The following is a 221706-nucleotide window of genomic DNA, read 5'->3' on the forward strand; positions in this document are numbered from 1 at the left end:
ATAACGCACCATGCGTGGAAAGTTGAAGCGACGAATCGTTTGTTCAATGAGTGTATATTTTTCACATGGTGTTAACGTTTCTTCTGTAACGCCTGCCTTTCGAGTTCGTCTAACTTTTTTAAGAATGCCAGTTCCGCTTCTAGAAAAGCAATACGAGGTTCTGCTTTCTTTAGCTTGTCATCGGAAGATAACATTTTTGTAGAAGGGCGACCAGCACTTCCTTTTCCACGGCGTTCCGTATAGAATCCTTCTTCTCCAAATTGTTCATACGTTTTTCTCCAACGTTTTAAACATTGATTTGGTTTTCTTTCACCAATGATCTCTAAATCGAATCCATTCTCCAGGAAGATTTGATTTGGACCTTTCCCACTTTGATTTTCTTTCACAGCTTTTATTTTAAAATCAGAACAATAGGTAATAGAACGTTCTGATACCTTCACGACATTTTCATTCTTCTCTAGTTGCTTCATTTGCATTTCATTAAAAATAATTTTACTCATTTCCCGTACCTCACTTTTATCATTGTTTCCATTATAACGAGGAATGAGTGTAAAGATACACAAAAACCCCGAAGCATGGACTTTTTTTAAGTGTCCACGATTCGGGGTACAGTTCATTGTAAACAATTGGGCTTTTTTATTAAGAACTTTTTTCTTGTATATCTTTAATCAAAACTTCTCTCGGCTTACTACCTTCATAAGGTCCAACTACACCATTCATCTCCATCGCATCAATTAAACGCGCCGCACGTGTATATCCCACTCGGAATCTACGTTGTAACATAGAAACAGAAGCCGTTTGCATTTCTACAACAAGCTGAACCGCTTCATCATATAATTCATCTTCTACTTCTTTTCTTGTCTCTGGTACATCCTGTGGAATCATGTCCTCTTGATATTGCGCTTTTTGTTGTCCAACAACATATTCCACAACTCTTTCCACTTCATCATCTGATAAAAATGCACCTTGTACACGAACTGGTTTCGATGCTCCAATTGGTATGAACAGCATATCCCCTCGTCCTAATAATTTTTCAGCGCCTCCGCCATCAAGAATCGTTCGAGAGTCAGTTTGTGAAGACACAGCAAACGCAATACGTGATGGAATATTCGCTTTGATAACACCTGTAATAACATCAACAGATGGGCGCTGCGTCGCAATAATTAAATGAATACCAGCAGCACGTGCCATCTGTGCTAGGCGCATAATTGCATCTTCTACATCTGAAGAAGCAACCATCATTAAATCGGCCAACTCGTCCACGATAACAACAATGTATGGAAGCTCAGGCTGTTTTGCTTCTGATTGTTCATTATGATGTCTAATGTATTCATTATATCCTTCAATGTTACGCGTTCCGCTATGAGCAAATAATTCATAGCGACGCTCCATCTCACTCACAACTTTTTTCAAAGCTTGTGATGCTTTTTTCGGATCCGTTACAACAGGTGTTAATAAGTGCGGAACACCATTATATACGTTCAACTCTACCATTTTCGGATCAATCATCATTAATTTGACTTCATGTGGTTTGGCACGCATTAAAATACTAACAATAATACCATTAATACATACACTCTTTCCACTACCAGTCGCTCCAGCTACTAATAGATGGGGCATCTTATTTAAACGTGCTAATACTGCTTCACCAGTAATATCACGCCCAAGACCAATTAATAACTTTTCTTCCGGATGATTATTCGCTTTCGAATCAAGTACTTCTCTAAGCGTTACCATAGAAACCTCTGAATTTGGAACTTCAATCCCTACCGCGGATTTCCCAGGAATAGGGGCCTCAATACGAATATCTTTCGCAGCTAATGCGAGTGCTAAATCATCACTCAAACTAACAATTTTACTTACCTTTACTCCCATATCAGGATACACTTCATATTTCGTAACTGCAGGTCCTTTATGCACTTTCGTTACTTTTGCCTTTACACCAAAACTTTGAAAAGTACGTTCCAACTTACGAGCATTTTCATAAATTTTCTCATTTTCATTTGTAACCTGTTTATTTTTTGGGAACTTCAATATATCGATAGAAGGAAGCTTGTAATCTTTGTTTTCCACATTTGAAAATTGCATTGGAAGAGCTTTTGTTTCTCCTTCCAGAGATTCAACAATTTTTTCTCCTCGTTTCTTTTGTGTTCGTTCTTTTGATGCAGATGGAATCTCTTCCTCTGCCATAGAAGGCGGCGCAATCAACTCATTTGCAATCTCATCTTCACTTTCCTTATCTTTTTCTTCACTAACTGGATAGTTCTCTGTAAAATTCGAAATAATTGGCGGTCCAATTTCTATCTCTTCTAACGGCTCAGTAATTTCTTCTTCGCTATCAAAACGTTCACTACGCGTACGCCTTGTCGTTTTTTTCTTTTCTGTTTGTTCAGCAGTACGTTTCGATCTCCAATCCTTGTAATCCCCTTGCATCCCCTGAAATTGACTTCTGAGTATTCGTCCAACCGGGGCTAACACTTCCCCAATGTGTTTGTTTGTAATGCAAAGTATACCAAGAATAACAAGAATGATACCTATAATGTAGGCTCCTACTTCATCAAACAAAAAGTAGCATGTAGCAAACATAAGGGCACCAACCATCCCCCCGCCTAAGTGAACGGACTCTACTACACCTTTCTTCATCTCATAAAAAAATAAATCTTTTGTACTGACAATCACAGATGTATTTTCTACGGTTCCTTCTTTTGAAAGCAAATTAAATAATGTAATATGACTAAACATTACTATTGCTAATACAATTAAATAGACACCGATTAACCGTTTATTTAAAAGGTTTGGCCATGCGCGCTTTATAACAAATGCAATCGATAATGCAATCACACCAAGCACACCAATTATGTACCATTCACCAAAGAAAAAGCGAAAGAAGAAAACAAACGATTTCCCTACAATACCTAGCTGTAAAATTGTAATGATTGAAAGTGCAAAAAGAGTCAATCCGACGATTTCGTAATACAAAGTTGGCTTTATCGTACGTCTTGCTTTTGATTTCGTCCCTCTTTGCTTTTGTTTTGCCATTTCTTCACCCCAAGTCCAAAAATTAAGTACGACTTTCATTCATTGAAAGTATTCTCTACATGTTGTTCATCACATCTTCTAGATCTGTTCATTTGACATTTTACACTTCTTGTAAAATGTCAAATGAACAGAAGAAAGCAGCCTAATCATGGCTGCTCAACCGTCTTGTTTTTTATATTATACCATAGCTTCTACACAAAATCCTGCTTTTTGCTAAAAGGTTATTTTCTGGCCTGGTTCATACTGTAAGTAGTGGGATGGATTTGTACTTAGCACACGAACAACGGAATAATATTGACTACCCTCTTCAGATACAATCATCTCTACTCCATTTACATTCACTATTTTTTGTTGTTCATACTGTGAATAATCAGCCTGATAAACAAGTTGCTCTGGCATAATTGTATACAAAATCATTGCAGCAACTTCCCGTCTTGATTTCCATCTGTTCGCATGTCTATTAATTCATTCAACTTTCGAATCGCATCCCCGATACCACCGACATCATCTATAAGGCCATACTTTACTGCATCTATTCCAATTACATTTGTTCCAATATCTCGTGTTAAATTTCCCTTCGCAAACATAAGCTCTTTAAAACGATCTTCCGTCACTTTTGAGTGTTTTGTTACAAATCGAATTACACGTTCTTGCATTTTATCCAAATACTCAAATGTTTGCGGCACACCAATAACAAGACCCGTCAGACGAACTGGATGAATCGTCATCGTTGCAGTTTCAGCAATAAACGAATAATCTGTTGACACTGCAATTGGCACACCTATCGAGTGCCCTCCACCTAAAACCAAAGATACAGTTGGCTTCGATAATGAAGCTACCATTTCAGAGATTGCCAACCCAGCTTCAACATCACCACCAACAGTATTTAGCAATAAAAGTAACCCTTCAATTTTTGGATTTTGCTCAATTGCCACAATTTGTGGAATTACATGTTCATATTTCGTCGTTTTATTTTGCGGTGGAAGCTGCACATGTCCTTCTACTTGTCCAACAATCGTTAAGCAGTGAATACGTGATTCATTCATTTGCGGAACATTCGTTTGACCAAGTTGTTGGATTTTTTCTATTACTGACGCCTCTTTTGAATCCTCTTTCGGTTCTGCTTCTTTTTCCTCATTTGTTAAACCATCACGTTCTGTCATGTCGCATCCCCTTTCACTCTTATACAACTATTATTTCTTAAGTTGTAAATTTCATGCGATAGGGATAAAAAAGAAAAAACCACCGATAAAGGTGGTTTTTCTTATACTTCCATGATAATTGGTAAAATCATCGGTTTTCTCTTCGTTTCCTCATACAGAAACTGTCCTAATAATTCACGAATATTTTGTTTTAGCATGGACCATTCAATAGAATACTCTTTAATGGACTGTTCAACAATTGTACGTACAATATCTGTAGACCTTTCGATTAACGCTTCAGATTCACGAACATACACAAAACCACGCGAAATAATTTCTGGTCCAGAGATGATCTTTTTCTCATCTTTTCCAAGCGTTACAACAACGACTAAAATTCCGTCTTGTGATAACATCTTACGATCACGCAAGACAATATTTCCGACATCACCTACACCTAATCCATCAATAAGAACATTACCCGCTTGTACCTTACCAGCTTGCTTTGCCTCTTCGCCCTCAAAAGCAATTACATCGCCCTTTTCTACAATAAAAATGTTTTCTTTCAAGACACCAACATCTTCCGCCAAATACGCATGTGCTTTTTGCATACGAAATTCGCCGTGTACGGGTATAAAATATTTCGGTTTCATTAAATTCAGCATCAATTTCAATTCTTCTTGACTACCATGACCCGAAACATGAACTTTTCTTTCTCCATAATAAACAACTTCTGCACCAGCCCTAAATAATAAATCAATAATTTTAGATACTGATATTTCATTTCCCGGAATTGGAGAAGCTGCAATGATAACTGTGTCTCCTTTACGGATTGAAATTTGTTTATGAGCTTGCTTTGCCATTCTTGAAAGAGCTGCCATCGGTTCCCCTTGACTACCAGTTGTTAAAATCGCTACCTTCTTCTCCGGGAAATTATCTACCTCTTGCAATGAAATAACCATACCATCTGGAACGTCTAAATATCCAAGACGCCTTGCAATATCTACCACTTTTACCATACTACGACCTACAACGGCCACTTTACGGCCTGTTTCAGCAGCTGCATCAAATACTTGTTGAATACGATGTACATTAGATGCGAAAGAAGCAACGATGATACGTCCTTCTGCATTATAAAATACTTTTGAAATTTCTATACCAACTTCTTTTTCAGACCCCGTGTAACCAGGACGTTCAGCATTTGTACTATCTGATAACAGACAAAGAACGCCTTCATTTCCAATTTGCGCCATCTTTCCAAGGTCTGCCCCACTGTTGCCAATTGGTGTTTGGTCAAATTTAAAATCTCCTGTATATACAATGGCTCCTTGTGATGTATGGAAGCACACACCAACAGAATCTGGGATACTGTGTGTTGTTCCAAAGAATGAAACCGTTGTCGTATTAAATTCTACAGCCGAATTCGAATCAATTGTTTTTAAGTCTACACGGCCTAGCATTCCCGCTTCACCGAGTTTTTCTTGTATAAGACCTACCGTTAACTTCGTTGCATACACCGGGATGGAAAGTTTGCGCAGCACATAAACAATTCCACCAATATGATCTTCATGACCATGTGTAATAAATAAACCTTTTACTCGCTCTTGATTTTCTACTAAATATGTAATGTCAGGGATAACAATATCAATTCCAAACATTTCGTCTCCCGGGAACATCAATCCTGCATCCACAATAAAAATTTCGGAATCAATTTCCACACAATACATATTTTTCCCGATTTCACCTACTCCACCAAGAGCAAATACCTTTACAGAATCAATCTCTTTTCTCTTCATGTTGTTGCCTGGTTTAAAAATCTTACAAACACTGATTTCACTAAAATCGTAGAGACACCAGGGAAGCTCTACAACCACCATATATTCACCGTCCAAGACGAATGTCCTTACCGTTATGCGATATCATGTTCTTGTTCGTTTTTTAAACCAGGTTTCACCTCTCTTTCATTATATAAATCAAATATCTTATGCGATATGATATAAAAATTCCGTTAAACCATAATTTTTTCCAATTTTGCTAAGCATACCCGTACTAAGCTACTTAGCCATATTATAACTGATACCAGAAATAGAACACAAGTTAATTTGCGAGAAAGAGAAGAGAAGCATAGAAATTTTATATAAATTGAACTACCCCCGCCTTCACTTCGTTTAGAGGAGGGGGTCTTCTCGGTTAAAATGATAAATAAAAAATGGCCTAGTTTTTACTAAGCCATTTTTTATTTAGCGAGGAATCGATTGGATTACTTCTTGTAATGTTAATCGTTCTTCTTCTGTTAATGGAAGAAGTGGAAGACGTACAGATCCTACGTCTAATCCAACCATTTGTAACGCTGTTTTGACTGGAGTTGGGCTCGGCGCCATAAATAATGCATTTGTCACTTTGACAAGTAACTGATGCAATTTCTGTGCTTTTTTGAAATCTCCTGCTTGGAATGCCGCAATCATTTCTTGCATTTCATTTCCAATCACATGAGATGCAACAGAAATAATACCTTTAGCTCCAACTGCCATAGCTGGTAACGTTAAACCATCATCACCGCTGTATACAGCAAAGTCGTCCGCTGTTTTTTCAATAATTTCTGTCATTGTTAATACATCGCCGCCAGCATCTTTAATTGCAACAATGTTTTGTATTTCTGATAAACGAACAACTGTATCAACGGAGATTTGTACAATAGATCGTCCTGGAACATTATATAGCATAACCGGAAGTTCTGTACTTTCAGCAATTGTTTTAAAATGCTGATACATGCCTTCTTGACTCGGTTTATTATAATACGGCGCCACTAACATAATTGCATCGACACCAACTTCTGTAGCTTTCTTCGTTAATTCGATAGAAGCATGTGTATTATTACTACCTGTTCCAGCGATTACGGGCACCCTTTTATCGACAACAGATACAACATGGCGATATAACGCTACTTTTTCTTCTGATGACAATGTAGGAGACTCTCCGGTTGTTCCTCCTACCACGATTGCTGTTGTACCGTTATCAATTAAATAATTTACCAATTTAGTTGTCTTTGCAAAATCGACGTTTCCATTTTTATCAAACGGTGTTACCATCGCTGTCGCAATTGTCCCAAAATCTATCATGGTCTCACTCCTTATTGTTCCAGTTGCTTTTCTTTTGAAAGCTCAAACGCACTATGCAATGCATTCACAGCTTCCACTAAATCTACTTCTTTTACAAGCACCCAAATGGTCGTATGACTATCTGCCGATTGTAAAATTTGAACACCTTTTTCTGCCAATGCTGTGACAATTTTCGCAGTAACCCCTGGAATACCTGCCATTCCAGCTCCTACAATAGATACTTTTGCACAGTGCTCCGTCACGATCGGATCATATCCAAGCTTATGAAGAACTTCAACAGCACGACTTGATACATTATCATTTACTGTGTAAGCCACACCTGTAGGCGAAATGTTAATTAAGTCTACACTAATTCCTTCATTTGCCATCTCTTTAAAAACATGCTTTTGTAAATCATACGATCCGTCTTTTGCAAGCACTTTAATTTGCGTCACGTTTGATACGTGAGCGATACCTGTAACAGGTCGTTCTTCTACATCACGGCCTTTTGTAGCACCATCATATGCAGCAATAAGTGTCCCTTCACTATCAGAGTACGTGGAGCGCACACGAAGTGGTACTTTTGCATGCATTGCAATTTCAACGGCGCGCGGATGAACAACTTTTGCACCTTGATAAGCCATGTTGCAAATTTCATTATATGTTACGTTTTGAAGATGACGCGCATCCTTTACAATCCTTGGATCAGCAGTCATCACACCTTCTACATCAGTAAAAATATCGATATATTCAGCTTGAAGCGCAACACCTAGTGCTGAAGCTGAAGTATCACTACCTCCGCGTCCAAGTGTTGTCGTATCGCCTTCTTTAGTTCGCCCTTGGAATCCAGTAACAACAACAGCATCTACGTTTTGTAACTCTCCATGTATACGATCACAATTCATTTCAATAATCTTTGCATTCGTAAAATCATCATTTGTTACAAAACCAGCTTGTGCACCATTTAGTGCTGCTGCTTTCACACCATTTTCATTTAGCATATTTGAAAAGACGATTGCCGAGATTAATTCTCCGCATGATAATAATAAATCTTGCTCACGTTTTGAAATGCTAGATTCCTGTTGATTTACAAGACTTAATAATGTATCCGTTGCATATGGTTCACCTTTACGTCCCATAGCTGATACAACCGTAACTACTTTATAACCAGCATCTAATGCTTTTTTAATATGGTGAAGTGCATGCTTACGTCCGTTTTCATCACGTACCGATGTACCACCAAATTTTTGAACAATAATTTTCATTTTTTGCACCTTCTCTTAGCCGTTTACACTAATTGTAATTTTACTAATCGTTCTGCAATTTGAACAGAGTTCCATGCAGCACCTTTTAATAAGTTATCAGATACGACCCAAAGATGGAATCCTTTTTCATTATTTAAATCTTTACGAATACGCCCAACAAATACTTCATTTTTCCCTACCGCAGTAGATGGCATTGGATATAATTGTTCTGCTGGATCATCTTGCAGTACAATTCCTTCCGCATCCGCAAGCAAGTTTTTCAGTTCTTCTACAGTTACGCCTTCTTTTTCCACTTCAATGTAAACGGACTCAGAATGACCTGATACAACTGGCAAACGTACACATGTCGCTGCTACTTCTAAATCGGGCATATGCATAATTTTTTTCGTTTCATTAATCATTTTCATTTCTTCAAATGTAAATCCATTATCTTGAAACTTATCAATTTGTGGAATGGCATTAAAAGCAATTTGGAAATGTTTTTTGTCACCTGATACAGGTAAAACATTTGCTTTTACTTCTTCTCCATTTAAGATTGCTTGTGATTGTTCATGAAGCTCTTCAATTGCAGCAGCACCTGCACCTGACACAGCTTGATATGTGGAAACGATTACTCGTTTTAAACCAAACTGCTGACGAATTGGTTCAAGAGCAACTACCATTTGAATTGTAGAACAGTTTGGATTTGCAATGATACCACTATGTTCTTTTAAGTCATTTTCATTCACTTCAGGTACAACAAGTGGTACATTTTCTGTCATACGGAATGCACTTGTATTATCAACCACAATTGCACCACGTTTTGCTGCTTCTGGTGCTAGTTGTTTCGATACAGATCCACCTGCACTAAAGAGTGCAATATCGACTCCTTCAAAGCTTTCAGGAGTTGCTTCTTGTACTGTGAATTCTTCTCCTTTAAATACAAGCTTCTTGCCTGCAGAACGTTTAGATGAAAGTAACGTTAACTTCCCAATTGGAAATTCTCGTTTCTCTAAAGTATTTAACATTTGTTCACCAACTGCGCCGGTTGCTCCAACTACAGCGACATGAAAAGATTTTTCCTTTTCCATCACTATGCCCCTTTCTAGATACCAATCCTTCTATACTTAGAATTAGAAGGAGTATAGAGTACTCCTTCTAATCTTAATAACATTAATTTTATCATATTCTGCGATAAGAATGATGGTTTCGTAAAAAATTGTCTGTTTTTTTTCGTTTTTTAATTCATATATCTGAATTTTTCTACAACAACTGGCTGTAATTGCTTCCCTTCTATTGCTTCTATAATTGTATCTTCAAGAAGTTCCATACGAGCTACCATTGAATTTGGTTTTTTTTCTGGTGCATCTTGCCCAAATGGCACAAAATAAATATGTTTTGTCGCCATTAAACGCATAAGGTTTACACCAACAAGATGACGACAAAGATATTTATTTTTTCACTTTCTTCTATTATATATAAACATGATGAGGAATTAAAAGAGAAACATACACAAGTGGTTGATTTACTTGAAAAAGCCAAAAATCTTTAAAAGTAAATAAAAAACCGACTACATTATGAGTCGGTTTTTCTTTTCATTTGTTCTTTACCTTTTAAAATATCTTCCTTATAAATATTAAAAAATGCTAGAAAAATAAAAGCAGCTATATATACAGCTGCTAAAAATTTATGTTCTAATAAGAATATATCTATTCTAATTTAACCATCTCATCCACTGTGTTTGTTATAAATAAAAAAATTACAAATTATAAATTTTCTCACTGTACAGATTGTTCCATTTGTTTTTGTTTTAATCGTTGTTCCAAAACATGAATCATAAAAAGGAAGTGCTCCGCTTCCCTTGTTACATGATCAGCTAGTAACGGATTAATTACATTTTTAATTTGACATGTTTGAATAAGCTCTAATCCAGCTTTTTTGAAATTCCTCAATTCAACTGTAGCATTTTCACTATCTTTATTCATTTTTCCGATAATTGGATATGTTGGTTGCTTTTGATATAACATTGATTCAACATCCCTCGCTTGACCAAGAAGAACTTCAAAATCATCACCAAATTTTAAAGCAGTATGAACTAAATTTCGTTCTGATTGATCAAGCAAGGAGGCAATAAAACGAGAGTGCTCCATCATAATCCGTAGCCAAAATACATTTTCACTAATAATTGCATCCTGAATCGGATCCATTTTTCCTTCATTAAACTTTTGAAGCGTCCTCATAAAATATTCTGCTTCACGTGCAATATGATCTACTAATAACGGAAAGTTGAACCCACTTACTTTACAATTAATAATTAAAATTAACAGATTTCTTTTATAATTACGAAATGCATAAACGAGTTGAATACTTTCCTCATTTAATTGCCTAACTGCTTGAACAGTTTGAGGAATAGAAAACGATTTTTGCAAATGTCGGTCAAAAAGTTGAAAAAACTGTTCTACTTGTTGAATTAAATTTGTATCTTTCCGATTAAATCCTTCACTAAGAAATAGAGCATGTTCCTTCATAATTCTTAACCAAAATTGATTTTCTGTTAATGACCTTTCAATAAAAAGTTGTTCTGTTAATGATTCTGATGGAGCTGCTTTCAATTCTGGTGGTAGAAGCATTGCTCGTTGAGGATCCATAACAAAATGACCAGGAATAGGTTGGTTAGAAATAGGTTGATGACTAGACATAAAAATCACTCCTTATTTTCTAAATCTCATCATTTTACTGTATATAAAAATTGAGACACTACAGTTAGGAAGTGTATTATTATTTCTGAATTTTATAATAACTTCTAACAAGATACCTTTTTTACATAAAAGGTGTTTTTATACAAATTCCATTTGTCACCTGGGGCTGGTTGATCTACTCCCTTAATACAGTGTTTATGCCTATCATCCTCAGTCGTATAAAAATCATAATAATGAACATGCATCCCATTCCCAACCGGAATTGCTGATCCAGAATATGCCTTATAATAATGCGTATGTCCATCCTCAAAAAGAACATATCCTTCTGTGTAATGTATGTGTCCTCCATCCTGCGCAGGGATTGGTGGGGATGTAACATCTAAACATTGATGTACATGTCCTGCCTCAACAGATGTATAATCCACTGATCCATGGTTATGATTAGGTACAAATCCAGAAACAAAATCAGTTTTTCCTACTCTGTTCATTCTTTTCATTCCCCTTATACGAAAATAAATTCTATAACTAATATGCTTTTCATCCTAAGATAATTACTACTATTCATTATTGAAACTAATAAAAACCATTATATGTATTATCTCTATATTTAAGTAAACACTATTCTATTATATATAAGTAGAATAATAGGTTAGTAAACAAGCAGTTTTTTTACTAAAACATAGAATAATATGATCCTTAATTGAAGGGAGGTATAGAAATGTGCTGGGAACATGATTGTTGGGAGTCTAAGGACAAGCACCAGTGTGATTGTTGTAAGTGTAAAAAGAAGCGTCATTGTGATGATTGGAAATCTAAAGACAAGCACCAGTGTGATTGTTGTAAACCTAAGAAAGAAAAGTGTTGTTGTAAATGTTTCATTATTTGTTGTCATTGTAGTCGAAAACATTGGTAAGATTTTCAATGTGAAATATTATCAAAATACGCATTCTTAGAGGAAAAAGACACGCCTTTTGAGTTTATACCAATAAATCATAGATTATGTTAATCTAGTATGATTATGGTATACAAAAGCTGACTAATTGTGGTCAGCTTTTTCTGTTGTCAAAGAAAAAAGAAGAATTATTATAAAAATTAAGCGTGAAGAAGAAGCCTTATATCCTAATAGAAACAGAGAAAAGTGCCATTTTCAACTGGGGAAGATAGCACTTTTAGTTTTATATGAATACATTGAGCATTGACTACATATAATTTTTAATAGATTCGAGAGAACCACAAAAAAAGAGCATTCTCCTCAATTCAGAATGCTCTTTTTTCATTTCCCACTTCACATGTACATAGGCTTCATTTGCTGTTATATAGTATGTTTTGTCTTTACTATTGTGTACTTTATATTGTAAGAATCGTTCACTGTTACTTTCTCATTCTTCCTTTACTTTTCCAAACATCTTTTTGAAATAAAAATAATCCCAAACCATGTTTTTATTTTGAAATTTATCTTTAAAATACCATTTTGGTAATTGAAATGTCTTTTGGACAACTTCTATATTAATAGCTCGCTTTATTAGATTGAATTTTCAGAAATTTAAAAACTAATCATACATCGCTTGACCTAACTATATAGTTGAAAAGAAACATACATCAACAAAGATAAAATAATAGGGAGGAATTATCTATTGAAAAGTAAAATTGGTGTTTTTTTACTTGCGTTATCTTTGGTTTTTGGTTGCATCCTTTTTAACCCCTCAGTATCGAATGCAGAATCCTTATCCAAGGAATATGTTCCGAACCAAATTATTGTAAAATTTAAAGGTGGTACTTCTCTTAGTAAAACTCAAGAATTTCATAAATCAGTAGGAGCTGAAGTTGTATCAAAAGATGATGTCTTGAGGTTTGAAGTTGTTAAATTTACGAAAGGTACTGTCAAAGATAAAATAAAGATTTATAAGAATAATCCTGATGTAGAATATGCAGAACCAAACTATTATTTTCATGCATTTTGGACTCCTAATGATCCCTATTTTAGTAATCAATATGGGCTACTAAAAATTCAAGCACCTCAAGCATGGGATGCACAAAGGAGTGCTCCCGCTGTCAAAATAGCTATTGTCGATACCGGTGTACAAGGTAATCATCCTGATTTATCCTCTAAAGTTATATACGGCCATGATTATGTAGATAATGATAGCCAATCAGATGATGGAAATGGTCATGGTACACACTGTGCGGGTATTGCGGGTGCTCTTACAAACAATAATATTGGAGTTGCAGGAGTTGCTCCACACTCCTCTATATATGCAGTCCGAGTACTTGATAGTCAAGGAAGTGGTACTCTTGATGCTGTAGCAAAAGGTATCAGAGAATCTGCCGATGCTGGAGCAAAAGTCATTAGCTTAAGTTTAGGAGCTTCTAATGGAGGAACTGCATTACAACAAGCCATTCAATACGCTTGGAATAAAGGTGCTGTGATAGTTGCAGCTGCAGGAAATGATGGAAATACAAGACCAAATTATCCTGCTTATTACAATGAAGTAATTGCAGTTGCATCTACAGATCAAAATGACCAAAAATCTTATTTCTCAAATTATGGAAGCTGGGTGGATGTAGCAGCCCCTGGTTCAAGTATCTACTCTACGTATAAAGGCAACACGTACCGATCATTAAGTGGTACATCTATGGCAACCCCACAGGTGGCAGGAGTTGCAGGATTATTAGCAAATCAAGGCTACACTAACGTACAAATTCGTCAAATTATTGAAACCACATCTGATAAAATCTCCGGAACAGGAACTTATTGGAAGAATGGTAGAGTGAATGCAAATAAAGCTGTACAGTATGGAACTATGTTAAATGAGAATAAAGCTTCATAAATAAAAAACCGACTCATATGAAGTGCACCCCAATTGTTAGACACAATTAACAATTGGGGTGCGTTTCACATAGGAATCGGCTGTTTTATTTTACTTGTACATAATACGGACTAGCTGTAATGTAATATACATTATCTCTGCCTTTTTTCACTTTATACTGTGGTGAACCATTTACAGAAACTTTATCAATAAACTTGAATCCTAACCCTGTATCTACAGTACCAGCAACGTCTTTATCCTGCCAAGATGGAGAATCATAGAAACGTAGGTTGTCCACTTTGGACACAACACGTTTACCTGCAATCGGATTAACTGGTTCTTTCTTCTCAAACTTGATGTAAGAAGGATTGTTATATACCCACTGATTCCCACCAAGATTTAACCATCCATCTTTTTCTCCCCATACTTTATAGGATTCTGGTTTATTTAACTGACGAATAACAGAGTAACTTGCATCTGGTCCCTTGCGAAGATTTACATTGTAACCTTCAATATATGCAATGCCTTCCACATTCGCTACTGGTTCGCCTGGTTTAGATGATTGTTCTGGAACAGAAACATCACTGTTATTATATGTACGTTTTACATCAGCACGAAATTGTGCTTCTGATACACCGTGACTACGTAAGTAATCAAGTGGATCTTCATGATCAGTGCCGCCAAGATATTTCGTTACATCATAGTGAGTCCACAATCCTTTTTCTACAGATAGATTGTTATCTTTTAAGATTTTCGCTAACAATTTAACGTACTTTTCATATGAGCGTTTAAATTTACCATAGTCCCTTGTTTCACAAAGCTCAACGTGTATAAAACGCTTATTAGCACCTGGACCCGCACCATAAGCAATGTATTTTGTATCAGCAATTTGAATTGTTTCGTTCCAATCCACAGCATAATGAACAAATGCGGAACGCCATGTACGAGACTCATATTTTTGAATATTAATAGCTGGTGCTTCTGGTGTTGCTGTACTGTGAGCAACAACGCCTTCATAAGCACCTACACCATAGCGATATGGTTGTTTCGGTAAATCTGGAATAAGTAAAACCCTATCAGCAAATGCACCTGTAACAAACGAAAATAAAATAAGTAGCGTTGCAAAAACAGAAGTACATAGTTTCATTGTTTTCTTCATTGCACATTTCCTTTCCCCAGGATTTTTTGTTTGATATCTGATACATCTTTTGATAGTGAACCAAAGGCTTTTGCTTGTTCTTCGATGACTTGTTGGTTTTTTTCAATGACTTTTTGATACTGTGCTTCACGCTGCTCATTCTTTTTTTGCGTAGTAAAAAGCATCCACACGAATAACGCTGCGAATGCTCCTTGTTGAATCATTGAATTGAAAATCTGTTCCTCCATCGTTCCCATCCCCTTTTGGGCAATAAAAAAGAAGCATCAGTTATGCTCCCTTTTCATTGCTATCTAACTGACAATACCCTTTACTGCTTACCATTACTTAATTGGATATGATAGCGAAAATGATACATAGCGAGTTTGCGATTCTGGAAGATAAGTAGAAACTCTTCCGTCTGCATGAACAATCACATCGGCTGCAACTGGACGATTTGGATCGTTATCTAAATACGCTGTAGCAGAAAAATAAGAATCTTGGCGTGGTGCAATATCTGGTGTTATTCTTGTGAATACTTGTTGGTTTTTAACCAATCTAATCGCACCTGTCATGTGAACCCAGTTTCCATGTCTACGTAGCATTGGAGGTGTATCAGTGTCAGCTACTGCATTTGTGATAATAAGCTCTTCCCAAGGTACATCGTCCTCATAAAAAAGCCCTTCACCATCCATCCAAATGCTACTTTCATAATTACCTTTATTTAAGAAGATAGCACCTGCTTCCTTATCCTCACTGAAGAATCCTGGAATTAAACCGAAACGTCTTCGGACCTCTTTAATTACCTCTTCAACTACTGCTTGATTTACCTCATTAGAATTATTAGTCATTATTAAACATCTCCATCGAATTTTTTTTGTTTGATTTTTTGATTCTCTTTAATCGACTCTTATTTATCTTTTTCTACATTGTTCTCACCCCCTTTCGAGCAAAATAAAAAGAGAGACGATTGTCCCCCTTTATAATCACATTTAAACATATACTTTAAATACCACCTTTTATTATCAATCCTAAAACTGCCATAACTATTGCACTAATAACAATTCGCAAAATCCATGTGGTATTCATGCTAATTTTTTCTAACTGCCTATTAATTGTAGAAATGTCTTTTTCGTTAATAGTTGTACGAGTTTCTAAATTGCGAATATCTCTCATGATTTCTTTTTGTTCCGTTTTTAGGCTTTCAATTTTTTTATATACGTCTTCCATACGCTCACACCCTTCATTAATCTTAATAAGTCAATCTTTATATACTATGAGACAACCCTATTCACTGTGAATGTAATTCAGATGTTTGCGTATCAAATCCGTATTTTATCCAAAATAAAAAAGCCTGCTTTTGCACACTTACTTATTAAACCGCACTATTTTCATCTAAACCTTTTGATAACTGGGTAACAGTAGTTCTTGCTTCCCAAACATAAATCTGATCTTTGTCTTTATTGTTATAAACAACTTTGAATTTTTGCCCTGCTGTAAAGTACCACTGAAAACTACCTGTCATCCTAACCCATTTACTTACATAGCCCGCAATTTCTCCTGCAATTTCATGTTCTTCAATTGTTTTTCCACTTGCATCTAATATGTGGATTTCTAGAATATGTTCAGCATCCGCTGTTTGGGCTAATGCAGACAGGTAAGCATGTACATCATAGATACCACTTTCTTTAATGTGAAATAGACCACCAGAACGATCTACACTTCTATTAAAACCCCAACGAGGAAGATCATTAAACTCTACAATCCACTTTCCGCTATTGTAGCGTTTTTCTTTATGAAACCAAACAGCCACATTAGAAGGAGCTTGAAGTTTATTGTGGATTAAGAGATCAGCTTCAACTTTAACTTTTTTATATTTCGAGTCTTTACTAATAACTAAAGCATCAGTTTCTTCTTCTAAAATTGATTTACCATTCAAAAGCAATCTCTTCTCGTCAAATCCCCATAATGAGAACAATTTTTTCACATCTTCAAACGATGGATGTTCAACCCAACCTAACCAGCCTTTTGCATCATCAATATAATTAGTCCAAAGTTTATTTTGGTAATCTTTCGCAAAAATAAATCCATAGGTAGGGGAATTTATAAATGAGATGCCACGCCAAGATTTAGCATTAGGTGTATTTCCTTGCACACTTCCATGACAATATATTGTGTTTATCCCTAGTCCCCTGGCTACAATTTCATCAAGAATATTTTTTGTAGGATCACTAACCGAGATTAACGCACCTCCTATATCTGTTGTGATTTTGGGTACTTGAACATTATTTGCATTAATTAATTTTGTTAACTCTACGATTAGTTTATTTGTATCATCAATTTCTTTTCGATATCCTGCTACTTGTTCCAATGCTTTTTCAAAATCAGAAATATAACTTTCCAGTTTGATATTTCCTTCTTTAACATCTCTTCTTAAAACAATTCGGATATCGGGTGTACTTGTACGCTCTGAATCTCCCTTTTCTATAACAAAATAAGCCATCCATTCGTTAGAAGTTGAGACTGCTTTAGCAGGTAATATATATTCGATGATTCCGTTACTTACATCAATAATTTTGGCATCATCCCGAATAAACTGTTTATTATTCGTTGCTTCATACTTTGCTACATATCCAGTTAAATCAACTACTCTACCATTATCTTTTAGATATACAGTTAGTTTTAAACCATTTTTATCATTTTGGCGTGAACGAATTGTCTTGGTGAATACTGGATCAGCTAAATCAATTGTAATTACTTCGTTTCTCATTTCGTTATACTCCTTTCAATCACACTTTTTTTAAGACGTCTAGGTGGTCTTCTTGTGCGTTTTGGTCTTCCTCTATGCTTTACATTTCCTTTAGGTTGTTGTGGTTCTATTTTTTCAATTCTGGCATCTGTTTTGGTTACGTATTCTTGAACCCCTTTTGCTAATTGTGAAAGCATACCGTATAAACCTACGCCTGTTTCTTCCTCTTCATTTGGAATAACTAAACCATAATGTGTTGGAATTCCATCAGTTGTAATTGGTGGTTCTTCTTCTTTTCGATTCATACGCATATCATAAAGTTTCGCCATATCTGTTTTAAGATTGTATTGTTTAATATCCCAATTCATTACTTTGTCTAATGCACTAAACGCAATATCCCGAATGTTCGTTTTGTATTTTTTCTTTGATGATACTTTAAAATCAGCAGCTAAAATCCCACCATAAAATGAACCAGTGCCAGACATAACTTGAAGGTATCCATTTGCAGAATTAGAATTTCGTAGCAAAGAATACTGAAGCACTAAGTCTGTATCACCGCTAGAAGAAGTTTTTACCGAAAAGATTCTCTTTCCATTTTGATGAAAATAAAATCCCTTCCCTGCTGTAAAATGCATATTCTCTTCAGTCGCTTCAAGCATGAGATTCTTTTTACTTTTCGCTGCGAAATCTGTTGCAGCAGAAAAATTCATGTATGAGTATAATGAATCTATATTCAAAGAATCTTCCGCTTTTATAATCATCTTTCCGTTTTGGTCAAAGAAAATATTTGCTGGAAAGTACAAATCTGTTTTACTTCCGCTTATATACCCTCTTGTGATACCAATACCGCCAGCTTTGGGATATGAGTCAGATTGTTGATATACTGCTACTGCCCCTTGTGAAGCGGTTATATCATCGTTTCCACCTAAAAAGATAGTGGGCTGCATTTCTTTTCTTGAGTTTATATAATATCCTAAAAACATACGGGCAATGTCTGACTCAAACAAACGTATAAATTGTTTTGATATACTTACGTAGTTTTTTGTATCAGACGTTCTTAAAGTAGCACCGTTTATTTCTCCACCTTTTATTAAATTACCACTAAGTGTTCCAGCGGTAATAAAGTCAGCTACAATTCGCCCGTCCATTGTCATAGCAAGTCCATATGGACCATTGATTCCAGTACTTGAATACCCTAAACCGTTAATATTCCATTGCCAAACCTTTGTAGCTGTCATTTCATCTTTTGTATCCATAATTAAAATTCTGTCTGGATGAATACGAACATGACCACCAAAACCACTATTAATAAGATTGGTTGCATGTTCTTTTGCTGCATCTAAAATATCATATGGCATATCTTCTAAGTTATTTTGCATCTGATCCAGCTTATTGGCTAAGTTTGTAAAGGATTCTTTAAAATTCCCAATCGTTAAGTCGATATATTTCTTTTCAATTGGATCATATTTATATGCATTTACTTTTGCTTGAATATGAAGGTTATCTTCTTCATGGTTGATAGTAACGATATCCCCCATATAAACCTTTTGTAAAACGGCATAGTCTTTATATTCTTCTGTTTGTGATAGTTCTAGAAATTCAACTTTGTATGTTGCTTTTGGTTGATCTACTCTTTGAATCTCATACATTTCTTTTACAGCTTTACGCAATAATTTATACGCTTCTTCCAATGGAACTGCATCTTCATCTTTTGCATGATCTCCAATAGCTGCTTTTATATCTTTAAATTCCACCACTCTAATTTTAGGATGAGGATATTTATTTATAAGTGGACTATCAACATATTTTTCTGGTAAAAGCAAACCATCAAACCCTTGTGGCATAATCCTTGTAACAGGGCTTTTCCAATCAACATTTCCTTCATATCCTAATAAATCTTTTTTGTGTTGAATGACAACTCCTCTATCCATTCCCCGATTCTTTAACATTTTCACATCAAAATTATCTCGTTTTAATTCGCCACCCCAACGATTGATAAAAGAGTTATCTTGATTATTATCTAAAATCACTTCGACTGGATTTTTCCGTACAATACGAGCACTTGCAATCGTTGGTACATCAGAATAAAAGGTAAACGGATGCTTATATTGACATCCTGCTGATAAACGATTCATTGCACCGTTTCCGTTTGTTGTTTGAATAAATATATCCTCAATTAAGTTCTCAGTTAAATCATAGAAAATGTGATAACATTGTACTTTTAATTCACCCATGCTTGGTTTAGGTGTCACAACTCGAAATAATTGATCTCCATCGGGTGTTGGTGCTTTAACAATGCTCATACCATCAATTTTTGTTCCGTGAGGAGCAAATAAAGGATAACTAAAAGTAAATACAAATAAACCGTTGAGTTCTTCCTCAACAGTTGCATCATAAATATTGTTGTCTAAAACCCCTATTCCATTGTGTGTAAAATCTGTTTCATTTGCTCCATATAGTGTAATCATATGTATCGCCACCGTGGTTCAATTAAAATTTTATTTACATTTCCAGACCATGTAATTGTATTTTCTCCAACTTGGAAAATAGGGAAACTCCCTACTGTTTTTATTGGCTTTGTTCCCTCATAAGCAATGAGAAGTTCAGAATCAACTATAACAGAATTGGTTACTCCTTTTATCTGAAAGGAAACGTCATTTATCATGATTCGCACATCACCATTCCCGAAAATCTCGAATTTAGGAGCAGATTCATATGTTCCTATATTCATAAACATTTCTGATTTCGTTATTACAAATGGAACGGATTCAACATATTCAAAAGGATCAAGTGTAAATTCCACTTCAAACTCTCCAAATTCTTCAATTTCATTTGCAATATCACCAATTTCTACATGTTTGATTTTTCGATATACCTCATCATCTGTAAAATAGAGGGTTTTTCCATTCATAAGCCAAACTTTTATGTCACGTACTAAAGGTTTTATATTTTCTTCTTCTAGCAAATTTAATTTAATTTTATAAGGGACATCCTCAAATGCCCCTTTTTTTGTGAGTGATCCGTGTCTTCCTGGTACTTCTATGTGCTCTACTTTTTGTTTTGCTGTAGGAATTGATGGGCGATCTACCATACATAAACCGTAGTCACTCGCTAATTCTTTATTAATACCAATGTCTAGCAAATCAATTCCTCCCTATGCCAATATTTAAGTTACGTCCTTTTTGTGCAAACCAATCATCCGCTTTTTCAAACATACGATCAATGTCACGTTCATTTCGAACAGTATTATAAAAATTAACTTCAATTGGTTGGTGATTACTGCCTTCCCCTGTTGTTGTTCCTGCCATATTAGGAAGACCATTTAAAAGCGCATCTCCTAATGCATTAGGTACGTCAAATGCAACAATTTGTGCCAATTGTGCAGCTGCATTTTGTATTGTTTCTGCAACATTTCTTGTAAGTAAGTTCAATTGTCCACCAATACCAGCTGCTTTTTCTGAAGAACTTAAAAGTGTAACCGATACTTTATTTCCTTTTTTACTGAATAATTCGGGCCCAGCTTCACCAGCAATGAATTGTCCATCTCCAAGAACATGACCACCTTTTGCAAGCATTGGTACATGTGGAATAGTTGGTGCATCAACACCGGGAATTTTATTTAATAGATTAGCAGGTGTATTAAATCCATCAATGAATTTATTAATCATACTAATAATGCCATTAATGACTGTTCTGATACCGCTTTTGATACCATCCCAAACACCTAATACAGCAGATTTCATTCCATTAAAAGCACCCTCTACTGCACTGGTAACCCAACGAACAGGTGTCATAATTGCTTCTTTTAATCCATTCCAAACACTAGAAGCTGTTGATTTAATACCTTCCCATATACTTGAAAGAGTAGATTTTATGCCATTCCAAACACTGCTGCTTGTACTACTAATTGCATTCCAAACAATAGATATTGCTGATTTTATGTTATTGAAAATTGGAGTTACTACAGAAACAATAGAATTCCAAATGCTTGATAAAACATTTTTTATTGTGTTCCATATTGTGCTTGTAGTAGAACTAATTGTATTCCATACAGAAGCAATAAAATCTTTAATGCGATTAAAAATAGGCATGACAAAAGAAACTAGCCCATTCCAACAAGTAGATAAGAAGTTTTTAATCGCTTCCCAAACCGTACTTGTAGTAGAACTAATTGTATTCCATACACCTGTAATAAAATTTTTAATCCCTTCAAATATTGGTGTTGCAAAGTAAGAAATAGCAGTCCAAATTGCTTGTAAATATTGACTGATAAAATTCCAAACCGTTTGAATTACAGTAGAAATACCATTCCAAATCAATGAAAAGAAATCTGCAATCCCTTGTAAGACTGGTGTCAAAAAGGCTACAATGCCATTCCAAATGCCCATAAAGAATGTTGAAATAGCAGTCCAAGTTGTTGTGAAAAATGTAGCAATCCCCTGTAAAACTGTAGTAATAAACAGTACAATGTTATTCCAAATCATTGTGAAAAATTCTGAAATAGCAGTCCAAACAGTTGTTGTAGTTGTGCTAATCATATTCCAAGTATTAGTCAATGTTAGAAGTAAACCCTCCCAAATACCTATTAAAAATTCCTTAATAGCGTTCCAAGTATTTATGGTCCATTCTTTAATGGAATCCCAATTCTGAACGATTCCAACAACCAATCCAACAACAGCCGCTATAATGATTGGGATAATTGCGATCCATCCAAGCATTGCCCCTGCCGTAATTCCAAATGCACCAGCTAATGCACCAGCTAGTGGTGCAAGTGAGGATAGAATGATTAGCAAGGGACCAATGGCGGCAACAATTCCACCAACTATTATGATGATCTTTTGAGCAGTTGGAGATAAATTATTAAATCCATCTGATACGGTTTTTACTGCACTTGAAATAGAAGGCATGATATCTTTTGCTAAAGATAATAAAACTTTTCCTAAAGGTTCAAGAGCAGCTGCTAATTCTCGCAACATACTTTTAAATTGTTGCCCAAACGCTTCCTCTTGGAGCTTTTTCATGTTATCCATAGCGCCTTCAGTTTTGCCTAGTCCACCATTTAATTCGTTTAGATGCAAAACAGCTTCTGCACCCATATCTTCCCATTTCGTACCGAACAGAGCAACCCCAATCTGATTAGCTTTTACTTTATCATCCATTTGCTTTAAATCGTTTAATACAGCATCGAACACATCAGCTGTAGTTGCTTTTCCTTCATTGAAACTTGCCCAAACGCCTTGAGTTTCTTGCGATAACTCTCCAAAGCCTTCAGTAACACCTTTTGAACCATCTTGCACACGAATTCCAAATTCTTTTATAAGGTCATTAATATAATCAAGATTGTAAGAACCATCACGAGTACCATTTGCTAGAATATTAAACATCTCATCAGCAGAAAAACCTGCTTGTTTAAACAGCGGTGCATATTCTGAAAGATTATCAAACAATTCATCCGAATAGTTCAAACCTTCTTGAGCACCTGCAGCAAGTAAATCAAATGTTTCTTCTGTAGATAATCCGAATTGACTCATTAATTGACCTGCACCACGAGTTGCTTCATTCAGATCAACATCATATGTTTGAGCAAGTGTTAATACATTTTCAGTTGCATCTTGTAATTCCTCATGTGGAACATCACGCATATTTTGAAATACTTTTATTAATGCTGTATCGACTTCTGCCAGATTTTCACCAAATCCATTTTTCCAAGTACTTTCTGCTATCTTTTCAAGATTTTGAGCACCTTCGGATGTTAAACCTAAACTTGCTTGGATTTTTCTTTGTGAAGCATCCATATCAGAAGCTACTTTCATTGCTCCTGCACCCAAACCTAAAATAGCTGGTGTTGCAGTTGTAGACATAGCTTCCCCAGCACTTCGCATTTTTTCGCCAGCAGCATTAATTTTTTCTGATGCTTGGCTTGCAGTGTTTGCTTGTTCAGATAATGCTGAATTTGCTTGTTGAACTTCATTTTGCAATTGTTGTTCTGCGGCTCTTAATTGTAATAATTTCGTTTCAAGCTTATTCACTTCAGCAGCATTTTCACCATACTGTGATTTAGCAGCTTCTAATTTCTGTACACAATTTTGTGTTTGTTGAGCAGCATTTTGCTGTGCTTGTTCCAAATAATGAATTTTTGCAGTTAATTTTTCAGATTCAGTTGCATTATTACCAAGTGCGGCACGTTGCAAATCATATTCAGCACGTAATTTTGCTGATTTATTTGCAAGACTAGTTTCTTCTGCACTTAATTTATTTAATTCTTGTGCAGCAGCACTATTTTGTTGTCCTAATCTTTGAAGTGCTGATTCTGTTTCTTTAACTTGATTTGAAAACTTTTGTTCAGCTATTTGAGCATTGGCTAATTGACGTGCAAGCTTTTCAACTTCTATAGAGTTTTCACCATATATAGCTTTTGCTTTACTTAATTGTTGTTCAGTTGCTGCAACTTTTTGCGCTGCTAATTGTTGTTGTTGCTGTAGGTATCCTAGCTTTGCAGCTAGTTTTTCTGTTTCTGTACCACTTAATTTAAGTTGTTCTTGTTGCAAGGTGAATTCTTGACGTAACTTTGTACTTTCATTCTTCATTTCACCCATTGCTTTATTAAACTCTTGATTGAAAACTTTAAATGTTATTTTGGATTCTGGACCATTTGCCATATTCTCACCTGCCTTTCTTTAACGTGGATTGGCTTTCCAACCATCAAAAGCAAGTTTTCCTTCGGCTATTCGCTCCACCGATGCAACAGGAAAGTGCCAAAATGTATCTGGATCAATCCCATAAATTAAAACGTAGAGAACATATTTGTCCTCTACGCATTCAATGTTTATTTTCGGTGGTTGAATTTCTTTTTTCCCGTTTTTGTACTTTGGGATAATCCTTTTGTAAATCCGTTTTGTTGTCCTGTTGTTACACCAGAAATTAGTTTTGCATATAATTTCACTGTTTCATCAAAGGAGTAATGGAATCGCTCTAAAAACGCATCAAAATCATAAGGGAAATTTTTATTTGCACCTAAACATCCTAAATAAATGATCTTTTGTAATTCAACTTCGTCAATTCCCTGTAAAGCAGTGCCATCTATGCTATCAAGTTTGTTTGGATCAACGTTCACTAAATCTTTTAATTTAAATAAACCCTGTAAAAGAGATTCTTCAAGTAACCCTAAATCTTTTCCCTTTTTCACTGCATAATTTGTAATGTAACAAGGGACAGTTTGTTGATTTTTAGTTACTCTTTGGAATTGTCCATTCTCTAACTGTGCAGTTTCTACTTCTTGTAATTTTACAATTTCGACTTTCATCAATTTGTTATCCCCCTTTTACTGTTGTGTTGTTCCTGCTTTTACTAGTTCTGCTGTGAATTTTGTATGCCATTGATCTTTTACCGTTTGATCTTCTAACTCTTCAACTAATGCTTCATAATAAAATTCATTATTATCATCTTTCATTGCAGTAAATTCAAGTTCTGTTTCTGCAACTTCATCCGCTCCATTTTCCACCTTAAACTTGAATCCTGTTGTAGAAGCACAATTAGAAAAGGCAACAAGTTTTTGTAAATCTTCAAATTCATCAACCACATCAGCAGTTAGGATAAATGGTTTTCCTTTAGATTTCGAACCATATGACCATACACCAGGTTTTAAACCATCTGTTTTTAATCCAAAAATCTTTCTAAGAACATCTACACGTAAATGTCCTGAAAGAGTCAAATTTATTTTAGATGGTCTAGAAATCTTTTTAACCTCTAACCCCTCACACTTTTTAACGACTTCAAGCATTTCTGTTTCACCTTCGATAGTCCCAACACAACCGAACTTTGTTCCTGTTTGTTGTACTCCACCTTCAATAAATTGAATCCCCACATTTGTAAATGTCATTGGATCAAATTCTTCAATAATTGTTTTTGGCATATCATGAACCTCCTAATGTTTGTTGAATAACTTTATCTAACTCCGTATTTAAGCTTTCTGATATTTTTGGTGTCGCTTTTCGCAATCCTTTTTCTAATATCTTTTTTGGAGTGTTTTTTGCTGATCTTCCAATACCTAAGTCGGGATATTTCAAATAATTAAACCTTGGTGTTGGACGAATCGTAAAACCAAGGTTCATTTTGCTATTTGTTAATGCTTTTTCGTTTTTAGCATGTTTCTTATTTCTAACTCGCCTTTTCCATGTAGAAACAGGGATTTGAGGTTGAATTGATTCTACTGCAATATTGACACCGTCATTATGTAGCACTTTATTTAGTGCTTGCTCTGACTTGTTCGGAATCTGTTTCAGTTTGTTTTCTAATTTCTCAATATCTCCAAACTCTAAACTCCATGAACTAGCAGCCATATTTTACAAGCCTTGTTACATAAATCTCAATTTCATCAATGTATTCATCTAGTTCGCCTTTTTGAATAGACGTTTTATTAGAATGTTGAAATGAATGTCCTGCAGATTCAAGTGCTGCAATAGTATCTAACATTCTTTCATCTAGATCATCACGATTTTCAGAATAATAACGAATTAAAACATTTTGTTTTAGTGTGAACTTGTTATCTGTTTTTTCAAAACCGCCTGTTTCAAAAATGAAATAATGATAATTTTCTTCTTCATCTTCACTCACTTGATCTTGATAAACCCCTACCTCAAAATGTTCTTTCAACTTTGAAATTAGCAAGCTATTCATTTTTTGCAGTCGTTTCTTCGATTGTTCGTTGCTCATCATATCCACCTACTTCCTGCAAATAAAAATATAAATATTGCTTGTCTGAATCAACTTTAATCACATCGTATTGCAAACCATCTATAACTACTTTTAACTTGTTCTTATTAACGGAACGAAAAGAAGGAGGAAACAGTGTTTTTACTTTCTTATCTAGCTTTGCATTTAATAGTCCACAAGATTGATAATCACTATCCCGTGCAGATAATTCCCTAAAAGCAAGTTTACCTTCTTCAGAAAAAATCCCCTTAATCCGTTTTCCATTTTCACTACGTTTTGTTTCTGTCCGTCCGTATTTTAGAAAACCGTCATTAAATGTTTCGTTATATGGCTTCATCTTTTGCCCTCTCTTTTAAGGCGGCATCTATAATTAACCGTTGTAATTCCCCTCGAAAATTCTTTTCAAAATCTTCTAGAGCATTGTTGTATTCATATCTGCAACGCTCAATCAATAATTGCTTTACTTGATTTTCTTCATCAAATGAAAAAGACGTACCACAAAGATTTTGTAAATACGCCTTTCCACGTTCAATTGTTTTATTTATTTGTTCATCTTCATCATTCCAAGTGATACGCAAACGGCTTTTTACATCTTCAAGTAATGTTTCATCTAATGTTTTCCCCATTTTAATCACCATTTGTAACTGATTCCTCTATAATTTTACGAATATCCTCTTTTAAGGTTGCAGAAGAAATATCTATATTATGTTGATTTGCGTAAGCAATTAATTCTGGTTTTAACATGCTACTAAAATCAATTCCCTCCACTCTTAATGTGGAGGATCTATTAGGGTGTAGGTGTTTGACTACCACCAGCTTTTAAGCTGCTAATATCAAATACTAAGAACGATTCATTATCTTTTGGACGACCATTTGCATATTGCTTAGATAAATAAACTGTTTCATCTTCTAAGAATTTATATTCTGTTGATACTTCAATTTTTTGAGTCGAACCAACACCCATAAAGTAATCACTTGCAATCCCTGCAACCATCTTTCCTTTTGGAACAGCTAAAGACTGAATAACTGTAGCTGGAATTGGAAGCACACCAGATACATATGCACCATTTTGTGTTAAGAATGTAGTTGCTGGGAAGATTTTTTCCCAATAATCAAGAGGATTCACAACCATAAGTGCATTATTTACGGCACGTCGTCCACCTTTTGTTAGTGGTGCCATAACTTCTTTTCCTAATGATTCTGGTGATAAACTAGTAAGCACAATTGCTTTTTTATCACTATAAACTCCTGCTGTTACCGCTGCATTAAGATCTTTCATCATCCCAATTGGTTGGTCTTTCCCTGTTCCATTTACAATTGCTTCTTCTAACGCAATTGCCATTGATTCCGTTAAAATTTCACGAACATAACGATCTAACCAAACTGGGCCCAAATCTAACATTGCGTTACAAACTGGAACATATGCACTTAATTTATATAAGTTTGTTGGGATAGCTTCAAAACCATCATCTAATAATTCTTTAATTTCTTCACAAAGTTTTCCCCACCAAGCAGATTGTACATTTCCTTTTTTCACAATCCATTCTGTTACACCAGTCGTATTTACAAATTCAATATAGTTTAACAATGCGTGATTCGTACGTAAATACTCAAATACACGTTCAAAAACTGTTGCAGGTACTAACTTTTCAACTCCTGCAAAACCTTTATTTGCGATTACTTCGTTATAATATGACTGTTCCTCTTTTGTTAAAACTTGCAGTCCACGGCTTGCCATAACTTGTTGATCTGTTAAATCTTCATTTACTGCTCTACGTGCTTCATTGATAATATTTTCTTGGATAGAATTTGCAAACTCTACCATAGCTGCAGCTGCAGCTTCTTCATTTCCGCTATTCATTGCATTTAATAATTTTTCTTTCATTTCGTTTTGTTTCTGTGCTTCACGATCTAAATTTTTAATTGCCATTTTTCATTTCCTCCTATTTTATGCAAAATAAAAAACACTACCTTTTGGAAGTGTTCAATGCTGTTAGTAATGTAAATAAAGCATTTTTAGTATTCGTATTTTCTTGGTTTTCTTCTTTTGTACTAGCTGATACTGATGATATATATTTGTTTAATATTTTTTCTTTTGCTGTTTCATCATCTTCATTATCTTCTTCTGGTATTTCAATCTCATCTACCATTTCATCACAGAAGCCAAATGTTTTACATTCTTCAGCAGTCAACCAAGTTTCTTCTGCTAACAATTCCTCTAATTCGTTTCTTTCTCCTACAAATCGGGAAGTATAGCTTTCTGTTACTGCAGTATCAATTTTATCAAGGCGATCAGCTACTTTTCGTAAACCTTCAGCATTACCAGCTGCATATGTCCACGCTCTATGAATCATCATCATTGTATTCTTCGGCATAATAATTTTATCGGCTGCCATTGCAATAACAGATGCTCCACTTGCTGCCAAACCATCAATGTGAATAACGATTTGGGCAGAATGATTTTTTAATAAATTAGAGATGGCAATTGATTCAAATACATCTCCACCACCACTATTGACGTGAATGTTAATTGTTTTGGCTGTAATATTCTTTAACTGTTCTCGCACTTTACTACTTGAGATACCGTCATACCAAGAATACGCTGAAATAGTTCCATACATATATAAGTCTGCTTCTTCAGTATTAGCGCTATTAAGTACCTCAAATCGATTTTTGATTTTCGGAATTTCCGTTACTGTCATTCTCATCACCTCCCCCTAATGCTGCTGCATTTTCAACTGATTCATAGTTTTTCGTAACATACCGTTTATTTGCCCATTCCTCATTAATTGGTTCACGTCCTAACATCCGTAAAATATCATTAATTGAATTTGCACCAATTCTAAAGAACACATCACAAGCACTTGCTAGCTGTGTAATATCTACATATTTAATACGACTCGTATCTACTTTTAAATATGTTCGTTCTAAGTACTCTTCCTTCTTATAAAACTTCCGATTTATTTCATCTGCAATAAGTTCTACAAGCGGATTAATACAGAACATAAGGAAATTATCTGTTTGCTTGGAGACATCGACAACATCACCTTTTAACATTCCTTTTGGTACATGAAAAGCCATTGAAACAAAATCAATAATGTCATCAACAAGTGCTTTAATATCTCGACTATCTAATTTGTTTCCTTTGGAAGTGTTACTAAAATTCTCTAATGTATATCCATCTTGTAATTGGAACACAGCACCTGCATTATCTGCTTCAAAAAACGCTTTAAACTGTTCATTGAACATTGCATCCATTTGTTGTTGTATTTCTGGTGTTTGCGCTCTTAAAAATTCACCTTTCACCACAACACGCATTGCATTAGAACGCTTATAAATACTTGTAGCAGAAGTAATTAATTTTCCCCAGCTGCTATATAAACCATCAATTACATTCATGATATTTTCATCATTTAATTGAAAATAAAAAACCTCACTCTCTTTAAATACCTTTTCGGTAAAAGTGAAGTTTTTAACAGTAACGCCTTTATATATATTTTCTTTTAATGCAAATTCTTCTTTGCTAAAACTGTCTGCAATATATAGTTGATCGTTATGCATAATTACTAAACATTCATTATCATAAATTAAATGTGAGACTAAACTATGCATAAATTGTGAAGCGTTTTGGTTTTGGTTGGGCTGCACATTAAATAAATAGTGATTTCCCTTTCGAACTTCTTTTCCTTTTTCAAAGGTTTGAAATTCACAACGAACAAGCGTATTTGCAATTAAATCTACACAAGTATTAACAGCTAGTTTTTTAAAGAAGTAATCAATGGAAGCTTCATAAAAACAGCTTTTTAAATCTGCCCTGCTCCTTTTTCCAAACCAACTGCCTATCCAATCAATTAAACCCATTCCTTCACCTGCCTTTCTAGTAAATTCTTACTTTAAATGCACCAACAGAAAATGGTTTTGCTTCTGTTAATTCACTATCTTGTGTTAAAGCATGAGTAAAAGCAAAGAAACCATCTGTTTTCCGTTTCTCTTTATCAATCTTGCAATACTCTTTGTTACCATTTCCTTTTTCATCTACATAAACATTCCCTACATACCAACGCATTAGCGGATCATCACCAAATACAATTAACTGTTTAATAAACATCTCATCAATTAATGGTGCTAATTTTGCATGTGTAATCGGGCCTCTTCTTACAATTTCTAAAGGAATACCCGTTTCTTTGAATTTCTCCTCTAAGATAGAAGCACGGAAACTATCACAAGCGACTTTCTTGATATTAAATATTTTTGCTTGTTCTAAATACCAATTTACAACACGATCTGCATCAATGGATTTATCATAAACAATCGTACATAATCCTTTTTCTTTTGCAATTTCAATAATATCGGGGTTGATATCTTGCAATTTTAAAGCCATATGATGAATGAAAGTGTGCTGCATCCAATATCTTTTCCCATCATGTTTAAATAACAAACCAACAGAACAAAAGTCTCGAACATCTGCAAAATCAATACCGCCTACTGCATCAATACCTTTTAGATTCTCTGGAAAAAGTTGATCTGTTGCTAATCTATCTTCATAGATTGCAACCTCTTTTCTAGAATCTTCAACTGGCGAATTCATTCGTTTTGTCATAAATTCAATACGTAATGAACTGTTTTTCTGCATATCGTAGTATTCTTGACGCATTTTTTGTTGTAAAGATGGATTATATCGGTATGATGGATTTGCTTTTTCCCACATTTCTTCATTATCTACTTCTGACGGATCATCTAATTTACAAATGAACGGAAATAATGTGGAATCTGGCAACTCTTTATTCAATACTGCTCTTGCTTCTTCTTTTAAATCATCAAGAACACCACCACGAACATAACCATCTGTAGAAATATAGAAAATACGTGGATCTTTCTTTTTACCAAGACCAGAAGTAAATACCTTTATATTCTTGTAATTGTCATATTCATGTATCTCATCGAAAATAACAATACCAGAACGCTTACCATCTTTTGTTCTAGCATTTGATGTATTATAGTTCATTTTTGATTTTGTACGCTTATGTTGAATCAATGTTTGAGACTTATAAAAATTCTTCTTCATTTTTTTCTTATGTTTTGGATCATCTAAAACATTGTAAACATCTTCGAATGAGGTTTTTGCTTGATCTTCTGATGTTGCAACAATATCAATATCGTAGTTTGGTATTCCATGATGTGATGTCAGCATAAAAAAACTATCGTAACCCATCCAACCATTCTTACCAGCACCACGCCCTAATAAATTAAAAAAGCGATCAAACATCAATCGACCATCATCATAACGAACGCCAAATATAAATGCATTGCAAAACTTCTGCCAAGGGAATAATTGAAAAGGAAAATAAGGTGCTGGAACACTCACTGATTTTCCAATTGCTTCTGCATCTATTACAACGTTTGGTTGATCTAATTTCCATCGTAGAAATTCCATAAGCTGTTTTTGTTCTTTACAAGCTTGAATTTCTCCATTTTCAACCATTCTCATGTAATCATCAATGTAGGGGTGATAATTATACGTCTTCGTCATCATCATCATCCTTATCTACTTCTGTTGCTTTCAATCCTAGTTCTGCTAAAAGTTTAAGCATTTGAGCATTCGTTTTATTTAGTTCACTAATACTTTCATTTTTCTTTTTGCCCCTTTGCTTTCCATTCGACCAATCAACAACAACACCCCTTTCTTCTATATCAAGAATGAGATTGTTTTTAATATCCCAAAGTGCCATATAGTCAGATAATAAATCTACATAATGTGCACCGAATGTTCCGTTTTCCTGCAATTGATTCATCAAATCTTGTTTAATGGTCTCTTTTAGCTGATTAATTTTCGGTTTTAGTTTTGTGTGCACCCTTTTCTTTCTTGGTGCAACCTTTTGTGTTTTGTGTGCACCCTCTCTTTGCCAGTTATATCTTTTTTTCCAGGACTTGACGGTATTCATAGAAACAGAATATTTTTCTGCTATATCCTTATACTTCATACCGCTTAAATAGTCACTGTGAGCGGCTTCTTGAGGTGTCGCATTATTATTCATCCATATTCACCACCTCTTTCCATGCATCGTATTTGAGGCGGTTTTAAACGAATTTAAAAAGGATGCACCCTGTATTTTGTGTACACCCCTCCCCCTCACGTGAGAAAATCAAAAAATATTTTTTCCGACGTCCCCTCCCCGTTGAATGGTTCCCCAGAAAAAAAGCTAAAATTTTTGACCGGGGGGGGTTTTAGGAAACTAATTCAAAGTATGTTTCGATAAAATCTAAAATAAAAAAGACTTCTTCACTAGAAATCTTTAGAATATCTATAGTAAATTTTAATTTCTCTTCATCTTGCGATCTTTCTCTTACATCAATAAGTTTAAGTCGTTTGCACTTCCTTGGATTAACACAGTCTCTTATCTGACAGTAACGCCAGTAAGAATACTTTCTAAACTGATTCAACATGTCACGTTCATATGAAGTTCGTTCTTCCTTATCAGTATCAGCATATTGAATCATTAAGTCAGTATCGAATGTCCAACTACCATCCACAATAATCATAGCTACCACCGTTCCTCATTCAAGAACTTAGGTTTTTTCTTCTCAATCTTATCTAACCGATCATGTACTTCATTATGACATCGAATGCATAAACATTGTAAGTTATCCAAGTCTAATGCTAAATGTGGATGCGTCTTTACTTCTTTAAGATGATGCACATTCTCAGCAGGTTTGTATTTACCTTTTGACTTACACATCTGACATTCATAGTTATCTCGCTTTAAAGCTTTAAGCCTTAGCTCTCTCCACTCTTTAGACTTGTAGAACTTCATAAGTTTTCATTCTCTTATGAGTTTAATATAGTCAATCATTAGCACACCATCCTTGCTCGTACACAGATAGGCTTACGATACATAACCTGTGATCTTATTACTTTATGTTTAACGTATCCATATACTGGACGCTCTGGACGTTCCAACTTATACTCCATATACTTTGCTGAAAGTTCTTTAATTTGTTCCCAGTAGCTAGAAAACAACTGAGAGATTACTTTATATAATTCATACGCTAACTTGTTAAAGGCTTCTCTAAGTGATTCAATATTAATGTTCATTCCTTCACCCCTTAACCTTCTTTATCCTCACCAATGCGATAACCAAAATATACTACTAATAAAGTAACAAGTGTACCTATGAAGTATCCCATAAGACCTCCTAACCAAAACACCCCATCACTTCCTCACAATAAAATAAGACGCTAAACCGATAACGGCAGCGCCTAGGATAATTGATATTGGTTTAATCATTATGCTTAATGTTCTTTCATTCTTGAAGGCATGCTAACTTTTCTAAAAGATCATAATAACTACCATAAGAATCTATAACTCCTTTACATGGTCCCACTGTCAAGGCGCCTTTAGGGTCTTGCTCTTTCCACTTCCTGCTAGCTTCTTCCATAATATATCCAAGTTGATGTGTATTGTTAGCAATAAATCGTTGTATTTCGTCCATCATTTATCTTCCTTCCTGTTAAAACTATCCGCTTTATATAATAAAAAGAGCACCCGTTTCCGCGAGCGCTCCTTTTAAGGGATTACGAGAATCCCATTAACGAAAGTCAAGGCTACTAAAGTTAATGAGGTACAAGTAGTATATGCTTGTCTCATTCAAATGTTCACTAGTTTAATGTGTAATTTCTATATAACAAAGAAAAGCACCCGAATGGATGCTATATCACTACTTATTAAATTGTAATTTAAATACGGTAAATGAAGTTTTATTCTTTTCTCAAGAAGCCAATGTTGTTTGCACAACTGCATCTACACAGTATCAAGTTCCTGAGAGAAGAGCAAAAAGCCCTCCTATATTAACGATATCATTCAATCAGTACCATTAAAGCTGGTTACGGATTTTAAATTATGCCGTCAATATGAAGCCGTTTAGAATTTTATAAAAGAATCCTTGTGAGCAATGTTTTCCGCCATTACTCACAATACAAATATAACACGGTAATTCCAAAACAACCGGCACATTTACTGCCAAAAAGCGGTCACGACTCTGCCACTTATTTTAATTTGTCAATAATCCTTATTTCCCTAGACAAGCTCATTGCAACAGCCATAAAGAATAAATTGAATTTTCATTTAGGTATTATGCTTGATCTGATTGTAGAACATGTAATGGAGGTGGAATAATCCAACCTTTTTTCTTATTCAGACGAAGCAATATAGCTCCAGCTTGTGCTTTTTTCATATGGAATTGACCAAACATCATTCCTACATCTTCTCGAAGTGATTGTCCCATAGCTTGGCTACATGCTACCAAACCTGCTGCAAGACCTGCAGAAACCGTTGCTGCAATTTCTGCGTCATTTATACGAGCACCAGGTGGAATAGTTTCAATAGATGCAACTGGTCTTTCTGGAGGTGCTGGCGGTAATGCAACACCATTTAATTTTAATAAATTTTTTAATTCTTCAACTTCTGATTGGATATCATTGTCTACAAGGTTTTCTAAAAATTTCTTTAAGTCCTCATCTCCTGTATGGTTAATGAGAACTTGATAACCAGCGATTGCACCTTGTGCTGCTGCAAGATAACTCCAAATCCCAAAGACTTCTCCGTAGTGCATTGGTTCATTTTGTGGATTTCCACTTAAAACACCCATTAAAATATTCCTCCTTAAAGAAATTAAACTTTTAATAACAACTCTTACTATAGAAAAAATTTCCCCAACCATGTTCCGGGTTAAAGAAAATAAGTTCTTATAACTCATAAGGCACACCTTACCCATATATAGTAATTACACCTTATAGAATGTACTGCTACAAAAAAATTATTCATATAAATAACACATATATTTCAATTAACATAATCCATTATTATCAGTACTTTTAATAATAGAAATTAAAGATATTTATCATAATTTTAACTCAAATGAATTTATATATTCTTAAACGAATATTGTCTAAAGGAACTGGAGACATTACTAAATATGAAAGGAGGGAAAACCATGAAGAAAAAACTGTCATCTATTTTAGGTGCCCTATTACTAACTATTTTGGTTTTTGGTACAAGCGTCCATGCTGAATACGATGGATATAATACGGATAGAGTTAACAATAATAATATTACAACTCGAGTTAATGACAATAACATGAATAGAGTTAATTATGATACTAGAACTCGAAATGTGAATACAACAAATGATTTGAATAATGATCGTGATAATAATAATAATAATTGGGCATGGCTTGGTTTATTAGGACTAGTAGGTTTATTCGGTCTTAGAAGAAAAGAAAAAGAACCAGAAAGACGTTAATGTAGAACATTGCATTTAACTTAAAAAGATACTTATTCATCAAAAAAATGCAAAATGAATAAACTATGAATCGCCTTTAATATGGCGATTTTTTATTTTTTCAAAATCAATAATAATTATATAAAAACGGATATTACTAATCGGAAACAATGAATTTCTTAACTTGATGGTAATAGAACGGTATGTCCATTTAAAGAACAACGCTTCTTTTTTATACCGTCGCTTCACTTACCCATATCTTATATTTTGTGTAACTGCCCCTATCGCTGAATCCCTTGATATCCATAGCTTCATAACACTTTCCTTTTTGAGTTACACAACACATAAAAAATGGATAACTATAAAAGACAAAAAAATAAAAAGGATGTTGCTATATTTTGAATCTGGTCATAGCTTTATCCATTGCATCTTGGTTAACACCTATGTATCTTAATGTAACTCTTTCGGATGAATGGTTAAATATCTCCATCAGCCATGCGATATTCTTCGTTTGCATGTACATATGATAGCCGAATGTCTTACGTAATGTATGCGTTCCTATTTCGTCTAACCCAAACTCTGCTGCAGTACTTCTAAGTATCTTATATGCCATACTTCGTCCGATTGGTTTATTCTTTCCTTCGCGACTCTTAATCAAGTACTCATTATCATCTCTTTCTTCGATATACCAACGTAATTCTCTTTTTAATGCTGGTGTCAATTGAATACGTTTCTGTTTTCCTGTCTTCTTTTCTCTCATTGAAATATGACTACCTTTTAAATCACCTATTTTAAGCTTGAGGATGTCACTAATACGTAGCCCGGTATTAATTCCCATTACAAATAGAATATAGTTTCGTATATTCTCCTCTTTTAAGTATTCTTTAATTTGTTGTATTTGCTCTGGATCTCGAATAGGTTGGACAAAATTCATAGATCATCCCCTCCATAATGCTTTTCTACCTCATATGCTTCTAATCTCAGAGCGAAAGCTAGTTTATAAAAAGCATTAGACTTATTACGTCTATATGTACGCTCACTCATGCCAATCTCGTTATAAACCATATAATCAAAAACTTCTTCATCTTCTAAATAACGTTTTATAATAATGTCTCTTTGATTCTTACTAAACCTACTTAATGCCTTGTCGATCTGAAAAGATAGGCGTTTTAACCTTTCTTCTCTTATACTTAATCCTATATTCGCTAAAGCAACATCTTCAGCTGGTTTCCCTACTACATTTGTTGGTCCATGATATCTTATCTCACCTGAAGCTGTAACCTTCATTTCATTTCTAATCATCCCAAATTGTCTATAAATACGAACGTTTTCAAGAACCTCTTCTAATCGAGATTGTGTTGCTTTACGGTCGATTTTTGGTAAGAATGTCAATTGTGTCATATATATAAACACTCCTTGTCTATTTTATTAATGAAAATAAAAAAAGCGGACACCAAACCACAGAGCAATATTGTTATTACTCTTAATAGTTTGATGTCCGCTGGTTCTTCCAGTAGGACTAAATATTTAATTTCTATTATTATATCATTTTCTTTCGTCTTAGTAATTTTTAAATGGATTATTTTGTTCAATTTCTGGATAGATGTTAATATTCTTCATAAAGGAGGTCTATTGATGAAGAATTTATGGACAAAGATTTTTATAGGTGTTCTCATAGGAATTCTTATAGGAACTGCTCTTTTAATAACATTATATTTTGTTAGTGTTTCACTTTTTTGGAATCAGCCCTAAATTAAAAGTGTTTTAAAATCCTACTATTAAAAATATCCTCACGTTTATTTAACGAGTATTCCGTCAATAATGTAGATAGGCTGTATGCCAAAACTCATTTAAATTTCTTTCTCCGTCCCCCTTTTGGAGATACCTTGGAGCCGAACAGTTAGCTTTTGCTAGCTGCTCTTTTATTTAAAATGCAATTTTTATTTTCACCTTTAACTGATACACACATATATTAATAATCTAAATACAAATGTTAACTAGCTCCTTAAAGAGCACTATTCGAAAGTGCTCTTTTTGGTTAATCCAACCTTTTTTCAAATAGCGTTTTTGTTGATTTTTGACACATTTAAATGAAACAAGCATATGTTATTGTATAAAGACCCTCACCCATAAAAACTTATCTTCCTATGAGCACACTATATTTGTGCTCTTTTTGATTTTTTAAATAGACATTTTCTTTTTTACATATTTTCAAATAGGATGCACACACTATCCATAAGCCGTTCGAACTAGCGGCTTCACTCTCTCTTTCAATGGGTATGCAATTAGTTAATCTCACAAACTCATGAGACCCACAGGCAGGCAACTAAAAATGTTGTCTGCCAAATCATTAACAAATTTTGTATAATCTTTTCCCATTCACACATACTATCCATGAGTCAATTTACCAATACGAGTCATTTTGGTGCTTTTAAAATTTCCCTAATTTATTTTACTCCTCATGGGACAAGCAATTTCGCTTGTCCTATTTGCAATTAAGGCTTTATCTTTATGTCTCTTTTTCTGATTCTCTACATTTAAATTTATTTTTCATTTAGTATTAAAAGCAAAAGTTTGCACATTATAAAAAATGTTGCTCACTACTATGTGGGTACAAAAGGAGGATTTTAAAATGGACAAACGAACAGAGAAACAAGTTGAAGCTGTAGCACGTAAAGCTGCTGACTTAGAAGTTTCACAAGAATTAACTAGTCTTAAAAATCAAATTCAACAGTTACAACAGTCTTTATCTCAAGCATCTCAAGGTCAACAACCGCAACAAGGATTGCAACAAGCTAACCAACTGATGCAACAGCTTCAACAATTTAGCCAGCAGTCTCAACAACAAATGCAACAAGTTGATCAACAATTACAACAAACTATTCAACAAGCTATTCAAACACTAAATCAAGGGTTACAATATCTACAAGCTAATCAGACATTAAGCCAAGTAAATCAAGCTATTTCTCAGGCTCAATCACAAGTTGGCCAAATGGGCGGACAACAAGGGCAACAAGGGCAACAAGGGCAACAAATGGGCGGACAACAAGGGCAACAAATGGGTAACCAGCAAGGTCAGCAAATGGGCGGACAGCAACTATTTTAATAAACGCATTCTTAACAATCCAAGAAGCAGTAATTTTTCCGTATCTTATATAACAGTAAGTAAACTCCAATTTCTTTTTGTTAGTTATTTTTAGTATCAAATAAACATCAATACAGTTCTTGTAAGAGCACTTTTCTATAGTGCTCTTTTCTGATACAGAAATCTAAATACCAAAATGAATTTTTTAATATTTATCCTTTTCATCCCTGTATAACATTTCAAATCCCGTTTATACCATAGCTGTAACTTATGGATATGAGGCATATTCACTCATACGCCCTACTTTTATAGAGGGTTTTTTAAAATTTTGTTAACACCTTTTTGAGATTAGCATATCTTATCTTATACTACTCATTGATTCAAAGAGCACTTTGGCTCAGTGTTCTTTGACACCTATCTTTTGAAAAGCACTGCATACCAGTGCTCTTTTTTGCGTATACATATTGTGATTTCAATTATTTAATTTTCACGCTTACAGCGACACCAACGTATACATATAAAAATAAGTGAAAACCTATTAGGCATTAGAACCCTCTTTCTAGGAGCATCTTAAAAAGATGCCCTTTTTACATATACAAGTCAGATATCAAATAGCATTTTTGCTGATTTTTTGAACCTTTAAATAAGACAAGCATATGATATTGTATGGAGACCCTCTCTCATAAGAACCTATTTTTCTAAGAGCACATTTATATGTGTGCTCTTTTTTATTTGCTACAAAATAACTATTTTATTAAGTTTCTCAATTTACTAAAGTAATGCTCTCGAAAAGGCATTCATATATATATTTATCGAATGCGCTTTGGAATTCTTAGAAAATCAAATACTTTAGGAGTTGATTAACATGGAAAATAAATCACCAAAATTAATAATTCCTCCTGACACGAAAATCCAATTTACATTTTTCTCTCCTTCTGGTGAAGTAATTTTCAAACAATCTCTAGCAAACGAAACTTTAGAGTCCATCATACTTCCTATTCATTGTCCTATCGAATACGAAAGACTTGAAGCTGTAAGAATCCCATTATCTAAAGAATAGCTCTCCATAGAAAGTTACCCAAATCCCCTTAATTGCAGGGGATTTTCCAATAGAAAGTAACGCTTTTGTTTAGTTTTTCTTTTTAAACCCATCAATCACTCCGAAGATGAATCCACCTACGTTAATAGCTGCTCATGCGAATCCAATTACAATCGCTATTAGAGGCATTCCACAAAAATAGTGATACCATTTTGTGTAACTCCCCATCTTCCACCACTCATGTAACGGATTTATACCCATCATTTTTGTATCCTCATTTCTTAATAAAATTCAAATTTGATTAAAGTAACTGTGTTTTCCGTTCATCCATACGAGTTACTTTTCCACTTTTATATACAAAGGACTGTTCCCCATGGCCACTTGTTGGTGGCTCTATTGTATGAACTTGTCCATCTTTTACAACATAAATCATATTTTCTGCTAATGAAATTTCAGCCTTCATTTCTGCAATGTTTTCCTTGATAATTGCCACCGAAACCACTCCTATATGTGTTATAATTACTTTGTCGAATAATTATGTCGGGAGCAATCTCGGCTTTTTTATTTGCCTATAAATATTGCACAACGTTTTCTGGAACAAATGATTGTTCCAAGGATAGATGAAGTCGTATTGATATCGGTTCTTTATTATCTCTTGCCTTCTTACAAAGTTCTTCGGCTTTTTCCCATTCAAATTGTTTATCCTCCGCTCGCTTATAACGCCAAATCCCAATTGTATATTCCTCAAACATTTCATATTTCTCACTAGGAGCTGTGGTAAGCTTTAGCTCATCAACTGCCCTTGCTTGGCTTGGTATTTGAACAACCACATCAGCAAAACGTACTTGAGAATTCAACCGATGAATATGCGCTTTCTTAGGATCAAATGCTACTACTGGCTCAACATCAAATATTGTTAGCTGCTTTGGCATCGCTCTGTCCCTCCAATACATGCAAGCCTGTTGTTAAAATCCCTTCAAGTTGAGTTAATGTTAATTGATCTAATGTTTTCTCGTTTATTTCAGATAACCCTAAACTAAGTAATTTACGAATAATGAGCAATTTCCGTCGTTCAACTTCCTGTCTTAATAACATCATTGTACCTCCCGTTGGTTATCATATCTTCTCTCTAAATTAATGAATTTGCTAAACTCTTTAATAAATGCAAGTTCAACTGTACCAACAGGACCATTTCTCTGCTTGGCCAGAATAATTTCAGTTATGTTTTTATTCGCTGTTTCTGCATCGTAATAATCTTCACGATATAAAAATGCAATCAAATCAGCATCTTGCTCAATTTGTCCTGTCTCACGTAAATCAGATAACAGAGGACGTTTATCTTGTCTGCTCTCAACAGCACGACTTAACTGTGATAAAGCAATTACACATACATCCAATTCCCTAGCCATCAGTTTCAGCTTCCGGCTAATCTCGCCAATCTCTTGCATACGATTCCCTCTATGCTTTGGATCACCAACAATAAGCTGTAAATAATCAATCGCTATTAATACCTTTTTATCAGGATGCTTACGTTTCAGCTTCCTGGTTTTCGCATAAATTTCTTGCATTGTTACATTTGCCTTATCGTATATTTCCAGTGAGAGATTGTTAATCAATCCCATTGCTTGGCTGATTTTTTCCCAATCTTTGATATTGCAAAGCTTCTTAGGATTTTTCATTTTGGTTGCATCAACGTTACCAGCACTAGAAATCATTCGTTTGAGCAATTGTTCCTCTCCCATCTCTAACGAAAAGATTCCAACTGCTGTATCCGAACTTGCGGCATGATAAGTAACATTTAATACAAATGCTGTTTTCCCCATTGCTGGACGTGCACCAACAATGATTAAGTCTCCTGCTTGTAATCCAGAAGTCATTCGATTCAAATCGTTGTACCCAGTGTTTATACCTGTTAAATCACCAACATCGATTTGCATTTTCTTATATAGTCCAACAAGCGTTTCTTTTAAATCAAACTCACCTGAATAACCTGTTTCCTCTATCGCATTTAGTTCATCGATTGTATTGCTGATCGCACTAATATCTTTGTCTTTCTGAAGACGTTTATATAAATCACCAGCTACCTCTTGAGCATGTCGCATTTTCCATGCTTCTATCACAAGACCTTCGTGATACGAAAAGTTTTTTGTTGTCGAAACGCTCTCAGCCAAATTAACTAAAAACTGAATGCCACCAATTTGATTTATAAAACTATCCAATTTTTCAACTACAGTCACAAGATCTATAGGACTTTCAGCATCTTCAAGCTCTCTCATTGCTTTAAAAACGGCTTGATGTGTTGGAAGAGAAAAGTGATTTGGTTTTAACTGACAATCCTTTATCAGTTCCCCTTCCATGATGATGCTACCTAAGACACTTTGCTCCGCTTCTACATTGCGAATGACTTCGTTACTCATTGCATCATCCATCCATTCTGTTGGTTAAGTGCTGCAAGTTCCTCGTCTGTAGGAATGTTTTGTTTCCATGATTCCTGCTGCTGTAACACTTGCTTAGTAGATTCAGACATAGCTGCCGATTGATATACAGGTTGTTGCTTTGCTTGTGCTGTTCGTTTATCACGAAATGCTTTATCAGCTGCCTCAACATCACCTACTGTTTTCAAGCCTTTAAGATGCCAATCTCGTAAAATCGTATTTACGTAAGACATGTTTCTAGTATTTTTCTCTAAAGCAATCTCCATTGCCTTAACAACTAACTCTGCATTTAAGTCATCTACCCATGCATTAATGCCTTCTGCGATAAAAGGTGTAATGAATCCGAAGTTTTGCTCGTAAAAAGAAATTGGATTAACAACAACCTCTTCCGCATTCGCACGTTCTTCTTGTTGTTGTTCTTCTTTTTCTTTTTCTTCTTCTTTTTCCCCACTTATCGTGGACGTATCGTGGCACGTATCGTTAACAGCAAGAAAATCTTCGAAAATAGCACGAATTTTATCATTTTTAACTTTTGGAGTTACTAAGCTAATAAGACTAATATCTGTTACTCCATCAAGTTCTTTACGAACACAATCTTCAATTGGTTTACCGCCTCTATTAAGGTTATATTTACCCCAATTGATAATTGCTAGTTCTCGTGTTTCTGGATTGTATTTAACCAATTTATGATGATTTTCAAAACGATCTAAGAGTGCATTAATACTTTCCATGGAGTATCCTAAATCAAAAGCCATTTGTTTCTTTGTAATTTGATATACACCAATTTGTGTATTACATGGGTTTGTAAGAAGATACAGATTGAATAATTTATCTTCTGGAGTCATCTCCTCAATAACTTTTGCATCCTGCCAAAATGAAACTTGTACTGGTCTATAAACTGCCATGTTATTCATCCTTCCGTTTACATATCGCAAATCCGTCCTCTATACGTAATAAGCGATAATTTTTATAACCTTTTTAAGATATTGCTTTACTAAATAAACAAGGTGCTGTTCTGATGTCGATTGCTGAAGCAATTTAGGATTCAGCAATACTTTTTGTAGTGTTTTGTCTAAAAGCATCTAGCACCCTCCATTGTTATACCAACTACGATTTGTTATAATTAATCCAACTTAAATTAAAAAAACCTTTTCTTCTATCACTCGGCAAAGTGATAGATTTTTTTATTTCCTACGACTTACCAGTGAAACATTAATACCTTTAGAGTGAAGCCCTTTAATAATCACACGATAGCTTTTAGATACTTCATGTTCTTCCTTTTCTTCACGAAGCATCTTAAACTCTTTTACACATCGATTAAGCTCTTCTTCCCAATAATTTGCTTCCTCATGAGATTTAGTGTTAAACATGTTGTAAATGCATGTATTCATGCAATCATGAAGTTCATTTGCAAATGCAAAGTCCCCTAGAAGAACAAGATCATGAAGACTATTGTATTCAGTTGGCATGGTTTTCACCTCTTTTCCATGTATATTGATGCTGTACGCATCGTTACAACCAGAAAGGGATATCTTTAAAGGGGGTTGGAGGAAGAACGATCCTTTCTAGTCATAACGACAAGCACAGTGGCTTGTCCAAACAAATAATAAAATGTTATAATTGCTTTATCATATTTTTTTCAGAGCTACTGTTTCCTAGGCGGTAGCTTTTTCTTTTACCCATTTATGTTTTAACGTGAATGACGCTTCAATAATTTTTATACGAATTTCCACTAACTTCTTTTCTTGTTGTAATTCTTCTAATTTTTTTACATCATTAAATGTTTTAGCTATTGTTATTTCACCGCTTAACTTTGCATCATATCGAATCAAATTCTTATAATCATTTAAATTAGGATTTTTATAATCTACTGTCATATGTATTCACTCCTTAAAAAGCCTTAGTTAGAGTTAATAAACTGTCTATTGTTTGAATCACAACGTTTTCTGACATTGCTTTTTGCAACCACCTTTTTTGTATTTGTTCCATAATTCCAAAGTGAGTTTGTTCTAAAGCTTGTACCACACATTGACTTGCTTGAAGCGTATCGAAAATTTCTTTAGCATGAATTGCATATTCATGTTTCTTCTTTTCATCCATTTGCCATGAACGTGTTGTAACTTGCAAGTTCATGATTTCCCTTGCTGCTGCAATCCCTTCCTCAGCTTGTTTGATATAATTCATAAGCTGTAAATTTATATCTGTTGTTAAACGTGGATCTGTTGGCGGTAAACCGACACCGTAAATATGTTTAATTGCTTGTTTATTCAGGTTTGCACCTGTTGCATCACACTAATCCATCGCCAGCTCAAATTCCGGTTTGGATTGACCAGATTCAATACGTAGTAAGCGTTCATATGTAATACCAAGATACTTTGCTAATCCTTTTTTTGTTTTCAACTCAGCATTTTCACAACACTCTCTCGCATTTTGTAACAAATCACTAATTGACGAATTACAATATATGCTTGTTCCCATGTTTGTTCGCCTCCATATTAAGTTGTTAAGGTATTAAAATATTTAATACCTACATGGCCTGTCTATTTTTCATGTAAAAAGAGAGGAACTAATCCTCGATATTTTCTTTTGTCTGCATTTCATCGATGATGGCCCAACCAGCCTTATAATATGCTTGAAGGATTTTATCAATCTCCTTTTGTGCTTTCGGTTCAGGAGCCACAACATAGACTTTTGTTTTTCCAAATTCATAAGACGCTGCATATTCTTCCTGTTGGCTCATGGTGTCACCTCTTGAAGTGCTTTTTACATTTTTATGCTGCTGATCTGTTGGTACTGCCATTTGAATTGTTGCCATTTAACCACCTCTTTAGAAACGTTTTGTTTCCTTTTTAACCAAAAAAAAGATTATCAATCGTTGTTCTATAGAATTCAGCTATCCTTTTAGCTAATTCTAACGACGGTGTCCTATCACCTCTTTCAATCGCACCTAGCATCTGCGGTGTGATTTTCAGCTTCTTTGCGACTATTATTCTAGATTGACCATTTCTAAGCTTAATCATTTTATTTCTTTTTTTATCCACTATATCACCTCTTTAAGAAACATTTTGTTTCTTTATATCCCCAATATACAGAAACGAAATGTTTCTGTCAATATTTACAGGAAACTTTTTGTTTCCTTTATGGATTTAGAAACTAAACGTTTCTATAATTAAGAAAAAAGCTTTTACTCTTATTTAGAAAGAAGGGAAAATTATGCTTGGAAAAAAGATTGCAGAACTTAGGAAAAAACAAAAACTAAGTCAATATGATCTTGCTGAAAGGTTGGGCTTTTCAAGAGGAAAATTGGCTAATTATGAGCAAGGACAGCGCGAACCTGATTACGATACTTTAAAAAAAATTGCCGATTTCTTTGAAGTGTCAACTGATTACTTATTAGGTAGAACTGAAAAAAAAGAAGTATTATCTAACATAGCACCTAACTTATCAAAGAAAGAAGAACACGATATCGCAAAAGACTTAGAAAAAACATTAGAACAATTAAAAAATAGTGAAGAAGCCTTAATGTTTGACGGTGAACCAATCGACGAACATACAAAAGAAATGATTCGCATATCGCTTGAAAACTCCATGCGCATGGCAAAAGAATTGGCAAAACAAAAATTCACTCCAAACAAATATAAAAAAGATTAATGGAGTGAGCTTAAATGGACATCAAAGAATACGTACTAAACATCACAAAAAAACATCAAACCACAAGCCCATTTGAAATTGCCAGGCAAAAAAATATTACTGTGTTGTATGCTGACTTAGGAAATACACTTGGTTTTTACAACACCTATAAGCGCATTAAGTTTATTCATATTAATAATCAAATTGACGAAACACTTCAACGTTTTGTTTGCGCTCATGAATTAGGACATGCTTTACTTCATCCAAAAGCAAATACTCCCTTCTTACGCAATCAAACATTTTTTTCAGTAGATCGTTTTGAAATTGAAGCAAATACATTTGCTGTGGAATTATTACTGTCTGATGAAATGATTTCTGAATATGAAAATACCAACCTTTCAATTCAAGAGGTGGCTGAAATTTATGGAGTTCCAGGGGGATTTGCTTGCTTAAAGTCTTATGAGCATACAAATTAACATCTTAATGAAATAATAAAAACTAAGCTGTATAAAATCAAATTTAATATTAACAAACATTACAAAGATGCATCTTCTAAGGCAAATGTCACTAATAAAACACCTAAAACACATGATTCAATAATAGTCCAAAAAAATGAAAGAAGGGATTCCAAGTGTGTTCTGAATTTGAAAAATTACTTAAATATACACCTGCAATCGTTGCACTTGTCGGTGGCTTATTGACTTTAATTTCTTTTATATTTCAACGTTTTATTCAATTAATATCAACTGATGAAATAAGTAAATTATTTTTAGATAAAGCCAAACAAGCAAATTTAAAATTATGGCATTTCCTTATTGGTGTAGTTTATTCTATGTTTGTATTCGTTTTAATCGGATCAACATTTAATTATTTATTTAATAAGGTTGATATCACTAAAGATGAATTTCCTAGAAGTGTACTTATATGGTCAACTGGTTTTTTCCTCATTTCACTACTAATTATCGCCCTCATGCCACTATTAATAAATAAATTAGAAAAATCGAAGATTATAACCATAATGACTTGCAATGGAATATTTGGATTAATAGTCTATTCATTCGCATTTAATAAAATGACATATGTCAAATTCGATCTCACTAACCTTACTCTACTATTATTATTACCTATAATACTGACTACTTTATATTTCTTTATAATTTCTAAAATTAATGCTAATAAGCCAAAGGATGAATATCTTATTAGTTCCGTTAGTGAAGGAAAAATAAAACTTGAAAATTTAAGACATGGATTTGTAATTGATGAAAAAAGAACTGTTTATTTTCCTAAGGACTCTACAGACAAAGATATATTTTATTTATGCGATTTTACCAGTAAAATTTATCTTAAATACCAAAAAATACAAGGAAGCAAAAACGAAGATGAAAACTCATAACCTCAACAACTAATAAAGAGAAAAGAGAAATAGAGAAGAATCTATAAACCCATAAAATCAAAGCTCCTAAGTGGAGCTTAATTTTATTTTTAATTATCTTTACTTCTTCTATCTACCTACTTCTCGTATAATAACTAGTAACAAGGAGGTCTAACTATGAAAACAGCAATCTACTTACGTAAATCACGTGCCGATCTCGAAGCTGAAGCGCGCGGCGAAGGAGAAACATTAGCAAAGCATCGCTCTACCCTACTGAAAATCGCTAAGGAGAAAAACTTAAATGTTTTAGCTGTTCGCGAAGAAATCGTTTCTGGCGAGAGCTTAGTCAAACGTCCGGAAATGCTAGCACTACTTGAAGAAATTGAAGATAACAAATATGATGTTGTTCTTTGCATGGATATGGACCGTTTAGGTCGTGGTGGTATGAAAGAACAAGGAATCATTTTAGAGACGTTTAAACGCTCGAATACGAAGATTATGACACCAAGAAAGACTTATGACCTTAATGATGAGTGGGACGAAGAATACAGCGAATTTGAGGCGTTTATGGCTCGTAAAGAATTAAAGATTATTACACGTCGTATGCAACGTGGGCGTATTGCAAGTGTAGAGGCTGGTAATTACCTTGGTACGCATGCACCTTACGGATATGATATCCATCGCTTAAATAAGCGTGAGCGTACGTTAACAATTAATCCAGAAGAAGCTTCTGTTGTAAGAATGATATTTGAATGGTATGCCAATGAAGATATGGGTGCGAATGCTATTATGCGGAAATTAAATGAACTTGGCTACAAAAGTAAGTTAGGTAACGATTGGAACCCATACAGTATATTAGACATGTTAAAAAATAATGTGTACATCGGAAAAGTAACATGGCAAAAAAGAAAAGAAGTGAAACACCCAGATGCAACGAAACGTAGTTGCACTAGACAAGATAAATCAGAATGGATTATTGCGGATGGAAAACATGATCCAATTATTCCAGAAAGCTTATTCGAAAAAGCACAGGAGAAATTAAATACGAGGTATCACGTTCCTTATAATACGAATGGATTAAAGAATCCCTTAGCTGGGATTATCAAATGCGGAAAATGTGGATACAGCATGGTACAACGATATCCAAAAAATCGAAAACAGACAATGGATTGTAAACATCGTGGTTGTGAAAATAAATCCAGTTATACAGAACTAATCGAAAAACGTTTATTTGAAGCGTTAAAAGAATGGTACATCAATTATAAAGCTGATTTTGAAAAAAATAAGCAAGATAAAAACACAAAAGAAACACAAATTATCCAAATGAACGAGGCTACTTTACGAAAACTTGAAAAAGAGTTAGTGGATGTCCAAAAACAAAAAAATAATTTACACGATTTATTAGAGCGTGGTGTTTATACTGTTGATATGTTTTTAGAACGTTCTAATGTTGTTTCCGATCGTATTAATGAAATTACTGAAACGATGGAAAACCTCAGAAAAGAAATTAAAACAGAAATAACAAAGGAAAAAGTGAAGAAAGATACAATTCCTCAAGTCGAGCATGTGTTAGATCTATATTTCAAGACAGATGATCCACAAAAAAAGAACAGCCTCCTAAAGTCAGTTTTAGAAAAGGCTGTTTATACGAAAGAAAAATGGCAAAGACTCGACGATTTTAAACTTGTGCTTTACCCTAAGCTCCCTCAAGATGGCGACAAATAAGCGTTTGTTTTTTGTCGCCACCTTGTTGGTGTAATTAGGTTTACACCATTAAGGCCAAGAGCATCATTTGTTGAAACAGCTAACACAACTGGTTTTCCATTCCGAAGCGTCGCCTTTGCTGCCATTAATACAGGAGAATCTGTCATTGCATTGGCAAATTTACTCATTGAATTCCCTGTTAATGGAGCAATCACCATGCAGTCTAATGGAATTTTAGGACCGAGTGGTTCTGCGCCTACAATAGAATTAATAACCTTATTTCCTGTTATCTCTTCAATCCTTTCAATCCACTCTGCTCCTTCACCAAATCTAGTATTTGTTGTTTGTACAGTATATGAAACAACCGGCAGCACTTCTGCTCCTTCTACAATTAGTTTCTCTACATGCGGCATAACTTCCGCATACGTACAATGTGATCCTGTAAATCCAAACCCAATTCGTTTTCCTTTTAAACTCATTTTCCATTCTCCTCCTTTGCCATCATATCTGCCGTTAATAACTGAGAAAGAACATTCGCTAAAATTTGCCCTGCTGTTTTTGGTGCAACAATTCCTGGAAGACCGGGTGCTAACAAGGCTTTAATCCCTCGTTTCTCTGCATAACGAAAATCCGTACCACCAGGCTTAGAAGCCAAGTCAATAATCAACGTATGAGCTGGCATCCTAGAAATAGCCCTTGCCGTTACAACGAGGTGCGGAATCGTATTAATGACAATATCAACATCACTTACTTCTTTCTCAATATCCTGCATATAAAAAGGAGAAAACATCATTTCCGAAATACGAGCGATATGTTCTGAACGTCGTGCTCCTACTTTGACATGAGCTCCTAGTGATTGAAAAGCTCTCGCTACACTCATTCCAGTTCTACCAAATCCTAAAACCATTACATTCGAACCGTGAATTGTATAATCTGTATGTTGAATAACCATCATTAATGTTCCTTCTACCGTTGGAATAGAATTATAGATCGCCACATCATCACGATCGAATAGTTTCACAAGTTTTCGATTTGTTGTAGATGTAATACTTTCTAAATACGGTGTACCAATTCCTGAATATATAGTAAAGTTTGCTGATGTTTTTTCAATCTGTTCTTTCGTAAGCGCAACTTTTTCATTTGAAAAAATAGTATCTACTTCTCCTTTTGCATTTGTTCCTGCTACCGGCAAAATAATTGCATCTAAAGAAGTGAAATCTAGATCTTGCATACTCTCTTTTGCTGCCCCTGTAAAACCATGATCCAATTGATCAAATCCTACTAATGAAAGTTTTGCATCAAGTTCAACCAACTTACGAATCACTTCTAGCTGCCTTGCATCTCCTCCTATGACAGCAATGTGCATCTCAGTCAACATTCCCTACTTCACCTTCTTTTTCTTTCATTTATAAGAAAAGTGCCTACTTTTTCTTTTTCCTCCACATAATATGTACCGTACGAGTTAGAGGTGATTGAAAAGCAAAAAGCATTCAATATTTCTAAATATGTGAAATTCTATAAGATAAAACTTCCATTAGAGTTACACTCTTCCTCATTACTTAACTACTACTCCCTCACTCCATTTTCATTTGAACGTGCTACACCTGTTCCAATAAAGCGAAACTATAATCAACGACATCTCCCACCTATTATTAGGCTTCATCACTTGGACCTTTACCGACAGTTTATCTTCCAACCTATCTTCTTTGTTTTACTGAATCTTGAGGTAGGAGTATTACTTGCCTGTGAATAGTGGAATAAAAAAAAGACAACCAAAATGGTTATCTTTTACTGTGAGCTTGGGCGGCTTGCAAGGTCAAAAATAATCATATCATGACCGACCTTTTTAATACGGTTCCATTCTACACGAACTTCTTGCTGCTCCCTTTTAAACCCACCCCATTTTCCTACCGGTATAATGAGAGCTTGAATTTTCCCATCCTTCTCGTTTATTTCTAAATCAGCATGACCTAAAACTCCCATTTTTTCCGCACGCTCCAAGTCCACAATCTCTTTTCCACTTAATTCACTTAAACGCATATGATTCTCCCCTTTACGAACATCTTCCATACAACATCCTCAAATCCTAGCCTATAATAAGTACGTATTCTACACGTCTCTAAAAAATACCAAGAAAATGAACTCCTCTCCCTAGCATTCAAAATCTGTTATACTTATAAAAAGCTTAGTACATAAAAATAACCGTATCTCCTCGTACGAGATACGGTTATTTCATCTTATTTCATTCCTTTTGGAAGCTCTCCATTCGGACTAATTAGCGCTGCGGAAAATTCATTTGTAAATATACTGCGAATCAATTGATCCACATCTGTTTTGGTAACCTTGTTCACACTCTCAATAATTTCATCAAGCGAACGATGTTTTCTAAGGAGCAATTCATTTTTTCCATTGCGACTCATACGGCTATTCGTACTTTCTAAACTTAACATCAGATTTCCTTTAAGCTGCTCTTTACTATTAACAAGTTCTTTCTCTGTAATACCTGTATTTTTCAATGTCTCTAACGTTTCTTGCATTGTATCATATAAAGTATCTAATTGTTGGCTTCCTGTACCACCGTAAAGTGTTAACATTCCTGTATCTTCATATGAAGAATGATAAGAGAACACTGAATATGCTAATCCTCGTTGCTCACGTACTTCTTGGAATAAGCGGCTACTCATACTGCCACCTAATACATTATTTAATACAATTAAGTTATAAATATCTTCATGTCCCATTTGTAATCCTTGGAATCCTAAACATAAATGAGCTTGCTCTGTTTCCTTTTTACGGGCCACTTTATTAAAATGAAAAATCGGACTATGTACTTGTTCACGATTTGTTGTTCCCTCGTAGTTGCCAAAATATTGTTCCACTGTTTGAACAAATGTTTCATCAATATTTCCAGCAATCGAAACTACAACATTTTCAGGTGTATAATGATCTTTTATATATTGACGTAATGTATCCCCTGTAAATGTTTCAAGCGTTTCTTCTGTACCTAAAATTGGGTATCCAAGTGGATGCGTTTCATATGTCGCTTTCGTTAACATGTCATGCACAATATCATCTGGCGTATCCTCATACATTTTAATTTCTTCAAATACAACGTTCTTCTCTTTTTTCAATTCTTCTTCATCAAATGTGGAATTGAAGAACATGTCAGCTAACACATCTAGTGCATATTTTGCATGCTCATCAAGTACCTTTGCATAATAGCACGTGTATTCTTTTGAAGTAAATGCATTCACTTGACCACCAATGCTATCAAATGACTCTGCAATTTCTCTCGCACTACGCGTCTCTGTCCCCTTAAAAAACATGTGCTCTAAAAAGTGCGAAACTCCATTGTTTTTTTCATTTTCATTTCTTGAACCTGCATGAATCCATATGCCAATTGCAACAGAACGAACAGTTGGTATATTCTCCATAACGATTCTTACACCATTTTTACAAGTATATTTTTTAATCAAAAACTTTCCTCCTAATGCCAGTTTCTCTAAATAATTGCTATTATTTAATGATAACAAGTTTGAACATGAATGTCATGTAAATGTATTTAATCAATGCGTTTTTCATCTAATAATTCTGTAATATTCCCTACTTTATACCCTTGTTTTTTCAACTGTGAAATCATCGTATCTAACGCCTCAGCTGTTGGAGGTGTCGGATGCATTAATACAATTGCACCTGGGTGTACTTTCCGCATCACACGCTGAAGAAGCACTTCAGGCTCTGGACGTTTCCAATCAATTGTATCAACTGTCCACATAATAGTCCCCATCTTCAATCCGCCCGCCACTTCTACAACTTCATCGCGGAAACTTCCACTTGGTGGTGCAAACCATCGTACTTTTTGACTTGTAGCTGCCTCAATAATTTGATTCGTTTTTTGTAATTGTTCTTGTATTTGATTTCTAGACAGCGTTTTCATATCCGGATGCGTATAAGAATGATTTCCTACTTCTTGCTTTGCATCTACAATCATTTTTGCAAATCTTAAATTTTCTTTTACCCAGCGTCCTTCCAAAAAGAACGTTGCCTTTACATCATGCTTTTTCAATGTTTCTAATATACGCGGAAGATACTCATTTCCCCACGCCACATTTATCGTTAATCCTACCATTTTTTTATGTGGATGCCCACGATAAATGGGAGAATACGATAAATCTTCTAAATGCGTGCTTGGTGAAACTTCCCGATATACAAGTTGCTTCTCATCAAACCTCCCTATTTTCTTCATGTTATTATATGACGCTTCAATATCAACCTCTTTACCATTATACCCTGGCGTCGCTTTCCAAATCTTATCAATTATCGCATTTTGCGGTGCAATTGAATATTGCTTCGCTTGTTTCTGAATTTCTTCATAAAGATCATCATTTGCTAGCGCTGAATATGAGCATAAACCCATACAAAGAAAGAATATAGATATGAATACAAATATACGAATTCTCATATAAACCCTCCCATTAACTATACACATAAGAAAAATCCATTTTCTTCTTATCCTTGTTAATTTGAGCGTTATTATGAAAACTATACCTTTTCACTAATAAAAATCTATGCATCGAATGTATTTTTATTTAACAAAAAAAGCCAGGAACCCTGGCTTTTTTACTTACTTCTGTTCTTGTATATTTTCTTGTTTTGAAGCTTCTTCTTTTGCCGCTTCTTTTTCTTGCTCTTCTTTTAGCAATACTTTTCTAGACAAGTTTACACGGCCTTGTTTGTCAATCTCGATAACTTTTACTGAAATCTCGTCACCGATTTTCACAACGTCTTCTACTTTACCTACACGTTCAAGTGCAAGCTCAGAAATATGAACAAGTCCATCTTTACCACTAAATAATCCAACGAAAGCACCGAATTTTTCAACGCGTTTTACTTTTCCTAAGTAAATTTCGCCTACTTGTACTTCACGAACAATATCTTCGATGATTTTCTTCGCCTTTTCATTCATCTCTTGATCAATAGAAGAAATAAAGACTGTACCATCTTGCTCAATATCAATTTTCACGCCAGTTTCTTCAATAATTTTGTTAATTTGCTTACCGCTCGGTCCAATAACATCACGGATTTTGTCCGGATTAATTGTCATTGTAATAATTTTCGGAGCATACGCAGATAACTCTTTACGAGGCTCGGCAATAGCAGATAGCATATGATCTAGAATGTGCATGCGGCCAACTTTCGCTTGTTGTAATGCTTCCTCTAAAATTTCACGAGATAAACCAGCAATTTTAATATCCATTTGTAGCGCTGTTACACCTTGAGCTGTACCTGCTACTTTAAAGTCCATATCACCTAAGTGATCTTCCATACCTTGGATATCAGTTAAAATTGTGTAGTGCTCACCAGACTTCACAAGTCCCATTGCAATACCAGCAACTGGTGCTTTAAGTGGAACACCTGCATCCATCATAGCTAACGTACTTCCACAAATACTTGCCTGTGAAGTAGAACCATTTGATTCTAATACTTCTGATACAAGACGAACTGTATACGGGAAGTCTTGCTCAGATGGAATAACTGGTTCAAGCGCACGTTCACCTAATGCACCATGACCGATTTCACGACGACCAGGTCCACGCATTGGTCTTGTTTCTCCAACACTAAAGGATGGGAAGTTATAGTGATGCATAAAACGTTTTGATTCCTCTACACCAAGACCGTCTAAAATTTGCACATCGCCTAATGCACCTAACGTACAAATACTAAGCGCTTGTGTTTGTCCACGTGTAAATAAACCAGAACCGTGCGTACGAGATAAAATACCTACCTCTGATGCTAAAGGACGGATTTCATCACCTTTACGTCCATCCGGGCGGATTTTTTCAACTGTAATAAGACGACGTACTTCTTCTTTTACAATTTTATATAAAATCTCATTTACTTGTCCTAATGTTTCTCCATCAGCTTCATTTGCTTCATAGTGCTCAATCACACGCTTTTTCACTTCGTTAATTGCATCTTCACGTGCATGTTTTTCATGTACTTGAATCGCAGCATGCATATCTTTCTCTGCCATTTCGCGTACATCTTGATTGATTGTAGCATCTACTTCATATAATTTCACTTCTGTTTTTTCTTTACCAACTGCTTGTACAATCTCTTCTTGGAAAGCAACTAAACGTTTAATCTCATCATGACCGAACATAATCGCTTCTAACATTATTTCTTCAGGTACTTGATCAGCCCCTGCTTCTACCATGTTAATTGCATCTTTTGTCCCAGCTACAACAAGGTGAATATCACTTTTTTCTTGTTGTTCTACCGTTGGGTTAATAATGAATTCGCCGTCGATGCGACCAACTGTTGCACCAGCGATTGGTCCTTCAAATGGAACATCTGAAATCGATAACGCTAATGAAGAACCAAGCATAGCTGCCATCTCAGAAGAACAATCTTGGTCAACACTCATAACGATGCTGACAACTTGCACTTCATTACGGAAGCCATCTGCGAAAAGTGGACGAATTGGTCGGTCAATTAAGCGACTTGCTAAAATTGCTTTTTCACTTGGACGACCTTCACGTTTAATAAAACCGCCTGGGATTTTTCCGACTGCATATAAACGTTCTTCATAGTTTACTGTAAGTGGGAAGAAATCTACATTTTTTGGCTCTTTTGATGCAGTTGCTGTAGATAGAACCGCTGTGTCGCCATATCTTACTAATACTGCCCCGTTTGCTTGTTTTGCAAGCTGGCCTGTTTCAATTGTTAGCTGACGACCAGCTAAATCTATCGAGAAGACTTGCTTTTCTTGACTCATTTAAGTACCCCTCTCAATTTAAAATATTCAATTCTTCTATGTAAATGGATAATATATCACAATATTCTTCCTCTAGTATTACCGAAATTTAAGTAAGCTATTAAGAGTAAAAGATATATTTTTACCTAACAAAAAAGCGGGAATATTCCCGCTTCTTTGACTATCGACGTAAGCCAAGCTTTGTGATTAATTCACGGTAACGTGTGATATCGCTATTACGAAGGTAAGTAAGTAAGTTACGACGTTTACCAACCATCTTTAATAGACCACGACGTGAATGATGATCTTTCTTGTGAGTACGTAAGTGCTCGTTTAGAGTGTTAATTTGCTCCGTTAGGACAGCAATTTGAACCTCTGGAGAACCTGTATCAGTCTCATGAGTTCTAAATTGTGCAATGATTTCATTTTTACGCTCTTGTGTTAAAGCCATCCTATTTCACCTCCTAATAATTAAACCCCCAATTACCTAGCAAGCGTCGGTGAGTCGCAATGCCAAGCAATGGTTGTCATAAAGTACATAACATAGAATACTACTTTTCATTGGAAAAAGCAAGTATATTCTTTGTTGTGCTAAAATATTCTTGTGCTGTTTTTTTATCTTTGGCAATTTGAGCAACTAACTCATCGATGCCATTAAACTTTTTCTCTTCTCGAATACGCATGTGCCATTCAACAGTAACAACCTGATCATATATATCCTCATTAAAATGGAATAGATGTACTTCAATAGACAGATTACGCTCATCATCTTTAAAAGTTGGTTTATAACCGATATTACATACACCATCATGCCACTCACCATGAACTTTTAATCTTACTGCATACACACCAACAGGCGGCAGAAGATACTCCTCACTTAAAGCTACATTAGCTGTTGGAAAACCAATTTGACGTCCCCGTTTATCTCCGTGAACAACCATTCCTTCTACTGTATAAGCTCTACCTAAAATAGATGGGATTTGTTCCATTTCTCCATTTCGAATCAATTTTCGTAATGCTGTGGAACTTACTTTTTCTTCTTGAAATTCAACTTTTTCAATCACGGTCTGTGTAAACTCCCCTCTTGCATGAAATGGTAAAGTCTCCATCGTCCCTTTTCCTAAACGTCCATATGAATAATCAAATCCTGCTACTACATGCTTTACATTTAGCCCAATAATATATTCATCTACAAACTGTTGTGGTAACAATCCAGCAAATGATTCATCGAATTTCACCACATATAACATATCAATCCCTAGGCTTGCAATTACTTTTTCTTTAATACGTAGCGGTGTAATATACTCCACATGCGCTTCCTTTTTCCCTAAGACAACAGATGGATGTGGATGAAACGTTATGACAGCACTTTTACATCCTCTTTCATCCGCTATTTTTTTTGCTGTGCGAATCACACGTTGATGCCCTAAATGAATGCCATCAAAAAATCCTAATGCCATTACAGTAGGTGGTAATTCTATTTTATTTTGTTCATGTGGATGAGTTAAATGAATGAGTTTCACGCTTGAATTCACCTTTTTCTGTAATAATCCTTCCAATAATTCATTATAGCTTTAGTTCCTGATTATTCACAAGTACTTTCATTGGCTTTAACATGCCAGGGCGTTTTGGATGATGTTCGTAAATTGCTAAGCAACGTTCATTTTTATCAAATACTGTAATAAACGGCGCTGTCACTTGCAGTTCATTCTTTAAAAACATACCATTTTTTATTTTTTCCGCTTGTTTTTCATCTACAACCATTTTTGGAAATTTACTTAACGCTTCATCGATTGAGATAAAAATAGACTCTACTGTTCCATTTTGCATGTTTTCTTCAATTTCTTCAAATGATATGCAATCTTCTAACAAAAATTCTCCTGAAGCTGTTCTCACAAGATGTGACATATGTGCTGGGAATCCTAACTTTTCTCCAATCATAACCGCTAATGTTCTCACATACGTTCCTTTGCTACATGTAACGCGGAAGCGAAATGAAATATTCTTCCCTTCAAATACCTCACGATCATCAAGTAACACAAATTCATGAATTGTTATTACACGAACTGGACGTTCAACTTCTTGCCCCGCTCTTGCGTATTCGTATAGTTTCTTTCCGTTTACTTTTACAGCTGAATACATAGGAGGTACTTGCTCAATTGTACCCGTTAGTTCCGCTAATACAGTTTCCACTTCCGCACGTGTAATTACACGATTTACATCCTGTTTTTCCACTACTTCACCAGAAGCATCTTCAGTCGTTGTCGAAAATCCTAGTGTAACTTCACCTTCATATGTTTTTGTTTCACTTGTTAAAAATTGCGCAATCTTTGTAGCGCGCCCTACACAAATTGGTAATACTCCTGTTACATCTGGGTCTAATGTCCCTGTATGGCCAATTCGCTTTTCACGCAATATCTTTCTTAACTTAAATACACAATCGTGTGATGTCATTCCTTTTGGTTTATGTAATAATAATACACCTTCCATATGTTCACCTCATCGTTATACTTTTGTAGATGATGTTCAAAAAATCCGGTAAAGGTAGCTATCCCATTTCTTCGCCTGCGTCGCCAGTCCGGTACTGATGTAGGCCCCCCTAGCTTCTGTTCCTCAAAATGGTGGACTCTCTTTATCCTCCTTTTTGAACATGCACTTGTATGCAAAACTTACTTTCCATTGAAAAAATGGATAGACAAATGTCTATCCATTATTCTTCACGTTTACCGTCTTTATTAATTTCATGTAAAAGCGTATCAATTCTATGTCCATAAGCGATAGACTCATCAAATTCAAAGGTAATTTCAGGTGTTTTACGAAGACGAATACGCTGCCCAATTTCAGCACGAATAAATCCTTTTGCCTTCGCTAAGCCTTTTAATGTATTTTCTTTCTGTTGTTCGTCTCCTAAAACAGAAATATATACTTTGGCAATCTGTAAATCCCCACTTACTTGCACATCTGTTACCGTCACAAAACCAATACGTGGATCTTTAATTTTGCGACTGATAATTTCGCCTAGTTCTTTTTTCATTTGCTCGCCCACGCGATTTGCACGTAGCTTCATAACTAATCACCTCATTCAATACCATTCCAATTGTGTTATCGTACGTTCAATCTCAGGAAACGAGTCAACATACGCAAGTACACGATTCATTTCTTTTTCGCAGACAACACGATTTGAGGATACGGAAACGATTGCAATTTCTGTACGTTGCCATACATCCTGGTGTCCAACTTCTGAAACAGATACATTGTACCTTTGTTTCACACGAGTTAAAATACGCTGTAAAATTGCTCGTTTCTCTTTTAAAGAATGCACATCATAAATCATACACTCAAATGAGAGTGAAGCGATAATCATCGCTTCACTTCTTCCATAATGTACGCCTCAATGATGTCCCCTTCTTTAAGATCATTATATCTTTCAATTGTGATACCACACTCATAGTTTTGTGCAACTTCTTTTACGTCATCTTTGAAACGTTTTAACGTATCAAGCTGTCCTTCGAAAATAACTACGCCATCACGAATGATACGTACGCCGCTATCACGTGTGATTTTACCATCAGTTACATAACAGCCTGCAATTGTTCCAACTTTAGTAACTTTGAATGTTTGACGAACTTCTGCTTGACCAATTACTTTTTCTTCGAATTCAGGATCCAGCATACCTTGCATTGCTGCTTCAATTTCTTCGATTACTTTGTAAATAATGCGGTGTAAGCGAATATCAACATTTTCTAATTCAGCTGTACGTTTCGCGTTTACATCAGGACGTACGTTAAATCCAATCACGATTGCATTTGATGCAGAAGCTAAAATAATATCAGATTCTGTAATTGCACCTACGCCTGTGTGAATGATTTTTATTTTTACGCCTTCAACATCAATTTTGCGAAGTGATGCTGCCATTGCTTCTACAGAACCTTGTACGTCCGCTTTCACAATTAAGTTAATTTCTTTCATTTCGCCTTCTTGAATTTGTTGGAATAAATCTTCAAGGCTTAATTTAGATTTTTCACCACGTTGTGCAAGCAATGCTTGTTGTGCACGTGATTCACCGATTTGGCGTGCTTTCTTCTCGTCAGCAAATGCCATAAAGCGATCGCCTGCTTGTGGTACTTCATTTAGACCTGTAATTTCAACAGGAGTAGACGGACCAGCAACTTTCACACGACGACCAATATCATTTACCATCGCACGAACACGTCCGAATGATGTACCAACAACAATTGGATCTCCTACTCGAAGTGTACCGTTTTGCACAAGTAATGTTGCGATTGTTCCTTTACCTTTATCAAGCTGTGCTTCGATTACAGTACCAGCTGCATAGCGATTTGGATTTGCCTTATATTCTTCTACTTCACTTACAAGAAGAATCATTTCTAACAGGTTGTCAATTCCTTCGCCTTGAATTGCAGAAATTGGTACGAAAATTGTATCTCCGCCCCAAGCTTCTGGAACTAATTCGTACTCTGTTAACTCTTGCATTACGCGGTCTGGATTTGCTGATGGTTTATCCATCTTATTCACAGCAACGATAATTGGTACTCCAGCTGCTTTCGCATGGTTAATTGCTTCAACTGTTTGTGGCATAACACCGTCATCAGCTGCAACAACAAGAATTGTAATATCTGTTACTTGTGCACCACGTGCGCGCATTGTTGTAAACGCTGCGTGACCTGGTGTATCTAAGAACGTAATTTTTTTGTCATTTACTTCAACTTGGTATGCACCAATATGCTGTGTAATTCCACCAGCTTCGCCAGCAGTTACTTTTGAATTACGAATAGAATCAAGCAGTGTTGTTTTACCATGGTCAACGTGTCCCATAATTGTAACAACCGCAGGACGTTCTTTTAAGTTTTCTTCATCGTCTTGCTCGTCCATGAAAGTTTCAAATTCTGTTTCGCTAACAATCACTTCTTCTTCTACTTCAATACCGTAATCACTAGCAATTAGCTCAATTGTATCTTTATCTAAATCTTGGTTAATTGTCGCCATAATACCTAGCATAAAGAGCTTTTTAATAAGTTCAGATGGCTCTTTTCCTAGTTTTTTTGCAAGTTCACTTACTGTAAGAGAACCGGTGAAAGTAACTTTATCCGGTGTCTCTACTGTTTGTGTTGGTTGTCTTCCAGCAAAGTTTTCTTGACGTTTGTCTTCATTTCCTTTGCCTTTTTTCTTCTTCTTATTGCTGTTCTTTTTGCTGCGAACAACTTTTTCTTCTACTTCAAACTCATCTGCAACAGAAGGTTTTTCTGCTCCAGTATTATATTGATTATCTAAATTATTTACTACTTCATCGTCTAACATTGTCATATGATTGGAGACCTCAATATTCATTTCTTTTAGTTTTGTAATAATATCTTTACTTGAGACATTGTGTTTCTTCGCATATTCATACACTCGAATTTTACTCATACCTTCACCCCCGGTAAGTTGTATCGAGCATGCTACGCAGCTTTTTCGCAAAGCCCTCATCTAACACGGCTACAACGACTCGCTCATCTCTCCCAATCGCATGCCCTAATTGTTGTCGATTTTCGACTTTTTTCATTGGTACGTTGTAGTACGTTGTTTTATCAGTAATACGTTTTGTTGTGTTCGCTGACGCATCTTCAGAAAGCAATACAAGCTTTGCTTTGCCACTTCGTACCTCTTTTAAAACGAGTTCTTCACCCGAAATTATTTTTCGAGCACGGTTTGCTAGTCCTAAAAACGATTTCCAATCGGACACTTATTTCGACTCCTTCTCAACAAGCTCAAGGAGCTCTTCATAAAGAGAACTGTCGACCTTCGCTTTTAGATGATGTTCCAAAATATTTTTCTTTTGCGCTTGGATGATGCATTCCTTGTCTTTTGACAAATATGCACCACGTCCTGATTGCTTTCCAGTTAAATCAATAGACACTTCGCCCTCTTTGGAACGAACAATGCGAACGAGCTCGCGTTTTGATTTCATTTCTTGCGTTGCAATACATTTTCGTAACGGAACTTTTCGATTGCTCATACTCATCACCTCTATTCGATTTCATCTTCAACTGAATCGAATGCGATCATGTTGTCTTCTTCTGTTACAATGCCAAGTTGCTTCGCATCAGACTCGCTCTTAATATCAATTTTCCAGCCTGTTAATTTTGCTGCAAGACGTGCGTTTTGTCCACGTTTACCAATTGCTAATGAAAGCTGATGGTCTGGAACAACAACAGTTGTTGCTTTTTCCTCTTCATTCACAAGTACTTTTACAACTTGTGATGGGCTTAAAGCATTTGCTACATATTCAATTGGATCATTCGACCAGCGAACAATATCAATCTTTTCACCTTTTAGTTCATCTACGATGCGTTGTACACGTTGACCTTTTGGACCTACGCAAGAACCTACTGGATCAACATCGATATTCTCTGCATATACAGAAATTTTAGAGCGGTCGCCTGCTTCACGTGCTACCGAACGAATTTCTACAGTTCCATCGTAAATTTCCGGCACTTCAATTTCAAATAAACGTTTTAAAAGACCTGGATGTGTACGTGATACATAAATTTGTGGTCCTTTTGTCGTTTTTTCTACTTTTGTGATGAACACGCGAATGCGATCATGTGGTTTATATTGTTCGTTAGGCATTTGCTCACTTACTGGTAGTAGTGCTTCTACTTTTCCTAAGCTTACATAAATAAAACGAGCATCTTGACGTTGTACAATACCAACCATGATGTCTTCTTCACGATCACTAAATTCTGAATAAATAACACCGCGTTCCGCTTCACGCACACGTTGTGTTACAACTTGTTTTGCAGTTTGTGCTGCAATACGACCAAAATCTTTTGGCGTTACTTCAATTTCTAATACATCGCCATCTTGATAGTTCGGATTGATTTGTCTTGCTTCTTCTACAGAAATTTCAAGACGTGGGTCAAACACATTATCAACAACGTCTTTACGTGCTAAAACTTGAATTGTTCCCACTTCTGGATTAAAGCTAACACGAACGTTTTGTGCTTGGTTAAAATTGCGTTTATAAGCAGAGATTAAAGCTGCTTCAATCGCATCAATAATAATATCTTTGCTAATACCTTTTTCTGATTCTAATACGAGCAAAGCATCTAACAACTCAGTGCTCATGAAGATCCCCCTTCTTACTAAAACGTAACAGCAAGTCGCGCATTCGCAACTTTGTCCATTGGAATTTGAATTTCTTTTTTACGTGTTTTAATTGTTAATAGTAGTGTAATTGTTGTACCATCGTAGGATAGTAGCTTTCCTTCAAACATCTTTTCACCATCGATCGGCTCATATGTTTTAATTGCCACTTGCTTTCCTACCGCTTGCTGGAAGTCTTTTTCTTTCTTTAATGGGCGTTCCGCTCCAGGAGATGATACATCCAAAAAGTAAAGATGAGGAATTGGATCCTCTTTATCTAAAGCTTCGCTTAAACGTTCACTTACCGCTCCGCATTCTTCAATGTCTACTCCTGTCTCTGAATCGATGGATACGCGTAGGAACCAGTCTTTTCCTTCTTTCACATATTCTACATCTACAAGTTCAAGATTTAACTCTTCAACAATCGGCTGCGCAAGTGCTTCAACAACTTCTGTGACTTTCTTATCCATAAACAGCCTCCTTTCTGCCGCCATGTACCATTTGAAAGAAAAAATCCGCCCTATTTAAAACGGTCTATCTTATTCTTTCTTGTTAGCTAACAAAAGCCCCTGCCATTAAGCAGGGAATATCTGTCTTAGTATTACCAAATTTAAGAAGTAAAACTTGTAACAAAATATGTATATACGACAGAAATGTCTCACCTACATCCATAGATAAAACATAGATAGTAACACGAAAGAGTGGGTTTCCCCACTCTTCTTTTCGCAAAATATACATGACATGGTTATCTCGGTTAATAGTATACCATAGCAAATAACGATTTGCAAAGATTTTTCCTGCCTGTTAGAACAGTGATAATTGGTTTTTATCCGGTAGATCTCCTAAACAACCTTGGCTATCTAAATACTCAATGATTGTTCTAGAAAGCTTACTACGTTGTTGCAAATCTTCTTTTGATAAAAACTCACCATTTCCACGTGCTTCCACAATACTTAAGGCCGCATTTGTACCAAGACCAGGTATCGCATTAAATGGAGGAATTAACGTATCTCCATCAATAATAAAGTCAGTTGCATGTGAACGATATAAATCAACCTTTTGGAATGAATAACCACGTTCACACATTTCAAGTGTCATTTCTAACACTGTTAGTAAACTTTTCTCTTTCGGCGCTGCATCCAATCCTTTTTGCGCAATTTCATCAATTCTTGCACGGATTGATGCCGAGCCTTTGACCATCGCATCTACATCAAAATCATCTGCACGTACTGTAAAATATGCTGCGTAGAACAAGAGTGCAAAGTGTACTTTGAAGTAAGCGATACGTACAGCCATAAGTACATAAGCAGCCGCATGGGCCTTAGGAAACATGTACTTAATCTTTTTACAAGAATCAATATACCAACTAGGTACATTGTTATTACGCATTTCCTCTTCCCACTCTTCTGGTACACCTTTACCTTTACGCACCGATTCCATGATTTTAAATGCTAAGGATGGATCTAATCCTTGATAAATCAGATAGACCATAATATCATCACGACAACCGATAACTTCACTCAGTGTACATGTACCGTTATAAATGAGTTCGTTAGCATTACCAAGCCATACGTCTGTACCATGGGATAGTCCAGAAATTTGGACAAGTTCTGAGAATGTTGTTGGCTTTGTTTCCTCTAACATCTGCCTTACGAATTTTGTACCAAACTCCGGTATACCTAGTGTACCGGTTTTACAATTAATTTGTTCTTCTGTTACACCTAAAGATTCTGGCCCAGAGAAAATCTTCATTACTTCTGGATCATCTGTTGGTATTGTTTTTGGATCCACGCCACTTAAATCTTGCAGCATACGAATAACGGTCGGATCATCGTGTCCCAGAATATCCAGTTTTAATAAATTATCATGAATAGAATGGAAGTCAAAGTGTGTCGTTCTCCATTCTGCCCCTACTGAATCGGCTGGGAATTGAATTGGTGAAAAATCAAAAATATCCATGTAATCGGGCACAACAATAATTCCGCCTGGATGCTGCCCTGTTGTGCGTTTTACACCAGTACAACCAGCAACAAGACGATCAATTTCTGCATTTCGAATGGTTAAGTTATGATCAGATGCATACCCTTTTACATAACCATAAGCTGTTTTCTCCGCAACTGTACCGATTGTTCCAGCACGGTATACATAGTCCTCACCGAACAGTACTTTCGTATAGTTATGGGCACGTGGTTGGTACTCTCCGGAGAAGTTCAAGTCAATATCGGGAACCTTATCCCCTTTAAAACCAAGGAATGTTTCGAACGGAATATCATGTCCATCTTTTACATACGGGATATTACATGTTGGACACTCTTTATCAGGTAAGTCAAAACCAGAGCCTACAGAACCATCATTAAAGAACTCTGATTGCTTACAATTCGGACATACATAGTGTGGCGGCAATGGATTTACTTCGGTAATTTCCATCATCGTCGCAACGAATGATGACCCTACCGATCCACGTGAACCTACAAGGTAGCCGTCAACCAGCGATTTTTTCACAAGCTTATGTGAAATTAAATAAATAACGGCAAATCCATGCCCAATAATACTTTTTAATTCTTTTTCCAAACGTGCTTCTACGATTTCTGGCAATTCTTCACCGTAGATGCTGCGTGCCATTTTATAACTCATGTCACGCGTTTCATCATCAGCACCTTCAATTTTTGGTGTATATAGGTCATCTTTTACTGGATGAACATCACCAATTAACGATGCGACCTTTTGTGTATTCGTCACAACAATTTCTTTTGCTTTCTCTTCTCCTAAGAATGAGAAGCAATCTAACATTTCATTTGTTGTACGGAAATATACAGGCGGTAATGAATGACGATTTAATGGATTTGCCCCGCCCTGCGAACTTACTAAGATTTTGCGATACATTGCATCTTCTGGATCTAGATAATGCACATTCCCTGTAGCAACAACAGGTTTATCTAACGTTTCACCTAATTTTACTAAGTTAGAAATAATTGTTTTTAACTGTCCTTCATCTCGAACGAGTTCACGTTCTACTAAATGACGCAACACTTCCGGAGGCATAACCTCAATGTAATCATAGAACTGCGCAATCTCTTCTACCTCTTCAGGAGCCTTTTGCATCATCGCTTCAAATACTTCACCCTTATCACAAGCAGTACCAACTAATATACCTTCGCGATATTTTTTTAATAAAGAACGTGGTACCCGTGGTACGCGGTAAAAGTAATTCAAATGAGAATATGAAACAAGCTTATATAAATTTTTTAAACCAACATCTGATGTTGCAAGTAGTGTCATATGACTTGGACGTCCACGTTTATACGCATCCCCTTGCCCCATGCTGTCATTTAATTGATCGTGATATTCAAAACCTTTTTCAATGACATCTTTTAACATTTTCACAAGTAAATAACCTGTTGCCTCTGTATCATAAATTGCACGGTGATGTTGCGTTAATTCAATATCAAGCTTTTTACACATCGTATTTAAACGATGATTCTTCATCTCTGGGAATAAAAATCTAGCTAACTCCAATGTATCAATAACTGGATTTTTCGGCTTGTCTAAGCCACATTTCTTAAACCCAACATTTAAGAATCCCATATCAAAACTTGCGTTATGGGCAACAAGTGTATGGTCACCCATCCATGATTCGAACTTTTTAAATACTTCTCCTACTTCTGGTGCATCCGTCAACATATCATCTGTGATACCTGTTAATTCAATAATTGTTGCTGATAATGGTTGATGCGGATTTGCAAAAGATTCAAAGCGATCGATAATTTCGCCGCCTTTCACTTTTACAGCGGCTAATTCAATAACCGTATCATATACAGCTGATAGCCCTGTCGTTTCAACGTCGAAAACAACGTATGTTTCATCTGCAAGTAGTCGATGAGTCTCATTATAAGCAATAGGAACACCGTCATTTACTAAATTGGCTTCTACACCATAAATGACTTTTACACCGGCTTTTTTACCAGCGGAATACGCTTCTGGGAAAGACTGTGCAACAGCATGGTCTGTAACAGCGATAGCCTCATGTCCCCATTTTCCAGCTTGAGCAACAAGCTTAGATACCGATGTAACAGCATCCATTTGACTCATTGGGGTATGCAAATGAAGCTCTACCCGTTTTTCTCCTTCAGGTGCTTTATCTTTACGAGAAGGCCCTGTTATTTCGTTAATATCGTTCGCAATCATTACTAAGTCACGAACAAACGTATCGTTTTGGACCGAACCTCGCGCTTTTACCCACATTCCTTTTTTTAAGGATTGCAGCATCGGAATATCTTCTTTATCACGTGAGAACATTTTAATCATAATAGAATCCGTATAATCCGTTATTTTTAACGTTAATAACGTACGTCCACTACGCAGCTCTTTTGTTTCCACATTGAAGACATAACCTTGAACAGTTTTTCTTCTTTCTTCATCTTGAATTTCGCGTAGCGGTGTAATCTCTTCATCAGGCTTAATAAGGTAACCGAGTACAATCGGCCCTTCATGTACAACATCACTTTCTTCAGCTTGCTTCTTGGCCATTTCTTCCATAGCTTGTATAACACGCTGACGATCTTCTTGCTGTGTTTGTTCACGAAATTTTTGAACTTCCTCTTCGTTTTGCTTTATATTTGTTTCAAGCTGAAAACGTGGAAATCCGAAAACTTCATATTGATCCCCTACCGACTTCGCAAGATTTTTCTTTAGCGCAGTAGATTCTAACTCATTATTCACATCAAGTAACAACTTTACTCCGTTTACATGCGGAAGTTGCTTTTTTAAATACGCAAACATAGGTGAAAAAGTAATTCGATCTGTACAAAGTGGCCAATATGCTTTGACCTCTTCTTCTGTAAATTGTTTATTCTCTGTTTCTAGTGCAAATGACGTTTTTGCAATATGTGAAAATGACTGCTTGAGCTGTGTTTCTAACAGTTCATATAATTCTGTTGGCAAAATACGTGGCACTTGTAAATCAAAATGCCAACTCTTATTTGCTTTATCAACAACTAGCCTTTGAATACCGCCACCTTGTAAATATTGATTGATAAGGTCTTCAGGCATTTGCAGCTGTTGGAGCAAAATTTGAAATCGCTCTTGTTGTTCGTTTGTTAATGACATAAGCAACCTCCTTCCATCTGCTATTATAAATTGAAACGTTCCGCAAAGAAAGATTTCTTCCTTTTAACTGATTATTTTTTATTTTACATAGAAATAGAAGGTACCTCACCTGGAGGTACCTCTTCTTATTTCAAAATATTAGCAATGTATGCATGAAGTTCTTCTACCTTTACTTCTGCAGATTCATTTGTAGCACGCACTTTTACTTCAACAATGCCTTCATCAGCTTTTTTACCAACTGTTACTCGAACTGGAAGACCAAATAAGTCTGCATCAGCAAATTTAACACCTGCACGCTCTGCACGATCATCTAACAATACTTCATAACCTTGTTCTTGTAATGAATTGTAGATCGTTTCACCTACTTCACGCTGTGCATCAGACTTCATGTTTACTGGAATTACATGTACATGGAATGGTGCAACAGCTTTTGGCCAAACCAAACCATTTTCATCGTTAAATTGCTCAGCGACTGCCGCAACTGTGCGAGATACCCCGATACCATAGCATCCCATGATAAGTGGCTTCGTTTTTCCATTCTCATCTAAGAACGTTGCATTCATTGCTTCGCTATAACGTGTACCTAATTTAAACACATGTCCAACTTCGATACCACGAGCAAAACGGATTGTCCCATTTCCATCTGGAGATTGATCTCCTTCTTGAATGAAACGTAAATCTGTATATTGACTCACTTTGAAATCACGCTCTGGATTTACATTTATATAATGGAATCCTTCTTCATTTGCACCACAGCAACCATTTACAATTGCTGCTACAGCATGGTCAGCAATGACTTCAATGTCTCCTGTTACACCAATTGGTCCTAAAGAACCAACTTCGCAATTTAACAGTTCTTTTACCTCTTCATGTGAAGCAAGTTCAACAACTGAAGCACCATAGACATTCTTCACTTTTACATCATTTACTTCATGATCCCCGCGAACAAGTACAACAACAAACTTTTCATCGACTTTAAAGACCATAGATTTGATGCAATTTGACGCTTCCATATTTAAGAATGCAGAAACCTCTTCAATTGCTTTTTGATCTGGCGTTGCTACTTTTTCAAGTGCTTTTTCTGCTTCATCGCTTTTTGCATAGGAAGCAACAACAGGTGCCATTTCAATATTTGCTGCATAATCAGATGTATCAGAATACGCAATTGTATCTTCTCCTACATCAGATAATGCCATAAATTCATGTGTATCTTTACCACCCATTGCTCCAGAATCAGCAATAACCGCACGGAAATTCAATCCACAGCGAGCGAAGATATTAGAATATGCTTGGTATAGGCCACTATAAACTTCATCCAAACTTTCTTGTGTCGCATGGAAAGAATAAGCATCTTTCATTAAAAATTCTCTTCCGCGTAATAAACCAAAACGGGGTCTTTGCTCGTCACGGAATTTTGTTTGGATTTGATATAATGTTAACGGTAGCTTTTTATAAGATTTAATTTCATCACGTACAAGGTCTGTAATAACTTCTTCATGCGTTGCTCCTAGTGCAAACTCACGATCATTACGATCTTTCATACGCATTAACTCAGAACCGTAAGAATACCAACGACCTGATTCTTGCCACAATTCAGCTGCTTGTAATGCTGGCATTAATAATTCTACAGCTCCTGCTCGTTCCATCTCTTCTCGAACAATACGTTCCACTTTATGCAATACTTTTAGCCCCAGTGGTAAAAAGCTGTAAATACCAGAAGCATTTTGACGCATGAATCCTGCACGAAGTAGCAATTGATGACTTTTAATCTCAGCATCGGCTGGTACTTCACGTAATGTAGGACTAAATACCATACTTTGTTTCATCTATTCGCACCTCTTTAATTTACTCTAATACGCAGTAAAACCCCCCACCTCAAATTAGGTGAGGGATTACGACTCTAAGAGTTTTATTCATTTCATTCACTATTCACAAAAAACATCGTGAATTTTATACTTACTACAAGTTTCACTTTATTTTACAAGAAAAATCTCCGAATGTCATTCCACGTTACAACTAACATAAGTAACATCAATAACGCAAAGCCAATAAAATGAACCATTCCTTCTTTTTGGCGATCAATTGGTTTCCCACGCAAAGCTTCAATTAAGAAGAAGAACAAGCGTCCTCCATCAAGAGCAGGAACCGGTAATAGGTTGAATAGACCAAGGTTTATGCTTAAAACAGCCGCCAAACTAAGAACACGAATAAAGCCATAATCTACTACTTGGTCTGTTAAATTATAAATTCCTACGGGACCTGATAAATCATTAATAGAAAACTGACCCGTCACTAGTTTTACAAGGGAATCAAAAATTAATTTTGTCCATGTATACGTCTGCTCAAAACCTGATTTAATAGAACCAAAAATAGATTTCTCTACAGGAGAGTATACACCAATTCTACCAACCTCTTCTTTCCCCTCTTTATCAGCTGATGGCGTTACTTTTACATTCAATTGTTCGCTGTCACGTTTTACATGAAGCGTAATTTCTTTATTTGGGTGTTCACGTACAATCGTGACAACATCTTTCCATGTATTCGTGTCTTTCCCATCGATTGCTTGAATCGTATCATCTTGTTTCAATCCTGCTTGTTCTGCAACACTATCCTTCATTACTTTCCCAACCATTGGCTTATCAACAGGAATACCTTGTACCAATCCAATGATAACAAAAATAACAAATGCAAGAATGAAGTTCATAGCAGGACCTGCAAAGATTGTTAATGCTCGCTGTCCTAGCGTTTTAGAACCAAATTGTCTGTTAAACGGGGCGATTTGTATTTCTTCTCCTGCTGAAACAATACGAGCTTTTTCACTCACACGGAATGTTTGCAATTCCTCCTCGTATTCTTCGTAACCAGCAATTGTGAGATTGTGTTCCAAATCAGCTTGCTCTACTTCAATCACGCGAACATTCGGATACTTTTCGCGCCCGTCTAAAACTAATTTCATAACTTCTTCGTTTTCATTTAACACGAGTCCAACTTTTTTTCCTGGTTTTAATTCAACCGTTTCTGCATCCTCACCAGCCATTCTAACATAGCCTCCAAGAGGTAGCAGCCGAACTGTATAAACTGTTTCATTCTTTTCAAATGAAAATATTTTTGGTCCAAAACCAATTGCAAACTCGCGACATAAAATACCCGCTCTTTTTGCGAAATATAGATGCCCTAGCTCATGGAAAAATACGAGTGCACCGAAAATTAATATAAAGGCAATCGCTGTATTCAATTCCATAACCACCTTTGCTAAATTTGTTCCATCACAAACCGTCTTGTGGCCGCATCAATTTCCTGAATTTCTTCTAAGCTCGGACGTGCAATGACATTGTGATGGTGCATTGCTTTTTCAATGAGGTCTTCTACTGTTAAGAAACCAATTTTCTTTTGTAGAAAGGCTGCTACAGCTACTTCATTTGCTGCATTCATAACAGCTGGCATGCTCCCGCCCATCTTTCCAGCTTCATATGCAAAACGTAGGCAACGGAAACGCTCTTGATTCATTTGTTCAAAATGCAGTGTTCCAATTTCCCATAAATTTAACTGTTTTGTATCTGAGAGAGGTAATCGATCTGGATATGTAAGTGCATATTGAATTGGTACACGCATATCTGGTGAGCCGAGCTGTGCCATTACACTACGATCTTCAAATTCAACCATAGAATGAATAATGCTTTCTTTATGTAAAACAACATCAATTTGCTCATAAGGTATGCCGAAAAGCCAATGCGCTTCAATTACTTCCAGCCCCTTATTCATCATTGTAGCAGAATCAATTGTAATTTTCGAACCCATTGACCAGTTTGGATGACGAAGCGCATCTTCCACAGTCACATGATGTAATTCATCTCTCGTTTTATCGCGGAAACTCCCACCTGAAGCAGTGATAATTAAGCGAGAAATTCGCTTTTCATTTTCTCCATTCAAACATTGAAAAATAGCCGAATGCTCACTATCTACTGGAAGTAACGGCACATTATGTTTGCGTGCAGCTTCCATTACAATATGTCCCGCAGTTACTAATGTTTCTTTGTTTGCAATTCCAATTGTTTTTTTCGCCTCAATTGCACGGAGTGTTGGTAACAACCCTACACTACCTACAACAGCATTTATTACAACTTCTGCACTTGGGTGAAGAGCTACCTCTAATAGTCCTTCGTCACCATATACTACTTTTGTATTTCCAGAAACTGATTGTAACCTTACAACATCTTCCTCTCTTTGTACAGAAACAAGCTGAGGAGAAAATTCTTGAATAACTTTTACTGCGTAGTCAATATTTTTCCCTACAGAAAAAGCAACGAGACGGAATTGGTCTGGGTGCGAGCGTACTACATCTAAAGTTTGCGTCCCTATTGATCCGCTTGCCCCTAATAAACTAATGTTTTTCATGACTCCAACCCCTCGTTTTATTATGAAATGAAATGTAAGAAGTGTAAAATCGGTAATACGAACAACCAACTATCTGTTCGATCTAAGATTCCACCATGTCCAGGTAAAATTGTACCTGAATCTTTCACACCGTAATGGCGTTTAAAAGCAGATTGTACTAAATCACCAAGTTGTCCAAAAATGGAGATTGCAATTGTAACAATTATTAACATCCCAACGTTCCCTTGAACTTGGAAAAACATATTGTATACAAAGGCAACGACAATCCCACAAACAATACCGCCTAGTGAACCTTCTATCGTTTTATTCGGACTAATTTCTGGCCACAATTTTCTTTTTCCGATTGCTTTCCCTATGAAATATGCACCTGAATCAGTTGCCCAAATGACAAATAACGCATAAAATACAAAATGGATTCCCGCTATTCTCGTTTCATTTAAATATAAGAATCCCATTGCAACATACGTTGTTGCCATAAGTAAAAAAGAAGCATTGTCAAAAGTAAATGTATTCTTTGAAAGGACTGTATATGATAAAAGTAATAAAACAATCACAAATGTGATTTCTAGTTTATCTAATCCAATCCAATTGAACACTCCTGATGCATTACTTGGAACTAAAATACTCCACAATAATAATGCGGCTAAAACTGTTGGCACCGAAATAAGTGTAAGCTTGTTCATACGAATTAATTCATATAATCCTATAGAAGCAAGTGCATACACTAAAACTGTAAAAGGCACGCCACCGTAAATTACGATGGGAATGAACAGCGCGGCAGCAATCACTCCAGTAATAATTCTCTGTTTCACTACCAAACCCTCTCTTTCTACACGCCTCCGAATCTGCGCCCTCTATGTTGAAAGTCTGTAATCGCATTTAGCAAATGTTCCTCGGTAAAATCTGGCCAATACACATCTGTAAACCAAAGCTCCGAATACGCAATTTGCCATAGCATGAAATTACTAATACGTAGCTCCCCACTTGTACGAATAAGCAAGTCTGGGTCAGGTAAAGAGCTTGTCATTAAGTATGAAGAAAGCATTTCTTCATTTACATCTTCTGAACGAACTTTCCCTTCTTCGCTATCTTTCATCATATGTTGCACAGCAGAAACGATTTCATCGCGACTTCCATAGTTTAACGCAAAATTGAGAATTAATCCCGTGTTCTCTTTTGTATCTTCCATGGCTTTTTCCATCGCTCTGCGCGTATGCGTAGGAAGACGATCTTTTTGTCCAATTACTCGAACTTGTACATTTTCTTCAATTAATTCTGGTAAAAATGCACCTAAAAATTCTTCTGGAAGCTTCATTAAATAATCGACTTCCTTTTTCGGTCTTTTCCAATTCTCAGTAGAAAAAGCATAAAGAGTCAGCACTTTCACATCAAGTTTACTAGCAAATTTCGTAATTTTTTTTACTACTTGCATTCCTTCATGATGTCCGGCAATGCGGGGCATTGCTCTTCTCTTTGCCCATCTTCCATTACCATCCATAATGATCGCAATGTGCTCTGGGATATGTCCCTTTTTCACTTTTTCAATGAGATGATCAAACGATGTGACCTTTTTACCTTTAAAAAAAGGAAACTTTTTAAACATCATTCATACCCTCCAACAAGCAGACGTATGCCTAAAAGTGTAAAAAGACCCCCTTAAGAAGAGGGTCATATTTGCGAAGGTATCGCTATTACACTTCCATGATTTCTTTTTCTTTGTTTTTTGCGATTTCGTCAACTTTTGCAATATATTTATCTGTTTCTTTTTGGATATCTTCTGTATATCCTCTTAAGTCGTCTTCTGTAATATCTCCAGCTTTTTCAAGCTTTTTAAGATCATCATTAGCATCACGACGTACGTTACGAACTGCTACTTTTGCTTCTTCAGCATATTTCTTAACAGTTTTTACTAGGTCTCTACGACGTTCTTCTGTTAATGCAGGGAATGCAATACGAATTACTGATCCGTCGTTAGAAGGATTTAGACCTAAATCAGCTTTTAAAATTGCTTTTTCAATATCACCGATAGAAGTTTTATCATACGGCTGAATAACAAGCAAACGTGCTTCAGGAACTGTAATGTTCGCTAATTGCACAACAGGTGTTGGTGCACCATAATAATCAACTTGTACTTTATCTAATGCAGACGCGCTTGCACGACCAGCACGAACTGAAGCTAATTCGCGAGAATAAGCAGCAACTGCTTTTTCCATTTTTTCATTTGCAGCTTTTAATACTTGTTGTCCCATTTTTATTTCCCCCTTACAATTGTTCCAATATTTTCGCCTAAAACGGCACGCTTAATATTACCTTTTTCCATAACCGAGAATACAATTAATGGAATATCATTATCCATACATAAAGAAGAAGCAGTAGAATCCATTACACCTAAACCTTCTTTTAATACATCTAAGTAAGTAAGTGTTTCATATTTCGTAGCTGCTGGGTCAATAGATGGATCTGCATTATATACGCCATCTACATTGTTTTTCGCCATTAAAATAACATCAGCTTCGATTTCTGCTGCACGTAATGCTGCAGTTGTATCTGTAGAGAAGTACGGGTTACCTGTACCCGCTGCAAAGATAACAACACGCTTCTTCTCTAAGTGACGAACTGCTTTGCGGCGAATGTAAGGTTCTGCCACTTGACGCATTTCAATAGAAGTTTGAACGCGTGTTTGAATTCCAATGTTCTCCAAGCTATCTTGAAGAGCTAATGAGTTCATAACTGTCGCTAACATGCCCATGTAGTCCGCTCCTGCACGGTCCATGCCCATTTCACTTCCAATTTTCCCACGCCAAATGTTACCGCCGCCAACAACAACAGCAACCTCTACATCAAGTTCTGCAATTTCTTTCACTTGTTCTGCAACTGACTTAATAACAGCTGGGTTAATTCCAAATCCTTGTTCACCAGCTAAAGCTTCTCCGCTTAGTTTTAAAACGACACGATCATATTTCGGTTTACTCATAATGAACCTCCAATTGCTTACATCTTTATTTTAAAAAAGGGAACACAATGTGTTCCCTAATCTGTATTAGTTGTTACCTTTTACTTGGTTCATTACTTCTTCAGCAAAGTTGTCTTCGCGTTTTTCGATACCTTCACCAACAGCGTAGCGAACGAATCCTTTTAATGTTCCGCCTTTAGACTCAACGAACTGACGAACTTTCATATCAGGGTTTTTAACGAATGCTTGGTCAAGTAAGCAAATCTCTTCAAAGAATTTACCTAGACGGCCTTCAACCATCTTAGCAACGATTTTTTCAGGCTTGCCTTCGTTTAAAGCTTGTTGTGTTAATACTTGACGCTCGTGCTCAACTTCTTCAGCTGTTACAGCATCGCGGTCGATGTATTTAGGGTTAACTGCTGCAATGTGCATTGCTACATCTTTAGCAGCCGCTTCATCTGTAGAACCTTCAAGAACTGTTAATACACCAATGCGTCCACCCATGTGTAGGTAAGCACCGAATGCATCTGCATCAGTTTTTGATACGATTTCGAAACGACGAAGTGTAAGTTTTTCACCAATTTTAGCGATTGCTTCGTTGATGTACTCTTCTACTGTTTTGCCGTTTGCAATTGTTTGAGCCATAGCTTCTTCAATGTTAGCAGGTTTGTTAGCTAATAAATGAGCAGCTAATTCTTTAATTAATGTTTGGAAACCTTCGTTTTTCGCAACGAAATCAGTTTCAGAGTTTAATTCTAAGATTAAACCTTCGTTACCGTTTGTTTCGATGAAAGTTAAACCTTCAGCAGCGATGCGGTCTGCTTTTTTAGCAGCTTTCGCAATACCTTTTTCACGTAAGAAGTCAATTGCTTTCTCCATGTCGCCGTTAGTTTCTGTTAAAGCTTTTTTGCAGTCCATCATACCCGCGCCAGTTTTTTCACGAAGTTCTTTTACCATTTGTGCAGTGATTGCCATATTTTTCATCCTCCTAAAATATGTATTTATACCTTTTGAAAAGGTGTTTATACCTTAAAAAAGGTGATAAAAGGCCGAACCCCTTATCACCTTTCAAATTTGTTACGCAGTAACAGTTTCTTCACCTTGTTTTGCTTCAAGGATCGCGTCTGCCATTTTAGATGTAAGAAGTTTTACAGCACGAATTGCATCATCGTTTGCTGGAATTACGTGATCGATTTCGTCTGGATCACAGTTTGTATCAACGATACCGATGATTGGAATGTGTAATTTGCGTGCTTCAGCAACTGCGATACGCTCTTTACGAGGGTCTACTACGAATAATGCACTTGGAAGACCTTTCATATCTTTAATACCGCCTAAGAATTTTTCAAGACGCTCTAACTCTTTTTTAAGTTGAACAACTTCTTTCTTAGGAAGTACATCGAATGTACCATCTTCTTGCATTCTTTCGATGTCTTTAAGACGCTTGATACGCTTTTGGATTGTTTGGAAGTTTGTTAACGTTCCACCTAACCAACGTTGGTTAACGAAGTACATACCTGCACGAGTTGCTTCTTCTTTAATAGCTTCTTGTGCTTGTTTTTTTGTACCTACGAATAAAATGTCGCCACCTTCAGCAGCGATGTTACGCATTACGTTGAAAGCTTCTTCAACTTTTTTCACAGTTTTTTGTAAGTCGATGATGTAGATACCGTTACGCTCTGTGAAAATGTAACGTTTCATTTTTGGGTTCCAACGACGAGTTTGATGTCCGAAATGAACACCAGCTTCAAGCAATTGCTTCATAGAAATTACTGACATAATTTAGTTCCTCCTAAATGGTTTTTGATATCCTCCGTTTACTTCATCTTTAAGCGAAACTACAAGCGTAGCACCAACACTTAAATCGGTAAACGTGTGTACTTTGTACTGACACCACTGCTTACTATATCATAATGAAATATTACAATCAAGTCGAAAATGCGAACAATGTAAAACTTTCTTTTTAATTATGATTTTACTCATCTATTTCTCAATTCTAACTTCAGTATTACCACTCTTCCTTTACTTTAAGCAGCCGTACCTAATAAAGCAAAACTACGGCTTTTTCCCCATCAGAACGCAATGAATCTTTTAGAAAATAAAAAAGCTCTCCTCACATGAGGAGAGCTTCCCTTAACAATTAGTTTGTTTTTAATTTAGCAAGTTCATGTAAAAACTTGTCGTTTAATACTTTAATGTATGTTCCTTTCATACCTAAAGAACGAGATTCAATAACGCCTGCACTTTCTAATTTACGAAGTGCGTTTACGATTACAGAACGAGTAATTCCTACACGATCAGCAATTTTACTTGCAACAAGTAAACCTTCTGTTCCATTTAATTCTTCGAAGATGTGCTCAATTGCTTCTAACTCACTGTATGATAACGAGCTAATTGCCATTTGAACGACCGCTTTACTACGCGCTTCTTCTTCGATTTCTTCCGCTTTTTCGCGTAAGATTTCCATACCTACTACAGTTGAGCTGTATTCAGCAAGAATTAAATCATCATCTAAAAATTCTTGACCAAGACGCGCTAACACTAGTGTACCTAGACGCTCACCGCCACCAACGATCGGTACAATTGTAGTTAAACCTTGACCGAATAATTCTTTGTTTTCTACAGGGAATGCTGTAAATTGACTGTTTACATCTAAGTTTGAAGATGTTTCTGTAACGTTGAATAGGCTTTGTGTATACTCTTCTGGGAATTGACGCTCTGCAAGCATTTGTTTCATGCGCTCATTCTCGATTTGTTGGTGAATTGCATATCCTAATAATTTACCGCGACGACTTACAACGAATACGTTTGCTTCAATTACTTCACACATTGTATCTGACATTTCTCTAAAGTTTACAGGCTTTCCTGCTGCGCTCTGTAATAACGCATTTAATTTTCTCGTTTTTGCTAATAATTCCATTTCAAAAGTTCCTCCTACATGTTACTTACATATTTTTTCATCACTTGGAAACTAGGGCGAGTCACCTGATGACACTATTACAAAATAAACTGGCTCACATCTTTATTTTTAGCAATCGTTGCTAATTTTTCCTCTACATATTGAGGTGTTATCGTTATTTTCTCTAACGTAATCTCAGATGCTTCAAACGATAAATCTTCAAGAAGTTTCTCCATAATGGTATGAAGTCTTCTCGCTCCAATATTATCCGTATCTTGATTAACTTGATAAGCAATCTCAGCAATCTTACGAATAGCTTCGTCAGAAAATTCAATTTCTATACCCTCAGTTGCTAATAATGCTATATATTGCTTCACTAAAGCATTATCAGGTTCTACAAGAATTTTAACAAAATCATCTACCGATAATTTTGTTAATTCCACTCGAATCGGGAATCTTCCTTGCAGTTCTGGAATTAAATCAGACGGTTTGGACATATGGAAGGCACCAGCCGCAATAAATAAAATATAATCTGTTTTCACCGATCCATATTTCGTTGCAACGTTCGATCCTTCTACAATTGGCAAAATGTCACGCTGTACACCTTCACGCGATACATCCACGCTATTCGACTGCTTACCAGCAATTTTGTCAATTTCATCAATAAAAATAATCCCGAGCTGTTCAGCACGATAAACAGCCTCTTGTGTAACTTCATCCATATCAATTAAGCGCTGTGCTTCCTCATTTGTCAAGACTTTTCTTGCTTCTTTTACAGAAAGTTTACGTTTTTTCGTTTTTTTCGGCATAAAACTTCCTAATGCATCTTGGAAATTCATCCCCATTTGCTCCATACCAGTACCTTGCAACATATCAAACATAGAAGACTGTTGTTCCGTCACTTCAATCGATACAATTTCATCTTCAAGTAAACCTGCGGCAAGTTTCTTTTCAACTTCTCTGCGCTTCTTTTCAATTTCTGTGTCATCTTGTGTTTCAGATGTCTGATTCGCATTTTGATTTCCACCAAATAACATCTCTAACGGATTTTTGAATCCGGATTGTTTTTGCGGACTTGGCACCAAAATTTCAACAAGTCGTTGATTTGCTTGCTCCTCAGCCTTATCTTTAACCTTGACGACCATTTCTTCTTTTACGATGCGAACTGAAGTTTCTACAAGGTCACGCACCATAGATTCTACATCTCGACCGACATATCCAACTTCTGTGAATTTCGTCGCTTCAACCTTAATAAAAGGTGCTCCAACGAGCTTCGCCATTCGTCGTGCTACCTCTGTCTTTCCGACCCCTGTCGGTCCAATCATTAAAATGTTCTTCGGAGCAATTTCATCGCGTAAATCTTCCGCTAATTTACTACGACGATATCGATTTCTAAGCGCTACTGCAACCGCTTTTTTCGCATCTTTTTGACCAATAATATATTGATCCAATTTTTCTACAATTTGACGCGGAGTAAAATGTAAATGCATATAAAATGCCTCCCTTACGATTCTACAATTCTTCCACAATAATGTTGTGATTTGTATACACACAAATGTCACCAGCAATTTCTAAACTTGCTTTCGCAATTGCTTTTGCTGTTAAATGTTCACTCGCATGTTGCTTTAAAGCGCGGCCAGCTGCAAGCGCATAATGTCCACCTGAACCGATTGCTAAAATGCCATCATCCGGTTCAATTACTTCTCCTGTTCCTGAAACAAGAAGTAACGTTGTTTGATCCATAACGATTAACATCGCTTCCAATTGACGCAGCATTTTATCACCACGCCATTGTTTCGCCATTTCAACTGCAGCACGTTGTAAATTTCCATTATACTCTTCTAATTTCCCCTCAAACATTTCAAAAAGAGTAAACGCATCCGCAACGGAACCTGCAAATCCAGCTAACACCTTCCCTTGAAATAGCTTTCGAACTTTTCGTGCTGTGTGCTTCATCACAACAGCATTGCCAAATGTCACTTGTCCGTCGCCGGCCATAGCACACTCTCCATTATGGTGAATGGCAAATATCGTTGTAGCGTGGAAATTTCCCATAGAAAAAACTCCTTTATATGTTTTTATAGCTTTAAAAGCAATTTATGCCCGCGGGTGATGCTTCATGTAAACAGAACGCAATCTTTCTTTTGAAACATGCGTATAAATTTGTGTCGTTGATAGATTTTCATGACCCAATAACTCCTGCACAGTTCGTAAATCTGCACCTTCATCTAACATATGTGTAGCAAATGTATGCCTTAACATATGCGGACTTATTCGCATTGTAAGAGAAGCTTTCTTAATGAGCTCATTTAAAATATAACGAACACCGCGATCCGTTAACGGCTTACCCTTTGCATTTAAAAACACCATTTGAGAATGTTCCTCTGTTTTTTTAGCTAACTGTTTTCTACCGTTTTCTATATAAGTAATTAAAGCATCTTGGGCATAACTTCCAAACGGAACGTACCTTTGTTTTTTGCCTTTTCCCGTCACTAGAATTGTCCCTACCGAGAAATCAATATCAGTAAGTTGTAAACTTACACATTCACTCACACGGATTCCCGTTGCATACATAAGCTCTAATAAAGCTTGATCCCTTTGACCAAGTGGTGTTTTTACATCAGAAACTTCAAACAATTTCTCCAATTCTTCAACATACAAAAACTTTGGGATTGACAGTTCTTTTTTGGGGAGTGACGCAAGTGCAAACGGATTATCTTCTCGATATCCTTCACGCATCAGAAAACGATATAAACTTCGTAAGCTCGATACTTTTCTTGCGACAGATTTACGGGCTAGCTTTTCATCGTGTAATGTCGTTAAGTACAAACGAACATCTACGTATGTAACGTCTAAAAAAGAGGATATGCCTTCTCGCTCCATAAATTGCACAAAATGTTCTAAATCATTTTGATAACTTGCAATTGTATATTTTGAATAATTTCTTTCAATTTGTAAATATCCAACGAATAATTGTAACAATTTCTTCACATTCACATAACTCACCTCAATAAAGGCTACTAAATCGTATCACAACTCAGTAGCCTTTGCAAGAAATTTAACTAAATATTTACAAAATTTTGAATCATCTCTAAAGCGCGTGTTGCGTATGCTTCATTTCGCTCTTGTTTCTTTTTAATTTTCTTTTCTAATGGCGCAAATAAACCAAAGTTTGCGTTCATCGGTTGGAAGTTTTTCGCATTAGTTGCAGTAATATAATTCGCCATACTGCCCATTGCTGTTACAGGAGGTAATACAACAGGCTCTTCTCCCTTTACAAGACGAGCTGCATTAATACCTGCTAACAGCCCTGAAGCAGCCGATTCTACATATCCTTCTACACCTGTCATTTGTCCAGCAAAGAATAAATCATCACGATGTTTATATTGGTATGTTGGACGAAGTAATCTTGGTGAATTAATAAACGTATTACGATGCATTACACCATAGCGTACAATTTCTGCATTTTCAAGTCCAGGAATCAATTGTAATACTTCTTTTTGAGGTCCCCACTTTAAATGTGTTTGGAACCCAACAATATTGTATAACGTTCCTGCTGCATCATCTTGACGTAATTGAACAACAGCATATGGCGTTTTACCTGTTTTCGGATCTTCCAGCCCCACTGGTTTCATCGGTCCAAATAACAATGTCTGTCTACCACGGCTTGCCATTACTTCTACAGGCATACAACCTTCAAAGAATACTTCTTTCTCAAATTCTTTTAATGGCACTGTCTCTGCAGCAATTAAAGCATCATAAAAACGATCGAACTCTTCTTCTGTCATTGGGCAGTTTAAATAAGCCGCCTCTCCCTTATCGTAACGAGATTTTAAATATACTTTGTTCATATCAATGCTTTCTTTTTCCACAATTGGTGCAGCTGCATCATAGAAATAAAAATAATCTTCACCCGTTAACTCTTTTAACTGTGCAGAAAGTTCTGGAGATGTGAGTGGACCTGTCGCGATAACAGTTGGTCCTTCTGGAATTTCTGTCATTTCTTCGTTCATCACAGTTACGTTTGGATGATTTTTCACATACTCCGTTACTTTTGCTGCAAATTCATGCCGATCAACCGCTAATGCTCCTCCTGCTGGCACAGAACACTCATCTGCCGCACGGATAATAACAGAGTCCATTTTGCGCATTTCTTCTTTAATGACCCCAACAGCATTTGTTAATGTATTTGCACGAAGTGAGTTACTGCATACTAACTCAGCAAATTTATCTGTGTGATGAGCCGGCGTTTGTCTTACTGGTCTCATTTCATATAATTTTACCTGAACACCACGTTTTGCAATTTGATAAGCTGCTTCACTTCCTGCAAGACCTGCGCCAATGACGTTTACTACTTGTGTTATCATGTATTTATCACCTTTCCTTTTCTATCCCGAAAAAAATGTGAGCAGTTACGCTCACATTTGTTGTTCTTCTTCATAATCACAAGAAATACATTGTACTTGAACGCCTTTTTTCAGCTTCTTCTCTACGAGCATACCTTCACATTTCGGGCATTTCCGGCCAATCGGTTTATCCCAAGATACAAAGTCACATTCTGGATATGTGCCACATCCATAGAAAAGACGTTTCTTTTTATTACTTCGGCGTTCAATAATTTGTCCTTTATCACATTTCGGACAAGTTACACCGATTTCTTTCACAATCGGTTTTGTATTGCGACAATCAGGGAAATTAGAACAAGCCATAAACTTCCCGTATTTGCCCATTTTAAAGACCATTGGGTGACCGCATAATTCACAATCTTCCCCAGCAGGTTCATCTTTAATTTCGACTTCACGCATCTCCTTTTCCGCTTTTTCTAAGCGGGGTTCAAAGCCTACGTAGAAATCATCAACAATTTTCACCCAATTTGCTTTCCCCTCTTCTACTTCATCAAGGTTTTGCTCCATATTGGCCGTAAATTCAATGTTAATAATTTCTGGGAAAAACTCTAAAATAAGTTCAATTACAATTTCTCCAAGTTCAGTCGGAACAAAGCGTTTATTGTCTAATGCAACATATCCTCGCTTCTGAATCGTTTCAAGTGTTGGTACGTAAGTAGACGGTCTCCCGATTCCAAGCTCTTCAAGCATCCTAACTAAACGAGCCTCTGTATAACGTGGTGGCGGCTGCGTAAAGTGCTGCTTTGGATCCATATCTTTTGAAAATACAGTTTCTCCTATTTCTAAAGGAGGCAACATTTTATCTTTTTCTTCCGCACCATCATCTTTCGATTCTACGTAAACTTTCATAAACCCTGAAAATTTCACTACTGAGCCACTTGCACGGAATTGAACGTTATTATTAATGAGTCTAGCTGTAACAGTATCCATTACAGCAGATGCCATTTGACTTGCAACAAATCGCTCCCAAATCAATTTGTACAGACGATGTTGATCACGACTTAAGAAACTTTTTAGTTCCTCTGGCTTTCTCATTACCGAAGTTGGACGAATTGCTTCATGCGCATCTTGTGCATTCGCTTTTTTCGTTTCCTTCTTCTTCTCTGTCCCTATGTATTCTGAACCAAACGCCTCAGTAATATAAGAGCGAGCTTCCTCTTGAGCAGTTTCCGATATACGCGTTGAGTCTGTTCTCATATACGTAATAAGACCTACGGTTCCCTGTTTACCAATATCTATCCCTTCGTATAGCTGCTGCGCAAGCATCATTGTCTTCTTTGCTCGCATATTTAACTTACGTGCAGCTTCTTGTTGTAAAGAAGACGTTGTAAATGGTAATGCAGGATTACGTTTCCGCTCTTTTTTCGTTACATTTTCAACTGAAAACGCATTGTCTTTCATTGTTTCAATTATGTCTTTTACTTGCGCTTCATTTGTTAATTGAACCTTTTCTCCATTCACACCATAAAAAGATGCTTCAAATGTGTCTTTTCCTTTGACAAATTCTGTTTTAATTGTCCAGAACTCTTCCGGAATAAAACTTTGAATTTCTTTTTCACGATCAATAATTAAGCGAACCGCTACAGATTGTACACGTCCTGCACTTAATCCCTTTTTGACTTTCTTCCATAATAAAGGACTAATATTATAACCAACAAGGCGATCAAGTATCCGTCTTGCTTGCTGTGCATCTACTAAATCCATATTAATTGCACGAGGATGCTTAAATGACTCTTTAATCGCATCTTTTGTAATTTCATTAAATACAACCCGGCAATCTGATTCAACATCCACATTTAGCGTATTCGCTAAATGCCAAGCGATCGCTTCTCCTTCGCGGTCTGGATCGGCCGCGAGATAGACTTTTTTTGCTTTTTTTGCTGCTGATTTTAAATCTTTTAAAACAGGACCTTTACCACGGATGGTAATATACTTCGGGGTGAAATTATTTTTTACTTCTATCCCCATTTGACTTTTAGGCAAATCGCGAACATGTCCCATAGACGCGACGACTTTGTATTTTTTCCCTAAATATTTCTCAATGGTTTTCGCCTTAGAAGGCGACTCCACGATTACGAGGTAATCTGACATGCTAGTGCCTCCTTAAGAGGTGGATTCAAGTCTTCATTAATCTTATTGATTTCTCTTGTTTTTGTCAATCAAGAATGAGTATAACATACAGTGCCACTCTACCATTTGTCAATAATTGTTTAATAAAAACATAAAAATATACGGTTAATTTAAAAATTCCTCGAGAATATCCTCTGCTTTTTGAACAAGTTTCGCCCCTTGCTTTATAAGTTGATTTGTTCCTGCTGCACTTTCTGTAAAAATAGGACCTGGAAGAGCAAATACCTCCCTATTTTGTTCTAAAGCGAGATCTGCAGTAATAAGCGAGCCACTTTTCGATTTCGCTTCCACTACTAGAACCCCTTTACAAAGACCACTGATAATTCGATTTCGCTTTGGAAAATACCATTTTCTAGGCGCGTAATGTGGCGGATATTCTGTTAATAACAGTACAGTATTCTTCCATATTTTATAAAAGTAGCAATTCTCTTTTGGATACATATACTGTAATCCATGCCCTAAGACAGCAATAGTAGGGCTATGTTGTTGCACTGCGATTTGGTGAGCAATGGTATCAATTCCATTTGCAAAACCACTTACAATTAGCCATTCTTTGTCTATTAGCGGTTGTAAAATAGATTGTATGCTTTCTTTCCCGTATAAAGAAGGTTTTCTTGTTCCAACTACTGCAAATTTATTTATTTCTCCTAATAATTCTCTCTTTCCCTTTCCATATAAAATGAAAGGCGGATCTGATATTTCACGTAATAATTCTGGATAATCATCATCCCATATTGTGACATAAAAAATATGCTTTTCTTCTAAATGATGTATACATTGTGCCGGGGTAGATGTTTGTAAGAAGCTAACTAATTCAGCAGATTTTTTCGGAGTCAGCCCAGCATACTTTTCAAATTCCACTGAACTAAATTTATACAGTTTCTTTATCTCTGGATCTATATGCAATAAGTGAGTTAACGCTTTCCAATGATCCGCTAACACATAATGAAGATGGAGCAATCGTTCCCTTTTCATGATCATTCTCCTTACCCATAATTTTTATTATGTAAACAGGAAAAAGTGTAAAAAGACACCCTCTAGCACGAAGGTGTCTTTCAAAAAGATTAATAGTTTTTACAAGTTTCAAATAATCCTTTTTCTTTTAAAACAGCGATTAAAGTTTCGCCCATAACAGCTGGTGTTTCAGCAACTTTAATACCACAAGCTTCCATTGTTTTGATTTTTTCAGCAGCTGTACCTTTACCGCCAGAAATAATCGCACCAGCATGGCCCATACGTTTTCCTGCAGGCGCTGTTTGACCACCGATAAATCCAACAACAGGTTTTGTCATATTTGCTTTTACCCACTCAGCAGCTTCTTCTTCTGCTGTTCCACCGATTTCACCAATCATAATAACAGCATGTGTTTCTTCGTCTTCATTAAACGCTTTTAACGCATCAATAAAGTCTGTACCATTGACAGGGTCGCCACCGATACCTACAGCAGTAGATTGACCAATGCCTTCTTGTGTTAATTGATGTACAGCTTCGTATGTTAATGTACCAGATCGAGATACAATACCTACATGACCTTTTTTATGAATATATCCTGGCATAATACCAATCTTACATTCATCTGGTGTAATAACACCTGGGCAGTTTGGTCCAAGTAAACGCGTCTGTTTACCTGCCATATACTTCTTAACTTTAACCATATCTAATACAGGGATTCCTTCTGTAATACATACTACTAAGTCAATCTCTGCATCAACCGCTTCCATAATCGCATCAGCCGCAAAAGCGGGTGGAACGTACACAACTGAAGCATTTGCACCCGTTGCTTTTACAGCATCTTCTACCGTATCAAAGACAGGTACACCTTCAATTTCAGTGCCACCTTTACCAGGTGTTACACCACCGACAATTTTCGTACCATATTCAATCATTTGTTTTGTATGGAATAAACCTTGTGAGCCAGTAATACCTTGTACAATAACTTTTGTATCTTTATTAACTAATACGCTCATTTTTCTCCCCCGCTTTCTATTAGCCCACTAGTGAAACAATTTTTTGTGCACCGTCTGCCATAGATTCTGCTGCAACAATATTTAAACCAGATTCATTTAAAATTTTCTTACCTAGCTCAACATTTGTACCTTCAAGACGAACAACAAGTGGTAATTCAAGGCCTACTTGTTTTGTCGCTTCAATAACACCTTCTGCAATAACATCACATTTCATAATGCCACCAAAAATATTAACGAAAATACCTTTTACATTTTTGTCAGAAAGAATAATTTTGAAAGCTTCTGTAACTTTTTCAGCTGTAGCACCGCCACCAACATCTAAGAAGTTAGCTGGATCGCCATGGTAATGTTTAATGATATCCATTGTTGCCATTGCTAATCCTGCACCATTTACCATACAACCAATATTTCCATCTAAAGGAATATAGTTTAAGTCGTATTTAGAAGCTTCAATTTCTTTCGGATCTTCTTCTTCAAGATCACGAAGTTCTAGAATGTCTTTATGACGATATAATGCATTAGAATCAAAGTTTAATTTTGCATCTAATGCCATAACTTTTCCATCACCTGTTGTAACAAGTGGGTTGATTTCTGCAATAGAGCAATCTTTTTCGATATAAGCACGATATAAGCCCATCATAAACTTCACAGCTTGTCCTACAAGCTCTTTTGGAATATTGATGTTAAATGCAATGCGGCGTGCTTGGAAACCTTGCAGACCTACTGCTGGATCAATATATTCTTTAAAGATTTTTTCTGGTGTTTTTTCTGCCACTTCTTCAATTTCTGTTCCGCCTTCTTCAGACGCCATTAAAACAACTTGAGAAGTCGCACGGTCTAAAACTAAACCAACATAATATTCTTTTTTAATATCGCAACCTTCTTCGATAAGTAAGCGTTTTACTTCCTTACCTTCAGGACCTGTTTGATGCGTAACAAGCGTAGTACCTAAAATACTTTCCGCATATGTACGAACTTCATCTAAATTTTTCGCAACTTTTACTCCGCCAGCTTTGCCGCGTCCACCAGCGTGAATTTGTGCTTTCACTACACATACATCTGTTCCTAATTCTTTCGCTGCTTCTACAGCTTCTTCTACTGTAAATGCAACCTTCCCGTTCGGAACGCTAACCCCATAGCTTCTAAGGACTGCTTTACCTTGGTACTCATGGATATTCATGGTCCCATCCTCCCCTGTTTTCCTGTTTTACTCAAAAAGTTTTTTAATGTTTAAAAAACACTACATTGCCATTGTATAAAATGATTGGCACGCTGTCTACAATAAAGTGTCAGAAAACTGAAATCGCTTTATTCTTTTTTGAAAATAGTAATGTTTATATACCAAAATAAAAAAATAAGCTGTGAGTCACAGCTTATTTTTGAATCATATCCTTAATCGGCGCAAATGTTTTTCTATGCTCTTCTAATACTCCGTACATTTCAATGGCTTGTAAATGTTGTTTCGTTCCATAGCCCATATGTTGCTCAAATCCATATGCTGGATGTTCTTTCCCAAGTTCTTTCATCATGCGATCTCTCGTTACTTTCGCAATAATAGACGCAGCTGAAATAGAAATACTTTTTGCATCACCTTTAATAATAGATGTTTGCGGAATTGGTGTAGGAAGCTTCATTGCATCAATTAATAAATGCTCTGGTGTACATGCTAAATTCGCAATTGCATCTAACATTGCTCGTTTCGTCGCTTGATAAATATTTATTTCATCAATAACTTGTGGAGATACAATTCCAACCCCAATCGCGATTGCCTGTTCTTTAATTTCATCATAAAAACGCTCACGTTTCGCTTCACTTAGTTTTTTAGAGTCATTTAACCCTGGGGTATAGAAATCTTCCGGAAGGACGACAGCAGCCGTAACAACGGGCCCAGCTAGCGGCCCCCTTCCCACTTCATCGATACCAGCAATATATGTGAGCCCTTTTTCACGTAATGCTTTTTCATATTTTGACATCTCTAAAAACTTTTCTTTTTCCTTTTGCGCTAACTCTTTTTGTTTATACCATTTTAAAATGAGCTTTTGAACGCCTTTCCGCTCATCCTTCAATAACACTTGAAATCTTTCATCTTCTTCATTCTTAATTTCTTGCAATACACATTCTGCCTCTTGAATTGTGATTTTTTGCATCAATGTACACTCCCTTTTAAAAATAACCAAAAAGAAAAGACGCACAAACGCACGTCTTATACTTCTTCTACTTCCTCTGCAAATTCTTCCGGTGTTTCAAATGTCATTTTTCCAAGTTTACCACCGCGAAGCTCGCGAAGAATAAGCTCAGATGTTTTATCATAATCAATCATTCCGCCGCCCATTAAGCAACCTCTATTTCTTCCAATCACATCAAAGAATTCTACAATGTCTTCTGGAATTTCACTTATTTTATAACGTTCTTGTATACGTTCTGGATAATGCTTTTCCATAAAACGAAGTGCATATACTGCTACATCTTGTAAATTTAAAATAGAATCTTTAATTGCACCCGTTGTCGCAAGGCGAAGTCCAACTAATTCATCTTCAAATTTAGGCCATAAAATACCTGGTGTATCCAGTAGTTCCATTTCCTTACCAACCTTAATCCATTGTTGGGCTGTTGTAACACCTGGACGATCACCTGTTTTTGCAATATTTTTCTTTGCTAATTTATTAATCAATGTAGATTTACCGACATTAGGAATACCTACAATTAAAGCGCGAATTGCTCTTGGACGAATGCCTTTTGCAACCATTTTGTCAAATTTTTCTTTTACAAGCACTTTACATGCAGCTGCAATTTCTTTCATACCTTGTCCAGCCTGCGCATTAATTGAAATTGCTTTATGCCCTTTTTCCTCAAAATAGGCGATCCATTGCTTAGTTAAGCGATCATCTGCCATATCCGCTTTATTTAAAACAACAAGCCTCGGCTTATGTGTAATAATTTCATCAATCATCGGGTTTCGAGAAGATAAAGGTAATCGAGCATCTACAAGTTCGATTACAACATCAATTAACTTTAATTTCTCTGTTACTTGGCGCCTAGCTTTTGCCATATGCCCTGGGAACCATTGAATTACCATGTTGCCACCTTCTTTTTTCGTTTATTTCACAATACGTGCGTCTTTCAATGGCCAATATAACATATTCGCTTCTCCAATTACTTGGTCCATCGAAATCGTTCCAATAGTACGACTATCTTTACTAAAACGACGATTGTCACCTAGTACAAATAATTGACCTTTTGGAACTGTTTTCTTACCTGTAATTTCTTCAAGCTTGAAATCATATGTAAGTGGTCCATCAGCAAGTTGTTTTTTCTGCTTGTCTAAATACGGTTCCTCATAAGGTTTTCCGTTAATATAGAGTTTATCATTTCGATACTCAATTTCATCGCCTGGCAAGCCGATAACACGTTTAATATAATCTTTTTCTTCTGTTGCTTGGAATACGATTATGTCAAAACGTTTCGGTTCACCAATGTGATAGCCGATCTTATTGACAATCATTCGATCACGATCATGTAGCGTCGGTGACATTGATACACCATCCACAAGGATTGGAGCAAAGAAAAATTGTCTAATAACACCCGCTAACACAATAGCAATCAAAATTGCTTTTATCCATTCCCAAAGTGAACTCTTCTCTTTTTTCATGTATTTCCCCTCCACGGTTATGTAAGCTGTTCGTATTATATCAAAATTTCATATAGATTGGAAAAAGGGAGCTTGTGCATTTACAAGCTCCCATACATGTCTTATCGAATTTCTTTGATACGCGCTTTTTTACCGCGAAGGTTACGTAAGTAGTATAACTTAGCACGACGTACTTTACCACGGCGAAGTACTTCGATTTTCGCGATTCTTGGCGTGTGAACTGGGAATGTACGCTCAACACCTACACCGTAAGAAATCTTACGCACTGTGAATGTTTCACTGATTCCGCCACCACGACGTTTAATTACAACACCTTCAAAAAGCTGAATTCTCTCACGAGTACCCTCAACTACTTTTACGTGTACACGTAAAGTGTCACCAGGACGGAATGAAGGTAGGTCAGTTTTTAATTGGCCTTTTGTAATTTCTGCGATTAATTGTTGCATATTCAATTCTCTCCTTTAAACAGATGCTCTTATAAAGTCTTAATAAATTACAGCGGAACATCGTTAATACGGCTACTGATTTCAGTAACACAAATGTTATAATATCATATTGCTAGGCCTGTTGCAATAGAAAATATATGAAGTTCTTATTGCTCTTTTTTAATTTGTTCAAGCCATTTTTCTTCTTGCTTTGATAATTGACGTTCTTCAAGTAAATCCGGTCGACGTGTATACGTACGGCGCAGGGATTCTTTATGACGCCATTCATCAATATTTTTATGATTCCCTGACGTAAGTACATCCGGTACCTTCATGCCACGGAAATCAGCTGGACGTGTATAGTGCGGATGCTCTAACAAACCAGTACTAAAAGAATCTTCCACCTGAGAAGCGTGATTTCCAAGTACTCCTGGCAAAAGACGTACAACACTATCGGTAACAACCATAGAGGCTAATTCTCCGCCCGTTAATACGTAATCACCAATAGAAATCTCATCTGTTACAAGATGTTCACGAATTCGTTCATCATATCCTTCATAATGACCACATACAAAAATAACATGCTCTTCTCCAGCAAGCTCTTCTGCCTTTTTCTGCGTGAAACGCTCTCCTTGTGGACACATTAAGACAACCCTTGGTTTACGGTCAGTTTCCTTCGTTAACTCTTCCACCGCATCAAAGATAGGCTGTGGGGTTAATACCATCCCCGCGCCCCCACCGTACGGATAATCATCTACACTGTTATGCTTACTTGTTGTATAATCACGAAAATTTACAACCCTAAGCTCCACTGCCTCTTTTTCTTGCGCTTTTTTTAAAATCGAAGATCCAAAAACACCGGTGAACATCTCTGGAAATAATGTTAAAATATCGATTTTCATTATAGCAATCCTTCCATTACATGAATGGTTACTAATTTATTTTCAATGTTAACTTGAAGTACAACATCATCAATGTAAGGGATTAAAAGATCTTGACCTTTCGGGCGTTTGATCACCCAAACATCATTCGCACCAGGAGATAGAATCTCTTTTATCGTACCTAAATCCTCTCCCTCTTCTGTTACAACTTTACAGCCAATAATTTCATGGTAATAGTACTCACCTTCAGCAAGTTCACCTAACTGCTCTTCTGGTACTTTGATTGAAGAACCTTTTAGCTTCTCTACTTCATCTACATTGTTATACCCTTCAAATGTCAATAAATCAAATGTTTTGTGTTGGCGATGAGAAGCGACCTTTACCGAAAGTGGTTCCGTCCCTTTATCATGCCATATGTATAATGTATTCCCTACTTTATATCGTTCTTCAGGAAAATCGGTACGAGAAATAACTCGAATTTCCCCTCTAACACCATGAGTATTTACAATTTTACCTACGTTAAACCATTTTGTCATAAACAGCATGTCACCCCTGTTTTCTATATAAGTTAAGCATTTCCATTCCATATATGGAACATGCAATTTCTTTAAAAATGTTAAAAAAGGGAGAGGAAAAATCCTCGCCCTTTTAACGTTTATTGAATTTCCAGTGTGACTTTCTCATCATTGTGATGTCCCACTGAATACAAGAGCATCCGAATTGCTTTCGCAACTCGCCCCTGCTTTCCAATGACTTTTCCAACATCCTCAGGATGCACAGTCAATCGATACTTTATCTCTCCGTTGCAAAGTTCCTGTGAAACTTTTACATCTTCAGGATGATCTACAAGAGGTTTGACAATTGTTTCGATCAACTTTTCCATTGTCATTGCCTCAATTACTTACCTTGTTTAGATAAGTGGAATTTCTCCATGATACCTTGGTTAGAGAAAAGATTGCGAACTGTATCAGATGGTTTCGCACCATTTCCTAACCATTTTAATGCTGCTTCTTCGTTGATTTTCACTTCAGCTGGTTGAGCAACCGGATTGTAAGTACCGATTTCCTCAATGAAACGTCCGTCACGAGGAGAACGAGAATCTGCAACAACTACACGATAGAAAGGAGTTTTTTTAGCTCCCATACGTTTTAAACGAATTTTAACTGCCATTTATAAAGCACCTCCGAATTTATTTCACACAGATAATTATATTAGCAAAAAGACTATTGCTTTGTAAAGTATTTTTTCTTAACAGAGCCATCTTTTTTTCCTTACATAAATGGAAACTTCAATCCACCTAGTCCTTTTTTCTTACCTTTTTGCATGCCTGTCATCGTCTTCATCATTTTTTTCATATCTTCAAACTGCTTCAGTAGACGATTAATTTCTTGTACTGTTGTACCACTACCTTTGGCAATGCGTTTTTTACGACTAGCATTGATAATTTCCGGATGTTCTCGCTCTACTTTTGTCATAGAACGAATAATTGCCTCAATATGCCCAATTTGTTTTTCATCAACTTGTGCATTTTTCAGCCCTTTAATTTTATTTGCACCAGGAAGCATTCCTAGCAATTCATCAAGTGGTCCAAGTTGACGCACTTGTCCAAGTTGCTCTAGGAAATCATCTAGCGTAAACGAAAGCGTACGCATTTTTTGCTCAAGTTCTTTTGCTTTTTCCTCATCAACTGTAGCTTGCGCTTTTTCAATTAATGTTAAAACGTCACCCATCCCTAAAATACGGGATGCCATGCGTTCTGGATGGAACGCTTCAATCGCATCTAGCTTTTCACCCATACCAGCAAATTTAATTGGTGTGTTTGTTACTGCTTTAATAGATAGTGCTGCACCACCGCGCGTATCACCGTCTAATTTCGTTAAAACAACACCTGTTAAACCTAACTGTTCATGGAAACTTTGTGCAACATTTACCGCATCTTGTCCTGTCATCGCATCGACAACAAGGAAGATTTCATCCGGTTTCGCAACTTCTTTCACTTTCGCTAATTCATCCATTAGTTCTTCATCAATATGCAGGCGACCCGCTGTATCGATTAAAACATAATCATGATGATCTTCTTTTGCTTTCGCAATCGCTTGTTTCGCAATTTCAACAGGACTTACTTGATCTCCTAATGAGAAAACAGGCATGTCCAATTGCTTCCCTAATGTTTCAAGCTGTTTAATCGCTGCAGGACGGTAAATATCGGCTGCAACAAGCATCGGTTTACGATTATGCTTTTTACGAAGCAAATTCGCAAGTTTACCTGTTGTCGTTGTTTTACCTGCACCTTGCAGACCAACCATCATAATAACAGTTGGCGGCTTATTAGCGACAGCAATTTTACTTTGCTCTCCGCCCATAAGTTCTGTAAGTTCTTCCTGTACAACTTTAATTACTTGTTGGCCAGGTGTCAAACTCTTCATTACATCTTGTCCGACAGCACGCTCAGACACACGCTTTACAAAATCTTTTACTACTTTAAAGTTAACATCCGCTTCTAAAAGAGCAAGACGAACTTCTCTCATCATTTCTTTTACATCGGCTTCAGAAACTTTTCCTTTGCCGCGGATTTTTTGCATCGTCTGTTGAAGTCGGTCGGCTAATCCTTCAAATGCCATATTGCCGCCCTCCTAATCTAATTTTTCGATAGCTTCAACAACTTGTTTCATTTCTTCATTCACATGCTCTTCTTCGCTGATTAGCTGTTTTAGCTTTGCAACAAGTCGCTGTCGCTCTTGAAACTTTTGAAGTAATACTAATTTCTCTTCATATTCTTCAAGCATCGCTTCAGTCCGTTTAATGTTATCATACACGGCTTGGCGACTTACATCAAATTCTTCCGCAATTTCACCAAGAGATAAATCATCTAAATAATAAAGCGACATATAACTTCTTTGTTTTTGCGTTAACAACGATTGATAAAAATCAAATAAATAATTCATTCTCGTTGTTTTTTCGAGCATGTTGGATCATCCTTTGTTAAGTGATTTCCCTTTACATGAATTAGTTTACATGGAGTATAAAAGAGTGTCAAGTTTTTTTCTTAACATGATATATTTTTTATAAAAAAGAAGCGGAAAAACCGCTTCTTTCACTTCCCCCGCTATTTGCGGGCAGTAAGACCTCCACCTTAAGATTCAAAAAGAAGCGAAGAAGATAGGTGGAGGATAACCACCCATAAATACCCGATTGGTGAGGGCTCACCATCCATGGAAAATGCCTCCACGGATGGAAGTTTCACTTTATACTTCTTCTTTTTCTACTAAGTTTGCAAATAAACCATACACATATTGTTCTGGATCAAATTGCTGTAAGTCGTCCATTTGTTCTCCAAGTCCAACAAATTTCACTGGTACGTCCATCTCATTACGAATCGCTAATACGATACCACCTTTAGCAGTCCCGTCTAATTTCGTTAGAACAATACCTGTAACATTCGTTGCTTCGCGGAATGTTTTCGCTTGACTTAAACCATTTTGACCTGTCGTTGCATCAATAACAAGCAATACTTCATGAGGAGCACCTGGAACTTCGCGTTCAATGACACGTTTCACCTTTTCTAACTCCTTCATTAAATTCACTTTATTTTGCAAGCGACCTGCTGTATCACATAGCAAGATATCTACTTTACGCGCTTTTGCAGCTTGAACAGCATCATACATAACCGCTGCCGGGTCAGAACCAGATCCTTGTTTAATAACTTCCACACCAACTCGGTCGCCCCATACTTCTAGCTGTTCGATTGCTCCTGCACGGAACGTATCCCCTGCTGCTAATAAGACAGACTTACCTTCGGATTTAAACTTATGAGCCATTTTACCAATTGTTGTCGTTTTCCCAACACCATTAACACCAACAAATAAAATAACCGTTAATTGATCTTGTTGTATGTTAAGTTCATTACTGAAGTCTTCTTCACCTTTGTAAATCCCTACTAGTTTTTCCGAAATAACAGCTTGCACTTCTCTCGGATCTTGAATATTGCGGCGTTGTACTTCTTCCTTCAACTGATCGATAAGTTCCATTACTGTTGCAACACCAACATCTGCACCAATTAAAATTTCCTCTAATTCCTCAAAGAAATCCTCATCGACTTTACGATAGCGATACACTAAATCATTTACTTTATCCGCAAATGAATTTCTCGTTTTTTCTAACCCTTGCTTAAACTTCTCTGTTACAGTATCTGTTTGTTTCGAAATCTTTTCTTTTAATTTTTTAAAGAAGCTCATTCTTCTCATCCTTCCTATTTGCCTGCAACAAGCTCTTCTCCGTCATCTAAACGAACGGAAACAAGCTTAGAAACACCTGATTCTTGCATTGTTACCCCGTACAGTACATCTGATTCTTCCATCGTACCTTTTCGATGTGTAATAACAATAAACTGCGTTTCATCACTAAACTTTTTCAAATACTGCGCAAAACGAGCTACATTCGCTTCATCAAGCGCCGCTTCAACCTCATCTAGTACACAGAACGGAACAGGTCTTACTTTTAAAATACCAAATAGCAGTGCAATTGCAGTTAAAGCACGCTCCCCACCTGAAAGTAAACCTAAATTTTGCAGTTTCTTACCCGGTGGCTGCGCAACAATATCAATGCCTGTATTTAATAAATCTTGCGGATTTGTCATCACTAAGTCTGCTCTTCCTCCGCCAAATAGTTCACAAAAGACAGTCTGGAATTCTGTACGAATTGCCTGGAATGTAGTAGAGAAGCGTTTTTTCATCTCTTCATCCATTTCCATAATAACTTGGTGCAATGTCGCTTTCGCTTCTTCTAAGTCATCTCGCTGCTCTAACAAGAACGTATGTCGTTCTGCTACGCGTTCATACTCTTCAATTGCCCCTAAGTTTACTGTTCCGAGCTCCTCGATTGATAGTTTGATTAATTTCACCTTTTTACGCGCATCTTCTGCAGGCATTATCATTGTATACTTCAGTTTTGCTGCTTCAAATGAAATCGTATACGTTTCGCGTAAATGTTGCAATCTATTTTCTAATTCAACATCAAGGCGATTGATTTTCACTTCTTGATCTTTTAAAACCTCGAGAACATATTTATGGCGCCCTTTCGTATCTTTCACTTCACGCTCTATATGTTCTACCCGTTCTTGAAGGCTCAGGCGTTGCTCACGACGGGAACTAATTAATTCCGATGTTTGATTTCGATCATGTGCTTTCTTTTCAATCATATTCGTAATTTGCTCTTCACCGCTTGAATTCGATGTCATTTCTTGCTTTAAGAATGCTAAATCTTCTTTTGTTTTTACAAGCGTTCGCTGCGTTTCCTCTTGTTCTTTCGTCAAACGATCTACTTTCTCTTTTTGATTAGACAAACGTTGCTGCTTTTCTGCTGCTTGTACTTTCAGCTCCGTCATCTCCGCCTGAACTTTTTCTTTCGAAGAATGCTGGTCACTTTTTTGCTTCGTTAAAGCAACAATTTTTTCATCAAGCTCTGTGATATCTTTTTGAAGCTCTACTAAAATTCTATCCAGCTCTTGTTTTCGCCCTTGCATTTTCACTTGATCTTGTAAAAATCCTTCTATTTCCAAATCATAAATAGATAAACGATCATTAATACGATGCTCTTCTAGCTCAAGCTGATTAATTTCTTCTTTTAATTTTTGTTCATCTACACGCTCTTGTTCTGCATCGTGACGTAATTCTTTTATCTTAACTTCTTTTTCTTGAATTTCTTGTTTTAACGCTTTAACAAAGTTTTCTAACTTAGAAGTTTTTTCTTCCATTTCAGTAAGCTTCTTGCTCCACTCTTCTAATTCACGTTGTCGCCCTAGTAGAGAAGATTTCGCTTGTTTTACAGCCCCACCAGTCATAGAACCGCCAGGATTTACAACATCTCCTTCAATCGTTACAATACGGTAGCGATATTGTAATTGCTTCGCTAACTCATTCGCACCTCTTAAATCTCTTGCAACGACGACCGTTCCTAATAAATTTGAAACTATATTTTCATATTTATTATTGTAATGCACGAGTTCTGCTGCCACACCTATAAACGCTGGATGTTGCTTTATCATACGTAGCTGTTCAAATGATAACGATCTTCCCTTAATAACTGCCTGTGGTAAAAACGTCGCACGTCCATGGCGATTTTGTTTCAAAAAAGCAATTGCCTCGCGAGCATGCTCTTCTGTTTGTACAACAACGTGTTGCATTGCTGCACCAAGTGCAATCTCCATAGCAACTTCATATGCCTTCGGTACAGTAAGTAGTTCAGCGACCGCACCTTCAATGCCATGTAGTTTACTTTCACGGGCCTTTAATACTTCACGTACACCTTGATAAAACCCAGAATAGTCTTCTTGCATCTCTTCCAGCATTTCTTTTCGAGAGCGAGCTTGTTGAACAAATTGATATGCTTGATACAATTTTGTTTCATTTTCACTATAATGTGCCTTGCATTTTCCAAGCGCCGCTTCTGTTTTTTGTATATTGGTAATAACGCTTGTCACTTTCTCTTTTACTTCTTCATAACTCTCTACAAATTTTTCCTTTTTAGCTGTAATTTGCATACGCATTTGTACATACTTTTCATTTTCTTCATCAAGGCGTTGATTTTTAGAATTTTGTTGTTTGAATTGTTCCTCAAGCATAGATAATTCATTACGATTACTTGCTTGTTGATTTAAAAGTTCAATATAATCTCCTTTTAAATGCTCAATTTGCTCTTCTAGGTTTTCTGCATATGTAGAAAGAAGTTTCTCATTTTCGTGTAGCTTTTGTTCTAATGCTTTTACCTGATTTGCAAATTTCATTAGTTCTTCTGTACTGGTTTCAATTTCCACATCATAAATCTTGGCTTTTTCTGTTAACTCAATAATTAACTGTTCAAGCTGTGTGCAGTGCGTTGTTGCATTTTGCTTTCGTTCCTTTAGCAATTCACGCTGCCCTTCTAATTTTTCTAACTCTTTACTAGAAAGAAGGAGAACTTCTTGCAAGGAATCTACAGATTCATCAATCGCTTGCAATTGTCCGCGTAATTCTTCGAGCTCTGCTTCATTTTTTTGTAAATGCGTTGACATTTTTACTTCTTCATCTTTATTGTGTCCAAACTGCTTTCTAAGCGCTTCCCATTTTTCATGTAATTCTTCAATTTCATATACAATGAGAGCTGCTTCTACTTTTTCTAGTTCTTCTTTTTTCTCAAGATAGTCTTTCGCAATAGAAGCTTGTCTTTCAAGCGGCTCTACTTGAGTGCTTAATTCGTGAATAATATCTTGCACACGATTTAAGTTTTCTTGTGTTTCTGCTAATTTTCCTTCAGCTTTCTTTTTGCGAAGCTTATATTTTAATACGCCTGCTGCTTCTTCAAATACACCACGACGCTCTTCAGATTTACTGCTTAAAATTTCTTCTACTTTTCCTTGGCTAATGATTGAGAAAGCTTCTCGTCCCATACCAGAATCCATAAATAAATCAACAATATCTTTTAATCGACAAGATTGTTTGTTAATAAAAAAGTCACTATCTCCAGAGCGAGAAACGCGGCGCGTAACACTCACTTCATTATACTCAATAGGTAAACGCTGATCTTCATTATTTAAGGTTAATGTTACCTCTGCAACATTAACTGCTCTTCGCGTATCACTTCCCGCAAAAATAATATCCTCCATTTTTGCACCGCGTAATGATTTTGCAGATTGTTCACCAAGTACCCAGCGAATCGCGTCAGTAATATTACTCTTTCCGCTTCCATTAGGACCAACTACAGAGGTTACACCTGGAACAAAATCAACAGATACACGCTCCGCAAAGGATTTAAATCCTACTATTTCTAATCTCTTTAAAAACACGAAAGGCCTTCCCCCTATTCTCCGTTTTTATAGTCTCTGCCTATAAAAACAAACTACTGTACGGATTCATATTTATCTTTTCATATCCAAATAAAAATAAAGTTTCATTCTATGCATAAGGAATCCCCCTCATGTAAAGGGGGATTCCTTATGATTGTTCTTTTAACTTTTTCAACGCCTCTGAAGCAGCTTGTTGCTCTGCTTCTTTTTTCGACTTACCGCTACCAAGACCTAGAGCCACGCCATTTAATGTAACACGTGACACAAACTCTCGATTGTGAGCAGGTCCTTTTTCTTGCAAAATTTGATACTCAATATTACCGCTACCATCACGCTGAATTAATTCTTGTAGTTGACTCTTATAATCCATCACATGAGAAAAAGCACCTTCATTAATTTTTGGATATACAATTTCTTTTAAGAATTCCCAAACTGTCTCCAACCCTTGATCAAGATAAAGGGCACCAATAAACGCTTCAAAGACATCCGCTAATAAAGCTGGTCGTTCACGTCCACCTGTCATTTCTTCACCTTTTCCTAGTAAAACAAGGTTACCAAATGACAATTCATTCGCAAAGCGGACAAGAGATGGTTCACATACAACAGCTGCACGCAACTTTGTTAGCTCTCCTTCGCTCATTGTCGGATATTTTTGAAACAAATACTGTGATACAGTTAATTCTAATACAGCGTCTCCAAGAAATTCTAGACGTTCATTGTCTTCATGTGGCTTTTTTCGATGCTCATTCACATACGATGAATGCGTAAATGCTTGAATTAATAATTTTTCGTCTGTAAACGTAATACCTATTTTTTGTTGAAACATTTTAAAAGCTTCACGATATTTTGTTTCATATTTTTTTTCTCTATATTTTCGGTACGGCATAGGTCCCTCCAGATATAAGCCGAGAAAGCCCCGCTATAAAACGGGACTTCACTCAAACATTATAGATGACTCTCTATGTAAGTCACAGCATCGCCAACAGTAGCAATTTTTTCTGCATCTTCATCAGAAATTTCCATTTCAAACTCATCTTCCAATTGCATTACAAGTTCAACTACATCTAGGGAGTCTGCACCTAAATCTTCTTTAAAGCTTGCAGCTGGTACTACTTCTGTTTCTTCTACTCCTAAACGATCCACGATAATTTTCGTTACACGCTCTAAAACATCTGCCATAATTCATTCACCTCCCCTCAAATATTATATTAAATATTTCACAAAAAAACTAGGTGAAATCGTTTCTTTTATTACATTACCATACCACCATCAACATGTAATGTTTGTCCTGTAATATATTTGCTGTGATCAGCAGCAAAAAATGTTACAGCATTCGCAATATCTTGCGCTTCTCCAAACTTAGCAGCAGGGATTAATTTTAACATTTCCTCTTTTACGTTTTCGCCTAATACATCTGTCATATCAGTAGCAATAAACCCTGGAGCAATTGCATTTACTGTTATATTTCGGCTAGCCAATTCTTTTGCGGAAGTCTTTGTCAATCCAATTACCCCAGCTTTTGCTGCAACGTAATTTGCTTGACCGGGATTCCCTGTAACACCGACAACAGAAGCAATATTAATAATACGACCATGACGCTGACGCATCATGTAACGAGATACTGCTTTCGTACATAAGAATACACCTTTTAAGTTTGTATCAATAACTGTATCCCATTCTTCTTCTTTCATACGCATTAATAAATTATCTCTTGTTACCCCTGCATTATTCACAAGAATATCAACTCGTCCAAATGTATCCACAGTGTGTTTTACCAGGTTTGTAACTTCTTCAACATTAGCAACGTCTGCTCTCACTGCGATTGCTTCTGAACCAAGTTTTTTTATTTCATCAACTACTTCATTTGCTTTTTGCTCATTACCAGCATAGTTAACTACAACTGTTGCCCCTTGCTTCGCTAAATCAATTGCAATTGCACGGCCAATTCCACGTGATGCACCTGTTACTAATGCAACTTTCCCTTTTAACATCCGCTTTCTCCTCTCAAACTTGAAATGGTATCTTTCAATGTCTCTTCATCATATATCGCATATACCTTTGCAGATGGAGCAATTGATTTCATAAGACCAGCAAGAACTTTCCCGGGACCAATTTCAATAAATGTATCTACACCTTGTTCTACCATCTGTTCAATAGATGGGTACCATAAAACAGGTGAATAGAGCTGTTCAATTAGCTTTTCTTGAATATCTTCACTGCGATTAACGCAATTAGCCGTAACGTTTGCAACAACTGGAATGTTTGCATCTTGAATTGTAATTTCATTTAAAACATTTTGAAACTTCTCAGCTGCTGGTTTCATTAATGAAGAATGGAACGGACCGCTCACACGAAGCGGAATTGCTCGTTTCGCACCATTTTCTTTCACTTTTTGAGAAGCGAGTTCTACTCCTCGTTTCGTTCCAGAGATAACGATTTGCTTCGTACTATTCATATTAGCAATTTGCACAGCATGACCTTCACTCGTTACTTCTTCTGTAACTTGTTTCAGAACATCTGGATCTGCCCCTAAAATAGCGGCCATTGCACCTTCTCCGCTTGGCACAGCTTCTTCCATATATTCACCACGTTTTCTCACAGCGTAAACAGCATCTTCAAATGTTAATGCTCCCGCTGCAACAAGCGCGCTATACTCACCTAAGCTATGGCCAGCAACATAATCAGGCGTAATATCATATTGTTTCAAAGCTGTTAAGATTGCAATACTTGTCGTTAATAGTGCTGGTTGCGCATTTGTCGTTAATGTTAGCTTCTCCTGAGGTCCTTCAAAAATTAATGATGAAAGAGACTCCTGTAAAACTTCATCCGCTTTTTGAAATATTTTTGCAACCTCTTTATTATTCCCTGCTAATTGCTGTCCCATTCCAACCGCCTGTGAACCTTGGCCCGGAAAAAGAAATGCTAGTTTTCCCATTTCAAACCCTCCTCTTATTGAAGCGGCTCTTTCTCCATTACACTTGAAATTGTAGGAATGACTTCTTTCGCTACCATTTCTCTCGTTTGACGAATCGCACTAAAAATCGATTGATCATTAGAAGATCCGTGAGCCTTAATGACAGGAGCTTTTAATCCAAACAATGCTGCTCCGCCATACTCCGAATAATCCATTTTATCTTTTAATATCATCAGCTTCGGTTTTAATACTGCCGCTGCTAATTTACTTGTGAACGAACTCATTAATTGTTCTTTTAACATAGAAAATAATGCTAGTGCAGTTCCTTCTAATGATTTTAATGCTACGTTTCCAGTAAAACCATCGCATACAACTACATCTGCCACACCTTGTAATAGGTCTCTTGACTCAACGTTTCCAACAAAATTAATTGGCGCATCTTTTAGCATAGCGAATACTTGTTTTGAAAGTTCGTTTCCTTTGCCATCTTCTGTCCCGACATTCAAAAGACCAACACGCGGATTGTTAATTCCTCTTACTTTCTCAGCGTAAATAGAACCCATTACCGCATATTGATATAAATGAATTGGCTTCGCGTCAACATTTGCTCCAACGTCTAACATAACAAAACCTTTCCCATCAATTGTTGGCATTGTAGGAGATAACGCTGGACGTTCAATCCCTTCCATACGTCCTACCACAAACAATCCAGCTGCCATTAAAGCCCCTGTGTTACCTGCTGATATACAAGCATTGGCTACACCTTCTTTTACTTGCTGCGCTGCAAGTACCATTGAAGCTTGCTTTTTCCGACGAACAGCTCTTACTGGTTCATCTGTCCCTTCAATCTTTTCATCTGTATGAAGTACAGTAATACGCTCTTCGCTTGTTAAATACTGACGAATCGCCTCTTCTTTTCCTACCAAAGTAATATGTAAATCTGAATATTCCTTAATAGCTTTCATTGCTCCTAATACAGCTGCTTTTGGAGCGTGATCGCCACCCATTGCATCTATTGCGATTTTCATAAATTGTTACCTTCCTCACTATAATTACTAGATCGATACATTTCAAAAGTGCCTGTAAAAACAAGTTCTTCGCCAACAAAGCTATGCACTTTGACAACCGTCCGTCCTTTATCATTCTCCACATCTTCAACGCGGGCTTTTGCAACAACACGTTCTCCTAATTTTACAGGACGAATATATCGAATGGTAGACTTTGCAGTTAAAGCTAATTCTTCATCAATAACTGCAACAGCTAGTGAGTTCGCTTGAGCAAACAAATGGTGCCCACGCGCAATTTGATTTCTTTTAAATACATGCTCCATCTTCACTTCAAAAATAGAAATTGCATGTCTATCTAATTCTATATCAATAATTTCTCCAACTACCTCTTCTAACGGTAAAGATTTCACATCTTCTTCATGCTGTTTCGTTGCCACATGTTTAATTCGCTCTCTTAACTCAGGAATCGATAATTCCATTCGATCAAGGCGAACAGTTTGTATACTTACTTGAAACTGCTCTGCTAACTCTTCATCCGTTATGAAAGGATTCGTTTCTATTGTTTGTTGTAATAATACTTGTCTTTCTTTCTTACTTTTTCTTTTTTTCATACCGCACCATCCGTTTTTATGACTAGGTACTAACAGTAGTATATAATCATTAAAAGTAGAATGCAACAAAAAAATTTGCACATTCCATTTTTAATCGAGCTTTTCTCCTTGAAACACACCTGCTCCTTCAAGATATACGCGTAATGCAGCATACTGCTCGTTGTGCCAAAACGCTTCAGAATCAACCAGCACGGCCGCATCTTGTCTCGCCGTTTCCAACGCTCGATAATCATGTACCATATCAGCTACCTTAAACTCTGGTAGACCACTTTGTTTACTTCCAAAGAAATCTCCAGGACCACGTAACTCTAAATCTTTTTCCGACAATACAAATCCATCATTTGTTTCTGTCATAATGCGCATACGTTCTTTCCCAGTTTCCGATTTCGGATCTGCGATTAACAAACAATACGACTGCTCACTCCCACGGCCAACACGACCTCGAAGCTGATGCAATTGCGATAAACCAAAGCGCTCCGCATCATAAATTACCATAACCGTTGCATTTGGCACGTTGACACCAACCTCAACTACAGTTGTTGAAACAAGAATTTGCACTTTATTTTCACTAAATTTCTCCATTACATCTTCTTTTTCTTGAGAAGATAAACGTCCGTGCATTAATCCAACCTGAAACTTTCCTTGATAGTGATGCATCAGCATACTATGCAAATCAATTGCATTTTGCACATCAAGCTTCTCAGATTCTTCAATAAGCGGACAAATTACATAAGCTTGTCTCCCCTTATTCACTTCCTTTTCCACGAAACCAAGGACACGTTCTAACATATCATGTTTTGCCCAATACGTTTCAATCACTTTACGCCCCGCAGGCATTTCATCAATAATAGAAACATCCATCTCTCCAAAAGCAGTAATCGCCAATGTACGAGGAATCGGTGTTGCTGTCATAAACAACACATCTGGACTTTCACCTTTCTCTCGTAAAACGCGGCGCTGCGCTACACCAAAACGGTGTTGTTCGTCAGTAATAACAAGTCCAAGTCTATGGAAAATGACCTCATCCTGAATTAAAGCATGTGTCCCAACAAGAATATCTATTTCTCCTTGTTCAAGTTTCGCTAAAACTTCACGACGACGTGCCCCCTTAACTGAACTCGTTAACAATTCCACATTCATATTAAAATGCGAGAACGTCTCTGCTAGCGATTGATAATGTTGCTCAGCTAAAATTTCTGTAGGGACCATTAACGCACCTTGATAATGTGCAAGTTTCGCTGCATAAAGAGCAATTGCAGCTACGACTGTTTTTCCTGATCCAACATCCCCTTGTAATAACCGATTCATCCGGTACGGAGACTGCATATCTTTTATAATCTCAGAAACAACGCGACGCTGTGCGCCAGTAAGCGGGAACGGAAGTGCATCAGTGAACTCTTCTAATTCTTTCATTGAAATATCTTTTTTCGTCCCCTTCGAACTCTCTCTTTCCATTTTACGCAACGCTTGCATTTTGAGCTGGAATAAGAAAAATTCTTCATATACAAATCGACGACGTGCTTGTTTTAAATCTTCTTGACCAACTGGAAAATGGAGCGCTCGAAGCGCTTCATAACGCGGTAATAATTTATAACGCCCTAACAAACCATCTGGCAACATTTCTTCTATAGAGGAACCATACTCTTTTAAAGCTTGTGCAATAAAACGTCGCATTTGTTTTACTGTTAATTTTCCTTTTACTGAATACACAGGTTCCACTTCTTGCTGACGTACGACTGGACCAAAGTGAAGCTCGGATATAGAAATCGTTTGACGATGCTGATCCCATTTACCAGTAATCGTCACCGTTTCATCAAGCTTTAATTTTTGCTTATAATACGGTCTATTAAAACATACAGCCGTAATTAAATAACGGCCAACAAGTACGCGAACAGTAAGACGCGATTTCTTTTTCCCGTAATATTGTAATAAAGGAGCACTATGCACCTTTCCTTCCACTGTTACACGCTCTTCATGTTTCACTTCTGCCAAATCTTTCATCGCGTAGTCTTCATAACGGTACGGAAAATGCTCTAATAGATGGGAAACTGTATAAATCCCCATCTCATGTAATAATTCAGATGTCTCTTCTCCGATTCCTTTTACATCCGTAACAGGAACTTGCACAACTTCACTCAAGATTTTCACGCTCCGTCACATCATTTTCTTATTTTTACTCGCGTATATACTTCATGCATATATGGATATACAATTCCATATAACTTATACATTTACTATCCTAACTTGTAATCGTTCTCTTCTGCCTTTTCTATTCTATCATAGGCATTCTCAAGGAAACTACCCTTATACATTATCAGCCATATATAATGACCCTTTCCTTTCATTAACCTACATACCTACTTGATTAAACTTTGCGAAATCTTTTATCAAATTATGTATATTCCAAAGAAAGATATGCGATAAAAAAGAGCCTTACTATAGCAGCAAGGCTCTTTTTTATCGTCATTATGCTAGCCTTTTGAAAAAGAACCACTGACGATAGATTATCGCTAGTTCTTGCTCATTAGCAAGTAAAACCATTCATCTCTATGCAAAAAAGAAATTCCCTTTATTCTACAGAGAATATGAAAGAATATACAGGTTGCTTTCCTTGGTGAACTTCTACCTCTACATCTTCAAACTTCTCTTCTACAAATGCAACTAACTCTGCAACTTCTTCATCTGTTGCATCTTCACCTTGCAAGATCGTTACAATCTCAGAATCTTCATCAATCATACTTTCTAGCAATTGCTTTGCTGCATCTACTTTTTTAGCATTTGTAGATACAATTTTCCCATCTGCAATACACATGAAATCATTTTTTTGAATCGCTACACCGTCAATTTCCGTATCACGAACTGCATACGTAATTTGACCTGTTTTCACATGTGCTAGTGCTTCTTGCATGTTCTCTTCGTTTTCTTCTAACGTTCCAACTGGATTAAATGCTAACATTGCAGCCATTCCTTGAGGAACAGTTTTTGAACGAACAACAATCACTTCTTGATCAACAACAGATGCCGCTTGCTCTGCTGCCATCACAATATTCCCGTTATTCGGTAATATAATGATTTTTTCAGCATTCGCTTCTTCGATTGCCTTTACGATATCCTCTGTACTTGGGTTCATCGTTTGACCACCTTCGATAACTTGTGTTGCCCCAATGCTCTCGAATAGGTTTTTAATACCTGATCCCATTGCTACAGTTACAATACCGTATGGTTGCTTTTCTTTTACTGGAATTACTTTTTCCGGCATCGGTGTTGGCTCATCTAATAAAGCAGTATGCTGTTCGCGCATATTTTCTACTTTAATTTTAATCAAACTACCATAACGTTGACCGTAGTTCATCGCATCACCAGGATGTTCTGCATGAATATGAACTTTTACAACTTCATCATCCGAGACAACAAGCAATGAATCTCCATATACACTAATATCTTCACGGAATTTCTGCTCAGAGAAATTATGTTCTTTCATTTTTTCAGACTCTAATTTCACCATAAATTCCGTACAATATCCGTATTTAATATCTTCTGTACTCAATTGGCTTTGTACACTACGGTGATGCTCCGCACGCACCATTTCATTCATAGATGGTTGTGCTGGTACATTAGAAGAAATTGTTTCCCCTTTTAAATCAGCTAAAAAGCCTTCGTATACAACAACAAGACCTTTACCACCGCTATCTACAACGCCAACTTGTTTTAATACAGGTAATAAATCTGGCGTACGATTTAACGATGCATTTGCTTCTTTGACAACGTCTTCCATAAACAAAACAAAGTCGCGCTGTTTTTTCGCAACTGTGACTGCATATTTCCCCGTTTCTCTTGCAACTGTTAAAATCGTTCCTTCAATCGGCTTCATAACCGCTTTATACGCCGTTTCTACACCAGCTTCTAAAGCTGCCGCAAAATCAACTGTTGTTAATTCTTCTTTTTGTTCAATGGATTTAGAGAAACCACGGAACAACTGAGATAAAATAACACCTGAGTTACCACGAGCTCCCATTAATAATCCTTTTGCTAAACTTACGCCGACTTTACCAGCATGCTGCGAAGGGTTTGCTTTCACTTCACGCGCGCCTGAAGTCATTGATAAATTCATATTTGTACCGGTATCGCCATCTGGAACTGGAAAAACGTTTAATGCATCAACAAGCTGAACATTGTTTGTTAAGTTATTCGCTCCTTGAATAATCATTTGTGATAAACGTTTCCCATCAATTTTTTGAATTGACACAGATTTTCCTCCTTAATGCACATTACAAGTTTATTACTTTAACTCCTTGTACGTAGATGTTTACAGAATCTACTGCTAGTCCTACCGTTTGGTCTAATGTATATTTCACTTTCGTTTGGACGTTGTGTGCTACCTCTGAAATTTTTGTACCATAGCTCACAATAATATACATATCAATATGTACTTCATCTTCGTCTTTACGAACAATAACGCCTCTAGTGAAGTTTTCTTTTCGTAAAATTTCTGTTAATCCATCTTTTAATTGATTTTTTGAAGCCATACCAACGATACCGTAGCAATCTACCGCGGCACCTCCAGCAATCGTTGCAATTACATCTGTACTAATATCAATTTGACCGTACTTCGTTTTAATTTCAATTGACATCTCTTTTCCCCCTTCATAAATGGTGAAAGTGAGCTAGACTACTTTAATTACTATCATATAATCTTTTTAAAGAAAATTCCATCGTTCTTTCTTTTCGCTCTCATATTTTATACTTATTATTACACTTTTCTACGACGAGCAAAATAGTCCATTGTTATTATACAACATGTACCACTATAATATGTCAAGTGATTTTTCTTGATTTCTACTTTTCTTTACTGAAATTTAGTGTCAAGTAATTTTTCTTGATTTCTTTTTTATACACTGTTGCATTCTCTTTTTAGTTGTGTTAAATTATAGTAGTGTTTTTAGCATCGCATAAAAGACTAACATTGAAAAAATTACGTATGGTAAGGTAGTTAAGGGAGGGAAATATAGATGGCTCGTGTTTGTGCTATTACTGGAAGAAAAGCTCGTTCTGGTAACTCTCGTTCTCACGCAATGAACGCTACAAAACGTAAATGGGGCGCTAACCTTCAAAAAGTTCGCGTACGCATCGACGGTAAAGTTCAACGTGTTTACGTTTCTGCTAGAGCATTAAAATCTGGCAAAATCGAACGTGTTTAATAATAAAAAAAAGAGCCAATAGGCTCTTTTTTTATTATCCTCATGAAAAAAGCACCATTAATGGTGCTTTTTTAGTCCTTTTTAAAGGTATTTAACACCGCGCGAACAATTCCACCAAGAAATTTAGGTAACTTAATTGTATAAAATCTCATGGTTTCCCTCCTAATCCCCATTACTCCACTTGTTTACTATATGATGCAAGTAGCAAAAGTGTTTCTTCAATCAGTGCTTCTTATCACCATTAATATGCCAGAAGCAAATGAAAAAGTACCTTTTTCCGCAATGAGTTCATTACTAATACAAAGCGTCGATCCCCATTCTATCGTTTTATCAGTAAGAGGATATTTAAAGCCACGAAGTGTAATACCTTTTACAATTTCCGTAACAGGCACAAAGGATACGTATGGAAATTGTTCATTTTCTTCAATTATATATGTGCCTACTTTTTTTACAGAGATTTCATTTTTATTGTCAACGATATACATTTCAGTATGTGCTTCCAGCCCTTTTAAAAGCATTTGTATGTTCGCTAACCCATGATCAAGCCTTCCGCCTGTAGCACCAAAAATGCGAATCAAATCCGGCTTTTGCTCCAGTGCCCAATGAATTGCAATTTCTAAATCCGTTTGATCTTTTTCACGCGGAACAATATGTAACTCATCTGTCTGTTTTTGCATCCACGCTAATTCTTCATCTGTAACTGAGTCATAATCACCAAATGCAACAGTAGGTATGATTCCTCTTTGCAACAAACGATATACACCACGATCAACCGCAGCCCATACTACTTCCTCATTTTCATACCGAGAGAAATCAGCACAGTACTCCGCCGGTCCTCCAGCTAAAATATGAATAATCATCTTTTCTTTCCCTTCTATAGAAAAAAGCAATCTGCCAGTCGGTAGATTGCTTTTTTCACATTAGCCCGTTCTAACAGGTCTTAAAAGTTTTCTTATCTATATTCCTTATCCACGAATTACTCGAATTGCTTCACCGCGGTCTTTTTGATTGTACACTGCTGATCCTGCTACAAGAACATTTGCTCCAGCTTCTACACAAAGTCTCGCAGTCTCAGCATTCACACCACCATCAACTTCGATTTCTACTTGTAAATTACGCTCTTTGACCATTTCTGCAACTTGTTTAATTTTCGGTAATACAGAGTGAATAAACTTCTGTCCACCAAATCCTGGATTTACTGTCATAAGTAATACCATATCAATATCTCTCAATACGTGTTCAATCATTGAAACTGGTGTATGTGGGTTTAATACAACTCCAGCTTTAATACCATGTGATTTAATTAATTGAATCGTACGATGTAAATGCGGGCACACCTCTACATGAACAGTAATAATATCCGCTCCAGCTTTTGCAAAAGTAGGGATATAGTTATCCGGGTTTTCAATCATTAAGTGCACATCTAATGGTAAAGATGTAATTGGACGAATCGCTTCTACAATTAATGGACCAATTGTAATGTTCGGAACAAAATGCCCATCCATTACGTCAACATGGATATAATCCGCTCCGCCCTTTTCTACATCTTTAATTTCTTCCCCTAGTTTGGAAAAATCTGCTGATAAAATCGATGGTGCAATTTTAATCATAATTAATACCTCGGCTTTCTCTCTCTAATTTCTTCTACAAATTGTTTGTAATGTTCATAACGATATTGTGTAATTTTCCCTTCTTCAACCGCAGCTTTTACTGCACATTTCGGTTCTGAAAGGTGTGTACACCCTCTAAATTTACAGTATTGACTCTCTTCTTTCAACTCTGGAAAACAATACGTAAGATCTTCTACTTCGATATCAATAAAATCAAGAGAGCTAAAACCCGGTGTATCTGCAACCAGACCGCTTCCTACTGCAATTAATTCTACATGCCTTGTCGTATGCTTCCCTCGCCCTAAATGCGATGAAATATCATCTGTTTTTAGGGCTAAATCTGGGCGTAATACATTTAACATGGAAGATTTCCCTACACCAGATTGCCCCGCAACAACTGAGACACAACCTTCTAAGAATGGTTTTAAAATATCAATACTTTCCGATGTATTTATAGAAGTAAATAACACATCATATCCCATTTCACGATAATCATTTGCATAAGATTCAACAGTTTCTCGCATTTTTTCATCTACTAAATCCATTTTACTGATACAAATAATTGGTTTAATGTTATGATATTCAATTAATACTAAAAAACGATCTAATAACCCTGGGTTAAAATCTGGTTCAACTGCTGAGAAAACAAGGATTGCTTGATCAACATTGGCAATTGGCGGCCTAACAAGTTCATTTTTCCGCTCAAAAATCTCTAAAACATAGCCTTCATTCGGATTCTCCGCTTGAAAAACTACTTGATCTCCTACAAGTGGTGTAATTTTATTTTTTCTGAATACACCACGACCACGGCATTGTGTAATGCCACCTTCATGCTGTACATAATAAAAACCACTTAAAGCTTTTACAATTTTTCCTTCTGCCATATAATTCTCCTTTATTCTATATAAAGTGAAATTGTTATCAGCCTCTCCATACAGTTATCCCTTCCTTAAAATATTGAGACGGGGTACTGCCAGCGAATACTAGGATAAAACTGACTATTTATCAGTTCAGATTCTCCTTTATTTCCACTTCACTTTTATGGCTGTCCTTCTATTTCAAAACGTAATTTCTTACCCTTCTACGTTAACAGCATAACAGGCAAGAGCAACAAATTCCACTCTCCATACAAAGAAGGTGGAATCCACCAAATGGAGACACACCTTTACTAGGCTGGATATGGCACTTCTTTATCAATAATTGTCGTCCCATCTCGAACAATTTTGTAATGGCCTTTTGTTCCTTCTTGAATCACAAATTCCAAAGAAATAGTAGCAGATTCTGTTATTGTTCGCGTTTCAATCGGCTTATCCATTTTCTGCTGCATATCTTCTTTATAAATTTCAATTGTTTGTGGCTTTTTCTCACCTGTTGCAGGAGGCTCATACGGAATCGAAATGTTATCAACCTTTACTGTTTTCGTTACTTTAGGCTTCGGACCATCAGAGACAGTAATCGTTACTTTATCCCCTTCCTTTAACGGCGTTCCTGGTTTTGGTGATTGTGAAATTACTTGTCCCTTATCAACAGTATCCGAATATTCTCTTTTTATATCTGGGACCAGTTTCTTTTCATTTAAATAGCTATTCACACTATTTTCCGTCCATCCAGAAAAATCAACAGGTCGAATTTGGTAAGGACCTTTACTCACCCAAACTTTCACATCTTGCTCCGCTTCCACAACCATTTGGTCTGCTGCTGGACTTTGTTCTACGATTTCACCTTTTGGTTTTTCGCTTTCAATATCGTATCGAACAACAATTTTATACTTCCCTTCCAATTCGTCCTTCAAACTATCAAAATCTTTTCCGATTAAATTACTCATCTTATCCTTCTTTTTTCCACCGGATTGATAGATAGTAATTTTCGACCTTTCTTTTACAACCCTTCCTGCTGCCGGACTTGTTTTAATTACTTTCCCAGCTTCAACATCATCTGTATAAACAATGTTCGGTTCAGCAACTTCAAATCCTTTCTCAACAAGAGTGTTAACAGCAGTCTCATACTTCATACCAGACACATCAGGAGTTTTTACGTCTTTAGGAATAAAGAATCCTGGAATCACAGTCAGCGCTAACGTTGTGCCGATTGCTAAAAGTAAAAATGTTGTAAGTAACACTTTCAGCCATTTGTTACTTCGCTTTTTTTTCTCGTTCGGTTTCACTTCTTCATCTTTTATCTGTTCATCCGCTTTACTTCCATTCAATACAATTGTTTCATCGCTTACATTTCCAAATAATTGTTCTTGTTGAATAATTGGAATTGCCTTCGTCGCTTCCATATCTTCAGGTATATAAAATGGTTGTTCGTTAATACGTTCTGGATATAGCGCCGTTTCAATATCTCTCTTCATCGCATTAGCAGACTGATAGCGATGAAATGGATCTTTTGCAGTTGCTTTTAAAATAATATTTTCTACACTTTGCGGAATATCTGGATTCCAGCGTTTTGGAGATGGTGTTTCATTCTGTAAATGTTTTAAAGCGATCGCAACTGCAGACTCTCCTGAGAAAGGTTGTCGCCCTGTTAGTAATTCAAACATAACAATACCAAGCGAATAAATATCCGATTGTTTATTCGCTATCCCTCCACGTGCTTGCTCTGGTGACAAGTAATGGACCGAACCAAGCACTGAGTTCGTATGCGTTATCGCCGTTGCACTTGTAGCAGTCGCAATCCCAAAGTCTGTCACCTTCACGACCCCATCATTCCGAATTAAGATGTTATGTGGCTTTATATCTCTATGGACAATTTCAAAATGATGCGCATGTGCCATTGCAGATGTTAACTGCTCCATAATATCAAGAGCTTCTCCTATCGGTAACATTCCACGCTGCGTTATGTATTGCTTTAATGTTTGTCCAGGTACATATTCCATAACAAGATAATAAATTCCATCTTCTTCCCCAACATCATACATATTCACAATATTTGGATGCGACAACGTTGTAACAGATTGCGCTTCTCGATGGAAACGTTTAATAAACTCATCATTATTTGCATAATCGAGTCTTAATATTTTTACCGCTACATCTCGGCCTAGTATATCATCATGAGCCAAATATACATTGGCCATCCCTCCGCCACCGATCATTTTCAGTAGCTTATAACGGTCGTTTAGGCGTTTTCCAATCAGCACGTTGTAATTCACCTACTTTCGTTTGCCGAATCCGCATAATCAACAATGACAAGGGTAATATTATCTTCTCCCCCACGATCATTCGCAAGTTGAACAAGATGTTCTCCCTTTGTCTCGAGTTGTTCGTTTAATTGCAAAATCTTTCGCATATCATCCATAGCAACTTTATTTGATAATCCGTCAGAGCAAAGAAGCAGTTGATCATTTTCTTCTAACACTAATGTTTTAACATCTAATCCAACTTTTTCTTCTGTTCCAAGCGCTCGTAAAAGCAAATTCTTTTTTGGATGATACTCTGCATCCTCTTTTGAAATCTCACCATATCTAACAAGTTCATTTACAAGTGAATGGTCTTCAGTTATAAGTGAAATCTCATCATCTGATAACATGTAACATCGACTATCTCCTATGTGTCCAATTGTTACAAATCCCGCTGTACAAATCGCAACAATAACAGTAGTTCCCATACCACTACACTCTGTATGTTTCTTCGAGTATTCGTATACCCTCTCGTTAATCATCTCAACGTTTGTATGTAGCCATTCTTCGGCCTTTTTTGGTGTATCCATATTATACGTTTGTTTCCAATAATCATGGAATAGTTGAATGGCCATCGAGCTAGCAACATCGCCTGCTCGATGACCTCCCATTCCATCAGCTACAACAGCTAAAATATCTCCATCTAAATTATGAAAAACTCCTGCACTATCTTCATTATGTTGACGAACTTTCCCTTTATCCGATAGAAACACGGCTTTCATCTTGTCACCTCGTCTCTTCTTTGCGCTCCTTTGCACGCAACTGACCGCAGGCAGCATCAATATCATGACCTTGTTCACGGCGAATCGTTACATTCACTCCACGGTCTTTCAACGTTTTTTCAAATAAGAAAATTTGTTCACGTGGTGTTCTTACGTAATCGCGTTCTGGTACATAGTTTACCGGAATTAAGTTCACATGACATTTTACACCTTTTAAAAGTTGAGCCAATTCTTCGGCATGCTCAACTTGGTCGTTTTCTCCTCCAAATAAGCCATATTCAAACGTAATGCGACGCCCGGTTCTATTTACATAGTATTTAATAGCTTCCATTAAGTCAGGCAGCTTATAAGCACGGTTAATCGGCATTAATTTTGAGCGTAATTCTGTATTTGGAGCGTGCAATGAAATCGCAAAGTTAATTTGCATATCCTCTTCAGCAAACTTATAAATTTTCGGGATGATTCCACTTGTTGAAACCGTCATATGACGTGCACCAATATGAATTCCTTTTTCATGGTTAATAATGCGTAAAAACGACATTAAGTTATCGTAGTTATCAAACGGCTCTCCAATTCCCATTACAACAAGAGAACTCACGCGCTCATCTGTCTCATCAAGCGCACGTTGAACCTCTACTACTTGCGCTACGATTTCTCCAGCCTCTAGGTTTCGCTTTAAACCACCTAGTGTTGATGCACAGAATGTACAACCAATTCGGCAACCTACCTGTGTTGTTACACAAATGGAATTTCCATATTCATGTCGCATTAATACTGTTTCGATAGAATACCCATCATATAATTGGAATAAAAACTTAATTGTCCCATCAGAAGATGTTTGCTTTACTAATGTATTTAAAGTAGTAATATCAAAGGAATTCGACAATTTATCACGCAATCCTTTTGAAAGATTTGTCATATCCTCATAATTTTTTACACGCTTTTTATATAGCCAATCAAAAATTTGACCTGCACGGAATTTCGGTTCACCTTGTTCCTTTAACCAATTTTGCATTTCATGAAGTTGTAAAGAGTAAATAGATGTTTTTTTTGTTTCTAAATCTTTCTTTTGTTTTTTTACAGTCGTTTCCATGATGCTACACCTTCTTTCTTAAACAAGCAATATAAAAGCCATCTGTTGCAAAATAATGCGGTAAAATTTGTACTTGCCCTTCATTTATATAAGGACGTAATTTTTCTGGCATGCGCTCTTTCATAGTAGTATCCCATTCAAATTCAGGATGCTCTTGTAAAAATTGCTCTATCACTTGTTCATTTTCTATTTTTTCAATTGTACACGTACTATAAACAAGGCGACCACCTGCCTTTAACAGTGGAGCTACCTTTTCTAGTATCGATAGCTGAATTGTCGACAGTCTTTCACTATCGCCTTTTTCTTTACCTAATTTAATATCAGGCTTACGTCTGATAACACCAAATCCAGAACATGGTGCGTCTACTAATATTTTGTCAAAGCTTTCGTTCGCAAAATGTTCTTGAACTTTTCTGGCATCTAGCGCCTTTGTTTCAATGTTCTCTAATTCTAGACGCTTCGCCTGTTGCTGAATTAGACGAACTTTATGCGGATGTAAATCCAGCGACGTTACCTGACCAGTCCCCTTTAAACACTCTGCAATGTGTGTTGTTTTCCCACCAGGCGCCGCGCAGCTATCAAGAACCATATCTCCTTCTTCGGGTTTCAAAGCACGCGCAACAAGCATAGAGCTTTCATCTTGAATAGAAAGGAAACCGTTTTTAAACGCTTCTGTATGCGCTACGTTTCCTTTTTCAATTTGGATAGCATCTTCTGATAAATCACCACGTTTTGCTTGTACACCCTCACGTTCTAGCAAAGCAATCGCTTCTTCTACCGTTATTTTATCAACATTCACACGTGCTGTCGGTACCGGCGGAACCATATTTACTTCGCACATTTTTTGCGCTGTTTCTAAATCGTATGCTGATACCCACTCTTGTACAAGCCACTCTGGATGACTCGTTGCAACAGAAACTCGCTCTACAGGATTTTGTATCTCCTCTAAAGATGGCACACCTTCACGTTGAATCGAACGGAGTACCCCGTTTACCATCCCTGCAATTCCTTTATGACCACGACGTTTTGCAATCTCAACAGCCTCATGAATCGCCGCTCTTTCTGGGACGCGATCTAAATATAGCATTTGATATAAAGATAAGCGAAGTAATATTTTTACCCACGCTTCAACTTTTTTTCTTAAAAATGGTTGTAAATAATAGTCAAGTGTATCACGACGTTGAATCGTTCCATAGACAATCTCAGTTAGCAAACCAATATCTTTTCTATCAATCGCACTTTTTTCAATCAAATTATTTAAAAGTAAGTTGCTATAAGCGCCACTTTTCTCTACTTGAATTAGACCATCAAGAGCTAACTCACGAACATTTTGTCTCATGCGTCTTCTCCTAACTTCGTACCAATTTCAGGTTTTGTTCCACGTAAAAATTGTGAACAACTCATGCGCTTTTTACCAGATGGTTGTAACTCAGTAATTTTAACACCTGTTTCATTTCCTGTTGCCACAACGAAACCATCTTCTTCAATTGCTACAATAGAACTAGCTTCAGCCTGTACTGTTACAGGAACTTTTTCGCCCCACCATACTTTTACAACTTGCCCTGCTAAAGTTGTATAAGCAACTGGCCACGGATTTAAACCACGAATGTGATTGTAAACCTCTTCTCCTGTTTTCATCCAATCAATCTTTTCTTGCTCACGTTTAATATTGTAAGCGAATGTTACTTCATCCTCATTTTGTTTAATCGGTTCTAATTTTCCTTGTATTAAAAGCGGAACTGTTTTTGATAATAAGTGCGCTCCAGCCTCACTTAATTTATCAAATAATGAACCAGTTGTTTCACGTTCTTCGATTTCCACTTCTACTTGCGTTAAAATATCACCAGCATCTAATTTTTCCACCATATACATAATTGTGATACCTGTTTTTTCTTTTCCCTGCATGATGGAGTAATGAATTGGTGCACCGCCGCGAAGTTCTGGAAGTAATGAAGCATGAACATTAATACATCCATACTTTGGTGCTTCTAAAATTTCGTTTGGTACAATTTGTCCGAACGCAGCTGTCACAATTAAATCCGGCTCTAATGCCAATACTTTTTCATATTCGTCTTTTTCACGAATTTTTAACGGCTGTAACACCGGAATACCATGTTTTTCCGCTTCCACCTTAACAGGTGTTGGTGTCATAACCTTTTTTCTTCCCACTGGACGATCCGGCTGCGTTACAACACCAATTACATCATATCCATCTTCAATAAGACGACGAAGCACCGGTACAGAAAAGTCCGGTGTTCCCATAAATACTACTTTTATCATTCAAAAACCGCTCCTTTTACATCTCTTCTAATTCATTTTCCTCATAATATCTCGTCACTTTTGATGTAAATAACACACCATGTAAATGGTCGATTTCATGTTGAATTGCGCGTGCTAAAAAATCATCTGCCTCTAATAAAAAGATTTTACCACGACGATTTTGTGCACGTACTTTAATATACTCTGCACGCTCCACTTCACCATAAAGTCCCGGAAAGCTTAAGCAGCCTTCGGGACCTACTTGTTCACCACGTTTTTCTAAAATAACTGGATTAATCAGTTCGATTTTTCCCGTATCATCACCAATATCAACAACTGCCACTTGCAAACTTACGCCGACTTGTGGTGCTGCTAAACCAACACCATCTGCAACTAACATTGTTTCATGCATATCTTTTAACAAATTCACTAACTTTTTATCAAAGTTCATTACCCGTTCACATGGGGTTTCTAACACTTCATCTGGATGCTTTACAATTTCTAAAACTGCCATATTTTCCTCCGCTACATTAACATTGTTGGATTAAAGTCGATTGAGATCTGCAAATCTTTTTGCATTTCTGCTTGATAATGTTCATTTACCATTTTGAGCACGTACTTTAAGTTTGGTTCCCGCTTGTATTTTATCATGCATTGGTATCGATATCTATCTTTTATCCTTGGAATTGCTGAAGCAACCGGTCCTAGCACCATTGTTTGCCACGAGCAATGCGTTCGTAAATAACCGACAATTTTTTCCGTTACTTGCACTGCTTTTAATAACTCTGGATGCGAAACGGTTACAAGTACGACATAGTAGTATGGCGGGTATTGCCTTGTTTTTCTCATTTGCATTTCTTGTTCAAAAAATACATCGTACTGCTGATTCTTTGCTAGTTCTACGCTATAGTGTTCTGGCGTATACGTTTGAATTACTACTTCTCCTGGTAATTCATGTCGACCTGCACGTCCACTCACCTGTGTCAATAACTGATACGTCTTCTCGCTTGCTCGAAAATCTGGTAAATGTAGCATCGTATCAGCTGTTAAGACACCAACAAGTGTAACCTTTGGAAAATCAAGCCCTTTAGCGATCATCTGTGTTCCAAGTAAGATATCAGCTTTCTCTTCACCGAAGGCTTTTAATAACTTTTCGTGCATTCCTTTGCGACTCGTTGTATCAACATCCATACGGATAACCCGCGCCTCTGGAAATAACTTTGTAATTTCTTCTTCTACCTTTTGTGTTCCTGTCCCAAAGAAACGAATATACGAACTATTACAAGCAGGACAAGCAGTTGGCATACTTTCCTCATAACTGCAATAGTGACATTTTAAACGATGATTCATTTTATGATAGGTGAGTGATATATCACAGTGTGGACATTGCACGACATAACCACAATCACGACACATGACAAACGTTGAATGGCCTCTTCGATTTAAAAAAAGAACCATTTGTTCTTTCTTTTCTAACCGATCCGCTATTTTCTCATGAAGTAATTTTGAAAACATAGAACGATTTCCATCACGCAGTTCCTCACGCATATCAACAATTTCTACTGTCGGCAACGCTTGTTCATTCATACGCTTTTGCATGGTTAGTAGCTCATAAACACCTTTTTTCGCTCTAGCAAATGATTCTAGAGTCGGCGTTGCACTGCCGAGCACGATTGGACAATTATGATATTGCCCTCGCCAAATCGCAACATCCCTGGCATGATATTTCGGATTATCTTCTTGTTTATAACTTGACTCATGTTCTTCATCAATAATAATAATTCCTAAGTTTTCAAATGGAGCAAAAATAGCGGAGCGTGCTCCAACAACAACTTTTACTTCTTTTCGTAAAATTTTCCGCCATTCATCATATTTTTCCCCAACAGAAAGCGCACTATGAAGAACCGCAACTTGCGAACCAAAACGTCCTTTAAATCGATCTACCATTTGCGGTGTTAACGCAATTTCTGGAACAAGTACAATCGCCTCTTTTCCCTTTTTCAACACCGCAGCAATGGATTGCAAATACACTTCTGTTTTACCGCTTCCTGTAACACCATATAGTAAAAATGGATTATATGTTTCATTTGTAATGGATGACAAGATGGGCGTAATCACTTGATTTTGTTCATCTGTGAGCGGAAATGGCTTTGTCTGTTCAAAAGCCTCATCGTCATATGGGTTACGATATACTTCAATGTACTGTTCTAAAAGCAACCCTTTTTTCACAAGCGACTTTACCGGTGCATCTGTTATTTGTAGTTCTTCTGTTAATGTTTTTAATGGCACACTGTGATAATTTTCTACAAAGTAATACAGTACATCTTGTTGCTTTTTACTTTTCAGCTCAAAGGCAGCTGCCTCTAATTGTTCCTGTGGCAATTCTGGCTGAATCACCCTTTGTTTCTTCTTTTGCACCTTATCTTTTACTTTATAGATGACTTCAATAGTGCCGTTTGTTATCTCTTTTTGAACCATACGATACATATGTGAGTGCGTAGCAATTTCTTCCCAATCTATCGCTTCTTTCCCTTGAAACAAATCACGAATTTCCGGCGCCACTGCAGCTGTTTTATGGAGCTGTAGCCGTTTTTTATAAGTCGCTTTTATCGCAGCTGGAAGCATAACTTGAAAAGCTGAAATCATATAACATAATGTTTCATCCGTCAGCCAAAAACCAAGTTGTAATAATTCTTCATTTAAAACTGGCGTAACATCTAGTATTTCATGCAATGCTTTTAACTTTTTACTTTCCACATCGACTGAATCTTTTATTTCAATAATAAAGCCTTGTAATTTCCGTGGACCAAACGGAACGACTACACGCATACCTGTTTGTACAATATCTTCCCATTTCTTAGGGATAACATAATCAAACGGGCGATCTGTTTGACGTGCCGGTACATCAACGATTACACTTGCAAATTTCATACACGATCCTCTTCTAACATCGCTTTAATTTGCATTAAAATTTCACGTGCAACTTCTTTCTTTGTTAAAAGAGGTAATCGAATAACTTCTCCATCTTTTCTATACATTGTTACAATATTCGTATCCGTACCGAATCCTGCACCTTGTGCTTTCACATCATTTGCAACAATCATATTTGCATTTTTTTCACGCAATTTTTTCGTTGCATATTCTTCTATATTTGTCGTTTCAGCAGCAAAACCGATTAGGAGTTGATGCTCTTTTTTCTCACCGAGTGTTTTCAAAATATCGATTGTTCTTTCTAACTCAATGACTGCATCGCCACTTTTCTTTTTCATCTTCTGATTATGCACAATTTTCGGGCGATAGTCTGCTACTGCAGCTGTTTTAATAACAACATCCATAGATCCATAATGTTGCATTACAGCTTCTAACATATCTTGTGCAGATTCTACTTGCACAGTTGTTACATTTACAGGTGGTGCTATTGCAGTTGGACCTGAAACAAGTATTACATCCGCTCCTAAGTTAGCAGCAACTTCCGCTAGCGCATACCCCATTTTCCCTGAAGAAAAGTTCGTCATAAAACGTACTGGATCAATTTTTTCACGAGTTGGGCCAGCAGTTACTAAAATTTTCTTTCCCTTTAATGGTTTATGTTCTGAAAACGCTTCTTGTAATCGAGCGATAATTGTTTCTGGTTCTTCTAATCGACCTTTCGCAACATATCCACATGCTAAAAAGCCTTCTCCAGGCTCAACAAATGTATATCCCAACGCTTTTAACGTCATCATATTCTTTTGGACAATTTTATTTTCATACATATGCACATTCATAGCAGGTGCAATCCAGACTGGCGCTATAGTAGCTAACAATGTTGTTGTGATCATATCATCAGCAATACCATTTGCTAATTTTCCGATACAATTCGCTGTTGCTGGTGCAATAAGCACAACGTCCGCCCAATCCGCTAAATCAATATGAGCGATAACTGCAGAATCTTTTTCATCAAACGTATCCGTGTATACATCATGGCGAGAAAGCGCTTGAAATGTAAGAGGTGTAACAAATTTCATCGCCGATTCACTCATCATTACTTTTACAAGTGCTCCTGCTTGTGTTAATTTACTCGTTAACGCAGCCGCTTTAAAAACAGCAATGCCTCCTGTTACACATAGAAGTATCTTTTTCCCTTTTAGCATATGACTCGTCCTCTTTCTTTTTCAAACTTATTCTGCTGAAATGTATTCATTCCAGCTCGTCAGTGCTAGTATTTCATTAAACAAAAACCTATTTCTTTTAGCTCTATCATAAAAAAATAACAACCTACTTGTAAATAGGTTGTTACCGTTACATAGAAAAGTATAAAGTCTATGTTTTCATTTGTCGAAGAGAATGCCTTACTCAGATACTTTCTCTTCGCTTGGTACATAATTTAATGCTTCCGCATCGATTTCTTCCAACGCTTTACCTACACATTTATGAGAAACAGGATTTTCAACAACACAGTTGTTAGCCATTTGCATTTCACGAGCGCGTTTTGCCGCTACTGTTACTAATGTATATTTAGAGTCGATTTTTTTTAGCAATGAATCAATTGATGGATTTAACATATTATATACCCTCCGTCATTTCTTTATAATATTTCGCTACTCTGTCGCGGCGGCAATGTTCACCAACCACAATAGCTTTAATGCGTTCACAAGCAAGTTCTACTTTATCATTTTCTACTACATAGTCATAAGCGTCCATCATCTCGATTTCTTCTTTTGCTACAGTTAAACGATTTTCAATAACATCTTCAGTCTCTGTACCGCGACCAACGATGCGATTCTTAAGCTCTGATAAGCTTGGAGGAGCTAAGAAAATAAATACCCCTTCTGGGAAAGCTTTCTTTACTTGAATTGCTCCTTGTACTTCAATTTCTAAGAATACATCTTTTCCTTCTTGCAATGTTTTTTCAACATAATCGATTGGTGTTCCATAGTAATTCCCAACGAACTCTGCCCACTCAAGCAGCTTTTCGTTACGAATCATTTCTTCAAACTCTTCTCTCTCTTTAAAGAAATAATCCACACCATCTACTTCACCTTCACGCGGTTTACGTGTCGTTACTGAAATAGAGTATTGAAATCTTGTATCTTCATGGCTGAACAACTCTTTTCGAACTGTCCCTTTCCCAACGCCAGAAGGTCCTGAAAGAACGATGAGCAACCCTCTTCTACTTCTCATAAATATGTAAAACCTACCCTTCCTCACTTAAATCTTCTTTATTATTTAAACGATGTGCAATCGTCTCTGGCTGAATTGGGCTTAGTACAATATGCCCATCATCCATAACAATAACCGCCCTTGTTTTTCTCCCATACGTAGCATCTAGTAACACGTTATGTTCACGCGCTTCCTGCACCGTTCGTTTAATAGGAGCTGACTCCGGACTTACAATTGCAATAATTCGATGAGCAGATACAATATTCCCATATCCAATATTTAAAAACCGCATGGCCATAGTTTGCGCCTCCTAGTAAGTCTATCCGATTTCCCCACCACGTATAACTTTATATATTTTTTGACAGCTACTCAATATTTTGTACCTGTTCACGAATTTTTTCAAGGTTATTTTTCATTTCTACAACATATTTTGAAATTGTTAAGTCGTTTGCCTTAGAACCGATCGTGTTAATTTCCCGATGCATCTCTTGTACAATGAAATCCATTTTTCTACCAACAGGCTCCTCGATCTCAAGGGCTTCATGAAATTGAGCTAAATGACTTTGCAAGCGAACCAATTCTTCATGAATATCCGAGCGCTCCGCAAACATCGCTACCTCTGTCAGCAACCTTTGTTCATCTAACTCATGATTATGTAATTCTTTTAAGCGATTTTCCAATCGTTCACGATATTTTTGAGTAACAATTGGTGCATGCGGAATAATCGCATTTACACAATCGTGTATCTCTTGTAAACGATACGCCATATCTTTATGTAATCGTTCTCCTTCGCCATCTCTCATCGTTTTTAACGTACGAGCAGCTTGGCGAACAGCTTCATATAAATTTTGTTCAAATTGTTCATTTACATTTTCCATTTCTTCAATCGCCGTTACTTCTGGCATTGCCATTAATTGTTGAAGTGTAATGGAATCTTGTAATTGAAATTTCGTTTTCACGTCTTCCATAATGGATTTATACTGCTTGAGAAGCGGCCAATTCACACTTAACTTTCTTTCAACAAGCCCTTCCCCTGTAATAATAATGGACACTTCAATACGCCCGCGGCGAACTTGTTCTGCAATTAACTTACGAATTTTGTCCTCAAAAACCATCATTTGTTTCGGAAGTCGAATGTTCATCTCTAAAAAACGATGGTTCACTGACTTCATTTCTACTGTAATTTGAAAAGCATCATTTTCCACTTTCGCTCTTCCAAATCCTGTCATACTAGAAATCATCTTTATCACATCCACACCATGAAATAACTCAATGAAAAAGGTAATAGAGATGCAACTCTACTACCTTTTGTAAATTATATCACATTTTCATATCATTGACTATTTCAAGTTTATGCCTCTCTTATACAATATCGGCTTCTTCTTCTCCTTTTTCCCTGTCAATAAAGAGCCGACTAATAAAAATGTTGGAATGGACGATAAACCAACGATTAATAACCAATCTCTCGCTTGAATTGGCATTGTACTAAAAATCGGTTGCAATGGTGGATAATAAATAACCACAAGCATTAATAACACCGAAATAATAACTGCTCCAACCAAATATATATTCCCAAAAGGATTACGATGGAATATAGAGTGTTCACTGCGGCAGTCAAATACATGAATAAGCTGTGCTAAAACTAGTGTAGCAAAAGCTACTGTTTGCGCATATTTCAATTCATTTGGATGCTGATTAAATGCAATAATAAATGCCAGCAAGGTTACAATACCAATTAAAAAGCCTCTACTCACAATTTTCCAAGCCAACCCTCTTGCAAACACCCCTTCTTTCGGATGCCGTGGATTTCTTCTCATCACATCTCCCTCAGCTGCATCTAACCCTAGTGCCATTGCTGGTAAACCATCTGTTACTAAATTCACCCATAAAATTTGAATTGGAACCATCGGAAGTGGTAAAGCAAGCATCATCGCAAATAACATAACTAAAATCTCTCCAACATTTGATGCTAATAAATACCGAATGAACTTCCGAATATTCTCATATATATTTCGTCCCTCTTTAATTGCCGATTTAATCGTAGCAAAGTTATCATCTAGCAAAACAAGAGAGGAAGCTTCTTTAGCTACATCCGTTCCTGTAATTCCCATCGCTATCCCAATATCAGCTGTTTTAATAGCAGGAGCGTCATTCACTCCATCACCTGTCATCGCCACAATATGATCTTTATTTTGAAGAGCTTTTACAATTTTTAATTTATGTTCAGGAGATACACGTGCAAATACATAGGTATCTTCTACAATATCCTCTAGTTCATCTACAGACATATTTGCTAATTCTACACCTTCTATAACGCGGCCATTCGGTGGTAAAACCCCTAACTGCTCCGCAATTGCCATCGCTGTTACTTTATGGTCTCCTGTAATCATTACCGTTTTAATACCAGCCTCTTTACACTCTTTTACGGCCTGTTTCACTTCTGGTCTTGGCGGGTCTATCATTCCTTGTATCCCGACAAGCATGAAATCTTTTTCTACTTCTCTTTCATGTTCAATTGAATCTGTTACTTTTAAAGCCCTAAATGCAACAGCAATCGTTCGAAGCGCTTGACTTCCAAGGTTATGAATTGCCGCTTGCACTTCTTTACGATATAACTCACTTAAAGGTTGCTGTTTATCCCCCCATAAAATTGTTTGGCTCATTTGCAAAAGAACATCAGGTGCCCCTTTTGTGACTACAAATTTTCTACCATCACGATCACGAACGATTACGCTCATCATTTTTCGTGTGGAATCAAAAGGGAGTTCATGAATAATTTCAAACTTCTCTTTTAAAGCTTCTCGGGATATTCCTGCTTTCATCGCCGCTGCAACGAGCGCACCTTCTGTCGGATCTCCATCTAGGACATATGTTTTTTTCTTTTTTACAATGCTCGCGTTATTGCATAAACACCCAAATGTTAATAATTGATATAACGCCCTTGTAGATTCCGGATTAACCTTCTGCTCACCTTTCATAAATGATCCAGTAGGCTCGTAGCCTTGCCCGGTTACATGCCATGTTTCGCCACCTGACCACATATGTGTTACCATCATTTTATTTTGTGTCATCGTACCCGTTTTGTCCGAACAAATAACAGAAGCACATCCTAAAGTTTCTACTGCTGGTAATTTTCGAACAATCGCTCTCTTTTTAATCATGCGCTGTACACCAAGTGACAATGCGACCGTAACAATCGCTGGTAATCCTTCTGGAATTGCTGCAACAGCAAGTGACACACCCGCTAAGAACATATGATACACTTCATTCCCTTGATACACTCCAGCTAGTACAACAAGTGCTGTTAAAATAAGGGCAACAATGATTAGAATCTTCCCAAGTTGTTCTAATCTTCTTTGCAGCGGTGTTTCCATTTGCTCTGCATTTTGCAACAGATTTGCAATCTGCCCCATAGCCGTGTTCATCCCTGTAGCTACTACTACTCCGGCCCCGGAACCCCTTGTTATCATCGTCCCCATAAATGCCATATTTTTTTGATCACCAATCGCAACATTTTGACCGCTTAATGCTTCCACTTTCTTTTGAACAGGTACAGATTCTCCCGTTAAAGCCGATTCCTCGATATATAAACTCGATGCTTCAACAAGACGAATATCAGCACCAATACGGTCGCCGCTAGAAAATTTAATGATATCCCCAAGGACAAGTGCTTTAGATGGTATTTTCATCCATTTTCCATTTCGTAAAACCGTTACTTGCGGGGCAGCTAATTCTTTCAAAGCCTCCAATGATTTTTCTGCTTTTCTTTCTTGAAAAAAACCAAGAACACCATTGATAATAACAATTGCGACAATTGCAATCGAATCAATATACTCTCCTAAAAAAGCTGAAATGATTGTCGCACCAAACAAAACAAGTACCATAAAATCTTTAAACTGCGCCAAAAATACAAGAAGTGCAGAAGGCCGCTTTGCTTCTTGTAATTCATTTGGCCCTAGCTTCTTTAAGCGCCCTTCCGCTTCTTGCTCTGACAGTCCTACCTTCACATTCGTATTCGTTCTTTCTTCCACTTCATGTGCACGCATTTCATACCAATTCATCTCGCTATCGACCTCCTGATTGCAGACATGCTCTAATGAAAGCTTATTCAGTCCCGTCCAAAAAAATGCTATAATTAACATTTAGTTAGAAAGGAGTGTTCATAATGGCATTCGATGGATTATTTACAAGAGCGATTACACATGAAATTGCAAATTCTCTTCAAACAGGAAGAATTTCAAAAATATATCAACCCTCAAAATATGAGGTTTTGTTACATATTCGAGCAAACGGAAAAAATCAAAAATTACTTATTTCCGCACACCCTACATACGCACGTATGCATCTTACAAATCAAAGTTATGATTCACCAGCATTACCACCAATGTTTTGCATGCTTCTTCGCAAACATTTAGAAGGTGGATTTATTGAGAAAATTGAACAAATCGATTTAGAACGTATCATTCAAATTACCGTTCGAAGCCGTAACGAGATTGGGGACGAATCGTTAAAAACATTAGTGATTGAAATAATGGGTCGTCACAGCAACATTATTTTAGTAGACGCGAAAACAAATATCATTTTAGATAGCTTAAAGCACGTTTCTTTAGCGGTAAATCGGCATCGTACTGTATATGCTGGCGCTGAATATGTTGCACCACCAGCACAGCATAAAATTAATCCCTTGCAGATTGAAACACAAGATGAGTTTATTAGGCCACTAGACTTTTTAGCAGGAAATATGGATAAACAACTTGTTGGGGCCTTTATGGGGATTTCTCCGCTATTTGCAAAAGAAGTTGTAAAGAAAGCTGTTATGGTAAATGAACATGCATTATCAGAAGCGTTTTTCACATTACAAAAACCAATGCAAGCGCATCAATATGAACCAACAATGATAACGGCAAATGGAAAAGAGTTCTTTTATCTCTTCCCTCTTACACATTTAAAAGGGGATAATAAAACATTCTTATCTGTAAGTGAATTATTAGATCGATTCTTCTTTGGAAAGGCTGAACGCGATCGTGTAAAACAACAAGCACATGATTTAGAACGATTTATGCACAATGAAAAAGCAAAAAATGAAAAGAAATTAATTAAATTACAAAAAACACTACAAGATGCTGGGAAAGCTGATAAATATCAATTATTCGGTGAACTTCTTACAGCTAACATGTATGCATTAAAAAAAGGTGACAAAGAAATTGAGGTTGTCAACTACTACGATGAAAATGGCGGAACAGTAAAAATTACATTAGATCCACTGAAAACACCGTCAGAAAACGCACAACGTTATTTCCAAAAGTATCAAAAAGCGAAAAATTCTGTCGCAATCGTAAAAGAACAAATTGAAAAAACAAATGAAGAAATCCTTTACTTTGATAGCCTACTTCAACAAATGGAGGCTGCTTCTTCAAAAGATATCGAGGAAATTCGCGAAGAATTAGCTGAAGAAGGTTATATGCGTAACCGTAAGTCGAAGAATACAAAGAAAAAAACATCAAAACCGATATTAGATAAATATATCTCTACCGATGGAACAGAAATTTTAGTCGGTAAAAATAATAAACAAAATGACTATTTAACAACCAAATTTGCACGTCGTGATGAAATTTGGTTACATACAAAAGATATTCCTGGTTCTCACGTTGTTATTCGCTCATTAGAACCAACTGAAGAGACTTTATTAGAAGCTGCTAAACTCGCTGCTTATTACAGTAAAGCAAAAGATTCTAGTTCTGTTCCTGTAGATTTCACAAAAATTCGCCATGTTAAAAAACCAAGCGGTGCTAAACTTGGGTTTGTGACATATGATAATCAACAAACATTGTATGTAACACCAGATGCTGATACGGTGATGAAATTAAAAGCTTAAAACAAAAAGAGGTAATAACGATATTAATTAAATCGTTATTACCTTTTTTTATACCTATCACTTAATAAAAACTATTTTTCACAAAAAAGTTATTGAGCAATTAAAAATATATCGTGTTAAAAAGTTTATACCCTAGATTTTCATGTCAAAAAAATGTAGACACATATAATTTTATATGTCTACATTTTTTGACAGTGTATTCATTACTAAGTATCTTCCCTCATAAAGTGAAGCTTTAATCAGTAGGAGGTTTTCTTCATCCCCACTGATTATTAGCCCTCACCAATCGGGTGCCCGACCCCCACCTATCTTCTTTACTTTTGTTGAATTTTACAGTGGGGGTCTTATTGCCCACGAACAGCTAGATTGAGAATATTGGCATAATTATTGCTTTATATAGACAATGAAAAGGAGGAATCAAAATGACTACTAGAATCAAAAAAATTCAAGAACAACTAACCGAATATGGAATAGACGGATTACTCATTACGAAAAAGGAAAATCGCCAGTATGCAACTGGATTTACAGGTAGTGCTGGAGTCGTATTACTATCTGCAACTGAAGCTGTATTCATTACAGATTTCCGCTATGTCGATCAAGCAAAAACACAGGTACAAGAAACTGAAATCATTATGCATAAAGGAAACATAGAACAAGAGATTGCAAATCAGACAACTAGATTAAACATCCAAAGACTAGGCATCGAAGAAAACAATATGACCTTAAAACAGTATAGTTCGTTAAAAAAATATACAAACATCAAACTTGTACAAGTAAGTGAACTAGTAGAAACAATCCGTTCCATTAAGGAAGAGTCTGAAATCGAAACAATTAAAGTTGCAGCACGTATGGCCGATGAAGCATTTCAACATATAACAGGATTTCTAAAACCCGGTGTATCTGAATTTGATGTCCGAGATGAATTAGAGTTTTTTATGCGAAAACAAGGGGCCTCTTCCTCATCATTTAACATTATCGTAGCTTCTGGAGTCCGTTCTTCTCTTCCCCACGGCGTTGCCACAAATAAGATGATTGAAAACGGAGATATGGTTACATTAGATTTTGGTGCACTTTACAATGGGTATTGCTCTGATTTAACACGTACTATTGCGATTGGAAGTTACTCCAAAGAATTCGAAAAAATATATAGTATTGTATTAGAAGCATTAAAACGAGGAACCAAAGCAATCCGGCCTGGTGAATCCGCAAAAACGATTGATGATGTGACAAGAAATTACATTACAGATAACGGCTACGGTGAATACTTTGGCCATTCTACCGGCCATGGCGTTGGATTAGAACTTCATGAACCACTTCGATTATCACAAGAAAGTAAAGCTACTTTACAAGAAGGAATGGTTGTTACTGTCGAACCAGGTATTTATATTCCAAACTGGGGTGGCTGTAGGATTGAAGATGATATTGTCATTACAAAAGATGGGCATGAAGTAATTACAAAGGCAAATAGAGACCTTATTGTTATTGGTTAATAACCACAAACTTGATTCATATACGCTCCTAAAAAAGAATTTCTTTCTACATATAGAAACCCTTCTATAAAGAAATTATTTATTAGGAGGAATTTCTATTGAATTTCGTAATTGATAAGATTGACGGATTAAACACAGAGTTCTCAAAACTTGTTTCTATGCTGAATTATACTCGCTATACAACTATGCAAGCTGTACAAGACTTAACAATTGAAGAACTCGATTATTTGCACGATGATCAGGCAAACTCGATTGGTATGCTTTTGTACCATATGGCTGCAGTCGAGTTTTATTATCAAATTCATCCCTTTGAAGATCGCGAGCCAACAGAAGCTGAATTAGAACGCTGGTTACCAGGAGTTGAATTGGGTGATCTTGGACGTCAAACGATTAAAAATCACCCTATAGACTACTACATAGATACGTTACAAAAAGTTCGCGATAAAACGATTGCAACGTTTCAATCACTACCAGATGAATGGCTATATAAAACCACAACGTTTTGGCACGACAAACCTGCAAATAACTACTTCAAATGGTTCCATGTATTCAAGAATGAGCTGAGTCATCGCGGGCAAATTCGTTTAATTAAAAAAATGCAAAAAACTCATTCTGTAAAATAATAAAAAGTGCTATCTCTTAGCGAGGTAGCACTTTTTTATGTTTTAGATACGTCATCACCTAATAATAATTTTTTATTCACTTTTGTAACAATCATTCCCACAATACCTAAGATTATAAGTAAATATACTAATCTAGCAAAAGATAGCCACCCTTGAAAAATTGGCATCATATCCATTTGTCTACCGCCTTCCAACAATATGAATGGCACTGTAGCTATTAAAATGACAAACTCAATTCCTAAAACGATCTTCTTTTTTCGGGTGTATGCTCTAAATTCATCCCAACAATATAATACAGCAAAAATAAAACCCACTGCATAAATAATGTCGATCCAATCACTTTCAATAAAATACTTTAAAATAAGTCCTATAGCGAAGCATCCCATAAGACCGTAAAAGCCTATTTTCTCCTTCATATATTCCATCTCTCTATCTAGTAATAAAACCGTATAATATTTTATCCACTTTCAGGATTATTTGTATTATATCATCCACTTTCACCTTGTAAGTGCAGTACATGAAATTGTTATATTTTCTTTCTCTACGTACTCACACACTCCCACTCTCTTCATACACTAAACTACCCGAACGCCTAAAGGATGTGAGCAAAATGGGAGTAGAATTAACACTTCTGCACGCCCTCTATATTCTTTGTTTACTTACAATTATCACCTTTTTTTATTCTTCGAAAAGATACGACAATCATTTGTATTGTTTTTTATCTTTTTACTAGCTCTAACCGCAACACATTCCATTCCTCTTGCCGTTAGCGAGATTTTTCAAAGTTTTATCTATGCGATTACCGAACTACTACCAACTATTTTAATCATCTCTATTATTATTTCAATGAGCAATTTACTCGTGCATACTGGTTCTGTTGAATCAACTGAACCAGCTAAAGTTCTTACTTCTATTACTCCTCGCACAAAAAAATGGTTAGCAATTTGTAAAGTAGATCCATTCGAACTTGCTAGACGCAATTTTATACCGGTCGTTATCGGGTTAATTGTCACTACAATTGTCGCGATGTTTCTTTTATAACCGTAGACAAGTTTTCTTTGCTTACTGTTTTCCTTTGCGAACTGTTGAAATATACTGATTCCCAAAAGGGATTTCAAACCATCTGTCAAAATTATATTAAGAGAACAATTAGTTTAAAACGTTTAAAAGAAACATATTACTTCTTAAGAAAAGGGGACATAACCATGAGTGAATTGATTTTCTTCTTATTTATTTGTCCATTACTTATTTTTATTGTTTCAGTACTTGGGACACGTAGAACAAGAACGTATTACGTAATGCCAATTGTAACGTTTGCTATTTTTCTTATATTAGGAGTTATATTGTTTCCCCTTTCATTTTTCTTTTGGGTTGGCATGTATAGCATCTTCTCATTTATCGTTTCTTATATAACTTTATTATTTGTAAAGGGGTATGAAGCTGTGGAGGGAAAATAGTAATATCTTTTATTTAAGAAATTTAACGATTCTGTTTGAAAATGTACCTCTCATCTTCAAAATCATTCTCTTTATCTTTTTTAAATAGCCTTTTTAATTTATCAAACAATCTTTCCCCTCCACCTAAAGATAATGATATATAAGTTTTCGTTTTCTTAGCTTGATGACAATGGGGTAACACAACATGCCCATCAACTTAAGACATTTTATAATTCATAAATATTTAAAGATGAAGTTACCGCTCAGAGAAAAATTTGATAAAGTTTTTAATAATATTCTTCCTTATCGCAATAATTATATTTTATAAAGCTGGGTCCTGCCACATCGCTATCAAGCTAGTATTTTGAAATGTCCCCACAACGAAAAAAATGAAAGCTGTATTCCCATGCAACTATGAAGAGATAAAATTTTCGTTTTGAGGAAACTTCAGTAACGTTCAATTCGTCTTGTAAGCTCTTTTCAATATATTCAATTGAGTTTTGTATTCTTTCAAAATGATTCATTCCTCAATACCACAGTATATTCATATTTTATAATTCAAACAAAATATTTTTTGGTAATTTGCGCTAATTCTACCTTTATATTGTAACCTATACTCTGTGCCTCTTTATGAATTTTAAGTGCATTTAAAAAGATGGCTTTCCTTTAACGCAAGGAAAGCCATCTTTTAATTTTCATAAGTTATCTTTTTACCATTGTTTCCATCTTATGCAAACTTATGAATACTTTGATTAGGGATCTGTATGAACTATTTAAGGGCGCAACACATTTGTACCAGAGCCAATAATCGTATACATGTGCTTTCAGATAGATAAGTAATGTTTATGAACACATAAAAAAAGAAGAGAATTTTTATAATTCTCTTCCTTTTTAAGTAGGGAAACTTTCATGTTCTTTAGTTGTTCAGTTCATTGAAAAATGCTGTAAAATTTACCCTTTCTATTATCTACTCTTGAAAATTAAGGTTCTTATTCGTCTTTTGAAGTAGCTCCCTATCTTCATCAAGCAAAAAATAAAAACATCCCAAAAACGAAATTTTTTTTTCGTTTTTGGGATGCAAATGTATTTTAACTTAATGGCATTTTAGATTACCCATTATACATGCATTTTTGATAAATTATCCTCTAACAAACTAGAATTATAATTAGGTGCTAGTACGATATTTGTATATGTTCCTATACCCGAAAGGTACTTATACCTATGCTTGAAACCCGCTGGAATAAAAACAGATGCAGGACTCTCAATGATTTGAGACTCTCCTTCAATTTCCACTTCACATACAAGGCCTGTACCATCTATTTTATTCCCCCAGAAGATAAAGGCACTATCACAATGATGTGCGTGAATATCTACATGTCCTTCTAAGTTATCATCCATATGCGCACCGTAGAATACACGCTGTATCACATAAAATGAAGCCCGTTCATCCGTTCTATAATCCATCTGCACCCACCGCTCTCCTGGACCATCGCGATGATATAAAAGCTCAGATGCTCCCTTTACAAATGGTTTACTAACTCGGAGAGACTTTGAAAGCCTTGGCCCTTTTCTTTCTATGCATGTTTGTTGAATGTTCCTTACTCTTCCTATCATTTCAGGCTGAATACCCTCGTATGCTGAGTCATTCTGCTGAACAGCTTTTTTATGATAAGGTGCCGTATGAGTAAATATGTTCTTTCCAATAATCGGTCTCCAATGATCTACTTTACAACCAGTAGCTAATTGAAGAGATTGAGTCAATTCAGGAATCATCTGTAGTTTAAAGTACTGAAGATTACGCTTTTGAGATAAAAATACTGATAAATTTAGCAAGTCAACAATCCCAGCACGTTCACCTATTCCGCACAATGTAGTATCAATGACAGATGCCCCTGAATCGATTGCAGCAAGAGCATTTGCCATGGCTAGTCCTAAATCATTATGAAGATGAACTTCAATCTCACAAGGGAATGTCTCAACAGATTTCTTCACGATTGTCGCACACTGACTTGGTTCCCAAATTCCTACAGTGTCTGCTAAACTGATTCGGTCTGCTCCAGCTACATGTGCAACCTGTCCAATGTAGGCGATATCTTCCCATTCAGTTCGCGAAGCATCTTCAATAGTAAAACGGATTTTCATCCCTAAAGATTTTGCTTCTTCAATAGCTTGTTTCACTTGATTAATAACGTAGTCTTTTGATCTATTGGTGTACTTTGTTTGTAAAGAAATGGGGTTAATAGACGCCCAGATTCCTATCCAATCGGCACCAGCACGATAAGCCGCATGAACTTCTTCTTTTTTTGCCCGAGCATGCATAAGTATTTCAGCGTACTTTGCAGAGGCTGCAACTTCTCGGCAAATCTCTTCTTCTTCTTCAGAAATACCCGGGTGTCCAACCTCGATAAGAGTTACTCCAAAATTCTCTAACATATGGAGTAAGGTAATTTTATCTTCCTTGGAGAAACGAATACCACATTGTTGTTCTCCTTCACGTAAGGTGGCATCCAATATTGTTATACCCTTATTCATTCCTTTTTTCCTTCTTTCATTTCTATAAAGTTTAACGTTTGTTCGAATAGGCTATTACGATTCTTTTCATAAACAGCCCAGTGCGTTGCATCGGGGATTACAACTTCTTTTTTTTGTTTTGTACCTGTTAGTTTTGACATCATATTTCGGTCTGCAAACGTGTCATCTTCTCCATAAATGACAAGTACTGGAACGTTAATTTTAGATACATCATATAAAGGCTGATTTTTCCAAATGTAAAACAAATCCTCTAGTGGACCAATTGGTCGACGAATAGTTTGATTATTTTTCTTACTCATAGGATCCGAATTGATAAATACTTGTTTTACGGCATCCATTGCTTCATTTGTAACGATTGTTTTCTTTCCCATCATCATATGCCAATGATGCATTCCTTTATCAAAGTCCACCATTTGATAGGCTGATGCTTCAGGATTAAATTGATTAGGTTGTAATGGATTTTCAAGAGATTTTGTCATCATAGGAAGTGTGAATCCATGCATATACCCATATAAAATAAGTTTATTAATGTCTTGAGGATGGGATATTGCATAATTTCCAGCGACAACACCTCCATATGACCATCCTATTATATGAATCTTTTTCACATTTCTTTTCTTTTGGATCCACTTTACAACTGTTTCTAGATCCTTAGTTGCATCATTCAGATGAATAACCGGACGATTTTGGGAAGGAGGATCTGACATTTCTTTAGGGCGAGAAGAATGACCAAACCCTCGAAAATCCATGGCCCAAGTATCATATCCTTTTTTGGCATACTCATCCATCCACGAATATTTTGGTACATCAAATGCTTGAGCTGTAGGTACACTAAATGGTTCTAAAAATAAGACAATTTCATCGGATTTATACTGTTTTTTATTATTTAAGTTTTTATGAAGCAAAAATAATTTTTCTTCTCCTTGCTGAATTTCTAATTCTTGTTTTACTACTTTAGGAGTCTGAGCATTTTGAGAAGTTTCTTTTATATTAGAACAACCAGACATAAGCATTATAAAAAAAATCCCTACTAAACTAATATGTGTCCATTTTATCTTCATTTAGAATGTCCCTTTCATTTCATAGAAATAATAGCTATTATTCCAGCCGCAATAATTAATCCGGCTGGTAAACCTTTTGTAAATAATACGGCAACAAGAGTCCCTATTAAGACACCTAACAATATCGTAGGATTCATAGATAGAATTCCTACACCCTTCCCTCCTATGTATGACACAGTGAAACCTGCAAGAATGGACCCTAATCCCATAGGGGAAGCAATTAATTTTACTACGTTTTCGTTTGTAATCTTCCCTGATGCAATTGGAATTAAAAAGAATAACATAAGAAAGAAAATACCAATTTGAAAAGAGTATTGTTGAATAAAATGTAATAAAGTTTTTTGTCCAACAGCAAGTAAAATTCCTAATAAGCAAGCCGCACCAGCTAGTGCATAATCCTTTATAAGTAGAGCGAGCATTACAATTATTCCAAGTAACAAAAAAGGAAGCATAATCTTTTCTCTCATCTATAGTGTGGTATAGTCCCAACTACCATTTTCCGGTATAGAGACTTGTACTATATTCTGGTTTGCAAGGTTAATTTGAATTAAATTTGGACTTATTACAGGTCTTAACTCTTCTCGATTTATCATAAATTTAAATGCTTCAAAGCTTGCTAGAATGCCTACTATATTCGCAACGGGAGACAATACAGCCCATGGACGATCTTTTTGTACATAACTGCTTGCCCATTTCTCATCCGCGCCATATGTAACGGAATGAAGAGCACGTCCATCTTTTAATTCATGAATTTTATTTTGCATTTCTGGTGTTAGCTCTTGTTGATAAGACGGATATCCTAACGCAATTTCATAGGGCGTAGAGTTAGGAGTTAAAGACATGACGCCACCTCTAAAGGGGGGGGTAACCGCAATCCAAATAGAAGGGATTCCTAGTTTCTGAGCTGTACGATGGATAATTACTCTCGCTACTAAATTGTCAGTTGCATCTATAATGACATCTGCATTCGTTAGAAGTTCTAATGCATTGTCCTCGGTAACAAATTCTTTTGTTATCTCTATTTGTAATAATGGATTAATGTCTTGCAAAACTTCTAAAGCGACCTCTGCTTTTTGCTGTCCTAATTTACTGATGGAACTTAGCATTTGTCGATTGATATTACTTGCTTCAAATACATCTTGATCAATAACATGTAAAGAACCTACACCCATTCGTGCCAATTGAATGAGTGTAATTCCTCCTACTCCCCCTGCTCCAACTACAGTAACGCGAGCATTTTTTAATTTTTCTTGCTCCTCTACAGAAATGACGCCAATATTTCGCGTGAAACTTTCTTCATATATATCTTGCGTATTTTTATTTTTTGTTAACAAATTATTTTCCTCCTTACAGTGTTGTATAATCCCAACCATCTTTTGGTGCATTTTTTACTTGGACGGGGTTCTGGCTATTTACATCAATAACAATCCCTTTTGGAGCTCTCGCTAACGGTTCACGACCAGTTAACACTTGGATTGCTTCATGAAAGCTAAATAATGACAATAGATGGGCACGCATCGGCGTGATAATCCATCCTGCTTTTCCATCACAAAAATCTTGTGCCCACTCTTTTGGTGCCCCTTTTTCTACAGAATACCAAGCTCGACTTTTCTTTATATCCGCAATTTGTTGTCTTAATTCGTGATTTGTTAATTTGCCTCCTACAATAGATACATTCAATGCTTCCTCATAAGGAATTCCAGTTGGAAAAAATGTAGAAACAAATCCTCTTGTGGGAGGACTACCTGACATCCCCACACTTGGTATACCTAATTCTCTAGCAGTTCTATGTATAATAACTCTTGAAGGCATATCATCTACGGCTTCTACTACAATATCGTGCCCTTTTATAAGTTCGATTACATTATCTTCATCTACTCTTGTTTGTATAAAGTTTGTTGATATATAGGGATGTATATCTTTTACAACCTGTTCTGCAACTTTTGCTTTTGGTTCACCTATAACACTAGAAAGTGCTAACATTTGTCTGTTAATATTAGATATTTCAAATTCATCTGGATCAACGCCTGTAATATGCCCAATCCCCATCCGAGAGAAGAGAATTGCTTCATATCCACCTACACCCCCTAATCCAAAAATAATAACCTTCTTATTTCGAAGACATTCTTGTTCCTGTTCAGAATACACACCAATATTCTTCTTAACCATTTCCCAATAATATGAATCCATATCCATTTTGAAGTCTCCTTTATATGTAGTTAACCATTTCAAAAAAATAATTCCTGTATATAAAAATAGCCTAGAAGTATGTCTTTTTTGTGTGCTATTTGTAAAAAAATAGAAAAATCTTCAATTCTTATTTTTTTAACAAATGAATATCTCTCCATTTATCCCGCGTTAACGGGCAGTAATACTCCCACCTCAAAATTCTATGAAAGCAAAGAAGTTAAGTGGGAGATAAACTGCCCATAAAAGCCCGATTGGTTCAACTAATAATCAGTGGAGGATGGAGAAAACCCCCACTGATTAAAGTTTCACTTTATTAAAGAACTGAATAAATATAGCAAATTTTTTTTAGTTAACAGAAGATGTCTTCCGTTAACTTGTTAAACTTAATATATATAATAGATCCGTTTTACGGAACACAATTGAAGAAAGAAGGATGATGATGGATTTTAAAACTTGGTTAAAAAATGAAGAAAAACGAACGGAAATCGCACCGTTACGAAAAGAAAACGATTTTTGATATTTTGGGTGTTATGTATTGTAAGATGTTACAAATACGAAAATCCACATAAAAATAAAAAAAAACCATTAAATAGTTTTTTGTCATGCCCATTTTTAGTGTATTCATAGAGAATCAATAAAAATGCACTACCATATTACCTTTTAGTATGCTTAGCTTGATAGCGATGTGTCGGGACCTCATCTAGAATAATTGTTAGAATTACCAGGATAAGAGGATATTTATCTAACCATATTTTCTATAAAAAACACGACCGCGTTTCCCCCGCGGTCGTGTTTTTTATAATTAGGCTGTAATCCAAGCCTCGTCAGCTGGATTTTTACGCCATTCTTGTAATTTTTTTGTTTCAGCTTGTCCGATCATACCTTTTTCTGCTGCCACTTCAGTTAATGCACTGTAGTCGCTTAGAGAATATGATGCTACGTTTGCTGCTGCTAGTTTTTCTTTTCCTGCTTCAAGCTCATACGTGAAGATTGATACGATTCCTAATACTTCACAGCCAGCTTCGCGAAGTGCTTCTACACAAGTAATTGCACTGCCGCCAGTTGAAATTAAGTCTTCTACTACTACTACTTTTTGACCTTTTTCTGCTTTTCCTTCAATCTGGTTCCCTTTACCATGACCTTTTGCTTTACTACGTACATAGCACATTGGTAAATCCATACGATCACTTACCCATGCAGCGTGCGCAATACCAGCAGTTGCTGTTCCTGCAATAACTTCTACAGTGGGGAAGTGTTCTTCGATTAACTTCTCTAATCCTGCCGCAATCGCTTGGCGTACTTTTGGATATGATAACGTTAAACGATTATCACAATAAATTGGTGATTTCATACCAGAAGACCATGTAAATGGATCATTTGGTTGTAAAAATACTGCGCCAATTTCTAATAGATGAGATGCGATTTCTTTTTTCATATTGTTACACCTTCCCACTGTTGTTTTACGGTTTTATACGCTTCAAGCGGATTTTCTGCCTTTGTAATACTACGTCCCACTACAATGTAACTTGAACCAAGTTCACGTGCACGCTTTGGCGTTGCTACGCGTACTTGATCATTAACATCATCGCTTGCAAGACGAATCCCCGGTGTTACTGTTACAAATGCAGGTCCGCATACTTCACGTAACTTTGGTACTTCTAGTGTCGAACATACAACACCATCAAGTCCACTTTCTTTCGTTAATTTTGCATAATGAGCAACCGCTTCTTCTAACGTTTTCTCAATACCAATCTCTTTTTTCATCATAGCTTCCGAAGTGCTTGTTAGTTGTGTAACTGCAATACAAATCGGTCTCTCTTTTCCTTCTTGCTTACCTTCCACTAATCCCTCAACCGCAGCTTTCATCATGCTGCTTCCCCCAGCAGCATGAACATTTACCATATCAACATCTAGACTAGCTAGGCTGCGCATAGCGCTTTTTACTGTATTCGGAATATCATGGAGCTTTAAATCTAGAAAAATTTGATGCCCTTTTTCTTTTAAGTACGTAATGATAGCAGGTCCCTCTTTATAGAATAGCTCCATACCAACTTTGACAAATAACTGTTCCCCTTCAAAGTGGCTTAAAAACTGTTCTACCTCTGCCTTACCTGGAAAATCCAGTGCAACGATTAAAGACTGTGACATGTTTATTTCCAGCTCCTTCCCTGACATTCCGAAATGTGATCAAATCCTAATTCATCTAATAACGCTGGTAATTCTTCAATAATTGCTGGACATACGAACGGATCAACAAAGTTCGCTGTACCAACTGCAACTGCGCTTGCACCAGCGTAAAAGAACTCAATTACATCTTCTGCTGATTCAATACCGCCCATTCCGATAATCGGAATGTTAACCGCTTGACTCACTTCATGTACCATACGAATCGCCACTGGCTTAATTGCAGGTCCTGATAGTCCGCCTGTACGGTTTGCTAAAATGGGTTTTGCTGTTTTTAAATCTAGACGCATACCAAGCAATGTATTAATCATCGTTAATCCGTCTGCACCTGCATTTTCAATTGCCTTCGCAATCTCTACAATGTTTGCCACGTTCGGTGACAATTTCACATATACCGGCACTTCAGAAACCTCTTTTACTCGCTTCGTTAAATCAGCAGCAATTTCTGGGACAGTACCAAAAGCTATACCACCCGTTTTTACGTTTGGACAAGAAATATTTAATTCTAGCGCATGAACATTCGGTGCTTTTGAAATTTCCTTTGCAACTGCTACATAATCCTCAGCTTGTGAACCTGCAACGTTCGCAATAATCGGAAGATCGAATTGCTCTAGCCATGGTAATTCAGAAGTCATTACCTTTTCTAGCCCAGGGTTTTGAAGTCCGATTGCATTTAGCATTCCGCCTGGTGTTTCAGCAACACGAGGCGTTGGATTTCCATAACGAGGTTGTTCTGTCGTTGCCTTAATCATGATTGATCCAAGTACGCTTAAATCATAAAATTGCGCATACTCACGACCAAACCCGAAGCAACCAGAAGCTGGGATGATTGGATTTTTCAACGATAATCCTGGTAATTCAACTTGCAATCTGTTCATAGTACAACCTCCCCGATTGGAAATACTGGCCCGTCGCTACACACCTTTTTGTAAGAATGTCCGCTTGGATCTTCTTGCAAGTGACATACACATGCGAAACATGCTCCAATACCACAGCCCATACGTTCTTCTAGTGAAATGTAGGCTTTTTTCTCTTTATAACGACCTTCTAATGCACGTAGCATTGCCAAAGGTCCACATGAGTATAAAATGTCAAAGTCGATTCCATAAGCATCAATCACATCTGTTACAAATCCCTTTGTACCATGTGTACCATCAACTGTTGCCACATACGTATCGCCAAGCTCTGCAAATTTCTCTTCGTAGAAAACAACATCTTTTGTTTGGAAACCTAAGATGTGAATGACACGTACACCCTTTGCAACAAGACGCTGTGATAACTCATAAAGTGGTGGTACACCAATCCCTCCACCTACTAATAGAGCTGTTTGCCCAGCTTCCGCTTCTTCTACAGGAAAACCATGGCCTAATGGTCCTAATACATCTACAATTTCACCTTGTTTTCTCTTTGCTAGTGTTTTTGTTCCTTGTCCTTCCGCACGATATAGCATTGTAAATTCGTTCTTGTCTTGATCGACATTACAAATACTAATTGGGCGGCGCAGAAGGGGCGTAATGCCCTCTGCTACCTTAATGTGTACAAACTGCCCTGGTTCGTTCATTTGCTGTACAAGATCACCTTGAAGCACTAATTCATAAATATTTTTTGCGATTTCTGTTTGGTTAACGACGATCATATTTTGCTTTTGCATCATGCATGTACCACCTCGTGACGCTGCGCTGGCGCGATTTCTTTCATTGCGTGAGCTGAGAATGTCATGGATTCTAGTACTCTTAAAATTGCTCTTGTTGTATCAAGTGAAGTTAAGCAAGCCACACCATTTTCTACTGATTCACGGCGAATGCGGAAACCATCACGCGCTGGTTGTTTTCCTTTTGTTAACGTATTGATTACAAACTGTGCTTTCCCTTGACGGATAATATCAAGTAAGTTGTAGTCTTCAGAATCAATTTTGTTTACAACTTGCACCGGAATGCTTTTCTCTGTTAACGATTGTGCTGTTCCTGCTGTTGCTAATAAGTTATAGCCGATTTCATGGAAGCGTTTTGCAATTTCCATTGCTTCTTCTTTATCTTTATCCGCCACAGTAATGATTACTGATCCGTGCGTTGGAATGTTAATTCCAGAAGCAACAAGTCCTTTATATAGTGCTTTTTCAAGCGTTAAGTCTTTCCCCATTACTTCCCCTGTTGATTTCATTTCAGGCCCTAATGTTGTATCAACTGAACGTAGTTTCGCAAATGAGAATACTGGAGCTTTTACATACACTTCATTCTCTTCTGAGCGATAGCCAGTTTCATATCCTTGTTCTACAAGATTTTGACCTAAAATAACTTTCGTTGCGATATTCGCCATCGGTACGCCTGTAATTTTACTTAAGAATGGTACTGTACGGCTCGCACGTGGGTTTACTTCAATTACATACACTTCGTCTTTGAATACTACAAACTGGATATTCAGTAATCCAACAATGTTTAATCCTCTTCCAAGTGCAATTGTATTTTCGATAATTTGTTCTTTCAGTTTTGCAGATAAGCTTTGCGGTGGGTATACTCCAATTGAGTCACCAGAGTGAACTCCAGCGCGTTCAATATGTTCCATAATACCTGGAATGAATACATTTTCACCGTCTGAAATTGCATCTACTTCAATTTCTTTACCAACCATATAGCGGTCAATTAATACTGGATGATCCGCATGAACTTTAACCGCATTTTTCATGTAATGCAGTAGTTCTTCTTGACGATATACGATTTCCATCGCACGCCCACCAAGTACGTAAGATGGTCTTACTAATACTGGGTAACCAATTTCTTCAGCGATTGCTACCGCTTGTTCTACAGTCGTTGCTGTTTTACCAACTGGTTGCGGGATACCAAGCTGTGTTAAAGCTGCTTCAAATTTATCACGATCTTCTGCACGGTCTAAATCTTCAAGTGATGTTCCTAAAATTTTCACACCGTGTTCTTCTAATTTAGCAGCTAAGTTAATTGCCGTTTGTCCACCGAACTGAACGATAACACCTTCTGGCTTCTCTAAATCAATGATGTGCATTACATCTTCGATTGTTAATGGTTCAAAGTATAATTTGTCAGAAATACTGAAGTCTGTTGAAACTGTTTCTGGGTTATTGTTAATAATAATTGCTTCATATCCGGCTTCTTTAATTGCCCATACAGAGTGAACTGTTGCATAGTCAAACTCAACACCTTGGCCGATGCGGATTGGACCAGATCCAAGTACAACTACGCTTTTACGATCTGTAACGATCGATTCATTTTCATCTCCATATGTGCTGTAGTAGTAAGGTGTTGCAGATTCGAATTCTGCCGCACAAGTATCTACCATTTTGAATACTGGCGTCATGCTATTTTCTTTACGCACATCATAAATTTCACGTTCTGTTTTACCCCAAGCAGCTGCGATGTAATGATCACTGAAGCCCATTTCTTTTGCTTCTTGTAATACTTCCATATTTCCTACATTCGCTTTTACTTCGCGTTCCTTGTTTACGATGTTTTCGACTTTTTGTAAGAAGAAGAAGTCCATTTCACACCATGCGTTGATTTCTTCTTTCGTTATACCTTGACGGATCGCTTCTGCTACAACAAACAGGCGCTCATCATCTGCTTTTATAATACGTTTTTTCATCGTTTCTTTATCAAGTTCTTTTAAATGATCTAGTTCTAGGTGATAAATACCAAGCTCTAGAGAACGAACTGCTTTTAGTAATGATTCTTCTAGGTTACGTCCGATAGACATAACTTCACCAGTTGCCTTCATCTGTGTACCAAGCGTTCTGTTTGCTGATTCAAACTTATCAAATGGCCAGCGCGGAATTTTTGAAACAACGTAGTCTAATGCTGGCTCGAAGCAAGCGTATGTTTTTTGTGTTACTGGGTTTACAATTTCATCTAATGTTAAGCCGACTGCAATTTTCGCTGCTAACTTCGCAATTGGATATCCTGTTGCTTTAGATGCTAGTGCAGATGAACGACTTACACGTGGATTTACTTCGATTACATAGTATTGGAAGCTATATGGATCAAGTGCAAGCTGAACGTTACATCCACCTTCAATTCCTAACGCACGAATAATTCGTAATGAAGTGTTACGTAACATTTGATACTCACGGTCACTTAATGTTTGGCTCGGCGCTACAACGATAGAATCACCTGTGTGAACCCCAACTGGATCGATATTTTCCATGTTACATACTACGATGGCATTGTCGTTTGAATCACGCATTACTTCGTATTCGATTTCTTTACAACCAGCAATACTCTTTTCTAATAAACATTGCGTTACCGGGCTATGTTTTAAACCACTTGTTACGGTTTCAATTAATTCTTTTTCATTGTGGCAAATACCGCCGCCTGTTCCGCCAAGTGTAAATGCTGGGCGAACGATTACCGGATACCCAATTTCTTTTACAAATTCATATGCTTCATCAAGCGTATGAATGATTTCACTTGGTGGTGTTGGTTCATTTAACTCTTGCATTAATGTACGGAATAGATCACGATCTTCCGCTTGCTCAATTGCTGATAATTTTGTTCCTAAAATTTCAACTCCACACTCGTCAAGCACACCTGATTTCGCAAGTTCAACAGCCATGTTTAAGCCCGTTTGACCACCTAATGTTGGTAAGATTGCATCTGGACGTTCTTTACGAATAATACGGCTTACAAATTCTAATGTTAATGGTTCAATATATACTTTATCTGCTGTTGCAGTATCTGTCATAATTGTTGCTGGGTTAGAGTTAACAAGGATTACTTTGTAACCTTCCTCTTTAAGAGATTGACAAGCTTGTGTACCAGAGTAGTCAAATTCCGCTGCTTGCCCAATTACAATTGGTCCTGATCCGATTACTAAAATTGTGTTAATGTCTAAGCGTTTTGGCATAACTCTTCCCCTTCTTTCTTGAAGTTTTCAATCATTGTTAAGAAATCTTCGAATAAATCATTTGCATCTTCTGGTCCCGCTGAAGCTTCTGGATGATATTGCACTGTAAATGCTGGGAACTTCTTATGACGAAGTCCTTCTACAGTTCCATCATTTAAAGCTACATGCGTAATTTCAAGATCTGTATTTTCAACTGACGCTTCTTCTACTGCGTAACCATGGTTTTGAGAAGTAATTGCTACTTTTCCAGTTGCAAGATGTTTTACTGGATGATTTAAACCACGGTGACCGAATTTTAACTTACTTGTATTTGCACCAGATGCTAGAGCAAACAATTGATGTCCAAGGCAAATCCCGAATAAAGGTACTTTTCCGATGATTTCTTTTAACATTTCAATTGCTTCTGGTACATCTTTTGGATCACCAGGTCCATTACTTAACATAATTCCGTCTGGACTAAGGCGTAAAATTTCTTCCGCTGTTGTATTGTAAGGTACAACGATTACATCACAATCACGTTTATTTAGCTCGCGCAAAATACCGTGCTTCATTCCGAAGTCTACAAGTACAACACGATGGCCACGGCCTGGACTTGGATATGGATCTTTTGTTGATACGCGTTTCACATGATCTGTAAAGACTGTCGCTTTTAATTGGCTAACGATGTACTCTACATCCGCATCCATGTTGCAAAGACGCCCGCGCAGTGTTCCATATTGACGAATTTTTCGCGTTAATTTTCTTGTATCAATTCCTGCGAGTCCGGGAATATTTCTTTCTTTTAAGTAATCATCTAACGAAATTTCATTACGGAAGTTAGATGGGTGATCACAAATTTCGTTTACTATTAAACCATTTACAGATGGATGAATTGATTCGAAATCATCACGGTTAATGCCATAGTTTCCGATTAATGGGTACGTAAATGTTACAATTTGACCGCAGTATGATGGATCAGATAATGTTTCTTGATATCCAGTCATTCCTGTTGTAAATACAACCTCACCTGACTTTTCGATCTCTCCTCCGAAACCTTTTCCAATTAATACTGTTCCATCTTCTAAGATAAGCTGTCTTTTCATACTAATGCACTCTCCTTTTGCCATGCGATCTTACCGCCAACTATTGTCATAACCGGCCATCCTTGACACTTCCAGCCTGCAAACGGCGTATTTTTTCCTTTTGATAAGAATGTTGTTGGATCAATTTCTTCTTCTTGTTCTAAATCGATAATTGTAATATCTGCCGCTCTTCCTTCCTGCAAGCGACCTGCTTCTAAACCAAATGTATCAGCTGGTTTTTCTGTTAAGAATTGAATCAATTGTTCTAATGTGATAATCCCCTTTTTCACAAGGTTTGTATATAGTAATGGGAATGCTGTTTCAAAACCAGTAATTCCAAATGGTGCTCTTTCAATACCTTGTGCTTTTTCTTCTGCTGCATGCGGTGCATGATCTGTTGCGATTATATCGATTGTTCCATCTAATAATCCTTCAATTAAGGCTTCGTGATCTTCTTTTCCTCGAAGCGGTGGATTCATTTTAAAGTTTGGATCAACACCTGGGATATCATCTTCACATAATACTAAGTGGTGCGGTGTTACTTCTGCTGTCACTTTAATTCCAGCACGTTTTGCATCACGAATCACTCGTACAGATCCTTTTGTACTTACGTGACATACGTGATAGTGGCAATCTGCCGCTTCCGCAAGTAATATGTCCCGGGCAATATGTACAGATTCACATACTGATGGGATACCGTTTAATCCGTGTTCCTTAGAAAACTTCCCTTCATGTACACAACCTTTATTAATTAGTGTATTTTCTTCACAGTGTGCAACGACTGCCATATTTAATTTTGCTGCACGTTTCATAGCAGCTAGCATCATGCTTGCATCTTGTACGCCTACTCCATCATCAGTAAACGCGAATGCTCCAAGTTCTTTTAATGTTTCAAAGTCTGTCATTTCAGAACCTGCTTGACGTACTGTAATTGCGCCATATGGCAGTACATTTACATGTGCTTTTTCTTTAATTCGTTTTTGTAAGTCTTCCATATGTTCTTTGCTATCTGGTACTGGGCGTGTATTTGGCATTGCGCAAATTGTTGTAAATCCACCTTTTGCTGCTGCAAGCGTACCTGTTTCAATTGTTTCTTTATGTTCACCACCTGGTTCGCGAAGATGAACGTGTACATCTACTAGTCCAGGTGCGATTAATTTTCCATTTACATCGATTACTTCAACATTATCTGCCGTAATATTTTCTGCTACTTTCGCAATTTTACCGTCTTGTACAAGAAGATCTGTTGCTACAATTTTTCCTTCTTCATTTAGATAACGTCCATTTTTAAACAAATAATTCATGTTTCATTCCTCCTAATACATTTGGTAATGCGCGTTTTAGTACAGCCATTCTTACGTAAACTCCGTTTTCCATCTGTTTGAAAATGCGGGAACGCTCACACTCAACGAGTTCGCTCGCAATTTCTACATCGCGGTTTATAGGAGCTGGATGCATAATAATGCTTCCTTGTTTCATACGTTTTTCTCGTTCAATTGTTAATCCGTGCTGTTCATGATACTCTTTCATGATGTCTGTTTCATAATGGTCATGACGCTCATGTTGCACACGAAGTAACATCATCACATCAACTTCTGGAACAAGTTCATCTAAACTTCTGTATGTTCCGAATGTGTTAGTTTCATCTTTCCACTCTTCTGGGCTAGCAAAGTAAATTGTTGCTCCTAGTTTCGTTAATGCTTCAGCATTAGAGCGGGCTACTCGGCTATGGCGGATATCTCCAACAATTGCAATCTTTAATCCTTCGAAGCTTCCAAACTCTTGTTTAATTGTTAAAAGGTCTAGCAAGCATTGTGTGGGATGATTTCCACATCCATCTCCAGCATTTAGGATTGGAATATTTACTTTATCTTTTAGCTCATCGAAGTAGCGATCTTGCTGATGGCGGATGACTACTGCTTTTGTTCCGATTGATTCTAGTGTTCTTATCGTATCGTATAATGTTTCTCCTTTTTGTACGCTAGAAGAATCTGCTGAGAAGTTTAATACGTCTAGTCCTAATCTCTTCTCGGCAACTTCGAAGCTAAACTTTGTTCTCGTACTATTTTCGAAAAATAAGTTCGCTACAAACGTTTGCTCTGTTGTTTTTTTACTTCTTCCATTTGCGAAATCTTCTGCGTCTTTTAGGATTTCTGAAATCTCTTCTTTCGATAATTCACTCATCGTTAACAAATGGCTCATTGTCATCCCTCATCTTTCTGATTTTTATGATAACACTTTTGTATTTATATAACAACGATTGCATAAAAATACCCTAATCGTATGAGACTAGGGTGCGAGAAAAAAGCCACCCTTTTCGGTCTCACAGGACTGAATTAAAAGGTTGTTTTTATGAAGCAATCTGCTTAGATTGTTGTTTCTGTTTCATTTCAGGTAACAGTAGATTTAACAGTACGCCAACGATTGCTGCAAGCGCCATTCCTTCTACTTGGAATGATTCTCCGACACGAAGTACCGCGCCACCAATACCGATTACCAAAATCACTGATGCAATCATTAAGTTTCGTTTGTCGCTTAAGTCTGTTTTATCATCTACCATCATGCGTAAACCGCTTGATGCGATTACTCCAAAGAGTAAGATTGATACGCCCCCCATAACTGGTGTTGGAATCGAGTGAATCAGTGCGGAAATCTTACCAATAAATCCGAACATAATCGCGAAGACTGCTGATCCGATGAATAAGTATACACTGTAAGCTCTCGTAATTGCCAGCACACCTATGTTTTCACCGTATGTTGTATTTGGTGGTCCACCAATTACTGATGCGATTAATGTCGCTACACCATCTCCAAAAATCGAGCGATGTAAACCTGGTTTTTCAATTAAATCTCGCTTAATAACATTTCCAAGTACAATTTGATGCCCGATATGTTCTGAAATTGTTACAAGTGCTACTGGCACCATTAAGAGTACAATCTTCCATGAAAACTCTGGCGTGTAAGTTACAAATGGTACGACAAAGTCTGGTACATCAAACCATTTCGCCTCAGCTACTGGCTTTAAGTCCACCAATCCTTGGAAGTAAGCGAAGATATATCCTCCGATAATCCCTAATAGAACTGGTATGATGCTGAAAAATCCTCTTCCGAATATAGAGCAAATGATTGTAATTGCTAGCGTTACTAATGCTACTGAGAAGTGTGTAACACTATACTTGCCATCTGCATCATTCATTGCCATATTCACTGCTGTGTGTGCTAATGCTAATCCGATAACCATTACAACTGGACCAACGACAATTGGTGGGAGTAACTTCATAATCCATGCTGATCCCGATTTCTTAATTCCAAGTGAAATTAAGATGTATACAAGTCCTGCTAGTAAACCACCAAGCATTGCTGCTCCTGGTCCTCCTGCTGTCTTCGCCGTAATAATCGGTGCGATAAACGCGAATGATGAGCCTAGATATGCTGGTACTTGACCTTTTGTTATAAGAATAAACGCGAGTGTTCCTAATCCACTGGAGATTAAAGCTACTGATGGATTCAGTCCTGTTAAAAACGGAACAAGCACTGTTGATCCAAACATCGCGAACAAATGTTGTATACTTAAAAATAACCATTTTCCGGGTTTCGGTACTTCATGAATGTCTAACACTGGCTTTTGCTCCATTGTTATATCCTCCTTCAGTTTAAAACTTTGCAATAAAAAAACTCTTTGCGCCCTATGCACAAAGAGTCCTATACTTTCGTATGTCAAATTTGACATACGAAAGTCAAGACCCTTTGGCAGCCTCACAGGACTACATTTAAAAGGGCTTTACTTATCGTATATACTTACTCGATCTTGCTGATCCGTCTCTTGCAAATCAACTTCAATACGTTCTTCACTTGATGTTGGAATGTTCTTCCCTACATAATCAGCGCGAATTGGTAATTCACGATGACCTCTGTCTACAAGAACAGCTAGTTGGATTTGTGATGGTCTACCTAAATCCATAAGAGCATCCATTGCTGCTCGAACCGTTCTTCCTGTATACAATACATCATCCACAAGAATAACTTTTTTCTTCGTAATGTCCACAGGAATATCTGAACCTTTTACAAGCGGTTCTTTATTTTTTGATTGCAATGTTAAATCATCACGATATAGCGTAATGTCTAACTCGCCTACTTCTATTTCTTTTCCTTCAATTTGACCAATTCGTTCTGCTAAACGCTGTGCAATAAAAATCCCACGTGTTTTAATTCCGACAAGAACACAATTATCGACACCTTTATTACGTTCCACAATTTCATGACTGATGCGTGTTAAAGCGCGGCGAATCATTTGGTCATCTAAAACGACAGCTTTTTCTTGCATGCTCTACACCTCCAAGCTTTTTTCTTGCGTGAGAGGAATGGTATAAAAAAAGTCCTCTCAGAGTGTGCGAGAGGACTTTTGAAAAAAGGGTACAAGTACACCCTAAGTATTTCAAACCGTTACCTTCTCAACCTCACGGGGCTGTGTTAAAGGATCATTATTCAACTGTTGCTAGTATCGCAGGTTTTAATCGTTTTGTCAATACTATTTCCGTAAAACATTTAAAACTTCTTCAAATACTGCTGGAACTGGCGCCTCAAACTCGATATATTCGCCTGTACGAGGATGATCAAACCCTAAAATCCCCGCATGAAGCGCTTGTCCATTTATATCTAATGTTTTTTTCGGACCATATTTCGGATCTCCCGCAAGCGGGTATCCAATATATTTCATATGAACACGAATTTGGTGCGTACGGCCGGTTTCTAAACGACACTCTACAAGTGTAAAGTCTTTAAATCGTTCTAACACCTGAAAATGCGTAACAGCATGCTTCCCATTTTCATCAACCGTCATACTTTGGCGGTCCTTTTTATCACGGCCAATTGGAGCATCAATTGTCCCTTTATCATGTGGAATTACACCATGGACGATTGCTTTATATCGTCTTGTTACTGTTTTTGCCACAAGCTGATTTACAAGAGATTCATGTGCCATATCATTTTTAGCAACCATCAATAAGCCAGATGTATCTTTATCAATACGATGTACAATCCCTGGACGCATTACACCGTTAATACCTGATAAATCTGTACAATGATGCATTAACCCATTTACAAGTGTACCACTTGTATGTCCAGGAGCTGGATGCACAACCATGCCACGTGGCTTATTCACAACAAGCACATCTGCATCTTCATAATAAATTTCTAAATTCATGTCTTCTGGCAAAATATCAAGCTCTTCTGGATCTGGAATTGCTACTGCAATTTCATCATTTACTTTTACTTTATAATTTCCTTTAATGTCGTTTCCATTTACGGTTACAACGCCATCTTTAATCCACTGTTGTACTTGTGAACGTGACCATTCATTGTTCACTCCCGCGAGAAACTTATCAATCCGTTCGCTCTTTTGTTCTTCTGTAACTGTTACTTGTAGTACTTCGCTCATTCAATTACTCCTTCATTTTCTTTCCTTCTAATAATGTTTGAATAATAATCAATACAACCCCAATACATAAAGCTGAGTCAGCTATGTTAAATACCGGATAGTTGTATGAAAAAATATACACGTGAATGAAATCCACCACTTCTTGTCTAAATACACGATCAATAAAGTTGCCAATTGCTCCGCCTAAAATAAGACCTAATGAAATCCCTAGGAGCCTATCTGTTTTTGCATACTTTTTCATATAAAATACGATAAATCCTACAAAAACAACTGTAATAATATAGAAGAACCACATTTTGTTTTCTAAAATGCCCCAGGCAGCTCCTCTATTCCGATGTGATGTTATGTATAATACATTATCGATAATCGGGATACTTGTACCTAATTCCATGTTTTTTACAATTAACCATTTCGATACTTGATCGATGGTAATGACAAATAACGCTATTAAATAATATATCATTTTCATTTCCCCCACAAAGACAGTGTACCTCAAAATTTTAGCATAGCTACGGTCTTTTCACAATGAACCTTTACGGAAGAATAAAATAAAATAAAAAAAGGTAATATAATATCGTTGTGCCTCTTAGACATTTACTTTCTCATATAAAAATTCATGAATTGTACGAGCTGTTGGCATCATTTTCATTTGCTTTACAGGAATGTATTTCCCAGTTTCCTCACAAATGCCATACATATCGATTTCCATTTTAAATAATGCTCGTTCCACATCTTTTAAATCTTCTCTTATATCATGTAAAAATAATTTCTTTTTTCCATCTTCCTTCGATTCATAGCCTAATTCCAGTCCGAATTCTACATAATAAGTTTCTATCGCTTCTTTTGCCAGTCGTTCCTGTAGTTCTTTTTTCATCAATTGTAATTCTTCTTTGATTTCCATATAGATTTCATTCACGTGTACATCCCTCCTGGCTGCAATGTACCGTTAGTGTGTCCGAAATTTTCTCGCTTACCGCTCACACATTTTTCCTTCATAGGAAAGTGCTTAAAAGTTACTTCCTCCTGCCCAACAGAAAAACTTTAAGCAGTCGAACTTTTCATACATCTGCCACATGTTAAGAAGAATCCTTACTAAATACAAAAACTGACTACCGTAATAGCAGTCAGTTTTTATCACATCATTATTTTACATAATTTTCTTTTACTACTGTTGCACAACGCTCACATAATGTTTCATGTTCAGCGTCTTTACCAATTGTTTCAGAAACAACCCAGCAACGTTCACATGTTTCACCAGTTGCCTGCGCTACAACAACAGCTGTATGCTCATATTTTGGTGCACCCGCTGGAGCTTCTTCCATTGTTCCACCAAGTTTATACTCAGAGACAATAAATAATTGTTTTAAATCTTCACTAATAGACTCTAACATTTGTTTCATTTCTGCAGTTGGATATAGGGTAATACTCGCATTTAATGACTTACCGATTACTTTTTCATTACGAGCCACTTCTAAAGCTTTTAATACGTCATCTCGAAGTGTCATAAATGCATCCCATTTTGTTTTTAACGCTTCCGCACCCTCTACTTCTACAGCTTCTGGCATATCGGTTAGCTGAACGCTTTCCTCTACAACACCAGGAACATATGGCCATACTTCATCAGCTGTATGAGGTAAGATTGGTGTTACAAGTTTTGTTAATGCAACAAGAACATCGTAAAGTACTGTTTGAATCGCACGACGGTCATGATGATTTGCTGCTTCAATGTATAAAATGTCTTTTGCAAAGTCTAAATAGAATGAGCTTAAATCAATTGTGCAGAAGTTATGAATTGCATGATATACTGCCGCAAAGTCATATGTTTCATATGCTTCTTTTACTTTTGTAATTAAGTCATTTAATTTCACTAGCATGTAGCGATCTACTTCACGTAATTCAGCTTTCGCTACTGCATCTTGACTTGGATTAAAGTCAGCTAAGTTTCCTAATAAGAAACGGAATGTGTTACGGATTTTACGATATACTTCTGCAACTTGTTTTAAAATATCATCTGAAATACGCACATCAGATTGGTAGTCAACAGAAGATACCCATAAACGTAAAATATCTCCACCTAATTGATCCATGATTTTCTTCGGTACAACAATGTTCCCGATAGATTTACTCATTTTACGACCTTCACCGTCTAATACGAATCCATGACTCAACACACCTTTGTATGGTGCTTTACCTGTTACTGCAACTGCTGTTGATAATGAAGAGTTAAACCAGCCACGGTATTGGTCAGATCCCTCTAAGTATAAATCAGCTGGACGTTGTAAGTCTTCGCGCTCTTCTAGGACAGCTTGGTGAGAAGAACCTGAATCAAACCATACGTCCATAATGTCTGTTTCTTTACGGAATTCGCCATTCGGACTAGATGGATGTGTAAATCCTTCTGGTAATAACTCTTTCGCTTCACGTTCGAACCATACGTTAGAACCGTTCTCACGGAATAGATCTGCTACGTGATTGATTGTTTCATCTGTAATAATTGGATCGCCATTCTCTGCATAGAAGACAGGAATCGGTACACCCCATGCACGTTGACGAGAAATACACCAATCACCACGGTCACGAACCATATTATGAAGACGTGTTTCACCCCATGCTGGTACCCATTTCGTTTCTTCAACAGCTTGTAATAACTCCTTGCGGAACGCTTCAATAGATGCAAACCATTGCGCTGTCGCACGGAAGATAATTGGTTTTTTCGTTCTCCAGTCATGTGGATAAGAATGCGTAATAAATGTTAATTTTAATAACGCGCCAACTTCTTCTAATTTTTCCGTAATTGGCTTATTAGCTTTATCATAGAATAGACCTTCAAATCCAGGTGCTTCACTTGTTAATACACCTTTATCATCAACTGGGCAAAGAACTTCTAATCCATATTGTTTCCCAACAAGGAAATCGTCTTCCCCATGTCCAGGTGCTGTATGTACACAACCTGTACCAGCATCTGTTGTAACGTGCTCACCAAGCATAACTAAAGAATCACGCTCATAGAATGGATGCTTCGCAACTGTATACTCAAGTTCGCTACCTTTAACTGTTTTCACAACTTCAGCATTTTCCCACTCTAACGTTTTAGAAACTGTGTCAAATAGTTCAGAAGCAATAATATATTTTTCATCATTTACTTTCACAATGCTGTATTCAAGTTCTGGATGAACAGAAATACCTAAGTTGGCTGGTAATGTCCAAGGTGTTGTTGTCCAAATGATAAATTTCTCGTCGCCCTCTAATACGTCTTTTCCGTCTTTTACAGGGAATGCCACATAAATAGATGCTGACTTTTTATCATTGTATTCAATTTCAGCTTCAGCTAAAGCGGATTCACTTGTTGGAGACCAATAAACTGGTTTTTGTCCTTTATAGATATAACCTTTTTTCGCCATTTCACCAAATACTTTAATTTGCTGCGCTTCATAAGCTGGCTCTAAAGTAATATATGGGCGATCCCAATCAGCACGCACACCAAGACGTTTAAACTGTTCACGTTGGCGATTCACTTGTTCGTATGCATACTCTGCACATAATTTACGGAATTCTGCAACCGTCATTTCTTTACGTTTTACACCTTTATTTGTTAAAGCTTGTTCAATTGGTAAACCGTGTGTATCCCATCCTGGTACATATGGTGCACAGTATCCAGTCATTGATTTGTAACGAACAATAAAATCTTTTAATACTTTATTTAACGCATGTCCCATATGAATGTCACCATTCGCATATGGAGGACCATCATGCAGTACAAATAAAGGACGACCTTTTGTATGTTCTTGTACCTTTTCATAAATGTTCATCTCAGCCCATTTTTCTTGCATTGCAGGCTCACGCTTTGGTAAATTCCCACGCATTGGGAATTCTGTTTTCGGCATTAGTAATGTATTTTTATACTCCACGCTTAATTCCTCCTCGAATGTATAAAAGAAAGACCCTAAAAAATGGAATAAAAAAGAGACTTTCTCATCCCCAAAAAAGGGACGAGAAAGTCTCCCGCGGTACCACCCTAGTAGACCGTACACGTATGCACAAAGTCCTCTTTATATTCTTAACGCGAATATACGCCTACGCTTACTTTTTTGTTCAGCGCGGAACTCCAGGGTGATATTCCCATTTATCTCCTTATCCTGAGCTTACACCGTCCTCAGTTCGCTATATAAGGTATGAAAAAGGTACTTATCCCTATCTTCGTTTTTCTTAATAAATATGTTGTTTAAAATTATATGTAATAATGAGAAAAACGTCAAGCTTACACTGTTTCTTCTTTCTTTAATAGCTCGTCCACTTCTTCTTCTAGCTCAATTAATTTGTCCCAATCATCGTTGTTTAACATTTCAAGCTGTGCTTCTAATAACATACGGAAACGCGTACGGAATACTTTCGCTTGTTTCTTTAGCTCTTCAATATCAAATGCAACTTTTCTTGATTTTACTAAAGCTTCATTAATGATACGATCTGCATTCTTTTCTGCTTCACGTACAATTAATTTCGCTTCTTTTTGTGCATTACGCTTTACTTCTTCCGCCGCTTCTTGTGCAACAACGATAGACTTATTTAGCGTGTCTTCAATGTTAGAAAAATGATCTAATTTACCTTCTAGTTGAGCAACTTTTTCTTCTAATGCTTTTTTCTCGCGAATGACCAATTCATAATCTTTGATGATCTGATCAAGAAACTCATTTACTTGATCCTCATCATAGCCACGGAATCCGCGACCAAATTCTTTGTTATGAATATCTAATGGTGTTAACGGCACAAACGCCACCTCCAAGTAGTTATCTGAATTTTCCTCTTTTAATTATATCTTTTCTTCGACAAAATAAGGGATTTTCCTTCTAAAAAACCAATCATTTTAGTATACCATACAAAACTCGCCATTTGTCGCGTTTCGTTTTTCCTTCTACAGAAAATAATTTACTCCGGCCATATCCCCTAATTGAAAAAACATCACCCGGAAAACACTCATATGCAGTTTGTTCAACAGTTTTCCAGTTCACTTTCACAAGACCGTTTTTTATAAGCGGCTGTACTTTTTGCCGTGATAGATGAAGCATTTCAGCTAGCAGGACATCTAATCGAAGGGATGAAACAGTTCCAGACTGCTCTTTCCATTCTTCTTGCAATCGTAATACTTTGTCTGCTTGTACAGAGGAAAGTGAGACCGTCATTTTCTTCCCTATTGATTGTAAATTCATTTCAATGTAAGAAACAATTTCTTTTGCAACTATAATTTGGGCACGATTTTCTTGAAGCAAAATATCACCACACTTTTCTCTTGTAAGACCAAGAGACATAAATGCACCTAATATTTGCCTATGTTCAAGCGTATAAAACTTGGAAGGATAGTCAATTTCTAATACTTCAACTTGGAAATCTTCTTCATTTAAATCAAGATAACTCGGATAAATAAGAGCTCTTTTCCTTTCCGCTTTTGGCTCAGCACCATAAAGACGCAAAGTAGCATCCCCTTGATTTCCAATTATCGTAGCAACAATTTGCTGCTGACGCGGATCCAGAAAATCCGTTAATTTCACTTGATGATATTCTTCAGCCACCTGTTTCCACTCTAACACTTTATCGACAAAGACCACTTCTTCGGGTCTAAAATGCTCATAGATGCTCATTCATTCAACCTCTTATTACAAGAAATAACGAAACAGACTTACTAAACCACTACTAGCCAATCTCAACGCAATAATTGCAACAATTGGAGAAATATCAATCATGCCAAAAGGTGGGATAAATCTCCGAAACGGTTCTAAATATGGTTCACAAATACGTGATAGAAAATCACCAAATGTTGATTCTCTAGCCCCTGGAAACCAAGATAGAAGGATATAGATAATAAGCGCCCAGGAATAAATCTGGATGATCCAAAGCAATGCTTGTAAAATAATCGTCATGGCGTATTACCACCTCTTTATATTTGTCTCTTCCTCTTCACCGAACAACTCAGAAATGGCCCCAACAATATCCACAGTCTCAGGTGTACAAATAAATGTTTTCGGTCCTAATTTTTGAATATCCCCGCCTATAGCGTATACAGTACCACTTAAAAAGTCAACGATACGCACAGCTTGATCTGTTGACATCCTTTGCAAATTAATGACAACCGCTCTTCTTCCCTTTAAATGATCCGCAATCCCTTGTGCTTCCGAATATGTGCGCGGTTCTAACAAAACAACTTTGGAAGATTGCTTTGCTGTTTCAATACTTACAATATTTTGTTTCGGCTGTGCTTTCGTAAGTGGAATATCCTGCTGCTCTGGTGGATCTTGTTGTTTTTTCATTTCAGCTTGCTCCTTTTCCTTTTCGTAAGCTTCTCGCTCTTCTGGAGTGTCAAAAAAGAAGTATTTTACTTTTGACCAACTCATAATAACATTCTCCTTCCTTTTATGCTTTTCCTACTAAAATCGTTCCCAAACGAATATATGTAGCACCTTCTTCAATTGCAATCGTATAATCATTTGACATTCCCATTGATAACTCTTTACACGGAGCGTATGATAATCCTAGTTCTTGTACTTGTTTTTGCAAACCACGCAATTTCTTAAAACAATGACGAATTTCGGCTTCTTCCTCAGTAAATGGTGCCATTGTCATCAATCCAACAACTTCAATTTTATCAAATTCTTGCAAAGCACGAATAAACGCAATCGTTTCCTCAGCCGCTATCCCTTGCTTTGATTCTTCAGACGATGTTTTCACTTGTACAAAACATCGAACCTGCTTTGTAGTACGCTTTTGAATTTCTTTCGCAAGTGAAATGCGATCTAATGAATGCAAATAATCAATCTCATTAATAATTTCTTTTACTTTTCTCGTTTGTAACGAACCAATGAAATGCCAATTTACTTTTGAACCAAAATGCTCATACTTCTGTAAAAAACCTTCATTACGATTCTCACCTAAATCAGTAAGTCCAGCTTCTATTACTTCATTTGTTTTTTCAATTCCTACTGTTTTTGTTACTGCAACGAGCTTAACCTCTTGTGCCGAGCGCTCTGCTCGTTCACATGCTATTTTAATTTTCTCATTTACAAATGCTAAATTCTCTTGCACTACCACTGTTTTCAATCCTCCTTAAAGCCTATGAAACTCAACATTCTTCCTGTTTTTCCCCGATCACGACGATGTGAGAAAAACAATTGTTCTTCACAGCTTGTACAAAGAGACGACATCATAATATGCTCTTCTTTTATGCCAGCTTGTATGCATAATATGCGATTGATTTCTTTTAAATCAATTGCATATTGTCCGTCTGAAATCAATTTATATGGAACATGTCCGTTTACCGCTTGTTTTGCTGCTGATAATACGCGATCATCAACTACATAACAGCAGGACCCTATGGCTGGTCCAATTGCAACATAAATCTCATGAGCTGGCACCCCTTCCGCACGCCACTTTTGAATCATTTCTTTTGCAATTTCTTTTACAGTGCCTTTCCATCCAGCATGTGCCAGTCCTATCATACCTTGTGATGGTGCATAGAAATAGAGTGGAACACAATCAGCATAACAAGATGTTAAACATACATCTCTATCAGTCGTATAAATACCATCTGTGTTTGGAATACCATCTTCATATGAATAGATTCCTCGCCCTTTTTCTTGCTGTCCTACTTTTTCAACATGATGATCATGAACTTGTTCTGAACAAATCCAATTTTCTAATGTTTTTTGTAACTTGTTCGCTAAAATACGTCTATTTTCATGAACATTTTCCATCATATCATTTACATGTAATCCTAAATTCATCGCATGAAAGGAGCCTGTACTTACTCCACCATCTTTTGTCGTAAATCCTGCAGTAATGTTTCCAAGTTCTTTCCACGCTTGTAAATACAATATACCGTCCTCATATATAAATGGTTCTCTCATAAAGCGGCTCCTTTTAATAAAATAACATAAAAAGCATGGTACTTCCTGTCTATTTTACCATACTTTTATTTTTCCATAATGACAACATAAAAAAAAGAGGAATTTGTAATATTCTTTAAGAAATTGTCGGTGTTTGTATTGATTCTGTTACAGAATTGACATGATCAGCTCTTACTAATATTACATCCTCTCCAATTTTTACAATTTGCTTCCACGGAATAACAAACTCTGCTTCTTTCCCAAATATTCCTAACATACGTGTTTGCTTTGAAATAATGACAGCTTGAATCTTCCCTGTATTCATATCAATATCGATATCGCTAATGTTTCCAAGTTTTTTTCCGTCAGAGACATTTACAACATCCTTAATTTGAAACTCTGAAATTCGTATCATTGTCATTCTCCCCTTTTATGTTGTGTAATCGATAAGTCTCCTTCTGCCAGCGATTTCACTTTACTGTCATTATATGAACACGCAATCTTTCCTATGAACAGAATCTCGGGGCACGCAACATAAAAAGATCTCATCGTAAATGATGAGACCTTATCCTTGAATTGTTTTATTCATTTGTTTAATTGCTGATTTTTCAAGGCGTGATACTTGCGCTTGAGAAATCCCAATTTCTTCGGCAACTTCCATTTGTGTTTTCCCTTGAAAAAAACGTTTTCGGATAATCATTTTTTCGCGATCATTCAATCGTTTCATGCCTTCTTTCAACGCCAATTCTTCCACCCATTGCTCGTCCCTTTGTTTATCATCACTCAGTTGATCCATCACAAAAATAGGATCGCCCCCATCATTATAGATTGGTTCAAATAGTGATACTGGATCTTGAATGGCATCAAGTGCAAAAACGATTTCTTCATGTGTCACTTCAAGTACTTTTGCAATATCCATCGCCGTTGGTTCTTTTGAATTTTCAGCAATTAGCTTTTCTCTTACCTGTAATGCTTTATACGCAATATCTCGCAACGAACGAGAGACGCGAATTGGATTGTTATCACGCAAATATCTACGAATTTCTCCAATAATCATTGGCACAGCATATGTTGAAAATTTAACATTTTGGCTTAAGTCAAAGTTATCAATTGATTTCATAAGTCCAATGCAGCCGACTTGAAATAAATCATCAACAAATTCTCCTCTGTTGTTAAATCGCTGAATGACGCTCAGTACAAGACGTAAGTTTCCATTTACTAATTTCTCTCTTGCGCTTATCTCTCCACTTTGCATTTCTCGAAATAATTTACGCATCTCTTCATTTTTTAGTACTGGAAGTTTAGCTGTATCAACACCGCAAATTTCTACTTTGTTTCTCGTCAAAGTGTTCCCTCCTATCGGGAGTTGCTGTACAGTGTAAAGTATCTCCTTTGGAGGGAATTTTATGCATACCGTTTTTCTGTCACTTTTAATAAAAATATCATTCGTGCTTTACTCGGAAATACAACAAAACCAATCGGAATACCGATTGGTTTTGTACAATCTCCTTGATGATCTAACCTTTTAACAACGTCACTTTATACCATTTTATTAAATTCTTTTCGAAGCCTTTTTATAATTCTCTTTTCAAGTCGAGAAATATAAGACTGTGAAATCCCTAGCATATCTGCCACATCTTTTTGTGTTTTTTCTTCTCCCCCTGCAAGTCCAAAACGGAGTTCCATAATTTGTTTTTCACGATCATTCAGTTGGTGTAGTGCTTTCTTAAGAAGATGTCTGTCTACATTAGCCTCTAAATCTTTTGTAATAATATCATCATCCGTACCAAGAACATCTGATAGTAACAATTCATTCCCATCCCAATCAATATTTAATGGCTCATCAAATGACACTTCTGAACGATTTTTATTATTTCTACGTAGATGCATTAAAATTTCATTTTCTATACAACGTGATGCATAAGTCGCTAATTTTATTTTCTTTTCAGGGTTAAATGTATTCACAGCTTTAATAAGACCAATTGTTCCAATACTAATCAAATCCTCAATATTAATTCCTGTATTTTCAAATTTACGTGCTATATACACAACAAGCCGTAAGTTACGCTCAATAAGTAATGACCGTGCTGCTTGATCACCTTTTGGCAATTTATTGAGGAGTACTTCTTCTTCCTCTTTTGTTAAAGGCGGTGGCAATGCCTCACTTCCACCGATATAGTAAATTTCATCAGTCTTAATTCCAAGTTTCAGCAATACTTTATACCAAAGATATGTGAAATAAAATTTTATTTTCGTCATATTCTCCCGCCTCTCATAATTAAGCAATTGTCACTTTTGGTGATATCAACATTTTCGGATGTATAATACATTGATACTCTCCATTTGTAGATAATTGCTGTGTATTTAAGCCGATTAATACTTTATTTACGACCATATTGCTTCCTTCATGATAAATTTGAACAACATCTGGCTTAATTGCCCATAAAAATTGATGATCAACTCCTACTGCTCGAAAAGGAATTAAACGTAGTCTCGTTGCCCAACCTAAATCATTTTCTGGTATTTGTGGAATCTCTGTTTTGGAATAAATTTGTTCTATTAACCATGTTGGTAAACAATGCTCTAATGATGAAATATGCATAATCATTACCGGTGTTTTTGTTATAGGGTCATGAAGCTGATTTCCACTATCAATCAAGCCATCTAGTTTAATTTCATTTTCAACTAATCTAATATTCACTTGTACAATTTGGTCATAATGAATCTTAGTCACTTCCACATTTTCAATACGTTTTTTTGAAAAGTAATAAATAATCGGAAATCCCAAAATCACAAACATCCAACTTACTGGATCACCATAAGACATTGCTTTCGCCTGAACTAATCCATCTACCATGTCATTCGTTTGTAGGAAAAAATGAGTTCCAATTAATCCTCCTCCTACCATAAATGTTACAAAATAAAAGGTAAAAACAGTCTGTGTATAATCTCTAAAAGTAGAAAATCCAAATGCTGTATACACAATAAGTAACGAATACAATAATTTCATAATTGGGTGTGTCATCATAGAAGCAAAAGGAGTAAAGGCAAAAATAACAATTGTAGAACCAATAAATGTCCCTAGCACAAGCCTCCATCTTTTGATCTTCTTTTTCAACACAGTTGCTGTTAATAAAAGCAAAAGAAAATCAATGCAGGCGTTTAACAACCAAACAACGTCAGCGTAAACAACCAAACAATTCACCTCTTTTTTTAAGTTGAGACTAGTATAAAGCATATCCAATAGGAAAGTGTGTCAATTTGCGGAGGGGTTTTTTTGTTATTTTGTGGTTTCTAGACATAATCTGTCGTGAGGTATATATTGTGAACTTTCTAATAATAAATTCTTCGGTTCCCTTCATCTATTTTTCTTACTTTCTATAATTTAGATGATGGTCTTACTATATAAATACAAATTGAAAAAACGACATAAAACCTTTCTTTTTAAGTGAAAGAGTGCATCCGGCCATGCATAGAAGCGGTCAGATTAATCCTTTTCCTGCCATATGCAGGTTAAAACAAAGAGAGAAACGAGTGCTGGTCACCTTTTGTTCTTCGTAACAGCGACTTGTACGTTGAAAAATCAAAATGAATTTATATATTTATGAATAGCGAGATAAGTTTTTTTATTTTAAAATATTTAAGGTTGTGTAATAAAAAAGAAAGGAGCCCTGAGGCTCCTTTCTTTTTATCGTCTACGACGGTTACGTAAAAATGCTGGAATATCGATATCATCTGAATCTGTATTACGATCATGTACAATAGACTCTTCACGTTTCACTTCGCGTTTTACTTCACGTTGTTTTTGTGGCTGTGCTGTTGGTTGTTGCTGTTGCGCGTGATTTGTAGTCGCCGTTGAACGTACAAATGTTTTTGGCGGCTGAACTGTAACACTATCATCAAAACCAGTTGCAATTACAGTAACAACAATTTCATCTTTTAAACTCTCATTAATTACAGAACCGAAAATCATATTCACTTCTGGATCTGAAGCTGAAGCAACGATATCTGCCGCTTCTTGCACTTCATATAAACTTAAGTTTGTGCCCCCAGTAATATTCATAAGAACACCTTGTGCACCATCGATAGATGTTTCTAATAACGGACTAGAAATTGCACGTTTTGCTGCTTCTGCTGCACGGTTTTCACCAGTTCCAACACCAATACCCATTAATGCAGAACCTTTATTAGACATAATTGTTTTTACGTCTGCAAAGTCTAAGTTAATGAGACCAGGTGTAGCAATTAAATCGGAAATACCTTGTACACCTTGTCGTAATACGTTATCCGCTTCGCGGAACGCTTCAAGCATTGGTGTATTTTTATCTACAATTTCTAAAATACGATCATTCGGTATAACAATGATTGTATCTACATTATCTTTAAATGCTGTAATCCCAGATATAGCTTGCGTCGCACGTTTGCGACCTTCGAATGTAAATGGACGTGTTACAACACCAACTGTTAACGCGCCTAGTTCTTTTGCGATTTGTGCAATAACTGGAGCTGCACCCGTACCAGTTCCACCGCCCATACCAGCTGTTACAAAGACCATATCTGCACCACGAAGTGCTTCTTGGATTTGTTCTTTACTTTCTTCAGCGGCTTTTTTCCCTACCTCAGGATTTGCGCCGGCACCAAGTCCACGCGTTAATTTTCCGCCAATTTGCATTTTCGTTTCAGCTTTTGATAAATTTAATGCTTGCGCATCAGTGTTCACAGCAATGAAATCCACACCTTGTACACCGTGCTCAATCATACGGTTTACAGCGTTATTTCCGCCACCGCCGACACCGATAACTTTTATGCTCGCTAATTGATCTTGAGTAGTATCAAACTCTAACATGTCGAAATCCCCCTAGAACCTCATTTTTCGTGTGCAATTTTAATCCCATAAATAGCGGAATACACGTTTTACTTTTGACATCATACGCTCATTGTCTTCATTATTTTTGCTTTGCTTACGCGTTGTTTGTTTTACAGGTTGCTGCTGTACCGGCATTGGTGCTGGTACAGGTTCAAAATGTTCTTCCTTTTCCTGAACATTTTTTCCGCGCAATTTCGCTTTTTGATAAGAATGTTTAATTAATCCGACTCCAATTGTATACTGTGGTTCACGAACGCCAATATAATCTGGAGTGGCTATACGAACATTTTCATGTAAAATATCATATGCAAGATCAAGAACACCCGGCATAGAAGCAATCCCACCAGTAAGTACATAACCAGACGCTACTTGTTTTACTCCTAGCTTCTGGACCTCTTCTTGAACAAACATCAAGATTTCCTCTACACGTGCCTCAATAATATCAGATAACTCTAGTTGTGAATATTGTTCTGTTTGATCGCTTCCCATAATAGGAACCGTAAACACTTCTTCTTCAGATGCAGTATCATAAAAAGCATGTCCATATTTCAGCTTAATTTGATCCGCACTTTCAGTTGAAGTTTTAAGTCCTATAGCGATATCCTTCGTTATATGATCTCCACCTAAAGGCAATACACTTGTTGCTTGTAACTCTCCATCTTGAAAAATCGATAAGGTTGTAGATCCTCCGCCAATATCAACAAGGGCTACACCTCTATTTTTCTCATCAGAAGATAAAGCAACCGTTGCAGCTGCTAAAGGTTGCAGACAAATATCAACAATTTCAAGGCCCGCTTTTTCCACACAACGTAGTAAATTATGTAATAACGTTCTTGAGCCTGTAATTAACGTGCCTTCCATTTCTAATCTTACACCAATCATCCCGCGTGGATCGTTAATCTCATCAAGACCGTCTACTATGAATTGTCGAGGCACCACATCAATAAATTCACGTTCAGGAGCAATTGATACAACTTGTGCTGCATCCAGAACGCGTAAGACATCTTCATTTCCAATTTCACGATCTTCATTTGAAACAGCGACAACTCCGTGACAAGGAAGAAGCTGCACCTGATTTGCATTCACACCTACAACAACTTGTTCAATGTGAATTCCTACCATACGCTCAGCTTGTTCAATTGCTTTTTTGATTGATCGAACAGTTTCGTCTATGTCAACTATGGAGCCCTTTTTCAAACCATTTGATTTTACGTTTCCAACACCAATAATGTTTAAACCATCATTAACCATTTCACCAATGATGACTTTAACATTGGATGTACCGATGTCAAGACTAACATATATTTCATTGCTGTTCATTCTTTGGCACCTCCTTCTTTATTTATACCATACAGGTCAATATATGGAACAACAATCGCAGCTTTACTATTTATAAGAAAAATATTCAACGTCTTTATGCGTTTCCCTTTTTTAACCCTATATTTTTCTTATTTTTATTTAACATTCACTTATTGCAATCACAGTAATCTGTGAATGACTGCTTTATCTTTGAAATAACTCGATTTCAAATGCAAAGATTATCGCCAAATATAAGTCTACACTAAGATGTACTCATAGAAAAGCTAAACTTGTACCAATCCTAGCATGAATCGAAGAAAATCTAGTTATTTTTCACCAAATTAATCATAATTGTAATGAAATTTACACATAGAAAAACACACTTGTCGTTATTGTATTTGAAAAGAAATAAAACTACTACTCTACTGCTTTTTTTCTTCATTATCTAAATATTTAAAGTATGCGCCAACTTCTAAATCAATTAGGACTTTTCTACCCGACTCTATATTCTTTATAATAAGTGGATATGCTTCCATACGCTTCGCAAAATCTTGTATAGTTGTACTCACTTCATAACCTTCATTCATATACAAAGTAAGATGGTCTTCATTTGAATTCGTTGGAGCATAATGAATTTCAGAAATAGATCTGAGAATAGTCGGAGTTAATTTTTCTAGCTCTTCAATTAACTCTTTCATTTTCTCTTCTTTAAATGGTTCAAAAATCGGAGCTGCGACAGGTAATTTCCCGTTCGGAAGCACGTCAAGTGTTTTACCATTTTCTAGAAGTGGCTGTAACTTTCCACCTTTGTTTATATAACCTATCGTTACATACTCTTCAATGTGAATGTCAATTTTATTTGGAAAACGTTTTTTGACATTTACTTTCTTAATTTCATTTCGTTTTGTTAAATTCTCTTCAGCCTTATGTGCTGTCACTCGAAAATAACTCGTGTCATATGTAACTCCAGATTCCTTCATGACTTGTTCATCTGTCATATAATGATTTCCTAGAACACTTATTTTTTTTATATTACTAAGTGGAGACCGAAAATAAATTAAAAAAAGTACTAATAAAAATAAAATCGATACATATAAAATTAATCTCTGATTGACAGGTTTTTTATTCTTCTTTTTTTGATTCTTTAGTTTTGGTACACGATCTTGTAGTTTAATCACTTTACTATTTTTCATGTACGATCCCCCTATGTAACATAAAGAACGGCATGTTACGCATGCCGTTCTTATCTTCTTATTATACCATAAATGATAATGAGCGGAACAAATAACAGCTACCTTCCAATAATTTCCACTTCTGTATGCATATCTACACCAAATTTTTCTTTAATTGTTTTTTTGACAAATGCAATTAAATCCAGCACATCTTGTGCTGATGCAGATCCTGCATTGACAATAAAGTTTCCATGCATTTCGGAAATTTTCGCACCGCCAATTTGATGACCACGTAGACCTGCCTTTTCGACTAAATCTCCAGCGAAATTTGGTAGTGGATTTCTAAATATACTGCCGGCACAAGGATGATTCCATGGCTGAGTTTCACGACGATAGTCTTTATTCTTTTGCATTACACCAACTATTTCTTCACGATTTCCTTCTTTCAACTGCAATTTTGCTTCTACTACAATGCCAGGACGCTTTGTTTGTAAAACAGAAGTACGATAAGAAAATCCCATCTCTTCTTTTGTTAACCACTTCATTGTACCATCTTCAAACATAATACGCGCGCTCATCAAAATTTCTGACATATCTGATTTATGTGCACCGGCATTCATATATACTGCTCCACCGACACTTCCTGGGATACCACTAGCAAACTCTAATCCAGCTAGACCTTGGCGACTAAGTAGTGTTGACAACTTAATAAGAGGATATCCTCCCCCAACTCGTACAGTAGTTCCTTCTACTTCTAAGTGATCTAATCCTTCTCCTAAACGAATTACAACACCTTCAATACCTTTATCAGATACTAGAAGATTAGAACCACGTCCAATTGCTGTCCACTTTGTGTTATATTTCTTTACTAAATCTAAAGTATTCTCCACACCAGCAACACTACTTGGCACGATTAGAATATCAGCTGGCCCACCTATTTTCATAGTTGTATAACGAGCTAACGCTTCATTTTCTAACACTTTACCAACTTCTGCTTCGATAAGTTCCTTTACTAATTGTTTCATGATGATCTCCCCCATATTAAATCTCCGTATTACAGTAGTATGCAGGGCATTCACCTAACGTTATTTTGTACAAGTTTTTTCATCACTTCAAATAACTTATTTGCTGCATCCGGAATTCCTAACTGCGTAGCAGCTAGTTTCATGTTTTGTAATGTTTGTGTATTTAATAGAATTTCATCAATATCATGAAGAAGAGCTTCAGCAGTTAAATCTTTTTCAAGAAGCATTTTTGCTGCTCCCTTATCGACAACAGATCTCGCGTTTTTCTCTTGATGATTATTTGTCACATAAGGACTCGGAATTAAAATACTTGGTTTTCCTAACGCTGTTAACTCTGCTAATGTTGTAGCACCAGCACGTGAAACGACAAGATCCACACCAGTAAGTACCTCTGGCATATTATGAATAAACGGTTTAATGATTACATTATCCGGATTCCCTTTTTGTTTTATAGCCTCCATGACTTTATCATAATGCACTTCACCTGTGATATACAATACTTCATAATTTTTGTTACCAAATTGTTCAATTGCTGCCACAAACGCATCATTAATCGGTCTTGCCCCGCGACTTCCACCAAAAATAAGCACAGATTTTTTAGAAAGAGATAATCCAACAGAACGCTTCCCTTTCATGCCATTTTGGTTCATTACTTCTGATGCACGCGGATTTCCTGTCATGACAACTTTCGACTTTGGGAAATGTTCAGATGCCGCTTCAAAACAAACAGCTACCTTATCCACATAGCGACTTAAAAATTTATTGGTTACACCAGGTACACTATTTTGTTCATGTACAATTGTAGGAATCCCTAATTTCGCCGCCGCATAAACGACTGGACCACATACATAGCCTCCTGTACCAATTACAACATCTGGATTGAAGCGACGAATATATCGTTTACTATCTTGTACACCTTTTAGAAAACGCATCACTGTTTTTACATTATCAAGGGATATTTTCCGTTTAAATCCACTAATGACAATCGATTGAAATGGTATCCCTGCTTTTGGAACAATTGTACTTTCTAATCCATTTTCCGTACCAATGTATAGAAATCTTGCTTCAGGATGTAGTTTTTTTATTTCTCTAATTAACGCAAGAGCTGGATATATATGACCTCCCGTGCCACCACCACTAACTAATACTCGCACTACAAATTCCTCCGCTTCTCTGTTCTAAATTCAATTTTATATATTCATATATTTATAATATATTTTCCGTTTTCTACACACGAAAAACCCTGTCTTATAAACAGGGTTTAGTAGCGAGAATGACGACTTATATTCAATAATACGCCAACTGCCATTAGCATTAAGGTCAAACTCGACCCACCATAACTTAAAAATGGCAAAGTAATTCCTGTAACAGGCATTAGTCCTGTTACAACACCAACATTAATCATCACTTGAATCGCAATCATCGCCACAATACCTACTGCCAAAAACGTACCATATAAATCAGGCGCTCCTAATGCTATACGAATCCCACGCCATAATAACAGACTAAATAATAATAACACAAACGACCCACCAATAAAACCTAATTCTTCGGATAAAATCGCAAAAATAAAATCTGTTTGCGGCTCGGGTAAATAAAGAAATTTTTGTCTACTTTGTCCAAGTCCTAGCCCAAACAAACCACCGGGGCCAATCGCAAGTAACGATTGAATAATCTGAAATCCACTCCCAAGTGGGTCTGACCACGGATCCAAATAAGACGTAATACGTTTCATTCGATATGGTGCCGATGCAATTAATCCAACAAATCCCGCTACTCCTATTAGCCCTAGCATTGCAAAATGAAAAATGCGTGCTCCTGAAACAAAAATCATTATGATACATGTCCCAACCATTACTGTTCCTGTTCCAAGATCTGGTTGTAACATAATCATTCCAAATGCAACAAATACAAAACCAAGTGCTGGAAGTAGCCCCTTTTTAAAAGATGTAATCAATTTTTGTCTTTCCGCTAAAAATTTAGCTAAAAAAATAATCATCGCAAATTTCATAAATTCTGACGGTTGAATCGAAAATGCTCCAATCCCAATCCAGCTTCGCGCTCCCCCTCGAACAAGTCCAACTCCAGGGATTAAGACAAGAATGAGAAGGATAAAACAAATGAGCAAAATCACTTTCGAATAAGTACGCCATGTCCAGTAGTCAATTTTCATAATAAAAAACATGGCAGCTACACCAAGTACCGCAAATAATAGCTGTCGTTTTGCAAAAAAGAATGAATCCCCCATCTTATAGGAAGCCCAGACAGCACTTGCACTGTAGACCATAATCATTCCAATTGTTAACAACAAAAGTGTTACGATAATTAAAATAAAATCAGGCGTTTTCTTCATTGGCAATGAGCACCACCTTTTTTGAAGAAGCTTTTTTCTTCTATGTAACAAAACATCAGTAGGTGTTAGCCTACTGATGTTTTGTTTACTTTATATAAGTTTATGCACAGCTTGTATAAAAATGTCTCCTCTTTCTTCAAATGTTTTAAATTGATCCCAGCTTGCACAAGCTGGCGAAAGAAGAATTACATCTCCATCTGTAGAATGAGAATACGCTCTTTCTACAGCCTCTTCTAAATTATCGACACTTTCAATAATATCTATCCCTGCTTTTTCAGCTGCCCTTACTAACTTAGGTGCTGTTTGTCCATATGTTAATATCGCTTTTACATGTTCAAAATATGGAATTAAATCATCGAATTCATTTCCTCGATCAAGCCCACCTGCTAACAAAATAACAGGCTGCGTAAATGCTGATAGCGCCTTTTCTGTTGCTAACATGTTTGTTGCTTTTGAATCATTATAAAACTTACGATTATTAATTGTTGTTACATATTCTAAACGATGTTTTACACCTGTAAAGCGTTTTAATACGGCAATAATTGCCTCATTTTCTACCCCTAGCAATTTAGCAATACTCATAGCAGCTAGAATATTTTCTAAATTATGTTTACCCGGTAAAACGATATCTTGAACTTCAACGATTTTCTCACCTTTAAAATAAAGAGCACCGTCTTTAATACATACACCATCTTCAATTACCTTAGTAGCCGAAAATAATACTTTTTGTCCTTTACTATTTGCTGATAACGCCATTACATCTACATCATCAGCATTAATTACACTATAATCAGCTTCAGTTTGGCTTTTAAAAATATTCGCTTTTGCTAAACCATACTCTTTTTTTGTACCATGATAATCTAGGTGAGCCTCGAACAGATTTAAAAATGCTGCAATTTTAGGCTGGAATGTTTCCACTCCCATTAGCTGGAATGATGAAAGTTCTGTAACAACTACTTCATTTTCTTTCGCTGCTTGCGCGACTTCACATGCTACGGTACCTATGTTTCCAGCAATAACAGGATGTTTTTGTCCTTCTTTCAACATTTCAAACGTTAGTGTTGTCGTTGTTGTTTTTCCATTTGACCCCGTAATTCCAACAAACGGTGCTTCTGAAATACGATATGCAAGCTCCACTTCTGTCACAATTGGAATCTGTTTTTCTTTCGCTGCAACCAGTAGTGGATTGGAATATGGAATCCCTGGATTTTTTACAACAAGTGAAATATTTCTTTCTAACAACTCTAGTGGATGACCACCGCATACAACGTCCATTCCTTTTGCTTGCAATTCTGCAGCTAATACATTATTTGCTAACGGTTTTCCGTCATTTACAATAACATTTGCACCTAAGCTTTTTAATAAAGTTGCTGCTGCATAGCCACTTTTTGCAATACCTAATACAAGAATATTTTTATTTTGATAGTCAGTTACAGTTTTCAATTACATCCACACCCCGATATAAATTCCTAATACTGCCAATAAAAATCCTACAGACCAGAATGTTACAACAACACGCCATTCTGACCAGCCACATAATTCGTAATGATGATGCAGTGGACTCATTTTAAAAACACGTTTTCCTGTCGTCTTAAATGAAATAACTTGAATAATAACAGACAAAGTTTCCATTACAAATACGCCGCCAATTACAACAAGTAATAATTCTTGCTTTAATAAAATAGCTACGGCAGCTATTGCACCACCTAAAGCAAGGGAACCTGTATCTCCCATAAACACTTTAGCTGGATTTGCATTAAACACTAAGAATCCAAGTACCGCTCCTACAACTGCCATACAGAAAATAGCTACGGCATATTGATCTTGAGCAACTGCAATAATGCCAAATGCTCCAAATGCAATTGCGGCTGTTCCTGATAACAATCCATCTAAACCATCTGTTAAATTGACTGCATTTGATCCACCAATAAGCATAAATAGCACAAGGATAAAATATGCCCAGTGTAAATCAAATTTAATTTCGGTTCCTGGAATCATTAAATGTGTATCAAATCCCTGCCCTTTTGCAATTACAAAGAATGCAATTGCAATAACTAGCTGACCGATTAATTTTTGTTTTGATGTTAAACCAAGATTTCTTTTTTTAACAACTTTTATATAGTCATCTAAAAAACCAATCAATCCATAACCAAATGTAACTAATAATAATAATGATACTTCCGCATTTAAATGTTTAAATTTAATTGCCATGATAAGTGTTGTCACCATCATAGACACATAAATGACAATACCACCCATCGTTGGTGTTCCCGATTTCTTTTGATGTGATTTTGGCCCTTCATCACGAATACTTTGCCCAAACTTTAACCTACGTAAAATTGGAATAAACAATGGCGAAAGGGCAACAGAAATTAAGAAAGCTACCCCAGCCGTTACTAATAAACCTTGTTCAAGCACATGTAGTCCCCCTCTCATGTTGTTACTCTTTGTTGTTTAAACGCTCAGTGATTGCCTCTTTCGCAATTTCACGATCGTCAAAATGATGTACTTCTTTGCCAATAATTTGATACGTTTCATGCCCTTTTCCAGCAATGATAATAATATCTTCTGCCTTCGCTTCTGAAACCCCATGGAAAATCGCTTCTTTTCGATCAACAATGACTTCATAATTATTTCCTTTTGCACCTGCTAACATATCATCCAAAATCGCTTGTGGATCTTCACTTCTTGGGTTATCTGAAGTCAAGATTGCGTGTGTTGCATATTCTGTAGCGACACCAGCCATAATTGGCCTTTTCGTCCGATCACGATCACCGCCGCAACCAACAATACAATACACATTCCCTTTTGCAAATTGTTTCGCTGTTGTTAACACATTTTCTAAACTATCTGGAGTATGTGCATAATCGACAATAACTGTATAATCTTGTCCCCCGTCCACAACTTCAAAGCGGCCTGGAACTCCAGTTAAATTCGTCACAACATGAATAATCGTTTGCAAAGTTACACCAGACACAAGAGTAGCGGCTATTGCTGCTAAAACATTGTATACGTTAAACTTTCCAATTAACTTCATCGTAATATTTACACTTTCACTTGGCGTAACAAGGGTAAATGTTGTTCCACCACTCGTCATCACAATATCTTTTGCCATAATATCACTATGTGTATCAATTCCATACGTAATAACCGTAGCCGCAGTACTTCTCATATACTCTTCTGTTACTGGATCATCACTGTTTAACACAGCGTACTTTTCACGGTTATGATGATAGCTATTACCAAGCTGAGCAAAAAGCAAGCCTTTTGCATGCTTATATTCTTCCATCGTTTTATGATAATCTAAATGATCTTGTGTTAAATTTGTAAATACAGCTACATCATAATCACAACCGTGTACACGGCCAAGACTTAATGCATGTGAAGAAACTTCCATTACTGCGCTATTTACATTTTGCTCAACCATACGGCGAAACGTTTGCTGAAGTGTCAGTGCATCTGGCGTTGTATTTTTCACCTCGAATGTTTCATCACCGATTTTCATATTAATTGTTCCAATTAGCCCTGTTTTATGACCGTGTGCCCGCATAATTTCATCCATAATATGCGATGTTGTTGTCTTTCCATTTGTACCTGTAATCCCAATCAAGTGTAATTTATGCGTTGGCTGTCCGTAAAAATAATCAGCTAAAACCGCTAAAGAACGATAGGTATTTTTCACAAGTACAACTGGAACGTCAACATCAATCGGTCTTTCCGCAACAATAGCAGCCGCACCTTGCGCGGCTGCTTGCTTAGCAAAATCATGGCTATCAACCGTATACCCTTTCATACATACAAATAAGCTTCCATTTGTCACTTTACGTGAATCTGCTTCAATGGATGTAATTTCTGGATTTTCTTTTGGAACAACTGGAAAATCATGCAAACATGATACAAGTGTGTGCAACTTCATTTCACTAAACCCTCTCTACATTGTTTATTTATCTCTTACTTAATAAGTAATTCTTCCTATCCTTCATTCGCTAAAAATTGAAGAAGGAAGCATTTGCTGAGAGCCCGAAAAATCAGACTCGTTTATCAGTGCATCATATAATACCTCAGCTGATAAATTCTTTATTTTTTATGTTCAAGAGCAATATAATCTGTTTTCATAGAAAATAAATTTCTATGAAAACAGAGATTATATATTAACTCAACTTCCACCAATTGTATCACAAAACACAATCTCTGACTTTTAATTACCAAAGTAAATCCTAATTTTTGATCCTTCCTTTACTTTGGCACCAGCTTCTGGTGATTGTTTAATTACTTTGTCTCCCTCACCACTTACATCGAGCTGCAAATCTACAAGCTGCGTTTGCAAATCTTTTTTCTTCATCCCGATTAAATCCGGAACTTCTATTGTAGGTGTATCGCCCCATTTATATTCCCTTTCAACCTGCTCCTTGCGTGGCTCTACTCCCATCACAGGAAGCACATCACGAAGAATATTTCCTACAATTGGCGCAGCAACAACACCACCAAATTGAGTAACTCCTTTTGGATTATCAACCGCAACATACACAACGATTTGTGGGTCATCTGCTGGAGCAAACCCAATAAAAGATACAATATAGTTATTATCTAAATATTTTCCGTCTTTTACTTTTTGGGCAGTTCCTGTTTTTCCACCAACACGATAACCATCAATATATGCACCTTTACCAGAACCTTTCGCTACAACATTTTCTAACGCATAACGAACTTTTTCCGATGTTTCCTTGGAAATAACTTTTCTTTTCTCGACCGGTGTTTTCTTTCTTACAACTTGATTATTCGATGGATCAACAAATTCTTTCGCAATATACGGCTGGTATAATGTCCCACCATTTACAGCTGCCGCTACCGCAGCAACTTGTTGGATCGGTGTAACAGAAACCCCTTGCCCAAAAGAAGTCGTCGCCTGTTCAACCGGACCAACCTTATCTAGGTTGAATAAAATCCCTTTTCCTTCTCCTTGCAAGTCAATCCCTGTCTTCTGTCCAAAACCAAAATCACGAATGTATTGGAATAACTTTTCTTTTCCAAGGCGGTCCCCAAGCTCAATAAAACCTGGGTTACAAGAATTTTGAACAACTTCTAAAAACGTTTGACTACCGTGGCCACCAGCTTTCCAACAACGTAGCCTAGCGCCTCCAACTTCAGCTGCTCCATCATCATAAAACGTATCTTTCTCCAAGTCTACTAATTTTTCATTTAAAGCAGCCGCAAGTGTAATGATTTTAAAAGTCGATCCCGGCTCATATGTACTCCATACAGGCAAGTTTCGATTAAACACTTCTGGTGAAACACTCTGAAAATCCGCGGGATCGAAACTTGGGCGACTTGACATTCCTAAAATCTCACCATTTTTCGGGTTCATCGCGATTGCGATCATACCATCTGGATTATACGTAGAATCTGCGATATTCATTTCTCTCTCTATAATCGTATTGATTCGAGAATCGATTGTTAATTTTAAATCTAAGCCTGCCTCTGGTTTTTTGAAATCATCTCCAACATTCGGCATCCTTTGCCCTTTCGCATCTGCAAAAAAGCGCACATGCCCTTTATCACCATTTAGCTCTTTATCATAATACGACTCAAGTCCCATAAGCCCCTGATTGTCACTACCAGCAAACCCTAGTACATGCGATAAATATTTTCCGAACGGATAATACCGAATGGAATCTTCAGCAATATAAACACCTTTTAAACTTAAAGCACGTACTTCCTTTGCTTTATCATGAGAAATTTTCCTTCCGCCCTTATCCAATCTTACAATGGACTCTTTTTTTGTAACCCGTTTATAAATTTCCTCTTTTTCCACACCTAAAACTGCAGCTAACTTCTCTGCAGTCTCTGCTGGTTTTTCAATTTGCCTTGGTACAACAAAGACAGTTGGTGCACTTTTATTCGTTGCAAGCTCCACACCATTTCGATCTAAAATTTTTCCTCGTTCAGGTTCGAAAGTAATATTACGACTCCATGAATCCTTTGCACGATCTGTTAACATATTCCCAAGAAAAAACTGTACGTATCCAAGACGAATATCAATAATTGTAAAAATGAGTATACCTGATATAAGTATAAAAATAAGTCGCTTTCTAACTGTTACATTCGATACACGCATATTGGAACAAGCCTCCTTTACGCCTAGCTTGTTCCAATATATGCTTGTACCTATTCGAATAGAACCTCTTGGACTTCTTACATTATGCACCTAGAACATTCTATGGCTTTTCTGCCTCTTGCTGTGGCTCAAGCGGTGGTACAAGTGTTACAGCTAATTCCGTACCTGCTTGTAACGGCGTTCCTTCCGCCACACTTTGTTCTGTCACATATCCTGTACCAGATGGCTTCAAATTAAGATTTAACGTTTTCGCTAAATTCATTACATCCCGAAGTGCCCATCCTTGTATATTTGGCATCAACGGTTTATCTCCTACTAAGAAGACTCGATCGCCCTTCAATGTTTTTTCAGTCGCTTTTGGTACCTGTTGTTTTACTTTTCCTTCACCTACTATAATCGGACGGAATTTGGCTTTTTCTAATGTTGCTTTTGCCTCTTCCATTGTTTTTCCGGTTACCTCTGGAACAACCGCCTGTTGCTCTTTCACATATTTCTTCGAATCTTTCACTTGATTCGGTTTAATTTTCAAATACTCTAAACTATTTTTCGTTACAGATTTAAACATTTCCGCGAGAGGTTGTGCCCCGTATTCATTATCTTTTAATTTCGGCTGCTTAATTGCAAAGTAAACAATTAATTGCGGATCGTCCATTGGTGCCATACCAAGGAATGAGAAAATATAGTTTTCTTTTCCAGTCATATATCCACCTTTTCCATCCGGAATTTGTGCTGTTCCTGTTTTACCACCAACAGAGTATCCATCGATTTTATACGCATTCCCTGTTCCTTTTGGTGAGGTAACAACGCGTTCTAATAATTGTCTTACTTGTTCTGCTGTTTCTTTTGTAACTGGTTGTCCCACTTCTTCAGGTTTATGCTCTAATTCCACTTTATTCGTTAGTGGATCTACAATTCGTTCGATGGTATAAGGTTTCATCATTTTCCCACCATTTGCGATTGCGGTTGCAGCTTGTACAAGTTGCATCGGTGTTACAGTAGAGCCTTGTCCGAATGCTGTTGTTACCTGTTGAATCTGCTGGTCAAATACAATTGTATTTTTTCCTTCCTTAGGTAAATCAATGCCAGTCTTTTCATCCAATCCAAATTTATGAATATATTGACGGAAACGATCTGGACCAAGTTTTTGATCTCCTAAAATTGCAAATGCAACGTTAGAAGAACGCTCAACCCCTTCATCAAATGTAATAGATCCCCAGCCTGCACCACCGTTATGATCTTTTATTTTACGATTTCCAACTGGATACGTACCTGACTGGTAATATTCTTGACCATTATATACACCTTCATTAATCGCCGCAGCTAATGTGAAAATTTTCATCGTAGACCCCGGCTCATACGCATTTGCGATTGGATCATTAAAATAGTATTGAATATCACCCTTATTTGGGTCATAGCTAGGTCGACTAGACATTCCTAGTATTTTTCCTGTTTTCGGATCTGCAACCAATCCAATTAGCATAGAAGGTTCATAGTGCTGATCAGCTGCTTTCATCGCATCTTCTAAAAAACCTTGAATACGTTGATCAATTGTTAAATATACATTTTCTCCATTTTTCGGTGGCTTTACATTTTGCTTTCCACCATCGAGAGAAACACCATTACGATCTCCTGTATATGCTACACTTCCATTAGATGCACGTAAATACTTATCTAAACTCTCTTCTAGTCCAAATTTCCCCTCCGCAATTCCTTTATCATCAGGTTTTGCATAACCTAATACGTAAGATGCGAAATCCCCATTTGGATACACTCTAGCTTTTTCTGTAACAAATGAAATACCTGGTATTTTAAGACTTTCTAGTTGCTCTTTCTTCTCTTTCGTCAAGTTCTTTCCCAGCGCTCCGAACTCTACCTGACTCTTATCTTTGTTTAAAGTGGCTAAAATTTCATCTTCACCTGTCCCAAGTACACCTGCAATTTTCTTTGCAGCATCCTCTTTATCTTTTACAGGTTTTTCACCTTTTAGTTTCGCAACAATCTTGTATGAGTTCGCATCTTGCGCTAACACATGTCCATTTTGATCATAAATCGTTCCACGATTCGCTTCAAGTACACCATTTTTATTATGCTTGTCTTGTGCAAGTTTCTTTAAGTCTTGACCATGTACTGTTCCTGTCGCTTGAATATAAAAGAATCGGGCTAACAACAGCAAAAAGAGCAGGAGGAAAAATATCATAAAGTAACCTGCTCCTTTATTGGTATGAATTTTGTTCATATTCGTCTTCATATTTTCTTCACACCTACTATATTAATGTAAACCTTTCACATTATTCGCATTAATTTCTAGCCCGTGTTTTTTTGCGATTTCTGCGATACGCTCATAGCGACTTAACTTTTCCACTTCAGCTTGTAATTCTTGGTTTGTTTTTTGTTTTTCCACAATTTCATTCTCTATTTTTGCTGCTTCCGCATCAACTTGGTACAGGCCTGCTTTATTTCCAATAAAAGCCACACAAGCATATAATAAAAAGCCAATAAAAGCCACATACAACAATTTTTCAATTCTTGTAATTTTTGTTTTCGCTTTTGATTGTACATTTTGCTGCGGAGCTTGAGATTGTACTTGCACTTGTTCTTGCACTTGTTGTTGTTTATACTTTACAGCTAAATTTGTCATACCTCTCTCTCCTTTTTATCGTTTTTCAGCGATTCGTAACTTCGCAGAACGCGCTCGATTATTTTCTTCTAACTCTTCATCAGAAGGTAAAATCGGTTTTCTTGTAATGAGCTTTAGTTTCGGCTTAAACTCATCAGGGATAATTGGTAATCCTGGAGGAAGCTGTGGTGTTGTACTATTTCGTTTAAATGTTGTTTTACAAATACGATCTTCTAATGAATGGAACGTAATAACACTGATTCTTCCACCTGGTTTAACCATTTCAATCGCAGATTCCAGTGCCTCCTCGAATACTTTCAACTCATCATTTACAGCAATTCGAATCGCTTGGAACACTCGTTTTGCAGGATGTCCACCCGTTCTACGAGCTGGAGCAGGAATCCCTTCTTTAATTAGCTCTACTAACTCTCCTGTCGTTTCAATCGCCTTATTCTCGCGGTACGCTTCGATTTTCCTTGCAATTTGCTTTGAAAACTTCTCTTCACCATATTGGAAAAAGATTCTTACGAGTTGTTCATATGACCAGTTGTTTACAACATCATATGCCGTTAATGGGGCATCTTGATCCATCCGCATATCTAAGGGCGCATCATGATGATAACTAAAACCACGTTCTGGTGTATCTAATTGTGGGGATGAAACACCTAAATCAAATAAAATTCCGTCTACTTCTGTTATTCCTAATTCATGTAGCTTTTCTGACAAATAGCGAAAATTACTCTTCACTGTTATAAATTGATCACCATAAGAAGAAAATCTTTCTTTTGCATTTTGAATCGCAATTTCATCTTGATCAAATGCAATTAATTTTCCCCCTTCCGTTAGCTGGGATAATAAATAGGAACTATGTCCTCCACCACCTAGCGTACAATCTACATATGTACCACCTGGTTTTATATCCAAACCATCTACTGTTTCTTTTAAAAGAACTGTTACGTGTTTAAACATTGTTGCACCTACTTTTTGCAAAATAATTACGTTGAATGTCTCTTTTTCTTCCTAATAAACCACCCAATATGTCGGGAAATTAATGCTACGAAAATATGTCACATCCAACTTGGCGTCAGTGGAAATCTAATATCCACAAATCGCAGTTTCACTTTATTATATACTAAATTTTATCATTTTTTGCGGGAAATTAAATAAAAACATGTCGAAAAACACAATAATACGTTTACATTTTGTTCTATTTTGTCATATACATGTGCTTTATTATAAATATCATACTTCCAAACATTCCGTTAGATAATTCGGAATAAAATCACTTTACAGTTAATTCCACGTACAAAAAATAAAATCCTGCTCCTAAGAGCAAGATTTTATAGTTTTATAATATGATGGTTCCCGTTCCAAGAGTACGATTGCTTCATTACTCGTTCAACAAAATCTAATCCAAACTGATTTAAATAATAACATATATTCCATACCCGTTCTTGCGGCGCACCTAGCGGACGGAGCGCGTATTGTAAACGGCGAAATTTATTCAGCTCTACTTCATGTTTTTTCTCAACATTTCGCTTTAACATTCTTTCTAGCAACTCAATTTGCTCTTTAATTTTCCGCTCATTTTTCTCAGCGAATTGCTGCAATCCCGGGTCAATTTTTTTTACAAACTGTTGTAAAGAAGTATGAACATCCATCATTTTCTCTGTCGCTTCTATAAACTGATTATCAATTGGTTCTTCTATTTGATTAGAAAGCCACTCTTCACGTAGCATATCTATGTCATTTACAAATGGATCACTCTCTTGTAATTGTAAATCATGTAAATCTGTTATAATATCGCGTTCCATGTAACTAATTGTGAGTCTCGGAACAACCGGAGGCATCTGAAAACCAAACACATGAAATACTTGCTGCAATTCACTCCAGTAAGCAATTTCACCAGGCCCTCCAATAAACGCTAATGTCGGAAATATATATTCTTGCATAAGTGGTCTTGTTACAACATTATTACTAAATCGTTCCGGACTTTTTTCCATTTCCGCTATCAACTCTTCATACGAAAATGAATAAATACCATCTTTTCCAACAAATTTCCCATTCTCTTCTTCTAACAACACACGCTCTTCATCAATTTGCATAAATATGTGCACTGCATTTGATTTTGTTTCAATAATCGGTTTATATCCTTGTTCCTTTACTAATTGCTGTTGTTCTTGAAGACTCATTTGCACTTCTTTATATCGACTTAGTATTTGTTTAAAAAAAGAAACTTCTAACTTTCTTAACGCTGGATGATGGGAATCAACGAGAATCAATCCTGAATCTACAAATAATTTCATAATAAGATGCGCAAAGAAATCTACATATGTACGAGAATTCTGCAAAGCATCTTCAACAAACTGTAATACATCCTTTGTAAAATTCGTTTCCGGATATGTTTTGAAAATTTCTTCAATCCACTTTCTACAGTCTGCTATTGAAAGATCAGATTCAGATGCACTTGCCTTTTTTGGATGACGATCATGGAAAATCGTCTTTTTTATTTTTTTATTTTTCGTTACAAACACATGATTAATTTCATCGATATCGTGATCTTCACCAGCAATCCAAAAAACAGGAACTACACGAACTCCTAAACTTGCTTCTTTTTCTTTTGCAAGCTGCAAAATCGAAATAATTTTATGCACAGTATAAAGAGGTCCTGTTAATAGTCCTGCTTGTTGTCCTCCAACAACAACATATGTATTTTCATCCGCTAGCGCCTCTATATTCCGAAGAGTATGGTCTCCAGCATGTAAATTGGTATTATATTCCAATAAATGTGCCACTAAGTCTTGACGGAAAAACTTCTTATCACGCAAATCATACAGACGCCGCCCGAATCCATCTTCTGTCAACGGATAGTCGAAGAATGCCTGCACTTCTTTTCTACCCTTCATATAGTCCGCCACAACACCTTGTAGTGGAACAGAGATTTCTTTTATCTCCATATAATTCTTCCTTTCCTATCCTGTTCTCTCACCAATCCAAATTGTAGTCAATGTTTGATGTAAAAGCAAAGAATATCTCTTATACTTCTAATCCCTTTATTGAATTGTATAAAAATTGCAGTGTGGGAACTTGCTTTCGCTGTTTCCTCGCTTCTTCTATCGCATAGCCAATAATAGCATCAATTTCCGTTTCCCGATTCTCTTTTACGTCAGCTAACATAGAGGATGTATTACTGGATGTTGTTTCACATACATGACAAACCAATTGCCACATCTCTTCTTTTTTTTCCTCCCCTACAAGGAACATGACCTCCTGAAATATTTGCTCCATCACTTTATAAAAAAAAGGATTCGATAGCAATTCTCCGTTTTGTATACCAAATAAAGCTGTTAGTGGATTAATGCAGGCATTTATTACAAGTTTATAACTCATTGTTTGTTTCCAATCTTCTTCTACTTGCACCGAAAAATACTTTGAGGAAAAACAATCCAATAGCGCCTCAAATTGAGACCAATCACCATTTACTACTCCAAATTTCGTAACCCCTACTCCTGTATGGCGCACTGTATATTCATTTTCTTTTTTTGCCCCATGCTCCACAATCCCCACCGCTACATTTTCACACTTTATTTCGTGTAATATATCCAGATGAGACATTCCATTTTGCAAAAAGATAATCTGCCTTTGTCCTTTTATGAAAGGAAGTATATTCGCTAAATGATATTGTTTTACAGCAATAAACGTATAGTCCATTTGTTCACCTACAATACTCTCTAATGGCGTAACATTCGGAAATACCGTTTCCTTTCTTCCCTTACGAATACAGCTTATCCCCTCCTGCATTAACTTTTCAGTTTGTTCTACCGTTCTTGTAAATAATGTAACATCCTGTTTGTTCTTTTTTAAATAAAATGCAAAAAGAAGACCAATAGCTCCCGGACCAACAATCCCAATCTTCATCTCTATCCCCTCAGAATCTCCTAACGAATACAAAGAAGAAAGATATCCTGTAATCAATTAGAAGCCTCCTGATTACCTCCCCTCTATAACTCATCATAACATTGAGTATATCTTATTTATATTTCAACAACTAAAAGTACATTTCATAAATATATATAAATTCCCTTCATACGACTAGTGTAGCAAATCCTCAAAAAAATACTGAAAGAAATATTCTATTTCCTTCATAAAAATGAAAAAATGAGTTATAATATTATTGGAAATATTTATACTTTTCTTTATTTTACAAAACGAGAAAAGGATGTGTTGTAATGACATTCCCAAAAGTTGAGCGCTTGCTCATCAATTATAAAACGTTAGACGAATTTAAAAAATTTAAGGGCTGTGGCGCTCAAGAACTCTCCATGTTCGAAGAATTGCAAGCAAATATTATTGAAAATGATAGCGAGTCCCCATTTTACGGCATTTATTACGGCGGATCCCTTATCGCACGTATGAGCTTGTACATGAGGAGACATGGTGAATTAAATCTTGAGATTACTGGATCTTACGTAGAACTCTCTAAACTTGAAGTGTTACCAAACTTCCAAAAACAGGGTTTTGGTCAAATGCTTGTTAATTATGCAAAACAACTACAATTTCCAATCAAAACAACAGCTCGTATTCAATCCGCTGCATTTTGGGAGAAACTAAACTTCGGGCAAATATCAACCACTGATGGCGAATTTTACATTTGGCATCCAGAAGCTAATTTGAATGCGGTTACAAATGAAGAATCCGCATAAAATAAAAACAGCTGTTATTCAGCTGTTTTTATTTTTTCACCTTTTCTAATGTTTCATGCTCATGAATGGTATCTCTTTCTTTTGTTTCTAGTACCATCACACTTCTTTTTCGATCAATATAATCAAGCAAAGTACGATACTCTTCTTCATATACAGATACACGCTGTAGAAGCCATTCCTTTTCCTTTTGTAACAATTCAATTTTTTGGTGTAATTCTTTTAATTCTTTTTCATCTTTATATTTTTGTAAGAAGTTAATAACATCGTCTAATGTAATTGATGTAGGAGAAAACTCCACCACTTTTGGTTGCCTTACTACATAATTCTCTACCTTACGAATTTGTTTTGCCTCTTCAATACGTTCTTTATACTGCTTTCTAACGTAAGAATTCCACCTAAATCCGCATGCTGCAGGTGTACGAGATAAATGTCTACCTACCTCTTTAAATGCGGAAAGCTGGGTTCCTCCTTCACGAATATGCCGGAGTACCACTTCTGCCAGAAGTAAATCTTCATCATCAGTCCATGCATCTTGTCTTGTTGTCGCCATTCCTCTAGTCCTCCTTATGCATTTTTTATTAAACATATGCAGTTACTAGAAAAGATAGAATACCAACATATAAAGAATAATACAAAAAAAATAAACGCAGAAGAATATCTTCTGCGTTTATTTCCACAATTACTTGCTGATTACTTCTTTACCTTTGTAAGTACCGCATGCTTTACATACACGGTGAGCTAATTTCGCTTCACCACAGCTTGGGCACTCTACCATACCAGGTACTGATAATTTGAAATGCGTACGACGCTTTCTTTTTACTGTTTTAGAAGTTCTTCTAAAAGGTACAGCCATTCTTCCCACCTCCTTAAAAGAAATAGTTATTTTCATATGAAGGCCTGAACCAGTCTTCCGATTATTTGTCAAAAAACTTCGCAAGTCCTGCTAACCTTGGATCAACAGGCTTTTCTTTGCTTTCTTCCGAAATCACTTGCCAGTCTTGACCTTGCGTTGGTGCTCCACCGGAAACATCATCACTGAAAATTTGCATTGGAATCTCCAAAAGTATATTTTCCTTGATTATTGGGAGTAAGTCAAGTACTTCTCCTTCTAAGTAATGGATTTCCGCTTCCGTTTCATACTCTTCTTCTGAAGTTTGGAACACCTCAGTTGTTTTAATGTCAAATGGTAATGTTACATCTACTAAAGAGCGAGAACATGGTAAAACCATGCTTCCAGTTATATGTAGATGAAACGTAAACTTACTGGAGCCAAAATCAACTCTACCTGTTACATGGACAGGATTAATTTCTCGAATTTCTTTCTCGACTTCTTTTAGCTCACTTACATCTACCATCTCATCCAATGTCAATCCTTTATGTCTCAATTTGTTTAATTGATGGATGGACCATTTCATATCATATCACCTCAAGGCAACAAACAAAATTATAGCTAGCCATTTTATATTTGTCAATGTTTTTTCTTTACACTATAATGAAGTCATTATAGGAAATAATATATAGATTATCATGTTTTTAGAAAAGATGCTACATCGAAAGGAGAGATTATCATAAAGGCAAGCGGTATTATTGTTGAATATAACCCCTTTCATAACGGTCATGCTTATCATGTGCAACAAACAAAAAAGTTAACACAGTCCGACATTACAATCGCTGTCATGAGCGGATCATTTTTACAACGTGGTGAACCAGCTCTCTTATCAAAATGGTTCCGAACCAAGATGGCTCTAGCCGGTGGTATAGATCTTGTTGTTGAACTCCCTTATACATTCGCAACACAAAAAGCCGAAACATTTGCTAACGGTGCTATTTCTATTTTAGATGCCCTTGGCGTTTCTGAAATTTGCTTCGGCAGTGAGGATGGAGAGGTTCAAAACTTTTATAATACCATTTCTTTACGCCAAAAGGAAAAAGATACTTTCAATCAACTTGTGCAGCAATTTATGGATGCTGGAAACAGCTATGCCAAAGCAACTTCTCAAGCCTTCTCACACATCTTATCGGACGTCAATACTGTTGATATGTCCCAGCCAAATAATATATTAGGCTTACATTACATTGAAGCGATTCTTTCTCAGAAAAGTTCCATTCATGCACATACCATTGAAAGGTTCGCATCTCATTACCATGACGAAACCTTTCAAGATAACCATATTGCAAGTGCGACTAGCATTCGCAAACAATTATTTAGTGAAAATGATTCATTCACAACCATTTATCCATTTGTACCCAATTGTACCGCATCTTTTTTAGAAAGCTATAAACAAACGTATCATACACTGCATTGTTGGGAGGAGTATTTCCCATTTTTTAAATATAGACTTTTGACAATGTCTTCCAAGGATTTACAACAGATATATGAGGTAGAGGAAGGATTGGAGCATCGTATTTTATCAAAAATACATAATACCTCTTCATTTCTTACTTTCATGGAAGCATTAAAAACAAAACGTTATACATGGACTAGATTACAACGGGTATGTACACATATTTTAACAAATACAACAAAAGAAGAAATGGAAAAGGCACATATAGAGCAACATGCACCATATATCCGTTTACTTGGTATGTCACAAAAAGGACAAACTTATATTTCGAAACACAAAAAAAATCTAGGACTCCCGCTTCTTACTCATACGAAAACATTTCAACATCCCGTTCTAGATATAGAGCGCAAAGCAAATGCTGTTTATTTTTCAGTGCTACAAGAACCTTTACGTACAAAATGTATACAAAAGGATATAACTCAGCATCCTATTCGGTATGATGAAACAACGAATAATTTTTTATAAAAAAACCTCTCTAGGGCGAGAGGTTTACTTTTTTTCTGACATTTTTTCTAAATATGCTAGCGCATCATCTAATGTATCTACTGGTACAATTTTCATCTTTGTTTTTATATCTTTCGCTGCTTCAAGCGCTTCTTTATAATTCGATTTCGGTGCCCCTTTTTCATTTGGAGCAAAGAATATTTCTGCACCCGCATCACTAGCAGCTACAACTTTTTGTTGAATACCACCAATCGGACCAACTTCTCCCTTTTCATTAATGGTTCCCGTTCCAGCAATCTCATGACCTTTTGTCATATCCTCTTCAGTCAATTGATTATAGATTTCCAATGTAAACATTAATCCTGCTGATGGTCCCCCAATTTCATGTGAATCAATTTTCACCTTTGGATCTACTACTAAGTCCCTTTCAGTAACAATGGAAACTCCAATACCAACACGTCCCTTGCCATCAGGAATTTGTTTTAGCGTTAGTTTTTCTGTAGAACGTTTCCCCCCACGAATATACTCAATATTTACTACATCCCCTTCTTTTTTACCTGACATATATGCAATAAATTGGTCTATCGCTTCAAAAGGCTGACCGTCAACAGCGACAATTATATCCCCAAGTTTTAATTTCCCTTCAGCGGACATATTTTTCGCAATCCCAGCAACTAAAACCCCTTTGTTTTGAAAGGAAACTGAACGATTTGCTCGCTTATACGCATTATAAATGGCTGCGTTTTGAGAATCTTTCATTGCATACGCTTGGCGGAATTGATATTCTTCATCACTCTCACCTTTTTGCAAAATCTCCTCTGCTTTAGAAATGTGATTATATTTATTAAATTGGGCAGCTATTAGATTTACAACATTCGCAGGCCCCATCGAAACGGTCACGAGCATAAAATCACCTGACTCTTTCTTCCCACCATCAACTTGTACATATGGTTCTAATTTCGCCGCCATACCTGGTTTTGTTACATAATATGGTAGACGTACATAGACAAGCAACATTGCTAATATAACGCCAATTAAAATTGCATATATAAAACGAAAACGCTTAAACATTATTTTTCTCCTTCCACTGCTCAATTAATAAGTAAATTTTCTGAATGTGTTTTTCGGCCTCTTCTTCTCCAACTCGAATAATGTCTTCGATATTGGTAAAAGCACGAGAACTAAACTGTTCTACTGCCGGGCGCATCATTAAGTCTGAAGCAATTTGCCGATTAACAACAAGTTCATGCTGCATAATCTCAATACTCTGCATGATAACATCATAAATGGATGTAACTTCTCCGTTCACCTTAATAGGAGATACATCTACAGCAATTACAATATCAGCTCCTAAGTCTTTAACAACGGATACAGGGATGCGATCAATCACTCCGCCATCCACTAATAAACGACCATCTATTTTTTCAGGTACAAACACTCCTGGCACAGAAATACTCGCCCTCACCGCATCAGCAATAGAACCGCTTGTAAATACAACTTTTTCCCCCTTTAAAATGTCAGTGGCCACAACTGCAGTTGGGATATCTAACTCTTCTAAATTTTTATTATATGTAAACATTTTAATCATATCTTTTACCCGTTTTCCAGAAATAAATCCCATTTTCGGTACAGTAAAATCCAAATAGTATTTTCGTTTAAATAATGTGGCCATTCGATAGAGTCTCTCCACGTTGCAACTCGCTGCATAAAATGTCCCAATTAACGCCCCCATACTACTTCCAGCAATCATATGAATGGGAATATTCGCCTCTCGTAACACTTTAATCACCCCGACATGCGCAAAGCCTTTCGCACCTCCAGATCCAAGAGCTAAGCCTATTTTTGGTTCATTCATTTCTCTCACCCTTTAAATTTTTTCATCCTCTTTTTCATACTTATGGTCTAAATCCACCCTGTATCCACGTATACTGAAATGAACGTTTTTTGGGACAAAGGGGGCTACGTTAAAATGTATGAAAAATGGAAAACAGCTTTTCTCACCATAACGATGATATTTCTAACATTTTCTCTCGTACTTCACCCCCAAGCCGCTTTGCAATCTTCTATTCGCGGATTAAATATATGGTGGGAAGTTGTCTTTCCTTCACTACTACCTTTTTTTATCGTTGCGGAGCTTTTAATTAGTATAGGTGTTGTAAAGTTTATCGGTATTATATTAGAACCGCTTATGCGCCCGCTCTTTCGTGTGCCTGGTATTGGCGGATTTGTTTGGGCAATGGGAATGGCCTCCGGCTTCCCTGCGGGCGCCAAATTAAGCGCAAGACTCCGGAAAAGTAATCAGCTAACGCAAATAGAAGCGGAACGACTCGTATCATTTACCAACTCTTCAAATCCATTATTTATTTTTGGAGCTGTTTCTATTGGCTTTTTTAACAATCCTAAATTAGGTTTCATACTAGCTGCTGCACATTATGTTAGCAACCTTACTGTCGGATTACTTATGCGTTTTTATGGAAACAACAATACTTACATACAAGAAAAACAATCCATTCAAAAACGTCCCTTACAACACGCTTTTTCAATTCTCCACGAGACGCGTTTACAAGAGAACAGACCAATTGGAAAACTACTTGGTGATGCCATTATCTCCTCTATTCAAACTTTACTCATGATTGGTGGATTTATTATTTTATTCTCCGTTTTAAATAAAATGATTACTGTCTTCCAACTCACGGCAGCACTAGCTTTTATTATGCAACATATTTTAAAATTCTTCCAACTGTCACCACACTTTAGCATTCCCATCCTATCAGGACTTTTTGAAATGACACTAGGTAGCCAAATGATCAGCCAAACCAATCAGACTACAATTCTTGAACAAGCAATGGTAACGAGCTTTATCCTCGCATTTAGCGGCCTTTCTATCCAAGCTCAGGTAGCGAGTATTTTAGCCGAAACTGATATTCGCTTTAAACCCTATTTCTTTGCAAGAATTATCCAAAGTATTCTCGCCCCAATTTACACTTTTATATTTTGGGTACCACTTTATGAAAAATTACATTCTTTTTCACCAAATCAACAAGATATCCCTGTTTTTTTATCAAACCATGCTTCTATTCTTGCAAAGACTTGGGAAATATTGCTTCGCTACGGTCCTACTTTTACACTATTTTGTTTATATCTATATGTTATTTTATTATTCTTACGCATAATAAACAAAGAAAAACCCCGTTCATCTTAACGGGGTTTGAAACTTTTCTTTTAAAGCGTGCTCTACAACAGAAGGAACAAGACCAGCTACATTTCCACCATAACGAGCCACTTCCTTCACAATGCTCGAACTTAAAAATGAATATTGATTATTTGTCATAATAAAAAAGGTTTCAATATTTTCGTCTAACTTACGATTCATCGATGTAATTTGCATCTCATATTCAAAATCAGAAACTGCACGTAAACCACGTAAAATTGCGTTTGCATTACGCATTTTTGCATATTCAACTAACAGTCCGCTATGCGAATCAACTTTTACGTTTGGAATATCTTTTGTTGCTTCTCGAATTAGCTCTAGGCGCTCTTCTACTGAAAAGAACGGTTTCTTGGAAGAATTGTTTAAAACGACAACATATACTTCGTCAAACACCTTTGCGCCTCTTTTAATAATATCCAAATGCCCAAGAGTTATCGGATCAAAACTCCCTGAAGAAATTGCTATGCTTGTCATTCGGTCCCCTCACCTTCATGCTTATAAATGGAAATAGCTGTCATACCATAATTTTCTGCTCTTACCTTTACAAGTCCCCCTATTGCTTCCGGTAAGACTACATCATCCCCATGTTCTGCCATAATCAATCCATCTTCGTTCAATAATCCGTGTTGGTCCATAACACTAATTAATGAAATGATTTTTTGATCTTTGTATGGTGGATCTAGCAGTATGAGATCAAATGATAGTTCACGTTTAATTAACGCCTTCAAAGCGCGCTCTGCATCATTTCTATATACTTCAGCTTGGTCATGTACTCTACAGCTTTCTAAATTTTGATGAATAACCTTCACCGCTTTATTATCCCGATCAACAAAAATGGCTTTGTCAACCCCTCTGCTAAGCGCTTCAATCCCAAGCCCTCCGCTACCTCCAAACAAATCGAGGGCAATTCCTCCTTCGAAATAAGGACCAATCATATTAAAGATGGCTTCTTTTACCTTATCTGTTGTCGGTCGCGTTGTATTACCTGGCACAGCCTTAAGCGGATGCCCTTTACATTTTCCAGAAACTACTCTCATTTGCTGTCACTACCTTTATTTCAATCTATCGAGCGATTATTACAAACGCATATTCGTTTGATTAACCGCTATCAAACCTCACTGTTTTTTGGGTGTTTTTCCATTAAAGGATAAACGAATCCGCTATCTATTAAAAGAAAAACTAATTTATTTCGTTAAAAAAGTCATCATTACATGATAACTTTCCAGTATCCCATATGTATATTCATCTCGCTATTGGCGAGTCAGATCCCTCTCTACTAACGCAAGTTTCACTTTATCTTTTTTATCCTATCATAAAATAAAAAAAAGAAAAATAAAAAGCCTACGATAAATTTTAAATTCATTATGTATATCTTCATTTAGATTGGACATAAATAAATATAACAACATCACCTTCGATGTTGTTGCCAACCGCGGAGAAGACTTACGTTTCCCCATAAGTTCTTCCTCCGGTTTCTCCTCTCCCTTTGCCTTCTTACTAGTACATACTAGTATAAGAAGGGCCCTGCTTTGCAGGGTTTTTTTTCTTTGTCTGCTTTTCATTTTAAAAACGAAGTGATACAGTAAAAGAAAGAGGAGGAAATAATATGATTCAACGTTTTATTGAACTAGGAGAAGGCTACTCCGATTTATATGAATTACTTGAGATTGCAAAGACAAATAAAGATCGTGTATCACATATGTTACAATTTGAAACCTTAAAAAATGATAAAAAAGTATGCTCACTTGCTGTTGTTCTTAAACCTACAACGGTTGGGGATTTCCAACCGCTATATATATGCCGCGAAGGGATTCCTATACTTGAAGGTACAAAAAGTAAACGAATCGTTTTATTCGAGGAAACAGCGGAACAAATCGAAAAAAACGTTACTTCTTTTACTGTAAAACCTTCTACAATTTTCCCAGAAAAAGAATTATATTTTAATCACCTTATCGGCATTTTACGAATGAATCATTTCATTCCTCCAATGCAATAGCAATTTATACTCATTGTATTTTTATTAAATTGAACTACCCTCACCTACCTCTACAAGAGCTTAAGGTGGGGGATTCTCCTGTCTCTGTCCTCACAAAAACAGTTCCTCCCGTTCAACAAAGAGGATACAACAATATAGAGTTCGGTAGTGTCTGTATGTAATGTAAGACGACCCATTCTATCTTCCGACGAAAGGCAAACAAAATAGGTACAACTACTTTGTTCTTATATCGAGGATAGAACACTTTGTCATGCATCCAGTTCCTAGACTTGTTATCTGCTCTGGTAATAAGCGTAAAAATCTGGGACAAAGTGCTCTTTTTTATCATGCAAATCGTTTTGCTAGTTTTTTCTTTTCATTTTCAAACAAGTGTAACCGTTCGATTTGTAAGACTTCTTTCGGTTGATCTACATCGTATAGCTGATAGAAATGATGCGTGCGAATATCCAATCGATTGTTTAATTGATGCCAATGGCTCCAGTGATGTGCATCTTTCTTTGGAATATAAGGCTGAAGCACCCCAGGTACTTTTTCTTTATACCCTAACCCTCGTCGACCAATCGTAAAAGCCGCGGATTAATGAATAGAGATGCCGAATTTCCGCTTGAGAACGAGATGAAGACTATCTGTATATATCTTACGGTTCCAACGTTTTTCCCGAACAATCATTTGAAACGCAAAGCGCTTCGCCTGATTAAATGTTTCGATTGTCTCTGCCAATGCATCTACCATCTCATGCGGTAAATCTACCTTATAGATCCGTTTCGAAAAATATGCTTTCTTCACCTGTTCTCACCTCATTTTATTTGATAAGATCATTATACACCGAAACAAACATACGTTCTGCAGAAAAGAGACGTTTTCTTTAAAAAGAAAAAACCGAGAAGACCCCCACCAAAATAGTGGGGGTCTTTCTCTTTAACTATAGTCGTATTCTTTCGCGCGATCCGGACGTGAATTTTCAAATTCCGTTTTAAGAAATGGGCGATATGACTGCTCAATTTTTTTCACAAAAGGAAGTTTATTTAGCTTTTGTATCATATGCTCTATTTGTTCCATATCACAATATACAACTGCATATTTCAAACGCTTTGATATGTAATGAATATTACCATATTTCCTTAAAATCTTGGCATGTTTCAATGAATGTAAATAAACAATCATACTTTGTCGTTGCCCGAACATAATCTTCTCCATCTTCTCCTTTTATATACTCATATTCTTGTATCTTATAAACATCAATCAGAAATTTGTGAAATTATAGTACATTGTTAAACGTTCTGTTTACGTTTTCTTCCATATTCTAAAAAACGGGGCACATCACCCCGTTTTTTTACAACCACAACTTCCACCAGAGCCACAACCGCCTCCGCATCCACCTGCATCAAAAAACGGATTTCCAGTAGGAACTTTAATAGCAGATGATACTTCGGAACCAATTGCTACACTGACTTCATCTAATAGTTTTTGCAAAGCATTTTCCGCTTTTTTAAAAGCAGCTATCTTTTCATGCAAATCTACAGAACGTTTTAATTCTCGCATATTTTTCGAAACGAAAGTATAATCAGGATGATATTTTCCAAAGCGTTGCACTTCTTCATATCGCTCTTTCATTGCTGTAAATTGACTAATTAATGTTTGAGCTTCCAAATCTTCCTGTAACGCCTTATAACATTCTCGATAACCCTTTGCTATATCTGAACAGACAATCGCTTTTGCAAGCTGTTCTGCCTCGTCTAATATCATTACGCTTTCAAGCGTCGCTACAATCATGAGAGACACCTCCGAGTATCCATCATAACACATTTAAAACAGAACTACTAATTTGAATATCCCATCTGAATATAAAGTAAAAAGTCCGATTACCGAAAACCATCATCCGTCATAATTTCTTATACGCAAATATGCTCCGCGATATTATATCGTAGCACGTCCCAGCTTCCATTTTCCTCTTTTACATAACTAATGCAGGCATTTTTCAATGGAGTTTTAAATGTAATTTCATCAGGGGAGATTGCATGTAAAATTGCTTTTATCGCATGTGAATGTGCAACGATAATAACGCGCTTACCTGCATGTACTTGCGCAACATCTTGCAATGCAGAAAAGCAACGATTTACAATCTCTTCATCTGTCTCCATACCTTCTACATTTCCCTCTGCAATCAGCTCTCTAACTGTGGAAACGGGTTTCCCTGAAGCTTCGCCAAAATTCCGTTCAACAAACCGCTCATCAAGAAGAATAGAATGTATTCCAACAGCGTTACTAATCATCTGAGCTGTTTCCTGCGCTCTAATTAAGGGACTGCTGATAATCACATCCCATGTGTCCAATTGCAACGCAGCTGCACTTTGACTTGCTTGCTTTTTCCCAACTTCATTAAGTGGAATGTCTTCACGCCCTTGAATAATCTCTTGAAAATTCCAATCAGTTTGTCCATGTCGTACTAAACAAATTTCCGTCATGCTATAACTCCTTTTTTCAATAATCCTTTTCTATTGTAACAAAAGTTTCGCATGACGGACATAGTTTTCCCTTCCAATTACGTTGCATTTTGCTGCTTCATATATTGAAACATGTCAATCATAATAGAAGCAACCGCCAATTGATTTTGAAATTTTGCAACTTTGTCCGGGATTGTCTTTTTATAATACTGTAAAGCAGCTAATTCAAATGCCTCCTTTTCCTCCGGATTACGTGATAATTTTCGATACCAATGGGGTTGTTCACGAATATAACGCCCTAAATCTTCATCAGCTTTTATAAATTCCATAAGCTCTGCCCTCATCCTCTTTCCTCCTAATCTTTTCGAAAGAAAAATGGATTGTTTTCAGAAGTTCTTTGCTCAGGTTGTGTACGATTCCCTTGAAATTGCTGAATAACCTGTTGCACACTCCCAATGGCACTCGTTACATTAGCTAGATGTTGCTGCATTTGCTCTGCATCTAATTTTTTTAAAAAAGAAAGCATTTGTCCCATCAAATCGACGGCTTTTTCATCATTGTTTTCTTGAGCTGGAGAAGAAATCGTTTCTCCATCTGCTTTATACACCTTCCACATTTCATCTTGTTCTCCAAGTAAATACCATTCCTCATAAAATTGTTGCCATGTTTTTTGACCATTTCGAACTTCATGAACCATTTTAGGGTGATGGTTTACAAACTCTTTAAACTGTTGAACAGAAGGATGTAACGGTCCTTTTGTTTTTGTCATAATCCTCACCTCTTCAGATGTATCTACTATATTGTAAGAAAAAAAAGGCGCATGGTTCGCCTATTTTTAAACGATTCATGCACCTTTTCCTATTTTCTAATGAAATTTTGAGTATAAAATTTATCGAAGACTCCAACACCTAGTCCAGTAAATTGTTCATTTAGCAAGTTTTTCCGATGTCCTTCACTATTCAACCAACCTTGTACTGCAGCGATCCCATCAGTATGCTGTGCTGCTATATTTTCACCTGCAAGTTGAAATGCGACTTGACCACGTTGTAATCGATCTCCTAAAGTCCCAAATTCCGGCGAATCATGCGAAAAATAATTATTCTCTTTCATATCCTTGCTATGCCCAAAAGCCACTTCAGCTGTTTGTTGATCCCATGTTAGTAACGGTAGTTGATGACGACTACGAATAATATTCGTCAAATCTAGAATTTGTTGCATATTGCCATGTTCTATTTGTGTCATTTTCTCTGGAGTAATTGGCTGCTCCGCCCCTAACTCTCCAGAATAAACAAGCTGATACGGCCTTTGTCGAAGCAATGTCTCATCATCCATATACCGAATTCCGACAAGTTTATGTGTGAATCGGTCAAAGTATAACTGCGCCCAACCATCTTCTTCTATCGAAACAAGTGGTTGTTCTGCAATTTCAGTATCAGATAATTCAAATTGGTAGCTGTTTCTTCCTTTTTTCAAAGAAATTTCATGTGAGAATGGATTTTTTTTATAGACATCTTCATATTTTTCATCCATACGAAATGGAACTACATCCACTTTATTACCAGCAACATAAGCTGTTACAATTTTATGTTCTGCAACACCAAACTGCACATATTGTGATAAATCTTGATTATAAATCCACCATTCGTAACCATACGCAGAAGGTTCGATTCGAGCTGGCTCACCCCATTTTGCTAATAAACTTTCCGAATCCCCTCCTATTAATTGGGAGATTGTCTCTGGAAATCCTTCATTTATCTGTTTCTTTTTCTTAACAATCTTATGTTCCTGCTTAGAATGAGATGGCTGTAATATATATTGCGAAACGAGTAATTTCCCGTATAAATCAATAGCTAAAATAAAAACCGTAATCATTACGATACGTAATAATTTCTTCAAACAATATACCTCCTGGTCAAACATAAAATTGAGATATACACAAATGCCTGTCTTCTCTTTTGTGTGTACCGCACTATTTTCACTATATCATATTTAAATAAAAAAAGCCGTGATTCTCCCTTTTCTCTCAATATGAATTGCGATTTCTCATTATTCATACTATTATAAAATTAAAGGTTTTCAAATAAAGATAAGGAGGTATTCCATGCAATTTACAAATTCAAAACTTATAGGGGCGACCATTGATTTTACACTGCTCACGGAAGTTATGCAAAATCAACGTTTTGTACTTGCTGGACAGTGGGACTATGAGCGAGTTACATATGACTATAAATTTGAAATATTGAAGGATGTATATTATTTACGGATACAAGGCTTTGCGGTAGAAGGGGAAATCGGAGGACGCCATGCACAAGTTAAATTACTTCCACCATTGTTAGGAAAACATTACTATCCACATGGCGTTGAATATGGTGAAAATGAAGTTTTCCCTACAAACGTAATCCAAAAAAGCGAACAACTCTTGCAAAATATTGAAAAAAAACTAAAGGAATTTGCAGTTATAGAATAGTAAAGAAGGTGTATCCATGTGATACACCTTCTTTATTTTGGTTGCAAATAAGGAGGCACTTTCTGTAGTTGCTCCTCATCTTTTTTACGTTCTTTACGTGCCCATTTAAAAAACACATAGCCAATAATTGTACCATACACTATTTCCTGGACAATTTTCATAATGATACCGCCTGTTTGTTGATCTTGCACAATCGGCATCCAATGTAAAAATTCTGGTCCGGTTATGTTTAAATCACTCAATATTCCTGCAGGTACACAGAGCTCCATCGCTTTCATCCACGCACTCGGATCCGTATATGTAGCAAACAACGATTCACTAGCAAATATGATTAGCGCACAAGCTGGTGTCAATAATACACCGTTCGCAAACATGTACCCAATTTTCTTTATTTCACTTAATGTTTGATACTCCGGTAATGGATTTAGCATAGGCCACCACATCATCATTGCTGTAAAAAATAAAACAGCAAGAAAAATAGGATGAGCAACTTGATTTTGCTTTACAGCATCAAAAACAACAGGCAAATGATAAATAGAAAATAATCCATTAAATACAACCAGAGCAATAAGCGGTTTTGTAAACATAATCAATATCACTTGGATAAAACGGAAAGAGGTAATATATGTGTATAACCAAACTGGAATCCCTAATAACAATAATGGTGGTACAGCGATGTACATCACTGCCATTTCAAACATATGTGCACTAAATACAATATGTCCAAGTAAATCAATAGGCCCACCTTTTACAAGATACAACAGGATAATCCCAGTCGTAAAATAAAACATTTGCTTTTTATTTACCTTTTCTGCATTATCGAACCGATTTCTATACGGCCCGATAATAAGAAAGTAACAGATAAGGATAGACACTATAAAAAGTAAAAAGATCGGGCTCCATAAAGCTTGAAAACCAAATATCCATAAGTTGCCCATTTTACACCCACCCTTTCAATATGAACTCCTTACCCTCATAGGAAAAAGGGAGCGAAGATAACTTCAAGCTCCCTATCCTTTACTTTTTAAACCCAAACAATTGTCATAAAAGCTAAAATGGTTAACAACCCTATCAATAATCCAGAATATAAGAAAAAGGTTGCTGCTTCATGTCCCTTATGACTCATATGCATGAAATAATACAATTGAAATATTACTTGAACAACAGCTAATAGTAAAATAAATGGTACAGAGAAAAGAGGACTAAATGTTTTCGGATAAGCGACTGCCACAAAAGCTACAATCGTTAAGAAAATCATTAGACCAAATGTAATCACTTGATGTCTCATTTCCTCAGCACTTTTTTTTCTACGATAAACAAGATCTACTTTTGAGTTACTTGTATTTGTTTGCTTTATCGCCATTGTTTATCCCACCATTCCCATCAAGTATACTACAGTGAATATAAACACCCAAACTACATCAATAAAGTGCCAGTAAATAGATGCAACGTAAAACTTTGGAGCATTATATAAATTCAGCCCGCGCTTCGCATTCCGAAAAACTAATGTTAAGATCCATAATAATCCGAACAATACGTGTAATCCATGAGTTCCAACAAGCGCATAAAACGCTGAACCAAATGCACTACTTCTCATCGTATGTTTGAATTCGTGTGTATAATGATAAAATTCATAAATCTCAAACCCTAAAAACCCTAATCCTAATAGTACTGTAACAAGTAACCAAAGCTGCATTTGCTTAAAGTTAAAGTTCTTCATATGATACATCGCATACACGCTTGTTAAACTACTTGTTAACAAAAGCATCGTCATAATAAAGACAAGTGGCATTTGAAACATTTCTTGAGAAGTGGGGCCACCGTTTGTAGAATTTTTTAACGCTAAATATGTGCCAAATAAGGAAGCGAACAATACAGTTTCGCCTCCAAGAAATAGCCAAAATCCAACAAACTTATTTTTCCCCTCAAGGGTTGCTTTTTCAGGCTCTGCTGGAAACGTTTCATTTGTTAATTTTTCCTCTCCATGCATTACGCCGTGCCCCCCTTATCATCTAAATCTTCTTTATGAATATGATAACCATGATCATCAATTACTGAACGTAAGAACATTGCACCAAATGTAATGATAAGTCCAATAATTGCAACCAATAACCAAAACTTATCTTTCCCACCTTGCATGTACATCGCACCAAATGCTGCTATAAATAATCCAAGAGATATAACAAATGGTGAAAATGAAGGGTTTGGCATATGAATATCACTAACAGGCTCTGCTGGTGTTATTTCTTTATTCCCTTCACGTTTTTCAATCCAGAACGGATCTAATCCGCGAACGAATGGTAATTGTTTAAAATTGTATTCTGGTGTAGGTGCAGGCATTGTCCATTCTAATGTACGAGCATCCCACGGATCGCGGCCAGCTTTCTCTTTAGACAACGATGTTTTCACAACATTAAATAACAGAACGATCGTTCCTAGCCCCATAAATACAGCACCAATCGAACTAATTAAGTTCCCCGTTTCTAATCCTTGGCCTGGTAAATACGTAAAGTAGCGACGTGGCATACCAATTAGACCAAGGAAATGCTGGATAAAGAATGTTAAATGGAAGCCGATAAAGAACAACCAAAATGTTATTTTACCCAAGGTTTCATTTAATACTTTGTTAAACATAAGTGGCCAATAATAATGTGCACCTGCTAATAGTCCAAATACAACTCCACCAACGATTACGTAGTGAAAATGCGCTACAACGAAATAGTTATCATGGAATTGATAGTCAGCTGGAGCCGAGGCAAGCATGACCCCTGTTACACCACCCATTACAAATGATGGAATAAAAGCAACAGCCCACATCATTGGCGTTGTAAACCTGATACTTCCCCCCCACATTGTAAAGAGCCAGTTAAATATTTTAATACCAGTCGGAACTGCAATTGCCATTGTTGCAACTGAGAAAATAGCATTCGCAACAGGTCCAAGACCAACTGTAAACATATGATGCGCCCATACCATAAATCCTAAAAATCCAATTAACACCGTTGCAAATACCATAGATGAGTAACCAAATAGTCGTTTTTTAGAGAATGTAGCGAAAATTTCTGAGAATATTCCGAAAGCTGGAAGGATAAGAATATACACTTCTGGGTGACCGAAGATCCAGAATAAATGTTCCCATATAATCGTGTTCCCCCCTAAAGCTGGGTTAAAGAAACTTGTGCCAAATAAGCGATCTAACATAAGTAGTGCCAATCCCACTGTTAATGGTGGGAAAGCAAATAAAATAAGTGAAGAAGTTACAAATGTTGTCCATGTAAACATTGGCATACGCATATATGTCATTCCAGGTGCACGCATATTAATAATTGTGACAAGGAAGTTAATACCACCAATCAGTGTACCTATACCTGATATTTGTAACCCTAGTACATAAAAATCAACACCATGTCCTTTAGAAGCAAGAGATAACGATGCATAAGATGTCCACCCTGCATCAGGTGCCCCTCCTAAAAACCAACTTAAGTTTAAAAATACTCCACCGAAGAAAAATAACCAAAATCCAAGTGAATTTAAAAATGGAAACGCCACATCCCGTGCCCCAATTTGAAGTGGTACAGCGGCGTTCATAAATGCAAACACGAGCGGCATAGCTGCGAGGAAAATCATTGTTGTACCGTGCATCGTTAATACTTGGTTATAAGCATCCCCAACAAGAAAAGCATTGTTTGGAATCGCTAATTGAAGACGGATAAATAATGCCTCTATTCCGCCAATGATAAAAAACAATCCACCTGCAATTAAATAGAGAATGGCAATTTTTTTATGGTCTACTGTCGTCAAATAATCCCATATAACAGCACCCATCCCCTGTTTTTTTGCTACAGAACTCACGTTTTCAACCTCCCCTTCGCAAATAATCCCTCTTTACTTCTCAACTTTTAACGTTTTCAAATATGCATTTAATGCATCTACTTGACCGTCCGTTAAGTTGCCATATTTACCAGTCATTTTATTTCCTGGCTTCATATTTTCAGGATCCTTTAACCATTTTTTTACGTTTTCTTCATTATTTTCAGCAATGCCGGCAACCATATCGCGATCAGCAAAGTTTGCTAGGTTTGGTGCGATACGTGCAGAAGGTGGTCTACTATCATTTGATCCAGTTGCATGACAACCAATACAGCTTTTGTTGAATATTTCTTGACCTTCTTGTTCTTTTGGAGAAGAAACTTCCTTCTTACCATCAAGTTTCCTCATATCAGCAATCCAATCTTTGTACTCGCTTTCATCAAGAGCCTTTACTTTAAATTGCATTAAAGAATGTGATGGGCCACAAAATTCTGTACAAAAACCATTATAAGTTCCTGATTTATCTGCCTTTAACCACATTTTATTGACATTATCCGTATTCGTATCCATTTTCCCAGCTAAAGATGGGACCCAAAACGAATGTTTAATGTCAGCACCTTTCAAATTCAAATATACTTTTTTACCTGTGGGGATAACTAGGTCTTGCGAAGTTACTATCTTTTCTGATTTATAAGAAAATTCCCACCAATAAAGATTCGCTGTTACATCAACAACGATTGTGTCTTTATCAATATTCTTTTTCTCCATCGCACTTACATCAGCAAGTTTGAATGTATATGTAACAGTTGGAACAGCCAATATCAGCAAAAGAATAATCGGAATGACTGTCCATATAATTTCTAGTTTGTGATTTCCTTCAACTTGCTTTGGGATATAATCTTCTTGACCCTTCTTTTGTCGGAAACGCACAATTACATACAAGAAAATAATAGTAACTACAAGTACGACACCTACCATAATTGCACTTGCTAACAAGAGTAAATCATATTGCATTTTTGCTACTTCACCTTGCGGAATTAAAGTAGATTGAAAGGCTTTACCGCATCCCCCTAACAGTAAAGCCAGCAGTGAAACGAATGAAAGCAGTCGCCACTGTTTCTTCATACAAACAACCCCCACTTTCTTTGTGAATTAGATTGTACTTTATTTATAGTAAGTAAAGTAAATCTCAACGTAAAGAAATCCCCTCATGTCGTTGTCTTAGAAGAATGTAACTACAATCATTGACACAAATAAGATTGTCAAGTAATTCAAGGAGTAGACAAACATTTGTACGGACCATTTTATATCATCCTTCTTACGGAATCCATAGAATCCTAATACGATCCATCCAATGTTAAGCAATGTTGCAATTACCATAAATGTTACTCCCAGTCCACTCATATAAAATGGTAATGGTAATAAACATACTGTCCAAATCATGATTTGACGTTTTGTAATATCAAATCCATGTACAACAGGAAGCATGGGAATACCTGCATTTCGATATTCATCAACACGTTTCATCGCTAACGCGAGGAAATGTGGGATTTGCCAAATAAACATAATTAAAAATAGCATCCAAGCAATTGGATGATCTAAACTAGGATCAACTGCTGCCCAACCAATTAAAGGTGGAACTGCTCCAGATACACTACCTACTACTGTATTTAGTGTATATGCTCGTTTTGTCCATAATGAATACAAAACAACGTATGTGAAAGCACCGATGAAACCTATAATTGCTGCCATTGGTGTTGTAAATAACAAGAATACAAAACCAAGAAGCAATAAAGTCATACCTAATGTTAACGCAAAACCAGGTTTATATTTTCCTGTTACTGTCGGACGATTTTTTGTCCGTTCCATTAAGTGATCGATATCCCGATCAATATAGTTATTCAAGCTACATGATCCTGCCATAATTAAAGCCGAGCCGACAATTGTAAAGAACATTTTATCCAAATGGTTAACAGCATTTAATCCATTAAAGTGTAAAGCCAACCAAAATCCTGTAAATACCGTAAGTGTATTCGAGTTTACAATCCCCATCTTAACGAGCGCTAATAAATCTTGTACACGTGTTGTTTCTGGCACATTTGTTATAGCTGACTCATCATGCAGCTCACTTGTTGCATGGTTCATCATTTCAACCCCCTCTTAAAACTTTCATCCTTCTTTCGCGTCTTTACTTTACAAAAGTATTACGCTTCTATATAGCAATATTATTACAGTAGAAATGTTGTTTTCTCACTCTACTACTAATCTACGCTCATACTCGAGTATATTAAATCATATTTCCCTAACAATTTGTGAAGAAAACGTGAACTTTTTGTGTCGGATAACAAAAAAGTTTCTCCCATTACTTCCTAATCATAACATGAGGTTACCTTCTATAATAAACTATTTTGTCATATTTAGCATATATTCTTCCCATTTCTTTTTATAATAGAAATGACTCCTCCTAAAATATGTAATTAAAATTCCATTTTTTTCTTATTCCAAACTCTTTATCCCCTCTCTCCATTTCTTTGCTATTTTATTATTTTTTATATATCATAGGACTGTAGCGCGTTTTGTTCTATAAAATTGATGGAATGAAAATATTTCGCAATAACTTCATAACAGAAAGATGGTGAAACAGATTGCAACGCTTTATTAAATGGTTAGCAGTCATTACAAGCCTCGACTTACTAGGGGTTTTATTAGGAGGGGCTTTAGTTACAAAAACAGGTTCAGGTCAAGGATGCGGTAAATCCTGGCCACTTTGTAATGGTGAACTCGTTCCCTCTAATCTATCAATGGAAACGATTATTGAACTAAGTCACCGCTTAACATCCGGATCGGCAGGGATTCTCGTTACACTTCTTTGTATCCTATCCTGGAAATATTATAAACATGTACGTGAAACAAAAACGCTAGCTGTTTTATCTTTCGTATTTTTAGTGGCACAAGCACTCATGGGAGCTGCCGCAGTTGTTTGGGGACAAGTACCTGCTGTATTAGCTATTCATTTTGGTATTTCTTTAATTTCGTTTGCTTCTGTCATTTTACTAACGTGCCTTATTTTTGAAATCGACAAAAAATTTGATGCACGTTCTCTCATTATGGACAAAAAAATGAAATTTCATATTTACGGTGTAACAATTTACAGTTATATTGTCGTCTATACAGGAGCTTTAGTACGTCACGAGCGTGCAAGTTTAGCTTGTCCAGACTTTCCACTTTGTAGTAAAAACAGACCATGGCCTACTCAATTGCATGAATGGGTTCAAATGGGACACAGGGTTGCCGCAATATTAATATTTGCTTGGATCCTATACGCAATGATTGTTGCTATTCGTCACTATAAACAGCACCGGGTTGTATATTGGGGATGGATTATCTCATTTATTCTCGTTACACTTCAAGCAGTTGTTGGTATTTTAGTCGTTTATACTAATGCAAGTTTATCAATGGCATTGTTACATTCACTCTTTATTTCTTGTCTCTTTGCTGTATTATGCTATTTAGTCATGTTAGGTACACGAAGCACAGCAAATGCAAAAGAGGCACACCCATCAACTACAACGCAAAATAAACAATCGTTTTAATAACTTGCCACTGTGGCAAGTTATTATTTTTATATAAAGAAAAGAGCTGCCTTCAAGCAACTCTTTTCTTTATTATTATTGTTCTAGTTCAATAAGTAAATCGCCTGTTTGAATCGCATCTCCATCTTTTACATATACTTTCTTCACTTTTCCATTGAATGGCGCCTGAACCGTCGTTTCCATCTTCATCGCTTCTGTAATTGCCATGGAATCGCCTTTTTTCACTTCATCACCTTCATTTACAACAACTTTAATGACCGTTCCCGGCATTGTTGCACTAATATGATTTGGATTCTCACGATTCCCTTTCACACGCTGCGCGACTGTTGATTTAACACCTTCATCTTTCACAACAATTTCACGCGGTTGCCCGTTAAATTCAAAGTAAAGTACACGTGTCCCATCTGGTTGTGGTTCACCAATTGATACTAATTTAACCATTAATGTTTTACCACGTTCAATTTCCACACCAATTTCTTCACCAAGCCTCATACCATAGAAGAATGTTGGCGTATCGAGTACAGACACGTTTCCATAAAGCCCAGCGACTTTTTCATAATCCATAAATACTTTTGGATATAATGCATATGCAACAACATCAAAAATCGTTACTTCACGTCCAAGTTTATGGAACAACTCTTCTTTTAAAGCATCGAAGTCTACTGGTTCTAACAATTCCCCTGGTCTTACTGTTAATGGCTCTTTCCCTTTTAAAATGATTTTTTGTAATTCTTTCGGGAAGCCACCATATGGTTGTCCAAGATCTCCAGAGAACATTTCCACAACAGAACCTGGGAAATCTAAAGAATGTCCACGCTCAAAAATGTCTTGTTCTGTAAGGTGATTTTGTACCATAAATAGCGCCATGTCGCCAACAACTTTTGATGATGGTGTTACTTTTACAATATCACCAAACATATCATTTACACGGCGATACATCACTTTCACTTCATCAAATCGGTCTCCTAAACCAACTGCTTTCGCTTGTTGTTGAAGGTTACTATATTGGCCACCTGGCATTTCATGCATATATACCTCTGTATGAGGTGCATTCATACCACTTTCAAATGGTGCATAATATTTACGAACATCCTCCCAGTAATGTGAAAGTTTTTCTAATGAATCCACATTAACATCTGGTTGTCTTTCATTTCCACCTAGCGCATAATATAACGTATTTGCACTTGGTTGTGATGTTAGACCTGCCATTGAGCTTACAGCTACATCGACAATATCAACACCTGCTTCAATTGCTTTCGTATACGTTAAAACACCATTTCCACTTGTATCATGCGTATGAAGGTGAATCGGAATCGATACCGTTTCTTTTAAAGCAGAAACTAAATCATAGGCTGCATTTGGTTTTAATAATCCAGCCATATCTTTAATACCTAGAATATGTGCTCCTGACGCTTCCAATTCTTTCGCTAAGTTTTTATAATAATTTAAGTCATATTTACTGCGCATTGGGTCATGGATATCCCCTGTATAACACATTGTTGCCTCTGCAATTTTGCCACTCTCTCTTACAGCATCAATTGCAACTCTCATACCTTCCACCCAGTTTAAGCTATCAAAAATACGGAATACATCGATACCAGCTTGCGCTGAACATTCTACAAATTTTTGAATTAAATTATCTGGATAGTTTTTATAACCAACCGCATTTGATGAACGAAGAAGCATTTGGAATAAAACATTTGGCATTCTTTCACGAAGTTCTAATAATCGTTCCCATGGATCTTCTTTTAAGAAACGATACGCAACATCAAACGTTGCACCGCCCCACATTTCCGCTGAGAATAAATTCGGTAACATTCTAGCTGTCGGTTCAGCAATTTGGTTTAAATCTTTTGTACGAATCCGTGTTGCAAGTAATGATTGGTGCGCATCTCGGAATGTTGTATCTGTTAAAAGTACACGTTTTTGATCTTGCACCCATTTTACTAATCCATCCGCTCCGCGTTCGTCTAAAATTTGTTTTGTTCCATCTTGAATCGATTCATAATGTTTTACATTTGGTATACGTGCATCTGGGAAAATTGGCTTCTCTTTCTTCCCTACTCCTGGGAAACCATTTACTGTTACCGTACCAACATAACTTAACATCTTTGTTCCACGATCTTTACGTTTTGGAAACACGAACAGTTCAGGTGATGCATCAATAAATGACGTATCATATTCCCCTGACAAGAAGTTTTTATGTTTTACTACATTCTCTAAGAATGGAATGTTTGTTTTAATCCCACGAATACGAAACTCTTTTAAGTTGCGCTCCATTTTCGCAGCCGCTTGTTCAAATGTAAGCGCCCAAGTTGTTACTTTTACAAGTAATGAATCATAGTACGGTGTAATAACAGCCCCTTGGAAACTGTTACCTGTGTCAAGACGAACGCCAAAACCACCACCAGAACGATACGCCATAATTTTCCCTGTATCAGGCATAAAATTATTAAGCGGATCTTCTGTTGTTACACGAGATTGAATCGCATAACCATGCACAATAACGTCTTCTTGTTTTGGTATACTTACGATTGGGCTATGTAAAGCGTGTCCATCTGCAATTAAAATTTGTGACTGAACAATATCAATGCCTGTAATCATCTCTGTAATTGTATGTTCTACTTGAACACGTGGATTTACTTCAATGAAATAAAAGTCATCGCCTTTTACAAGGAACTCAACCGTACCAGCATTTAAATAATTTACATTTTTCGTTAACTGTACCGCTGCTTCACAAATACGATGACGAAGATCATCTGAAAGTGACACGCTTGGCGCAATTTCAACTACTTTTTGATGACGACGTTGTACAGAGCAATCACGCTCATATAAATGCACAACATTTCCTTCTTCATCTGCTAATATTTGAACTTCTATATGTTTAGGTTTTTCAACGAATTTTTCAACATACACTTCATCATTACCAAAAGCTGCTTTCGCTTCTGATTTTGCACGATCATAAGATTCTTTTAATTCATCACCGCTACGTACAATACGCATACCGCGGCCACCACCACCAAGTGATGCTTTAATAATTATCGGGTAATCATACTTCTTAGCAAACTCTTCAACTTCTTCTAGTGAATTAATAGGTCCATCGCTGCCAGGAATAACTGGAATATTTGCTAATTGCGCTTGTGTTCTTGCTTTTACTTTATCTCCAAACATATCTAAATGTTTGCTCTTTGGTCCGATAAAGATAATTCCTTCTTCTTCACAACGTCTAGCAAATTGGATATTTTCTGACAAGAAACCATATCCAGGGTGAATTGCATCCACGTGATTGCTTTTTGCAATCTCAATAATACCTTCAATATCAAGGTAAGCATCGATTGGTTTTTTGCCTTCTCCCACTAAATAAGATTCATCCGCTTTATAGCGATGGTAAGAACCGCTATCCTCTTTTGAATAAATTGCAACTGTATTTAATCCAAGTTCTGAACAAGCTCGGAATACACGAATTGCAATTTCTCCACGGTTAGCTACTAAAACTTTTTGAATACGTTGCAGCTTTGTCATGATTTTCCCCCTCTACTTTCCTACCACTTTAGAGATTAAATAGGTACACGCTCTAAAAGCGTGAAGTTCTTCACTTTCTTTTCTAAACTATACTCGGAAAGCTTCACCTTATTTTTATACATCATACCTTATTTTTTAACAAATGATAAGTTTTCTGATCAATTTGTTTCACAAAAATAGTATAGCACAACTCTTCTTTTTCTGACAGTTTTATTGTATAACACATTAAAATATTTATGACACACTATTGTTATTTAAACCAAACAAAGTATAACTTATTAAAAAACAACATAATAAAAAGGTTTTGTGTCATCAAACACAAAACCTTTTTATTTCACAACAACAAGATGTGGCTCACCTTGTTGTTTTTTCTCATATATTTCTTTTTGTTGCTTCTCTTGTCGTTTCACATAACTCCCTAAGTTCAACAATATACCCATTGCAAATAGATTCGCCATTAAAGAACTACCACCATAACTGACAAACGGCAAAGGCACACCAGTAAGAGGCATTAGCCCAGACATACCACCAATGTTAACAAACGTTTGCACCCCAAACAGGCTAGCAATACCTATAGCAATTAAACTTCCAAATGGATCCTTACACTTTTGAGCAATTCGCAATGCACGAATAATAATAAGTAACAAACTAATTAAAACAATCGCTACACCGACAAAACCAAGTTCCTCAGATATGATCGCCATAATAAAGTCTGTATGTGGCTCAGGTAAATACCCAAATTTTTGTATACTATTACTAAGTCCTCTACCATTCAGTCCACCTGAAGCAATTCCAATAAAGGAATTCACCAGCTGAAATCCATCACCCTGTGGATCATCAAATGGATTTAAAAACACCGCAAAACGTGCTTTTTGATAAGGTTTCAATGCATAATTACCAACTAAGTATAAAAGCGGAATCCATACAATTGTGCTTAATGCAAGACGCTTTATCCACTTGTTAATCGGAATCCCTGAACAAAGAAACATAATTCCGACAATACCTATGATTAACAAAACTGTTCCTAAATCATTTTGTTTACGAATTAAAAACAATATTAATCCTATAAACATAATCGTACCTGCTGATCCCTTCCAAACTGAAGTATCAGTTTCTTGCCTTCTCGCAAAGAAACGCGCGAGTACAATAATGATAGCAATTTTAACAAATTCAGCGGGCTGTATACCAAGCACCCATGCTTGCGCACCATTTACTTTCTTTCCAATCAATAATGCTAACGCTAGCAATCCAATACTACCTGTCATCATTAATAACAAAACAATTCGTTTTCTCCAAACGTGGTACGGAATAGCAACGATAATTCCTAACCCTACGGTTCCAATAGCTAGAGCTAATAATTGCTTATTAAAAAAGAAATCGGCCGGTTTTTCATGCCTTGTAATTGCTACAATAGAGCTAGAACTGTATACCATTATAACTCCCAGTACACATAAAATAGCAAGAGGAAGCAATAATGAATAATCCATTGACTTCCATACTTTTTTCATTCAATATCCTCTTTCTGTTTTCAGTTTAATTGTTGTATTCCATATGTATTAGAATTCTTCCTGCTTTATTATACAAATAAAAAGCTCAAACTTAGTCAGTTTGAGCCCCCTTATTTGAACCCTTTATTGTTGTTTGTTTGTAAATGCTTCATGAAGTGCTGATAATTCCCGTTCGAGCTCTCCTAACATTTCTTTCCCTTGCTCTTCTGTAATAAGACCAAGACGAACCGCAAAGTCAACTTCACGGGATAGTCCAAACATTTGCGTGTCCAACACTTCTTCATATAATGGACATTGCGGCATCGTAAGGTGGTCCATTTGCACCTTAATAAGTCTTAAAATCTTCTCCGCATCCGCTTTTAGAAGGGCAAGTGCCTTTTCCTGATGATTTGCTACTGTCTCAGACGCCAAATTGATTCCCTCCGTTTCCGTCCTACTCTTCTATCCTATCTATTAATATTAGCGATAGTTTTAATAAATTGCAATAGAAACATTTTTTGTGACAATCGTGTCTAATGCTATTATACTGAAAAGTGGGAGCATAATACAAATGGGGGAACAACAATGAGTGAAATTTTATTTATAAATGGAAAAGTACGCTTTCCGATCACACTTGACCCAAGCGTTTGGATTTTTGATGATCGAAAAGTAGATTTAACAACTTACTTCACCGAAACGAAAGAAGAAAAATCAGAATTAGAAGACTATCTCAAGCACACTTCCGAACATTGGGATCGTGAAATCCGTGATGGTGCCGCTTTTCCACCTATTCAAAAAAGCGTAAAAAAATTTAAAAAGGAACAGCTTATTACAGGAACGTTTGGCATACCACTTCATCCCTTTTTCAAAAATGCTGAAATTACAGCTGAAGCAACACATGTTGAAATCCACACATTGCATGATTCAATCACACTTTCATTAGAAGAAGCAAACAATGTTATTCTTGGATTTTCAAAAGATGGAAAACCATTACGAGAAGATGGACCTGTCCACCTTTACTTTGGTGACGGCTCTAATATAAACAATCCAATTCGAAATATCCGTAAGTTTACAATTATTTAAAAAAGGAGTAGGCAAAAGCCACTCCTTTTTTTCCACTCTTTGCGGTCAGAAGTATTCCCACCTCAAAATTTAACAACAGCAAAACAGTTAGACTTCGGCTGATGAAATCCCTCACTGATTAAAGTTTCACTTTATAATAAGTCCGCTGCTAGTTGTGCTAAATTAGAACGCTCTCCTTTTACAAACTTTACATGTCCGCTAATTTTTTGTTCTTTAAATTTCTCTACAACATACGTTAAACCATTATTATATTCATCTAAGTAAGGATGATCAATTTGTTGTGGATCTCCCATTAATACAATTTTACTTTTTTCTCCAACCCTTGTTAATATTGTTTTCACTTCATGTTTCGTTAAATTTTGCGCCTCATCAATAATAATAAATTGATCTGGAATACTTCGTCCTCGTATATAAGTAAGCGCCTCTACTTCAATTGAACCCATACCCGCTAAAATCGCATCTAATTCGCCTGGTTTTTTTGTATTAAATAAATACTCTAGATTATCGAAAATTGGTTGCATCCACGGTCTTAACTTTTCTTCTTTTTCTCCTGGTAAATATCCGATATCCTTACCAACTGGAACAATCGGCCGAGCAACAAGGAGTTTTTTGTACAATCCTAAATCCTCCGTTTGCATAAGACCAGCAGCTAACGCGAGTAATGTTTTACCAGTTCCTGCTTTCCCTGTTAACGTTACGAGTGGAATATCTTCACGAAGCAACAATTCTAATCCCATAATTTGCTGCACATTCCGTGGGCGTATTCCCCAAACTTGCTCATTATGAAAAATAAGTTTCTTCACTTTTTTCCCTGAATAATCAACAATTCCAAGTGCAGAGCTAGAACCACCTAATGCATCTTTCATCACGATAAATTGATTTGGATAAAATGGATGATTTGCAATTTCCGATAAAGGAAATTCTCCTTTTTCATAAAAATAATTGAGCTGTTCTTTTGATATGTAACCTTCTAAAAAACCTGAATATATATTTTCTACTTCAATTACACGATCACTTAAATAATCTTCAGCTTGTAAACCAAGAGCATCTGCTTTTACTCTCACAAGTACATCTTTACTTACTAAAATGACAGACTTTCCATTCTCTTTCTCTTGCTCTTCTAAGAATAAATTTTTCGCAACAGCTAAAATACGATTATCGTTTGTTTTTTCAACAAAAATATCTTGCAGTTGAACAAATGAGCGATGGTTTAATTCAATACGAAATGTCCCTCCATTTTCAAGGGGTATACTCTCATGCAGTTTTCCTAATTCGCGAAATTTATCTATCAATTTAGATACATAACGAGCATTTCGTCCGACTTCATCCATGTAGCGTTTTTTCGAATCAACCTCTTCTAATACAACTGCTGGAATCACTACCTCATTTGTTTCAAAAGAAAAAATAGATAAAGGATCCTGCAAAAGTACATTCGTATCTAACACATAAATTTTATCCAACCTGTTACCCCCTGACTCCACTTTTAAATTTGTAGAACAAGGGTTTCATCCATAATCATGATATGGACGAACCATTGTTATAATTATATGTAATGTATTAACGAGGCAGAATCGAAATTCATATAAATTAAAACTTTTTTTAATCATTTTTCTCATTCATAACTAGGTATCGTATTCATTCGTCAAAATTTATATTCTAACATGCAGCAAAGATTCCTTATTCACTCAGGTTAAAATAGCAGAAAAGGATGAACAACCATAGTGTTCATCCACTTTTCTACAATTCTTTCATCGCCGTTAACACTTGATTATCAAGTGTTTCAGCAGCACGAGGATCATATGTTTTTTCATATGTTGGTTCCGAAGCAAGCTTTGCTCCATAAAACATAACATCACGTACTTCTTGAACAGATACTTCTACTACAGTTAATTTGAGTGGAATGCCCTCCAATCTCTCCTTTAAAATCTTTGCTTCACCGCTAATGGAAAATACAGATTCATTTGCCATTACAGTGAGTACAAGCCCTGCATGATGACGCAAATTTTCCCCAATACGAGAGCGTTGATCAATCGCAAATCGAATACTTGTCTCATTTATTGCATATACCCATGAAATAGCACTTACATTCGGAACAGCCTTTTCAAAATCAATTGTTGCAATTGTTATAATGCGTCCTTCACGTAAAGAATGAACTAAAGAATCTGTCAATGTAGGTTCTACTACATTTGCCATATTTCCACCTCCAAAATTTTATTTATCTTAATGATAACTTATTTTTCGAATTGCGAAAATATTATTTTTTCCCCCTATAGTTCAAAAATATCAAATTTACATGATATACTTATATCGATAGAATTTGTATTGAGGTGACGAAATGAGAGTCAAATGCATGCTTTGTGATAAAAAAGAAGAGTTAGATGACGAAAATCCTATGGCCAAAAGGCTTCGTAACCGCCCTATTCATACATATATGTGCATGGAATGCACAGAACGTATTGCAGAACGTACAATGGAACGCCATGCAACTGGAAATTTTCACTTATATCGTGATAAAACAATAGAAGATGAGTGGTAAACTGTCAAATAAGTCCTTAATCATTCAGATGAGGGCTTATTTATATTTCTCCGGCTCTCGTTTCATTTGATCTAAGAAACAATCTATAAGCTCTATCGGAAATCTTGTAGAATGTTTTTCTCCTTCTTGTTCATATGTAACCAAATACATATCTTCTTTTTTTTCCACCGTTACATCTCTTAATTGATGATCTTCATGTAACATGTTATGAAACAGTAAATATGTTTCTTGCGCAGCTGCATCATGCGGGCGTGCTTCCGCGACAGTTTTAATTGTTAGCCAATTATATAACGCATCTTGTACAGAACGCATGAAACATCCCCCCTTTAACCTACTCTTTGTTGCTTCGCTTGGCGTAAGCGTAATCTATAAATACCGAATACAATCGCTGTCACAACAAGTCCTTCTCCTACTGGTAAAAACACTCCCAAAAAAGTTAAAACTGTACATCCAATTGCTAAGGATACATAAATCACAATGTTTTTTAGTAATGGTAACTTCCTAGCAAATCCTAAATTATATACGAGTGCACTTAGTATAATCATTGTACCGTAAAGCTGCCACATCCCTACTTCTGGATTCACATCTACATTGTATAACTTTGCAAAAAATGACATTCTCTCTAGCATTATACTTCTCCCCTTCATCTAGCAAAGATGAATAAAAATCCCCCTATCTAAAATAAAGATAGAAAATAATCCATATCGGCCAAATTCATTCAACTAACTAGCAGCGCCTTACTTCTTAATTTTTAAATTCTATGTTGTCTACTATAAGATTACCTTGTAGAAAAAATACTGTCTAGATAAAAGATTAAATTTTCGAAAAATAAGCAAATTAAAAAAGCTGCCTTTTTAATGAAAAGGCAGCTTTATCTTTTACGCTTCTACAGATTTCTTTTTCTTAGCAGCTCTTTCGCGCTCGCTCTTATCAAGAATCTTTTTGCGAAGACGGATTGATTCTGGTGTTACTTCACAGTACTCATCGTCATTTAAGTATTCTAATGACTCTTCTAATGTCATGATACGAGGTTTTTTCATTGTTGACGTTTGGTCTTTTGTTGCAGAACGAATGTTAGTTTGTTGTTTCATTTTTACAACGTTAACTGTTAAATCATTCTCACGTGTATGCTCTCCAACAATCATACCTGTATATACTTCTGTACCTGGTTCAACGAAGATTACACCACGGTCTTCAACTTGCATAATACCGTATTGTGATGCTTTTCCTGTTTCAAGTGAAACTAGAACACCTTGACGACGTCCACCAACTTGTCCAGCATGTACTGGCTGATAGCTATCGAATGTATGGTTTAAAATACCGTAACCACGTGTTAAAGTTAAGAACTCTGTTGTATAACCAATTAGGCCACGTGCTGGAACCATAAACGTCAGACGAACTTGACCGTTTCCGTTATTCACCATATCTAACATTTCACCTTTACGTGCACCCATTGACTCCATAATAGAACCAGTATACTCTTCTGGCACGTCAATTTGTACGCGCTCTACAGGCTCACATCTTACACCATCAACATCTCTAATAATTACTTCTGGTTTAGATACTTGTAATTCATATCCTTCACGACGCATGTTCTCAATTAAGATTGATAAGTGCAACTCTCCACGTCCAGATACAATCCATGCATCAGGAGAATCTGTGTTATCTACACGTAAGCTTACATCTGTTTCTAGCTGTGCACGAAGACGCTCTTCAATTTTACGAGATGTAATATATTTACCTTCACGACCTGCAAATGGGCTGTTATTTACAAGGAATGTCATTTGTAATGTTGGCTCATCGATACGTAGTAATGGTAATGCCTCTTGATGCTCAACTGGACATACTGTTTCACCAACGTTGATGTCTTCCATACCTGAAACAGCTACTAAGTCTCCAGCTTTTGCTTCTTCAATTTCTTGGCGTTTTAATCCAATGTAACCAAATAATTTAGTTACACGGAATTGTTTTACACTTCCGTCAACCTTCATTAATGCTACTTGTTGTCCTACTTTCATTGTACCGCGGAATACACGGCCAACCCCAATACGGCCAACATAGTCATTGTAATCAAGAAGTGCTACTTGGAATTGAAGTGGCTCTTCGCTATTATCAATTGGTGCTGGAATATGTTCAATGATTGTGTCAAATAATGATTTCATATTCTCTTCTTGATTTGCTGGGTTTGAATCTAAGCTTGCTGTTCCATTCATTGCTGATGCGAATACAACAGGGAACTCTAATTGATCTTCGTTTGCACCAAGCTCAATGAATAAGTCAATTACTTCGTCAACCACTTCATCAGGACGAGCAAAGTCACGGTCAATTTTGTTTACAACCACGATCGGAGTTAAGTTTTGTTCTAATGCTTTCTTTAAAACAAATCGTGTTTGAGGCATACAACCTTCGTATGCATCAACAACAAGTAAAACACCATCAACCATTTTCATAATACGCTCTACTTCACCACCGAAGTCAGCGTGTCCAGGTGTATCTAAAATGTTAATTCGTTTATCTTCATAGTGAATCGCTGTATTTTTCGCTAAAATGGTAATACCGCGTTCTCTTTCTAAATCATTTGAATCCATTGCACGCTCTTCTACGTGCTCATTTGCACGGAACGTCCCCGCTTGACGTAATAATTGGTCAACAAGTGTTGTTTTACCATGGTCAACGTGGGCGATAATTGCTATATTGCGTAAATCTTGTCGTTTTTTCAACATGTCCAACTCCTAGTGTCTTTTTAATCCTTCTCTATTATAAGAGCGAAGGTGATACAATGGCAATCAAAATAAAATCAAGAATGAAAATATAGTTGTATTCTTACTTTTGTGAAAGTAAAATGAAATTGGAGGGTGAAGATATGGAACACATTCAATATCGCTTTTTATTAACGGCTATTATCGGTGTTATTTTCTTAATTGGCATTGGAATTATGATTGCTGAAAATAGTCCCATCGGTATTATTATTTGCATTATTGGCACATTTGTTACAGTTGGATATGGATTTATAACAAAACGCAAAATGCGCAAATCACAGTAACAGTAAAAAGTAAGAAGCTACTTCTTGGCCTCTTACTTTTTTTGTTACTGTGATACAAATGGTAGTAACTCTTCATATACTCCCGGCTTCGCAACTAATACACTGCTTTTTTCCACGATAGAAAGAGTAGTGCCAGCAAATGTCGTCACCTTACCACCAACTTCTTCTACAATAATCATTCCACCGCCAAAATCCCAAGGAGATAATCGTGGCGTCACGTAAGCATCCAATCTTCCGGTTGCAACATAGACCATTTCTAGCGCTGCACATCCATATGATCGTGTCCCTCTTGCCAATTTCACAAGCTGCATCATTTTCTCCATATTAAGTAATGGATTATCAGTGAGCCAAGTTGCATTTAACGCAATTATTCCATGCTCCACTGTACTTTTCTCAAGAGTAGGAATGGATGTATCATTACAAAAAGCTCCTTCACCTTTTACAGCATGATACAGTTCTTCATGAACCGGATCATAGACGAGACCGATTTTTCCGATACCGTTCTCATAAATGCCAATTGAAATCGCAAAGTTTCTTTTTTGATGAACAAAATTCATCGTACCATCAATTGGATCAATTAACCAAACAACTCCATCCGAAGAAGCAACCTCATCTCCATACCCTTCTTCTCCTAAAATATAATGATCTGGGAATGTTTGTTTAATTTTCCCAATCAGGAACTGTTCTGTTTCTCGATCCATATTTGTTACTAAATCAGCTGCATTTGATTTTGTCTCTACAATAAGTGTCTTTTGCAATGATGCCATTAAACGCTCGCCAGCTTCTCGAATCCACTGCTTTGCATTTGTATCGATTTCTTTCCATACCTCTTGCATGTTTAAACACTCCGATCTATACTGTTCACAGAAAAAACGAACCCTTTATAAGGTTCGCACCAACTTATTTTTTATACATATACTATTATTACGCTTCTAAACGAATCATTTCAAGTCTTAGTACTTCTAATTTTTGCACGCACTCTTCTTTTTTCTGATTATCATTTTCCATCATTGCATCGTATAGCGTTGCTAATTCATAATCTAACTCCAATCTTAGCACCGGAATTCTTTTTTCAGCATCTGTTCTCTTTAACGCATTAATCACCTGTCTCATTTTTATTGCCTCCTCCCAATATTCGTCTGCCCTTGGACCGTAATTGACTTAATTTTCTGATTTTTTGTTTTATACTATATTATGTTGGATAAATCATCTATGCAACAAAATTATATTTTTTTACGTAAATTTTTTATGCTGATTTTTTTATGAATAGTACAAGCTATGCTAAAATTAAAAACAAACTAGGAGTTGGAGGAACAGTCATGACATTACAAACATTTAAAGAAAAGGACTTTGCAGTCTTTTCTGTTGATGGCCTTGAAGAGCGAATGAATGCTATTAAAACAAACATTCATCCTAAATTAGAAGCTCTAGGCGAACAATTTTCTCATTATTTATCAGAACAAACTGGTGAAACTTTCTTCTATCATGTAGCGAAACACGCACGTCGTAAAGTCAATCCACCAAACGATACTTGGGTTGCTTTTTCAACAAATAAACGCGGTTATAAAATGTTACCACATTTTCAAATCGGTTTATGGGGAACCCACGCTTTCATATACTTTGGTTTAATCTATGAGTGTCCACAGAAAGTGGAAGCGGCTCATGCCTTCTTAGGACATTTAAATGATTTAAAAACAAATATACCAAATGACTTCGTTTGGTCCATTGACCATACTAAACCAGGTGTAAAACCGCATAACATGCTTGAAGCAAATGAATTACAAAAAATGATTGAACGCTTAGCCACTATAAAAAAAGCAGAGTTACTAGTAGGTATTCACATCTCACCAGAAGAATTTTCAACACTTACTGATGAACAATTTCTTACAAAGGTTGAAGCTACGATGCAATCACTCCTTCCTTTATATAAAATTTGTAATCCATAGTAGAAAACGGACAATGTACATTGTCCGTTTTTAGTTGTTATCCCATTATAGCACTTTGAATTTAAATTTTCAAAATATTTTTACACTTTTACAATCTTTTGTTCTTTTACTTCTTTCGCTTTTTGAATTGCCCGATATATAGAGTAACCACTTACCTCTTGAAACTCTTTATCAATTTTCTTCTCTTCTGCTTTCGACGGTACAATTTCTTTAAAACGACGATATAATCTCATCAATTCTTCTCTAACGATACCTTTTTCATATGCCTTTTCAATTGCCTCATAGAATGTCACGATTGCAATCATCTCATCATTTGACCAATCATAATCAAGTGGATATTGATATTCCATATGTACACCTCATCCATTTTTATTTTCTACCATTATGCTACCTTAAAAATAAAACTTTCAACCTTCTTTGCTATAGCCACTTTGCATTATACACTATTTCTCTTTTATTATGGAATTGTCTCCCTTCATACTGAAGACAACAGAGCAATAAAAGACATATGTCTTCTTTCTTGTTTGAAACTGAACCACTGATAAAGTGAAATTCCAATCATTTCTTTCGCATTCTTCACTAATTATGAGCCCTGATCAATCGGGCTTTTACGTACATTCTATCCCCCACCTAATTTCTTTGCTTTCACTGATTTTTAAGAGGTAGATATTATTGACTGCAACTAATAGGATGAAATATAACTCTATCTGTAGGATTCGACGTATCTCTTCGTTTTCTCTGAACCTTGGGCCAAGAGCTTCCTACCTACGAATAAAAGAATAAACTTACTACTAATTATGCATATAATAAAAATAATAATTTTCCCTATACATATATAATCATTGGTGATATAATGCTTTTGTTTTATTGAAAATAAAGTGAAGCTTCCATGACAAAATTTTTGAATGGTAAGTAGAACAATTCAAGTTCTTATAGACGGTTATATAACTATACAGGGGAAATAACTTTCTTATTGAACAAGATAAACATAAAACAATTCATAATAAATATTACAAAGAAGAAGGGGTGTATAGATTGTCCCAATACAAAACACCATTGTTTACCGCTTTAGTAGAGCACAGTAAGCGAAATCCAATTCAATTCCATATCCCAGGTCATAAAAAAGGACAAGGAATGGATCCTATGTTTCGCGAATTTATTGGGCATAATGCATTAGCAATTGATTTAATTAATATCGCGCCGCTCGATGATTTACATCATCCAAAAGGTATGATTAAAGAGGCTCAAGACTTAGCAGCGACTGCGTTCGGTGCAGATCATACTTTCTTTTCCGTCCAGGGAACAAGCGGTGCAATTATGACAATGGTGATGAGCGTTTGTGGCCCAGGTGATAAAATCCTTGTACCACGAAACGTTCATAAGTCTGTAATGTCAGCCATTATTTTCTCAGGTGCAAAACCAATTTTCATTCATCCTGAAATTGATCCGAAGCTCGGTATTTCACACGGGATTACGATTCAATCTGTAAAAAAAGCACTTGAGGAGCATTCAGATGCAAAAGGATTACTTGTTATTAACCCAACGTATTTCGGATTTGCTGCAGACTTACAACAAATTGTAAAATTAGCTCATTCCTACGATATGCCTGTATTAGTAGATGAAGCTCACGGTGTTCATATTCATTTTCATGAGGAACTACCGATGTCAGCCATGCAAGCTGGTGCAGATATGGCAGCAACAAGTGTCCATAAATTAGGAGGATCCTTAACACAAAGTTCTATTTTAAATGTAAAAGAAGGTCTTGTGAATGTAAAACATGTCCAATCTATTATTAGCATGCTTACAACAACATCAACTTCTTATATTCTATTGGCTTCTTTAGATGTTGCCAGAAAACGCCTTGCGACTGAAGGACAAGAATTAATCACAAAAACAATTCAGTTAGCTGAACATGTCCGCAATACTGTAAATAAGATTGAAAACCTATACTGCCCTGGTAAAGAAATGTTAGGTACGGATGCAACATTTAGTTATGATCCAACAAAACTGATTGTATCTGTCAAAAATTTAGGTATTACAGGTCATGAGGCTGAATTATGGTTAAGAGAACATTACAACATTGAAGTCGAGCTTTCGGACTTATATAACATTCTATGCCTCGTTACATTAGGGGATACAGAGGATGAAACCAACATTCTCATCCAGGCCTTACAAAAACTAGCAACTACATTTAAAGATAGAGCGGACAAAGGTGTTCAAGTACAAGTTGAAATTCCAGAAATCCCTGTACTTGCCCTCTCTCCTCGAGATGCTTTTTATTCAGAGACAGAGGTCATCCCATTTGAAAATGCTGCTGGCCGCATTATAGCTGATTTTGTAATGGTTTATCCACCAGGGATTCCAATCTTTACTCCAGGTGAAATTATTACACAAGAAAACTTAGATTACATTCATAAAAATTTAGAAGCGGGTCTGCCAGTACAAGGTCCCGAAGACATGACATTACAAACATTACGCGTTATTAAAGAATATAAGCCTATCATTTGATAGGCTTTTTTTTCACCATTTTTTCTTTTACTCATACCATACTAAAGAATGTAACGTATAGGTGGGGATACAGTTATGATTGTGATTGGTCGTTCTATTGTACATCCTTATATCACGAGTGAAAGCGAACCGTTCGCTACTGAGAAACAACAAATATTAGCCATTATGGCTGGAAATCAAGAAGTATATGCATTCCGAACGGCTGATGAACTCATTTTCGATCTAAATTTACGAATTCATATTATTACATCTGCCTTAGAACTCTTTCAAAGCGGACTTCAATTCCGTACATTCCAAGAGTCCTATTGTAACCCTGAATTTTGGCAAAGGACACCACTGGGAGGGTTTCAACTACTCCCAAATGTACCACCCTCCGTCGCGATACGAGATATTTTTAAAAACGGAAAAAAATACGGAACAGAATGTGCAACAGCAATGATTATTATTTTTTACAAAGCACTTTTAGCTCTATATGATGACCAAATCTTTAATCACTTATTCGCAAACCTTCTACTATATACATGGGATTATGATCAAGATTTAAAACTGGTGACAAAAACCGGTGGGGATATCGTTCCTGGCGATCTTGTTTACTTTAAAAACCCACAAGTAAATCCAACTTCGGTTGAGTGGCAAGGAGAGAATGCCATTTATTTAGGAAATTTCTTTTTTTATGGGCACGGTGTAGGAGTACAAACAAAAGAACAAATCATTTATTTATTAAATGAACGAAGAATTCCTTATGCCTTTATCTCAGCATATTTAACAGATTTTATTACACGAATAGATAGCCGTCTTATGAGTCAACATACTTCTGTTAATAATCTACAAACAACACTCAAATTTATTCCCATCAGGGACGATGCAATTGTTGCAACGGTTGGTCATACAACTACAATCTATTAAAAAAGGCGCCTGCAGATGTGATATGATCCCCTTATAGTAGACAGTAAAAAGAAAGCACATTAATCTGTTTACTATGGAGGGGATTTTTTCTATGGGTAAAATTAGAGTAACTTACGATATAGAATTTAAGAAAAAAGCAGTAGATTTATACCT

The 221706-nt window shown here is 36.5% G+C and carries 220 protein-coding genes, 6 pseudogenes and 1 other annotated feature; of the genes and pseudogenes, 27 read left to right on the forward strand and 199 right to left on the reverse strand.

Annotated elements, in window-relative coordinates:
- Positions 1-71: 71 nt before the first annotated feature.
- From JDS96_RS01025 to JDS96_RS01075, 11 genes and pseudogenes are all read right to left on the reverse strand, one after another.
- Positions 72-500 carry an HTH domain-containing protein gene (locus tag JDS96_RS01025; protein WP_199665763.1) on the reverse strand — a complete coding sequence of 143 codons (429 nt, stop codon included), beginning with the start codon at positions 498-500 and terminating at the stop codon, positions 72-74.
- A 139-nt stretch (positions 501-639) separates the two neighbouring features.
- Complete coding sequence (locus tag JDS96_RS01030; RefSeq protein WP_199665764.1) at positions 640-3039, reverse strand: DNA translocase FtsK; 2400 nt, start codon at positions 3037-3039, stop codon at positions 640-642.
- A 213-nt stretch (positions 3040-3252) separates the two neighbouring features.
- Positions 3253-3456, reverse strand: a complete 204-nt coding sequence (locus tag JDS96_RS01035) for a YlzJ-like family protein (protein ID WP_018782288.1) — start codon at positions 3454-3456, stop codon at positions 3253-3255.
- Entirely contained in the window at positions 3453-4202 is a 750-nt protein-coding gene (locus tag JDS96_RS01040) for a ClpP family protease (protein WP_003203721.1), read from the reverse strand. The genes JDS96_RS01035 and JDS96_RS01040 overlap by 4 nt, the downstream gene beginning before the upstream one ends.
- A 101-nt stretch (positions 4203-4303) precedes the next feature.
- Positions 4304-5974 (reverse strand): ribonuclease J, encoded by a 1671-nt coding sequence (locus JDS96_RS01045; RefSeq protein ID WP_006095695.1) that lies wholly within the window; start codon positions 5972-5974, stop codon positions 4304-4306.
- A 444-nt stretch (positions 5975-6418) separates the two neighbouring features.
- Entirely contained in the window at positions 6419-7297 is an 879-nt protein-coding gene (gene dapA, locus JDS96_RS01050) for a 4-hydroxy-tetrahydrodipicolinate synthase (protein ID WP_003203717.1), read from the reverse strand.
- An 11-nt stretch (positions 7298-7308) separates the two neighbouring features.
- On the reverse strand, positions 7309-8541 hold the full coding sequence (gene dapG, locus JDS96_RS01055; protein WP_018782290.1) for an aspartate kinase: 1233 nt from the start codon (positions 8539-8541) through the stop codon (positions 7309-7311).
- Between the two features lie 23 nt (positions 8542-8564).
- On the reverse strand, positions 8565-9611 hold the full coding sequence (gene asd / locus JDS96_RS01060) for an aspartate-semialdehyde dehydrogenase (protein ID WP_199665765.1): 1047 nt from the start codon (positions 9609-9611) through the stop codon (positions 8565-8567).
- 149 nt (positions 9612-9760) lie between these two features.
- A pseudogene (gene spoVFB, locus JDS96_RS01065) lies at positions 9761-9955 on the reverse strand (dipicolinate synthase subunit B); the annotation flags it as partial.
- Between the two features lie 343 nt (positions 9956-10298).
- Positions 10299-11219: a DUF2935 domain-containing protein gene (locus tag JDS96_RS01070; protein ID WP_199665766.1), complete on the reverse strand. Its 921-nt coding sequence runs from the start codon at positions 11217-11219 to the stop codon at positions 10299-10301.
- A 104-nt stretch (positions 11220-11323) separates the two neighbouring features.
- Entirely contained in the window at positions 11324-11707 is a 384-nt protein-coding gene (locus JDS96_RS01075; RefSeq protein WP_199665767.1) for a YmaF family protein, read from the reverse strand.
- A 276-nt stretch (positions 11708-11983) separates the two neighbouring features.
- Here JDS96_RS01075 and JDS96_RS01080 point away from each other — a divergent pair, with 276 nt between their 5' ends.
- Positions 11984-12172, forward strand: a complete 189-nt coding sequence (locus tag JDS96_RS01080; RefSeq protein ID WP_199665768.1) for a hypothetical protein — start codon at positions 11984-11986, stop codon at positions 12170-12172.
- A 330-nt stretch (positions 12173-12502) separates the two neighbouring features.
- Here the strand turns inward: JDS96_RS01080 and JDS96_RS31820 are convergent.
- A pseudogene (locus JDS96_RS31820) lies at positions 12503-12597 on the reverse strand (N-acetylmuramoyl-L-alanine amidase); the annotation flags it as partial.
- A gap of 256 nt (positions 12598-12853) precedes the next feature.
- Here JDS96_RS31820 and JDS96_RS01085 point away from each other — a divergent pair.
- Positions 12854-14047, forward strand: coding sequence for a S8 family peptidase (locus JDS96_RS01085; RefSeq protein WP_199665769.1), 1194 nt, complete (start codon positions 12854-12856; stop codon positions 14045-14047).
- 85 nt (positions 14048-14132) lie between these two features.
- Here the strand turns inward: JDS96_RS01085 and JDS96_RS01090 are convergent, their stop codons facing one another.
- The 25 genes from JDS96_RS01090 to JDS96_RS01210 form a co-directional block, all read right to left on the reverse strand.
- Positions 14133-15185 carry an N-acetylmuramoyl-L-alanine amidase gene (locus tag JDS96_RS01090; protein ID WP_199665770.1) on the reverse strand — a complete coding sequence of 351 codons (1053 nt, stop codon included), beginning with the start codon at positions 15183-15185 and terminating at the stop codon, positions 14133-14135.
- Positions 15182-15412, reverse strand: a complete 231-nt coding sequence (locus tag JDS96_RS01095) for a BhlA/UviB family holin-like peptide (protein ID WP_199665771.1) — start codon at positions 15410-15412, stop codon at positions 15182-15184. The genes JDS96_RS01090 and JDS96_RS01095 overlap by 4 nt, the downstream gene beginning before the upstream one ends.
- A gap of 93 nt (positions 15413-15505) precedes the next feature.
- Complete coding sequence (locus tag JDS96_RS01100) at positions 15506-16012, reverse strand: hypothetical protein (protein WP_199665772.1); 507 nt, start codon at positions 16010-16012, stop codon at positions 15506-15508.
- Between the two features lie 154 nt (positions 16013-16166).
- Positions 16167-16391, reverse strand: coding sequence for a hemolysin XhlA family protein (locus JDS96_RS01105; RefSeq protein WP_199665773.1), 225 nt, complete (start codon positions 16389-16391; stop codon positions 16167-16169).
- A gap of 145 nt (positions 16392-16536) precedes the next feature.
- Complete coding sequence (locus tag JDS96_RS01110) at positions 16537-17931, reverse strand: BppU family phage baseplate upper protein (RefSeq protein WP_199665774.1); 1395 nt, start codon at positions 17929-17931, stop codon at positions 16537-16539.
- A complete protein-coding gene (locus tag JDS96_RS01115; protein WP_199665775.1) occupies positions 17928-20378 on the reverse strand; it encodes a phage tail spike protein in 2451 nt (816 codons plus the stop codon). Before JDS96_RS01115 ends, JDS96_RS01110 begins: the two co-directional genes overlap by 4 nt.
- The gene (locus JDS96_RS01120; RefSeq protein ID WP_199665776.1) at positions 20375-21052 is read right to left on the reverse strand and encodes a phage tail protein; all 678 of its coding nucleotides are present in this window, start codon (positions 21050-21052) and stop codon (positions 20375-20377) included. The genes JDS96_RS01115 and JDS96_RS01120 overlap by 4 nt, the downstream gene beginning before the upstream one ends.
- 1 nt (position 21053) lies before the next feature.
- Positions 21054-24569, reverse strand: a complete 3516-nt coding sequence (locus JDS96_RS01125) for a phage tail tape measure protein (protein WP_199665777.1) — start codon at positions 24567-24569, stop codon at positions 21054-21056.
- A gap of 167 nt (positions 24570-24736) precedes the next feature.
- Positions 24737-25213: a hypothetical protein gene (locus JDS96_RS01130; protein WP_199665778.1), complete on the reverse strand. Its 477-nt coding sequence runs from the start codon at positions 25211-25213 to the stop codon at positions 24737-24739.
- Between the two features lie 18 nt (positions 25214-25231).
- Positions 25232-25822, reverse strand: coding sequence for a phage tail protein (locus tag JDS96_RS01135; RefSeq protein ID WP_199665779.1), 591 nt, complete (start codon positions 25820-25822; stop codon positions 25232-25234).
- A 1-nt stretch (position 25823) separates the two neighbouring features.
- Positions 25824-26249 carry a hypothetical protein gene (locus JDS96_RS01140; RefSeq protein WP_199665780.1) on the reverse strand — a complete coding sequence of 142 codons (426 nt, stop codon included), beginning with the start codon at positions 26247-26249 and terminating at the stop codon, positions 25824-25826.
- Entirely contained in the window at positions 26239-26625 is a 387-nt protein-coding gene (locus tag JDS96_RS01145) for a hypothetical protein (RefSeq protein WP_199665781.1), read from the reverse strand. Before JDS96_RS01145 ends, JDS96_RS01140 begins: the two co-directional genes overlap by 11 nt.
- Positions 26579-26959 carry a head-tail adaptor protein gene (locus JDS96_RS01150; protein WP_098678017.1) on the reverse strand — a complete coding sequence of 127 codons (381 nt, stop codon included), beginning with the start codon at positions 26957-26959 and terminating at the stop codon, positions 26579-26581. Before JDS96_RS01150 ends, JDS96_RS01145 begins: the two co-directional genes overlap by 47 nt.
- Positions 26946-27248: a head-tail connector protein gene (locus JDS96_RS01155; RefSeq protein ID WP_026008416.1), complete on the reverse strand. Its 303-nt coding sequence runs from the start codon at positions 27246-27248 to the stop codon at positions 26946-26948. Before JDS96_RS01155 ends, JDS96_RS01150 begins: the two co-directional genes overlap by 14 nt.
- Before the next feature lies 1 nt (position 27249).
- Positions 27250-27435, reverse strand: a complete 186-nt coding sequence (locus JDS96_RS01160; RefSeq protein WP_199665843.1) for a hypothetical protein — start codon at positions 27433-27435, stop codon at positions 27250-27252.
- A complete protein-coding gene (locus JDS96_RS01165) occupies positions 27410-28552 on the reverse strand; it encodes a phage major capsid protein (protein WP_199665782.1) in 1143 nt (380 codons plus the stop codon). The genes JDS96_RS01160 and JDS96_RS01165 overlap by 26 nt, the downstream gene beginning before the upstream one ends.
- Before the next feature lie 37 nt (positions 28553-28589).
- A complete protein-coding gene (locus tag JDS96_RS01170; protein ID WP_199665783.1) occupies positions 28590-29324 on the reverse strand; it encodes a head maturation protease, ClpP-related in 735 nt (244 codons plus the stop codon).
- On the reverse strand, positions 29284-30483 hold the full coding sequence (locus JDS96_RS01175; protein WP_199665784.1) for a phage portal protein: 1200 nt from the start codon (positions 30481-30483) through the stop codon (positions 29284-29286). Before JDS96_RS01175 ends, JDS96_RS01170 begins: the two co-directional genes overlap by 41 nt.
- Before the next feature lie 16 nt (positions 30484-30499).
- Positions 30500-32152 carry a terminase TerL endonuclease subunit gene (locus JDS96_RS01180; RefSeq protein WP_199665785.1) on the reverse strand — a complete coding sequence of 551 codons (1653 nt, stop codon included), beginning with the start codon at positions 32150-32152 and terminating at the stop codon, positions 30500-30502.
- On the reverse strand, positions 32136-32657 hold the full coding sequence (locus JDS96_RS01185) for a P27 family phage terminase small subunit (RefSeq protein WP_199665786.1): 522 nt from the start codon (positions 32655-32657) through the stop codon (positions 32136-32138). Before JDS96_RS01185 ends, JDS96_RS01180 begins: the two co-directional genes overlap by 17 nt.
- Before the next feature lie 190 nt (positions 32658-32847).
- The gene (locus JDS96_RS01190) at positions 32848-33162 is read right to left on the reverse strand and encodes a hypothetical protein (RefSeq protein WP_033796355.1); all 315 of its coding nucleotides are present in this window, start codon (positions 33160-33162) and stop codon (positions 32848-32850) included.
- 2 nt (positions 33163-33164) lie between these two features.
- Positions 33165-33434, reverse strand: a complete 270-nt coding sequence (locus JDS96_RS01195; RefSeq protein WP_180229605.1) for an HNH endonuclease — start codon at positions 33432-33434, stop codon at positions 33165-33167.
- Positions 33435-33472: 38 nt separating this feature from the next.
- Positions 33473-33715, reverse strand: coding sequence for a hypothetical protein (locus JDS96_RS01200; RefSeq protein WP_033796356.1), 243 nt, complete (start codon positions 33713-33715; stop codon positions 33473-33475).
- Between the two features lie 208 nt (positions 33716-33923).
- Positions 33924-34112, reverse strand: coding sequence for a hypothetical protein (locus JDS96_RS01205; RefSeq protein ID WP_231398641.1), 189 nt, complete (start codon positions 34110-34112; stop codon positions 33924-33926).
- A 639-nt stretch (positions 34113-34751) separates the two neighbouring features.
- Positions 34752-35267: a DUF3231 family protein gene (locus JDS96_RS01210; protein WP_199665787.1), complete on the reverse strand. Its 516-nt coding sequence runs from the start codon at positions 35265-35267 to the stop codon at positions 34752-34754.
- 345 nt (positions 35268-35612) lie between these two features.
- Between JDS96_RS01210 and JDS96_RS01215 the strand changes: the two genes are divergently transcribed.
- Entirely contained in the window at positions 35613-35921 is a 309-nt protein-coding gene (locus JDS96_RS01215; RefSeq protein ID WP_199665788.1) for a WGxxGxxG family protein, read from the forward strand.
- A 370-nt stretch (positions 35922-36291) separates the two neighbouring features.
- Here JDS96_RS01215 and JDS96_RS01220 read toward each other — a convergent pair whose 3' ends face one another.
- The gene (locus tag JDS96_RS01220; RefSeq protein ID WP_199665789.1) at positions 36292-36834 is read right to left on the reverse strand and encodes a site-specific integrase; all 543 of its coding nucleotides are present in this window, start codon (positions 36832-36834) and stop codon (positions 36292-36294) included.
- Complete coding sequence (locus JDS96_RS01225) at positions 36831-37301, reverse strand: ArpU family phage packaging/lysis transcriptional regulator (protein WP_199665790.1); 471 nt, start codon at positions 37299-37301, stop codon at positions 36831-36833. Before JDS96_RS01225 ends, JDS96_RS01220 begins: the two co-directional genes overlap by 4 nt.
- Positions 37302-38532: 1231 nt before the next feature.
- Here JDS96_RS01225 and JDS96_RS01230 point away from each other — a divergent pair.
- Positions 38533-39006 (forward strand): hypothetical protein, encoded by a 474-nt coding sequence (locus tag JDS96_RS01230; protein WP_199665791.1) that lies wholly within the window; start codon positions 38533-38535, stop codon positions 39004-39006.
- Between the two features lie 844 nt (positions 39007-39850).
- Positions 39851-40045, forward strand: coding sequence for a hypothetical protein (locus JDS96_RS01235; RefSeq protein ID WP_003208133.1), 195 nt, complete (start codon positions 39851-39853; stop codon positions 40043-40045).
- A 280-nt stretch (positions 40046-40325) separates the two neighbouring features.
- Here the strand turns inward: JDS96_RS01235 and JDS96_RS01240 are convergent, their stop codons facing one another.
- The 10 genes and pseudogenes from JDS96_RS01240 to JDS96_RS01285 form a co-directional block, all read right to left on the reverse strand.
- Entirely contained in the window at positions 40326-40517 is a 192-nt protein-coding gene (locus tag JDS96_RS01240; protein WP_098125126.1) for a DUF3954 domain-containing protein, read from the reverse strand.
- A 76-nt stretch (positions 40518-40593) separates the two neighbouring features.
- A complete protein-coding gene (locus JDS96_RS01245) occupies positions 40594-40956 on the reverse strand; it encodes a cell division protein SepF (RefSeq protein ID WP_098135992.1) in 363 nt (120 codons plus the stop codon).
- Positions 40931-41119: a hypothetical protein gene (locus JDS96_RS01250; protein WP_003199559.1), complete on the reverse strand. Its 189-nt coding sequence runs from the start codon at positions 41117-41119 to the stop codon at positions 40931-40933. The genes JDS96_RS01245 and JDS96_RS01250 overlap by 26 nt, the downstream gene beginning before the upstream one ends.
- On the reverse strand, positions 41119-42441 hold the full coding sequence (gene dnaB / locus JDS96_RS01255) for a replicative DNA helicase (RefSeq protein WP_018780948.1): 1323 nt from the start codon (positions 42439-42441) through the stop codon (positions 41119-41121). The genes JDS96_RS01250 and dnaB overlap by 1 nt, the downstream gene beginning before the upstream one ends.
- The gene (locus tag JDS96_RS01260) at positions 42438-43364 is read right to left on the reverse strand and encodes a DnaD domain-containing protein (protein WP_199665792.1); all 927 of its coding nucleotides are present in this window, start codon (positions 43362-43364) and stop codon (positions 42438-42440) included. The genes dnaB and JDS96_RS01260 overlap by 4 nt, the downstream gene beginning before the upstream one ends.
- Before the next feature lie 279 nt (positions 43365-43643).
- On the reverse strand, positions 43644-43928 hold the full coding sequence (locus JDS96_RS01265; RefSeq protein WP_199665793.1) for a hypothetical protein: 285 nt from the start codon (positions 43926-43928) through the stop codon (positions 43644-43646).
- Between the two features lie 186 nt (positions 43929-44114).
- Positions 44115-44336, reverse strand: a complete 222-nt coding sequence (locus JDS96_RS01270; protein ID WP_040118945.1) for a hypothetical protein — start codon at positions 44334-44336, stop codon at positions 44115-44117.
- A gap of 13 nt (positions 44337-44349) precedes the next feature.
- A pseudogene (locus JDS96_RS01275) lies at positions 44350-44937 on the reverse strand (sporulation sigma factor-processing peptidase).
- An 88-nt stretch (positions 44938-45025) separates the two neighbouring features.
- Positions 45026-45274 (reverse strand): hypothetical protein, encoded by a 249-nt coding sequence (locus JDS96_RS01280; RefSeq protein ID WP_199665794.1) that lies wholly within the window; start codon positions 45272-45274, stop codon positions 45026-45028.
- Positions 45275-45308: 34 nt separating this feature from the next.
- Positions 45309-45500, reverse strand: coding sequence for a helix-turn-helix transcriptional regulator (locus tag JDS96_RS01285; protein WP_098125118.1), 192 nt, complete (start codon positions 45498-45500; stop codon positions 45309-45311).
- 172 nt (positions 45501-45672) lie between these two features.
- On the opposite strand from JDS96_RS01285, the gene JDS96_RS01290 reads away from it, so the two are divergent.
- From JDS96_RS01290 to JDS96_RS01305, 4 genes are all read left to right on the forward strand, one after another.
- Complete coding sequence (locus JDS96_RS01290; RefSeq protein WP_098125117.1) at positions 45673-46110, forward strand: helix-turn-helix domain-containing protein; 438 nt, start codon at positions 45673-45675, stop codon at positions 46108-46110.
- Positions 46111-46124: 14 nt separating this feature from the next.
- Complete coding sequence (locus tag JDS96_RS01295) at positions 46125-46565, forward strand: ImmA/IrrE family metallo-endopeptidase (protein WP_098125116.1); 441 nt, start codon at positions 46125-46127, stop codon at positions 46563-46565.
- A gap of 155 nt (positions 46566-46720) precedes the next feature.
- Positions 46721-47482 (forward strand): MFS transporter, encoded by a 762-nt coding sequence (locus JDS96_RS01300; protein ID WP_199665795.1) that lies wholly within the window; start codon positions 46721-46723, stop codon positions 47480-47482.
- A gap of 156 nt (positions 47483-47638) precedes the next feature.
- Positions 47639-49186: a recombinase family protein gene (locus JDS96_RS01305; protein WP_199665796.1), complete on the forward strand. Its 1548-nt coding sequence runs from the start codon at positions 47639-47641 to the stop codon at positions 49184-49186.
- A 32-nt stretch (positions 49187-49218) separates the two neighbouring features.
- On the opposite strand, the pseudogene dpaB reads toward JDS96_RS01305, so the two are convergent.
- The 56 genes and pseudogenes from dpaB to JDS96_RS01585 all read right to left on the reverse strand — a co-directional run.
- Positions 49219-49644: pseudogene (gene dpaB / locus JDS96_RS01310) on the reverse strand (dipicolinate synthase subunit B); the annotation flags it as partial.
- Positions 49641-50543: a dipicolinic acid synthetase subunit A gene (dpaA, locus tag JDS96_RS01315; RefSeq protein WP_199665797.1), complete on the reverse strand. Its 903-nt coding sequence runs from the start codon at positions 50541-50543 to the stop codon at positions 49641-49643. The gene dpaA and the pseudogene dpaB, both read right to left, overlap by 4 nt.
- A 410-nt stretch (positions 50544-50953) precedes the next feature.
- Complete coding sequence (locus tag JDS96_RS01320) at positions 50954-51205, reverse strand: YlmC/YmxH family sporulation protein (protein ID WP_029426914.1); 252 nt, start codon at positions 51203-51205, stop codon at positions 50954-50956.
- 197 nt (positions 51206-51402) lie between these two features.
- On the reverse strand, positions 51403-52641 hold the full coding sequence (locus JDS96_RS01325; RefSeq protein WP_018764699.1) for a M16 family metallopeptidase: 1239 nt from the start codon (positions 52639-52641) through the stop codon (positions 51403-51405).
- Positions 52642-52727: 86 nt separating this feature from the next.
- The gene (locus JDS96_RS01330; RefSeq protein ID WP_199665798.1) at positions 52728-53627 is read right to left on the reverse strand and encodes a polysaccharide deacetylase family protein; all 900 of its coding nucleotides are present in this window, start codon (positions 53625-53627) and stop codon (positions 52728-52730) included.
- Positions 53628-53789: 162 nt separating this feature from the next.
- A complete protein-coding gene (gene pnp / locus JDS96_RS01335) occupies positions 53790-55943 on the reverse strand; it encodes a polyribonucleotide nucleotidyltransferase (RefSeq protein ID WP_003199530.1) in 2154 nt (717 codons plus the stop codon).
- 160 nt (positions 55944-56103) lie between these two features.
- Positions 56104-56373 carry a 30S ribosomal protein S15 gene (gene rpsO / locus JDS96_RS01340; RefSeq protein ID WP_001229392.1) on the reverse strand — a complete coding sequence of 90 codons (270 nt, stop codon included), beginning with the start codon at positions 56371-56373 and terminating at the stop codon, positions 56104-56106.
- Between the two features lie 100 nt (positions 56374-56473).
- The gene (gene ribF, locus JDS96_RS01345) at positions 56474-57445 is read right to left on the reverse strand and encodes a bifunctional riboflavin kinase/FAD synthetase (RefSeq protein ID WP_018764701.1); all 972 of its coding nucleotides are present in this window, start codon (positions 57443-57445) and stop codon (positions 56474-56476) included.
- Positions 57446-57488: 43 nt separating this feature from the next.
- The gene (gene truB, locus JDS96_RS01350) at positions 57489-58412 is read right to left on the reverse strand and encodes a tRNA pseudouridine(55) synthase TruB (RefSeq protein WP_199665799.1); all 924 of its coding nucleotides are present in this window, start codon (positions 58410-58412) and stop codon (positions 57489-57491) included.
- Between the two features lie 220 nt (positions 58413-58632).
- Entirely contained in the window at positions 58633-58989 is a 357-nt protein-coding gene (gene rbfA / locus JDS96_RS01355; RefSeq protein ID WP_018764703.1) for a 30S ribosome-binding factor RbfA, read from the reverse strand.
- 15 nt (positions 58990-59004) lie between these two features.
- On the reverse strand, positions 59005-59286 hold the full coding sequence (locus tag JDS96_RS01360; RefSeq protein WP_018764704.1) for a DUF503 domain-containing protein: 282 nt from the start codon (positions 59284-59286) through the stop codon (positions 59005-59007).
- Positions 59283-61349 (reverse strand): translation initiation factor IF-2, encoded by a 2067-nt coding sequence (gene infB, locus JDS96_RS01365; protein ID WP_003199518.1) that lies wholly within the window; start codon positions 61347-61349, stop codon positions 59283-59285. The genes JDS96_RS01360 and infB overlap by 4 nt, the downstream gene beginning before the upstream one ends.
- A gap of 4 nt (positions 61350-61353) precedes the next feature.
- A complete protein-coding gene (locus tag JDS96_RS01370) occupies positions 61354-61665 on the reverse strand; it encodes a YlxQ family RNA-binding protein (protein ID WP_003199515.1) in 312 nt (103 codons plus the stop codon).
- Complete coding sequence (gene rnpM / locus JDS96_RS01375; protein ID WP_199665800.1) at positions 61666-61938, reverse strand: RNase P modulator RnpM; 273 nt, start codon at positions 61936-61938, stop codon at positions 61666-61668. It abuts the gene before it with no gap.
- An 11-nt stretch (positions 61939-61949) separates the two neighbouring features.
- On the reverse strand, positions 61950-63050 hold the full coding sequence (gene nusA, locus JDS96_RS01380; RefSeq protein ID WP_003199512.1) for a transcription termination factor NusA: 1101 nt from the start codon (positions 63048-63050) through the stop codon (positions 61950-61952).
- Between the two features lie 17 nt (positions 63051-63067).
- Complete coding sequence (gene rimP / locus JDS96_RS01385; RefSeq protein ID WP_018764706.1) at positions 63068-63538, reverse strand: ribosome maturation factor RimP; 471 nt, start codon at positions 63536-63538, stop codon at positions 63068-63070.
- Between the two features lie 334 nt (positions 63539-63872).
- Positions 63873-68174, reverse strand: a complete 4302-nt coding sequence (locus tag JDS96_RS01390) for a PolC-type DNA polymerase III (protein ID WP_098161181.1) — start codon at positions 68172-68174, stop codon at positions 63873-63875.
- 125 nt (positions 68175-68299) lie between these two features.
- Positions 68300-70000 carry a proline--tRNA ligase gene (locus tag JDS96_RS01395; RefSeq protein WP_199665801.1) on the reverse strand — a complete coding sequence of 567 codons (1701 nt, stop codon included), beginning with the start codon at positions 69998-70000 and terminating at the stop codon, positions 68300-68302.
- A gap of 152 nt (positions 70001-70152) precedes the next feature.
- Complete coding sequence (gene rseP / locus JDS96_RS01400; protein WP_018764708.1) at positions 70153-71409, reverse strand: RIP metalloprotease RseP; 1257 nt, start codon at positions 71407-71409, stop codon at positions 70153-70155.
- Between the two features lie 17 nt (positions 71410-71426).
- Positions 71427-72569, reverse strand: coding sequence for a 1-deoxy-D-xylulose-5-phosphate reductoisomerase (gene dxr, locus JDS96_RS01405; RefSeq protein WP_199665802.1), 1143 nt, complete (start codon positions 72567-72569; stop codon positions 71427-71429).
- Positions 72570-72589: 20 nt separating this feature from the next.
- Positions 72590-73381 carry a phosphatidate cytidylyltransferase gene (locus tag JDS96_RS01410; RefSeq protein ID WP_018764710.1) on the reverse strand — a complete coding sequence of 264 codons (792 nt, stop codon included), beginning with the start codon at positions 73379-73381 and terminating at the stop codon, positions 72590-72592.
- Positions 73382-73398: 17 nt separating this feature from the next.
- The gene (uppS, locus tag JDS96_RS01415) at positions 73399-74175 is read right to left on the reverse strand and encodes an isoprenyl transferase (RefSeq protein WP_006095735.1); all 777 of its coding nucleotides are present in this window, start codon (positions 74173-74175) and stop codon (positions 73399-73401) included.
- A gap of 85 nt (positions 74176-74260) precedes the next feature.
- Positions 74261-74818: a ribosome recycling factor gene (frr, locus tag JDS96_RS01420; protein WP_003199493.1), complete on the reverse strand. Its 558-nt coding sequence runs from the start codon at positions 74816-74818 to the stop codon at positions 74261-74263.
- Between the two features lie 2 nt (positions 74819-74820).
- Positions 74821-75543 carry a UMP kinase gene (gene pyrH, locus JDS96_RS01425; RefSeq protein WP_199665803.1) on the reverse strand — a complete coding sequence of 241 codons (723 nt, stop codon included), beginning with the start codon at positions 75541-75543 and terminating at the stop codon, positions 74821-74823.
- 66 nt (positions 75544-75609) lie between these two features.
- A complete protein-coding gene (gene tsf, locus JDS96_RS01430; protein ID WP_018764711.1) occupies positions 75610-76497 on the reverse strand; it encodes a translation elongation factor Ts in 888 nt (295 codons plus the stop codon).
- 102 nt (positions 76498-76599) lie between these two features.
- Positions 76600-77301: a 30S ribosomal protein S2 gene (gene rpsB, locus JDS96_RS01435; protein WP_018764712.1), complete on the reverse strand. Its 702-nt coding sequence runs from the start codon at positions 77299-77301 to the stop codon at positions 76600-76602.
- Positions 77302-77662: 361 nt separating this feature from the next.
- A complete protein-coding gene (codY, locus tag JDS96_RS01440; RefSeq protein ID WP_000421292.1) occupies positions 77663-78442 on the reverse strand; it encodes a GTP-sensing pleiotropic transcriptional regulator CodY in 780 nt (259 codons plus the stop codon).
- 77 nt (positions 78443-78519) lie between these two features.
- Entirely contained in the window at positions 78520-79911 is a 1392-nt protein-coding gene (gene hslU, locus JDS96_RS01445) for an ATP-dependent protease ATPase subunit HslU (RefSeq protein WP_003199484.1), read from the reverse strand.
- Positions 79912-79933: 22 nt separating this feature from the next.
- Positions 79934-80476, reverse strand: a complete 543-nt coding sequence (gene hslV / locus JDS96_RS01450) for an ATP-dependent protease proteolytic subunit HslV (protein ID WP_003199482.1) — start codon at positions 80474-80476, stop codon at positions 79934-79936.
- Positions 80477-80518: 42 nt separating this feature from the next.
- The gene (gene xerC / locus JDS96_RS01455; RefSeq protein WP_016133222.1) at positions 80519-81418 is read right to left on the reverse strand and encodes a tyrosine recombinase XerC; all 900 of its coding nucleotides are present in this window, start codon (positions 81416-81418) and stop codon (positions 80519-80521) included.
- A 65-nt stretch (positions 81419-81483) separates the two neighbouring features.
- On the reverse strand, positions 81484-82788 hold the full coding sequence (gene trmFO, locus JDS96_RS01460) for an FADH(2)-oxidizing methylenetetrahydrofolate--tRNA-(uracil(54)-C(5))-methyltransferase TrmFO (RefSeq protein WP_199665804.1): 1305 nt from the start codon (positions 82786-82788) through the stop codon (positions 81484-81486).
- Positions 82789-82839: 51 nt separating this feature from the next.
- Entirely contained in the window at positions 82840-84918 is a 2079-nt protein-coding gene (topA, locus tag JDS96_RS01465; protein ID WP_016115962.1) for a type I DNA topoisomerase, read from the reverse strand.
- A 144-nt stretch (positions 84919-85062) separates the two neighbouring features.
- Positions 85063-85932, reverse strand: coding sequence for a DNA-processing protein DprA (dprA, locus tag JDS96_RS01470; RefSeq protein WP_199665805.1), 870 nt, complete (start codon positions 85930-85932; stop codon positions 85063-85065).
- Positions 85933-86021: 89 nt separating this feature from the next.
- Positions 86022-86924, reverse strand: a complete 903-nt coding sequence (sucD, locus tag JDS96_RS01475) for a succinate--CoA ligase subunit alpha (protein ID WP_003199472.1) — start codon at positions 86922-86924, stop codon at positions 86022-86024.
- 19 nt (positions 86925-86943) lie between these two features.
- A complete protein-coding gene (sucC, locus tag JDS96_RS01480; RefSeq protein WP_003199470.1) occupies positions 86944-88104 on the reverse strand; it encodes an ADP-forming succinate--CoA ligase subunit beta in 1161 nt (386 codons plus the stop codon).
- Between the two features lie 193 nt (positions 88105-88297).
- A complete protein-coding gene (locus JDS96_RS01485; protein ID WP_199665806.1) occupies positions 88298-89071 on the reverse strand; it encodes a ribonuclease HII in 774 nt (257 codons plus the stop codon).
- A gap of 56 nt (positions 89072-89127) precedes the next feature.
- Positions 89128-90000 carry a ribosome biogenesis GTPase YlqF gene (gene ylqF / locus JDS96_RS01490; protein ID WP_003199468.1) on the reverse strand — a complete coding sequence of 291 codons (873 nt, stop codon included), beginning with the start codon at positions 89998-90000 and terminating at the stop codon, positions 89128-89130.
- A 21-nt stretch (positions 90001-90021) separates the two neighbouring features.
- Entirely contained in the window at positions 90022-90573 is a 552-nt protein-coding gene (lepB, locus tag JDS96_RS01495) for a signal peptidase I (RefSeq protein ID WP_016115968.1), read from the reverse strand.
- Positions 90574-90674: 101 nt separating this feature from the next.
- Positions 90675-91019 (reverse strand): 50S ribosomal protein L19, encoded by a 345-nt coding sequence (gene rplS / locus JDS96_RS01500; RefSeq protein WP_001186516.1) that lies wholly within the window; start codon positions 91017-91019, stop codon positions 90675-90677.
- Positions 91020-91165: 146 nt separating this feature from the next.
- A complete protein-coding gene (gene trmD / locus JDS96_RS01505; protein WP_018764716.1) occupies positions 91166-91900 on the reverse strand; it encodes a tRNA (guanosine(37)-N1)-methyltransferase TrmD in 735 nt (244 codons plus the stop codon).
- Positions 91900-92415 carry a ribosome maturation factor RimM gene (rimM, locus tag JDS96_RS01510; RefSeq protein ID WP_018764717.1) on the reverse strand — a complete coding sequence of 172 codons (516 nt, stop codon included), beginning with the start codon at positions 92413-92415 and terminating at the stop codon, positions 91900-91902. Before rimM ends, trmD begins: the two co-directional genes overlap by 1 nt.
- A gap of 119 nt (positions 92416-92534) precedes the next feature.
- Entirely contained in the window at positions 92535-92762 is a 228-nt protein-coding gene (locus JDS96_RS01515; protein WP_018764718.1) for a KH domain-containing protein, read from the reverse strand.
- A 14-nt stretch (positions 92763-92776) separates the two neighbouring features.
- Positions 92777-93049, reverse strand: coding sequence for a 30S ribosomal protein S16 (gene rpsP, locus JDS96_RS01520; protein WP_000268750.1), 273 nt, complete (start codon positions 93047-93049; stop codon positions 92777-92779).
- Between the two features lie 101 nt (positions 93050-93150).
- The gene (gene ffh, locus JDS96_RS01525; protein ID WP_003199457.1) at positions 93151-94500 is read right to left on the reverse strand and encodes a signal recognition particle protein; all 1350 of its coding nucleotides are present in this window, start codon (positions 94498-94500) and stop codon (positions 93151-93153) included.
- Between the two features lie 12 nt (positions 94501-94512).
- Positions 94513-94845 carry a putative DNA-binding protein gene (locus JDS96_RS01530; protein WP_000891062.1) on the reverse strand — a complete coding sequence of 111 codons (333 nt, stop codon included), beginning with the start codon at positions 94843-94845 and terminating at the stop codon, positions 94513-94515.
- Between the two features lie 279 nt (positions 94846-95124).
- Entirely contained in the window at positions 95125-96114 is a 990-nt protein-coding gene (gene ftsY, locus JDS96_RS01535) for a signal recognition particle-docking protein FtsY (RefSeq protein WP_006095745.1), read from the reverse strand.
- Between the two features lie 14 nt (positions 96115-96128).
- Positions 96129-99698 carry a chromosome segregation protein SMC gene (gene smc / locus JDS96_RS01540; protein ID WP_199665807.1) on the reverse strand — a complete coding sequence of 1190 codons (3570 nt, stop codon included), beginning with the start codon at positions 99696-99698 and terminating at the stop codon, positions 96129-96131.
- Positions 99699-99846: 148 nt separating this feature from the next.
- Positions 99847-100584, reverse strand: a complete 738-nt coding sequence (gene rncS / locus JDS96_RS01545) for a ribonuclease III (protein ID WP_003199450.1) — start codon at positions 100582-100584, stop codon at positions 99847-99849.
- Between the two features lie 59 nt (positions 100585-100643).
- Positions 100644-100877 (reverse strand): acyl carrier protein, encoded by a 234-nt coding sequence (gene acpP / locus JDS96_RS01550; RefSeq protein ID WP_000786062.1) that lies wholly within the window; start codon positions 100875-100877, stop codon positions 100644-100646.
- A gap of 71 nt (positions 100878-100948) precedes the next feature.
- Complete coding sequence (gene fabG, locus JDS96_RS01555; protein WP_016115974.1) at positions 100949-101689, reverse strand: 3-oxoacyl-[acyl-carrier-protein] reductase; 741 nt, start codon at positions 101687-101689, stop codon at positions 100949-100951.
- Positions 101683-102633: an ACP S-malonyltransferase gene (fabD, locus tag JDS96_RS01560; protein WP_003208176.1), complete on the reverse strand. Its 951-nt coding sequence runs from the start codon at positions 102631-102633 to the stop codon at positions 101683-101685. Before fabD ends, fabG begins: the two co-directional genes overlap by 7 nt.
- Before the next feature lie 14 nt (positions 102634-102647).
- Positions 102648-103640, reverse strand: coding sequence for a phosphate acyltransferase PlsX (gene plsX / locus JDS96_RS01565; RefSeq protein ID WP_199665808.1), 993 nt, complete (start codon positions 103638-103640; stop codon positions 102648-102650).
- Positions 103637-104230, reverse strand: coding sequence for a transcription factor FapR (gene fapR, locus JDS96_RS01570; protein WP_003199443.1), 594 nt, complete (start codon positions 104228-104230; stop codon positions 103637-103639). Before fapR ends, plsX begins: the two co-directional genes overlap by 4 nt.
- 90 nt (positions 104231-104320) lie before the next feature.
- Entirely contained in the window at positions 104321-106369 is a 2049-nt protein-coding gene (gene recG / locus JDS96_RS01575) for an ATP-dependent DNA helicase RecG (protein WP_018764722.1), read from the reverse strand.
- A gap of 430 nt (positions 106370-106799) precedes the next feature.
- Positions 106800-108476, reverse strand: a complete 1677-nt coding sequence (locus tag JDS96_RS01580) for a DAK2 domain-containing protein (RefSeq protein ID WP_199665809.1) — start codon at positions 108474-108476, stop codon at positions 106800-106802.
- A gap of 22 nt (positions 108477-108498) precedes the next feature.
- The gene (locus JDS96_RS01585) at positions 108499-108861 is read right to left on the reverse strand and encodes an Asp23/Gls24 family envelope stress response protein (protein ID WP_000021111.1); all 363 of its coding nucleotides are present in this window, start codon (positions 108859-108861) and stop codon (positions 108499-108501) included.
- A 378-nt stretch (positions 108862-109239) separates the two neighbouring features.
- Between JDS96_RS01585 and rpmB the strand changes: the two genes are divergently transcribed.
- Positions 109240-109428, forward strand: a complete 189-nt coding sequence (gene rpmB / locus JDS96_RS01590; protein WP_000124776.1) for a 50S ribosomal protein L28 — start codon at positions 109240-109242, stop codon at positions 109426-109428.
- A gap of 71 nt (positions 109429-109499) precedes the next feature.
- Here the strand turns inward: rpmB and spoVM are convergent, their stop codons facing one another.
- The 17 genes from spoVM to JDS96_RS01675 form a co-directional block, all read right to left on the reverse strand.
- Complete coding sequence (gene spoVM / locus JDS96_RS01595) at positions 109500-109580, reverse strand: stage V sporulation protein SpoVM (RefSeq protein ID WP_001213600.1); 81 nt, start codon at positions 109578-109580, stop codon at positions 109500-109502.
- 66 nt (positions 109581-109646) lie between these two features.
- Positions 109647-110288, reverse strand: a complete 642-nt coding sequence (locus tag JDS96_RS01600; RefSeq protein ID WP_018764724.1) for a thiamine diphosphokinase — start codon at positions 110286-110288, stop codon at positions 109647-109649.
- Positions 110289-110393: 105 nt separating this feature from the next.
- Positions 110394-111038 (reverse strand): ribulose-phosphate 3-epimerase, encoded by a 645-nt coding sequence (rpe, locus tag JDS96_RS01605; protein WP_199665810.1) that lies wholly within the window; start codon positions 111036-111038, stop codon positions 110394-110396.
- 2 nt (positions 111039-111040) lie between these two features.
- On the reverse strand, positions 111041-111922 hold the full coding sequence (rsgA, locus tag JDS96_RS01610; protein WP_003199670.1) for a ribosome small subunit-dependent GTPase A: 882 nt from the start codon (positions 111920-111922) through the stop codon (positions 111041-111043).
- Between the two features lie 284 nt (positions 111923-112206).
- Positions 112207-114177 (reverse strand): Stk1 family PASTA domain-containing Ser/Thr kinase, encoded by a 1971-nt coding sequence (pknB, locus tag JDS96_RS01615; protein ID WP_018764725.1) that lies wholly within the window; start codon positions 114175-114177, stop codon positions 112207-112209.
- Positions 114178-114185: 8 nt separating this feature from the next.
- A complete protein-coding gene (locus JDS96_RS01620; protein ID WP_003199663.1) occupies positions 114186-114938 on the reverse strand; it encodes a Stp1/IreP family PP2C-type Ser/Thr phosphatase in 753 nt (250 codons plus the stop codon).
- Positions 114939-114942: 4 nt separating this feature from the next.
- Positions 114943-116031, reverse strand: coding sequence for a dual-specificity RNA methyltransferase RlmN (gene rlmN / locus JDS96_RS01625; RefSeq protein ID WP_003199662.1), 1089 nt, complete (start codon positions 116029-116031; stop codon positions 114943-114945).
- 4 nt (positions 116032-116035) lie between these two features.
- On the reverse strand, positions 116036-117370 hold the full coding sequence (gene rsmB / locus JDS96_RS01630; protein ID WP_199665811.1) for a 16S rRNA (cytosine(967)-C(5))-methyltransferase RsmB: 1335 nt from the start codon (positions 117368-117370) through the stop codon (positions 116036-116038).
- Complete coding sequence (fmt, locus tag JDS96_RS01635; protein WP_199665812.1) at positions 117367-118311, reverse strand: methionyl-tRNA formyltransferase; 945 nt, start codon at positions 118309-118311, stop codon at positions 117367-117369. The genes rsmB and fmt overlap by 4 nt, the downstream gene beginning before the upstream one ends.
- A 16-nt stretch (positions 118312-118327) precedes the next feature.
- A complete protein-coding gene (gene def, locus JDS96_RS01640) occupies positions 118328-118804 on the reverse strand; it encodes a peptide deformylase (RefSeq protein WP_003199655.1) in 477 nt (158 codons plus the stop codon).
- 11 nt (positions 118805-118815) lie between these two features.
- Complete coding sequence (priA, locus tag JDS96_RS01645; RefSeq protein WP_199665813.1) at positions 118816-121221, reverse strand: primosomal protein N'; 2406 nt, start codon at positions 121219-121221, stop codon at positions 118816-118818.
- Complete coding sequence (gene coaBC, locus JDS96_RS01650) at positions 121218-122423, reverse strand: bifunctional phosphopantothenoylcysteine decarboxylase/phosphopantothenate--cysteine ligase CoaBC (RefSeq protein ID WP_199665814.1); 1206 nt, start codon at positions 122421-122423, stop codon at positions 121218-121220. The genes priA and coaBC overlap by 4 nt, the downstream gene beginning before the upstream one ends.
- A 198-nt stretch (positions 122424-122621) precedes the next feature.
- The gene (rpoZ, locus tag JDS96_RS01655) at positions 122622-122834 is read right to left on the reverse strand and encodes a DNA-directed RNA polymerase subunit omega (protein ID WP_003199650.1); all 213 of its coding nucleotides are present in this window, start codon (positions 122832-122834) and stop codon (positions 122622-122624) included.
- A gap of 1 nt (position 122835) precedes the next feature.
- Positions 122836-123453, reverse strand: coding sequence for a guanylate kinase (gene gmk / locus JDS96_RS01660; protein ID WP_003199649.1), 618 nt, complete (start codon positions 123451-123453; stop codon positions 122836-122838).
- A 13-nt stretch (positions 123454-123466) separates the two neighbouring features.
- Positions 123467-123730, reverse strand: a complete 264-nt coding sequence (gene remA, locus JDS96_RS01665) for an extracellular matrix/biofilm regulator RemA (RefSeq protein WP_001251459.1) — start codon at positions 123728-123730, stop codon at positions 123467-123469.
- A gap of 67 nt (positions 123731-123797) precedes the next feature.
- Positions 123798-124673 carry a YicC/YloC family endoribonuclease gene (locus JDS96_RS01670; RefSeq protein WP_003208193.1) on the reverse strand — a complete coding sequence of 292 codons (876 nt, stop codon included), beginning with the start codon at positions 124671-124673 and terminating at the stop codon, positions 123798-123800.
- A gap of 99 nt (positions 124674-124772) precedes the next feature.
- Positions 124773-127493 (reverse strand): calcium-translocating P-type ATPase, SERCA-type, encoded by a 2721-nt coding sequence (locus JDS96_RS01675; protein WP_003199642.1) that lies wholly within the window; start codon positions 127491-127493, stop codon positions 124773-124775.
- Positions 127494-127597: 104 nt separating this feature from the next.
- On the opposite strand from JDS96_RS01675, the gene JDS96_RS01680 reads away from it, so the two are divergent.
- The 3 genes from JDS96_RS01680 to JDS96_RS01690 all read left to right on the forward strand — a co-directional run bounded on the left by JDS96_RS01680 (position 127598) and on the right by JDS96_RS01690 (position 131420).
- A complete protein-coding gene (locus JDS96_RS01680) occupies positions 127598-129307 on the forward strand; it encodes an Rqc2 family fibronectin-binding protein (protein ID WP_097988604.1) in 1710 nt (569 codons plus the stop codon).
- Positions 129308-129729: 422 nt separating this feature from the next.
- Positions 129730-130797 carry a M24 family metallopeptidase gene (locus JDS96_RS01685; protein WP_003199637.1) on the forward strand — a complete coding sequence of 356 codons (1068 nt, stop codon included), beginning with the start codon at positions 129730-129732 and terminating at the stop codon, positions 130795-130797.
- A 98-nt stretch (positions 130798-130895) separates the two neighbouring features.
- A complete protein-coding gene (locus tag JDS96_RS01690; protein WP_199665815.1) occupies positions 130896-131420 on the forward strand; it encodes a DinB family protein in 525 nt (174 codons plus the stop codon).
- A gap of 35 nt (positions 131421-131455) precedes the next feature.
- Here JDS96_RS01690 and JDS96_RS01695 read toward each other — a convergent pair whose 3' ends face one another.
- Positions 131456-131836, reverse strand: a complete 381-nt coding sequence (locus tag JDS96_RS01695) for a YoqO family protein (RefSeq protein WP_018764733.1) — start codon at positions 131834-131836, stop codon at positions 131456-131458.
- A 194-nt stretch (positions 131837-132030) separates the two neighbouring features.
- Here JDS96_RS01695 and JDS96_RS31825 point away from each other — a divergent pair.
- Together JDS96_RS31825 and JDS96_RS01705 are read left to right on the forward strand one after the other, a co-directional pair.
- Positions 132031-132350 (forward strand): annotated as a pseudogene (locus JDS96_RS31825) (hypothetical protein); the annotation flags it as partial.
- A gap of 275 nt (positions 132351-132625) precedes the next feature.
- Complete coding sequence (locus JDS96_RS01705) at positions 132626-132877, forward strand: YbeF family protein (RefSeq protein ID WP_199665816.1); 252 nt, start codon at positions 132626-132628, stop codon at positions 132875-132877.
- Positions 132878-133972: 1095 nt separating this feature from the next.
- Here the strand turns inward: JDS96_RS01705 and JDS96_RS01710 are convergent.
- From JDS96_RS01710 to panE, 44 genes are all read right to left on the reverse strand, one after another.
- The gene (locus JDS96_RS01710) at positions 133973-135388 is read right to left on the reverse strand and encodes a homocitrate synthase/isopropylmalate synthase family protein (RefSeq protein ID WP_199665817.1); all 1416 of its coding nucleotides are present in this window, start codon (positions 135386-135388) and stop codon (positions 133973-133975) included.
- A complete protein-coding gene (locus JDS96_RS01715) occupies positions 135385-136449 on the reverse strand; it encodes an alpha/beta hydrolase (RefSeq protein WP_018780909.1) in 1065 nt (354 codons plus the stop codon). Before JDS96_RS01715 ends, JDS96_RS01710 begins: the two co-directional genes overlap by 4 nt.
- A 14-nt stretch (positions 136450-136463) precedes the next feature.
- Positions 136464-136901 (reverse strand): DUF441 family protein, encoded by a 438-nt coding sequence (locus JDS96_RS01720; protein ID WP_033798446.1) that lies wholly within the window; start codon positions 136899-136901, stop codon positions 136464-136466.
- A gap of 15 nt (positions 136902-136916) precedes the next feature.
- Positions 136917-137783 (reverse strand): HesA/MoeB/ThiF family protein, encoded by an 867-nt coding sequence (locus JDS96_RS01725; protein WP_199665818.1) that lies wholly within the window; start codon positions 137781-137783, stop codon positions 136917-136919.
- A 13-nt stretch (positions 137784-137796) separates the two neighbouring features.
- The gene (locus JDS96_RS01730) at positions 137797-138645 is read right to left on the reverse strand and encodes a HesA/MoeB/ThiF family protein (protein WP_033798445.1); all 849 of its coding nucleotides are present in this window, start codon (positions 138643-138645) and stop codon (positions 137797-137799) included.
- A 796-nt stretch (positions 138646-139441) separates the two neighbouring features.
- Complete coding sequence (pyrE, locus tag JDS96_RS01735; protein WP_016116008.1) at positions 139442-140074, reverse strand: orotate phosphoribosyltransferase; 633 nt, start codon at positions 140072-140074, stop codon at positions 139442-139444.
- The gene (gene pyrF, locus JDS96_RS01740) at positions 140071-140787 is read right to left on the reverse strand and encodes an orotidine-5'-phosphate decarboxylase (RefSeq protein WP_199665819.1); all 717 of its coding nucleotides are present in this window, start codon (positions 140785-140787) and stop codon (positions 140071-140073) included. The genes pyrE and pyrF overlap by 4 nt, the downstream gene beginning before the upstream one ends.
- A 2-nt stretch (positions 140788-140789) precedes the next feature.
- The gene (gene pyrD, locus JDS96_RS01745; protein WP_199665820.1) at positions 140790-141701 is read right to left on the reverse strand and encodes a dihydroorotate oxidase B catalytic subunit; all 912 of its coding nucleotides are present in this window, start codon (positions 141699-141701) and stop codon (positions 140790-140792) included.
- A complete protein-coding gene (gene pyrK / locus JDS96_RS01750; protein ID WP_018764744.1) occupies positions 141698-142477 on the reverse strand; it encodes a dihydroorotate oxidase B electron transfer subunit in 780 nt (259 codons plus the stop codon). The genes pyrD and pyrK overlap by 4 nt, the downstream gene beginning before the upstream one ends.
- The gene (gene carB, locus JDS96_RS01755) at positions 142474-145692 is read right to left on the reverse strand and encodes a carbamoyl-phosphate synthase large subunit (protein ID WP_098135681.1); all 3219 of its coding nucleotides are present in this window, start codon (positions 145690-145692) and stop codon (positions 142474-142476) included. Before carB ends, pyrK begins: the two co-directional genes overlap by 4 nt.
- The gene (locus JDS96_RS01760; RefSeq protein WP_018764746.1) at positions 145677-146774 is read right to left on the reverse strand and encodes a carbamoyl phosphate synthase small subunit; all 1098 of its coding nucleotides are present in this window, start codon (positions 146772-146774) and stop codon (positions 145677-145679) included. Before JDS96_RS01760 ends, carB begins: the two co-directional genes overlap by 16 nt.
- A complete protein-coding gene (pyrC, locus tag JDS96_RS01765; protein ID WP_018764747.1) occupies positions 146771-148057 on the reverse strand; it encodes a dihydroorotase in 1287 nt (428 codons plus the stop codon). Before pyrC ends, JDS96_RS01760 begins: the two co-directional genes overlap by 4 nt.
- Positions 148041-148955 (reverse strand): aspartate carbamoyltransferase, encoded by a 915-nt coding sequence (gene pyrB, locus JDS96_RS01770; protein WP_018764748.1) that lies wholly within the window; start codon positions 148953-148955, stop codon positions 148041-148043. The genes pyrC and pyrB overlap by 17 nt, the downstream gene beginning before the upstream one ends.
- Positions 148956-149103: 148 nt before the next feature.
- The gene (uraA, locus tag JDS96_RS01775) at positions 149104-150387 is read right to left on the reverse strand and encodes a uracil permease (protein ID WP_199665821.1); all 1284 of its coding nucleotides are present in this window, start codon (positions 150385-150387) and stop codon (positions 149104-149106) included.
- A gap of 147 nt (positions 150388-150534) precedes the next feature.
- On the reverse strand, positions 150535-151077 hold the full coding sequence (gene pyrR / locus JDS96_RS01780; protein WP_001156487.1) for a bifunctional pyrimidine operon transcriptional regulator/uracil phosphoribosyltransferase: 543 nt from the start codon (positions 151075-151077) through the stop codon (positions 150535-150537).
- A gap of 204 nt (positions 151078-151281) precedes the next feature.
- Positions 151282-152190, reverse strand: a complete 909-nt coding sequence (locus JDS96_RS01785) for an RluA family pseudouridine synthase (protein ID WP_199665822.1) — start codon at positions 152188-152190, stop codon at positions 151282-151284.
- Positions 152191-152194: 4 nt separating this feature from the next.
- Positions 152195-152653, reverse strand: coding sequence for a lipoprotein signal peptidase LspA (gene lspA / locus JDS96_RS01790; RefSeq protein ID WP_018764750.1), 459 nt, complete (start codon positions 152651-152653; stop codon positions 152195-152197).
- 123 nt (positions 152654-152776) lie between these two features.
- Positions 152777-153106, reverse strand: a complete 330-nt coding sequence (locus JDS96_RS01795) for a TraR/DksA C4-type zinc finger protein (protein ID WP_018764751.1) — start codon at positions 153104-153106, stop codon at positions 152777-152779.
- Positions 153107-153332: 226 nt separating this feature from the next.
- The gene (gene ileS2 / locus JDS96_RS01800) at positions 153333-156098 is read right to left on the reverse strand and encodes an isoleucine--tRNA ligase (protein WP_199665823.1); all 2766 of its coding nucleotides are present in this window, start codon (positions 156096-156098) and stop codon (positions 153333-153335) included.
- A gap of 74 nt (positions 156099-156172) precedes the next feature.
- Positions 156173-156397 (reverse strand) — a binding site (T-box leader).
- Between the two features lie 51 nt (positions 156398-156448).
- A complete protein-coding gene (gene divIVA, locus JDS96_RS01805; protein ID WP_016116021.1) occupies positions 156449-156955 on the reverse strand; it encodes a septum site-determining protein DivIVA in 507 nt (168 codons plus the stop codon).
- Between the two features lie 91 nt (positions 156956-157046).
- A complete protein-coding gene (locus tag JDS96_RS01810; RefSeq protein ID WP_199665824.1) occupies positions 157047-157823 on the reverse strand; it encodes a YlmH family RNA-binding protein in 777 nt (258 codons plus the stop codon).
- 15 nt (positions 157824-157838) lie between these two features.
- Positions 157839-158102, reverse strand: a complete 264-nt coding sequence (locus JDS96_RS01815; RefSeq protein WP_003199802.1) for a YggT family protein — start codon at positions 158100-158102, stop codon at positions 157839-157841.
- A gap of 6 nt (positions 158103-158108) precedes the next feature.
- Complete coding sequence (locus JDS96_RS01820) at positions 158109-158573, reverse strand: cell division protein SepF (RefSeq protein WP_003199801.1); 465 nt, start codon at positions 158571-158573, stop codon at positions 158109-158111.
- A gap of 19 nt (positions 158574-158592) precedes the next feature.
- On the reverse strand, positions 158593-159267 hold the full coding sequence (locus JDS96_RS01825; RefSeq protein ID WP_003199799.1) for a YggS family pyridoxal phosphate-dependent enzyme: 675 nt from the start codon (positions 159265-159267) through the stop codon (positions 158593-158595).
- Between the two features lie 5 nt (positions 159268-159272).
- Positions 159273-160082: a peptidoglycan editing factor PgeF gene (gene pgeF / locus JDS96_RS01830; protein WP_018764753.1), complete on the reverse strand. Its 810-nt coding sequence runs from the start codon at positions 160080-160082 to the stop codon at positions 159273-159275.
- A 115-nt stretch (positions 160083-160197) separates the two neighbouring features.
- Complete coding sequence (locus JDS96_RS01835) at positions 160198-160476, reverse strand: YlmC/YmxH family sporulation protein (protein WP_016116026.1); 279 nt, start codon at positions 160474-160476, stop codon at positions 160198-160200.
- 150 nt (positions 160477-160626) lie between these two features.
- A complete protein-coding gene (gene sigG, locus JDS96_RS01840) occupies positions 160627-161406 on the reverse strand; it encodes an RNA polymerase sporulation sigma factor SigG (protein WP_003199794.1) in 780 nt (259 codons plus the stop codon).
- Between the two features lie 194 nt (positions 161407-161600).
- Positions 161601-162320 carry an RNA polymerase sporulation sigma factor SigE gene (sigE, locus tag JDS96_RS01845; RefSeq protein WP_003199790.1) on the reverse strand — a complete coding sequence of 240 codons (720 nt, stop codon included), beginning with the start codon at positions 162318-162320 and terminating at the stop codon, positions 161601-161603.
- A 19-nt stretch (positions 162321-162339) separates the two neighbouring features.
- Positions 162340-163257: a sigma-E processing peptidase SpoIIGA gene (gene spoIIGA, locus JDS96_RS01850; RefSeq protein WP_199665825.1), complete on the reverse strand. Its 918-nt coding sequence runs from the start codon at positions 163255-163257 to the stop codon at positions 162340-162342.
- A 492-nt stretch (positions 163258-163749) separates the two neighbouring features.
- Entirely contained in the window at positions 163750-164907 is a 1158-nt protein-coding gene (gene ftsZ, locus JDS96_RS01855; protein ID WP_003199787.1) for a cell division protein FtsZ, read from the reverse strand.
- A 39-nt stretch (positions 164908-164946) separates the two neighbouring features.
- The gene (ftsA, locus tag JDS96_RS01860) at positions 164947-166248 is read right to left on the reverse strand and encodes a cell division protein FtsA (protein WP_097794320.1); all 1302 of its coding nucleotides are present in this window, start codon (positions 166246-166248) and stop codon (positions 164947-164949) included.
- A 401-nt stretch (positions 166249-166649) separates the two neighbouring features.
- Entirely contained in the window at positions 166650-167420 is a 771-nt protein-coding gene (locus JDS96_RS01865; RefSeq protein ID WP_199665826.1) for a cell division protein FtsQ/DivIB, read from the reverse strand.
- A 98-nt stretch (positions 167421-167518) separates the two neighbouring features.
- A complete protein-coding gene (gene murB, locus JDS96_RS01870) occupies positions 167519-168424 on the reverse strand; it encodes a UDP-N-acetylmuramate dehydrogenase (protein WP_199665827.1) in 906 nt (301 codons plus the stop codon).
- Between the two features lie 50 nt (positions 168425-168474).
- Positions 168475-169578, reverse strand: a complete 1104-nt coding sequence (gene murG, locus JDS96_RS01875; protein WP_003199778.1) for an undecaprenyldiphospho-muramoylpentapeptide beta-N-acetylglucosaminyltransferase — start codon at positions 169576-169578, stop codon at positions 168475-168477.
- A gap of 107 nt (positions 169579-169685) precedes the next feature.
- Positions 169686-170783 carry a stage V sporulation protein E gene (spoVE, locus tag JDS96_RS01880; protein ID WP_018764756.1) on the reverse strand — a complete coding sequence of 366 codons (1098 nt, stop codon included), beginning with the start codon at positions 170781-170783 and terminating at the stop codon, positions 169686-169688.
- Positions 170784-170867: 84 nt separating this feature from the next.
- Positions 170868-172220, reverse strand: coding sequence for a UDP-N-acetylmuramoyl-L-alanine--D-glutamate ligase (gene murD / locus JDS96_RS01885; protein ID WP_199665828.1), 1353 nt, complete (start codon positions 172218-172220; stop codon positions 170868-170870).
- Positions 172221-173195, reverse strand: coding sequence for a phospho-N-acetylmuramoyl-pentapeptide-transferase (gene mraY / locus JDS96_RS01890; RefSeq protein WP_018764757.1), 975 nt, complete (start codon positions 173193-173195; stop codon positions 172221-172223).
- Between the two features lie 22 nt (positions 173196-173217).
- Entirely contained in the window at positions 173218-174693 is a 1476-nt protein-coding gene (locus JDS96_RS01895; RefSeq protein WP_003199768.1) for a UDP-N-acetylmuramoyl-L-alanyl-D-glutamate--2,6-diaminopimelate ligase, read from the reverse strand.
- A gap of 282 nt (positions 174694-174975) precedes the next feature.
- On the reverse strand, positions 174976-176892 hold the full coding sequence (locus JDS96_RS01900; protein ID WP_003208238.1) for a stage V sporulation protein D: 1917 nt from the start codon (positions 176890-176892) through the stop codon (positions 174976-174978).
- Positions 176893-176992: 100 nt separating this feature from the next.
- Entirely contained in the window at positions 176993-179140 is a 2148-nt protein-coding gene (locus JDS96_RS01905) for a penicillin-binding protein (protein ID WP_199665829.1), read from the reverse strand.
- 21 nt (positions 179141-179161) lie between these two features.
- Positions 179162-179530 carry a cell division protein FtsL gene (gene ftsL / locus JDS96_RS01910; protein ID WP_199665830.1) on the reverse strand — a complete coding sequence of 123 codons (369 nt, stop codon included), beginning with the start codon at positions 179528-179530 and terminating at the stop codon, positions 179162-179164.
- A gap of 15 nt (positions 179531-179545) precedes the next feature.
- Entirely contained in the window at positions 179546-180478 is a 933-nt protein-coding gene (rsmH, locus tag JDS96_RS01915) for a 16S rRNA (cytosine(1402)-N(4))-methyltransferase RsmH (RefSeq protein ID WP_016116040.1), read from the reverse strand.
- A gap of 371 nt (positions 180479-180849) precedes the next feature.
- On the reverse strand, positions 180850-182466 hold the full coding sequence (gene bshC, locus JDS96_RS01920; protein ID WP_199665831.1) for a bacillithiol biosynthesis cysteine-adding enzyme BshC: 1617 nt from the start codon (positions 182464-182466) through the stop codon (positions 180850-180852).
- Positions 182467-182545: 79 nt separating this feature from the next.
- Positions 182546-183433 carry a 2-dehydropantoate 2-reductase gene (gene panE / locus JDS96_RS01925; RefSeq protein ID WP_033799701.1) on the reverse strand — a complete coding sequence of 296 codons (888 nt, stop codon included), beginning with the start codon at positions 183431-183433 and terminating at the stop codon, positions 182546-182548.
- A gap of 305 nt (positions 183434-183738) precedes the next feature.
- Between panE and JDS96_RS01930 the strand changes: the two genes are divergently transcribed.
- Entirely contained in the window at positions 183739-184212 is a 474-nt protein-coding gene (locus JDS96_RS01930; RefSeq protein ID WP_006095783.1) for an N-acetyltransferase, read from the forward strand.
- 28 nt (positions 184213-184240) lie between these two features.
- On the opposite strand, the gene JDS96_RS01935 is transcribed toward JDS96_RS01930, so the two are convergent.
- The 3 genes from JDS96_RS01935 to JDS96_RS01945 all read right to left on the reverse strand — a co-directional run bounded on the left by JDS96_RS01935 (position 184241) and on the right by JDS96_RS01945 (position 185627).
- A complete protein-coding gene (locus JDS96_RS01935) occupies positions 184241-184762 on the reverse strand; it encodes an RsfA family transcriptional regulator (protein WP_006095784.1) in 522 nt (173 codons plus the stop codon).
- A 129-nt stretch (positions 184763-184891) separates the two neighbouring features.
- A complete protein-coding gene (gene rpmF, locus JDS96_RS01940; RefSeq protein ID WP_001984764.1) occupies positions 184892-185065 on the reverse strand; it encodes a 50S ribosomal protein L32 in 174 nt (57 codons plus the stop codon).
- Between the two features lie 61 nt (positions 185066-185126).
- On the reverse strand, positions 185127-185627 hold the full coding sequence (locus tag JDS96_RS01945; RefSeq protein WP_003199747.1) for a YceD family protein: 501 nt from the start codon (positions 185625-185627) through the stop codon (positions 185127-185129).
- A 153-nt stretch (positions 185628-185780) separates the two neighbouring features.
- Here JDS96_RS01945 and JDS96_RS01950 point away from each other — a divergent pair, with 153 nt between their 5' ends.
- Positions 185781-187022, forward strand: coding sequence for a nucleotidyltransferase (locus tag JDS96_RS01950; protein ID WP_199665842.1), 1242 nt, complete (start codon positions 185781-185783; stop codon positions 187020-187022).
- A 24-nt stretch (positions 187023-187046) separates the two neighbouring features.
- On the opposite strand, the gene JDS96_RS01955 is transcribed toward JDS96_RS01950, so the two are convergent.
- Together JDS96_RS01955 and JDS96_RS01960 are read right to left on the reverse strand one after the other, a co-directional pair.
- On the reverse strand, positions 187047-188072 hold the full coding sequence (locus JDS96_RS01955) for a SepM family pheromone-processing serine protease (protein ID WP_018780894.1): 1026 nt from the start codon (positions 188070-188072) through the stop codon (positions 187047-187049).
- Positions 188065-188856 carry a patatin-like phospholipase family protein gene (locus JDS96_RS01960; protein WP_016116047.1) on the reverse strand — a complete coding sequence of 264 codons (792 nt, stop codon included), beginning with the start codon at positions 188854-188856 and terminating at the stop codon, positions 188065-188067. Before JDS96_RS01960 ends, JDS96_RS01955 begins: the two co-directional genes overlap by 8 nt.
- Positions 188857-188970: 114 nt before the next feature.
- Between JDS96_RS01960 and ylbJ the strand changes: the two genes are divergently transcribed.
- The gene (gene ylbJ, locus JDS96_RS01965) at positions 188971-190203 is read left to right on the forward strand and encodes a sporulation integral membrane protein YlbJ (protein WP_006095788.1); all 1233 of its coding nucleotides are present in this window, start codon (positions 188971-188973) and stop codon (positions 190201-190203) included.
- On the opposite strand, the gene coaD is transcribed toward ylbJ, so the two are convergent.
- A complete protein-coding gene (gene coaD / locus JDS96_RS01970; RefSeq protein WP_018764765.1) occupies positions 190195-190686 on the reverse strand; it encodes a pantetheine-phosphate adenylyltransferase in 492 nt (163 codons plus the stop codon). The two genes, ylbJ and coaD, sit on opposite strands and share 9 nt — an antisense overlap.
- Positions 190683-191249 (reverse strand): 16S rRNA (guanine(966)-N(2))-methyltransferase RsmD, encoded by a 567-nt coding sequence (gene rsmD / locus JDS96_RS01975; RefSeq protein WP_003199738.1) that lies wholly within the window; start codon positions 191247-191249, stop codon positions 190683-190685. Before rsmD ends, coaD begins: the two co-directional genes overlap by 4 nt.
- 569 nt (positions 191250-191818) lie before the next feature.
- Here rsmD and JDS96_RS01980 point away from each other — a divergent pair.
- Positions 191819-192208, forward strand: a complete 390-nt coding sequence (locus tag JDS96_RS01980) for a DUF7147 family protein (protein WP_199665832.1) — start codon at positions 191819-191821, stop codon at positions 192206-192208.
- A gap of 324 nt (positions 192209-192532) precedes the next feature.
- Here the strand turns inward: JDS96_RS01980 and JDS96_RS01985 are convergent.
- The 8 genes and pseudogenes from JDS96_RS01985 to JDS96_RS02015 all read right to left on the reverse strand — a co-directional run.
- Positions 192533-192811: pseudogene (locus JDS96_RS01985) on the reverse strand (transposase); the annotation flags it as partial.
- The gene (locus JDS96_RS31710; RefSeq protein WP_206776985.1) at positions 192785-192994 is read right to left on the reverse strand and encodes a hypothetical protein; all 210 of its coding nucleotides are present in this window, start codon (positions 192992-192994) and stop codon (positions 192785-192787) included. The pseudogene JDS96_RS01985 and the gene JDS96_RS31710, both read right to left, overlap by 27 nt.
- Positions 192995-193126: 132 nt before the next feature.
- Positions 193127-193393, reverse strand: a complete 267-nt coding sequence (locus tag JDS96_RS01990) for a YlbG family protein (protein ID WP_016116052.1) — start codon at positions 193391-193393, stop codon at positions 193127-193129.
- Positions 193394-193528: 135 nt separating this feature from the next.
- Complete coding sequence (locus JDS96_RS01995) at positions 193529-193981, reverse strand: YlbF/YmcA family competence regulator (protein WP_003199733.1); 453 nt, start codon at positions 193979-193981, stop codon at positions 193529-193531.
- A 119-nt stretch (positions 193982-194100) separates the two neighbouring features.
- The gene (locus JDS96_RS02000) at positions 194101-194673 is read right to left on the reverse strand and encodes a histidine phosphatase family protein (protein ID WP_199665833.1); all 573 of its coding nucleotides are present in this window, start codon (positions 194671-194673) and stop codon (positions 194101-194103) included.
- Between the two features lie 77 nt (positions 194674-194750).
- Positions 194751-194996 (reverse strand): YlbE-like family protein, encoded by a 246-nt coding sequence (locus JDS96_RS02005; protein WP_006095792.1) that lies wholly within the window; start codon positions 194994-194996, stop codon positions 194751-194753.
- Between the two features lie 11 nt (positions 194997-195007).
- A complete protein-coding gene (locus tag JDS96_RS02010) occupies positions 195008-195421 on the reverse strand; it encodes a YlbD family protein (RefSeq protein ID WP_006095793.1) in 414 nt (137 codons plus the stop codon).
- Between the two features lie 89 nt (positions 195422-195510).
- Entirely contained in the window at positions 195511-196548 is a 1038-nt protein-coding gene (locus JDS96_RS02015; RefSeq protein WP_016116055.1) for a CAP domain-containing protein, read from the reverse strand.
- 205 nt (positions 196549-196753) lie between these two features.
- Here JDS96_RS02015 and JDS96_RS02020 point away from each other — a divergent pair, with 205 nt between their 5' ends.
- Positions 196754-197119 (forward strand): YugN family protein, encoded by a 366-nt coding sequence (locus JDS96_RS02020; RefSeq protein ID WP_003199722.1) that lies wholly within the window; start codon positions 196754-196756, stop codon positions 197117-197119.
- Positions 197120-197151: 32 nt separating this feature from the next.
- Here the strand turns inward: JDS96_RS02020 and ctaG are convergent, their stop codons facing one another.
- From ctaG to cyoE, 6 genes are all read right to left on the reverse strand, one after another.
- Entirely contained in the window at positions 197152-198057 is a 906-nt protein-coding gene (gene ctaG, locus JDS96_RS02025; protein ID WP_199665834.1) for a cytochrome c oxidase assembly factor CtaG, read from the reverse strand.
- 86 nt (positions 198058-198143) lie between these two features.
- Positions 198144-198482 (reverse strand): cytochrome c oxidase subunit IVB, encoded by a 339-nt coding sequence (gene ctaF / locus JDS96_RS02030; RefSeq protein WP_003199718.1) that lies wholly within the window; start codon positions 198480-198482, stop codon positions 198144-198146.
- Between the two features lie 3 nt (positions 198483-198485).
- Complete coding sequence (ctaE, locus tag JDS96_RS02035) at positions 198486-199109, reverse strand: cytochrome c oxidase subunit III (protein ID WP_199665835.1); 624 nt, start codon at positions 199107-199109, stop codon at positions 198486-198488.
- Positions 199109-200944, reverse strand: a complete 1836-nt coding sequence (gene ctaD, locus JDS96_RS02040) for a cytochrome c oxidase subunit I (protein WP_170957067.1) — start codon at positions 200942-200944, stop codon at positions 199109-199111. The genes ctaE and ctaD overlap by 1 nt, the downstream gene beginning before the upstream one ends.
- A gap of 60 nt (positions 200945-201004) precedes the next feature.
- Positions 201005-202054 carry a cytochrome c oxidase subunit II gene (coxB, locus tag JDS96_RS02045; RefSeq protein WP_199665836.1) on the reverse strand — a complete coding sequence of 350 codons (1050 nt, stop codon included), beginning with the start codon at positions 202052-202054 and terminating at the stop codon, positions 201005-201007.
- A gap of 96 nt (positions 202055-202150) precedes the next feature.
- Complete coding sequence (cyoE, locus tag JDS96_RS02050) at positions 202151-203074, reverse strand: heme o synthase (RefSeq protein ID WP_018780890.1); 924 nt, start codon at positions 203072-203074, stop codon at positions 202151-202153.
- Positions 203075-203574: 500 nt separating this feature from the next.
- Between cyoE and JDS96_RS02055 the strand changes: the two genes are divergently transcribed.
- Positions 203575-204522 carry a COX15/CtaA family protein gene (locus tag JDS96_RS02055; protein ID WP_018780889.1) on the forward strand — a complete coding sequence of 316 codons (948 nt, stop codon included), beginning with the start codon at positions 203575-203577 and terminating at the stop codon, positions 204520-204522.
- Between the two features lie 75 nt (positions 204523-204597).
- Here JDS96_RS02055 and pyc read toward each other — a convergent pair whose 3' ends face one another.
- From pyc to JDS96_RS02070, 3 genes are all read right to left on the reverse strand, one after another.
- Entirely contained in the window at positions 204598-208044 is a 3447-nt protein-coding gene (pyc, locus tag JDS96_RS02060) for a pyruvate carboxylase (protein ID WP_097794335.1), read from the reverse strand.
- Positions 208045-208373: 329 nt separating this feature from the next.
- Entirely contained in the window at positions 208374-209552 is a 1179-nt protein-coding gene (locus JDS96_RS02065; RefSeq protein WP_018764775.1) for an FtsW/RodA/SpoVE family cell cycle protein, read from the reverse strand.
- A 123-nt stretch (positions 209553-209675) separates the two neighbouring features.
- Positions 209676-209963 carry an Fpa/YlaN family protein gene (locus tag JDS96_RS02070; protein WP_003199704.1) on the reverse strand — a complete coding sequence of 96 codons (288 nt, stop codon included), beginning with the start codon at positions 209961-209963 and terminating at the stop codon, positions 209676-209678.
- A gap of 153 nt (positions 209964-210116) precedes the next feature.
- Here JDS96_RS02070 and JDS96_RS02075 point away from each other — a divergent pair, with 153 nt between their 5' ends.
- On the forward strand, positions 210117-210614 hold the full coding sequence (locus JDS96_RS02075) for a molybdopterin-binding protein (RefSeq protein WP_006095802.1): 498 nt from the start codon (positions 210117-210119) through the stop codon (positions 210612-210614).
- Between the two features lie 131 nt (positions 210615-210745).
- On the opposite strand, the gene JDS96_RS02080 is transcribed toward JDS96_RS02075, so the two are convergent.
- Complete coding sequence (locus JDS96_RS02080) at positions 210746-212074, reverse strand: PhoH family protein (protein ID WP_018764776.1); 1329 nt, start codon at positions 212072-212074, stop codon at positions 210746-210748.
- Positions 212075-212351: 277 nt separating this feature from the next.
- Positions 212352-212807, reverse strand: a complete 456-nt coding sequence (locus JDS96_RS02085; protein WP_199665837.1) for a pyridoxamine 5'-phosphate oxidase family protein — start codon at positions 212805-212807, stop codon at positions 212352-212354.
- 142 nt (positions 212808-212949) lie between these two features.
- Here JDS96_RS02085 and JDS96_RS02090 point away from each other — a divergent pair, with 142 nt between their 5' ends.
- Positions 212950-213150 (forward strand): YlaI family protein, encoded by a 201-nt coding sequence (locus tag JDS96_RS02090; RefSeq protein WP_016116066.1) that lies wholly within the window; start codon positions 212950-212952, stop codon positions 213148-213150.
- Between the two features lie 36 nt (positions 213151-213186).
- Here the strand turns inward: JDS96_RS02090 and JDS96_RS02095 are convergent, their stop codons facing one another.
- The 3 genes from JDS96_RS02095 to typA all read right to left on the reverse strand — a co-directional run bounded on the left by JDS96_RS02095 (position 213187) and on the right by typA (position 215873).
- Entirely contained in the window at positions 213187-213462 is a 276-nt protein-coding gene (locus JDS96_RS02095) for a hypothetical protein (RefSeq protein ID WP_003199693.1), read from the reverse strand.
- Between the two features lie 14 nt (positions 213463-213476).
- Complete coding sequence (locus tag JDS96_RS02100) at positions 213477-213779, reverse strand: YlaH-like family protein (RefSeq protein ID WP_016116067.1); 303 nt, start codon at positions 213777-213779, stop codon at positions 213477-213479.
- 249 nt (positions 213780-214028) lie between these two features.
- On the reverse strand, positions 214029-215873 hold the full coding sequence (typA, locus tag JDS96_RS02105; RefSeq protein WP_003199689.1) for a translational GTPase TypA: 1845 nt from the start codon (positions 215871-215873) through the stop codon (positions 214029-214031).
- 140 nt (positions 215874-216013) lie between these two features.
- On the opposite strand from typA, the gene JDS96_RS02110 reads away from it, so the two are divergent.
- Positions 216014-216193 (forward strand): DUF5325 family protein, encoded by a 180-nt coding sequence (locus JDS96_RS02110; RefSeq protein ID WP_000400124.1) that lies wholly within the window; start codon positions 216014-216016, stop codon positions 216191-216193.
- Positions 216194-216237: 44 nt separating this feature from the next.
- Here JDS96_RS02110 and JDS96_RS02115 read toward each other — a convergent pair whose 3' ends face one another.
- Both JDS96_RS02115 and JDS96_RS02120 read right to left on the reverse strand, forming a co-directional pair.
- Positions 216238-217029, reverse strand: a complete 792-nt coding sequence (locus JDS96_RS02115; RefSeq protein ID WP_003199686.1) for an inositol monophosphatase family protein — start codon at positions 217027-217029, stop codon at positions 216238-216240.
- Positions 217030-217117: 88 nt separating this feature from the next.
- Positions 217118-217306 (reverse strand): hypothetical protein, encoded by a 189-nt coding sequence (locus JDS96_RS02120; RefSeq protein ID WP_001250169.1) that lies wholly within the window; start codon positions 217304-217306, stop codon positions 217118-217120.
- A gap of 206 nt (positions 217307-217512) precedes the next feature.
- Here JDS96_RS02120 and JDS96_RS02125 point away from each other — a divergent pair, with 206 nt between their 5' ends.
- On the forward strand, positions 217513-218139 hold the full coding sequence (locus JDS96_RS02125; RefSeq protein WP_199665838.1) for a YktB family protein: 627 nt from the start codon (positions 217513-217515) through the stop codon (positions 218137-218139).
- Between the two features lie 80 nt (positions 218140-218219).
- Here the strand turns inward: JDS96_RS02125 and JDS96_RS02130 are convergent, their stop codons facing one another.
- Positions 218220-218489 (reverse strand): UPF0223 family protein, encoded by a 270-nt coding sequence (locus tag JDS96_RS02130; RefSeq protein ID WP_199665839.1) that lies wholly within the window; start codon positions 218487-218489, stop codon positions 218220-218222.
- A gap of 685 nt (positions 218490-219174) precedes the next feature.
- Between JDS96_RS02130 and JDS96_RS02135 the strand changes: the two genes are divergently transcribed.
- Together JDS96_RS02135 and JDS96_RS02140 are read left to right on the forward strand one after the other, a co-directional pair.
- On the forward strand, positions 219175-220647 hold the full coding sequence (locus tag JDS96_RS02135) for an aminotransferase class I/II-fold pyridoxal phosphate-dependent enzyme (RefSeq protein ID WP_206776977.1): 1473 nt from the start codon (positions 219175-219177) through the stop codon (positions 220645-220647).
- Positions 220648-220722: 75 nt separating this feature from the next.
- Complete coding sequence (locus JDS96_RS02140) at positions 220723-221553, forward strand: protein-glutamine gamma-glutamyltransferase (protein WP_199665841.1); 831 nt, start codon at positions 220723-220725, stop codon at positions 221551-221553.
- Positions 221554-221706: the final 153 nt, after the last annotated feature.

The sequence above is a fragment of the Bacillus cereus group sp. N21 genome, assembly GCF_016483395.1.
Classification (GTDB): domain Bacteria; phylum Bacillota; class Bacilli; order Bacillales; family Bacillaceae_G; genus Bacillus_A; species Bacillus_A pseudomycoides.

Excerpts from the sequence above, each read along its gene's own strand:
- JDS96_RS01025 (WP_199665763.1), bottom strand. The coding sequence starts at position 500 with ATGAGTAAAATTATTTTTAATGAAATGCAAATGAAGCAACTAGAGAAG.
- JDS96_RS01030 (WP_199665764.1), bottom strand. The coding sequence starts at position 3,039 with ATGGCAAAACAAAAGCAAAGAGGGACGAAATCAAAAGCAAGACGTACG.
- JDS96_RS01035 (WP_018782288.1), bottom strand. The coding sequence starts at position 3,456 with ATGATTTTGTATACAATTATGCCAGAGCAACTTGTTTATCAGGCTGAT.
- JDS96_RS01040 (WP_003203721.1), bottom strand. The coding sequence starts at position 4,202 with ATGACAGAACGTGATGGTTTAACAAATGAGGAAAAAGAAGCAGAACCG.
- JDS96_RS01045 (WP_006095695.1), bottom strand. The coding sequence starts at position 5,974 with ATGAAGAGAAAAGAGATTGATTCTGTAAAGGTATTTGCTCTTGGTGGA.
- dapA (WP_003203717.1), bottom strand. The coding sequence starts at position 7,297 with ATGATAGATTTTGGGACAATTGCGACAGCGATGGTAACACCGTTTGAT.
- dapG (WP_018782290.1), bottom strand. The coding sequence starts at position 8,541 with ATGAAAATTATTGTTCAAAAATTTGGTGGTACATCGGTACGTGATGAA.
- asd (WP_199665765.1), bottom strand. The coding sequence starts at position 9,611 with ATGGAAAAGGAAAAATCTTTTCATGTCGCTGTAGTTGGAGCAACCGGC.
- JDS96_RS01070 (WP_199665766.1), bottom strand. The coding sequence starts at position 11,219 with ATGTCTAGTCATCAACCTATTTCTAACCAACCTATTCCTGGTCATTTT.
- JDS96_RS01075 (WP_199665767.1), bottom strand. The coding sequence starts at position 11,707 with ATGAACAGAGTAGGAAAAACTGATTTTGTTTCTGGATTTGTACCTAAT.
- JDS96_RS01090 (WP_199665770.1), bottom strand. The coding sequence starts at position 15,185 with ATGAAGAAAACAATGAAACTATGTACTTCTGTTTTTGCAACGCTACTT.
- JDS96_RS01095 (WP_199665771.1), bottom strand. The coding sequence starts at position 15,412 with ATGGAGGAACAGATTTTCAATTCAATGATTCAACAAGGAGCATTCGCA.
- JDS96_RS01100 (WP_199665772.1), bottom strand. The coding sequence starts at position 16,012 with ATGACTAATAATTCTAATGAGGTAAATCAAGCAGTAGTTGAAGAGGTA.
- JDS96_RS01105 (WP_199665773.1), bottom strand. The coding sequence starts at position 16,391 with ATGGAAGACGTATATAAAAAAATTGAAAGCCTAAAAACGGAACAAAAA.
- JDS96_RS01110 (WP_199665774.1), bottom strand. The coding sequence starts at position 17,931 with ATGAGAAACGAAGTAATTACAATTGATTTAGCTGATCCAGTATTCACC.
- JDS96_RS01115 (WP_199665775.1), bottom strand. The coding sequence starts at position 20,378 with ATGATTACACTATATGGAGCAAATGAAACAGATTTTACACACAATGGA.
- JDS96_RS01125 (WP_199665777.1), bottom strand. The coding sequence starts at position 24,569 with ATGGCAAATGGTCCAGAATCCAAAATAACATTTAAAGTTTTCAATCAA.
- JDS96_RS01130 (WP_199665778.1), bottom strand. The coding sequence starts at position 25,213 with ATGAAAGTCGAAATTGTAAAATTACAAGAAGTAGAAACTGCACAGTTA.
- JDS96_RS01135 (WP_199665779.1), bottom strand. The coding sequence starts at position 25,822 with ATGCCAAAAACAATTATTGAAGAATTTGATCCAATGACATTTACAAAT.
- JDS96_RS01140 (WP_199665780.1), bottom strand. The coding sequence starts at position 26,249 with ATGGCTGCTAGTTCATGGAGTTTAGAGTTTGGAGATATTGAGAAATTA.
- JDS96_RS01145 (WP_199665781.1), bottom strand. The coding sequence starts at position 26,625 with ATGATGAGCAACGAACAATCGAAGAAACGACTGCAAAAAATGAATAGC.
- JDS96_RS01150 (WP_098678017.1), bottom strand. The coding sequence starts at position 26,959 with ATGAAGCCATATAACGAAACATTTAATGACGGTTTTCTAAAATACGGA.
- JDS96_RS01155 (WP_026008416.1), bottom strand. The coding sequence starts at position 27,248 with ATGGGGAAAACATTAGATGAAACATTACTTGAAGATGTAAAAAGCCGT.
- JDS96_RS01165 (WP_199665782.1), bottom strand. The coding sequence starts at position 28,552 with ATGGCAATTAAAAATTTAGATCGTGAAGCACAGAAACAAAACGAAATG.
- JDS96_RS01170 (WP_199665783.1), bottom strand. The coding sequence starts at position 29,324 with ATGACAGTAACGGAAATTCCGAAAATCAAAAATCGATTTGAGGTACTT.
- JDS96_RS01175 (WP_199665784.1), bottom strand. The coding sequence starts at position 30,483 with ATGGGTTTAATTGATTGGATAGGCAGTTGGTTTGGAAAAAGGAGCAGG.
- JDS96_RS01180 (WP_199665785.1), bottom strand. The coding sequence starts at position 32,152 with ATGACGAAGACGTATAATTATCACCCCTACATTGATGATTACATGAGA.
- JDS96_RS01185 (WP_199665786.1), bottom strand. The coding sequence starts at position 32,657 with ATGAATAATAATGCGACACCTCAAGAAGCCGCTCACAGTGACTATTTA.
- JDS96_RS01190 (WP_033796355.1), bottom strand. The coding sequence starts at position 33,162 with ATGATTATTGTGGATGGTAGTTGGACATTCGATACTGACTTAATGATT.
- JDS96_RS01195 (WP_180229605.1), bottom strand. The coding sequence starts at position 33,434 with ATGAAGTTCTACAAGTCTAAAGAGTGGAGAGAGCTAAGGCTTAAAGCT.
- JDS96_RS01200 (WP_033796356.1), bottom strand. The coding sequence starts at position 33,715 with ATGAACATTAATATTGAATCACTTAGAGAAGCCTTTAACAAGTTAGCG.
- JDS96_RS01205 (WP_231398641.1), bottom strand. The coding sequence starts at position 34,112 with ATGGACGAAATACAACGATTTATTGCTAACAATACACATCAACTTGGA.
- JDS96_RS01210 (WP_199665787.1), bottom strand. The coding sequence starts at position 35,267 with ATGGGTGTTTTAAGTGGAAATCCACAAAATGAACCAATGCACTACGGA.
- JDS96_RS01215 (WP_199665788.1), top strand. The coding sequence starts at position 35,613 with ATGAAGAAAAAACTGTCATCTATTTTAGGTGCCCTATTACTAACTATT.
- JDS96_RS01220 (WP_199665789.1), bottom strand. The coding sequence starts at position 36,834 with ATGAATTTTGTCCAACCTATTCGAGATCCAGAGCAAATACAACAAATT.
- JDS96_RS01225 (WP_199665790.1), bottom strand. The coding sequence starts at position 37,301 with ATGACACAATTGACATTCTTACCAAAAATCGACCGTAAAGCAACACAA.
- JDS96_RS01230 (WP_199665791.1), top strand. The coding sequence starts at position 38,533 with ATGGACAAACGAACAGAGAAACAAGTTGAAGCTGTAGCACGTAAAGCT.
- JDS96_RS01235 (WP_003208133.1), top strand. The coding sequence starts at position 39,851 with ATGGAAAATAAATCACCAAAATTAATAATTCCTCCTGACACGAAAATC.
- JDS96_RS01245 (WP_098135992.1), bottom strand. The coding sequence starts at position 40,956 with ATGCCAAAGCAGCTAACAATATTTGATGTTGAGCCAGTAGTAGCATTT.
- JDS96_RS01250 (WP_003199559.1), bottom strand. The coding sequence starts at position 41,119 with ATGTTATTAAGACAGGAAGTTGAACGACGGAAATTGCTCATTATTCGT.
- dnaB (WP_018780948.1), bottom strand. The coding sequence starts at position 42,441 with ATGAGTAACGAAGTCATTCGCAATGTAGAAGCGGAGCAAAGTGTCTTA.
- JDS96_RS01260 (WP_199665792.1), bottom strand. The coding sequence starts at position 43,364 with ATGGCAGTTTATAGACCAGTACAAGTTTCATTTTGGCAGGATGCAAAA.
- JDS96_RS01265 (WP_199665793.1), bottom strand. The coding sequence starts at position 43,928 with ATGCCAACTGAATACAATAGTCTTCATGATCTTGTTCTTCTAGGGGAC.
- JDS96_RS01270 (WP_040118945.1), bottom strand. The coding sequence starts at position 44,336 with ATGACAGTAGATTATAAAAATCCTAATTTAAATGATTATAAGAATTTG.
- JDS96_RS01280 (WP_199665794.1), bottom strand. The coding sequence starts at position 45,274 with ATGGCAACAATTCAAATGGCAGTACCAACAGATCAGCAGCATAAAAAT.
- JDS96_RS01290 (WP_098125117.1), top strand. The coding sequence starts at position 45,673 with ATGCTTGGAAAAAAGATTGCAGAACTTAGGAAAAAACAAAAACTAAGT.
- JDS96_RS01295 (WP_098125116.1), top strand. The coding sequence starts at position 46,125 with ATGGACATCAAAGAATACGTACTAAACATCACAAAAAAACATCAAACC.
- JDS96_RS01305 (WP_199665796.1), top strand. The coding sequence starts at position 47,639 with ATGAAAACAGCAATCTACTTACGTAAATCACGTGCCGATCTCGAAGCT.
- dpaA (WP_199665797.1), bottom strand. The coding sequence starts at position 50,543 with ATGTTGACTGAGATGCACATTGCTGTCATAGGAGGAGATGCAAGGCAG.
- JDS96_RS01320 (WP_029426914.1), bottom strand. The coding sequence starts at position 51,205 with ATGCGTTTAAGTGAATTAAGTGGAAAAGAGATTGTGGACTTGGAGCGT.
- JDS96_RS01330 (WP_199665798.1), bottom strand. The coding sequence starts at position 53,627 with ATGAGAATTCGTATATTTGTATTCATATCTATATTCTTTCTTTGTATG.
- pnp (WP_003199530.1), bottom strand. The coding sequence starts at position 55,943 with ATGAGTCAAGAAAAGCAAGTCTTCTCGATAGATTTAGCTGGTCGTCAG.
- rpsO (WP_001229392.1), bottom strand. The coding sequence starts at position 56,373 with ATGGCTTTAACACAAGAGCGTAAAAATGAAATCATTGCACAATTTAGA.
- truB (WP_199665799.1), bottom strand. The coding sequence starts at position 58,412 with ATGGAAGGTGTATTATTATTACATAAACCAAAAGGAATGACATCACAC.
- rbfA (WP_018764703.1), bottom strand. The coding sequence starts at position 58,989 with ATGAAGCTACGTGCAAATCGCGTGGGCGAGCAAATGAAAAAAGAACTA.
- JDS96_RS01360 (WP_018764704.1), bottom strand. The coding sequence starts at position 59,286 with ATGATTATCGCTTCACTCTCATTTGAGTGTATGATTTATGATGTGCAT.
- infB (WP_003199518.1), bottom strand. The coding sequence starts at position 61,349 with ATGAGTAAAATTCGAGTGTATGAATATGCGAAGAAACACAATGTCTCA.
- rnpM (WP_199665800.1), bottom strand. The coding sequence starts at position 61,938 with ATGAGCAATCGAAAAGTTCCGTTACGAAAATGTATTGCAACGCAAGAA.
- nusA (WP_003199512.1), bottom strand. The coding sequence starts at position 63,050 with ATGAGCACTGAGTTGTTAGATGCTTTGCTCGTATTAGAATCAGAAAAA.
- rimP (WP_018764706.1), bottom strand. The coding sequence starts at position 63,538 with ATGGATAAGAAAGTCACAGAAGTTGTTGAAGCACTTGCGCAGCCGATT.
- JDS96_RS01390 (WP_098161181.1), bottom strand. The coding sequence starts at position 68,174 with ATGTCATTAACAAACGAACAACAAGAGCGATTTCAAATTTTGCTCCAA.
- JDS96_RS01395 (WP_199665801.1), bottom strand. The coding sequence starts at position 70,000 with ATGAAACAAAGTATGGTATTTAGTCCTACATTACGTGAAGTACCAGCC.
- dxr (WP_199665802.1), bottom strand. The coding sequence starts at position 72,569 with ATGAAAAACATTAGTTTATTAGGGGCAAGCGGATCAATAGGGACGCAA.
- uppS (WP_006095735.1), bottom strand. The coding sequence starts at position 74,175 with ATGATGTTTAAAAAGTTTCCTTTTTTTAAAGGTAAAAAGGTCACATCG.
- frr (WP_003199493.1), bottom strand. The coding sequence starts at position 74,818 with ATGGGACAACAAGTATTAAAAGCTGCAAATGAAAAAATGGAAAAAGCA.
- pyrH (WP_199665803.1), bottom strand. The coding sequence starts at position 75,543 with ATGAGTAAACCGAAATATGATCGTGTCGTTTTAAAACTAAGCGGAGAA.
- tsf (WP_018764711.1), bottom strand. The coding sequence starts at position 76,497 with ATGGCAATCACTGCACAAATGGTAAAAGAACTTCGTGAAAAAACTGGC.
- rpsB (WP_018764712.1), bottom strand. The coding sequence starts at position 77,301 with ATGTCAGTAATTTCTATGAAGCAATTGCTTGAAGCTGGTGTTCATTTC.
- codY (WP_000421292.1), bottom strand. The coding sequence starts at position 78,442 with ATGGAATTATTAGCAAAAACGAGAAAATTAAATGCGTTATTACAGAGC.
- hslU (WP_003199484.1), bottom strand. The coding sequence starts at position 79,911 with ATGCATTTACATTTTACTCCGCGTCAAATTGTAGAAAAATTGGATCAA.
- hslV (WP_003199482.1), bottom strand. The coding sequence starts at position 80,476 with ATGGGAAATTTCCACGCTACAACGATATTTGCCATTCACCATAATGGA.
- trmFO (WP_199665804.1), bottom strand. The coding sequence starts at position 82,788 with ATGATAACACAAGTAGTAAACGTCATTGGCGCAGGTCTTGCAGGAAGT.
- topA (WP_016115962.1), bottom strand. The coding sequence starts at position 84,918 with ATGTCAGATTACCTCGTAATCGTGGAGTCGCCTTCTAAGGCGAAAACC.
- dprA (WP_199665805.1), bottom strand. The coding sequence starts at position 85,932 with ATGAAAAGGGAACGATTGCTCCATCTTCATTATGTGTTAGCGGATCAT.
- sucD (WP_003199472.1), bottom strand. The coding sequence starts at position 86,924 with ATGAGCGTATTAGTTAATAAAGATACAAAAGTTATTGTACAAGGTATT.
- sucC (WP_003199470.1), bottom strand. The coding sequence starts at position 88,104 with ATGAATATCCATGAGTACCAAGGTAAAGCAGTCCTTAGAAGCTATGGG.
- JDS96_RS01485 (WP_199665806.1), bottom strand. The coding sequence starts at position 89,071 with ATGCAAAAAATCACAATTCAAGAGGCAGAATGTGTATTGCAAGAAATT.
- ylqF (WP_003199468.1), bottom strand. The coding sequence starts at position 90,000 with ATGGTAATTCAATGGTTCCCAGGGCATATGGCAAAAGCTAGGCGCCAA.
- lepB (WP_016115968.1), bottom strand. The coding sequence starts at position 90,573 with ATGAAAAAAGAGAAGAGTTCACTTTGGGAATGGATAAAAGCAATTTTG.
- rplS (WP_001186516.1), bottom strand. The coding sequence starts at position 91,019 with ATGCAACAATTAATCGCAGAAATTACAAAAGGCCAATTAAAAACTGAC.
- trmD (WP_018764716.1), bottom strand. The coding sequence starts at position 91,900 with ATGAAAATCGATATTTTAACATTATTTCCAGAGATGTTCACCGGTGTT.
- rimM (WP_018764717.1), bottom strand. The coding sequence starts at position 92,415 with ATGACAAAATGGTTTAACGTAGGTAAAATTGTAAATACTCATGGTGTT.
- JDS96_RS01515 (WP_018764718.1), bottom strand. The coding sequence starts at position 92,762 with ATGGAAAAGTTGATCGAAACAATTGTCAAACCTCTTGTAGATCATCCT.
- rpsP (WP_000268750.1), bottom strand. The coding sequence starts at position 93,049 with ATGGCAGTTAAAATTCGTTTAAAACGTATGGGAGCTAAAAAAACTCCT.
- ffh (WP_003199457.1), bottom strand. The coding sequence starts at position 94,500 with ATGGCATTTGAAGGATTAGCCGACCGACTTCAACAGACGATGCAAAAA.
- JDS96_RS01530 (WP_000891062.1), bottom strand. The coding sequence starts at position 94,845 with ATGCTCGAAAAAACAACGAGAATGAATTATTTATTTGATTTTTATCAA.
- ftsY (WP_006095745.1), bottom strand. The coding sequence starts at position 96,114 with ATGAGCTTCTTTAAAAAATTAAAAGAAAAGATTTCGAAACAAACAGAT.
- rncS (WP_003199450.1), bottom strand. The coding sequence starts at position 100,584 with ATGCCGTACCGAAAATATAGAGAAAAAAAATATGAAACAAAATATCGT.
- acpP (WP_000786062.1), bottom strand. The coding sequence starts at position 100,877 with ATGGCAGATGTTTTAGAGCGTGTAACGAAAATTATCGTGGATCGTTTA.
- fabG (WP_016115974.1), bottom strand. The coding sequence starts at position 101,689 with ATGTTAAAAGGGAAAGTTGCATTAGTAACAGGTGCATCACGTGGAATT.
- fabD (WP_003208176.1), bottom strand. The coding sequence starts at position 102,633 with ATGGGAAAACTAGCATTTCTTTTTCCGGGCCAAGGTTCACAGGCGGTT.
- plsX (WP_199665808.1), bottom strand. The coding sequence starts at position 103,640 with ATGAAAATCGCAATAGATGCAATGGGTGGCGATCACGCTCCAAAAGCA.
- fapR (WP_003199443.1), bottom strand. The coding sequence starts at position 104,230 with ATGAAAAAAAGAAAAAGTAAGAAAGAAAGACAAGTATTATTACAACAA.
- JDS96_RS01585 (WP_000021111.1), bottom strand. The coding sequence starts at position 108,861 with ATGTCAATTGAAATTAAAACGAAGTACGGTCAAATTGATATTAGTACA.
- rpmB (WP_000124776.1), top strand. The coding sequence starts at position 109,240 with ATGGCTCGTGTTTGTGCTATTACTGGAAGAAAAGCTCGTTCTGGTAAC.
- spoVM (WP_001213600.1), bottom strand. The coding sequence starts at position 109,580 with ATGAGATTTTATACAATTAAGTTACCTAAATTTCTTGGTGGAATTGTT.
- JDS96_RS01600 (WP_018764724.1), bottom strand. The coding sequence starts at position 110,288 with ATGATTATTCATATTTTAGCTGGAGGACCGGCGGAGTACTGTGCTGAT.
- rpe (WP_199665810.1), bottom strand. The coding sequence starts at position 111,038 with ATGATTAAAATTGCACCATCGATTTTATCAGCAGATTTTTCCAAACTA.
- rsgA (WP_003199670.1), bottom strand. The coding sequence starts at position 111,922 with ATGGCAGAAGGAAAAATTGTAAAAGCTTTAAGTGGTTTTTATTATGTA.
- JDS96_RS01620 (WP_003199663.1), bottom strand. The coding sequence starts at position 114,938 with ATGAAAGCCGTGTTTCTATCGGATAAAGGGAAAGTTCGTCAACATAAT.
- rlmN (WP_003199662.1), bottom strand. The coding sequence starts at position 116,031 with ATGGAAACGACTGTAAAAAAACAAAAGAAAGATTTAGAAACAAAAAAA.
- rsmB (WP_199665811.1), bottom strand. The coding sequence starts at position 117,370 with ATGAGACAAAATGTTCGTGAGTTAGCTCTTGATGGTCTAATTCAAGTA.
- fmt (WP_199665812.1), bottom strand. The coding sequence starts at position 118,311 with ATGATAAAAGTAGTATTTATGGGAACACCGGACTTTTCTGTACCGGTG.
- def (WP_003199655.1), bottom strand. The coding sequence starts at position 118,804 with ATGGCAGTTTTAGAAATTGTAAAGCATCCAGATGAAGTGTTAGAAACC.
- priA (WP_199665813.1), bottom strand. The coding sequence starts at position 121,221 with ATGAAATTTGCAAGTGTAATCGTTGATGTACCGGCACGTCAAACAGAT.
- coaBC (WP_199665814.1), bottom strand. The coding sequence starts at position 122,423 with ATGCTAAAAGGGAAAAAGATACTTCTATGTGTAACAGGAGGCATTGCT.
- rpoZ (WP_003199650.1), bottom strand. The coding sequence starts at position 122,834 with ATGTTAAATCCATCAATTGATTCATTGCTAAAAAAAATCGACTCTAAA.
- gmk (WP_003199649.1), bottom strand. The coding sequence starts at position 123,453 with ATGAGAAGTAGAAGAGGGTTGCTCATCGTTCTTTCAGGACCTTCTGGC.
- remA (WP_001251459.1), bottom strand. The coding sequence starts at position 123,730 with ATGGCCATGCGGTTTTTAAATATTGGATATGGGAATATTGTATCTGCT.
- JDS96_RS01670 (WP_003208193.1), bottom strand. The coding sequence starts at position 124,673 with ATGATTTCTAGTATGACAGGATTTGGAAGAGCGAAAGTGGAAAATGAT.
- JDS96_RS01675 (WP_003199642.1), bottom strand. The coding sequence starts at position 127,493 with ATGAATTGGTATGAAATGCGTGCACATGAAGTGGAAGAAAGAACGAAT.
- JDS96_RS01680 (WP_097988604.1), top strand. The coding sequence starts at position 127,598 with ATGGCATTCGATGGATTATTTACAAGAGCGATTACACATGAAATTGCA.
- JDS96_RS01685 (WP_003199637.1), top strand. The coding sequence starts at position 129,730 with ATGACTACTAGAATCAAAAAAATTCAAGAACAACTAACCGAATATGGA.
- JDS96_RS01695 (WP_018764733.1), bottom strand. The coding sequence starts at position 131,836 with ATGAAGGAGAAAATAGGCTTTTACGGTCTTATGGGATGCTTCGCTATA.
- JDS96_RS01705 (WP_199665816.1), top strand. The coding sequence starts at position 132,626 with ATGAGTGAATTGATTTTCTTCTTATTTATTTGTCCATTACTTATTTTT.
- JDS96_RS01710 (WP_199665817.1), bottom strand. The coding sequence starts at position 135,388 with ATGAATAAGGGTATAACAATATTGGATGCCACCTTACGTGAAGGAGAA.
- JDS96_RS01715 (WP_018780909.1), bottom strand. The coding sequence starts at position 136,449 with ATGAAGATAAAATGGACACATATTAGTTTAGTAGGGATTTTTTTTATA.
- JDS96_RS01720 (WP_033798446.1), bottom strand. The coding sequence starts at position 136,901 with ATGCTTCCTTTTTTGTTACTTGGAATAATTGTAATGCTCGCTCTACTT.
- JDS96_RS01730 (WP_033798445.1), bottom strand. The coding sequence starts at position 138,645 with ATGGATATGGATTCATATTATTGGGAAATGGTTAAGAAGAATATTGGT.
- pyrE (WP_016116008.1), bottom strand. The coding sequence starts at position 140,074 with ATGAAAAAAGAAATCGCATCTCATCTATTAGAAATTGGCGCAGTATTT.
- pyrF (WP_199665819.1), bottom strand. The coding sequence starts at position 140,787 with ATGTCACAGTCTTTAATCGTTGCACTGGATTTTCCAGGTAAGGCAGAG.
- pyrD (WP_199665820.1), bottom strand. The coding sequence starts at position 141,701 with ATGAACAGATTGCAAGTTGAATTACCAGGATTATCGTTGAAAAATCCA.
- pyrK (WP_018764744.1), bottom strand. The coding sequence starts at position 142,477 with ATGATGCAAAAGCAAAATATGATCGTCGTTAACCAAACAGAAATCGCA.
- carB (WP_098135681.1), bottom strand. The coding sequence starts at position 145,692 with ATGCCAAAACGCTTAGACATTAACACAATTTTAGTAATCGGATCAGGA.
- JDS96_RS01760 (WP_018764746.1), bottom strand. The coding sequence starts at position 146,774 with ATGAAAAGACAGCTTATCTTAGAAGATGGAACAGTATTAATTGGAAAA.
- pyrC (WP_018764747.1), bottom strand. The coding sequence starts at position 148,057 with ATGAATTATTTGTTTAAAAATGGACGTTATCTAAATGAAGAAGGAAAA.
- pyrB (WP_018764748.1), bottom strand. The coding sequence starts at position 148,955 with ATGAGCCATTTGTTAACGATGAGTGAATTATCGAAAGAAGAGATTTCA.
- uraA (WP_199665821.1), bottom strand. The coding sequence starts at position 150,387 with ATGGAGCAAAAGCCAGTGTTAGACATTCATGAAGTACCGAAACCCGGA.
- pyrR (WP_001156487.1), bottom strand. The coding sequence starts at position 151,077 with ATGCAAGAAAAAGCTGTCGTTTTAGATGACCAAATGATTCGCCGCGCT.
- JDS96_RS01785 (WP_199665822.1), bottom strand. The coding sequence starts at position 152,190 with ATGAGCGAAGTACTACAAGTAACAGTTACAGAAGAACAAAAGAGCGAA.
- lspA (WP_018764750.1), bottom strand. The coding sequence starts at position 152,653 with ATGATATATTATTTAATAGCGTTATTTGTCATTACCATCGATCAAGTA.
- JDS96_RS01810 (WP_199665824.1), bottom strand. The coding sequence starts at position 157,823 with ATGAGCATCTATGAGCATTTTAGACCCGAAGAAGTGGTCTTTGTCGAT.
- JDS96_RS01815 (WP_003199802.1), bottom strand. The coding sequence starts at position 158,102 with ATGACGATTATTTTACAAGCATTGCTTTGGATCATCCAGATTTATTCC.
- JDS96_RS01820 (WP_003199801.1), bottom strand. The coding sequence starts at position 158,573 with ATGAGTTGGTCAAAAGTAAAATACTTCTTTTTTGACACTCCAGAAGAG.
- pgeF (WP_018764753.1), bottom strand. The coding sequence starts at position 160,082 with ATGAGAGAACCATTTATATATGAGGACGGTATATTGTATTTACAAGCG.
- JDS96_RS01835 (WP_016116026.1), bottom strand. The coding sequence starts at position 160,476 with ATGATACGAATTTCAGAGTTTCAAATTAAGGATGTTGTAAATGTCTCT.
- sigE (WP_003199790.1), bottom strand. The coding sequence starts at position 162,320 with ATGACGAAAATAAAATTTTATTTCACATATCTTTGGTATAAAGTATTG.
- ftsZ (WP_003199787.1), bottom strand. The coding sequence starts at position 164,907 with ATGTTAGAGTTTGATACTACTCAAGATCAATTAGCGAGCATAAAAGTT.
- ftsA (WP_097794320.1), bottom strand. The coding sequence starts at position 166,248 with ATGAACAGCAATGAAATATATGTTAGTCTTGACATCGGTACATCCAAT.
- JDS96_RS01865 (WP_199665826.1), bottom strand. The coding sequence starts at position 167,420 with ATGAAAAATAGTAAAGTGATTAAACTACAAGATCGTGTACCAAAACTA.
- murB (WP_199665827.1), bottom strand. The coding sequence starts at position 168,424 with ATGAAACAATTAGTAAAGGAACTTATCGAAGCAGAAGTTGGTAAAGTG.
- JDS96_RS01895 (WP_003199768.1), bottom strand. The coding sequence starts at position 174,693 with ATGAAGTTGCACACACTTGTATCATGTTTGCATGATTTTCCAGTTGTT.
- JDS96_RS01900 (WP_003208238.1), bottom strand. The coding sequence starts at position 176,892 with ATGCGTGTATCGAATGTAACAGTTAGAAAGCGACTTATTTTTATACTT.
- JDS96_RS01905 (WP_199665829.1), bottom strand. The coding sequence starts at position 179,140 with ATGAAGACGAATATGAACAAAATTCATACCAATAAAGGAGCAGGTTAC.
- ftsL (WP_199665830.1), bottom strand. The coding sequence starts at position 179,530 with ATGACAAATTTAGCTGTAAAGTATAAACAACAACAAGTGCAAGAACAA.
- rsmH (WP_016116040.1), bottom strand. The coding sequence starts at position 180,478 with ATGTTTAAACACGTAACAGTTCTTTTAAAAGAAACAGTAGATGGTTTG.
- bshC (WP_199665831.1), bottom strand. The coding sequence starts at position 182,466 with ATGGAGATAAAAGAAATCTCTGTTCCACTACAAGGTGTTGTGGCGGAC.
- JDS96_RS01930 (WP_006095783.1), top strand. The coding sequence starts at position 183,739 with ATGACATTCCCAAAAGTTGAGCGCTTGCTCATCAATTATAAAACGTTA.
- JDS96_RS01935 (WP_006095784.1), bottom strand. The coding sequence starts at position 184,762 with ATGGCGACAACAAGACAAGATGCATGGACTGATGATGAAGATTTACTT.
- rpmF (WP_001984764.1), bottom strand. The coding sequence starts at position 185,065 with ATGGCTGTACCTTTTAGAAGAACTTCTAAAACAGTAAAAAGAAAGCGT.
- JDS96_RS01945 (WP_003199747.1), bottom strand. The coding sequence starts at position 185,627 with ATGAAATGGTCCATCCATCAATTAAACAAATTGAGACATAAAGGATTG.
- JDS96_RS01955 (WP_018780894.1), bottom strand. The coding sequence starts at position 188,072 with ATGTTTAAGCGTTTTCGTTTTATATATGCAATTTTAATTGGCGTTATA.
- JDS96_RS01960 (WP_016116047.1), bottom strand. The coding sequence starts at position 188,856 with ATGAATGAACCAAAAATAGGCTTAGCTCTTGGATCTGGAGGTGCGAAA.
- ylbJ (WP_006095788.1), top strand. The coding sequence starts at position 188,971 with ATGTATGAAAAATGGAAAACAGCTTTTCTCACCATAACGATGATATTT.
- coaD (WP_018764765.1), bottom strand. The coding sequence starts at position 190,686 with ATGACAAGCATAGCAATTTCTTCAGGGAGTTTTGATCCGATAACTCTT.
- rsmD (WP_003199738.1), bottom strand. The coding sequence starts at position 191,249 with ATGAGAGTAGTTTCTGGAAAATGTAAAGGGCATCCGCTTAAGGCTGTG.
- JDS96_RS01980 (WP_199665832.1), top strand. The coding sequence starts at position 191,819 with ATGATTCAACGTTTTATTGAACTAGGAGAAGGCTACTCCGATTTATAT.
- JDS96_RS01990 (WP_016116052.1), bottom strand. The coding sequence starts at position 193,393 with ATGTTCGGGCAACGACAAAGTATGATTGTTTATTTACATTCATTGAAA.
- JDS96_RS01995 (WP_003199733.1), bottom strand. The coding sequence starts at position 193,981 with ATGATTGTAGCGACGCTTGAAAGCGTAATGATATTAGACGAGGCAGAA.
- JDS96_RS02000 (WP_199665833.1), bottom strand. The coding sequence starts at position 194,673 with ATGACGGAAATTTGTTTAGTACGACATGGACAAACTGATTGGAATTTT.
- JDS96_RS02005 (WP_006095792.1), bottom strand. The coding sequence starts at position 194,996 with ATGAGGGCAGAGCTTATGGAATTTATAAAAGCTGATGAAGATTTAGGG.
- JDS96_RS02010 (WP_006095793.1), bottom strand. The coding sequence starts at position 195,421 with ATGACAAAAACAAAAGGACCGTTACATCCTTCTGTTCAACAGTTTAAA.
- JDS96_RS02020 (WP_003199722.1), top strand. The coding sequence starts at position 196,754 with ATGCAATTTACAAATTCAAAACTTATAGGGGCGACCATTGATTTTACA.
- ctaG (WP_199665834.1), bottom strand. The coding sequence starts at position 198,057 with ATGGGCAACTTATGGATATTTGGTTTTCAAGCTTTATGGAGCCCGATC.
- ctaF (WP_003199718.1), bottom strand. The coding sequence starts at position 198,482 with ATGGCGATAAAGCAAACAAATACAAGTAACTCAAAAGTAGATCTTGTT.
- ctaE (WP_199665835.1), bottom strand. The coding sequence starts at position 199,109 with ATGCATGGAGAGGAAAAATTAACAAATGAAACGTTTCCAGCAGAGCCT.
- ctaD (WP_170957067.1), bottom strand. The coding sequence starts at position 200,944 with ATGGGTGCTGTTATATGGGATTATTTGACGACAGTAGACCATAAAAAA.
- coxB (WP_199665836.1), bottom strand. The coding sequence starts at position 202,054 with ATGAAGAAACAGTGGCGACTGCTTTCATTCGTTTCACTGCTGGCTTTA.
- cyoE (WP_018780890.1), bottom strand. The coding sequence starts at position 203,074 with ATGAACCATGCAACAAGTGAGCTGCATGATGAGTCAGCTATAACAAAT.
- pyc (WP_097794335.1), bottom strand. The coding sequence starts at position 208,044 with ATGACAAAGCTGCAACGTATTCAAAAAGTTTTAGTAGCTAACCGTGGA.
- JDS96_RS02065 (WP_018764775.1), bottom strand. The coding sequence starts at position 209,552 with ATGAAAAAAGTATGGAAGTCAATGGATTATTCATTATTGCTTCCTCTT.
- JDS96_RS02075 (WP_006095802.1), top strand. The coding sequence starts at position 210,117 with ATGAGTGAAATTTTATTTATAAATGGAAAAGTACGCTTTCCGATCACA.
- JDS96_RS02085 (WP_199665837.1), bottom strand. The coding sequence starts at position 212,807 with ATGGCAAATGTAGTAGAACCTACATTGACAGATTCTTTAGTTCATTCT.
- JDS96_RS02090 (WP_016116066.1), top strand. The coding sequence starts at position 212,950 with ATGAGAGTCAAATGCATGCTTTGTGATAAAAAAGAAGAGTTAGATGAC.
- JDS96_RS02095 (WP_003199693.1), bottom strand. The coding sequence starts at position 213,462 with ATGCGTTCTGTACAAGATGCGTTATATAATTGGCTAACAATTAAAACT.
- JDS96_RS02100 (WP_016116067.1), bottom strand. The coding sequence starts at position 213,779 with ATGCTAGAGAGAATGTCATTTTTTGCAAAGTTATACAATGTAGATGTG.
- typA (WP_003199689.1), bottom strand. The coding sequence starts at position 215,873 with ATGTTGAAAAAACGACAAGATTTACGCAATATAGCAATTATCGCCCAC.
- JDS96_RS02110 (WP_000400124.1), top strand. The coding sequence starts at position 216,014 with ATGGAACACATTCAATATCGCTTTTTATTAACGGCTATTATCGGTGTT.
- JDS96_RS02115 (WP_003199686.1), bottom strand. The coding sequence starts at position 217,029 with ATGCAAGAGGTATGGAAAGAAATCGATACAAATGCAAAGCAGTGGATT.
- JDS96_RS02120 (WP_001250169.1), bottom strand. The coding sequence starts at position 217,306 with ATGAGACAGGTGATTAATGCGTTAAAGAGAACAGATGCTGAAAAAAGA.
- JDS96_RS02125 (WP_199665838.1), top strand. The coding sequence starts at position 217,513 with ATGACATTACAAACATTTAAAGAAAAGGACTTTGCAGTCTTTTCTGTT.
- JDS96_RS02130 (WP_199665839.1), bottom strand. The coding sequence starts at position 218,489 with ATGGAATATCAATATCCACTTGATTATGATTGGTCAAATGATGAGATG.
- JDS96_RS02140 (WP_199665841.1), top strand. The coding sequence starts at position 220,723 with ATGATTGTGATTGGTCGTTCTATTGTACATCCTTATATCACGAGTGAA.